138 protein-coding genes and 1 riboswitch (2 of these 139 cut by a window edge) are annotated in these 230686 nt (G+C 55.9%); of the genes, 79 read left to right on the top strand and 59 right to left on the bottom strand.

Going from position 1 to position 230686, the window contains the following annotated elements:
* Positions 1-224, top strand: partial view of an FtsX-like permease family protein gene (locus LOC70_RS23280; RefSeq protein WP_255716571.1) — the 3' portion only. Its footprint begins 916 nt before the window's first position; only the last 224 of its 1140 coding nucleotides appear in the window; the start codon falls outside the window, past its left edge; the stop codon is at positions 222-224.
* A gap of 88 nt (positions 225-312) precedes the next feature.
* Here LOC70_RS23280 and LOC70_RS23275 read toward each other — a convergent pair whose 3' ends face one another.
* From LOC70_RS23275 to LOC70_RS23265, 3 genes are all read right to left on the bottom strand, one after another.
* A complete protein-coding gene (locus LOC70_RS23275; RefSeq protein WP_230256454.1) occupies positions 313-1281 on the bottom strand; it encodes a UDP-glucuronic acid decarboxylase family protein in 969 nt (322 codons plus the stop codon).
* A 231-nt stretch (positions 1282-1512) separates the two neighbouring features.
* Positions 1513-2373 (bottom strand): pantoate--beta-alanine ligase, encoded by an 861-nt coding sequence (panC, locus tag LOC70_RS23270; protein ID WP_230256453.1) that lies wholly within the window; start codon positions 2371-2373, stop codon positions 1513-1515.
* Positions 2374-2487: 114 nt separating this feature from the next.
* Positions 2488-2907: a bifunctional nuclease family protein gene (locus LOC70_RS23265; RefSeq protein WP_230256452.1), complete on the bottom strand. Its 420-nt coding sequence runs from the start codon at positions 2905-2907 to the stop codon at positions 2488-2490.
* A 333-nt stretch (positions 2908-3240) separates the two neighbouring features.
* Here LOC70_RS23265 and LOC70_RS23260 point away from each other — a divergent pair, with 333 nt between their 5' ends.
* The 5 genes from LOC70_RS23260 (at position 3241) to LOC70_RS23240 (ending at position 12100) form a co-directional block, all read left to right on the top strand.
* Positions 3241-5286, top strand: a complete 2046-nt coding sequence (locus LOC70_RS23260; protein ID WP_230256451.1) for a flagellin N-terminal helical domain-containing protein — start codon at positions 3241-3243, stop codon at positions 5284-5286.
* A 1246-nt stretch (positions 5287-6532) separates the two neighbouring features.
* The gene (locus LOC70_RS23255; RefSeq protein ID WP_230256450.1) at positions 6533-8596 is read left to right on the top strand and encodes a flagellin N-terminal helical domain-containing protein; all 2064 of its coding nucleotides are present in this window, start codon (positions 6533-6535) and stop codon (positions 8594-8596) included.
* Between the two features lie 265 nt (positions 8597-8861).
* Positions 8862-9362: a flagellar protein FliS gene (locus LOC70_RS23250; RefSeq protein WP_306796967.1), complete on the top strand. Its 501-nt coding sequence runs from the start codon at positions 8862-8864 to the stop codon at positions 9360-9362.
* A gap of 131 nt (positions 9363-9493) precedes the next feature.
* Entirely contained in the window at positions 9494-10522 is a 1029-nt protein-coding gene (locus LOC70_RS23245) for an SDR family oxidoreductase (protein ID WP_230256448.1), read from the top strand.
* A 78-nt stretch (positions 10523-10600) separates the two neighbouring features.
* The gene (locus tag LOC70_RS23240; protein WP_230256447.1) at positions 10601-12100 is read left to right on the top strand and encodes a sulfatase; all 1500 of its coding nucleotides are present in this window, start codon (positions 10601-10603) and stop codon (positions 12098-12100) included.
* 231 nt (positions 12101-12331) lie between these two features.
* On the opposite strand, the gene LOC70_RS23235 is transcribed toward LOC70_RS23240, so the two are convergent.
* The gene (locus tag LOC70_RS23235; RefSeq protein ID WP_230256446.1) at positions 12332-12550 is read right to left on the bottom strand and encodes a hypothetical protein; all 219 of its coding nucleotides are present in this window, start codon (positions 12548-12550) and stop codon (positions 12332-12334) included.
* Positions 12551-12904: 354 nt separating this feature from the next.
* Here LOC70_RS23235 and glpK point away from each other — a divergent pair, with 354 nt between their 5' ends.
* Together glpK and LOC70_RS23225 are read left to right on the top strand one after the other, a co-directional pair.
* Entirely contained in the window at positions 12905-14392 is a 1488-nt protein-coding gene (gene glpK, locus LOC70_RS23230; protein WP_230256445.1) for a glycerol kinase GlpK, read from the top strand.
* 84 nt (positions 14393-14476) lie between these two features.
* The gene (locus tag LOC70_RS23225) at positions 14477-16075 is read left to right on the top strand and encodes a glycerol-3-phosphate dehydrogenase/oxidase (protein WP_230256444.1); all 1599 of its coding nucleotides are present in this window, start codon (positions 14477-14479) and stop codon (positions 16073-16075) included.
* An 85-nt stretch (positions 16076-16160) separates the two neighbouring features.
* Here LOC70_RS23225 and LOC70_RS23220 read toward each other — a convergent pair whose 3' ends face one another.
* Positions 16161-17234: a DUF1593 domain-containing protein gene (locus tag LOC70_RS23220; protein WP_230256443.1), complete on the bottom strand. Its 1074-nt coding sequence runs from the start codon at positions 17232-17234 to the stop codon at positions 16161-16163.
* 244 nt (positions 17235-17478) lie between these two features.
* Here LOC70_RS23220 and LOC70_RS23215 point away from each other — a divergent pair, with 244 nt between their 5' ends.
* The 7 genes from LOC70_RS23215 (at position 17479) to LOC70_RS23185 (ending at position 24202) form a co-directional block, all read left to right on the top strand.
* Positions 17479-18573 carry an isocitrate/isopropylmalate dehydrogenase family protein gene (locus tag LOC70_RS23215; RefSeq protein ID WP_230256442.1) on the top strand — a complete coding sequence of 365 codons (1095 nt, stop codon included), beginning with the start codon at positions 17479-17481 and terminating at the stop codon, positions 18571-18573.
* Positions 18574-18711: 138 nt separating this feature from the next.
* Complete coding sequence (locus LOC70_RS23210; RefSeq protein WP_230256441.1) at positions 18712-20031, top strand: MFS transporter; 1320 nt, start codon at positions 18712-18714, stop codon at positions 20029-20031.
* Positions 20028-21074, top strand: coding sequence for a Gfo/Idh/MocA family protein (locus LOC70_RS23205; protein ID WP_230256440.1), 1047 nt, complete (start codon positions 20028-20030; stop codon positions 21072-21074). Before LOC70_RS23210 ends, LOC70_RS23205 begins: the two co-directional genes overlap by 4 nt.
* A complete protein-coding gene (locus LOC70_RS23200) occupies positions 21071-21718 on the top strand; it encodes a cyclase family protein (protein ID WP_230256439.1) in 648 nt (215 codons plus the stop codon). The genes LOC70_RS23205 and LOC70_RS23200 overlap by 4 nt, the downstream gene beginning before the upstream one ends.
* A 69-nt stretch (positions 21719-21787) precedes the next feature.
* Positions 21788-23197 carry a four-carbon acid sugar kinase family protein gene (locus LOC70_RS23195; protein ID WP_230256438.1) on the top strand — a complete coding sequence of 470 codons (1410 nt, stop codon included), beginning with the start codon at positions 21788-21790 and terminating at the stop codon, positions 23195-23197.
* Positions 23198-23262: 65 nt separating this feature from the next.
* A complete protein-coding gene (locus tag LOC70_RS23190; RefSeq protein WP_230256437.1) occupies positions 23263-23679 on the top strand; it encodes a VOC family protein in 417 nt (138 codons plus the stop codon).
* A gap of 22 nt (positions 23680-23701) precedes the next feature.
* The gene (locus tag LOC70_RS23185; protein ID WP_230256436.1) at positions 23702-24202 is read left to right on the top strand and encodes a hypothetical protein; all 501 of its coding nucleotides are present in this window, start codon (positions 23702-23704) and stop codon (positions 24200-24202) included.
* Here LOC70_RS23185 and LOC70_RS23180 read toward each other — a convergent pair.
* The 5 genes from LOC70_RS23180 to LOC70_RS23160 form a co-directional block, all read right to left on the bottom strand.
* On the bottom strand, positions 24199-27291 hold the full coding sequence (locus tag LOC70_RS23180) for a PAS domain S-box protein (protein ID WP_230256435.1): 3093 nt from the start codon (positions 27289-27291) through the stop codon (positions 24199-24201). The two genes, LOC70_RS23185 and LOC70_RS23180, sit on opposite strands and share 4 nt — an antisense overlap.
* Before the next feature lie 52 nt (positions 27292-27343).
* A complete protein-coding gene (locus LOC70_RS23175) occupies positions 27344-27769 on the bottom strand; it encodes a response regulator (RefSeq protein ID WP_230256434.1) in 426 nt (141 codons plus the stop codon).
* Positions 27770-28011: 242 nt separating this feature from the next.
* Positions 28012-30504, bottom strand: coding sequence for an ABC transporter permease (locus LOC70_RS23170; RefSeq protein WP_230256492.1), 2493 nt, complete (start codon positions 30502-30504; stop codon positions 28012-28014).
* Between the two features lie 172 nt (positions 30505-30676).
* Complete coding sequence (locus LOC70_RS23165) at positions 30677-31756, bottom strand: ABC transporter ATP-binding protein (RefSeq protein WP_230256433.1); 1080 nt, start codon at positions 31754-31756, stop codon at positions 30677-30679.
* Positions 31753-32199, bottom strand: a complete 447-nt coding sequence (locus tag LOC70_RS23160; protein WP_230256432.1) for a hypothetical protein — start codon at positions 32197-32199, stop codon at positions 31753-31755. Before LOC70_RS23160 ends, LOC70_RS23165 begins: the two co-directional genes overlap by 4 nt.
* A 255-nt stretch (positions 32200-32454) precedes the next feature.
* On the opposite strand from LOC70_RS23160, the gene LOC70_RS23155 reads away from it, so the two are divergent.
* From LOC70_RS23155 to LOC70_RS23145, 3 genes are all read left to right on the top strand, one after another.
* Positions 32455-33573: a sensor histidine kinase gene (locus LOC70_RS23155; RefSeq protein WP_230256431.1), complete on the top strand. Its 1119-nt coding sequence runs from the start codon at positions 32455-32457 to the stop codon at positions 33571-33573.
* A gap of 269 nt (positions 33574-33842) precedes the next feature.
* A complete protein-coding gene (locus LOC70_RS23150; protein ID WP_230256430.1) occupies positions 33843-38120 on the top strand; it encodes an FtsK/SpoIIIE domain-containing protein in 4278 nt (1425 codons plus the stop codon).
* A gap of 26 nt (positions 38121-38146) precedes the next feature.
* Positions 38147-38509 carry a hypothetical protein gene (locus LOC70_RS23145; RefSeq protein ID WP_230256429.1) on the top strand — a complete coding sequence of 121 codons (363 nt, stop codon included), beginning with the start codon at positions 38147-38149 and terminating at the stop codon, positions 38507-38509.
* A 134-nt stretch (positions 38510-38643) separates the two neighbouring features.
* Here the strand turns inward: LOC70_RS23145 and LOC70_RS23140 are convergent, their stop codons facing one another.
* The 6 genes from LOC70_RS23140 to LOC70_RS23115 all read right to left on the bottom strand — a co-directional run bounded on the left by LOC70_RS23140 (position 38644) and on the right by LOC70_RS23115 (position 42870).
* Positions 38644-39462 carry a GHMP family kinase ATP-binding protein gene (locus LOC70_RS23140; RefSeq protein WP_230256428.1) on the bottom strand — a complete coding sequence of 273 codons (819 nt, stop codon included), beginning with the start codon at positions 39460-39462 and terminating at the stop codon, positions 38644-38646.
* A gap of 125 nt (positions 39463-39587) precedes the next feature.
* The gene (locus LOC70_RS23135) at positions 39588-40175 is read right to left on the bottom strand and encodes a DUF447 domain-containing protein (RefSeq protein ID WP_230256427.1); all 588 of its coding nucleotides are present in this window, start codon (positions 40173-40175) and stop codon (positions 39588-39590) included.
* The gene (locus tag LOC70_RS23130) at positions 40172-40906 is read right to left on the bottom strand and encodes an anthranilate synthase component II (protein WP_230256426.1); all 735 of its coding nucleotides are present in this window, start codon (positions 40904-40906) and stop codon (positions 40172-40174) included. The genes LOC70_RS23135 and LOC70_RS23130 overlap by 4 nt, the downstream gene beginning before the upstream one ends.
* A gap of 133 nt (positions 40907-41039) precedes the next feature.
* Complete coding sequence (locus LOC70_RS23125) at positions 41040-41531, bottom strand: ExbD/TolR family protein (protein ID WP_230256425.1); 492 nt, start codon at positions 41529-41531, stop codon at positions 41040-41042.
* Positions 41528-41965, bottom strand: coding sequence for an ExbD/TolR family protein (locus LOC70_RS23120; RefSeq protein WP_230256424.1), 438 nt, complete (start codon positions 41963-41965; stop codon positions 41528-41530). Before LOC70_RS23120 ends, LOC70_RS23125 begins: the two co-directional genes overlap by 4 nt.
* Positions 41965-42870, bottom strand: a complete 906-nt coding sequence (locus tag LOC70_RS23115; protein ID WP_230256423.1) for a MotA/TolQ/ExbB proton channel family protein — start codon at positions 42868-42870, stop codon at positions 41965-41967. The genes LOC70_RS23120 and LOC70_RS23115 overlap by 1 nt, the downstream gene beginning before the upstream one ends.
* Positions 42871-43384: 514 nt before the next feature.
* Between LOC70_RS23115 and LOC70_RS23110 the strand changes: the two genes are divergently transcribed.
* Together LOC70_RS23110 and LOC70_RS23105 are read left to right on the top strand one after the other, a co-directional pair.
* Complete coding sequence (locus LOC70_RS23110) at positions 43385-43642, top strand: DUF4404 family protein (RefSeq protein ID WP_230256422.1); 258 nt, start codon at positions 43385-43387, stop codon at positions 43640-43642.
* Positions 43643-43795: 153 nt separating this feature from the next.
* Complete coding sequence (locus LOC70_RS23105; protein ID WP_230256421.1) at positions 43796-44764, top strand: SMP-30/gluconolactonase/LRE family protein; 969 nt, start codon at positions 43796-43798, stop codon at positions 44762-44764.
* A gap of 15 nt (positions 44765-44779) precedes the next feature.
* On the opposite strand, the gene LOC70_RS23100 is transcribed toward LOC70_RS23105, so the two are convergent.
* A complete protein-coding gene (locus tag LOC70_RS23100; RefSeq protein WP_230256420.1) occupies positions 44780-49552 on the bottom strand; it encodes a PVC-type heme-binding CxxCH protein in 4773 nt (1590 codons plus the stop codon).
* Positions 49553-50037: 485 nt separating this feature from the next.
* On the opposite strand from LOC70_RS23100, the gene LOC70_RS23095 reads away from it, so the two are divergent.
* Positions 50038-51804: a divalent metal cation transporter gene (locus tag LOC70_RS23095; protein ID WP_230256419.1), complete on the top strand. Its 1767-nt coding sequence runs from the start codon at positions 50038-50040 to the stop codon at positions 51802-51804.
* Between the two features lie 15 nt (positions 51805-51819).
* Complete coding sequence (locus LOC70_RS23090) at positions 51820-53313, top strand: UdgX family uracil-DNA binding protein (RefSeq protein ID WP_230256418.1); 1494 nt, start codon at positions 51820-51822, stop codon at positions 53311-53313.
* 161 nt (positions 53314-53474) lie between these two features.
* On the opposite strand, the gene LOC70_RS23085 is transcribed toward LOC70_RS23090, so the two are convergent.
* Positions 53475-56249, bottom strand: a complete 2775-nt coding sequence (locus LOC70_RS23085; protein ID WP_230256417.1) for a U32 family peptidase — start codon at positions 56247-56249, stop codon at positions 53475-53477.
* Positions 56250-56435: 186 nt separating this feature from the next.
* Positions 56436-56660, bottom strand: coding sequence for a hypothetical protein (locus tag LOC70_RS23080; RefSeq protein ID WP_230256416.1), 225 nt, complete (start codon positions 56658-56660; stop codon positions 56436-56438).
* Positions 56661-57136: 476 nt separating this feature from the next.
* On the opposite strand from LOC70_RS23080, the gene LOC70_RS23075 reads away from it, so the two are divergent.
* Positions 57137-57565: a secondary thiamine-phosphate synthase enzyme YjbQ gene (locus LOC70_RS23075; RefSeq protein ID WP_230256415.1), complete on the top strand. Its 429-nt coding sequence runs from the start codon at positions 57137-57139 to the stop codon at positions 57563-57565.
* Positions 57566-57616: 51 nt separating this feature from the next.
* On the opposite strand, the gene LOC70_RS23070 is transcribed toward LOC70_RS23075, so the two are convergent.
* On the bottom strand, positions 57617-57997 hold the full coding sequence (locus tag LOC70_RS23070) for a DUF2237 family protein (RefSeq protein WP_230256414.1): 381 nt from the start codon (positions 57995-57997) through the stop codon (positions 57617-57619).
* A gap of 753 nt (positions 57998-58750) precedes the next feature.
* On the opposite strand from LOC70_RS23070, the gene LOC70_RS23065 reads away from it, so the two are divergent.
* The 19 genes from LOC70_RS23065 to LOC70_RS22975 all read left to right on the top strand — a co-directional run bounded on the left by LOC70_RS23065 (position 58751) and on the right by LOC70_RS22975 (position 84291).
* On the top strand, positions 58751-60772 hold the full coding sequence (locus LOC70_RS23065; RefSeq protein WP_230256413.1) for a hypothetical protein: 2022 nt from the start codon (positions 58751-58753) through the stop codon (positions 60770-60772).
* Positions 60773-60993: 221 nt separating this feature from the next.
* The gene (locus LOC70_RS23060; protein ID WP_230256412.1) at positions 60994-61578 is read left to right on the top strand and encodes a pyroglutamyl-peptidase I; all 585 of its coding nucleotides are present in this window, start codon (positions 60994-60996) and stop codon (positions 61576-61578) included.
* A 124-nt stretch (positions 61579-61702) separates the two neighbouring features.
* The gene (locus tag LOC70_RS23055; RefSeq protein ID WP_230256411.1) at positions 61703-62806 is read left to right on the top strand and encodes a leucine-rich repeat domain-containing protein; all 1104 of its coding nucleotides are present in this window, start codon (positions 61703-61705) and stop codon (positions 62804-62806) included.
* Entirely contained in the window at positions 62803-64311 is a 1509-nt protein-coding gene (locus tag LOC70_RS23050) for a serine/threonine-protein kinase (protein WP_230256410.1), read from the top strand. The genes LOC70_RS23055 and LOC70_RS23050 overlap by 4 nt, the downstream gene beginning before the upstream one ends.
* 155 nt (positions 64312-64466) lie before the next feature.
* Positions 64467-65285 (top strand): pyrroline-5-carboxylate reductase, encoded by an 819-nt coding sequence (gene proC, locus LOC70_RS23045; RefSeq protein WP_230256409.1) that lies wholly within the window; start codon positions 64467-64469, stop codon positions 65283-65285.
* A gap of 100 nt (positions 65286-65385) precedes the next feature.
* Positions 65386-65625 carry a hypothetical protein gene (locus LOC70_RS23040; protein ID WP_230256408.1) on the top strand — a complete coding sequence of 80 codons (240 nt, stop codon included), beginning with the start codon at positions 65386-65388 and terminating at the stop codon, positions 65623-65625.
* 257 nt (positions 65626-65882) lie between these two features.
* On the top strand, positions 65883-70577 hold the full coding sequence (locus tag LOC70_RS23035; protein ID WP_230256407.1) for a dockerin type I domain-containing protein: 4695 nt from the start codon (positions 65883-65885) through the stop codon (positions 70575-70577).
* A 171-nt stretch (positions 70578-70748) separates the two neighbouring features.
* A complete protein-coding gene (locus LOC70_RS23030) occupies positions 70749-71276 on the top strand; it encodes a PDZ domain-containing protein (RefSeq protein WP_230256406.1) in 528 nt (175 codons plus the stop codon).
* A gap of 132 nt (positions 71277-71408) precedes the next feature.
* Positions 71409-71915: a GNAT family N-acetyltransferase gene (locus LOC70_RS23025; protein ID WP_230256405.1), complete on the top strand. Its 507-nt coding sequence runs from the start codon at positions 71409-71411 to the stop codon at positions 71913-71915.
* 78 nt (positions 71916-71993) lie between these two features.
* Positions 71994-72395 (top strand): hypothetical protein, encoded by a 402-nt coding sequence (locus tag LOC70_RS23020; RefSeq protein WP_230256404.1) that lies wholly within the window; start codon positions 71994-71996, stop codon positions 72393-72395.
* Positions 72396-72548: 153 nt separating this feature from the next.
* Positions 72549-74513, top strand: coding sequence for a cation:proton antiporter (locus tag LOC70_RS23015; RefSeq protein WP_230256403.1), 1965 nt, complete (start codon positions 72549-72551; stop codon positions 74511-74513).
* Positions 74510-75169, top strand: coding sequence for a hypothetical protein (locus tag LOC70_RS23010; protein ID WP_230256402.1), 660 nt, complete (start codon positions 74510-74512; stop codon positions 75167-75169). Before LOC70_RS23015 ends, LOC70_RS23010 begins: the two co-directional genes overlap by 4 nt.
* A gap of 718 nt (positions 75170-75887) precedes the next feature.
* Positions 75888-77615 carry a GumC family protein gene (locus tag LOC70_RS23005; RefSeq protein WP_230256401.1) on the top strand — a complete coding sequence of 576 codons (1728 nt, stop codon included), beginning with the start codon at positions 75888-75890 and terminating at the stop codon, positions 77613-77615.
* Positions 77616-77737: 122 nt separating this feature from the next.
* A complete protein-coding gene (locus LOC70_RS23000; protein ID WP_230256400.1) occupies positions 77738-79156 on the top strand; it encodes a glycosyltransferase family 4 protein in 1419 nt (472 codons plus the stop codon).
* 12 nt (positions 79157-79168) lie between these two features.
* Positions 79169-79966: a polysaccharide deacetylase family protein gene (locus LOC70_RS22995; protein ID WP_230256399.1), complete on the top strand. Its 798-nt coding sequence runs from the start codon at positions 79169-79171 to the stop codon at positions 79964-79966.
* Positions 79967-80190: 224 nt separating this feature from the next.
* Complete coding sequence (sufU, locus tag LOC70_RS22990) at positions 80191-80625, top strand: Fe-S cluster assembly sulfur transfer protein SufU (RefSeq protein ID WP_230256398.1); 435 nt, start codon at positions 80191-80193, stop codon at positions 80623-80625.
* Complete coding sequence (locus tag LOC70_RS22985; RefSeq protein ID WP_230256397.1) at positions 80622-81917, top strand: aminotransferase class V-fold PLP-dependent enzyme; 1296 nt, start codon at positions 80622-80624, stop codon at positions 81915-81917. The genes sufU and LOC70_RS22985 overlap by 4 nt, the downstream gene beginning before the upstream one ends.
* On the top strand, positions 81914-83206 hold the full coding sequence (gene xseA, locus LOC70_RS22980; RefSeq protein ID WP_230256396.1) for an exodeoxyribonuclease VII large subunit: 1293 nt from the start codon (positions 81914-81916) through the stop codon (positions 83204-83206). The genes LOC70_RS22985 and xseA overlap by 4 nt, the downstream gene beginning before the upstream one ends.
* A 41-nt stretch (positions 83207-83247) precedes the next feature.
* A complete protein-coding gene (locus LOC70_RS22975; RefSeq protein ID WP_230256395.1) occupies positions 83248-84291 on the top strand; it encodes a Kelch repeat-containing protein in 1044 nt (347 codons plus the stop codon).
* Between the two features lie 999 nt (positions 84292-85290).
* Here LOC70_RS22975 and LOC70_RS22970 read toward each other — a convergent pair.
* Positions 85291-87903: a S9 family peptidase gene (locus LOC70_RS22970; RefSeq protein WP_230256394.1), complete on the bottom strand. Its 2613-nt coding sequence runs from the start codon at positions 87901-87903 to the stop codon at positions 85291-85293.
* Between the two features lie 478 nt (positions 87904-88381).
* Between LOC70_RS22970 and LOC70_RS22965 the strand changes: the two genes are divergently transcribed.
* Positions 88382-88585 carry a hypothetical protein gene (locus LOC70_RS22965; RefSeq protein ID WP_230256393.1) on the top strand — a complete coding sequence of 68 codons (204 nt, stop codon included), beginning with the start codon at positions 88382-88384 and terminating at the stop codon, positions 88583-88585.
* Here LOC70_RS22965 and LOC70_RS22960 read toward each other — a convergent pair.
* Both LOC70_RS22960 and LOC70_RS22955 read right to left on the bottom strand, forming a co-directional pair.
* Positions 88558-102273: an FG-GAP-like repeat-containing protein gene (locus tag LOC70_RS22960; protein WP_230256392.1), complete on the bottom strand. Its 13716-nt coding sequence runs from the start codon at positions 102271-102273 to the stop codon at positions 88558-88560. The genes LOC70_RS22965 and LOC70_RS22960 overlap by 28 nt on opposite strands.
* Before the next feature lie 2211 nt (positions 102274-104484).
* Positions 104485-107100, bottom strand: a complete 2616-nt coding sequence (locus LOC70_RS22955) for an AAA family ATPase (RefSeq protein ID WP_230256391.1) — start codon at positions 107098-107100, stop codon at positions 104485-104487.
* A 570-nt stretch (positions 107101-107670) separates the two neighbouring features.
* On the opposite strand from LOC70_RS22955, the gene LOC70_RS22950 reads away from it, so the two are divergent.
* The gene (locus LOC70_RS22950) at positions 107671-108351 is read left to right on the top strand and encodes a hypothetical protein (protein WP_230256390.1); all 681 of its coding nucleotides are present in this window, start codon (positions 107671-107673) and stop codon (positions 108349-108351) included.
* A 134-nt stretch (positions 108352-108485) separates the two neighbouring features.
* On the opposite strand, the gene LOC70_RS22945 is transcribed toward LOC70_RS22950, so the two are convergent.
* Together LOC70_RS22945 and LOC70_RS22940 are read right to left on the bottom strand one after the other, a co-directional pair.
* Positions 108486-109523, bottom strand: a complete 1038-nt coding sequence (locus LOC70_RS22945) for a ribonucleotide-diphosphate reductase subunit beta (protein WP_230256389.1) — start codon at positions 109521-109523, stop codon at positions 108486-108488.
* A 91-nt stretch (positions 109524-109614) separates the two neighbouring features.
* Positions 109615-112539, bottom strand: a complete 2925-nt coding sequence (locus LOC70_RS22940; protein ID WP_255716551.1) for a ribonucleoside-diphosphate reductase subunit alpha — start codon at positions 112537-112539, stop codon at positions 109615-109617.
* 308 nt (positions 112540-112847) lie between these two features.
* Positions 112848-113079, bottom strand: a riboswitch (cobalamin riboswitch).
* Positions 113080-113193: 114 nt separating this feature from the next.
* Here LOC70_RS22940 and LOC70_RS22935 point away from each other — a divergent pair.
* Positions 113194-114030 carry an HPP family protein gene (locus LOC70_RS22935; protein WP_230256387.1) on the top strand — a complete coding sequence of 279 codons (837 nt, stop codon included), beginning with the start codon at positions 113194-113196 and terminating at the stop codon, positions 114028-114030.
* 8 nt (positions 114031-114038) lie between these two features.
* On the opposite strand, the gene LOC70_RS22930 is transcribed toward LOC70_RS22935, so the two are convergent.
* Positions 114039-115511, bottom strand: a complete 1473-nt coding sequence (locus LOC70_RS22930; protein ID WP_230256386.1) for a sigma-54-dependent transcriptional regulator — start codon at positions 115509-115511, stop codon at positions 114039-114041.
* The gene (locus LOC70_RS22925; protein WP_230256385.1) at positions 115508-116740 is read right to left on the bottom strand and encodes a PAS domain-containing sensor histidine kinase; all 1233 of its coding nucleotides are present in this window, start codon (positions 116738-116740) and stop codon (positions 115508-115510) included. The genes LOC70_RS22930 and LOC70_RS22925 overlap by 4 nt, the downstream gene beginning before the upstream one ends.
* Before the next feature lie 494 nt (positions 116741-117234).
* Here LOC70_RS22925 and LOC70_RS22920 point away from each other — a divergent pair, with 494 nt between their 5' ends.
* Both LOC70_RS22920 and nhaA read left to right on the top strand, forming a co-directional pair.
* Complete coding sequence (locus LOC70_RS22920; protein ID WP_230256384.1) at positions 117235-117555, top strand: hypothetical protein; 321 nt, start codon at positions 117235-117237, stop codon at positions 117553-117555.
* Between the two features lie 128 nt (positions 117556-117683).
* Positions 117684-119096: a Na+/H+ antiporter NhaA gene (gene nhaA, locus LOC70_RS22915; protein WP_255716550.1), complete on the top strand. Its 1413-nt coding sequence runs from the start codon at positions 117684-117686 to the stop codon at positions 119094-119096.
* A gap of 392 nt (positions 119097-119488) precedes the next feature.
* Here the strand turns inward: nhaA and LOC70_RS24410 are convergent, their stop codons facing one another.
* The 7 genes from LOC70_RS24410 to LOC70_RS22885 all read right to left on the bottom strand — a co-directional run bounded on the left by LOC70_RS24410 (position 119489) and on the right by LOC70_RS22885 (position 130424).
* Positions 119489-119620, bottom strand: a complete 132-nt coding sequence (locus LOC70_RS24410) for a hypothetical protein (RefSeq protein WP_255716549.1) — start codon at positions 119618-119620, stop codon at positions 119489-119491.
* Positions 119621-119670: 50 nt separating this feature from the next.
* The gene (locus LOC70_RS22910; RefSeq protein ID WP_230256383.1) at positions 119671-121515 is read right to left on the bottom strand and encodes an EAL domain-containing protein; all 1845 of its coding nucleotides are present in this window, start codon (positions 121513-121515) and stop codon (positions 119671-119673) included.
* Positions 121512-123470: a two-component system sensor histidine kinase NtrB gene (locus LOC70_RS22905; RefSeq protein WP_230256382.1), complete on the bottom strand. Its 1959-nt coding sequence runs from the start codon at positions 123468-123470 to the stop codon at positions 121512-121514. Before LOC70_RS22905 ends, LOC70_RS22910 begins: the two co-directional genes overlap by 4 nt.
* A gap of 1 nt (position 123471) precedes the next feature.
* A complete protein-coding gene (locus LOC70_RS22900) occupies positions 123472-124053 on the bottom strand; it encodes a RedB (RefSeq protein ID WP_230256381.1) in 582 nt (193 codons plus the stop codon).
* Between the two features lie 408 nt (positions 124054-124461).
* Positions 124462-125676 (bottom strand): type II secretion system F family protein, encoded by a 1215-nt coding sequence (locus tag LOC70_RS22895; protein ID WP_230256380.1) that lies wholly within the window; start codon positions 125674-125676, stop codon positions 124462-124464.
* Between the two features lie 105 nt (positions 125677-125781).
* The gene (locus LOC70_RS22890; RefSeq protein WP_230256379.1) at positions 125782-127473 is read right to left on the bottom strand and encodes a GspE/PulE family protein; all 1692 of its coding nucleotides are present in this window, start codon (positions 127471-127473) and stop codon (positions 125782-125784) included.
* A complete protein-coding gene (locus tag LOC70_RS22885; protein WP_230256378.1) occupies positions 127470-130424 on the bottom strand; it encodes a secretin N-terminal domain-containing protein in 2955 nt (984 codons plus the stop codon). The genes LOC70_RS22890 and LOC70_RS22885 overlap by 4 nt, the downstream gene beginning before the upstream one ends.
* A 321-nt stretch (positions 130425-130745) precedes the next feature.
* Here LOC70_RS22885 and map point away from each other — a divergent pair, with 321 nt between their 5' ends.
* A complete protein-coding gene (map, locus tag LOC70_RS22880) occupies positions 130746-131543 on the top strand; it encodes a type I methionyl aminopeptidase (protein WP_230256377.1) in 798 nt (265 codons plus the stop codon).
* Between the two features lie 226 nt (positions 131544-131769).
* Here map and LOC70_RS22875 read toward each other — a convergent pair whose 3' ends face one another.
* Together LOC70_RS22875 and LOC70_RS22870 are read right to left on the bottom strand one after the other, a co-directional pair.
* The gene (locus tag LOC70_RS22875) at positions 131770-133683 is read right to left on the bottom strand and encodes a DNA gyrase/topoisomerase IV subunit B (protein WP_230256376.1); all 1914 of its coding nucleotides are present in this window, start codon (positions 133681-133683) and stop codon (positions 131770-131772) included.
* 83 nt (positions 133684-133766) lie between these two features.
* On the bottom strand, positions 133767-136265 hold the full coding sequence (locus tag LOC70_RS22870) for a DNA gyrase/topoisomerase IV subunit A (protein WP_230256375.1): 2499 nt from the start codon (positions 136263-136265) through the stop codon (positions 133767-133769).
* Between the two features lie 161 nt (positions 136266-136426).
* Here LOC70_RS22870 and LOC70_RS22865 point away from each other — a divergent pair, with 161 nt between their 5' ends.
* From LOC70_RS22865 to fliD, 3 genes are all read left to right on the top strand, one after another.
* A complete protein-coding gene (locus LOC70_RS22865; RefSeq protein WP_230256374.1) occupies positions 136427-137122 on the top strand; it encodes a hypothetical protein in 696 nt (231 codons plus the stop codon).
* 125 nt (positions 137123-137247) lie between these two features.
* On the top strand, positions 137248-137628 hold the full coding sequence (locus tag LOC70_RS22860; RefSeq protein WP_230256373.1) for a hypothetical protein: 381 nt from the start codon (positions 137248-137250) through the stop codon (positions 137626-137628).
* Positions 137629-138070: 442 nt separating this feature from the next.
* Positions 138071-140455, top strand: coding sequence for a flagellar filament capping protein FliD (gene fliD, locus LOC70_RS22855; protein ID WP_230256372.1), 2385 nt, complete (start codon positions 138071-138073; stop codon positions 140453-140455).
* Between the two features lie 50 nt (positions 140456-140505).
* Here fliD and ispF read toward each other — a convergent pair whose 3' ends face one another.
* A complete protein-coding gene (ispF, locus tag LOC70_RS22850; protein ID WP_230256371.1) occupies positions 140506-141003 on the bottom strand; it encodes a 2-C-methyl-D-erythritol 2,4-cyclodiphosphate synthase in 498 nt (165 codons plus the stop codon).
* A 109-nt stretch (positions 141004-141112) separates the two neighbouring features.
* On the opposite strand from ispF, the gene LOC70_RS22845 reads away from it, so the two are divergent.
* Both LOC70_RS22845 and LOC70_RS22840 read left to right on the top strand, forming a co-directional pair.
* A complete protein-coding gene (locus LOC70_RS22845; protein WP_230256370.1) occupies positions 141113-142567 on the top strand; it encodes a peptidylprolyl isomerase in 1455 nt (484 codons plus the stop codon).
* Positions 142568-142700: 133 nt separating this feature from the next.
* Positions 142701-144143, top strand: coding sequence for a Gfo/Idh/MocA family protein (locus tag LOC70_RS22840; RefSeq protein ID WP_230256369.1), 1443 nt, complete (start codon positions 142701-142703; stop codon positions 144141-144143).
* A gap of 17 nt (positions 144144-144160) precedes the next feature.
* Here LOC70_RS22840 and LOC70_RS22835 read toward each other — a convergent pair whose 3' ends face one another.
* Positions 144161-145435 carry a DUF1570 domain-containing protein gene (locus LOC70_RS22835; protein ID WP_390889103.1) on the bottom strand — a complete coding sequence of 425 codons (1275 nt, stop codon included), beginning with the start codon at positions 145433-145435 and terminating at the stop codon, positions 144161-144163.
* Between the two features lie 197 nt (positions 145436-145632).
* Here LOC70_RS22835 and LOC70_RS22830 point away from each other — a divergent pair, with 197 nt between their 5' ends.
* Entirely contained in the window at positions 145633-146925 is a 1293-nt protein-coding gene (locus tag LOC70_RS22830; protein ID WP_230256367.1) for a hypothetical protein, read from the top strand.
* A 46-nt stretch (positions 146926-146971) separates the two neighbouring features.
* Here the strand turns inward: LOC70_RS22830 and LOC70_RS22825 are convergent, their stop codons facing one another.
* From LOC70_RS22825 to LOC70_RS22815, 3 genes are all read right to left on the bottom strand, one after another.
* A complete protein-coding gene (locus LOC70_RS22825; RefSeq protein WP_230256366.1) occupies positions 146972-147334 on the bottom strand; it encodes an MGMT family protein in 363 nt (120 codons plus the stop codon).
* Between the two features lie 438 nt (positions 147335-147772).
* The gene (locus LOC70_RS22820; protein WP_230256365.1) at positions 147773-148555 is read right to left on the bottom strand and encodes an LON peptidase substrate-binding domain-containing protein; all 783 of its coding nucleotides are present in this window, start codon (positions 148553-148555) and stop codon (positions 147773-147775) included.
* Positions 148556-148558: 3 nt separating this feature from the next.
* Positions 148559-149305 (bottom strand): Bax inhibitor-1/YccA family protein, encoded by a 747-nt coding sequence (locus LOC70_RS22815; protein WP_230256364.1) that lies wholly within the window; start codon positions 149303-149305, stop codon positions 148559-148561.
* Positions 149306-149766: 461 nt separating this feature from the next.
* Here LOC70_RS22815 and LOC70_RS22810 point away from each other — a divergent pair, with 461 nt between their 5' ends.
* Complete coding sequence (locus LOC70_RS22810; protein WP_230256363.1) at positions 149767-150345, top strand: dCTP deaminase; 579 nt, start codon at positions 149767-149769, stop codon at positions 150343-150345.
* A 64-nt stretch (positions 150346-150409) separates the two neighbouring features.
* Here LOC70_RS22810 and LOC70_RS22805 read toward each other — a convergent pair whose 3' ends face one another.
* The gene (locus tag LOC70_RS22805; RefSeq protein ID WP_230256362.1) at positions 150410-150574 is read right to left on the bottom strand and encodes a hypothetical protein; all 165 of its coding nucleotides are present in this window, start codon (positions 150572-150574) and stop codon (positions 150410-150412) included.
* Positions 150575-150704: 130 nt separating this feature from the next.
* Between LOC70_RS22805 and aceE the strand changes: the two genes are divergently transcribed.
* The 6 genes from aceE to LOC70_RS22775 all read left to right on the top strand — a co-directional run bounded on the left by aceE (position 150705) and on the right by LOC70_RS22775 (position 161009).
* Positions 150705-153434: a pyruvate dehydrogenase (acetyl-transferring), homodimeric type gene (aceE, locus tag LOC70_RS22800; RefSeq protein ID WP_390889102.1), complete on the top strand. Its 2730-nt coding sequence runs from the start codon at positions 150705-150707 to the stop codon at positions 153432-153434.
* A 129-nt stretch (positions 153435-153563) separates the two neighbouring features.
* Positions 153564-154970: a 2-oxo acid dehydrogenase subunit E2 gene (locus tag LOC70_RS22795; RefSeq protein WP_230256361.1), complete on the top strand. Its 1407-nt coding sequence runs from the start codon at positions 153564-153566 to the stop codon at positions 154968-154970.
* Positions 154971-155258: 288 nt separating this feature from the next.
* On the top strand, positions 155259-157664 hold the full coding sequence (locus LOC70_RS22790) for a beta-agarase (RefSeq protein WP_230256360.1): 2406 nt from the start codon (positions 155259-155261) through the stop codon (positions 157662-157664).
* Between the two features lie 61 nt (positions 157665-157725).
* Positions 157726-158997, top strand: a complete 1272-nt coding sequence (locus tag LOC70_RS22785; protein WP_230256359.1) for a putative sensor domain DACNV-containing protein — start codon at positions 157726-157728, stop codon at positions 158995-158997.
* An 84-nt stretch (positions 158998-159081) separates the two neighbouring features.
* The gene (locus LOC70_RS22780) at positions 159082-159408 is read left to right on the top strand and encodes an ArsR/SmtB family transcription factor (RefSeq protein ID WP_230256358.1); all 327 of its coding nucleotides are present in this window, start codon (positions 159082-159084) and stop codon (positions 159406-159408) included.
* A gap of 29 nt (positions 159409-159437) precedes the next feature.
* Entirely contained in the window at positions 159438-161009 is a 1572-nt protein-coding gene (locus LOC70_RS22775; protein WP_230256357.1) for a hypothetical protein, read from the top strand.
* Between the two features lie 54 nt (positions 161010-161063).
* Here the strand turns inward: LOC70_RS22775 and LOC70_RS22770 are convergent, their stop codons facing one another.
* Positions 161064-162857 (bottom strand): ShlB/FhaC/HecB family hemolysin secretion/activation protein, encoded by a 1794-nt coding sequence (locus LOC70_RS22770; RefSeq protein ID WP_230256356.1) that lies wholly within the window; start codon positions 162855-162857, stop codon positions 161064-161066.
* A 456-nt stretch (positions 162858-163313) separates the two neighbouring features.
* On the opposite strand from LOC70_RS22770, the gene LOC70_RS22765 reads away from it, so the two are divergent.
* Positions 163314-175244 (top strand): YDG domain-containing protein, encoded by an 11931-nt coding sequence (locus LOC70_RS22765; RefSeq protein WP_230256355.1) that lies wholly within the window; start codon positions 163314-163316, stop codon positions 175242-175244.
* 330 nt (positions 175245-175574) lie between these two features.
* Positions 175575-176477 carry a metallophosphoesterase family protein gene (locus tag LOC70_RS22760; protein WP_230256354.1) on the top strand — a complete coding sequence of 301 codons (903 nt, stop codon included), beginning with the start codon at positions 175575-175577 and terminating at the stop codon, positions 176475-176477.
* Positions 176478-176487: 10 nt separating this feature from the next.
* Here the strand turns inward: LOC70_RS22760 and LOC70_RS22755 are convergent, their stop codons facing one another.
* The 5 genes from LOC70_RS22755 to LOC70_RS22735 all read right to left on the bottom strand — a co-directional run bounded on the left by LOC70_RS22755 (position 176488) and on the right by LOC70_RS22735 (position 183518).
* Positions 176488-179310, bottom strand: coding sequence for a CRTAC1 family protein (locus LOC70_RS22755; protein ID WP_230256353.1), 2823 nt, complete (start codon positions 179308-179310; stop codon positions 176488-176490).
* Positions 179311-179594: 284 nt separating this feature from the next.
* Entirely contained in the window at positions 179595-179798 is a 204-nt protein-coding gene (locus LOC70_RS22750) for a hypothetical protein (RefSeq protein WP_230256352.1), read from the bottom strand.
* 78 nt (positions 179799-179876) lie between these two features.
* Positions 179877-181103 (bottom strand): DUF1559 domain-containing protein, encoded by a 1227-nt coding sequence (locus tag LOC70_RS22745; RefSeq protein ID WP_230256351.1) that lies wholly within the window; start codon positions 181101-181103, stop codon positions 179877-179879.
* A gap of 901 nt (positions 181104-182004) precedes the next feature.
* The gene (locus tag LOC70_RS22740; protein ID WP_230256350.1) at positions 182005-182205 is read right to left on the bottom strand and encodes a hypothetical protein; all 201 of its coding nucleotides are present in this window, start codon (positions 182203-182205) and stop codon (positions 182005-182007) included.
* Between the two features lie 83 nt (positions 182206-182288).
* On the bottom strand, positions 182289-183518 hold the full coding sequence (locus LOC70_RS22735; RefSeq protein WP_230256349.1) for a DUF1559 domain-containing protein: 1230 nt from the start codon (positions 183516-183518) through the stop codon (positions 182289-182291).
* A 402-nt stretch (positions 183519-183920) separates the two neighbouring features.
* Here LOC70_RS22735 and LOC70_RS22730 point away from each other — a divergent pair, with 402 nt between their 5' ends.
* The gene (locus LOC70_RS22730; protein WP_230256348.1) at positions 183921-184784 is read left to right on the top strand and encodes an AraC family transcriptional regulator; all 864 of its coding nucleotides are present in this window, start codon (positions 183921-183923) and stop codon (positions 184782-184784) included.
* Positions 184785-184810: 26 nt separating this feature from the next.
* On the opposite strand, the gene LOC70_RS22725 is transcribed toward LOC70_RS22730, so the two are convergent.
* Positions 184811-185791 carry an alpha/beta hydrolase gene (locus LOC70_RS22725; protein ID WP_230256347.1) on the bottom strand — a complete coding sequence of 327 codons (981 nt, stop codon included), beginning with the start codon at positions 185789-185791 and terminating at the stop codon, positions 184811-184813.
* Between the two features lie 270 nt (positions 185792-186061).
* Here LOC70_RS22725 and LOC70_RS22720 point away from each other — a divergent pair, with 270 nt between their 5' ends.
* The 3 genes from LOC70_RS22720 to LOC70_RS22710 all read left to right on the top strand — a co-directional run bounded on the left by LOC70_RS22720 (position 186062) and on the right by LOC70_RS22710 (position 190395).
* Positions 186062-187114: an ROK family protein gene (locus LOC70_RS22720; protein WP_230256346.1), complete on the top strand. Its 1053-nt coding sequence runs from the start codon at positions 186062-186064 to the stop codon at positions 187112-187114.
* 24 nt (positions 187115-187138) lie between these two features.
* Positions 187139-189052 carry a glucosamine-6-phosphate deaminase gene (locus LOC70_RS22715; RefSeq protein ID WP_315857334.1) on the top strand — a complete coding sequence of 638 codons (1914 nt, stop codon included), beginning with the start codon at positions 187139-187141 and terminating at the stop codon, positions 189050-189052.
* Positions 189053-189255: 203 nt separating this feature from the next.
* On the top strand, positions 189256-190395 hold the full coding sequence (locus tag LOC70_RS22710; RefSeq protein ID WP_230256345.1) for an alpha/beta hydrolase fold domain-containing protein: 1140 nt from the start codon (positions 189256-189258) through the stop codon (positions 190393-190395).
* A gap of 28 nt (positions 190396-190423) precedes the next feature.
* Here the strand turns inward: LOC70_RS22710 and LOC70_RS22705 are convergent, their stop codons facing one another.
* Entirely contained in the window at positions 190424-191347 is a 924-nt protein-coding gene (locus LOC70_RS22705; protein WP_230256344.1) for a DUF1853 family protein, read from the bottom strand.
* A 319-nt stretch (positions 191348-191666) separates the two neighbouring features.
* On the opposite strand from LOC70_RS22705, the gene LOC70_RS22700 reads away from it, so the two are divergent.
* Entirely contained in the window at positions 191667-195128 is a 3462-nt protein-coding gene (locus LOC70_RS22700) for a family 43 glycosylhydrolase (protein ID WP_315857330.1), read from the top strand.
* Positions 195129-195201: 73 nt separating this feature from the next.
* Positions 195202-196650 carry a sulfatase family protein gene (locus tag LOC70_RS22690; protein WP_230256343.1) on the top strand — a complete coding sequence of 483 codons (1449 nt, stop codon included), beginning with the start codon at positions 195202-195204 and terminating at the stop codon, positions 196648-196650.
* A gap of 159 nt (positions 196651-196809) precedes the next feature.
* Here LOC70_RS22690 and LOC70_RS22685 read toward each other — a convergent pair whose 3' ends face one another.
* The 4 genes from LOC70_RS22685 to LOC70_RS22670 all read right to left on the bottom strand — a co-directional run bounded on the left by LOC70_RS22685 (position 196810) and on the right by LOC70_RS22670 (position 207871).
* A complete protein-coding gene (locus LOC70_RS22685) occupies positions 196810-197010 on the bottom strand; it encodes a hypothetical protein (protein WP_230256342.1) in 201 nt (66 codons plus the stop codon).
* Positions 197011-197099: 89 nt separating this feature from the next.
* Positions 197100-198341, bottom strand: coding sequence for a DUF1559 domain-containing protein (locus LOC70_RS22680; protein WP_230256341.1), 1242 nt, complete (start codon positions 198339-198341; stop codon positions 197100-197102).
* 472 nt (positions 198342-198813) lie between these two features.
* Positions 198814-201543 carry a CRTAC1 family protein gene (locus tag LOC70_RS24555; protein ID WP_230256340.1) on the bottom strand — a complete coding sequence of 910 codons (2730 nt, stop codon included), beginning with the start codon at positions 201541-201543 and terminating at the stop codon, positions 198814-198816.
* Between the two features lie 445 nt (positions 201544-201988).
* Positions 201989-207871 carry a hybrid sensor histidine kinase/response regulator gene (locus LOC70_RS22670; RefSeq protein WP_255716563.1) on the bottom strand — a complete coding sequence of 1961 codons (5883 nt, stop codon included), beginning with the start codon at positions 207869-207871 and terminating at the stop codon, positions 201989-201991.
* 409 nt (positions 207872-208280) lie between these two features.
* On the opposite strand from LOC70_RS22670, the gene LOC70_RS22665 reads away from it, so the two are divergent.
* The gene (locus tag LOC70_RS22665; protein ID WP_315857333.1) at positions 208281-209654 is read left to right on the top strand and encodes a class I SAM-dependent methyltransferase; all 1374 of its coding nucleotides are present in this window, start codon (positions 208281-208283) and stop codon (positions 209652-209654) included.
* Between the two features lie 304 nt (positions 209655-209958).
* Entirely contained in the window at positions 209959-211176 is a 1218-nt protein-coding gene (locus LOC70_RS22660; protein WP_230256337.1) for an OmpP1/FadL family transporter, read from the top strand.
* 570 nt (positions 211177-211746) lie between these two features.
* Here LOC70_RS22660 and LOC70_RS22655 read toward each other — a convergent pair.
* From LOC70_RS22655 to LOC70_RS22645, 3 genes are all read right to left on the bottom strand, one after another.
* Complete coding sequence (locus tag LOC70_RS22655; RefSeq protein WP_230256336.1) at positions 211747-213168, bottom strand: PAS domain S-box protein; 1422 nt, start codon at positions 213166-213168, stop codon at positions 211747-211749.
* Positions 213169-213690: 522 nt separating this feature from the next.
* Entirely contained in the window at positions 213691-215952 is a 2262-nt protein-coding gene (locus tag LOC70_RS22650) for a cytochrome c peroxidase (protein ID WP_230256335.1), read from the bottom strand.
* Positions 215953-216086: 134 nt separating this feature from the next.
* The gene (locus LOC70_RS22645; protein ID WP_230256334.1) at positions 216087-216791 is read right to left on the bottom strand and encodes a GntR family transcriptional regulator; all 705 of its coding nucleotides are present in this window, start codon (positions 216789-216791) and stop codon (positions 216087-216089) included.
* Between the two features lie 124 nt (positions 216792-216915).
* Here LOC70_RS22645 and LOC70_RS22640 point away from each other — a divergent pair, with 124 nt between their 5' ends.
* The 4 genes from LOC70_RS22640 to LOC70_RS22625 all read left to right on the top strand — a co-directional run bounded on the left by LOC70_RS22640 (position 216916) and on the right by LOC70_RS22625 (position 223606).
* Positions 216916-218145, top strand: coding sequence for a sialidase family protein (locus tag LOC70_RS22640; RefSeq protein ID WP_230256333.1), 1230 nt, complete (start codon positions 216916-216918; stop codon positions 218143-218145).
* Positions 218142-219092: a dihydrodipicolinate synthase family protein gene (locus LOC70_RS22635; RefSeq protein ID WP_230256332.1), complete on the top strand. Its 951-nt coding sequence runs from the start codon at positions 218142-218144 to the stop codon at positions 219090-219092. Before LOC70_RS22640 ends, LOC70_RS22635 begins: the two co-directional genes overlap by 4 nt.
* Positions 219089-221731, top strand: a complete 2643-nt coding sequence (locus tag LOC70_RS22630) for a sodium:solute symporter family transporter (protein WP_230256331.1) — start codon at positions 219089-219091, stop codon at positions 221729-221731. The genes LOC70_RS22635 and LOC70_RS22630 overlap by 4 nt, the downstream gene beginning before the upstream one ends.
* 189 nt (positions 221732-221920) lie before the next feature.
* Positions 221921-223606, top strand: coding sequence for a hypothetical protein (locus LOC70_RS22625; RefSeq protein ID WP_230256330.1), 1686 nt, complete (start codon positions 221921-221923; stop codon positions 223604-223606).
* Positions 223607-223625: 19 nt separating this feature from the next.
* On the opposite strand, the gene LOC70_RS22620 is transcribed toward LOC70_RS22625, so the two are convergent.
* Entirely contained in the window at positions 223626-224495 is an 870-nt protein-coding gene (locus LOC70_RS22620; protein WP_230256329.1) for a helix-turn-helix domain-containing protein, read from the bottom strand.
* 238 nt (positions 224496-224733) lie between these two features.
* Between LOC70_RS22620 and LOC70_RS22615 the strand changes: the two genes are divergently transcribed.
* The 4 genes from LOC70_RS22615 to LOC70_RS22600 all read left to right on the top strand — a co-directional run bounded on the left by LOC70_RS22615 (position 224734) and on the right by LOC70_RS22600 (position 229122).
* Complete coding sequence (locus tag LOC70_RS22615) at positions 224734-225543, top strand: PIG-L deacetylase family protein (RefSeq protein WP_230256328.1); 810 nt, start codon at positions 224734-224736, stop codon at positions 225541-225543.
* A gap of 146 nt (positions 225544-225689) precedes the next feature.
* Positions 225690-226415, top strand: a complete 726-nt coding sequence (gene nagB / locus LOC70_RS22610) for a glucosamine-6-phosphate deaminase (protein ID WP_390889106.1) — start codon at positions 225690-225692, stop codon at positions 226413-226415.
* Positions 226367-227533 (top strand): Gfo/Idh/MocA family protein, encoded by a 1167-nt coding sequence (locus LOC70_RS22605; RefSeq protein ID WP_255716547.1) that lies wholly within the window; start codon positions 226367-226369, stop codon positions 227531-227533. The genes nagB and LOC70_RS22605 overlap by 49 nt, the downstream gene beginning before the upstream one ends.
* A 257-nt stretch (positions 227534-227790) precedes the next feature.
* Complete coding sequence (locus tag LOC70_RS22600) at positions 227791-229122, top strand: Gfo/Idh/MocA family protein (RefSeq protein WP_230256325.1); 1332 nt, start codon at positions 227791-227793, stop codon at positions 229120-229122.
* Positions 229123-229217: 95 nt separating this feature from the next.
* Here the strand turns inward: LOC70_RS22600 and LOC70_RS22595 are convergent, their stop codons facing one another.
* On the bottom strand, positions 229218-230686 hold the 3' portion of the coding sequence (locus tag LOC70_RS22595) for a sulfatase-like hydrolase/transferase (protein ID WP_230256324.1). Its footprint extends 85 nt past the window's final position; only the last 1469 of its 1554 coding nucleotides appear in the window; its start codon lies off the right edge, out of view; its stop codon occupies positions 229218-229220.

Below are 230686 nucleotides of genomic sequence, written 5' to 3'. Positions count from 1 at the left end.
CGTTGCTAACACAATCGACGTTGTTGGCGTCGATCGCTTTTCCACCGTCGGTGTTGGCAGCGTTGGTTTTGTACGCCATCACGTCGTCGCTGGCGGGAATTCCCATTCGAATGACGTTGACGTGGTTGGTGTTGGTCGCGCTGCTGTCGTTGTTGATGTGCAACACTGCGGGGTTGATCGCGATTCGGAAATTGTTGCGAGCCGAACCGGCCAATTTGTTTTAGGTTGCGACGGGACTCTCGGTTGGGTTGGTGGGTGGGAACCGCGGCTAAGGCCGTTCGGCTGCTTGGTTGCTCGAGAGGCTGGTTGGGCTCAGGTGAAGTTGGGTGTTGGGGGGCGGTAGTCGGCCAGGTTGATGGTTTTGAACCAGTCGATTGTGTGCTTCAGGCCTTCGTCCAGTTCGATCTTGGGTTCCCAATCGAGTTTTTCTTTCGCCAGCGAGATGTCCGGACGACGTCGCGTTGGATCGTCGGCGGGCAGCGGCGACTCGACAAGCTTGCTGCTTGAGTTGGTCAGCTCGATGGTCTTTTCGGCCAATTGGCGAATGGTGAATTCGTGCGGGTTCCCGATATTGACCGGCCCTGTGAAATCGTCGCAATTCATCATCCGCATGATGACTTCGACCAAGTCGTCGCGATAGCAGAACGATCGGGTTTGTGATCCGTCGCCGTAAATGGTGATGTCGTCGCCCGCCATCGCTTGGCGAATGAAGTTGGCCACCACGCGCCCGTCGAAAGGATGCATTCGCGGACCGTACGTGTTGAAGATCCGAACGATGCGGACATCCACGTTGTTGCTGCGGTGGTAGTCCATGAACAGCGTTTCTGCGACTCGCTTGCCTTCGTCGTAGCACGCACGAATGCCAATTGGATTGACACTGCCGCGATAGGATTCTTTCTGCGGGTGTTGCTCCGGGTCGCCGTACACTTCGCTGGTGCTGGCCTGCAGAATCCTTGCCCCACAACGTTTTGCGATTCCCAGCATGTTGATCGATCCCATGACGCTGGTTTTGATCGTCTTGATGGGATTGAACTGGTAGTGCCCCGGGGCAGCGGGACACGCCATGTTGTAGATCTGGTCAACTTCTAGATGGATGGGCAGCGTGATGTCATGCCGGATCAGCTCGAAGTTGGGCTTCCCGAGCAGATGAGCAACGTTGGTCTTTTGGCTGGTGAAAAAGTTGTCGAGACAAATCACGTCGTGACCATCGCTGACCAAACGTTCGCACAGATGCGAACCGAGAAATCCAGCACCACCAGTCACCAAAATGCGTTGAATCATCGTTCAGCCGTTCTCGGTGATCCGTGATGGCCACCGTTGGAGTAAAAATCTAAGTGTTGCGATAGTCTAACCGGCAAAGCTGATCGCGAAGCTGATTGTCACGTGAAATTCATGACCGGAGCAACGGCCGCGACCGAGCATGATGAACGTGCGTGTTAGACCGATTCGCGGATCGAAGAGACCGCTCCTTCTCAATACAGACCTGTCACCGTTGCGTTTGAAAGTCGCCAATCAAACGTTGTTTGCCAGCGTCAATTCGCAGTTGTCGATCAACCGAGTCTTGCCAATTCGTGCTGCGATCAATGCCACCGCACTCCGCGTAATCTTTGAAACCGGTAACAAGGATTCTCGGTCGACCACCACGGCATAGTCGAGATTGTCGCAAGGCTTGAGCAACTCCTTCATCACGAGCTCTAACTCGCTGGGATCACGCTGGCCGGCATCGAAAGCCTGCTGCACGGCTTGCAATGCCTTCGACAAACACAACGCTCGCTTTCGTTCTTCCGTCGACAGATAACGATTGCGGCTGCTCATCGCCAAACCGTCTTCCTCGCGGACGATCGGGCAAGGAACAATATCGGTTGCCATGCTGAGATCGCGAGCCATGTGTTCGATCACGCAGAGCTGCTGAAAATCCTTGCGGCCAAAGAACGCTCGGTCAGCCGGCACGATCTGCAACAGCTTCATCACCACCGTCGCGACACCGACGAAGTGATCGGGCCGATGAACGCCCTCCAAAGGCAACGCGACGGAAGAGGGAAGGACTTTGGTGGATGCATCCCCCGGATCTCCCGGGTACATCTCTTGGACGCTGGGAAGGAAAACCGCGTGGGTGCCGGCTTGCTTCAGTAACGCCAGGTCATTCTCAATGGGACGCGGGTATTGATCGAGGTCTTCGTGCGGAGCGAACTGAGTCGGGTTGACGAAGATCGACACCACGGATCGGTCGCACTGTTCGTTTGCCTGACGGACCAGGGACAGGTGGCCTTCATGCAACGCTCCCATGGTGGGAGCAAACCCGATGGAATGATTCTCACGCAGTTGCTGACGACACCAATGACGTGTTTCGGCCACGGTGGAAAAGACCTTCAATTCGGCATCCTTCCTGTTGTTAGCGGTCTGTTTGAGAGGCAAATTCGATTTCACTAGCGAACTCTCCACTAGCGAACTCGAACAACTACGCTTCCGTGGAGGACTGCGATCGATTCAATCTTCGTTGGATCCCGTCGCGCCCTTCAAGACTTCCTCGGATACAAAGATCGGCAAAGGAGGATCGTAGGTCACCGCGACAGCAATCGCGTCGCTGGGACGTGCATCGACTTCGATCAATTCCCCGCTACCGGTCCGCAGATGCAGTTGGGCAAAGTAGGTGTGTTCTGACAGGTCACTGATCACGACTTGTTCGATCGTTGCGTCCAAAGACTCCGCCACATTGACAATCAGATCGTGCGTCAACGGACGAGGGGGAACGTAGTCGTTCTTGACGCGACGATCGATGTTGGTGGCTTCGAAGATTCCGATCATGATCGGGAATTGGCGGCTGCCATCCACTTCCTTGAGATAAATCACTTGGTTATCGGTTAGCTCGGAAATGATGATCCGAGCGAGCTGCATCTGGACGGTCATAAAAAGGTTCGCCAAAAGGTTTCAGATAGCACGCGGAGACACTTTTACGCGTGGGTCGAGTTTTCGGCCATCTCTGCTGCATGATATCGCAGCTTGCGACCTGCTTCCATGAGAAGGATCTCCGATTGTTCCGGTTGTGCCGAGGCGGGTGGGGCGAAAAGCGACGTGAGATTGGTTTTTGGGGTTGCAAAGACGTCACGCGCCCAAATCGCGTTCCATGGTTGAGGTGGACGTAATGCCGCGCGCCACACGTCCAGGGTCACCGTGTCGCTTCGGCCGTCCAATCGTTGACCCGTTTCACTCAACATCAACCCAACTTTTGGGAAAAATAAAATGACTCGGATTAACACCAACGTTTCTTCTTTGGTCGCTCAAAACCGTCTCCAAAGCAGCAACAATGACTTGCAACAGTCTTTGACTCGTTTGAGCACCGGTTTGCGAATCAACTCCGGCAGCGACGACCCCGCCGGTTTGCTGGCCAGCGAAGCACTTCGTAGCGAAATCACTGGTTTGACGAAATCGATCAGCAACACGCAACGTGCCAGCCAAATCATCAGCACCGCTGACAGTGCTCTGGGCCAAGTCAGCAACTTGCTCAACGACGTCCGTGGTTTGGTCGTCGAAGCAGCTAACTCGGGGGCGTTGAGCAAAGAAGAAATCGCCGCTAACCAGTTGCAGATTGACAGTTCGCTGGAAGCCATCAACCGGATCGCTCAAACGACGACCTTCCAAGGCCGTAAGTTGCTCGACGGTTCGCAAGACTTCGTCAGCACCATTGGCAGCGTGTCCAGCGTTTCGGACGTCTCGATCGACCAAGCCAACTTGGGCAAGACGGGACAAATCGATGTGGAAGTCGTCATCTCGTCGGCTGCTGAAAAGGCAAGTGCAACCGCAAGCGACGCCGGCTTCAGTGCTGCTGCTCAAGCGACTTCGACGACGGAAGCTTCGGTCAACACCTTCACCATCGGTGATGCGACGAACAACGTGACGATTGAAGGCCAATTCGACAGCGTTGTCATCGAAGACGGCGGTGGGGGTGCAACGACTGCTGCGTCCATCACGGACGGCGTCTTGACCATTACCGTGGACGATGCCGCGACTGTGACCGGTGCTGCCGTTGCAACGGTATTGAACGGTGTTACCGGAGTTTACGCAGAAGAAACTGGTACGCTTGCCGACGTCGATGCTGCCGCCGCGGCCGACGCGACCGCCATTGAAGGCGCTGGCTTGGCGATCACCGCCGCTGATGCAGGTGGTGACTACAACAATGTGTCCATCAACTATGTCGCGGGCACTGGCGCCACTACGACCGCCAGCTACGACGACGAGCAAAAGTCTCTGACCGTCACGATCGGAACTGGTGCAGGCGAGAACAGCTTGGCAACCATTGCTGCCGCCATCAACTCCGGCACCACTGAGTTCGACGCGGAAGTTGCAGACGGTTCGGGTTCGACTCCCGCCGCTGCCAAAGTCACCGAGTATGGCGAATTCACGCTGGACACGGACAATCTTCCTGCAGAAGCTTCGACCGGAAACACCGGTGGTGAAGTCCTGAACGCTGACTTGGTTTTCCAACTGAGCGGTTCCGACGGTGCAGAAACGTTCAACTTTGGTGCAGGAACAACCAAAGCTCAAATCGCAGCTGCTGTGAACTTGGTTTCGGACAGCACCGGTGTCGAAGCCGATTCGACGAGCGGCCTTGAGTTCACTTCGACCGGCTTCGGTAGCGACGCGTTGGTCGACATCGACGTGATTAGCGAAGGTGCTGGCGGCACGTTCAAGGGAAGCCTGGACAACACGCGATCAACCGGTGCTGACATCGTCGCCACCGTGAACGGTGTGGAAGCAAACGGAAGCGGCAACAGCCTGTCGATCAACACCAGCTCGCTGGACTTGAGCTTGACCGTCGACGACGGCAGCAGCACGAACTTCAGCTTCAGCATCACCGGTGGTGGAGCGACGTTCCAACTCGGTCCCGACGTGACCAGCACCCAACAAGCTAGCTTGGGTATCGGTAGCGTTTCGACCGGTCAACTGGGTGGTGCTTCGGGTCGTCTGTACGAACTGGGCAGCGGCCAAGCGAAGAGCCTGACCAACGACGTCGAAGGTGCTGCCAAGGTGATCGACGAAGTCATCGGCAAAGTGGTTGGACTCCGCGGTCGTTTGGGATCGTTCCAAAGCACGACGTTGGAAAGCAACTTGGTCTCGCTGAACGAAACCAAAGCCAACCTGCAAGAAGCTGAAAGCTCGATCCGTGACGCTGACTTCGCACAAGAATCGGCCAACCTGACTCGTGCTCAGATCCTGGTTCAATCTGGTACCAACGTGTTGTCGTTGGCCAACCAGAACCCACGAAACGTTTTGTCGCTGTTGGGTTAATCCAACCGATCACTCAGGCCGCCTGAATCGGGCGGCTTGAGAGAAACGAAATCGAAGGCAGATGCGAGCGAGAGCTTGTGTCTGCCTTTTTTCGTTTGGTGAGTGGGAGAGTCGACATGGTATTGATGTTGGTGACGATGGTTTGAGACTGGTCGAGGGAGGTTCGGCCGTATCGCGATCGCCCACGGAAGAGAGGTGCTCGGCCGTTTTGGTGTTGGACGCGGCGTTATGTGCCAACCGCGGCTAACGCCGTTCGGCTATGGGGTTGGTTGGGGGTAGTGAATTGGTTGGCGAGGCGGAGTCGGGTCGGGGTGCGCTCGTTTGGGAGTTGGAGGTGCTGTGAGACCTCCTAGCCGTTTTGGCGTTAGCCACGGTTCTTTGTGGCAACCGCGGCTAACGCCGTTCGGCTAAGGGGTTGGTTGGGTTGGTGAATTGGTTGGCGAGGCGGAGTGGAGCGGGGAGGCGCTCGTGTGGGAGTAGGAGGTGCTGAAGGACTTCTTAGCCGTTTTGGTGTAGGACGCGGCGTTATGTGCCAACCGCGGCTAATGCCGTTCGGCTATGGGGTTGGTTGGGTTGGTGAATTGGTTGGCGAGGCGGAGTCGGGTGGGGGTGCGCTCGTTTGGGAGTTGGCGGTCCTGCAGGACTTCCTAACCGTTTTGGCGTTCGCCACGGTTTTGTGCGTCAACCGCGGCTAACGCCGTTCGGCTACGGGTTTGGTTGGGGTGGTGAATTAGTTTGGCGGCGCGGAGTCGAATGGGGTTGCGCTCGTGTGGGTGTTGAAGGAACTCATAGCCGATTTGGCGTTGGCCACGGTTCTTTGCGTCAACCGCGGCTAACGCCGTTCGGCTACAGGGTTGGTTGGGGTGGTGAATTGGTTGGCGAGGCGGAGTCGGGTCGGGGTGCGCTCGTTTGGGAGTTGGAGGTGCTGTGAGACCTCTTAGCCGTTTTGGCGTTAGCCACGGTTCTTTGTGTCAACCGCGGCTAACGCCGATCGGCTACGGGTTTGGTTGGGGTGGTGAATTGGTTGGCGATTTGTGCTCGCATCTATGGGTTGCTGTTGCGTTGCGGGAACTTGCGTTCGGATTTTGCAACGTCGCCCCAGTGAATCTGTTGCTTTTACGCAACATTTTTCTCTCGCGTTGACTTTGCGTGCGGCATCTTAAGCTAGGCGATGCTCCGCATGGATCTTCCTCTCATGCGCATCGCTGTTTGACCGTATGTTTACTCGCCCTCTTGATGATGTCCCGTGACACGCATCAATACCAATGTCTCTTCCATGGTGGCTCAGAACCGCCTGAGAAGCAGCAACAACGATTTGCAAACTTCGTTGACAAGATTGTCGACGGGACTGCGAATCAATTCCGCCAGCGACGATTCCGCCGGGATCATCGCTCGGGACACGTTGCGCAGCGAGATCACGGGCCTGACGAAATCGATCAGCAACACGCAACGTGCCAGCCAAATCATTAGCACGGCTGATGCAGCCTTAGGAGAAGTTGGCAACCTGCTGAGCGAGGTCCGCGGTCTGATCGTCGAATCCGCAAACTCCGGTGCTTTGTCACCCGAGGAATTGGATGCAAATCAATTGCAGATTGATTCGTCTCTCGAAGCAATCAATCGAATTTCGCAGACGACCACCTTCCAAGGCCGAAAGTTGCTGGACGGTTCGCAGGAATTCACCAGCACGTTGAGCAACATTGAATCCGTGACTGATTCCAATATCCAACAGGCGAATCTTGGACGCACGTCTCGATTGGACGTCGAAGTCGTTGTTAAGAACGCCGCTGAACAAGCACAGATCACGATTGATGATGCGGCGTTCACAGCGAAAGACAACGCCTTCGTCGCGGGAGGTCTGTTCCATTTCGCCTCTCAACAAATTCGCGGGGAAGACCTCTGGATCAAGGGGCAAGACTACACTTCCATCGAGGTCATTGACACGCCGACCGTCAGCAACACAGGCACGGCTGACTACGATCCTGACACGCAAGTGTTGACGATCACGGGCAACTTCAGCGGCACCGGATTGGCAGGAACGGTCGCTGCCGACGCGACGGGAACGACCATCGACGCCGCCATCAGTGCGATCGATGGATTTACCGTCGAGCGTTTTGGTCTGCCCTCGGGCCCCAGCGTACCAACCGCAGCAGAAGTCGAGCTGGAGGAAGCTCAGATCATTGCTGGCGTCATCGCATCTGCAAACATTGCGGGTGAAGCGTACAACAATGTGATGATTGAATTTGACACGGGGAGCACACCCGGAGCGAATTACGACACGAACTCAAAGACACTGACCGTTACGATCGATGATTCGTCCACGACGACGGGTGAACAAGTCGTGACGCTGATCGAGAACGCAACGGTGGACGGCGAAGCCCCCGCGGAAGCGTTGTTCAGTGCAATCGAAAGCCCCAACATTGAATACAATCCCGATCGGATCATCGTTCCGCGAAGCACCGGTTTGACCGGCGGTGAAGTGCTTCAAGACGACCTTGTCTTTCAGCTCAGTGGGACCAACGGCGCCGAAACATTCTCCTTCAGCGCCAACACCAGCAAAGATCAGATCGCGGAAGCCGTGAACTTGGTTTCCGACACCACCGGAATCACCGCGGAAAACACGTCCGATGGTCTCGTCTTCCGAAGCATCGACTACGGCAGCGACGCCGTGATCAGTTTGGATGTGATCGATGAAGGCGGCAGCGGCACGTTTGAATCGAATTTGCAAACGCGACGCGATGTTGGGTCGGACGTTGTCGCGACGGTCAATGGAATTGAAGCCAACGCGAGCGGAAACAAACTTTCGATCAACACCGCCGCGCTCGATCTGTCGCTGACCGTTTCCGAAGGCAGCAGCACGAACTTCAATTTCACGATCACCGGCGGCGGGGTCAATTTCCAACTTGGCTCGCGGGTCCTTGGGGCACAGCAAGCCAACTTGTCGCTCAGCAGTGTATCCACCGGTCAGTTGGGTGGCTCCGCGGGACGGTTGTACGAACTCGGTACCGGGCAAGCAAAGAGCTTACGCAACGACGTCAATGGCGCTGCGAAAGTGATCGACCAAGTCATCGCTCAGGTGGCCAATGAACGTGGACGTTTGGGCGCTTTCCAAGCCACCACGCTGGAATCCAACCTATCCGCCCTGAATGAGACCAAAGCCAACTTACAAGAGGCAGAAAGCTCCATCAGCGACGCTTCCTTTGCCGATGAGTCCGCCCGTTTGACGAGAGCTCAAATTCTTGTGCAGTCAGGCACCAACGTTTTGTCGTTAGCGAACCAGAACCCACGAAATGTGCTGCAACTTCTGCAGTAAACCCATCCAACCATCGCGACCGGTGATCACAAACCGAACACTTCGCGTTGCATTCGCTGATTCCATGAAGTTTTAAACCCCTTTCGTCGATAAACCCAACCGCTGCGTGCTGTGTTTTCACTTCACGCTCGTTTCCATTCCCGCATACGGAAACCCGATGTACAACTCGGCAGATTCTTTCGTTCGCCCACCCATGACCTTCGTCGGTGACGGGAATGCCACTCCAGAACCAACTCCACCGTCGGGCAACGAAGCAGAAGCTTCTTTGCCACGTCCAGGTGCACCTGGTAGCCTCAGCGAGGGCATGGAGAACTTCGGCCGTCGTCGTGGTGACGCTTATTTGGAGGCCATGGTGCAGACCGCTTCACCGGCCAAGTTGCGTTTGATGTTGATCGAACGCTCGGTGGAAGTTTCACGCCACCTGGCGGATCTTTGGAAGCAGCAACCCGGAAAACGCGGAACCAACGAGTATTCTTTGAAGCTGTTGGAAATTTTGTCGGAACTACTTTCAGGGGTGACCGACAATTCCGTGGAAGTCTGCCGAACCGTCGCGGATCTCTATGTCTTCCTCTGCCAGCACCTGATCGAAGCCGAAAAAACTGGCGACGCGTCGATGATCGACGAAATCCGTTTGGTCCTGGAAACCGAAGCAGAAACATGGCGGATGGTTTGCGCTCGCGAGGGCGGTGAGCAACAATCCGCCAAACAACGTGCTGCGAATATTCTCGGCGACGGTGGCAGTGGCGGATTGAACCTGCAAGGCTGATCGCCAGACGACCGCAATTTCTGCGACGCACCAAAGGTATTGGCCGTCAAGCATGGCGCGTCAAATCATGGATGGATCTGGCGTAGAATTTCGCAGGGACATCGCACCTCTTATTCTGCTGATCGATTCTAATGTTGACGCTTCTTGATCAAGCTTTCGACCGTTTGTCCGAGAGCAAGTGTTTGGTCACCGGTGCCGCCGGATTCATCGGCTCACAAATGGTCGAGCAGTTACTGAAGACCGGAGCCGAGGTGGTGGCTCTCGATAACCTCAGCACCGGCTTCCTGAAGAACCTGACACCGTTCTTGGAAGGCCCTGACCACGAACGCTTGCACTTCATCGGTGGGGATGCAGCCGATCGCGAATGTGTTGAGAAGGCGGTGGAAGGCGTGGATCACATTTTCCACTTCGCCGCCATGGCCAGCGTGCCCCGTAGTATGCGTGAGCCCGGTTTGTGTCATGAGTGGACAACGACCAGCACCGTGGAATTGCTGACGGCCGGTGCGGCAGCCGGAGTCAAGCGGTTTGTGCTGTCGTCAACCAGCGCGATCTATGGCAATTCGCCTTACGTTTCAAAGCGAGAAGACGACACGCCCGCCCCCCTGTCTCCCTACGCAGCCGCGAAATTGTCGTCGGAGAACTATTGCCAAGTCTTCCACCGCGAATTTTCAATCGAGCCAGTCGTGCTGCGGTATTTCAACGTCTTTGGTCCGCGACAAGATCCCAAGAGCGAGTACAGCGCGGTCATTCCTCGTTTCGTTTCGATGATCTTGAAAGGGGAACGTCCCGTTATCTACGGCGATGGCCAGCAATCCCGAGACTTCGTCTATGTTCGAGATGTTGCCAACGCGAATATGTTGGCGGCGACGGTTCCGGGTATCTCCGGCGGTGTCTTCAACGTTGGACGCGGCGAACGCACGACCTTGCTTGAATTGCTGGACACGCTCCGTAATTTGCTTCATGGCGATATTCAGCCGATTCATGATCCGCCGCGAGCCGGTGATGTGCGGGACTCGCTCGCCGACATCAACCAAATTCGTTCCCGGATGGGTTTCGAGCCCACGGTGGGTATGACGGAAGGTTTGCGGGAAAGCATCGAATACTATCGCGGTATCTGCTCGACCAACAACAAGCCCACCGACAGCAAGTCTGACGAGTGAGTGTGCCGGCGGTTGGCTGATCGCTTAAGATGAGGCACCCACCTGATGTGTCTCGCCTCGATCTGCACAGCCGCTGCCATGTTCCATCCTTCTAATTTCCCGAAACGTCTCGCTGCGTTTTGCCTCCTGGCGATGACCGCCGCGATCTCGGGTGGACGGCTTCCGGCGGAGCAGCCAAACAATGGGACCTCGACCGAGCGGTTGAATGTCCTATTCATCATTTCGGATGATCTGACTTCGACGGCGCTATCATGTTATGGCAATGAGGTTTGCCAGACGCCGAACATCGATTCGTTGGCCGCCGAAGGCACACGGTTCACCCGAGCGTATTGCCAAGCCACCTATTGTGGTCCCTCGCGAGCGTCGTTTCTTTCCGGTTATTACCCTCATGCGACGGAAGTTTTCAGTTACGTCAGTCCACGGTCCAAGATTGGAGACCGTTGGACGTGGCCGCAGTGCTTTCGTGAACAGGGATACGAAACGACGCGGGTGAGCAAGATCTTCCACATGGGCGTGCCCGGCGGCATCCAGGAAGGTGGCGATGGACGCAACCATAATCAGGGCAATGGAGCCGACGATCCTGTCTCGTGGACACATCGTTTCAACTCACCCGGTCCCGAGTGGAAAGCTCCGGGTGAAGGTGAGACGCTCGAGAGCAATCCGGATGGGAAACGACCGGTTGTAGGAGGCAACACGTTCGTCGTGGTCGAAGCCGAGGGGGATGACTTGGTTCACTCCGATGGCAAAACAGCCGACAAAGCCGTTCAGTTGATCAACCAACAACACGATCAACCGTTTTGGCTCGGCATTGGGTTTGTACGACCGCACGTGCCGTTTGTTGCCCCCGCGAAATATTTCGAACCGTACAAGCCCTATCGGAACCAGCAACTCCCTGAACGATTGGACAATGATTGGGACGACATCCCCAAGCTAGGTATCAACTACAAAACCAGTCTGAACATGCAGATGGATCTGCGAAAACAACGCAAGGCGTTGGGTGCCTACTATGCGTCAGTCGCGTTCATCGATGCCCAAGTCGGCAAGGTGATGGCGGCTTTGAAAGCATCTGGTCAGGACAAGAACACGATCGTGATCTTCACCAGCGACCATGGTTACCATCTTGGTGAGCATGACTTTTGGGCAAAGGTTTCGCTCCGTGATGAGTCCGCTCAGGTTCCATTGATCATTCGTGTACCAGGACAACAGCCCGCGGTATGCCACAGTTTTGTCGAACTGCTGGATCTGTATCCAACAACCGCGAAGTTGTGTGGTCTGGACGTTCCGGCCAATGTGCAAGGGCGCGACATCACCTCGCTCCTAAAGGATCCGGAAGCGTCCGTCCGAGACGAAGCCTTTTGTGTCGCTCCCATGCGAAAGGGATTTTTAATTCGCACGGACCGTTGGGCTTATCTGCAATACCGTGAGGACGGGTCGGGTGGCGCCGAGCTGTTTGACATGCGTGAGGACCCGAAGCAATTTCACAATCTGATTGATTCGCCGGAACACGCGGATGTGGTTCGCGAAATGCAAGCTCGATTGCACGCAAAGTTGGCGGCCGTTCGAGATAACGATCTATAAGATCCGACGACCGTAACCGGTCGGCTCGCGCCGATCCGCTAATAGTAGGTCAGGTCCCACCTGACAACCGCGCATCTACGGGTAACAACACACGGAATGGCATCCCTTCAAGTCGCGACGCTACATGCTTCCTCACCGGTTGGCTCGCGCCGAGCCGCTAATAGTAGGTCAGGCTCCGCCTGACGACCACGCACCTAAACGTCCAACGCAATACCGACCGATTTCGTTGCTTCACTCGGCGTCTTCGCGATACACCAACTTGGCGTTGACCATGCCGCAAGTCTCGCAATGGGCCGCGATGCGTTTGCCGACAGACGCCGCGCCGAACCGAATTCCGCCAACGTCCCACACGGACTGTTCTCGATGGCATTGCGGGCAGTGAATCATCCATCGCTGCGAGGAAGCTCGAACGCGAACAAACCACGAGGGTGGTAACACGGATTCTGCCATCTGCTGAATTCTCGACATCGGATCACCTCCGTCCAAGCGTGAATGACTGCATCGCCTGACTTCAGTCTAGCGAAAACGGAAGGTCGCTGAGCGAAGAATGCGAGAAGTCCGGCGGATCTTTTCGATGCCGACGCGGCGAACCAGCGGGGATCTCGCAACACACGGATGAGTCCATGCGACCCAATGCGTTCCTTTGGGCGGATCCTCTGTTGGCATGGCCATTGCTCCCAAACCGCGTTCGCCGCAAAGCAAGTGGCGTGTCGCCTGCGTTGTCCCGCGAGCACCGATAGAATGCGAGCAGCGACGACTGAGTCGTCCGCTCCAACATGAATGCACCGTCGACGGAGAAGAACAGTGAAGGCGATATTGGCACTGGATCAAGGCACCACAAGTTCACGAGCCATCTTGTTTGGCCACGACGGATCGATCTTAGGGACCTCGCAGAAGGAGTTCACGCAACACTACCCGGCGGCTGGTTGGGTGGAACATGACGCCGAGGAGATCTGGAAGACACAGTTGTCGGTGGCGCAGCAAGTCTTGAGCGATCACGGGATGTCCGCGGCTGACGTTCACGCGATTGGCATCACGAACCAACGAGAGACGACATTGGTTTGGGACCGGCAGACCGGAAGGCCGATCCATCACGCCATCGTTTGGCAGGATCGCCGGACTGCATCGATTTGTGACACACTTCGAGACGCCGGGCACGCGGATGCCGTTCAACAGAAAACGGGACTGATCATCGATTCGTATTTCTGTGCCACCAAACTGCAGTGGCTGCTGCATCATGTTCCGAACGCTCGCGAAAAAGCCGACGCTGGTGAACTGGCATTTGGCACCATCGACAGTTGGCTGTTCTGGAATTTGACCGGTGGTCGTTTGCACGCGACAGACGTCACCAATGCGTCTCGAACCATGCTTTGGAATATCCACACGGGCGATTGGGACGAAGAGTTGTTGCAATTGTTCAACATCCCACGCGAGGTGTTGCCTGAAGTGCATCCCAGCAGTCACGTGTTTGGCGAAACCGACACGTCTTTGTTTGGTGAGCCAATCACTTTAGGCGGTGCAGCCGGCGATCAGCAGTCAGCACTCTTTGGCCAAAACTGCACTCAGCCGGGCATGGCAAAGAACACCTACGGAACCGGCTGTTTCATGCTGATGAACATCGGCGAGGAAGCCAAACCGTCACCGTCGCGACTGCTCACCACGGTGGCTTGCTGGAACGGCGAACGCCGTGCGTATGCCTACGAAGGCAGCATCTTCATTGCCGGTGCCATCGTGCAATGGCTGCGTGACGGGCTGGGCATCATTCAATCTTCCTCCGAAGTTGAGTCTTTGGCCTCGACTGTCGACGACACGGACGGCGTTTACTTGGTTCCCGCGTTCGCGGGACTGGGGGCACCTCACTGGGATTCGTACGCGCGAGGCATTTTGGTGGGACTGACTCGAGGCACAACGAAAGCACACATTGCACGCGCGGCGCTTGAAGGAATCGCTTTTCAGGTCGCCGACGTTCTGGATGCAATGCGAAACGACTCCGGGGTGGCCATCGAAGAACTTCGAGTAGACGGTGGCGCCGCTGCGAACGATCTGTTGATGCAGTTCCAGGCCGACATCATTGGCACTCGCGTCGTCCGTCCCAAGGTGATTGAAACCACGGCGGCCGGTGCCGCTTACGTCGCTGGACTCGCCACTGGATTTTGGAAGGACACCCAAGAGATCGAATCCATCTGGGAAACCGATCGCGTCTTCGAGCCCAAGATGTCCTCTGCGGAAGCCAAGAAGCGACGAGCACGCTGGGCACAGGCGTTGGAACGATCCAAGCAATGGGCTGAATGAACGGTCAGTCGGCGGAAAGTTTTAGAACACTTGCACTCATCAACTTCACCCACAATTGTTGAAACCGCAAAGCGCGAATAAATCATGCATCGAGACACGAACCGTCAGCGAGTCGAACAACGCACGGAGCCTTGGGACATCGTCGTCATAGGCGGCGGGGCAACCGGTGTCGCCATTGCCATGGATGCGGCCAGTCGTGGATTGGACTGTTTGCTACTCGAGCAAGCAGATTTTGGCAAAGGTACATCCAGTCGCAGCACAAAGCTGGTCCATGGTGGTGTGCGTTATTTGCAACAAGGCAACATCACACTCGTGCGAGACGCGCTTCGTGAACGAACGCTTCTTCGTAACAATGCGCCACAATTGGTTCACGACATGCCGTTTTTGATCCCATGCCGGTCAACTTGGGAGCGGTTGTATTACTCCACCGGGTTGAAGGTTTACGACTTCCTCGCAACTGGAAACCGTTTTGGACGCTCACACGCTGTATCGGAATCGGAAACTCTCCAACGCGTCTCCACGATCCAACGTGAGAAAACCAGCGGCGGTGTGATCTATCACGACGGCCAGTTCGACGACACTCGATTGCTGATCAGCATGGCAAGAACCGCTGATGAGCAAGGAGCTTGCTTGCTGAACTACTTTGGCGTGACCAATTTACTAAAGAACAACGCCGGCGAAATCAACGGCGTGGTAGCTGTGGATTCAGAAACCAACACCGAGCACACCATCCACGCGCATCGCGTGGTCAATGCGGCGGGCCCGTTCTGCGATGCGGTGCGTGAAATGGACGAACCGCAGGCGGAGAAAATGTTGGCGGCCAGCCAAGGAGTCCACATTGTTCTTCCGCGACGATTCTTCCCCGGCGACATTGCAATGATCGTCCCCAAGACGTCGGACGGAAGAGTCTTGTTCATCATCCCATGGCACAACCACGCGGTCGTTGGCACAACCGACACTGCCATCGACGAGGTCTCACTCGAACCGCGTCCACAATCGCAAGAGATTGAATTTCTGCTGGCGACCGCGAAGGAATATTTGGTGGAATCCCCGACGCGAGAAGATGTGCTCAGCGTCTTCACCGGCATTCGTCCCTTGGTCAAAGGCGATAAGTCCTCGCGAACTGCGTCATTGTCGCGCGACCACACCATTCGCATATCGGATTCGGGTTTGATCACCATCACCGGCGGGAAATGGACCACCGTGCGAAAAATGGCAGAAGACTGCGTCGACAAGACACTCGCGTCAACGAAAGGATCGGCAATCGCAACCCAACCCAAACCCTGCCAAACCGAAACGCTGCGTTTGCATGGCTACGATGCGAATTCCGGTTCCAAGAACACGGTCGCGGGAAGTGGCCGCGGACACTATGGATCCGACTTGCGAGAACTCAAGCAACTTGAAGCCGAAAAGCCGGAATGGTCACAGCCGATGACGAAAGAGCTGTCCATCACTCCCGGCGAAGTCATCTGGGCCGTGCGTCACGAGATGGCGCGCACGGTGGAAGACGTACTTGCACGAAGGACCCGATGTCTGTTTCTCAACACAGCCGCATCAAAACGAATTGCCCCGGCGGTGGCCGAGCTGATTCGGCATGAATTGCAACTTGATGAAACGTGGGTCCAACAACAAGTCACGGCCTTCGAAGAGCTTTCGAAGGCTTATGAAATCCCCATCGAATGAGAGCTTTAGGCAACACGATTTTTCGCCGCCCGTTTGAGATCAGCCTACGCGGCGGACACGATGTGTTGCATCGATCGTCTCGCGTTCAATCATCCGCCGCATCCTTCGCTGGCAAACACCATCGCATTCGTTTGGCGAAGTCGGCTTGGAAGTCCCCTCGCCAGCGGCTCACCGATTTTCGCGGGTCGTTGTCCACCGTTGCGGGAACATCGAAGTACCAGCCATCGGGCTGTTTCTCAAAGATTCCGCCCCATCCGGGACGCGTTGGATCATCAGGATCGTTGCCGCCCATCGGCAGGAAGAAGAACCAGGACGGTGTGTCGCCTTCCTTCATGCATCCATGAGGATTGGGTGCGGTCCAAGTCTTCATCGGATACAGCTCGCCAAGTGGCCCCATCGCTCGGACGTTTTCATCAATCCATACGCGACTGGTCAAACTCTCGTCTCCGGTCAAATACATGCCGCGAAAATTCGCGAGACGTTTGTCTTGTCCGCGAGCCGCTCGACTGAGGATGTAATGCATGCCGGGGAATTCAGTTCGCATCCAATCTGCGATTCCGTCTTGGTCAGCGATGTCGTAGACACGAAACTTGCGAACAAAATCAGCCAGTCCCTTTGAACCGCGATCGTGTCGAACTCGGAACAACGACTGTGCAAGATCGGTTTGCCCGCCCCAGACGCAAACATTGAGAGGATCTGCCTGGCTACCCGAATCGATGCATCGAATCAGATGAGCGGATCCTTCCGTGTCATGCCCGACGCCGATGTGTTCGCGTTCTCGGTAAGGATTTCCAGAACGAACCACCGATCGCAAATGCTGTGCGGTCGGCCAGCCTTCCGCATGACCCAATAGATTCGGCCGAACAATCTCATACCGCTGGATCACGTCCAGAATCAGATCGGCTCGTGTGACCGACTCCTTCAATTCGCCACGCGTACCGGATGCCGAGGCGATGAACGCTTCGATCTCGAACTCGTTGCTGTAGACCATCAGTCGAACAAGCGATTGCGTGTCGTCTGGGTCACCACCGATGTCCGTCAGCACAGCCAACCGAGGTCTTTCGTTCTGCGCAGCGAGCTCGCCATGTTCGCACGCCCAAAGCATCAAGCCAAACACGACAACAACCAATTCTCGTAGGGACGGCCAGTTTGGATTCATCGCAATGTATGGAAATGGAGGTGATGCAAAACGGACGGGAGATTCGATCTCATGAACATCGAGTGTATAGAGCGAACGCGTCAAATGTCGCCCGGCCACTGTCGAAACGCGCAGGCTTGTGCTGTAATGTTCGCCACTGAAGGCAAACGACGGCACGTGACTCACCCACGGACGCCAAGCAGCTTACCTCATCCGCTTTCAAGATTTTGCAACTGTTCCGCCGCTTCTCCATCTCTCACAAAACATGACTCAATCTTTCCACTTGGTCGTCCTTGGGGGCGATGGCATCGGTCCCGAAGTCTGCGACCAATCCGTCCGGTTGCTGAAAACGATTCAGCCCCATTTGGATGGTGTCGAGTTCAATCTGGATCCGCACAGCGTTGGCGTGGGCGAGTATCAACGCAGTGGCGAAGCACTGCCCCAGTCCACGTTTGATGCATGCTTGGCCAGCGACGCGGTTTTGCTCGGTGCCATGGGACTTCCCAACGTTCGGTATCCCAATGGAAAAGAGATCGCCCCTCAACTAGATCTTCGCGAACGTTTGCAATTGTACGGCGGAGTCCGCCCCATTCGATTGTTTCACGAGGACGACACGCCTCTTAAAGCACATGGTGCTGGCGACATTGACTTTGTCTTGGTTCGCGAAAGCACGGAAGGTTTGTTCTACGGCCGGGATGCTGTCGCGGACTTGGAAGCCGACGAAGCCACCAACCTGCTGCGGATCACGCGAACCGCTTCGGAACGAGTTTGCCGGTTGGCGTTCGAGACCGCGCGTCGTCGCGACGGGAAGAAGAAAGTCTCGTTGATCGACAAAGCCAACGTGCTTTCGTCCATGGTCTACTTCCGTCACGTGTTTGATGAAGTGGCGAAAGATTTCCCCGACATCGAAGCCGAACACATTTACGTCGATGCCGCGGCGTTGTTCCTGGTCCGGCGTCCTCAGGATTTTGACGTTTTGGTCACCGAGAACATGTTCGGTGACATCCTCTCGGACTTGGCGGCGGGCTTGGTTGGTGGGATGGGAATGGCTCCTTCCGGCGACATCGGCGACAAAGCGGCGGTGTTCCAGCCTTCGCACGGGTCCGCTCCGGATATCGCGGGACAATCCATCGCCAACCCAATCGCGATGCATCTTTCAACGGCGATGATGTTGGAATGGCTGGATCACCCGGAGACACGTCGTGCAGCCGATGCGCTCAACACGGCGATCGCGGACGTGCTGTCAGATCCAACGCAACGCACCGCCGACATGGGTGGCAAACTGTCGACGGTCGCCATCACTGACCAAATCGCGGACCGTTTGAACTATCACCTGCAAGCCGAATCAACCTCGGTTTGAATCGCTGATTGCTGCGGAACGAGAAACCTTGTGTTCTCGTTCTTCACGTGAGACAGACCATTCGTCATCGAATGCGTCTTTCATCTCAACGGGCAGTGAAATCTACGCTGCCTCCGCCCTCGACTGCGAAAGACCGATATGCCCATCCGTTTCTTTTTGATTCTCGGCGCATTCCTGCTGTCCGTTCTGATGTGGGTTGATCGGGCATGCATCTCCGCCGCCAAAGACGACATGGCGATGGACCTTGGGTTCACTGACCAACAGATGGGTTGGGTCATGTCCTCTTTCGCATTGGGATACGCCTTGTTTCAAGTCCCCAGTGGCAAGCTGGCCGATCGCTTCGGGCCGCGAAAAGTGATGGCGGTTGTTTGCCTTGTTTGGTCGGCCTTTACGGTGTTGACCGGAGTGGTACGCGGCCTATTCGCCATGATCGGTCTGCGTTTCTTATTCGGAATGGGAGAATCGGGCGGCTATCCGACGTTGGCTCGCGCGTTCACCTCTTGGTTGCCCATGAACGAACGTGGCATCACGAACTCCATCAGTTTTTCAGGTGGACGGTTGGGGGCGGCACTCGCCATGCCCGGCGTGGTGTGGCTGATTGGAGCTTTGGGCGGATGGCAACAAACGTTCTGGTTCTTTGGAAGCCTTGGAATCCTTTTCGCCGTGATGTGGTTCCTTCTGTTTCGCGATTTGCCTGAAGAACACTTCGCGGTTTCAGAACAAGAGGCGAATCACATCATCGAATCGCGATCGCCAAAACGCGCGTCTCAAGAATCGGCGACTTTGGAAGAACCCGCGATTCGTTTCAGTGAGATGTTACGGTCGCCCAACATGCTGATGTTGATGTTTCAATATGTCGCGCACAACTTCACGTTCTTTTTCACTGTCAGTTGGTTCTTTCCCTACCTGAAACAACAGTATTCGCTCACCAACGAGCAAACCGGTCTCTATGCCGCGGCACCGTTGCTGTGCGGTGTTCTTGGAAATTGGTTGGCTGGCTTCACCGTCGACCGACTCTACAGCCAAAATCGTTGGAAGCTGTCCCGACGTTTGCCAGCCGCGGTTGGTTTCACTTTCGGTGCGATCGGGATGAGCTTGTGTGTGAACATGACGACGCCCATGTCCGCGGTCATTTGTATGTGCATCGCCATTTTTGGAAGCGACATGATCCTCAGTCCATCCTGGTCGACTTGCATGGATATCGGCGGAAAAAGTGCCGGCGCGGTCAGCGGTGCAATGAACATGGTCGGCAACCTGGGATCCTTCGCGACCTCATTGGCCTTTCCCTACTTGGTCGCCTATTTCAACGCTCACCAACCGTTCTTCTATCTCGCCGCGGCATTGAACTTGGTCGCGATTTTTCTTTGGTTCCGAATCAGTCCCGACCGTAGCATTGCCGACGAATTGGGGCTGCACAGGAATCCAGACGGTTCATCCAGCGCGGGAGCAACGACATGAGCGAAGATCCGCAAAAAATTCGACTGCGAGGTGCTGTTATTGGGGCGGGCTACTTCAGCCAATTCCATTATGACGCCTGGCAGCGTATGGATGACGTCGAAATGGTTGCTTGTTGTGACATGGATCTCGACAAAGCCAACACCATCGCAGAACAACATGGAATTCCCGCGGTCCACCAAGACTATCGACAGATGTTGGACGAACATCCGGTGGACTTTGTCGATGTCATCACTCGCCCGGACACCCACCTTCCGCTCTGCGATGAGATTTCCAGTCGCGGCCATGCGATCATTTGCCAGAAACCCCTGGCACCCAGCGTTCAGGAAGCCAATGAATTGGTCGACTTGATGCAGCAACGTGGGGTCCGCTTCATGGTTCACGAAAACTTTCGTTTCCAGCCATGGTATCGCGAAATGAAACGATTGATGGAGGCGGGCGTTATCGGAGATCGGCTGCATTCGATTTCGTTTCGAAATCGTGCGGGCGATGGACATGGGGACGACGCCTACTTGGCACGTCAGCCATATTTTCAAACGATGCCGAAGTTCCTTATTTTCGAAGCCGGCATTCACACCATCGACACGTTCCGATACCTCGGCGGCGAAATTTCGCAAACTTGGTGTTGGCATCGAAAACTGAACCCGGTCATCGCGGGGGAAGACACCGCGATTGGCGTTTTCAAGTTTGAAGACGGTGCGATGGGATTGTACGACGCCAACCGATTCAACGAATCCACCTCGAAGAACCCCCGTTACACCTTCGGCGAGGTGTTGTTGGAGGGAAATGAGGGATCGATCCGGCTATACGACGACGGGCGATTGACCATTCAGCCGTTGGGCGAGAAGGAACGTGATCACGACTATTCGCCCAGCCAACATGGTTTTGCGGGTGATTGTGTCTTTGCCACCCAGCGGCACTTCATTGATTGTCTAAGATCCGGCCAACCATTTGAAACGGATGGCCAGAGTTATCTAAAGAGTCTTGCCGTTCAGGAAGCCATGTACGCGTCGTCTCAATCCGGGAACTGGGAGACTCCTCAATGAAGGTCGTCGATCTGACGTTGACGCTGGAACCTGGAATGCGGGGCGTCGAATTTGAAAGCAAGTTCACGCTTGCGAAAGATGGATGGAATGCGAGCACACTTCATCTCTATTCGCACTGCGGAACGCACATGGATGCGCCGCTGCATTTCGAAGCTGCCCCGCAAACGATTGATCAAATTCCGATTGAGGATTGTCTGGGGCCGGCTTGGGTGGTGGACCTGACTCACCTCAAGCCTAAAACTCCAATCGAGGTGCATCACCTTCAAACCGTTGCCGATCAACATCGTCCCGGCGATGCATTGTTGTTTAGAACAGGTTGGAGTCGGCATGTTCACGACGCGGACTACTACCGAGACAACTTCCAACCAATCAGCCCTGAGTTGGCGACTTGGATGGTCGAACACAAGGTGCGTCTGATCGGCGTGGAACCGCCATCAGTTGCTGATGTCAACGACCTGCCCGCCGTGACGCTCGTCCACAAGATTTTGCTTGGGGGAAACGTGATCATCGTCGAAGGGCTAACGAACCTGGACACGATCACGGGCCCAAAGTGTTTGTTTGGGGCCATGCCGCTAAAAGTCGCTGGAGGTGATGGTGCTCCGTGCCGCGCCTTCGCAATTCTAGATGCTCCAATCGATCAATGATCTGCCAACGATCTGCGCGTTACCTCTCACTCAGCCTTTTCCGCCAGCACAACTCGCCGACTGCTCGCCATGTCTCTGACCCTCGAAAACGCTCTCGCGGGAGTTTCCGCTGAACGCTCCAGCTCTTTGTTGTCCGATATTCGGCAGCAGATGAAATCCGATTCGCGCAAAGTAGTGGTGCTGGATGATGACCCAACTGGTACTCAAACCGTTTACGACACTCCCGTCCGCACCACATGGGGCGTTAATGAATTGGTGAAATCGTTTGAGTCGGATCAGGCGATGTTCTACATCCTCACCAACTCAAGATCACTTCCCGAAGAAGCCGCCGTTGAACTCGCAAAAGAAATCGGAGCAAACCTCAACGAGGCATCCAAGCGAACTGGCCGACCTTTCGTGGTCATCAGTCGCAGCGATTCCACGTTGCGGGGTCACTACCCGGCTGAAGTCGATGCAATGGCTTCCGTCATCGGCATCTCCAACGCGGTTCACGTCATTGTTCCGTTCTTCTTGCAAGGCGGTCGTTTCACGATCAATGATGTTCACTACGTCGCCGAGGAAGACCGTCTCATCCCTGCTTCGGAAACTCCGTTTGCTCAGGACGCCGCCTTTGGTTTTCAGAATAGCGATCTGAGAGATTGGGCGGTTGAGAAACATCGTGGCGAGTTGGACCCAGCAAAGGTCCATTCGGTTTCGCTGGAGGAACTGCGGTCGGAGGACTTGAGTTCGCTCAGCGTGCGATTGACTCAGTTGCCACCTGGATCAGTATGCGTGGTGAATGCTGCGTCAATGCGAGACATCGAGGCCTTTGTTCACGCCGTCAGGACTGCCGAAGCCGCCGGGCAGACATTCATCTATCGGACGGCGGCGAGTTTCGTCCAAGCTTTCGCGGGGCTCGAACCACGGGAACTGCTGACGACAGAAGAAATGGTCGATCCGAGCTCCGAGACCGGTTTGGTCGTCGTTGGTTCGTACGTTCCCAAAACCACGCAGCAGCTCGCTCACCTGCTGGAAAACAGCATGGACGTGAAATCCGTTGTGTTGGACGTCGATCGTTTGCTTCAGGACGAGTCGAAGAACTACCTGGACACCGTCGTCGATGAAGTCAACCGATGCTTGCAAACCAACCATGTTGTGTTGTCGTCTTCGCGTCGACTGATCACGGGAGCGGACGCTGCTGCCAGTCTTTCGATCGGCAACCGAGTTTCCGCGGCGTTGGTGTCGATCGTTGAGCGATTGAATCAACGCCCGAGATTCTTGATCGCCAAGGGAGGGATCACGTCCAGCGATGTTGCCACCAAGGGACTTCACGCAAAAGAGGCGATGGTTCTTGGGCAAATCTTACCGGGGATTCCCGTTTGGAAAATGCCTGACCACAGTCGCTTTCCTGGAATGGCCTACGTCGTTTTCCCTGGTAATGTCGGTGGTAAAGAAGCCCTCTTGGAGGCTTTCAACAAACTCGCAAACACGACGAGCTAGCGTCCTCGATGCTCGATGACGGCTTACCAATCTTCTATGAAAATAAACATTGGATCTTAACCACGATGTCGCAACCGCCTCTCTTTCACCGTTTGGATCACATCGCTATCGTCGTGCGTGATACGGACGAAGCCCTGGCGTTCTACCGTGACCAGTTGGGGCTTTCGGTATTGATCGATGAACGGATTGAATCAGGGCAAGTTCGTTTGACCCATTTGGACATGGGGAACTTGCACCTTCAATTGGTCCAGCCACTCACGGAGGACCATCCGTTGCAAGAACATCTCAAACAACGTGGTGAGGCTTTGCATCACTTGTGCTTTGAGTGCGACGATGTCAAAAAAACGTTTGACCAATTGAGCGATCGAAGCATGAAGCCGAAGAGCGAGACGCCTCATGACGGTGTGCTTGGAAAGAAAGCTGGCTTCATCGATCCGCAAACCACTCGAGGCGTCGTTTGGGAGATGACGGGACCTCAGTGAGCGAACAACTGGGTACAGGCGAATGCGTCACTCGAATGCCCGCGACGTATGGTTGCTACTCGGTGGAATGCTTGTCGGCTGGGTCGTGATGATTGAGTCACACGAGTTTGGACATTTGATCGGCGGATGGGTCTCCGGAGCAACATTGGTCACGGTCGATTTAGCACCGTGGCGATTGCCTTACTCGATTCACGCTCCCGACCCCAACCCCTTGGTGACTCTCTGGGCCGGTCCAGTTTTGGGCGTTCTCGTGCCGGTCACCACCGCGATGCTGCTGGGTCATCGATTCGCGTGGTTCCTCGCGAATTTTTGTCTGTTGGCCAATGGGACCTATATGGCGGTTGGGTGGTTCGCGGGCGACGCTCAGTTGGATTCGTCACGACTGCTTCAGAATGGAACGCCCGCGTGGTTGCTTGGCCTTTATTGCTTCGCCACGATTCCGCTGGGGTATCACCGATTCCGGCGAGATTGCATCCACCTTTTATCGCCAGCGATGAACGATCGTTCTGACGACGCAATTTAAGAAATCAGAGTTGAATTGAGTGGTCCAGCGTCAGTGCTGTTTGAAACAGGAGCCCCGATCATTGCATTTTCGGATGTCTCCTGATTCGTCGGCAATCGGACGGTAAAGCAAGTCCCTTGCGAGGGCGTTGAATCGACCTGAATCGAACCGTGATGTTGATTGACAACAACGTCATAGGCGATCGCGAGTCCTTGCCCGGTCCCCTTTCCAACTTCTTTGGTCGTGAAGAATGGATCGAACACCCGGCGTCGAACGTCTTCCGGCATCCCATCTCCTGAATCTCGCACCTTGATGCAAACGTGATCGCCTTCGTTGACCGTCGAAACGGTGATCTTGCCGAGTTCGTCTGGTTCCTTGCCGACTTTTTCCCCAATTGCATCGGCTGAGTTCACGACCAGGTTCAAAATGACTTGGCTCATCGGCGCCGCATACATCGGCAGCAAATCAATCGTATCGTCCAATTGAAACTCAAGTTCCGCGACATATTTCCAGTGATTTCTGGCCACTGTTGTCGCGTCATGGACCAGTTGGTTCAGATTGGTCAGTTGTTTGGCGGCCGATCCAGGATGCGACATTGTTTTCATCGCGCGGACGATTTCGATCACTCGGTTCGACGCATCATGCGCCTCCTCAATCGATTCGCTGATGTCGATCTTCAGATCATCGAAGCGACATTTCTTCTCGGCCATGCGTATGGTCTCGTCGTCGTTGACAATCTGCTCACCGACGCCCCCAACTTTGCGATAGGCCTCGGTCAACGAGAACACTTTTTCGACGGCACTGCTGAGGTACTCAACGTTTCCAAACACACATTGCATTGGCGTGTTGATCTCGTGAGCTACACCGGCCGCCAATTGACCGATGCTTTCCAGCTTTTGAGTTTGAGACAGTTGGCGACGCATCTGATTTTTGCTCGAGATGTCCCGAACCACCGCTTGCATGTACTCTTCGCCTGACAATCGAAATGCGGCGACAGAAATATCACACTCGAACGTTCGTCCATCCTTGGATTGATGAGTCCATTCGAAATGCAACGCCCCCTTTTCATGAATTTTCTCGATGAGCTGATGCCCCAAAACTTCTGACAGCTCACCGCCGGGTTGATACTCCGGCGACAAACTGACCACATTGGTTCCGGAGATCTCTTCCACCGAATCAAATCCATACATCTCGAGTGCTCGCGGGTTGCAGTCCACAATTTCCGCACCACGCAAGAACAAGAATCCGTCCTGCGATGTCTTGAAAATGGCTTGCGAACGCTTTTCGCTCTCGACCAGTGCGAGCTCGACCCGTTTGCGTTCGTTGATTTCCATCGTTGTACCAGCCATTACGGTGGCAACTCCGTTCTCATCTCGAGAGAGTGCCTGTCCGCGAGCGAACAGCCAGTTGTAGTTTCCGTCCTCCAACAGGCAACGCCATTCAATTTCGAAGTATTCGGTTTCGCCTGCGATACAACGATCAATATTTCGCTTCACCTCAGCCAAGTCGCCTCGGTAGATTCGGTCAAACCAGACTTCGATCTTGTCGCCATCCGGGTCGCTGGTGTGTCCGGTGATGCTCTCGCAACGACTGTCGTAAGTGACGATTCCACTTTCAATATCCCAATCCCACAAAGACATCTTCCCGCCGTCCAAGGCATATTGCGTCCGGCGGTTGGCTCGTTCCAACCCTTCCGCCGCCAGGCGCGAATCGGAGACATCATTTTCGATGGAGAGGTAACCCAGCATGTAACCTTCGTCATCGTACAACGGCTGAATATCGAGATAGACCCAATACAAAGTGCCGTCTTTCTTCTTGTTCAGTAACTCGCCACAGAATCCCTCTTTTGCGTTCAGCGCACTGCGGATCTGATTGACGGTGTTGCTGTCAGTTTGTTCGCACTGAAGAATCCTGCCCGGGACTTTGCCGACCACTTCTTCCAATGTGTATCCCGTAATGCGGGTGAAGCCTTCGTTGACCCAGGTGATTCTTCGCTCGTTATCGGTGATGATCACCCCGTTGGTCGTCCGCTTCGCGACCATGGCCAAGCGGCGAAGATCAAGCGTCATCCGATCAGCCATTTTGCGGGCCCGGTACGCGCTGACTCCCAGCAGCAACACCAATGCCGAGACCAACAACGTGCAACAGCCGCCACCCAACCCAACGGCCCAAACCGTGGAAGGCACCGTGGTTGAGAAACGCGAAGTGGGGTAAACATCGATTCGCCAAACTTGTTTTCCGGACTTTTCCAGCAATGTCCTTTTCATCCGCGGGAAGTCCGCATTTGGTTTGCTGGCACTGGCGATGAGCTGAAAGGCACGCCCGTCTTCCTCCACGATCGACAACTTGTACCCTAATTCGCCTTCGGTGATGGCGTCCAAACCACCGAACAATGACTCGGTGTCGACCGCCATTCCAACCCATCCCAAGATGTTCGCGAGGCGTTCTTCTTCGTTGGATGGGTTGCCATGATAGTGAGGGACAAACCACAGAAAGCCGGCGGCATCGGGTGCGTCACTGACAAGTTGCAGACGTGGAGAGATACACGCATCGCCAGTTCTGGCGGCCAATTCTGCGGTCGCTCGACGCACCTTTTCCGTGGACATGTCCAGTCCGATCAGGTGGCTGTATCGAGTGTCGCTTTCGATGAACTTGATAAGGAAGCGACCAGGAACCAACGCTGCTTCCGAAGGGATTTGGCCTTCGACGCCAGCATCGCTCGGGGTGAACACTTTCCAACTTGGCAGATCATAGTCAGCCAGTTCCTCCTTGAATGCTTGGATTGCATCAGGCGTATCGGGAACGACCTCCAAGTATCCAAACGCCGCCGCGTCCAACACATCGTCTTTCATTCGGATGCGTTGAATCAATTGATTGAACTCGTCGAATTCGACCCGCTCACGAGCTGAGAAGAGGCACTGAACTGCAATCAAACCAAGTTCATTTTCCTTCATCCGTCGCTGGTATTCGCTCTGGACTTTGTCTGCCAAGCGATCAAAACGCTGATGATCATGTCGTAGCGCGCTATGGCGAACGACCTCCATCGTCGCGAATGTCGCGAGGAAGCCGATCACAAGCGTGATCAACGCCAGAAAAACGAACCGTTTCATTGAATTGAGTCCTATCCACTGGATGACTTTTGCATCGCGAATCCAATCGCGACTAGACGGAGGTGACTTGCCTCGATCGCTCGATTGGATTTGGATTGGAATTCTCGGCACTGCGGATGGCATCTTCGATCGACTCGATGATTTCATCTCGAGGACAAGGTTTGTTTAGCAGTCGAAACGCGTTGCAATCGTTCTTCGCACGCAGTTCGCTTTCCTCGTCCTGGTTGCCAGTCAGAATGATGCACGGCAATCGCGGGTGCCCCGTTTCCACACGATTGACCAATTCGACACCATCCATCTGTGGCATACGCATGTCGCTGACGAGACAGTCAAACGGCCCCTCGTTTGACAAAATCTCTAGCGCTGCTTGCCCGGAATTTGCGACTTCCACGTCATAGACGTCCCCGAGACTGCGCCGCATGACACGCAAAATGATTGCGTCGTCATCAACGAACAACACTCGTTTGTGTTCGCACATAGCAATGCCCCTCTTACTCTTCCGAAATTGAATGAATGGTGGTTGGGGCTGATCAAACCTACCCCTTCATTTCGGGCGTGGTGGTCGCGTACCGACTGATTGTGCGGTTGCTCTTCTTTCCTAGTCGTCGAAAACACGACAACCGTTACCACCCACAATCACACACGCGACGTTTGCGCATTAACGCAATCACTCTGAAGCGACTTGGTCAGGCAAATGCGACCCGTCGCGAAAGAAACTTTCTAGAAATCGCTGCGGGCAAAATAAAGGCAGCTCAGGCTCAACATCACCACGATGAAAACGCCGCAACTGAGGATGGGACGGAGGATTCCATAGCGGACCACTTCGCCGGTCTCCATGTCGCCGCCGTTGATGATGAAGGCCTGTTTCCCGGAAACCATCCCAGCCGTGGTGTCGCCGAGTGCGAGGACTTGGGGCGTGAGAAGCTCCAGCAACCCCACGGCGTAACGATCAATTCGACGCCAAAACGATCGTTCCGGTTCGATTGTTTCCATCAGTTCAAACCGTCCCTTTTCCGCTTTTGATGTCCGATAGATACTGATCCGATCGACATCATGAGCCAGAGCCAAACGCACGACCTCTTCCGTGTCGGACGCGTCGACAAGAACCGATTCAATGTCATCGGTATTGATTGTTGAAATGATCTCGAGCCAACCATCACCAGACTCGTCGGCGACAACCCGCATGAGATGGCCGTCACCGTCGGTCGTGACAACAAAGAATTGATTCTCTGCGATCGCATGAATCGCCAGAGGAGCAATCTCATTGGGCCATTCGCATTGAATCAATTCTTCGCCCGTTTCGGCGTCGATCACATGGGCTTGCTCATCCCCGGTGCTCGCGATGACGTATTTCGATGCCGCCGCCAAGACCGGTGGCAACGGCGTGTCATCGTGGGGCAGGTCGACGTTGACGGTTCGCAACCAGACGTTCGCAACCGGATCTCCATCTGCTTGCAAGCACTGCAACTGACCGCCGTTCAAGACCCACAACTTGGCTTCCGAATCAGAGTCAGACTTCGCGCCACCCGTCAAAGGCAACGCCAGTCGAATGGGTGGACGCAAAACGACATTCTTTGGCAGGATCGAAACGAAATCCTCCGTTGCGCCACCTTGCATGGTCATCAGTGTCCCCAACCAAGCTCCAATTGAATTGGATGAAGCGCCTCTTGGTGACCGGCCTTCACCATCAGGTGTCGCAGAGTTGTCATCCGCATCATCTTCCGGTTCCTTGCCGATCGATTCCAAAATTTGACCGTTGGTGGTGATCAACATGTCGGCTGTATTGATCGCCAGTGTTTGTCCTGAACCGGATGCTTCGTTTCGGTTGATGACCATCAGACGCTCGGTGGCCGTCGGCAAACGCAACCCTGGCTGTGGCTTCCAATCGTTGCCGCGATCCAGCACGATCAAATCCAACGAGCCGGAGCCAAACGGATTGAACTTACCGTTTCGAATTCGTGCGGTGAGCACATGGTCATTGTCGATCGCGACGGGACGTAGAACGCGATCGTTGGACATGGCTTTGCTTTCCATCATCTCGACCCAGCGCGAACCGTCTTCGTCGAGACGATTCATGCCGCCACCGGCCGTCACCGCAATCAGATCGTCACCCACATGAACCATGCCGGCGATTCGATCCGGTTGAACAATGCGAGTATCAAAAACGCCCGCGATGACGCTGAAGACAACGCAGATCGCCGCCAGAGCACCGGCTGCGGCGATCGAGATGATTGGCGAACGCCACTTCAGTCCTGCTGGTACGGAAACACTGAAGAAAACTGCAAAGAGGAACACCGCGACCGGAATGCACCACAAAATCCTGGGGTTCCATATCTCCAGTCGGATCCCAGCGATCAAGTACAACCCAATGACCAGTTGTGCAACGCAAAGGAACACAAATGCGCACCCGCCCACAAATTTTGCGATCAACAGAGCGGGCCGCGATACGGGCTTGCTCAGCAACAAGTGCAAAGAACCGGCTTGCAGCATGTCAGGGATAATCGATGCCGTGACCAACACGCCTAAGAAAACCAGCACGAAACCGAGCAACCAGTGCACAAGCGTCGGAATCACAAACTGATTGAAAAGCGATTCAAAACGCGCACGGTCGATCTCAAATCCTGTCGGAAAGTCCAGCGTGCCGTAGGTCAGCAAGACTGAACGAGCACTTCTCGCCTCGAAGACTCCCGGCAAAGCAGCTTCCACTCGCAAACGTGCGCGGCGTCGGATCAACGAATCGGAAAGTTCATCGTCCGGTGTGTCATCCAATTCGCGGAGCTCCCTGAGGCGAACCGTTTCTGACCAAACGTTTGCGTCGTACCAAGATTGTTTGGGTTGCTGTTGTGCTTCGTCGCCATCGATTTCATCCACCGCGTCCTGATCCGATCTCAGCTCCTTGTACTGCTGATCGATCAAATCGTTCAACGCGTCCGTCAACATTGGCAAGGGAATGCGGACCTCGTCGCCTTCACCAACGCGTTTGAGCTTGCGAGACAGTTCCTCGGGCATCGCACTGGCAATTCGTCCCAAAGGCTTGTCGTCCAGACTCGGATCAACCATGCCCTGTGCCAACATGGCTTTCATGCGAGTCCCGTTGTAGACATCGAACCAACGGAACGTTGTGGTGTAGTCTTCTCGAACACCGATCGGTGCCAGCAAACCCAACAGAACCCAGATGGCCAGCATCGCAGCCCACAACACACGCGAAGCCATCGCGGCGTGAAACGAGTCCCAGATGACGGCGAAATACGGACGCCAATTCAACGTCAGACTCCTGTTTCAAAATTCACGAAGTACGGGGCAAAGATTCAGAGGTCGACGAAAACATCGCGAAAAAAAAGATCCGAGTTGATCGCTCGCTTCGTTTCTCAAGTCAACGCAGCTCTCAGTTCAACACGTCCGGCTCCACGGGCGAGTGTGCCTGTCGAACCAGTTGCATGAATGTGTCTTCCAGCGTGTGCCGATGCGGTTGCAACATCAGGATTGATGCTTGGTATTCACGAATCACATCGACCGTCGCATCCACATCGGATTGGTCATCACAACTCAGTTGTACTCGCCAACGATCGGTGTCCGGACTGGAACGCACCAATTGCCACGCCGCATCCGACCCCATCATCGGTTCCAACTCCGATTGCAGTGTCTCCAACCGCGATCGTTCTACCTCCAAGTCCATGTGGATCGTTAACGACGACGTTGGGACTTCGAGGCCCGGGCCGCTCAACTGCCCGATGGGTCCCGAAGCCAGAACTCGTCCCTTGGCCATGATGGCCAAATGAGTGCAGACCAATTCGACTTCGTGCAAGATGTGACTGTTGAGGAAGATTGTTTTTCCCGAATCACGCAGTCGCTCAATAACGCGTCGAACTTCCGAACGTCCGACCGGATCCAGTCCATCCGTGGGTTCGTCCAGAACGAGCAAGTCCGGATCGTGCATCAAGGCTTGTGCGAGTCCCAGACGTTGCAACATGCCCTTGCTGAACCGCTTCACCGATTCTCGGTCTCGACCTTCCAAACCGACCAGCTTCAACAACTCGTCACTGCGTTGTTGGATAATTGCCGCGTCCAAACCGCTGAGTCGACCGTAGTACTTCAGCGCGGTGCGTGCGGTGTGATGACGGTCGACCCGAAGCGATTCAGGTAGGTAGCCAACGCGTCGGCGCGCCGCGGCGGAACCGGCGGGAAGCCCGAACAACGACGCTGATCCGCCCGTTGAACGAATGACACCGAGCAAGATCTTGATCAGCGTTGTCTTGCCCGCGCCATTGGGCCCCAGCAAACCAAACACTTGTCCGGCGTCGGCGTGCAAGGTGACGCCAGACAACGCCTGCACCTGTCCGCTTTTGAGCCACCCGCTTCGATAGACTTTTTTCAGTCCGTCCACCGCGACGATCGTCCCGGCGACGCTGGGTTCAGCTTCCGGGACAGTTGCGTCCTCCATCGGATCGGCGACGGTCGAACTCACGCGAGCAAATTTCTCAGCGTCAAAGCGATCAGGGTGGCAGCGGCAACTGCGATCACTCCGGCGATCAACAAGCGATGTGCAGGATGCCCCCAGCTCGGCCGGCTGACTTCGCGGTCGTACAGGCAGCGAAATCGCTCTCGCTCTTGGGGGGTGTCAAAAACGCCGTCCTCCACCAATTCCAACAATCCAAATTGAACCTGGTATTCGACCACGCCAAAGATGTCCTGTCGGTGATGGCCTTCATCGACGCCGCGACCTTCGAAGTACCACAATTGGTTGCCGAAATTGTTCTCCGATTCGGCTCGATCGTCGACGCATTGCAACCGCACGATTTCGCTCGTGTCGGGACAGAACCGTACCTTGGCGAGTGCGCGGACGCTGTCCAGCCGAACCTGCTGAAGAGTTCTCTCGGAATACTGTCGTTTTTGCGCTTCGGCACGCATGATCCTAACCCCGCGTGGCTTTTCAGGAGACGGCCGCCTCCAATTGTGTCATTATTGCCGCTTGGGCAACTGGCGTCATGGCCGGAGCCGAAATTTTGGAGAACTTTTGAGGAGTTCTTTCCGCCACTTCGCACACCTCTGACCAACGTCCCCGCCCGATAGCAAACCGCAGGAGAATGGACGACGCAATTCGCGGGCCGCCTGAATTGCAAAAAGAAATCCGACGACATCCCGAATCTTGATGCTTGAGCAGCAATGAGTTCGGATGTCACACCCCCCATCACCGCAAGCCGCGAAACGATTCGTCTCGCGACTGACCGAATCAAGTTCCGACCCGAGAAAGGCTCGACCATCGTTCCTCCCATTCATCACCGACCGTTGACGTTGCGAACTCCCGTCACGCTGGGAGTCGTGATGATCGTGCTCGTCGTTCTTTTGACCGCCGTTTGGATCAGCGGAACGGTCTGGGGTGCGGTGCGCAACGATTCTTCATCGGGAATGTTCTGGGTCATGTTGGGTGCGGGAGCCCCGTTGTTGGTCGCTGTGCTTGCAGGGGTGATCGCTTACCTGACACTGTCTGTCAAAGCGTTCAACTTGAACCGCCGACAATCGAACTTCATCGATTCAGTCACGCATGAACTCAAGAGTCCCATCGCGTCGCTCAAGCTGTACCTTCAAACGATGACGCGGCATGAGGTCAGCCTGGATCAGCAAGCCGAGTTCCACAACATCATGCTGGAGGATGTGGAGCGTTTGGACAATTTGATCAACCACCTGTTGGATGCGGCGCGAGTGGAACGTGGTGGTGAAGCTTACGAGGCCGCGGATCTGGACTTGGCCACCGTTTTGACGAACTGTGCTCAAGGAGCCTGTGTTCGTCACAAAATGCCGATCGAAGTCGTCGAAATTGAGTGCCCACCGATCCTGGTTCATGCACCGGTCGTCCAAGTCGAAATTCTGTTTCGAAACCTGATCGACAATGCGATCAAATACGGTGGCTCGCCACCGCGAGTCCGGTTGTCCGCGAAGTGCACCTCGGGCGGCGATGTGGTGGTTTCCGTTCTCGACAACGGGACCGGAATCCCAGCCAACCTAAGGCGGAAAGTGTTTGGTCGCTTTGTGCGTTTGGGAAACGAATTGGAACGCAGCAAGCAAGGTACCGGTTTGGGACTGTACCTAGTACGTAACGTGACCCAAGCCCTTGGCGGACGCATCAATATTCAAGATGGGTATTGGGAGACCGAATCAACGTCCAGCGATGCCGGTTCGACTCCTCAAACTCAACAGCAAGGAACTCGGATCGACGTGACCTTGCCCAAAGCATGTCTCGCTGCCGCAGATGAGCTTCCAATACCGACAACCCCGAACGACTGATCAACCGATTCGTGGCAACCACCTCGACTCGGCGCGAATTCGATGTTGTGCGAGATCGCAGTGGGCAACTCCTTTGCTCAACGTCAAATCGCTTTCAGTCGGTCAAGATCCTCTGCGATGCGAATCCGCTGGGACATCGCCGGCACGCGGGGACATTTTTGACACATTTTGTCACTCAGGCTGAACGCTCAAATTTCTGCCTGCTCCAGCGAAGTTTTGGTCCCCATGTAGGAACACGTCCAATATCCAGATGAAGTAGAATCGACTACATGAAAGACAACGCTGTTTCGCCCGCTCTGCTCTTTGCTCCGGAACGACAACACCGTCTGCTTCATGGATTGATCAAACGGGTCGCCGATTCTCGCGAAGAACATTCTCGCCTGGTTCGCCAACAAGGTGACCAACACGCTGATCTCGAACAGCAATTGGCGGAACAACTCGCGGCGATCAAACAGAACTGCAACGCCGATCGTCTCAGCACGCTCAAACAGTGGGATGTGGCTCAAGAAAAGGCCATCGAAGCCTACGAACAGGCCACCTTGAAAACACGCGACGAGCTGCGTCGCTGCTCCGCCAAGTTTCGCCGCCAGTTGGCCGAGGAAGAAGCCGCCATCAATGGCAAAGTCGAGAAGCGTTTGATCGCTGTCCAAAGCCAATACGACGCTCGCAAAGACCAGCCGAAAAAGCTTGCCAAGAAAGAGCACCAGCAACTCGACGAAGCTTTGGCGGAATCCGATGCGGACATTGAGTGGGCGAGAGCGCTGACGATTCGCCGGTTGAATCGGTTGCTCGATGTCCAAACGCCGAAAGATCTCTATTCGGAATTTGGCGAAACGCGTCCCGAGAGCGTCGTTGACTCGGTCGAACTGATTCGACGACAAAACCGACGTCTCAAGAGCACCGTCGCAGAGATGCAAACGGGATTTGCAGCCCACGTTGTCGACGCGGTTTACTACCTGCCGAGCTTGGTGGCGTTTCTGTTGCTGATCTTCGCTGGCACGTCGATCTTGATGCGGGCGGAACCGCTCATCCATTACCTGATCGGCAGCGTCGTTGTGTCGGGTCTGATCGGCTTCACTTGCTACCTGATTTTGATGTGGCCACTGCGCCGCATGACTCGATCGCTGCACCCCGTGACTGAGCGGAATCGGTTGACTTCCCAAGACGCCGTCCAACATGCCAAACGAATATCAACCGCCGCCGCAAAGAAAGCGTCGCAAGAATTGGTGCAACAGCGTGACAGTCACGTAAAAGAAGCCAAAAGTTGGCAAGCCAAACAACTTCAAACGGCACGGAACGATCTTGCCGCGAAGCAACAGGCGGAAGAGACACGTCTCAAAGAGCAATTGCTACGAATTGACACCCAGTTCCGAAGCGGCTTTGAGGAGCTGCAACGAACGATGCGAGAACGAGCGGACCAGACCGCTACGCAGATCAATCAAAAGCTCTCTCAATCCGACGCCGCGGCGGGCCAAACATTGCAAGCGGTCGCGCAGCAGCATCAACACACGCTCGAATCGCTGGCCAGCCGACTGGAAAACGGTTTGCAACGCGGGATGACCCGGATCATGGCCGCGAACGATTTGGTTGAGTACCGCTACCCACACTGGGACGAATTGCTGACGGACCCACCACCTGTTCACGCAAGCTTGGACTTCTTGCCGTTGGGTTCGCTTCGCTTAGGCCAGCGTCTGAAGAGGCAGTTCGATTCCGCCTTGGGACTGGAGCAACCGTCCGCACACGATCACTCTGCGACCAAAAACGGGGCTGCCCAAAACGGGGCGACTAACAACCGGACAGCCAAACCACGAATTTTGGATCAGCTCGCGGTGCCGGACACGATGCCGATTGCCATGCATCGTCGGCAACACAGTGGCGTGATCATCGAAGCCCCCACTGCCCATGTCGAAGACGGCTTAAAGATCGCTCACCAATTGCTCTGGCGTCTGCTCAGCGCGGCCCCGCCGGGGAAAGCCCACGTGACGTTGATTGATCCGGCGGGTCGCGGCCAGAACTTTTCCAGCTTCCTCGCCCTCGCTGATTTCGATCCAAACTTGATCCATCATCGAGTCTGGACCAACGGAGATCAGATCACCGCTCGTATTGCTGAGATCAGCCATCACGCGGAAAACGTTTTGCAGTCTTGCCTGCGGGACGAGTACGAACGACTGGAAGACTACAACGCGGTGGCGGGCTCATTGGCTCAGCCCTACGAAGCAATTTCCGCAGTCGGCTTTCCCGATGGGCTTTCTCGTGAATCGTATGCACATCTCAATTCGCTAATTCGCAGCGGCATCCGATGTGGCGTGTTTGTGATTTTGGTGGTCGACAGCAAACACGAATGGCCGGCCGACATGCCGATGTTCGATCATCCGAACCTCCTTCGGATCAAGTACGGCGAACTGGGTTTGGACTCCGGCGAAGAAAAGTTGCGAAAGGATCCTTCAGTGGCCTTCGATGGTTTGGAAAGATCCACCCTCGGCTCGGACCCTGCACCTGCTGAGGACGGAATCATCCCAATCGGATCCCGTCAACGAGTTCGTTTGCTCGATGAAGGCGTGACCGCCGGACACTGGCGTCTGCTCAACGCTGGCTTGGACGAGTTTGAGTTTTGGCCGGCCCCCGAACCGATGCCGCAAGACCGGTCCGCATTGATCCATCGGATTGGACGTCAAGCACAAGAAGCCGCCCAGGTCGTCGTGCCATTGCTGTCGTTGTTCCCCGACGGCCGAATGCCGAGTGGCGAAGCAACCCACAGCGCCTCCGACGGACTCGCGATCACCATTGGCAGCTCCGGTGCGGGGCGTAACCGAACGCTTACTCTGGGCGAAGGCGTCCGCCAACATGTTCTTATCGCAGGCAAAACCGGTTCCGGTAAGAGCACCCTCCTGCACAGCATCGTGACCTCCGGCGCGGCACAGTACACTCCGGACGAGCTGCAATTCTATTTGCTGGACTTTAAGAAAGGCGTCGAGTTCAAGATCTACGCCGATTCACGGCTGCCTCACGCTCGCGTGATTGGCATCGAAAGCGAACGTGAATTTGGACGCAGCGTGCTGCAGCGATTGGACACTGAACTCAGCACTCGAGGCGAGCTGTTCCGAGAAGCCGGGGTTCAGGAGTTGGAGGCTTACCGAAACGTGCGACCAGAAAAGGTCATGCCGCGAATCATGTTGGTTGTCGATGAATTTCAAGAACTCTTCACGCGAGACGACACGCTAGCAGCAGACTGCACCACATTGCTGGATCGATTGGTTCGCCAAGGCCGCTCGTTCGGGATTCACATCGTTCTCAGCAGCCAATCACTGGCCGGAGCGAACAGCTTACCACGAGCCACGCTGGGACAAATGGCCGTTCGAATCGCAATGCAGTGCAGCGAATCGGACGCCGCCTTGATCCTGTCGGACGACAACACCGCCGCCCGCCTGATCTCACGCCCCGGGGAAGCGATTTACAATGACGAAAGCGGTTTGATCGAAGGCAACCAGCCGTTCCAAGTTGCTTACCTGGATTCTGCACAACAGTCGGACTTGCTGGAACAAATTGTTCAACGAGATGAAAACTGGCAACGTGAATTGGGACCTGCCGTCGTGTTCGAAGGCAATCGTCCTGGCCGGTTCACCGCAGAAATGGCGCAGCAGACAATCGAATCATCCTCTGCCACCGATCGTTTCGTCGGCTTGTTGGGCGAAGCCGTCGAACTTGGCCCGCCCTGCGGCTTGCGATTGCAACCCACAACGGGACGCAACGCATTGATCGTCGTCGGTGCTCGCAACCGCCCCAGTTTGCTGGCCAGCCTGCTCGTCACCGCGAGAACGCACTCGCCCGAGACGCATTTCCTGTTGTTCGATGGTGCGAGGGCGGAGGAGGGCGAGTCGGCATCCCAGTGGTTGATGGAAAAACAGATCGGCAACGAACTTTTGCGGCCGCGGGATGCGGAACCCGCGATGGTGCAGCTCTCTCATTTCGTCAATCGGCGACTTGGTAACCCATCCGGCGCCACGGACGCGACCCAATCCTCACCGTCGACCGCATTCAGCTTGGATGGTGGAAACCTCGTTGCGTCCGAAGAATCGAACGACGTGATCCAGCCACTACAAGGGTTGCCCGAGAATGACGATGCACCGGTCGTGATTCTCCTCGACGGGCTCGATCGTTTTCGGGACCTGCGGCAGTCGGATTCCATGGGATTCTCATTGGATTCTGCATCAAAAATCACCGGCTGCGACGCGTTGCAAACCGTCCTTCGGGAAGGTCCCGCGGTCAACGTCTTCACGATTCTAACGCTGCCCTCCGCCGAAACGCTCGGTCGCTGGCTGCCACGACAAAGTCACCATGATTTGGAACTACGGATCGTGGGTCCGTTGAATGCCGGCGACTCATCCTTGTTGATTGACTCGCCGGCCGCGTCGGATCTGTCGGCTGCGACGATGATTCTGTACGATGATTCGGATGGCCGAACAACGAAATTCCGATTGTGCGTTTTGCCCACCGCGGGCGAATGCCTCACCCTACAAGCGAACTCTGAATCGCAAACAAACTCCTAGCATTCCGTTGGCTCAAGGAGTCCACATTGGCCAAGTGTGATGAAGGCTATCGGTGCGATGTCTGTGGCGGGGACGTCACGTCAATCGTCGAAAGTGACCTCTATCTTCGATTCGTGATTGGACACTTGGATCCTGAAAAACTCCATGTCGCTCCCGAGCGTCACTTGCGTTGCAATCCAGTCTTGTCGCAATGCATCCGAGACGAACGGTTTGATGAGATCGAAGCTGACGGCCCCTTTCGATTGTCCGAGTTGGATCCGAAGCACGCCGCCGACATGATCGACCTGGTCACTCGTGGTTACCGTCGGTTGTGGGAGATCATCGAAACGGAAAACGATCGAGACGTGACCGAATATCCGCTCCCAGAAGTTCGGGCTCGCTATCAATAGCTCAAGCATCAATGATGCTGAGCGATCGTCAAGTGAGGTGCCAGTTGCACGTTTGACCCACGTGGGGCCAAGAACTCTGCCGGCACTGTCCGTGACTTCTTCGATTCAAAGCAAGACACCAACGATCCAAAGCGTCACGACAAACGCTTGATTGGATAGCGTTCACGGAGTGGCGTTTGAATCAAAAGCCGCGTTCCCGGAAATCGTTTCGACCAATCGTCCTCCGCCGCGAATGCGTCTTCTTGACTTTCGAACCATAAAAACACGCCGGGGCCCCAACTGCTTTGGCCGACACCCTGATAGCCCGCATGTTGCAGGTCGGCGATAAGCTTCGCGGTGGCGGCCCCGTTGTAGGGTCCGCCCTGAACCGGAGCAAACAACTCGCCGCTTGCGCGGTTGTAGGCAGTCAGAGCATCGGCGAAGTGTCGAAAGTCAGATTGTTGGATCGCCGGAATCATTCCCTTCGCAAGCAACTCGACCAACTGGGTTCGTTCAGCTTCGGTCGCACGCCGTAGAGCGTCAAACTGGTCCTGTTCGTCATCACCGCTGACCGTTGGTTGTTCATCCATCAGCACGATACCAACGCGCCAGTCGGCCGGCATCAGCAGATGCCTATCGATCGGATTCAATGCAGCCGGCTTCAATGCATGAGAACTCATGCCTTCCGCGATAAAACCTGGATCGAAGAATCCATGGGTTCCAACGGCACTGCGTTTGCCTCGATCGGCCAAGTACAACACGTCGTCACGAGCCACGGTTTCACACGAGGTCTCGATCAACAGTGCCAACGATATTGCCAGAGACAACTGCGTGCCGCTTCCCAAACCATGGTGCGGCGGCGCGGCATCAAGCACCTCAATGCAGACTTTCGGCGGCCCCTCGGCCCCGCGCAGCTCCTGCATCCGTTTCAAAATGCCTTCGATTCGAGAGGCGTGCCGTTGGGGAAAGCTCAACCGATCAGACTGGGAGATTCGCACGCGCGTCAGGGGGCCGTCCAGCATTACTCCGCAGCCGCCGAATGGGGATGCCACGTCGAGCAACCCAAAATGAAGTCGCGCACCGGTTTGAACGACCACGCTCATGAATTCGCGAATGTTTGGACGTGTTGCTGAATCAGACGCAGTGCTTCGAGTTCATCAGGACCGCCGGTTTTCTCGATCGCGACCTCGGCTCTCCGCAGTTCTTCCTGGACCTCCTCTGCGGGCAGCAAGTGCAACCGGGTCGCCGCAACGGCGGCTTCGATCACGGCATGCTTTGCTCGATTGAAACCGAAAAACGGTCGAACGAGTCCGGAACGCAAACACTCGGCGACCATCTCGTGCCGGGGCGGTTCGCCGCCATATTCCGTGACTCGTATCGCAAACCACCGGTGACAATCCTTCAAACGCACGTGGCTGACTTCCAAGCCGTCGACCGGTTGCACCAAAGGAACCGCATCCACTTTGCCGATCGCCGTGCGGGCAACTAACAACGCGTCATCGACCACATGAATCACCCCGTGACCCGTGCTCAACAAATTGCTGCATGTGCGTGATCCCTCGTAGGGGCGCAGCAAGAAACCCGGACGGTCTTCGCCTGCATCCGAAGGAACGACGATCGGTCCCAACGGAGCAAGATTGACGTTCCCGTCCGCATCCACGGTCGTGATCAATGATTCCAAGATCATGGTCGCTTCCCTCCGCCTACTTTGGGTGGAGAGATACTGACGGTCGGAAGCGTGGCTCGGCGAAAGCGTGACTCTCGTTGAGACATGGCTTCCTCCGGTTGGTGACGTTGAGCCAAACCGATGAAGTGCTCGAGCATTGCCAAACCGCCTTGAGTCAGCAGCGACTCCGGGTGGAACTGCACGCCATGAACACAACGTCGATGATCGGCGATGCCCATCACCAAATCCGGATCATCCTCCGCCCAAGCGGTCACTTCCAAACCATCGGGCAACGTGGACCGATCGACTCGCAAGGAGTGATACCGTCCCACATCAATGGTTGACGGAAGCCCAGCGAAAACGCTGGCTCCGCGGTGACGAACGGGAATCGCCATGCCGTGCATCGGAGGTCCGACCACCACCTTCGCACCATAGGCGGCAGCGATCGTCTGGTGCCCCAGGCAGATTCCTAGAATCGGAATCCGTCCTGCCAGCTTTCGGACGACCTCCAGCGAACAGCCCGCTGATTCGGGACCGTGGGGCCCCGGCGAGATCACAATTGCACTGGGTGCCATCGCCGCGATCTCGTCGACCGACAAGGCGTCGCTTCGCACCACTTTGGTTTGCAGTCCCGCGCCCGGTTCCTGTTCCAGCGGCAAATTGTTGCCCGTGCGGTTCCTGCGCGCGGCCACTCGGAGATACCGGGCCACGTTGTGGACGAAAGAATCGTAATTGTCCAGCAGCAGAATCAAGGCGGAATCGAAACAGGTCAGTGGTCAGCGAAAGCCTGCAAAACCAACCGGACTCACTCCGTTGGCGGCGTCACTGGTGCAACGGTCGAGCGAACTCGGCGAGACGCACCGAATGTGCGACGCGAATCCATCTTCAGCGGCGTGGTTTTGCGAACTTGATCTTTTCAATCAATTTGACCACCTGATCGCCGTCTTTGTAACCACTGACCGCGGTGATCGCTCGAATCACGTACTCATAGCGTAGGTTGTAATCCGTATCGATCTCGATTTCGGGTCCTTCCCCCGCTTCCACTTCCACCGGAGTCGACGAGCCGATCAACCCGATCACGTTGGCTCGCAATTGATCGAAACTGGTCGGGTCGCTTCCCATTTGAATGTCGTTCAGTTCGATCCCAGCCAGCGATCCCGTCGCGTCGGAACGCAAACGCAACTTGAGTGGCAGATCCGTCGGATCCAAACTGCTGCTGCTTTGCCCCGCCAAAGGCATCTTGATGCTGAAGTCACCTTCCATCTCGACGATTTTGAACGTCATCACAAAGAAGATCAGCAACAGGAACACGATGTCAATCATGCTCGTCATGTTCAGTTCGGTTTGCTGGCTCGTCTCGCGATTGCGGATTTTCATGAACGATCCTCTTTGACTCGCAACGCGAAGTTTTCCAGCTTCGAATCCTGGCAAACGCGAATGATTTCTTGCACTTCGCCGGCCGCGACATCTTTGTGCCCGCGAATGACCACGTTGGCGTCGCTAACCGATTTGCCTTCCGCTCGAATCACGGCCAATTCACGATCCAAACCCAAACGCAGCGTCTCCGCCGTGTAATCGTCGCCACCCAAGAAGACTCGGCCATCAGCACCGACGTGCAGGATGATAGGAAATTCCAGAGGTGTTTCGGGCGGTTTCACCAAGCGACTGTTTGGCAACACCACGTTGTCGTTGGCTTCTGTCTGAGCGAAGTTGATCAACACCATGAAGAACGCGATCAACTGAAACGTCATGTCGATCATCGGCGTCATGTCACCTTCCGCCATGTCGACTTCGGTGCGTTTGACTCGCATCAGCCACGGGCTCCCGTTTTGGGCGACATGTCTTCGAACTTGCTCATCAAGTTTTCGCTTTCGACACCAACTTCAAGCAGCAGTCGAGCGACGCGGTTGCGGAGGATGTTGTAAGCCGCGATGGCGGGGATCGCGACGGCCAGTCCCACCAGCGTCGTGAACAAAGCCGTCGAGATACCAGCGGCCAGATCCGATGGTTTCGGCGTCGAGCCTCCCGTGGCGATGACCTGGAACGATGAAATCATCCCTTGAACCGTCCCAAACAATCCGATCATGGGTGACAGGTTGCCAATCAACGCCATGTAGCTCAATCGGTGCTCGAGCTTCATGCTTTCTTCCTCGCCAACTTCTTGCATCGCCTCCAAGGCTTTGTTGTAACCGCGGCTGACCTTTGCCAAACCCGCGGCCAACACCTGGCCCAGGACCGATTCGTCCGATTTGGCCAAATCGTAGGCGCCTTGGTTGTCGTTGGCCGCCAAACGCTGGCTGAATTCTTCGACCAATTCCGTTGGACAAAGCGTGTCACGGCGAGCCGCCAACATGTTCATGACGAAAAGTGACACCAGCGTGATCGACAACGCGAGGAACACGACCAAGTAAGCAGCGCCAAGCGAATCGAACACCCATTCCAACAACGACTGGTCCGCGGCCGGTGGGGCTCCCGCGTTGCCGCCTCCGTTGTCGACGGGCTGTTGTTCATTTGCCGCAGGTCCGGCGGGTTCGTCGACAACGGCTTCTTCAGCAACCGCTTCGTCGCCAAATTCAGCCATCGCGTCGTCTTGCGCGTAGCCGTGAGTTGGCATCATTCCAACGGACAGCACGGAGACGAGAACCAAACCCAAGGTAGCGGGACCAAAGAGGACGGCCCACGATCGAGAAGCCGACAGCTCAGCAAGACGCATCATGAATGGAGCAACCACGAGAGGAGAGAATAGTCGAGTCGGTTTGAGTCAGAATAATCCACGCAGAAGCCTGTCGCACCACCCCTATGGCGGCGAACGCCCCCAAATCACGGCCAAGCGTTCCGAACGACCGCTTCATCCGGTCGAATCGGTTCATCTTCCCCGGGCGTGTCTGCGGAACGGAACCAAGTGTTCACGAAGATAACTTGTGTGGGAAATCTGAGACCGATCGCGTCACGCGAAAAACGTGCGGTGGGGCTCGATGCCTCTGCGTCACGAGCGGCTCAACGCATTTGATGCCGAATCGCGAAGCACCTGCGAATGAAACGCAAAGGTACAATCGACAAGGAGACGCACTCGTGCGGATGACACCGGACCAAACCACTGCGTTCTTCAAACAAACGCACGATCATTGCGTTTGTTCTCACCGCATCACAAATTACCCACCGACGAACGCTCTCGCTCACCGACCGTTCGCATCCTTCATCGATCACCCTCCCCCCATTGCAGGTCTCTCATGCGCACCGAACTCGAAGCCACCATTTCTAAACTGCACGAACAACTCGCCGATGTGAGTGAGTTAAACGCCGAGGAGCGTGAACGCTTGAGAGCCGAGCTCGACGAGATTCGCGAAACTTTGGATCAACAAGAAGTCAATTCTGCCTCACTGGCCGAACGTTGGAACCAGCAAGTCGAACACTTTCGCGAATCGCATCCGGTGCTGACTGAAAACGCCGGCCGCGTTGCCGACATGCTTTCGCAAATGGGCATTTGATCGCACGAGTCGCAGCGGTCGATTGTCGAAATGGCGTGAATCAACTGGTCGCCAACCAACGGTGGATGACGATCGCGTTGCAACTTACAATCCGGCCGCATTCGATTGTCGACTCACGCGTGCCCGTTGCCTCCAACTGATCCAATCTCATTCATGTCCAACCCAGAAATTCGCGTCGCCCAACCGCTGACCGTCCCCGATTCCGACGCGTTGCGGTTTCTGCCTGAGGGTCCGATGGCACTGGGTGAAAACGGAAAGCTTTCGTGGGTAGGCATTCAACATGGTGCCGACATTCTTCATGGCAGCATCAACGTGCTGGACCTGACCACCAATCTGAACCAATCGTTTGAGTTGCCCGGTCGGCCCGGGTTTGCGTTCCGTTGCCAAGACGCGTCGAAGTTTGTGGCCGGCGTTGAACGCTCATTGGGAATCTTTGACACCAGCAACGGACAGTGGAGTCCGTTTTGTGATGGTGTGGATGCCGATGTCACCAACACGATCATCAATGATGGCTTGGTCATCGATGACAATCTGATCTTCGGCACCAAGGACCTGGAATTCGCGACCAAGAAAGCTGGGCTGTACCTATACCGCGGAAGCGATCAAAAACTGATCCGTTTGCGTGACGATCAAATTTGCAGCAACGGAAAAATGATCCGTCGCGACGATTCGGGGAATCTATTTCTCATCGACATCGACTCACCCACTCGCACCATCGTCGAACACGCCCTCGACATCGAAGCCGGACCCCTTGGCGACCCTCGCGTGGTCTTGGATTTGACCTCCGACCCCGGCGTTCCCGATGGAGCGATTTTGACGCCCAACGGTGAGGGCATCATTGTCGCGATCTTCCATCCTGGTGTCGCCGAGCATGGCGAAACCCGGTGTTACGATTTGGAGTCGGGCGAACTGAGAACGGTTTGGAAAACACCGGGTTCGCCGCAGAACACCTGCCCGGCATTGGTTCCCGTCGATGGGCAGCTCAAACTCGTGATCACGACTGCGGTCGAGAACTTCAGCAAAGAAGACCAGGCCCAATGTCCGAACGCGGGTCAACTGTTTGTCAGCGAAACCGATTGGCCCGCCGACGAAACGTTCCCCATCTCGATCTGGCCCGCGTGATCCTGGTGAGGCGGCTCATGGAAGTGGCTGGATCGAAACCGTGTCGATTCCGGCCATCCAACGAGCGATCGCCTTCTCATTCTTTCCCGAGATCTCGATGCGAAGCTGAACGGGCTGTCCCGCCTTCAGCTTCACTTCGTCCCACGTCACCGGCGTCATCACCTTCACGTTAGCGGAGTATCCATCGAAGGAACGCGGGGGCTGGTCGTTGAGTTGGATCTTCAACTTCGCATAGTCCACCGCACCGGTCAGGTGCAATTGAACTTTCGCGGGGCCATCCACCGAATGCGGCACGGTCAGTTCCAGAGTGGATCCCACCTTTCCGCCAGTCCACCACAGTTGATTGTCCGCGGACCATTGATCGTTGAACGGTTTCATGCCTTGAACGCTCACGTTGCCTTCGCTGACTTTCGCGGTGGGGATCAACGATTCGGCTTCGATCGCCCAGTCACGTGAGAACGTTGGACCGGGACTCATCAAGTATCCGAACAAATCACGAATCTGATCTGGACTCATGTATTCCAATTGCCCCTCGGGCATCAACGAGGTCTCGGACAGTTGTTCCGCCTCGACTTCGTCCAATGGCAAGACAACGGTTTCCGAGATTGTTTGAACGGTGACCGCATCTTCGTTTCGCGAACGGACCAAGCCGGATACCACGCGTCCGTCTTCCATTAGGAAGACGGTCATTTGATAAGCGTTGCCGATCACGGAATTCGGCTGAAGGATGTTTTCGAGCCAGTAGTTCACATCGCTGCGATTAGCGCCCGTCAAATCCGGTCCGATCGGTGTGCCGTCGCCAAAAAGACGATGGCACTTGCCACAATTCGCGTCGTACAGGTTCTTGCCCGAACCCATGTTCGCACCACGCAGTTTCGCCGCCGTCAGCATGCCCGCATACATCGCGTGTGCCGCTTTGACTTCTTCGCTGGTCGTGCCAATGCGTCCCCAAACCTTTTCCAATCTTGATTGCACCGAGCTTCTTGCCGATGGATCACCAAACGGAAGAGCCAATACGTTTCGAATGGCGTATGCCGGAACCTGAGTCGCCGGGATCACGTTTTGTTCCATCGCTTCGATCAGATTCATCGCGAACTCCGGTCGAGCAGTCAACGTCGCCAATGCATCGCTCTGTTTCTGTGGCGACCATTTAGTGAATCGTTGAATCAAAGTCGAACCGATCACTGGCGATTCGAATCGTGATAACGCCTGAATCGCAAGAGCCCCGACTTCTGAATCATCCACCAACTGAAGCAGCAACTGATCCAGTTCGCCGTCTTTGGCTTGAGTCAACAAACGCAATGCATCCAAGCGGGAGGACGTCGGTTCGTCCGCGTCCATCAACACCGAACGCAGCTCCGGAATTGCGGATGCGTCACCGAACTGAATGGCGAGTGATCCCACCAATTCCTTCGTTGACGGATCGGTTGCTGACTTTCGAAGCATCGTTGCAACGGTTGGCCAAGCTTCCGGCATTTGCACGCCACCGCGGCTTCGCGCGGATTGCAGCAGCTCGTCCAAGATCCAATTGAATCGAGAGGCAATGGTCTTTGGATTGGCATCTTGCTTCAAATCGTCCGCCATGGAAGACAAGAGCGTTTGGCGCCCCGCTTCCGTGGTCGCGGTTCGACGAGACACGAATCGCTTCAGCTGATCCGATCGGCTGGCGTTGCCCAACCGCATCACGGCATCGGGATCCGTCTCGACAACGGGTTCCAAACCGTACCAAACCAACAGTGGCAGATTCCTGTCGTTGTGGTCGATGATGTGTCGCAACAAACCTTCGGCAATTCCCAATCGTTGTTCATTCGGGATTCGTTGCAACAACGAAGCCAAGTAGCGTCGTGTGACGGGAGATGCCTCCGAAGCCGCCATTGCTTCCAACTTCGCCAGGACCTTCGCCGAAAGTGCCTGTTGGCGTTCGCCGATCAACTGGACTGCCCAGCCGCGAATCACGGGATCGGAATCATTCAGCAAGCCGACCAAGTCGACTCGCATCGCGACAGCGTTCTCATTCACGGCCGGTGAAACTTCGTTGTCGATCTGCAACAAACCCGATGTCCAGGCGGTCCACACCGCTTGTAACCTTTCGCGGCGAGGCGAGTCTGACTGGATGGTGCGTTGCAACGTCTCGGACAAACTGGCTCGATCGAGCGTGCCGGCCGCGGCTCGCTCCTGCAACACACGTTGCGACTGGCGGACAAAGAATGAGTTCGGATGGTTTAAGTTGGCGGCGAGTTGTTCATCCGACAGGGTCGACAAGTCAAACACACGGGATTGAACCTCGCCATAACGGACTCGGTACAACCGACCATTGGTTCGATCCCAAATCTCATGGTCACGGTGGTGACAGGTTTGGTCGTCGTGCCAATCGGAGATATACAGTGCACCATCGGGGCCTTGCATGATCCCGACCCCAATTTGTTCATGGTCATTGGAAAGCATGAAGTCCGGACGGTGACGACCGACGTAGCCCGATCCTTCCGCTTCCAAGTGTTCTCGAACAATCCGGTGGCCATGCAGATTGTGAAAGAACATTTCCCCTCGATAGTGAGCCGGAAATAGATCGGCTTGGTAGATCGTCAATCCACAGTGCGCGTGCCCGCCACCCACCATCGACGTCGTGTTCGCAGTGCGTCTGACCAATTCGCGATCGACCTTGTTGGCTGAGTTGGCGGACTGGAACGTGCCGTCACCGTAATGCAGGTGATCGGCGATCGTCTTGATGTCGTCGTAGGTATGCGGATTGAAGTGCTGGCCCGCTTGCCGGAAATAGCGCCCGCCTTGCGACAGATGAAACAAGTGAGGAATCACACAGGCGGTCACGAACCAATCACCGTCTTCGTTGAAGTCGACCCCCCATGGATTGCTGGTCCCATGAGCGAATACCTCAAACTCGTGTCGGACCGGATGGTAACGCCAGACTCCCGCGTTGATCCGTTGCCGATCCGCATCCGTCGCACCAGGCTTTCCGACATTGGAATGGGTGAACACACCGTGGCATCCATATAGCCAACCATCCATTCCCCAAGTGAAGCTATTCAACGTTTCGTGCGTGTCGTGATATCCCCAACCATCCAATAGAACAGTGGGTTCCCCATCAGGCACATCATCACGGTCGGCATCCGGAAAGAACAACAACTCCGGTGCCGCACCGATCCACACGCCGCCGAAACCCACCTCAATTCCGCTGGCGAGATTCAATCCTTCGGCGAAAACCTTCTTGGTTTCGAACGAACCGTTGCCGTCGCTGTCTTCCAAAATCAACACGCGATCTTTGCCTTCACCCGCCGGAGCCTTGGTCGGATAAGTGTTGCCTTCGATCACCCAGATTCTGCCACGATCATCGAAACACATCGCGATTGGCTGGACCAGTTCCGGCTCGCTGGCGATGACGTCGACTTCAAAGCCGGGCGGCAGATCCATCGCGTCGGCGGATTGCTGTGCCGTCAGCCCCGTCGCGTATTCGTCGGGTGACTTCTTGGGGGAACGCCAACGCTCGGCAACGTGAGTTCGATCTTCGTAAGGCACGTCGCTCAGATCGGTTTGCAGATGGACGGACAATCCTTTTTTATTGCCCACCAAGACATCGATTTTCCCGTCACCGTTGATGTCCTCCGTGACGACTTCGACGCCGACTCCGGTCGTTTCATGAATGACATGTGGAACGAACTCGATGCCGCCTGGCTGATCGCTCCCCACGTTTCGAAACCAAACCACGACGGGAGATTGCAAACCACCAACGTCTTTGCCCGCGTGCGCGAGATAACGTTTGCCGGTCACCAGATCACGTCGACCATCACCATCCACATCGACGGCCTCCAACGCGTGCATCTGCGATGCTGCATAGCCATGAGGATTCAACATCGAAGAATCACCGCTGATGCGATGTGGAATGAAGTTGCCCGGGGTCGACTGCTCAAACCACGCCAGCCCGTGACCGTGCGCGTTCTCGGATGTCACCAGATCGGCGTCCCCATCACCGTCAAAGTCGTGCACATGGATTTGTGCGCCGCCACGACCAAAAGGCTGGGCAATCCAAGCCATGCGCTGCCACAAACGCCTTGGATCAGACGCGGATTCCTCAGCCGATGGCTGTTTCCACCAATGCTGGCGATCAACAATGTCCGCGTTTCCATCGCCATCGATGTCGCCGACACCCAATCCGTGGCCAAACGGTTCAAACGCTGTTCCCGGCTCAGAAACCGTCACCCACTTCCATGGCTTGGTCGCATCCTGCATGCCATCGGCGGTGTAGTACCCGTACGCCCGATCACGAGCACAAACCAATTCGGGCAACCCACCGGGGATCAGATCCACAAACCTTGGCGACTCGTTGGACACGCGTGGCGCGACGGTGTGAGCCGCCCATTTGTCCGTGTCATCGGCGCCGGCGGAATTGGAGCCACTCGAGCCCGCAGGGTTGATGTACAGGGTTGCTTGTCGGCCGGGAAATCCGACTGACAAAACATCGGGCCATTCATCCGCATTGGCATCGCAGACAAACGAAAAAAAATGATCGCTGTAGGCCGCGACAGGAAACACTTTAGGCGTCGCCAGCTCGTGCCGCTGCGTGAACTCCGGTCCCTCATACCAAACGGGTCCGTAGATCAGATCGTTCTGCCCGTCACGATTGAGGTCCCCAACGGCCGCTCCTTCCGCGAGAAATTCACTACTGACGATCTTGGTTTGCCATCCAACGTCGGTCCATTCCTTGGCGGTGATTGGTCCCGAACGGACGTCCGCGAATTGCTTTGGGACTTCGGCGTTGGCCTGGTCCGGCGTCATGGAATATCCCACAACCACACCAACGAATAAGCTGACGCACGTGAAAAACCGCCACGCGGAGGAACTCCTGGACGGACGATGGATACAAACCGAGCGCCGAACGTGATTCATTTCGAAAATCCAAAGGTGGGCAGGGAAGGTGGATTGTCAGGCGAGGTACCACAGCCAAGCGATGCATGGCGAAGGGTTTGGATCACGATCTCGCGCGGGAAGGCTGAACCACGGGGATTCAAGCACCCATGCGTCGTTCTGAATGAATCCGATTCACGCAAGCGGAGTCCGTTCGGACAGAAGCCAGCACGCAACTTGGAATTGGACCGTTTGGCGAGTCCGATGCATTTGTCCATCCGTCAAAACCGCAACCCAAAGTCTATGGTTCTTTGCCAGTATGACTGATTCTTGACCTGTAGGGGGTAACGACGGAGGATTCGCGGCTGGTATTATCTTGCCAGTTTCCTTCCCTACCGCCCGCCTCAACCCTGCGCATGTCTGACTCCACTCCCTCCACAGAAACCAATCCTCTGACCGGCAGCGACGCCGTGGTCAGCGACAAAGTTCTCGCCGACCGAGCTATGCTGAAAAAGGCGCAGGCGGAAGGCAAAACGCTCGGCACTTACGTCAAACTTTCCGGCCCAGGCTGGTTGCAATCCGCAATCACGTTGGGCGGCGGTTCGTTGGCAGGATCCTTGTTCTTAGGGGTTTTAGGCGGAACCAGCATGCTGTGGCTGCAGCTGGTCGCGATCGTCCTGGGTGTGGTGATGCTGTCGGCCATCAGCTACGTGACGTTGTCGACCGGTCGCCGTCCCTTCGAAGCCATCAACCGTGAAATCAACCCGGCATTGGGATGGGGTTGGATCATCGCGACGGTGCTGGCCAACATGATTTTCTGCATGCCGCAGTTCAGCCTCTGCTACGACGCACTGGACAAAAACCTGTTGTCGATGGGCGAGGCGGGTGGTTTGGGCGACTCCAGCGCCGCACGTTGGACCGTCACACTGCTGTTGTTTTTCGCGGCTGGTTTCATCGTGCTGCTGAATACCAAACAGGGCAAAGCGGCCAAGGTATTCGACATCTTTCTGAAAACGCTGATCGGCATGGTGGTGCTGTGCTTCTTCGGCGTCGCGATTTTGTTGTTGGTCAACGGCCAGATCAATTTCGCGAATATTTTTGCTGGCCTGATTCCTGACCTCACGCAGTTTGCACGTCCAGCCGGTGAATTGCGTGAATCGGTTGCGAGTCTCTCACCAGAAGGCAGCTCATTCTGGACCAAAAAGCTGATGGGGACGCAGCGAAGTGTGATGATCTCGGCGATCGCCACCGCGGTCGGGATCAACATGACCTTTTTGCTGCCTTATTCGATGTTGGCTCGCGGATGGGACAAGACCTTCCGTGGGTTGGCACGTTTCGACTTGTCGACCGGGATGGCCATTCCCTTCGTCTTGGTCACCAGTTGCGTGGTGATCGCATCGGCTTCCTCGTTCCACAACGTGATCGATGAAAACTTGGCCTCCAGCGATTTGGCGACGATGCAAGAATCTCCGTTGTTCTCCAAAGTCGAAGGCGATTTGATCGCTCGCGTTGATTCGCAACTGGGCGAAGCCGCCGCAACCACCGACGAAGCGACCAAGTTGCAAATGGTGGCTGAGCTTCCTGAAGACGAAAAACGATTGGCCGCGGCACTCGTCAAACGAAACGCTTTCGAGCTTTCGCAAACGCTCGCCCCGCTGCTCGGTGACAAACTCGCGAAACTGATCTTCGGCTTGGGCGTCTTCGGAATGGGTTTCTCAACGATCATCATCCTCATGCTGATCAACGGCTACGCCATTCGCGAAATGTTCGGACGCCCCGACAGCCAAACGATCTTTATCATCGGTGTGCTGATCGCCGGTGCCTCCGGAGCGAGCTGGGTCGGACTTTGGACCGATCCTGATTTGAAGTTCTGGTTGGCAATTTTGGCCAGCACCTTCGCGGTGATGCTGTTGCCAATCGCCTACTTCACGTTTTTCTTGATGATGAACAGCAACGACATTCTCGGCGACGACCGGCCCACCGGTGGCAGCCGACTGATGTGGAACCTGTTCATGGGCTTGGCCGTGATCGGTGCGACCGCTTCGGCAGGGGTTGCCGTGTACGAAAAATACTTGGCTCCGGATCCTCTGTCCTTCCGCATCGTGGCGGTCATCTGGGTCGGTTATGCGATCGCGGTCGCACTCGGATTCGCATTGAAGAAGAAGTCTCCTTCCGTCAACTGATTGATCTTTCTTGCCATGACCGCGTCCGAAGAATGTTTGAGTGTTCGGGCGACGCGGTGGGAAGATTGGCGAAACTCGGCGCGGCGTCTGCTGATCAGCGGAGCCGCGCCGGAAACCATCCACTGGATCGACGGCCGGTCCAAGATGGGCCAGCGTCAGTCCAGTCTGTTTGCGGAAGAGTCGTCGGAATCTGATTTGGACGAAACGCAAGCGGCCAGTCCAGCCAAACAAGGCGCCGAGCCCTCCGCGTCGCCGTTTCGGGTCCCCAAACCTTATCTCAATCTTGCCCGCTCGGTCGCTCATCACCGTTCTCCTAAACGGTGGGAATTGCTCTACCGGTTGCTGTGGCGGATCACGGGTGGCGAGAAACACTTGCTAACCAACGCCGCTGATGCGGATGTTCATGCGGTCACGCAAATGGAAAAGAGTGTCCGTCGCGACGCTCACAAGATGAAAGCCTTTGTTCGCTTTCGAGAAATCCATGACGAAGACGGACCGCGGTTCGTCGCTTGGCACCGTCCGGATCATTACACCTTGGAATTGGTCGCCGACTTCTTTGCGCGACGATTCGACGTTATGCGGTGGGCCATTCTCACTCCCGATGAATCAGCTTTCTGGGATGGCAAATCGCTGACGTTCGGCACGGGTGCTCCCCGCAGCGACGCACCAGCGGACGACGAACTGGAAGAAGTCTGGAAGACCTACTACGCGAATATCTTCAACCCGGCTCGGATCAAATTGTCGGCCATGCGAGCCGAGATGCCACGGAAACATTGGGCAACCATGCCAGAGACCGAGCTGATCGAAGACTTGGTCCGCAACGCACCAACGCGAGTCGAAACGATGATCCGACACGCCGAGGGTGGCGTTTCCGCCAAACCGTATCTTCCCGAGCTGAGCGGCTCATCGACGGACGCCAAACTGAAACAACTTCGCCAAGCCGCCTCCGTTTGCGAAGGCTGCGACCTTCATGGTCCAGCGACACAAACCGTGTTTGGAGTTGGCAATCCGAATGCCAAGCTCGTCTTGGTTGGCGAACAGCCGGGCGATCAAGAAGACTTGCACGGCAGCCCGTTCATCGGTCCCGCCGGGCAATTGCTGGACGAGGTGTTGCAGGCGGTGGGCTTGGACCGCGAAGAACTTTATATCACCAACACGGTCAAACACTTCAAATTCAAACCGACTGGAAAGCGACGTCTGCACGTCAAACCCGCGGCTCGCGAAGTCGCCGCGTGTCGACCGTGGCTCGAAACCGAACTGGACGTGATACGTCCGCCAATGATCGTTGCACTCGGCGCCACGGCCGCCAAGGTCTTGCTCGGTCCAGCGTTTCGGTTGTTGGTTGAACGAGGCCAAGTGCATCGTTCGGATCACGCCAAATGGACGATGGCCACCTATCACCCCTCGGCAATCTTGCGAGTGCCCAACGAAGAGACTCGGCAAACCATGCGAGAAGCGTTTTCAAAGGATTTGCAATTCGCCGCGGAGCACTACCGGATGCTGCCTTGAGCGTTCTTTTGGCGTAAGCATCAGTTGCGAATGGGAGACTGCAACCGGATGGTCGATGCACCGTGATTGGCCGCATTCGAGTTTCGGCGGCAGCATGGATGGGTAGGAGTGCCCATCCTACGGTTGGTTGATCGGTGACGCTGACGGACGAACAACGCGTCTTACAGAATCGCCAGCGGGTTTCGCTTAGCTTCCAACGTTCCGCGAGTCACACCGACTCGGTTTTCGGCGGCCAAGTTTTGCCACACATCGCGACCCTCGATCTCGCCAGCCAACAGTTGCTGATACAACTGCAAGACCTTCTCGGCGTCCGCTTGCTTTTCGGTCAGCAGTTCAACGCGGAACGAACGAACGCCGTGCCCTATCATGTCTCGCGTGATATCGGCTCCGCTTTGCGGCGTCGCATTGAACAGAGTGTTTCGGCAAGCGATGTCGGCTTGCAATTCATGCAACTTGCCAACACGATCCCGCAACTGAACAACATGCGTGTCGCAAGGCCGTCCGCAGTTGGTCTTGTTCGTGCCAGGCGAAAGCACGCTGCAGAACACACAATGCTCCATGTGGAACATCGGCATGTGTTGATGAAGCACCAATTCCAACCAAGTCGCTGGCATCGAACGTACCAATTGATCCAATTGATCCGCGTTCAAATCGTACGACGCCGTGACTCGCTGAACGCCCTGGTCGATCAACCATTCCGCGGATCGATGGTTGGCAACATTCAAAGAAAAATCCGCGATGGTTGGCAGCCCCGCGTCCAAGCCGGCATTCATGGCGGCCAAATTCCTCGCGAGAACTCCCGCCGGTTCCTGTTTGATCAGTTGTTTCAGCAGCCCCATCTCACCCGGTTTTTGCATCCGAATGGAAGCGATCCAAATCTCCGTTTCATTCTGCTCCGACAGCGAAATGGCTTGTTTGTGTTCGCGAGGATCGTGGAAATCCACGTAAACACGTTTGGCTCGCATCGCAATCGCGGCATGCACCTGTTCCATGTTGCGGCACAAGACGGACAAGGTCGCTCCTTCGGTGTCCGCCGATGAGCTTGGGTCATCCGCGTTGTCGCTCGCAATCGGTGCAATTAGAGCCTTTCCCGCGGACACTCGCACTGTGCGTCGCGGCGGTGTGTGCAACTGGTCTTCCACGCGTTCAACCAATTCGCGACGCAATTGGTTGAGCAAACCCAACGGCACCATGGGGTTGCCCTCGAATTCAGACGTTAGCCTCCCCAAGTGGAACGGGCTGCCTCCCAAACGTCCCAATTTGTCCGTCAAAACGTCGTCCGTGATCGCGTGCTTCCGAGCCACGTCCAGCGGGTCTTCCCCAACCACCGTTTCTCGGATGGATGGGTCTCGGATGGATGGGTCGCTGCTTTCTAACGTACCAGTGACTTCGATCGGCGAGCCGACTTTCGCAACCACGTGCAAATCCAACGCACGCGTCCGTCTGGGTTTGCCGCCAAACGTCGCGGCCAGCCGTTTGTTGAGTTGCGGATCATCGTTTTTAAAGACGGTGGCACCGATTTCGATGCGAGAGAAATCTAGCTCGCCTCGTCCGAATCCGATCCAAACACTTTGCCCCGGTTCGACATCAGATCGTTTTGCACCCAAGGATTCAGGGGGCGACGATCCAGAAGGCGACGATTCAGAAGCCGACGATTCAGAGGCCGACGATCCGGCAGCCATCTGTGTTCGTTGACGTGCTCGCTCCCAAGGCGACGGTGACTTGCGTTTCGAATTCCTTTCGTTCGACTGATTCGTACGCGAGGATTGGCGACGATTCGATCGTTCCGGTTGATCCAGGTTCAGCGAGTAGATTCGGCCACCTTGGTGATGATCGGCGAATCCGCTGTCGAAGGCACGTCCGCTGTTGGGATCCACGGCGGACTGGATCGCCAATCCATCGCCCAAAGCAAGTCGGCACTGAACGTCCACCAAGATTGAATCCTTGCCAATCGCTCGCACTTCGCCCAACTCGATGCCTTGTTTGGCAGATCGGATGCCGGGGACCAAGCGTTTGTGGTCGTTGCCTTCCAACCATCCGGGCGTGAAGCCTCGCGAGAACGACAACTCCATTTCGTGTCGCGCCTCGTTTCCCAGATCGACCGTTCCTTCCGCGACGGCTTGGTCGATGGCTCGGCGATAATGACCACAAATGTTGGCAACGTACTCGGGTGTCTTCAGACGGCCCTCGATCTTCAGGCTGTTCACGCCGGCATCGATCATGTCCGGAATCGCGGCGTAGCCGGCCAGGTCTTGCGGGCTGAGCAGATAGCGAACGTCCCCCAGGTCTCGGTCTTCGCCGTCGCAGACCAGCTCGTATGGCAGACGGCAAGCCTGTGCACACTGCCCGCGGTTGGCGCTGCGTCCGCCCAGTGATTCGCTGGTCAAACACTGGCCGCTGTACGCAACACATAGCGCACCATGAATGAACGCCTCCAATGGCATTTGTGTCTTGGATCGAATCTTCTTGATCTCGGACACCGACAATTCACGAGCCACCACGACGCGTGAAAGCCCCAACGACTCCGCCACCGCGATCGTTTCCGAACTGGTCAGGCTCATCTGCGTCGACGCATGAATTTCCAAGTCCGGGCAAATCGCTTTCACGATCCGAGCAACACCGAAGTCTTGGACCAGAACTGCATCCACGCCAGCACTGGCGATCGCGTCGATGACCTCGATCAGACCGCTGAGTTCTTCGGGAAAAACCAGCGTGTTCAGCGTCACATAGCCTCGTAGCCCGCGAAGGTGCAATTTGCCCATCAGCGATGGCAGGTCCTTCACCCCAAAATTCGCGGCTCGATGTCGCGCGTTGAAACCGCGGTCCAAGCCGAAATAGATCGCATCGGCACCGTTTTCGATTGCCGCATCAGCGCAGTCCCAATTACCGGCGGGGGCGAGCAATTCGGGCGGCGTGGAAAGATTGGGTGGCAGCATGGAGAGAGTTTAACGGATCCGCGTGCAATCGCTTCCCCATTCGGAGACGCGACCGGGAAAAAGCGAAGCGACAAATAAAAAACCCCGGTCGCGGGAGACCGGGGTTTCTGGGTCGTTTCGTTGCGTGGGGGGAGGGAGATGCGGAAAGCTCAGCGTTGATCACGCGAGACACATCGCCATTCCCGATTACTCGCGAGGGCGGATCGCGCCAGTCAAACCGCTGTAGTCGATACGGTCGGTGGTGTGCCAAAGTGGTTGGCCCAACTCAACACGACGACGCAGGACTTCGATCTTCTCTTGGCTGCCCGCAGGAGCATCCGTCGCAGTGAACGTTTCGTCTTCGTTAGGCACGAAATCTTCATCGTGTCCGTAACGCAAGATCGCTTCGAAAACGTTTTTGCAATGAGTCATACTATTCCGATTTACTTTCAAAGGAGTCAGGAGCGCTCCGCGCGTCCGCAACTCAACTTTTAAACACTCGCTCCCAACCAATTCCTTTCGCCGGGAGCATTTCACACGAGGGGATTATTCGTGTCGGAATGCGTGGGTCAAGAAAATTCTGGAGGGGGCTTGCCCTTCCCAGGGTTCTACGCGTCTGCCCACAACGGTCATTAGTGAGCTTGCCAACCAGGGTGACTTTACCGGTATCTGCTCCATGGATTTGGAAGCTGGGGAAATATGAAGGCGTCAAGGGGGTGATCGCCAACCTAATCCCTAGATGAAGGTTTCGAGAAGGGGCTTGACAGCCTTGCCATGAAACCGGTTTCTCGTTCAAAATTCGCCCCCGCCGGGTCGGGTGAGTCAGAAAACGCACAAACGTTACCACTCGCGCGAGCCCGAAAAAAAATTCAAAAAAATTTCTTCTCGAACTCTTGGTCGCTTCCCAAATGTCGTACTGGATGCAGCGTGAAATCAGTTTGCCAGCCGCTCGACGTGGTTTTCACTTGGTCACACGGCCGATCCTGGAGGCCTTGCCGGAGCTCCGTGAGATCGAAATCGGACTGCTTCACGTGTTCATTCAGCACACCAGCGCTTCGCTGACCATCAACGAAAACGCGGATCCCGATGTGCGAGTGGACTTCGAAACGGCCATGAATCACGCCGTTCCGGAATCACTTGCCTATGTGCACACGCTGGAGGGCCCCGATGACATGCCCGCCCATGTGAAAGCATCCATGATGGGAAGCAGCGTCAGCGTTCCGATCAAGAACGGACGACTGAACGTGGGCACTTGGCAGGGAATCTACCTGTGCGAACACCGCGATCGTGCTTCGTCGCGGAATCTGGTCCTGACCATTCAAGGCCAAAAAGCCTGATACTCGGCTGCACGGGCTGAACTCAGGCATGGGCTGATCCCAAACGCAGGCTCAGTCCAACGCGAACTCGCGGAGTTCGTCCAGCGAGGCGAACTCGAGTGCCGAAATGTGGGTGGCCTCCAAGTGGACTTTGGGTGCCATTCCCGCGTCGAAAGCCTCTTTCCAACGTGCCGCACACAAACACCACCGATCACCTGGTTTCAAACCGGGGAATTCATACATCGGCATGGGGGTGCTCAAGTCATTGCCTTGGCGGCGACTGAATTCGAGAAAGTCCTCGGTCATCTCGGCACACACCACGTGCAATCCGACGTCCTGGCCGCCTGTGTTGCAGCAGCCATCGCGATAGAAACCGGTCATCGGATCGGTGCTGCATACCTCCAATTCGGTGCCCAGCACGTTTTTGGCCTTCGAAGGCGTGGGTGAAGCCATTTTGAGAATCCGTGTGGGAGAAAGAGAGGGGCGATCGATGGGATCACATCGGAAGCAGCGGAGCGGCGAGCGAAGCCTGCGGACAACCGCAGCGTCAATCCTGCAACGGAACGGCGAGGAGATCAAGGGAACGACGTTCGGCGGTTCTGTCCTCTGCCGAAAGTCGACCCAACTTCTCGCGATGGGCGGCACGGCTACTCGCAAATTGCGGACTTAAGCCGCGAGGCAAACCCCCGCTGCATGTTTGAAACCGGCAAGACGCGTCTCCCACAACCACTGTTCGGATAACGGGCAGTTTGCCGATTGGTGAATTCAATCTCCCTCGCCGGTACCGTTGGGCGAAAACGGTTCGGATTGGCAAACCGTTCCGTTTGTGCCGCTTCTGGCAATCGCAACCATTCTTCATGGAAACCGGTGTGAGTTAGCCGCCAATTGAGGGATTGGTACGTGGAAATAGGTGCACCACGGTCGATTCGAGTTGCGGAAGGATTCCCAAGCCGAGCAATCGGCGTGGTGCCCCGACACTCTCAATTCAAGTCCACCGCATTGAACATTCGAGTGGGTGCCGAGCACGATGCTCACCCGATTGAGATCGACATGACACATCGTGAGTGCCTCCCAGCCTTTGGGCCGGCAACACCTGGTCCAACGTTGACTGTCATTTCGATCTTGGTCGGTCGCCTCAATGGATGACTCGATTTCGGCTAGGGCAGTTGCAATGAAGCACATTAGCGCACGCAGAAGGAGTCAGCGATGAAATTCAACGTCTTGCGAGCTGTCGCAGCCACCCTTTCCATGGGTGTTTGCACGGTCGCTTCGGCACAATACGGGCCGAACCCTTACGGTGGTCAACCTTACAACGGTTACACCAACACGGCTCAACCCAACGTTGGCCCCACCAGCCAACTGGGCGTGCCACAGACCCAGTCCGTGCAGACGTTCGGCGGCGGCAACTATCAGCAACCCGCCAACAACTACCAGGCACCCGCGAAGTGGAACAACTTCGGAGTCCCAAACAACGGGCCTCAATTGTTCCAACCCGCCTCGACCGGTGGATACGATTCGCAATTGCCACCGCCTGAATCCATCCCCACCCCAGCCCCTTCGTACGGCGAATCGCTGGCGGCCCCCACGCAACAACATGTTGCTCCCGCACAACCGGCCCCAAGCTACGCGGCTCCATCGGCAACGGTGCATCAACACTCGGGCACCCACCAGCACTCCACGGTGCACCAGCACTCCGCACCTGTCGAGCACCACGCGGCTCCCGTCGAGTACGGTTCCGCATCGGGCGATTGCCAGTCATGTGCTCAGCCAAGCCCCTACATGCAAGCGGCTTCGCAACCTTGGGAAGGCAGCTCCTACGCAGCCCAATCATGCGGCATGCCAGCAGCGGCTCCCGTTCGCGCACCTTTGTTCCCATGGTTCGGATCGTTTGACCTGTTGTTCTTCAACATGGATACCAACGGCAAAGACCGGAACATCGTTTCTCGCTACGACTCCGCTGATCCGAACCGTCCTTACTTGCCACTGATGGGCATCGGATCGATCGAACCAGACAGTGCTCTTGGCTACAGCCTCAGCTTCGGTCGTTACCTCGGATGCGGCCAATACGGGCTCGGTGTGACGTACTTCAACTGGGATCCAGATTCCGAGATGTACAACTCGCCGGTCTACACGGCGGAAGACTCGATCGCCAACGGTGGCGGTGGTGGTGCTCTGCGTGCATCGGGCATGCCTCAGTACCACGGCGCTCAAATGCCGTACAACTACGACAACGGTGGCGGAACATACAACGCCCTGAACGGTGGCGCTGACTACAGCATCTACGACATCATCGATGGACGTGCCGGTCAATCGGCACTGGACGGCGGTGATACGAACGCCGCTCCAGGTGGTGCTGGTACCAACTCCTATGCGGAAGCCACTCAGTTCCGTGCACGTCGCGACGTCGACATCCAAGGCTTGGAAGTCAACCTGTTTAGCTTCGGCTTGATGGGGGCTCAACGAGCTTCGGCTGCTTCTTGCGGCACCGGCCACGGCTTCGGTCACAAGATGAAAAGCTTCATGGGCTTTGGTGGCTACGGCGGAGTCGGCGGTTACGGCGGAGCTCAGTACGGTGGCTACGGCAGCTGCAACACGGGTGCCTGCCCACCTGCCGCATGCCAACCATGCGGACCTCGTTTCGGTTATGGCGGAGCCGCCGGACCACTCGTTCGTCCTTGCAACGGCAAAGTCCAAGTCGTGACCAGCCACGGTTTGCGTTGGTTCCAGTTCAAAGACAGCGTGGACTATGCCTTCGACGTCGATGGCCGTGCGGGCTACACGATGAACGATATCTACGACACGACCTCGACGGAGAACGATTTGTTCGGCTACCAGTTCGGCAGCCAACTGATCTACTGCTTGGGCAGCCGTGTGAACTTCAACGTCGGCGGCAAGTTCGGTCTCTACGGAAACCAAGCTGAGTTCCGTCATCGTTTGGGAACGCAAGATACCGCGGCCGAGTTGGCAGCGATGCCAGGTCTGGCGATCGACTACGAGACAACCGACACGGTTCTGTCGACCTTGGGCGAATTCGACTTGGGCCTCGGTGTCCGCGTCAGCAACTGCTGGACGATCCGCGGTGGTTACCGAGTCCTCGGTGCGACCGGCTTGGCCATCGCCGACAACTACTCGCGTGACTACAGCTCGAGTGCATCGGCCAGTGCCCTGCACGCCGACAGCAGCCTGATTCTTCACGGAGCCTACCTCGGAGCGAACTTCAACTGGTGATCGCTTCAGGCCATGTCCGGTGGCCTGACGAACGCAGCTCTCTGAACCGCCGAACGCCCTCGAGTCAACTTGATTCGGGGGCGTTTCTGCGTTAACGCCTAGCTCCTAGCTCCGCCCTTCTTCTCCCGAGTGCGAATTCGCGAACTATAATTGCGGTCTCAGCCTGTCCTGCCCGCTCGATTGTTCTTCGCTTCCAACGCTTTCTCCGGACACACCACCTCGTGACCAAGGTTCTTTTGACGGCCTTCGAGCCCTACGATCGCTGGCCGGACAACTCAAGCTGGATGAGCTTGATGGAACTGACGCACTGGTACGACGGGCCCGTTGAACTGGTCACTCGCCGCTATCCCGTCGATTTGCGGATGATGAGCGAACGTTTGCGAAAGGATTTGCAAGGCGGATACGATTTGGCGATTCACTGCGGGCAGGCCCCCGGATCGACCCAAATGCGGTTGGAATCGGTCGGACTGAACCTGCGAACCGACGGGACGGAGATACTCGGCGACGCCCCGGCCGCCTACCGGTCCAAGCTGCCGCTCGCCGTTTCGGCCCAAAAAATTCGCGAGGCGGGGATTCCAGCGGCGGTCTCGCACCACGCGGGCACGTATCTTTGCAACGCCGCACTGTTTCTCAGCCACCACTACTCGGCGGCATTCAGCATGCGGACTCAGTCGCTGTTTGTGCACATGCCACTGGCACCCGTCCAGGTCGCCCGCGAAAATTCGGATTCGCCCAGCATGAGTGCTCCGATGACCAGCGCCGCACTGGCAATTCTGATTCAAAGTCTGGTTGCATCGACCAACTGAGCGAATTCTGACGCGGATCAGGCGGACGTGAAGAACAGGACATGACGATCCCAGCCCCGACCGACTATGATGGGGCCTTTCGGTGCGTTCAATCTTCATTCCCCGATCAGTTCAGCGTTTTCCCATGAATCACGTCTGGAATAGCTCGCAAAAAGCCCTGATTCTCGCCGTTGGCGTTTTCTTGTTGTTCGGGCTGACCGCAAAGCCGGTCTCGGCATTCAGCGACGACGAGCCAAAGAAAACCGAGGCCCCCGCGGACGACAAGCAGCCCGCAAAAGAAGCCGTCAAGCAAGACAAAGCAGAAAAGAAGCCAGCTCCGAAGAAGGACGAAGACAAAAAAGCGGCCGAGAAGAAACCAGCTGATAAAAAAGCGGCCGAAAAGAAAGACGAACCTGCGAAGGAAGAGAAGAAGCCCGAACCGAAGCCACCGGTCAAATCGATCTTCCCCGACAAGGCTCTCGAAGCCGCCGTGCGATCCGAGGTCTTCGCCAAACGACACAACGACGAACCGATCACCGCAAAGGACGTCGAGAAAATCTCTCGCGTGGTCGGTGTTGGCAAAGGCATCCAGTCGCTCGAAGGTCTGCAGCACTGCAAAGCCCTGATGCTGATCGACTTAGCCGACAACCAGATCGCTGACTTGTCACCGATCTCACAACTCAAACGACTGCAGTCGGTCACGCTGTCAGGCAACAAAATCACCAGCCTCGATCCGTTGGTCGAATTGCAAGCAATGCAGTTGCTAGACGTTTCCGGCAACCAGCTAACCAGTCTGGATCCGCTGAAGAAGATGTCCAATCTGCGGACTTTGTATGTTGCGGACAACCAGCTCACCAGCCTCGATCCGATCGCGGACCTGAACAAGATTTGGTCGTTGGACGCCGCTGGGAATCAGCTCACCAGTCTTGATCCCGTATCGAAACTGGGATGGCTGACCACTTTGGAAATCTCCGACAACAAGATCACGTCGTTGCAGCCTCTGACGTCGCTGGACGATTTGGACATGCTGATCATGCCGGGCAATCCGGTCGCCAATCTGAAGCCATTGGTCGAGATGTGTCGTGCGGACGCCGCGAGCGATCGACGCTTCGCACCGTACCTGAACGTGTATCTGTCGCCGCAACAGATGAAGAACGCGGACTGGAACGATGACTTGGCCGCGCTCAGGGAAGTGGGCGTGCGTCTGCATGAATACGAACGCCAAACGCCAGCGAATTCCACCCCATGAGTGTGGCGAGTCCCGAAGAGTTCATTCAACGTGCCATCGCGGTCGGGCTGACTGATCGCCGGTCGGTCGATCGCGCGCTGTCGGAACTGGGTGCCGAGGAACGTCAACTCAAGGACGTTGTGGAACTGTTGCAGCGTCACGGCATCCTGACGACGTTGCAATGCGAGAAGCTGACGCGAGGTGACAAAGGCGGCTACTTCTATGGCGAATACAAAGTCCAGTATCTGATCGGTGCCGGTACGTTCGCTCGAGTTTATCGCGCTCAAAAAGGCGACGAAGTTTTCGCGGTGAAAGTCCTGCGAAAACGTTTCCGCGACGAACCCAAAGAGATGGAACAGTTCCTCCGCGAGGGACGGATGGGGCTCAAACTCAAACACCCCAACATCGTCCGGATTTTGGATGTCGTGCCGGATGTACGGAACCCGTTCCTCGTCATGGAATTCGTCGAAGGGCAAACGCTCCGGGAACTCGTTCGCATTCGAGAAAAGCTTCCGGTCGAACTTTCGTTGAAACTGACGATGGAAGTCGCCGCTGGTTTGGCCTACGCCGCCGGTTTGGGGATTTCCCACCGTGACTTGAAGCTATCGAACGTGCTGATCTCGTCGACCGGAACGGCCAAACTGGTTGACTTTGGTTTGGCCGCATTGGCCGACCGGAACAACCCCGAACAAGTCGCCGATTGTCCCAATGCACGGGCCATCGACTACGCGGCGCTCGAACGCGGTACCAATGTTCGCAAGGATGACCCTCGCAGCGATATCTTCTTCACCGGCAACATGCTTTATCACATGTTGGCGGGCACACCGGCATTGTCTGAAACACGTGACCGCTTGGCTCGGTTGAATGTGACTCGGTTCCAGGAGATCAAACCGATCTCGGAGTACGTTCCTGACATCCCGGGCATCGTCAATCAACTGCTGATGAAGATCCTGGCGTTCGATCCGGAGAAACGCATTCAGTCCGCATCGGCTCTGCGCATCGAAGTCGAACGCGTGTTGGAAACGTTGAAACGTGGCCCGACGGAACGACAAATTCACGACACCAGTGGCACCGTCAATGCAGCGGATGTGGGTGACGATCATGTCGTGACCAACGAAGGCGAAGGCTACGTGGTGATGTTGGTGGAATCCAAAGCCAATTTACAAAACGCCGTTCGCGAACGTTTGAAGGCTCGCGGCTATCGCGTGTTGATCATCGCAGACCCGCGTCGCGCGTTGGCACGTTTCGAAGACGCCATCGAACGTCCGGCAGATTGCGTGATCTTCGGTGCAGCCGAACTGGGCAACCAAGCACTCGAAGCGTACAACCAATTTGTCAGCGACGAACAGACCGCCGAGATTCCCGCCATCTTGCTGGTGGACCAGCGCCAAGGCCACATCATCAGCCGGGCTCGACGCGGCCCCAACCGAGTCTTGTTGCCGCTGCCGCTGCGGGTCAAACAATTGCGAGTGGCATTGATGCAGTTGCTCTCGAACGTCGAAAAACGCACCCCCGGAATGTTCTGATTCGGTGCACCAGGCGAGTGCATCGAACCGCTCGCCCTTCCGCGATCGTTGCTTTGCGAAGTGCGATGCCTTCTTGCGTCGCAGTCACTCCTCTCGCACAAGCACGACATCCTTCCGAGTCGCTCTCACCTCTTTCTTCAAAAGTCACTTTGGAAATGAAACTCACTGGATTGACGGTCATCGGCGGCGGACAAATGGCTCGCGCCTTGGTCGGCGGAATGCTCGAAAGCGGTTGCCTGGACGCCGAAGAGTTGACGGTCGTTCACAAAACCGCGTCGACGGGAACTTGGTGGACCGAGAATCATCCAGGATGCACAACCACGACCGACACCGTTGCGGCCGTTGCGTCTGCGAAGGTGGTGATGTTGGCGGTGAAGCCGCACATCATCGCCGAGGTCATGACTGTCCAAGACGAGCAAGGCAACTCGGCCGACTGGAACGATCGCCTGATCATCTCGATCGCCGCCGGAATTGGTCTCGATTCGTTGACCGAGCAGGCCGGCCATCGCCGAGTCGTTCGAGTGATGCCCAACACTCCCAGCTTGGTCGGCGAGGGTGCCAGCGGCTTCTGTGCCGCGGACGGCGTCGATGACGACGACATTGAGCTGGTCAAGACCATGCTGGAAAGCGTCGGCATCGCCGCACAAGTCACCGAGCCACAAATGAATGCCGTTACCGGCGTCAGCGGGTCCGGCCCGGCCTACGTTTTTCTGATCATTGAGGCGTTAGCTGATGGAGGCGTCGCCGCCGGATTGCCACGGGCCACCGCTTTGCAATTGGCCACGCAAACGGTGCTCGGCGCAGCCAAAATGGTTCGCGAAACGGGCGAACATCCCGGCGTTTTGAAAGACAATGTGTGCAGTCCCGGCGGCACGACCATCGCGGCCATGAGCACGCTGGAAAGGAACGCCGTTCGCGGGGCGATGATCCAAGCCGTGCAGGCGTCGGCGAATCGCAGTCGAGAACTGGCTTGACGAAAGACTCCTTCAACTGAGACAAAGAGCGATCACACGCTGCAACTTGCAAACGCTTGGCAGCTCGTTTTTTCTTTCACACCGCCCAAGGAATTCTCTCATGGCATCGCCGATCGTCAAAGTCGACGACAAACACGTGCCGCTGTACCGGATCGTCTGGATCGCGGACCTGCCACACTTCTGCGGCGAAGAAGACTGCCAGCGAGAAGGCTATTACGAGATCCGACTCGACGTCGACGATTCGGTGTGGACCAACGCCCACGAGCGAGACGAAGTGCTCGAAGCCATGAACCGCTGGTGCGGCGACCCCCGCGACGATCCCAACAACGGGATGTACTGAACATCGCTCGAATGATCTCAATGTTGCGTCAAACGGTCTCTCATCCGTCATCGCTCAATTGACCGTTTCAATTGACTATTCGGCTATAGCGTTCCCAGTGGAACCTAACGCGACTTTCATGTGTTTTCCGTTCGGCGATTTGCGTCCCGCGTGTCATACTGGCGACCATGCGAGATCGACAACAGAGACGAACGAACAAAAATGAGAATTCAATAGCGAGAACTCCGCGCTTCGAGCAATTGGATTCACGGCGTTTGTTGGCGGCCGACGCATGCTTACCGGCCCCCGACTATTGGAGGATGGATGTCAGTGGCGACAAAACCGTCACCGCCTTGGACGCGCTCCAAATCATCAACCAAATTGGAGACGATGATGTGGTGGTGTCCCCCGGTTCCGCCGGCGATGTTCATGTCGATGGTCGCCTGACTTCTTTAGATGCGTTGCGGATCATCAACGCGTTGGATGCAGGTGTGCGGCCTCCTTTGGAACTCGCCAATGACTCGGCGACGGGAGGAGGAACCAACCGCGACTCGATCACAAACGATTTGGCCCTTCGTGGCACAGTGTGTTGGCTGGCCGATCTTCCTGAATCGATGCGAACCCTGCACGTCGTCGGCATCGATACCGATGGGCAGCTTCAATCCAGATTGGTCCATTCGTCTCGGGTCACGAACAACAAGTTTGAAATCTCAGACAATGACTTGCCCTACCTGGTGAGATCCTCGGGCGGTGCAACTTTCCCGACTCGCTTAACGGTCGTCCAAGGATTTGCAGGCACGACGTGGTCGGATCGACAGGTCATCGGTGAATTGGACGTCATTCGCGACCGCGATGCACCGCAACTATTCGTCGAACGCACGATTTCCCCAACCGCTCGTTACATTGATGTGTCGGTGCTGGACGGAACTTCGATCACGCCGGAAAGCCTACGATCACTCGACATCCAGTTTGTATCAGGACCGTTTCGCATCGACACAGTGGCTGAGGTGGAGACAATCACCAACACCTTCGGCACTCGTTTCCGGTTTCCGATCAACGCTATCAACGTCGCGAATCCCGATCAGCTGCCTCCACCAATCTTGTCGGTGCAGGCCGATCTGGAGGACATCGCCGGCAACACCCGGTTGGTGGAAACCACGATGACAATCGATTGGCAGGAACCCAATCCGCGATACTCCGCGTCGGTCGTGGAAGGATGGTCGGCCTTGCGACCGGAACATGGATCGACATTTGACTCAGATGTTCCCGCAGTGAATCCAGGGCAATACGTTCGGGTGCGAGTCGATGTCCCCAGAAGTTCGCCCCTGATCGTATCGCAAGGCTATCATCGCGGCGGCGCATTCGTGGTTGAACGACGATCGTCACACGCCTTTCTTGAACCTGGCACTGGCATCATTTCGTGGTTGGTGCACGACCAGATCGTGACCGGACCGTTGACATGGTCAACATCCTCCGTCACCGAGCCCCACCGGGAGGCATTACCGTCACTTCGTGTGGTTCCATCGGTAAGCCAATTCGACGCCGATGTAGCCCGCAGGGGCAAATGGAGCCTGTCAAATGAACACCTGGGCGGCATCGACACTGAACTCGAGACATTTCGGTATCGATTCGTGGGCGAAGACGAAATTGATTCCACTCCAATCACCCGCGAGGACGTTGCAACATGGAGTCCTCTCTATTCGGGAGCTCCGCTGCCAACCACAGGCTTTCAAACGGTTCAGTTCGCTAATTCTGATGGCGTCTCCGAAATTGCACCGCTACGGTTTGCGTCGCTGCCAACCCACGTCAAAGAGTTCGCCATTGATGAGGGAAAGTCGATCTTGGGGATCACTGGGACAAACTTGGTTCGGTTTGATTTCGAAACCGCCGAGCAGTTGGTGACGCGGTCACTATCGGATGTCTTCGATGTGCCACCGTTTCATGATTTGGGATTAACCGGGGGTGACTGGATTGAGAGCCTGATTGTGATTCCGATGGATTCCATCGCAGGTCAGATCGAACTGTTTGATGGTCTCGAAACGCCGCCCTCCGGATCGGTGCTGGCCATCCGCGAGGAAAGTTGGGTGGGGACTGGCGTGTCTTTGATCCTCGACGTCGACACGCTTGAGCCGATCGGAACCGTTCCAACCGGCGACCTGAATTCCGCGTTGCCAGAACAGCCCGAGTTCGATTTCCCATACAAATTGCTGATCAACGGCGATTGGATTTATCACCTTTCACCTTACGACAGCAGCGTGATCTCACGTCAGTTACTGTCTTCGTTTCGCTATGACCGTCTTGTTGACGACAATCGTACCGCGCGGGCGGATCTGTCGCGGTTGGATGTCACAGCCGAACTTGGAACTCCGGCGGATCCTTCACAACCTTCAATCAATGCGGGCCAACGTTTTCGGTTGGAAGGGGAAGGATTTTCGTGGCGATCCACTTTGCTAGTGCAGCCCGATGACTCCGGGATATCCGAGAGCTTGGAACCCTGGGAAACGGATCTGACTTCCATTCTGCGTCCGGATCGAACTGGCGATGACGGGACCTGGGCCGAATACATCTTCCCGGAATCGCAGCTCGCCGTTGTCAAAGTAGTGCTGCAAGAATCCGGTCAGGTCCTTCCACTGCAACATGTCCCCTCAATTCGTCTTCCTGATCGCAGTGGCAGTTGGAACACCTCGCCATCGATACCACCCGAGAACCGGATTCCGCTCCGCCTCGGTGACATAATCATCAGCGGAACCAGTGATTCCTATCGTTTGACAGTCGATGGTATGGAGGTCAGCCATCTGCGAATGATCAACGCACGGTTGAAAGAGCGTTTTTCGCCAGCCTCCAATCTGCGAGTTCAATCAGAAATTGTGATCGAAAATGACTTCGGGCGAATGAAGCTGGAACTGCCGCAACTTCGACAACCGATCGGCGAATCATGGCAAATCGAAGCGGTCGATTCATTCGAGCCTTGCGTGGGCGGCCAGATCGACTACGTCCAGCTTGACGAAGGGACCGTGCTGGCCGGCAGCTTCGTTCGGCTTCAGATGAGTCCCCCCAATGGTCGAAATGGTTCGGAGGATGCACCTGCCAACTTGTCCTTTCAATTGTGGATGGACAGCGATGGAAATCTTGCGGAACGAGTGATCGATTTGCCCGGCAAATATGCGGATGGCTGGGCCACTTTCCACTTGCCGTTGAACGCTCGCTCCGGTCGGCTTCGCGTTTGGGGAAGCGAACCGAATACTCGACGAATGAGTGATTGGTCATTCCGTTTGGAGATTGCCCCAACGATCGTTGCACAGGTAGGCGATTCGCGTCAGGCGGGTTCGACCGTTTTGTTGGCCGGCAACGAACTCGGTTCGATGCGTTGGTTCATCGACGACATACCGGCAACTTCCAAGCCTGGACCGGATGTCCAGCGAGATGAACTGCGATCGATCGAACTGCAAGTGCCTGAGGGCGTCACCAAGGGTGTGCTTCGTTTCGAACGCAATGACGTGGCGGCAATCTCACCTCCAATCTTGCCATGGTGGATTGGCGACCCACCATCATTGCTCGGTGATCTGACTTATCCCGGGTTGCCCGCAACAGAAGATTTCAGACTGATTCAGTGGGTGGACCGCACCGCAGCGGACCATCATGACGCCGAACCAGGAGACCCCTGGTACTATCGCCGCGTTTACAACTTAAACGGTGCTGTGCCCTCGAAAACGCCAAACGTCATTGGCAAGGTCGAGGAGGGTGTGCTCGTCGAATCATATGTGCCACGCACCAATTTCGATTTCTGGTTGTTTGGCCCGGTAGGCGACACCAGTCTAAATTGGCTGCTGTCGCCAACCCTGATCGACGGCATCCGCGCGTCGCTCAATCAACCGGACGATGAGATCGCTCCATTCGACAAAACACTCGAAGTCCTCTTGAGCGATCAAGCCAATGGCTTACTGCAGTTGCGAGACACCTCGCTGCACTGGGGCGATCAGTCTTGGTCGCGAGCGAACATGCGTTTCAATGCTTTTAACCTGAGCGAGCTTCCGAAAGGACCAATGCGGTTGGAATCGGACTGGGGAGCATTCACGTTCGACTTCTTTGAATCGCCCGCATTGGTGGAGACGATCTCCAACCTGACTGCCGACCATGGCACACCGGCAGACCCAAGCCGTCCCAGCGTCAACGCCGGTCAAGTCATCAACGTCTCAGGTGACTTTATCAATAGCGGCGACAACATCTATTTCAGTCGTCAACCTGGAAAATACGGGCAACAGGACATTGCGACATGGACCATGGGCGATGGCCTCCATCTAAGACGTCCTTCCAACGTGCCTGCGGACTCAACCCACGAACTCCGAGTACCACGCGAAGCGGTAACCGGTTGGATCCGACCGGGTTTGGCGGGTTCAGAAATGGACCTACAGATCGTTCCCTACCTTGGAAGATCGACGGACGCCTTCTACTTCGACGGGGTGGAAGTCGGAGATCGATTGCGATTGGGGCAACTTATGATCGAGTTGACCCAGGAGGACGTTCAACAAAGATCCATAAAGCTTGATTTGTCATCACCTCGTTTTCGCGATGTCGATCCATCCCAGTTGGAGGGGTCGGCGCAATTGACTGGTCGTGGTGGCCAAAGCAACGAAATTCCAATGCCACCCATTCTGATTGCAGTCCAGTCGCCAGTCTCGTCCATGACTCTTCCATCCGGCATCACGGCAATTCAAGCGGGACAAACGGTCACGGTTTCAGGTGTCAATTTGAATGCTCTCCGATACATCGATTTTCTTACCGATGGTGATAACGGTGATCCGTCGCAATATTATCGAGTCCATGACTTTGAGTTGGTTGACTCATCTCAACGCTCGGTACGATTCGTCTTGCCTGATGTGCCATCCAAATTGACTTGGTTGAGTGGCGGGCACGAAATCCAGAGTCGGATACTTACCTTGGATCCATTCGTGGTGATTACTCCCTTGCTGTAATTTAAGTTGCCTAGTCAGTACCGTTTGGAGGCACGCTTGCCTGTGGTGTGGACAAGCCGAACAATATTGAATCGGTGAAGAGTTGAATCGGCGAAGACGCGACGTTGGTGTGTCGGGTTTCGCTTTGGGACGTGTTGTTGGATCGGGTCTTCTTTTGGAAAGGGTCGACAAATGGGTTCCTTCTCTTGGTTTTGGTCCGTTTCATTGGCCTTGCTGCTCTTGCCAGCCACCACTTATCTGCCGCCGAAAAATGTGGATGCCCCGAGCAATGGTCCACCGACTCAGAATGGACCAGTGAAGGATGGTGCGACGAATGACGGTGCTCAGGTCGCTGATGGCGATCCCGACAAAACCGTTGATGCGGCACCGCTGTTTGTCGAGCCACATCCCGGTGAACGCCATCCGCCTGGCATTTGGTATCTCGGAGTCTTCGGTAAATACGGCGACCGCGGACTGTTGCTGACCGAGGTCCATGCATCGACACCGGCCGCGCGGGCTGGTTTGGAACCCGGCGATCGTTTGCTGACGGTCAATGGGCACCAAGTCGGTGATCGTCCCGGCGGACGTTTGAATTTGGACGACGCTCTGCAGCGATACTCAGGGCGAGGTGGCTGGGTCCGGTTGTTGGTGCAAGACCATCGCACGCAACGCTTGATAAACGTCGACGTTCGTTTGACGCGAACGCGAATTCATACCTGATGACCAGTGGAGCCTGTACAGTTTCACCTTCGGTACGGATGATGTGATGACTCGCTCGATTGGCCCTCAGCTTCCGCCGGCCCGTCGAACCTGTCCGCTCACTTTCACACCGTCACCAACCTGGAGCTTCGCTTGAGCCTCACTGTTCGCGCGATGCAAACTCGCGATTCCGAGATGGTTGTTCAGCTCAACGCGGACGCGGTGGCTTTCACCAGTCCGATGGACGTTGACCGCCTGCGTGTTCTCAAGCGGCTTTGCAGTCTCTGTTTGGTGGCGGAGCACCATCAAACGGTGGTGGGCTTTCTGCTAGCGATGCCCGAAGGCGTCGACTATGACAATGGGAACTACTGTTGGTTCAGTCAGAGGCTACGACATTTTCTGTACGTTGATCGAGTGGTGGTCTCGGCGAGCGCGCGAGGACTTGGTGTCGCCTCTTCCCTGTACGAACGTTTGTACCGTGAAGCGACCGACACGGGAGCATTGCAAATCGCGGCCGAGATCGATTGCGAACCAGCCAACGTGCCGTCGCTTCAGTTTCACGAGCGACAACACTTCGTCGAAATCGGCAAACGTGAATTGCCCAGTGGCAAATGGGTGTCCATGCAACTTCGAACGGTGGAACAAAATCTTCCGAGTTGAAGTTGCGACCGGCCGAAGATCTTTGCTAGCCCAACGGAACGAATTGCCATCACACCTTTCGCGAAAATTGGTCGCCTCATGTTGGGACAGCTTCGTAACGCTCTCGCCGTCGGAATCGCCACGTTCAGCCTCAGTCTGCTGACGGCTTCCGCCGCGCAAGCTCAGATCATTCCGTCAAACAACCTGTCCGGTCAGGGAGACAGCACCGCTCGTCTCTACGAACGACTCGTCAACCGTTTGCACGCGACGACTCAGCCACAGCAAGACTACCTGCGAAACATCGTTCAAAAGGTCGACGACCGAAAACTGGACCTGCGTTTGGTCGTTGCGGTCGAGCGTTACGCGATCCGGCGAAATCAGCATTACCCGTTCCCGTTCTTTGAGCGAGCTTTGAAATACGAAGCCGGCAAACGCGGAATCACGTTGCCATCGATCAAGCTGTTTCAAGACCAGCCGATCGTGACAACGCCTTCTTTCTGAACGAAGTCGATCAACGGCGGCGGACGTTTGCACATCACGGGATAAACCGGGACGAATGAATCGACGGGCTCCTATGCTGTCGCGTTGGGTTCGCGGCAGATATCCTGTGGGCGGTCCCTGATCCCGATTCTGACTCGTCGACGCGTCCGCCACATGGATTTTTTGCTGTATCTCGCCCTGGTCCCCGCACTTGGTGTGACGGCCCAATGGTTGGCGTGGCGTACCAAACTGCCCAGCATTCTGTTGCTCCTGTTGTTTGGTGTCTGCCTGGGCCATTTTGTGGTGCAGCCGGATTCTCTGTTGGCTCAACTCACGGGCGGTGATGAAACCGCCGGCCCCAATATCCTGTTCCCTTTGGTGTCGCTTTCCGTCGCGATCATCATGTTCGAAGGCGGGCTGACGCTGAAGCTGAGCGAGCTTCGCGAATCAGGGTCCTCATCCCTGCGATTGTGCACCGTCGGGGCACTGCTAGCGTTCATCGGGAACACGCTTGCCATCCATTTCATTCTTGGATTCGTTTGGCATTTAAGCTTCCTTCTCGGAGCGATCTTGGTGGTGACCGGTCCGACGGTGATCGGCCCCTTGCTCCGGCAAGTCAAACCCAGCCGCCGTGTCGCGTCGACGCTTAAGTGGGAAGGCATCGTCATCGACCCGATTGGTGCGGTCTTGGCGGTGTTGGTGTACGAAGAGTTGGTGTTGGCTCAATCGACACCTCACCTGGCCGGTGCCCTGAAATCATTGTTGATCACAACCGCCATCGGTGTCGGATTGGGTGTCCTGGGCGGAGCCTTGCTGACCCAAGCTCTGCGACGTTATTGGGTGCCGGATCACCTGCATGGCGTGGCTGCCCTCTCATTGGCGTTGTTGTTGTTCGCGCTTGCCAACATGGTGGCTCACGAATCCGGTTTGATCGTGGTTACCGTTCTCGGCATTTGGCTGACCAATCAAAAGCACTTTGACGTCGAACACATCATCGAGCTCAAAGAGAACTTACGAACGCTGCTGATCGGCTGCTTGTTCATCGTGCTGGGGTCGCGAGTTCAACTGAGCGATCTGGCAACGATCGGCATGCCCGGAATCGGCTTGATTCTCGCGTTGATCTTCATTGTCCGACCGCTTTCCGTTTACATCTCGTTGCTCCGGAGCCCGCTGAACTATCGCGAACAAACCTTCATCGCCGGTTTGGCTCCTCGCGGGATCGTGGCGGCCGCGGTCAGCAGCGTGTTTGCGTTGTCAATGGAAAGCCGCACGGACCTCAACATCCCCGGTGCAGACCAACTCGCGACGGTGACGTTCTTGGTGATCATCGGCACGGTGGCTGTGTACGGGATCGCCGCCGCGCCACTGGCACGACTGCTGAAACTCGCAGACGAATCGTCTCGCGGTGTTCTGATCGCTGGCGCTGATATCTGGGTCCGTGACTTCGCTCACGAGTTGAAAGAAGCCGGTTTCCCCGTGTTGCTGGTCGATACGAACTACAACAAAGTCAGCCAGGCTCGCATGGCCGGATTGAGAGCCGAGTGTGCAAACATCTTGAACGAGCACGCTCGCGAAGATTTGGATCTGTCGGGCATTGGTCGGTTGCTTGCCATGACGCCCAATGACGAAGTCAACTCATTGGCACTTCGCGAATGCCGAACGATGTTTGATTCGTCACGGCTGTATCAGTTGACGTTCAAAAGCAAAAACATGGCGGGGCGTCGCGGGTTGACTAAGAACTTGATGGGACGCGAATTGTTTGGCGAAGGACTGACGTTCACTCGGTTGTCAGAAATGCACGCCGCGGGAGCCACTCTGAAGACGACCAAGCTGACCGAGTCCTTCACGTTTGCCGATTTTCAAGACAAGTATGGCGAAGTCCCAACGGTCCTGTGTGCCATCACATCCGAAGGCGCGTTGAACATCAACACGGTGGATGCGCCGCTGGTGCCCGCCGCCGGACAAACCATTTTGGCTCTGGTCGGCACCACACCCGTTCCCGACAAACATGCGGTCAAGGCTACGAAGAAGCGATCCGAGAGCGACGCGACGGAGCCGACGGCCTCCGATTCCGCACAAGCGGGCTCGGGCAATGACGGCTCATCGGACAGCAACGGTCGTGAGGGAGCAGCGTCATGATCGATCCGTTTATCTTGACGATCGCGTTCTTGCCGTTGATCGGTTATCTGTTGTTGCTGGCTCTCGTGCGAGTCTCCGGTCGCGTGTTGATCACCACCGGAGGCCGCGACTTGGCGGCGGTGTTCTTTGCCGTCTCGGGCATGGTCGCCATTGGGCCGATGCAGTTGTTCTTCCCAAACTCCTCGGCGATCTATTTGGGACCTTACGTTTGGCTGCCTCTGCTGCTGTTGTACGTCTTGGTGTGCGGGCTGATTGTGCTGACGCGAGAACCGCGATTGGTGGTGTACGGTCGCACGCGAACGGAGCTCTATCCCGCCCTGCTACGTGCCGCACAAGCGATCGACTCCGCCACCGTTGGCGACGAAAAGAACGCACAGGTTCACTTGCCACAAATGAACGCTCACCTGCGGATCGAAGGTCACGAGGGAATGGACAGCGTCAGCGTGCTGGCGTTTGAACCCATGCTGCCGCTCAGTTTCTGGACACATTTGATGGGACAGTTGCGCGTCCAAGTCCGCGGAGTCGCCGCCCCGTCGCCACGTCGCGGATGGGGAGCATTGTTCGTCGCCGTGACCATGCTGTTCTTGCTGGCCCGAACGGTGATGGGCCGCAGCGAACAATTGGTTGACGGTTTTCGCGAATTTTTGATTCGGTAGTGAAAAGGTGACCGTCGCCGCTGGGGAAGCCATTTTGGTTGGCGTGAACCTCACAATTTGGAAGATTCGCATCAGATCCGGCGAGGAATTGGTCGATCAACCTTGCTGCATGGGCCACTGAGCCTAAAATGCACGCAGCAGATCTTGTGAGATCTGTTAGGTGCAGTCACATAACACCGGCAGAGGGATCATTTTTTCGGGTTCGCCTGGATCACTCAAAGACTTGTGCAGTAGCACGTCGAGATCCACGCGTTTCTCCCAGCGGCTTCACTTTTGCCGCCGAGTGACTGTGACCGAATTGGACCGGCAGGTCGGATCGATGGATCCAGCCTGTCGGTTTTTTTATGCGCCGATCGCCCCCAGAAACTCGTGTTCGGACCAGCGCGAGCGAGATTCACGCTCGATTTCGTGTGTTGCATCATCTGCCGCATCAGTGGTCGCTGGCGGCGCAGGTCTGTACTGAGCAATCCAGACCGCTCAAAAGCCCACTGCGATGGTTCTTTGCGGCATCGAAATGATGTCGCCACCACGGTTTCGCAGCGTTTTTCTTGCCCCGGCGATCGGAACCCCTCTCGTTTCCGGGCGTTGCGACTAGACTGAGAAAACCGGATTCGACGGGGGTGAATCCATCTTGGCTGGATGCAGTGACGTTGGTCCTTCGTCCAAGTGTCACCTTCGTCGTTTCGCCCGTCACCCGTTTTCGATTTCGTCCCGCGACATGAATGAACGCTCCTTCGCCGAAGCCGATCATTTTCGCCCTCTGAGGTTGGCCGATCTTTGGAACGCAATTCTGCGCCATCGCTGGTCGGTCATTCTGTGGACGATCTTCCTGTTGCCTCTGTTCGTGGTCGGTGTTTTCCTCATTCCGGCCAAATTTGATTCTTACGGACAAGTTCTGATCCGCTTGGGCCGCGGTGCGGTATCGATGGATCCAACCGCCACCCTGTCGCCGACGGTGTCGCTGCAAGACAGCCGCGCATCGCAGGTTAATAGTGTCCGCGAAATGTTGCAGTCTCGTGCCATCGCACAGAAAGTCGTTCGTGATGTGGGCGTGCAGCGAATCCTGGAACCACACAGCTTGCTGTCGCAGACCATCGAAGACCTCACCTCGCATTTACCAGGCGGTGCGCCGAAAGCGATGGGAGATCTAAGTGCGGAAGAGGTCGAGACCCAGATTGCGGAAGAGATGGCAATCAAGGCGTTTCAAGATTCGCTCGGTTTGTTCATGGCCAAGGACGCTTACACGATTGACTTGGAAGTTCGCACCGAGGATCCGTTTCTGTCACGCGATCTGCTGGAATCGTTGATCAGGATATACCGTGAACACCACGCGATGGCTCACAGTTCTTCCGGCTCGCTGAAGTTCTTCGAAGAACAAACCGACCGCGCCTACGCGCGAGCCGTCACCGCCAAAGAGAAACTTCGCGAAGCCAAAACCGAACGCGGCATCATCGACATTGGATCCGCGCAGGCGGCACTGAGGTCGTTGATCAGCCAAGTTGAAAGCAACTTGGTGGATGTGGAACATCAATTGGCATCGACCAAGTCGGAGCGTGATCAGTTGGTCAACCAGATCGCCGAGCAACCCGAAACGCTTCAAACACAAACCATTCGCGGGATCCCCAAAGCGACGGGCGATGGCATGCGACAAGCCCTCTACGATTTGGAGGTGCGATACAAAGAGCAGTCGCTGAAGTTGAGCGAAGATCACCCGAAGCTCAAAGTGCTTCGTGAGCAACTCGCCGCCGCGACAGAAATCGCCCAAGCCGAACAAGGCGAACGGCCCCAAACGACCGAAGCCACCAATCCGGTGCGGCAGGCGTTGGAGCTCTCGCTGCAACAAACCAACACTCAGCTTTCGGGCCTGGAATCCAAACGCGAAAATTTGCAGTCGCAGGCGATGACTCTACGCAAAGAACTCGCGGACCTGAACCGCGACGAAGTGGAGCTGGCCGAGCTGACTTGGGAAACGCAGCTTGCCGAGTCGGAGTACATGCGGACGGCAGAGAACCGTGACAACGCTCGTCTGATTGACCAGTTATCATCGGGTGCCGTCAGCGAAATCGCGGTCGTGCAGGAACCTTCGCTGGGTCTGAAAAAGGTCAAACCCAAACGATCGATTCTGCTTATCTTGGCGGCCGCCGTTGCGTTCGGATTCGGAATCGTCCAAGCCCTACTTCGCGGATTGCTTTGGCCCGCCAAGACGGATGATATCGATGCTCAGCGGAATCCCCCCACTCGTCGGCGGACCGATCCTGGGCACGGACATTACCGAAAATCGGACGTCCTTCATGCTGGTGAACCGCGTGGTTTCGACAAACCACCTGAACCGGAACCGGCCCGCGAACAGAATCCGACGATCGACGATGGCAGTGGCGAACCGAACGAGTCCCCCAATCAGCCTCATGCGGATAATTCAGGTGGGTTGACGGCGTTGCCTCGCTAACCCAACCTGCCAACTTCACGGACCGATCGGCGGGCTGTTACGAAACGATCACCACGACTCGCGTCCTTTTGTTTCCCGCTCTCTCGTTGCTCGATCGCTGATTCCCGGCGTCGCTCCTCGCCATGCGAATTCTTGCCGTCCACAGCTACTACCGACAGCGCGGCGGCGAAGACGTTGTATTTGATGCAGAAACAGAATTGCTGCAGCAACGCGGGCACGACGTCGTCCGCTTCACTCGGCAAAACGATTCTTTGTCGGGCGGCAGTGCATTGTCGAACGCGCAAGCCACCATTTGGAACCGCGTCGTTGCACGCGACTTGGTCCGAGCGATCCAGGATCACGGCAGTGAACTGGTCCATTTTCACAACACGTTTCCGGCGATCTCCGCGTCGGCCATTCGTGCGGCTCATGAGAGCGGCACCGCCACGGTTTTGACGCTTCACAATTCGCGGCTTCTTTGTCCGCGAGCCGTCTGTTTTCGCGCCGGACAACCATGCGAGCAATGCGTCGCATCTCGGTTCAATCTTCCCGCCATTCGCCATGGTTGCTTTCACGATAGCCGCATGGCTTCGGCGGTCGTCGCATTGAACAATTGGCTGCATCGAAACCGCAAGACTTATCAGCGGTTCCTTGACCTGGCGATCGCGCCCACCCACTTCGTCAAACAACGTTACGAAGCTTCGTCTTATCCCATGCCGCCGATCGAGGTGAAGCCGCACTTCGTGGAAGCTCATCTGGAACCGGGTCAAGGCGACGGCGGTTACGCGTTGTTTGTGGGGCGGTTGAGCGAAGAAAAGGGTTTGAACATCCTGCTGGATGCGTGGCAACAACTCAGCCAGCCACTCCCGTTGAAGTTGATCGGCGACGGTCCGATGATCGGGATGATGAAGTCGCTGCCTGAGAACATTGAGTACTTGGGTCGCTTGGATCAAGAATCGGTGTATCGCGCCATGGCCGACGCCGCGGTGTTGATTCTGCCTTCTCACTGTGCGGAGTCGTTCGGCCGAGTCGTTGTGGAAGCATTCGCGTCAGGAACCCCAGTCATCACGGCCAACCAGGGCGGACAAGCTGAATTGGTTCATAGTTTGGTTGGTGCCACGTTTGAAAGCGGCAACGCGAAAAGTTTGGCGGATGTGGTCGATCGTTTTGTGATCGAAGCGGAGCAGAGCATCGCCATGCGCGAGGTGGCTCGACAAGAATACGAGGACAAGTATTCCGCGGATTCAAACTATGAATGGTTGATTCGTCTGTACCACGAGGCCTTGGGCAACCGCGTCCGACGACGTGCTGCCGAAACCCCGGCGATGCGAAACCGAGCGGCCGCTGCGCTCACCAAAGGCGACGCGACGTTGCTGCCCCCGGAAGTCACCGAGGACGCACTTCACCGTCGACGAATCGATGCGTCATCGGATACAAAGGCACCACTGGCAGGAACATCTTCCAATCGCACACAGGCTTCCAGCGGCCCCCCAACCTCCCCTGGCAAAGCGTCAGCCACCGTCAATGCGAAGACGTCGCTTTCCACCGACCCAACGTCTTAGACGTCTCGATCGATGCAGCCTTCTTCTTCCGAATCCGACCAGCGGAAAGCGTCGTTCACGATCACGACCAGTTGGGATGATGGGCATCCACTGGATTTCCGTTTGGCGGAACTGCTGAACCAATATGACCTACCGGCGACGTTCTACATTCCACAATCGTCGCAGTTGGAAACGATCACAGAACAACAAATTCGCGAACTCAGTGAACAGTTTGAAATCGGTGCTCACACCCTGACGCACCAAGCCCTCACGTCGCTGCCCGATGTCCCGGCGGAACGGCAAATCCGCGACAGCAAACTCTGGATCGCGGACGTGACGGGCAAAGAGTGCCAAATGTTTTGCCCGCCGCTGGGCAAATTCCAGCGTGAACATGTCAACGCGATCGCTCGTCATGGATACAAGGGATATCGCACGGTTGAATTGTTGCGTTGCGACCGCCCCAAATTTCGTGTTCGTGGTGACTACGCTCGCGGCGACGCGGGATGGGAATTGGCGTGCCTGCCGACTTCGGTTCAGTCCCACCCTCACGGGCGGAAAGCCTACTTTCGGAATGCTCTGAAACGCGGCAATTGGCGTGGCGTTCATCAAGCCTCGACGGATGCTCGATTGAGCGACTGGCCGACGCTGGCGGAAATGATGCTGGAAGCCACGGAACGATCCGGCGGCGTTTTCCACCTTTGGGGACACAGTTGGGAAATTGAGGCCAACCAGCAATGGGAAAACCTCGAACGGGTCTTTGACCAGTTGTCGCAATTCATTCGCTCCGGGCGAGCCACGGGTGCCACCAACGGTCAACTTTGCTGTCGCTAGCGAATCGCCCGCAAAACGGTCGTTTTGCCGCGAAACTGCGACAAAACGCTCGGTGGTGCCCGCTTCCCTTTTTTGACAACTCGCATAGAGTTAAATAGAAACCGACGGCATTTCGCGAGCCATTTTGCATCGAACCGGAGTCTGCCTCGTGCAGCACACCGTTCCCGATCTCGCGACGGCGTCGGCGGAGCATACGAACAACTGAAACACGCAAAGCATTGAACATGCCGAACGAGCAGGACATCTACGAAGAGCACGTGCTGGATCACTACGAAGATCCGTATCATCGTGGCACCTTGGAAAACGCCAGCCACATGCACCAGGGCAAAAACCCGCTGTGCGGCGACAGCATTGTCATCACGCTGCGTTTGGACGATAAGAACAAGGTTTCGGAAGCGTGGTTCGAAGGCGAAGGATGCGTGATCAGCCAAGCGTCGGCTTCGATGCTGATCGAGGAAATGGAAGGCAAAACGATCGACGAAGTCAAAGCCTTCACGGCGGAACAGATGCTGGAACTTTTTGGTCCCAAGCTGACTCCCAACCGTCAAAAATGTTGCTTGCTGTCGTGGAAGATTCTGCAGACCGCTTTGCACTCGCCCCTGAACGAGGACGGTGAAACGGCTGCTCCGGGCGGACCTTCACTTGGGGAAGAACAGTGACGCAATCGGTTTCCAATCCTCCGTTGGACGTTGCGAAAATCCGAGCCGACTTTCCCGTCTTGCAAACACGCACGCCCAGTGGTCAACCGCTGATCTATCTGGACAACGCTGCCAGCACCCAGCATCCCAATTGCGTGCTGGATGCGATGAACACGTGCTATCGCGAATATTACAGCAATGTCCATCGCGGCATTCATGCGCTCAGCGAAGCGTCGACCGAGGCCTACGAAAAAGCTCGGCAACAAGTCGCCGATTTTCTCTGCGCCACCTCCACGCACGAAGTCATCTTCACCGCGGGAACGACGGCGGCAATCAACACCGTCGCGAGAACTTGGGGCGATCAGAATCTATCGGCGGGCGATGTCATTTTGCTGCTGATCAGCGAGCACCACGCCAACATCGTTCCCTGGCACCAACTGGCCGAGCGTACTGGGTGCAAGGTCGAGTTCATTTCTCTCGACGATGATTATTTGATCACGGATGACGCGGTGGCATCCGCTCTGCAAAACCACCAACCGAAACTGTTTGCTTTCGGTGCCGCCAGTAACACGTTGGGCACGGAATATCCCGTGCAACGTTGGACCACGATGGCTCATGACGCCGGTGCAACCGTTCTGATCGACGCCGCACAGGCCGCACCGCACGCACCGATCGATGTGACGCAGTGGGACGCGGACTTCCTTGTGTTCAGCGGCCACAAAGTGTGCGGCCCCACCGGAATTGGAGTCCTCTGGGGACGTGAAGACCTGTTGGACCAAATGCCTCCGTTCCTGGGCGGAGGTGGCATGATCCAAACGGTCACCACGGAAGGCTTCACCACCCACGCCTTGCCTGAAAAGTTCGAAGCCGGCACGCCTCCCATTGTCGAAGCCATCGGCCTCGGTGCCGCGGTTGAATACTTGCAATCCGTTGGACTGGAAAACATTCATCAGCACGAACGTGCTCTCGGTGCCAAGGCCGATGCGGGCTTGCGTGACATCGACGGCGTTCGTGTCATCGGCCCCACACCGGAACACAAAGGCGGCATCAACAGTTTCACCGTCGAAGGCATTCACGCTCACGATGTTTCGCAGTTTTTAGACAGCCGGGGCGTCGCCGTTCGGGCCGGTCACCACTGCACCATGCCGCTTCACCATGCCCTCAATGTGACCGCAACGTCACGTGCAAGTTGCTACTTGTACAACACCATGGAAGAAGTCGACGTGTTCTTGCAGGCCGTGGCGGATGTTCGAAATCGCTTTGCCAAACGAGGCCGGCGACGACGTTCGCGAAAAAGCCGCTCCGGCTCATGAGCGACAACATGCAATTCTCGTTGTTTGATTCGGACGACGAGCCTGCTCCGGCCAAGAAGAAAAAGACCGTTCGAAAGAAACGTGCCGCTTCCTCCAGCGACGATGCACTTTCGATCACCGAGTTGACGCGACAAATCAAGTCGACGGTGGAGACGGGGTTCTCATCCGTTTGGGTCGCCGGTGAAATCACGGACATCGCACGCCCTCGCAGCGGACACCTCTACTTCACGCTCAAGGACGACCACGCGCAGATTCGGGGCGTGATGTGGCGCAGTGTTGCCGAGCGTCTGCCGTTTGAGCTGGATGACGGTCAGAGCGTGCTCTGCATGGGAAACGTGGAGGTCTACGCCGCGCGAGGCTCCTACCAAATCGTCGTGCGGAAATGTCAACCGCAAGGCATGGGAGCCCTTCAGATCGCGTTTGCCCAATTGCAGGCCAAACTCGACGCAGAAGGGCTGTTCGATCCAGATCGCAAACGGTTGCTGCCGCGCGTGCCACGAAAAATCGCGATCGTGACCAGCCCCACCGGAGCCGCGATACAAGACTTCTTGCAAGCCGCCGCGCAGCGTCATGCGGGTGTCGAGATTGTCTTGATTCCCGCCAGCGTCCAAGGCCCCGGCAGCGTCGAATCGATCATCGACGGCATGCGAGCGGCTCATCGTCTCCAGCCGCGACCCGACGTGTTGATCGTGTCTCGCGGCGGAGGTTCGTTGGAAGATCTGTGGTCGTTCAACGAAGAAGCCTTGGTGCGAGCCATCGCGGCTTCGCGGATCCCGACGGTGTCCGCGGTCGGGCACGAGATCGACGTGACCCTCGCGGATTTGGTCGCCGATGTGCGAGCGCTCACTCCCACGGATGCTGCGTCTCGAGTGTTGCCCGACCGTGACGCGATGGCGGCCGCCTTGGATAACTTGCGTCTGCGAATGACCACCGGTCTGTTTCGACGGATCGAGTCCGACCGGATGCGGTTGCAGTCTTGGGAATCTCGTCCCGTGTTTCAAAACCCGTTCGAACTGGTTCACGATCGCAGCCGCGAAATTGATGATTGGGACGAACGTGGACTGACCGCCATCCGTCGACGATTGGAGGTGGCCCAAGCAAGACTCGCAACGGTCGCCGCTGCCCAATCGGCTCTTTCGCCACTCGCCGTGCTCGCTCGCGGCTACAGCGTCACCCAAAATGAGAAGGGTGAGGTCGTGCGATCAGCCGACGACATTCAAATTGGCGACCAACTTCGAACACGCGTGTCCTCGGGCGAAATTCGCTCTACCGTCACTCACACGGAGTGAACGACGCCTCCTGCCATCATCCATTCAACAAGCTCCTCACCATGATTCTCCGCCGGCACTCTTGTTTCGTCGCTCCCGTCTTCGTCTCGCTTTTCATTCTTTCCACACAGCCGACGGTCTTCGCACAAAGCGAGGCTCGACCGAACGAAGATTCGGCGAGTGATGGCTGGCAGAACGTTGAGACGAATGGATTTCCGACGGCTCGTCATGAAGCGGCGTTGGTTGGTTTCGGCAACAAGGTCTATTTGTTGGGCGGACGCCGCATCAACCCGGTCGATGTGTTTGATCCGAGCGACAACTCTTGGACGCGGAAGTCGGAAACGCCGATGGAACTGCACCACTTCCAAGGCGTTGCGGTTGACGATGCGATTTACTTGATGGGTGCCATGACCGGTCGTTATCCCAGGGAAACGCCGCTTGAGAAAGTCGTGGTTTACCACCCCAACGAAGACCGCTTTGAATTCGTGCACTCTATCCCAGAAACACGTCGACGCGGGGGTGCCGGGGCAGTGTATCGCGATGGTTGGATTTACTTGATTGGCGGCATCACCAATGGGCACGTCGATGGGTGCCAACCCTGGTTCGATCGATACGATCCCAAGACGGGGCGGTGGGAAGTTTTGGCCGACGCACCGCACGCTCGAGATCACTTCCAAGCCGCCATCATCGGCGATCGGTTGTTTGCCGCGGGAGGTCGTGTCACCTCACAGCGTGATAACGCGGTGTTCTCACAAACAATTGCCGTCATTGATGTCTATGATTTCGCAACCGGCCAATGGCTCCCCGAGGAAGAATGTCCCCGACTGCCCACGCTGCGTGCCGGAAACAGCACCGTCGCGGTCGACGGTTTGTTGGTCGTTGGATGTGGTGAAAGTGGCGAGCAAAAATCCGCCCACGCCGAGGTGGAAGTCTACGATCCCGCGACGAAGCGGTGGTCCCAATGGCCCTCGATGAACCAAGGCCGTCACGGCACCGGCCTCGTCCCCATCGGCGACACTCTTTACACCGCCTCCGGAAGCGGCAACCGAGGCGGCGGCCCCGAACTCCAAACCACCGAATCGCTCTTGATTCCCACGGCAGAATGAACGCTTGATGGTTTGAGTTGCTGCAGTTCGCACGCATTCAACCATGATGCGTCGTCCGTCCCCGCACCCCAAGCCTTTTCCATCGAACTGCACTCGTAGGATGGGCACTCCTGCCCGTCCCCGATGCGCGTCACGGAACAATCACGACAACCTTACAAGGCTCTCGGCCAAAAGTGGCCAAGCTACCGGACACTTCTCGTCGCTCTTCATCTGCCAGATAGGTTCACCGAGCCGTAACGGTTGGATCGAGCAGCAGCGTCTAGCCCGCGAGCAACGATGTAGAAACACGGCACGGTTAGCCATTCTTTGCACCGAACCTCGCATGACGCCCACGACGATCGAGGCAACTTGGACGCCGCCATCGCAATCGAACACACCCACACCCAGACTTCACCTTGAAAACACACTGGCTCCCCTCGCCCCGCTTCGGGGAGAGGGGTCGGGGGAGAGGGGCACATGCGCAACAAAACGCCTTAAACTCCAACACAAATTCACCAGTCCCCAACCTCGCTCACTCTTTCACCACGCCAACCGTCCCTCAGGAACCCCAAGCCTCACAACCCGCTTCGTCAACGCCGTCAGTCACAATGTGTCACCAGCAAAAACGTTGTCCAAACTCACCGACCGCAGCATCGAAACCTCAACACTCCTAGGCCCCGAAAGCAATTCTCCACCGCTGAGCCCGTTGCTTCACCAAGTCCGCCTGTCAACCGTCCGCGTCTCGCTCTTCGACGAATCCACGCAGCCACGCAAACATTTGGGGACAAATGTTCTACTCTTTCCGAGCTTCGCTCGTGGGCGAAGCGTAAATCAGGCAATCCACGGCATCAGAGTCGAACAGTTGTCCCCAACTGTTCCGCCGGGCAATTCTCCCCCGCCAAGCCCCGTTGCTTCACCAAGTCCGCCTGCCAACCATCCGCGTCTCGCTCTTCGACGAATCCACGCAGCAACGCAAACATTTGGGGACAAATGTTCTACGCTATCTAGGCTTCGCTCGATTCAGTCGCTCTCGCCAGAGCCGATCGTTCGAAGAAGGAACTCTTCGTACTTCCGCATGCGGCCCAGTCGTTTGACATCGCCGCCGAGACCGTGGCCGCCGGTTGGGTCCAAGAACAACTCGACGTTGGTTTCCTTGCCAGCCTTCAGCAGTGCCCGGTAGACCGCCATGGTGTCTTGGAAGAGAACGTTGGTGTCTTCCATGCCGTGAACCAACAGGAGCTTGCCCTCCAGATTTTTCGCCAGCGGCACCAAAGAATATTTCTCTTGGTCCGGTGTGCCTTTTCGTGACGGGCCGACCGTGCCGGTTGTGTACCAGGAGTTGTAGTTTTCCCACTGCGTTGGTCCGGCACCGGCCATGCCGACTTGGAACACATCGGGCTCGGTGTACAGGCACATTTGGGTCTGAAAACCGCCGAAACTCCAGCCATAGATGGCAACTCGCTGGTCGTCGATGTTGAAATTCTCGGTCATGAATCTGACGCCGTCGACGAGATCCTCGACCTGTGGCTTGCCAACTTGTTCGTAGTTTGATTTCTCAAACAGTCCGCCGTAGCCGGATTGTCCACGGGGATCCACGACAATCGTGACATAACCGTGCTTCTGGGCCATGTACATTTGGAAAAAGTATCCGTCGGGGCTGTAGCTGCCGTCGTGGACGCTGTGACGATTGCCGAGAGGGCCGCCATAGACATAGATCAGCAGCGGGTGTTTGTCACGCTTTTTCCATCCCTTCGGTTTAAACATCATGCCGGAGATGGTGTGTCCGTGTCGGTTCTCGTAATCAAAGAATTCCGGCTCGACCGCGATCAGCGACTTCGTCTTCTCAGGATGCGAGTCCGTGATTCGGGTGACCTTTTTCTTTTCGTTCTGGGCGATCAGTTCGGTCAACTCACCATAGGTGACGTGGTTTCCGATCATCCGTTTCCCGTCATTGCTAATCGCAACGTCGGTGAAGTTGCCATCCTTCTTATTGAGGCGTGTCAGCTCGCCGTCTTCGAGATCCAGCACGTAAACCATTTGCTGGGCCGCCGATTCTTTGGATGCTGTGACGAACAGTTGGGTGTGATCATCGGACAGTCGAATCGGATAAACCTCATAGCGTCCGCTGGTCAATTGTCGAACGCTTTCATAGAGCGGATCGAGAAGATGGACATGGCGGAAACCGCTCTGTTCGCTGATGAACACGATCGACTGGTTGTCGCCCGCGAAATCGGGAGAAACCATCGATGGCGTGTTGGGGCCGCCGTAGTGCTTGAACAGGTAAACCGTCTTCGCTTCGATCTTCAGTCGTTCTGGTGCGGCAGTGGAACCGCCGCGGGGGCCTCGACGACCAGGGGTCCGGTCTTCTTTGTCCTTCTTCTTGGCTTCGGACATGTCCTTCTGGAATTCTTTTTGGCGTTCGCGTTTCGCATTCTTGGTCGCCGCGGCCAGCTCTTCACCCGAGGGCCACTTCGAGAGCAGGATCTGAACTTCCGCGTTCTCTTGGTCAAAGAAACAGAACGTCACTTGTTCGTTGTCCAGCGACCAATGGGGCGAACTGATGATGTCCCGTGGTTCGTCGATGGTCTCTTCGAAGATTTGAATCAAATCGGCCTGCTCGGTTTCCGCGACGTCGAACTCGAACAGGTAAACCTTGATGGTTTGCGGTTTGACTTCGTCGTCGGAAACCGTTCGCGAAACACGGTCCGATTTGGCAAATCGATCGCGATAGCGAATGATGTCCACGGTGCGGCCAGCGGATGAGTCTTTCGTTCGGCTGACCAGGACCATGCGTTTGCCGTCTGGGCTGATCTCGTAGCGACTTAGATTCTCGCCCGAGGGCAATTTTGGGCTGAGTTGTTCGACGAGGTGTTCGCCGAAGGTGAACCGTAGGACCGCGTTGTCGCGCCGCACGGTGTAGCCGGAACCGTCCGGCAGAAAGGCGACTTGTGACTCGCGCTCGTCGGTTTTGGTCAGGCGAACAGGTTCTGGGCTTTCGAGATCCTTGATGAGGTAAACATCCCCCTCGGAAATCAGCAGCAAGCGGTTCTCCGTCGGGTGCCATTGAAACGAAGCGATCCCAGAGTAGACCGGGGCGTATTCGTCGTCGGCGTCTTTGTCCGACACGTTCAAATAGATCTCCCGCTCTGCCTGCAGTTCCTCTTCCGTCTTTTCAGCTTCGTCCTCTTCGGCATCCTCACCGTCGTCGTTCGTTTCACCTTCCTCTTTGTCGGAGCCAGTTAGTTTGTCTGACTTCTCGTCGTCCTCATCCGAGTCATCCTTGTGCTTCTTCAGGCGGTCTTCGATCACAATCCGCGATGATCGCTGGAACTCGGACATCATCCCGATGTCGGTGATCCGCTTCGTTTTTCTTTTCTCGAAGTCATACACCCAAAGGTCATTGCCATGCCGGCGTTCATTGAAGGGGCGATATAGGTAGGCGGCGTAGCGTCCGTCGGCAGAAAATTCTGGTCGTCGGGCGGAGGGGCCAAAGAGACTCTTTTCAGGGAAGAGGTCCTCCAGTTTCAACTCGTCCTTGGCGTTGTTCTTCTTGTTCTTTTGCGCAAAGGCCACCGCAGGGAAACAGGAAGTGGTGACAAGAGCGATGGTCAGAGCAACTGAGAATCGAAGCATGTTGGGTCGAAGCGAGTTGAAGTGAAAGGAAGGACTGGAATCGCGGCATGGATGGGGGACTTGGCCATCCGGCAAACATTTGCGAAGCAGGACGACATGGGTGGGCAGACGCGACCACGTATGTCGTTCAGCCCTCGACGCGATTGGGTGCGCAAGTGCAGAACCACTGTTGCCACCCACCTATGCCCGGCGCGTTCAAGGTCAAAGCAGTTTAATAGCTGAAAAAGCCAATCGCCCGTCTTTCGGATCCGCAAAACCGGCAATCACTCGGAAGGAAAACCATCAAGACGCTGGAGCATTTTCACGGCGATCCATGCTCCCTTCGCCGGTCTCCATCGTCTTGCGAACAAGGGTAGAAACAAGGCCGCCGACCACCACAACCGCAGCAGAACGCACCACTGCGTTGGGATCACTCGCCCCCTCTTACACCCGGAGGGCAGTTACATCGGGACGCAAGAACTGGATTATAAAAAAAGGGATGGCCGCAGGCGAACGAGCGGCCAACCGACTGACAATGATTGGCGGCGTGATCCGCAACGAATCAGACGGACGAGAGTACCCGCTTGATGTCCTACGCCATTTGTTCACCGGCCAAATGGTCTGGCAACCGATGACACCAAGCCTCTGCAATTCCTACAACTTCGAGTTGTTCAACTACGCACTCGGTTTTGGAGCCGGGTAACGACCAATTTCGAAGGGGATGCTAACACCAACTGAAATCCCAAATGAGAAGCCCGCGTCTGCGACTCCCTGTCCCCGCTTTGACGCCGCAGACAATCCGTACGACGAGTCCGGAATGGAATACCCCGCCGAGAAACCGTAGTTCACCACGGATCCACCATAGCTCGCGTCGACGCTCACGCTTCCGCTACCTGCTGACGCGTCGAATCCAGCACCGGCAGAAGTGAACGTCCCGACGAAACTTCCAAAGGAGAGACCGAATAGTCCAGGCGAATAAACTTCTGCATCCCCCAGCGTAAAGCTAATCTTTGAAACGAACAATCCATTGCCTTGCAAAGACTCCACTTGTGCAAGCAAACTTTGTTTTTTCGCTCTAAAACTTTGCCGTTTAGCACTCGAACCCTTCCGCGATTTTATGCTGTCGGCTCTCTTCTTGAGACGCTCCGCTTTGGCATTGTTCCTTTGCTTTCCAGGCGAAATATCCTTCCCAAAGATTTCCTTCGAAAGTGTGATGACCCCAACGTCTGCTGTTTGATACCCATCGGTGGTCAATCGCGTCTCACTCGTGAATTGCGAATAGCCGAGGCTAAAATCGCCAGTGTATTGGGACTCAACATTTAACGTGGGGCCTGACCATGTTGTTGAACCAAACTTGTGACGCAGCACAGCACCGACTAAGAATTGTGCAACTCCGACTTGGAAAAGCCGATTTTTGAGAACGTTTGTGACAAGCTGCTCCATAAGTGAAGTCAAGCCAGTTGGATCGACATTGTTCACTGGATCGTTGAGGGCGTAGGAATAGGACGCATACGAAATGGGCTCACCAGGCTCACCCTCGAGCGGATCGCGTGACACAAATCGGCCAGAGTTCGCGTCGTAATTTCTTGCACCCATCGGGTACATCTGGAGGTCTTGGTCCAAAAATTTACCACGATAGATCACGAAATCACCGACACTGGCAGCCGGGTCCAAAACTCGTCCGAAGGCGTCGGTTGTCGCCGCCAGTCTGAAACCACCTTCGCCAGAATATGCGACTGCATCTCCACGGCCTCCGATTATGGGGAAGCTCGATGACTCCGCGTCAAAGATCGAAGTCAATTCGTTGCCATAGGTGTATGACCGAACTACCTCGCCTTCTTCATTCAATTCCTCAAGCGAGCGAGCAACACCGTCTATCGTTTCGTAAATGGTGTAGGTCGCGACTCCATCACGTATTACGGCGGTCCTTTTCCCGAAGGCGTCGTAGATATACTCTGTCAACTTGGTGCCTTCGCTATCGACCTTCGTCATGCTCGTTATTCGACCTGAGACGTCCCACTCATAAGTTACAGTTTCTTCCACGCCGCTTTTTGAGATCAAATTCCCATTCACGTCGTAACTGTACCGGACCTCTTCGCCCTCAGAGGTCTCGCGAACCAACTGGCCAGCCGAATTGTATTCGTAAACCTTTTCCCCCAAGTTTGAATCGACCATACGAGTTCGATTTCCGAACGAATCGTATTCGTAAACAATCTCATGCATGCTGGATGCATCGAGGGTTCGCTCTGCGATTAGAAATCCGTCTTCGGAATAGTGAAACGTGCGTTGTGCTCCATCCGAAGTGCTGATGGCACTCAGCCTTCCAAAGCTATCGTAGGAATACTCCCAGCTAAATTCGACTTCGGAATCGGCTCGCAGCAGCACGACGGACTGTACATCTGAGTCCGGAGTATACGAGAGTTTCTCAATCGTGCCGTCCGGTCTCGTGACCTCTGTGACTCGCTGTTCGGCATCGTAAAGGTAGCTCGTCTTGTTGCCAAAAGGGTCGGTAACAGCCGATAACAGTCCTGCTGAATCGTATTCATACGAACGCCTTCCCGCAGGCGTCTCAACAATTTGCAGCCGACCACTCGGGTCGTACTCATATCCGACGAACCTTTCCTCTTGGGTAATTCGCGTCTCGCGACCTTGCTCGTCACGTGCAACCGTAATGTCCGTGTCACTGTTCGAATAGGTTTCCAGATAGCCGGCCTCATCATACGAGAACCGCGCGACGCCTTCGTCAGTAGATCTCGACACCACCCTATCGAACTCGTCGTACCCGTAAGTTAATACACTGCCATCTGGATTCGTTTCTTGCGTGATACGATTGGCCTCATCGTAAGCTCGGACGATAGAGGAGCCGTCTTCGCGTTCGATCAACGTGCGGTTACCTGCCAAGTCATAGCCGTATCGACGAACCATTCGACCGTTGTGAGTCACTTCAAGTAAACGACTAAGACCATCGTAGGCGTAGGTAGTCTCACTCTGATTCCTATCAATCACAGCCTGAAGTCGACCGATTTCATCGTATTGATACCGGCGGATGACGTCGCCATTCTGTCGGTAGGTGATTAGATTTTCGCGACTATCGTATTCGAATCCTTCAATCAAACCGGAGGAATACGCAATCTCAGTAACGTTGCCCGCCCCGTCGTACTCGTAGTGCGTTGTCTGTCCCTCGACTGTCTCTCTGGCAAGTTGCCCATCGCTGTCATAGTCTCGCTCAATAACGACGCCATCAACAGTTGTATTGATTTCTCGCCCTGCAGCATCGTAGACAGATTGACTGCTCCGATCTCCTTCCAACCCGATCACTCTGCCTACTGCGTCATATTGAATCGAGATGGCACTGCCAACTTCGGACTCAACGTTGGCTTGCACAACGCCACTTGGGCGCCCGAGGGCATCCAGTTCGACGGTTTGCGTCACGCCCCCGTAAACCTGTGTTACCGTCTGCGTTTCTGACGTCACCGACTCCTGGACCGTTTCTCCAGCGAAGACTGTTGTTATCGTGGCCCCGTCAGACGACTCATGCCGTTCGCTAACGCGACCTAAGCGATCTACCTGACTTGAAATCTCTCCGATGGCATTGTATTCCGACGAAGCACTAGTGCCGTCCGCGAATTCGGTTGCGACCATCTTGCCAGCGTCGTCGTACTCGTAGACTGTAGATGACAAGATGACGCCTTCGAACTCGACCGACGATTCCGTTAGGTTGCCATTCGCATCGTAACGCCGATGTTCCACAGCGCCGTTCGCATAGCGAGTTTCGATAGGCAATCCACTTTGATTCGGCTTTATCGAAGTCCGGACGCCCGCTTGATCAGTCTTTCCAACCAAGTGGCCTGCCGCATTGTATTCATAGCGTACAAACGATCCATCTAGACCTGATTCAGCCAATAGATTCCCGCTAGTGTCATACTCGAAAGTCGTACTTTGCCCGGAGGGAGAAACGATTGCAGTTATATCGCCAGTTTGGTCACGCGAGTACTGAGTGGTCGCCCCAAGTGGATCCGTCGCCGAGATCAACCAACCATCCGCATCGTTCGCGAAAGTTGAGCGTTGTCCCAACGCATTTGTGCTGGAGGTTAAGAAACCGTTGCCGTCATACACGTAGCTCTGCCGCTCAGCAAGCGCGTTCGTCAAAGAGACAACTTTGCCAAACGAGTTGTACTCAACAAACGTCTCATTGCCATTGGGATCTTCAATCACTTCCAGGGAATTGCCGGGGTCGTACTGCACCCGAACCGAGCTCCCATTGAGATTCACCATTTCTTCGAGCCTGCCATCCTCACCGTACTCCGCTCGAACAGGCATGCGGCCGAGTGGGTCGATGACGGATTCCAAGTAGTGAGGTTGCTCGTCGGCGTAGTGAAACCGAGTTAAATTCCCCACGCGATCTTCGACACTCACCAAATCACCGAGAGTGGAGTACGAGTATCGAACAGAATGTCCGAGAGGATCGGTTATTGCTCGAATCCTGCCCTGAGTATCCCGAGAAATTGCTATCGTCGATTCCGATAGCGTGCTGCTTACTCCAGAACTTGAGAACGTAATCGACTGACCATTTCTGTCTGTTGCACTCACAAGTTCGCCCGAAGCGCCGTTTACACGATAGGTAATCCCTTCTCGGGTGGTGAGTACATAAGCGCCGCCGAAGTCGGGGGAGGCGGGGTTGTAGGGGATTCGGCCGGGGGCGTGGAGTTCGCCGAGTTCGTTGACGTGGAGGTAGGCGCTGGTGCCGGTGGAGAGGGTGCTGGTGACTCCTGGGTCAGGAGTGAATTTGGGCCGGGCGAGGACTAGGTTGTTGCCGCCCCAGCCAGGGAGCACGCGGATGTCGGGATTGAACGTGAAGCCTTGGCGGCCTTGCCCGGGAACATTGAGATACACCTTCACGCCCGGACGCAACGCACTGTAAATGCCGATGTCTTCGAGACCGCTCTTGGGCAAGCCGACTCGCAAGTCCGTGTTGCGATACTCGAGTCGCCATCCGTACCCGAAGTCGCCTTCGCGATCAGCTTGCAGCGTGTCGTAAATGCGTGTGATCTCAATCGGAATGCCAGCCACCGGGATCACCATGTCGGTGAAACTGAGCTGGAAGTTGCCAAGCTTCAACTCACCCGCCAAGCCCACGTAGCGCTCGACCACGTTGGCGATGCCTTCGCTGGTGGCGACTTCTAACCGAATCACGTATTCGTCATTGAGTAGAAGACTCGTGTCCCAGACTCCCAGCTCACCGTTTTCAACGGCAGTGCGGCTAGTGTGGAACTCGGTGTACGTCGTTTCATCGACTCGGCGATAGGACAAGCGGTAGATGTCAAAGTCTTCGTGTGCGGCGGTGCCGGAGATTGACACCATCCCGGTCACGGAATCGGCGTCGGCTGGGTTGGTGATGATGGCGGTTGGAATTTCATCACCGCCGACGCCCGACCACCCCTCGGGAATGTCATAGTTGAAGGTGATGGACTTCGTCGTCACGTTGCCGCTGGTGTCGATCGCGGTGGCGGTGGCATTGATGGTTTGGAAGGTCCAATCTTCAAACGTGAACGTGGCCGTGCCCGCTGCATCGAGTGGAATATCCTGGCCGTTAGCGGTCAGTGTCAGCGAAGCGACTTCGACATTGTCGATGGCCCGCGCGTAGACAACGAATGGACCCTGCCAAGGCTGCACGTTGCGGCTTGCGTCGTTCGGTCGCTCAATCAGGCTCACTGCGGGGCCTTCGGTGTCAGCCACAAGCTCCAGGTCGAAGCTTTGCATGACTTCGCCGCCACGCGGATCGGCAGCGGTGACTTCGAACGAGTAAGTGCCCTCTTCGCCGAGTTCCGTTGGCCATTCGATGCGTCCGAAGCCATCGATCACCGCGCCTTCAGGTGCTTCGGTTAGTTCAAACGTCAAAGCGTCGAGGTCGGCGTCGCTGGCGAGTACTTGATAGGTGAACAACGCACCTGCCGTGGATTCAGTTGGAGCCGTGCTAGTGATACTCGGAGCCGTATTCTGCGCCAGCACATCCAACTCAAAGGACTCAATCGCCGTGCCGCCGCCCGCGTCCGTGGCAATGAAGGTCACGATGTGTTTGCCTTCGTCGCCAGCGGCTGGAAGCCAGATGACTTGTCCGGTCGCAGCGTCAACCGACATGCCCGCGGGTCCTTGGCCGAGCGAATAGGTGATGGTGGTTCCTTCCGGATCGGACGCGCTGAGCGTGTAGTTGAAGTCCGTTCCTACCGCACCGAATCGCGGGGCGACGGAGTTGATGGCCGGAGGCAAGTTGGCGGCACCCGCGTTGACGTTGACGACGAAGGCCTGCGTTGCCGCGCCGCCGATGCCATCGCTGACTTGAATGACGACGTCTTGCGTACCGACTTGGCCGGCCGCTGGTGTCCAAGAAATCTCGCCGGTGTTCTCGACGATGGTCATGCCGGCGGGTGCGGTGAGCAAGGAGTAGGTGAGCGGATCGCCTTCCCGATCAACGGATTGCACCGAGTACAGAAATCCGCTGCCGACGTAGGCTTCGGTCGGCGGCACGCTGGTGATACGAGGCGGACCACCAAAGCGACTGACCGTCAGCGTGAAGGACTGCTCGACGGTCGCGCCGGACGGATCACTGACCTGCAGCAACACATCGTGTTCGCCCAGTTGATCCGCTGCAGGATTCCAAACGATATAACCCAACGACGGATGAACACTCATTCCGATCGGGCTTTCGAGCAACGTGAATGCGTGGATGTCTCCATCCGCATCATCGACTTGCACGTCGTACTGGAAGGTTTGGCCGATGGTGGTGGAAAGGTTTGGCTGCGATTGGATGACGGGCACTGCGTTTTGGAGTCGACCGAGGACTTCGATCGTGAAGCTCACCGTTTCCGTTTCACCGTCGGCAGTCGTCGCCTCAAGCTCAACGGATTGCTCACCCAGTTGCGAGTTGGATGGCGTCCACTCGATGGTTCCTTCCGACACGACGGTCATCCCGGACGGGCCGGACGTCAGTGACCACGTTACCGGGCGACCTATCGCGTCTCGTGCGGAGATGCGGCTGAAGTAATCGGTCGTGACGGCCGCGGTGGAACGCGGCAAAGTGACATCCAGTGGCAATACGCCAGGCGATGTGTTTTGGACCTCGACCGTCCAAGTTGCCGACGTGGTCGCGCCGGCCTCGTCAGTGACCTCCACGGTGAAACTATGGGTGCCGACATCACCGGCAGCGGGAGTCCAATCGATGCGTCCCGTCGATGGATCAATGGTTGCACCGGAGGGAGCAGTGCCGAGTGCGAATGTAAGTGCGGTTGATTCAGCGTCTTGGGCGATCACGTAGTAGGAGTAATCGTGATCGACGTAGGCGATTGAACGCTGAGCAGCAGAGGACTGCTGCTCGACGATCACCGGCGCCGTGTTGGGGGCGGTGACGTTGAGGTAGAAGTCGTGTAGCGAGATCGAGCCTGACTCGTCAGTGGCACGCAGTACCACCAAGTGCTCGCCGACTTGATCGATCGCAGGTCGCCAAGCGGTCAGGCCTGTGTTCGGATCAACGGTCATGCCTTCCGGTGCCAACGACAGATCGTAGTTGATCGCCGATTCGCTGATTCCCATCGCTACTGCCGCGTAGCGGAACGTTTGGCGAGCCTCCACCTCGGTCGCTGGCATGGTGACGAAGTGCACGCCGCCCGTGACTGATGTGTTTGTGGGTTCGAGTACGAAATCGTTGTCGGTCGCAATCGCGTCCGCTGCAAGCACAACGTCCAAGCCATCGCGGCCCGCCGAGTCGACCCAACCGGCCGGCACGTCGGGCTTGATGTTGTACGTACCCGCATCCAGTCCACTCAGCGCATAGTTGCCATCGCGATCGGACGTGGCCATTGGCTCGTCATCGCCGCGCGTTCCGTCGCCGTCGAGATCGGCGAAGACTTTCCAATAAGCGATCGCGTCGCCGTCTTCGGTTTGGAGTTGCCCACGAATTTGGCTCAGTGAAAGGGCTTCAATGGCCAAGTCGTAGTTTTCGACACTGGCTGGATCGAGTTCGCGTTTCGTCTCGGATTCGACCGTCGCGGTGAATTCAGTGGGCGTCTGGTAGCCCGCAACCGGAGAGACCTTCACGGGATATTCGCCTGGCAATAGGCCAAGGAAGGAATAGCTTCCACTTTCATCGGTGGTCGCTTGCGGCTCGTTAGGATCGGGATACGAATTTCCGTTGGTGTCGATGAACAAGTGCCAATTCTCGAGCCACGGTTCCTCAGCAACTCCCGATTCACTTCCGTCGTCGCGATCGCCGTCACCATTCAAATCATCGAACAACTGCCCGGTGATGGAACCGCGCAGTTCAGGCAAAACATTCAGCGTGAAAGTTTGCTCGTCGTAACCGCCGCGTCCGTCTTCAACAGAAATCGTGAATTCGTGTGAGCCCGTTTCGGCCAATCCTGCAGTGGGCTGCGGAGTCAACCCATACGAGATTCGATAGCCCCGGTTGTCGTACATCGAGTAATCTTGGACATCGATCGTATCAGTCTCTTCAAATCGGTAGTCCAATACCAGGTCCGGATCGTCCGCATACTGCCGCGTCATGCCCTCCTGGATCTCAGCTTGCGTTCGGGCTCGGTTCCAGATGCGATAGTTGTCGATGTCGGCGCGAGTACTGCCGTTCTGAAATCCAATGACGGTGGTGCCCGGTGTTGTATCGAGCGGCGTAGGATCGATGGTTTGCGAACCTCCTAGCTCACCATCGACGAACAGCTTCGCTTCGCCAGTCGCGGCGTCGTAGGTAAGCGCCAAGTGATACCAACGGTCCGTCTCGGGTGTGATGGGTACGAAGAAACGCACCAAGCGTCCTTGCCCTGGGAAAGAGATATCAACTCGGATGGACTGATCGGTTTCATGGGTGCCGACGTAGATCCCTTGATCCTGCACCAAGTAATTAAAACGATTGAGTAAAGTCAGATTGAACCACCCTTCGACCGTGATGCTCTCCGGTTTTAGCGAAGGCGATGCGGCGGCTCGGATAATTCCATTCGCAGCCCAATTGAAAGCTTCGCCCTGCGATCGGCCGTCCCAATTCAATTCACCCGTGACAGGATCGATCGCGGCATTCTCCGGCCCATCAATCAGCCGGTATCGCAAGGGATGGTTGTCATTGTCAAGAGTTTGAACCGGGTACGTGAAACTCTCGTTGGCTCCGATCTCGGTCGTTGGCATCGATGCGATGATCGGAGCGGCGTTTTCACGCGCTGGTTCGACCTCGATCTTGAAACTCTGCGTGGCGACTCCACCGCGACCGTCATCGGCGGACAACGTGACGTCATGAACACCGACTTGATCCGGAGAAGCTGCCCACAACAGTTCGCCTGTTTCGCTGTTGATGATCAGACCACCGGGACCGTTTTCAATCGAATACGTGATCGTATCTCCATCCGGATCGATGGCGTCACTGTCGTAGCGGTAGACTTCGTTGGGATCAAAGCGGTTGTAGACAACACTGGCGGTCCCATCGCCGGAATTCGCGACGACCAAATCCATGCGTCCGTCTTCGTCCGCGTCGGTGAGCGTCACTCGCGTGGGCGATTCCCCGACGGAGACCTGTTGTGGCCGCGCAAACTGGTTGTTGCCGAGTCCGTAGACAATGCTGAGCACGTTTGAGTCGGGCAATGCAATCGCCAAGTCAGGATTGCTGTCATCATTGAGATCGACGACCGCAACATCGCTGGGTGCGGCGTCTGTGTCGACGTACAGCGGAGCCTCAAACGTACCAACTCCATCACCCGGCAAAATCATGAGGCGCTGCGAACCTGGCAGCGTGACGATCGCGTCGATGACTCCATCTCCGGTCGCGTCAGCCAGCGTGAGTCTGGATGGTGTTTCACCAAGTGCAATGGCAGTTGGCTCAGGCAGGATCGTGGTTCCATCGCCCGCGAAGACCCACAGTGCATTGGACTGATCGTCGAGTGCCACAAGATCCACGTTTCCATCGCCGTCCAAGTCACCCGCTTCCACGTCGATCGGGGCTCCATCTAGACGAACGCTCGACGCGGTGAATCCGGACTCGAGGTCACCGACAAAGACAGCCAGGTCACGGCTAGCTCGGTTCGCCGTGATCAGTTCGATTTGACCATCACCGTCCAGGTCGGCTGTCGTGACGGCCTTGGGAGCGCGACCAGTGAGCAAGTCATCGATGCGGGTCAGACCGCCGAGGTTGTCGCCGACAAAGATCTGCAGGCGATCCATCTGTTCCTGAACGGCGAACAGTTCTTCGTTGCCATCGCCATTCAAATCAACGGCCAACAAATCGACCAGATCTTCGCGTCGACCGGCGTAGATGGAGGTCGTGCTGGAGTTGTAGTTGCCAACTCCGTTCACGTTATGGATGTAATCTAAATGCCCATCGCCGTTGACATCTGCAAACGGCATTCGCGAGATACCACCACCGGATCCACCCACCATGCCGATGCGTTGCGGCGGTTGGAATGTCGCATCACCATTGCCAAGACGAACTGAGACTTGTGTGTAGCCTCCGGTACCGAGCGCCATGTAGTCCAGGATGCCATCTTCGTCAAAATCGACCAGCCATGAATCACGACCACGCTGGTTGTTTCCTGGATTTTCCAGCCACGAATGAAAGACAAACGCGCCGCTACCATCGTTCAAGTAGACACGCGGACCATACGATGTCGCTGCGATGAGATCGATATCTCCATCGCCGTCCAAATCGCCCGAGTTGTAGTCACCGGGCTCATAAAAATTGCCCACGCCAGCCGCACTGCGACTCGCCTCATCCAGGACAGGCGAGCGGCTGATTTCGGTAAAACCACCACTGCCGTCGCCTGCCATGACAATGGTGTAGGCAATCGAATCGGTATCGAGGTCTCTTTCGGCAAACGCTAGATCAAGAATTCCATCAGCGTTGTAGTCAGCGACGTCAAACGACTCCTGCCATTGGGAAACGTTGATACCTTGCGAGCCGTCCGACAAAACGTAGCGGAACGACCGACTAAAGACTCCGGGGTTAGAAGGATCATTCAAGTGAACGTCGATCTGACGTTCCACGCCGGTCTTGGCGATGAAATCGGGGTAGCCGTCGTCGTTGAAGTCTCGCGTTAGAAGCGAGTTGTAGCCGTAGAAGCTCCCCTCAGCCAATTGGTCGTCGCTGATGGTAAAGGTGCCATCGCCATTGGAAATGCCGACTGTGTATCGATTGCCCCGTGCCCAAACTACATCGTCCAATCCATCCAAGTTCAAGTCTGCGACTGAGCCGGTATAGCCATTGACGAAATTCACCGCCGGGATCGGATCCGAATAGGTCCCGTTGCCATTGCCGAGCGCCGATTCTCCCAGTGTCAGGTCCATCAAGTCGACGATCTGGTCTCCATTGAAATCGCCAATCACCAGGTTTCCTGTATAGCCCTCGAAGACTGGCACAGACGCTGAACCACCGAATTCACCGGGGCGAGTCCCCAGCCGGATCCCAACTCCGTTGAAGTCGGCGCCGGTGGTGAAGTACGAGAAGTCCAAAACACCGTCCGAGTTGTAGTCACCGACCAAAGCGCCTCGGGCGATATCATTGCCTTGGTATGGTTTGATGTCGCCTGAAAAGTCAACCATTGGATATTCGATGGCCTCGAAGGTTCCGTCGCCGTGATTGAGTAGAACACGTGGCGAAGTCCAATCGCTGTGTTCATGCCCCATCACGAGATCCAGATCGCCATCACCGTCCAAGTCAACTGGCTCATGATCCGTGGCCCAATTGTCGAGCCGACTAAAAACTCCGTTGCCCACTTGGTGTTCGAAATCGACTCCACTGCCATCGCCGACATAAAGATTCAGGGGAGTCCCGGTCCAGACATGGAAGTACAGAATGTCCGCGTGGCCATCACCGGTGAAGTCGGCCACGTTCAGCCAATCAGGTCCGTAATAGGCTGTTGCATTGGGAGGATCCAGCTCAGCGACTAGAGTGAAGTTTCCAATGCCGTCGTTGTGGTAAACCTCGATGTTTGGATATTCTCCCGACAAGACAAAATCCAAATCACCATCGCCGTCTAAATCACCGAGATCATAGGGTGTGGGCGTATCATCTGGGCCAGCGTGTCGCGTCGCGATGAAGGCATCTGGTTCGGCAAACGAACCATCCCCGAGACCCTTGCTCCAGAACATCGCATAGTTGCGATTGCCCCCGGTGATTGTGCGACCAAATAGATCCGGCACACCATCAGAGTCGATATCCGCGAGCTTGAAATTTCCGATTCGGTGATTCTCGAAGGTCGTTTCCACCGCGGGAGCAAACGTCCCATCACCATTACCGAGCACCGTTACCAGACGACCCTCAGCAAACGTCTCCGCGAAAATAATGTCGTCAAATCCATCGCCGTTTAGATCGCGAACGCTCAGCGAATCGACGTCGGTTTGATAGGCGTAGAGTTCGCGTTCGTACAGCACGAGAGGCGAACCGAATGAGCCATCGCCGTTATTCAGCACCACCGTTGCTTGGAAAGTTCCGACGCTGCCGCTACCAGGCTCGTAGTAATTGAACGCGACAGCCAAGTCGGTTGCACCATCACCGTTGAAATCGCCTTGCGCCAATCCATCTACGTCGTTCGTGTCTCCCGACCTGAGAAACTCTGGTAGCCCGATATCGACGCTGTAACCCACATCAAACAATTGCCCATCGGCGGCAGGCAGCCCCGTTGAATAGTTGGTTACCTCGTCAAAGCGGTCATTATTTTGCCCGGCATAGACACCAATCGTCTGATCGCCCGCGTTGGCGGTGACGAGTCGCGGACCGCGGAAGCCATCAATGACGGCGACTCCGGCGGGCGAGTCACCAACGCCGACGGTGGTGACTTCAAATCCGCTGGAAGCAATCGCATCGGTCACCGGATCGCTGGTGAAAAGCGGTGGGCGGTTTTGCAAGCTGGCGAGCACTTCCAGCGTGAATGTTTGCTCGACATGCAATCCGTACGGATCCGTCGCCCGCAAGGTGACTCGATGCGAGCCAATGTCCGGCGTGTCGGTTGCCCAAGTGACCTCGCCAGTCACTGAGTCAACCTGCATCGCCTCTGGCCCGGCGACTTTGGTGTAAGTCAACGACTGGTCTTCCGGGTCCGAAGCCGTTGCCAAATACGAGTAGGTCATGCCCGCTTCGATCGAGCTGACCGGAACGGAGTCAAACGCGTTGGGCCCGACATTCAACTTGCCAAGCGTTTGCAGTCGATAGGAGAAACGTTTGCCACTGTCGTTCTTGAACGCAATCTGACGCGATCGAATGCTTTCGCCCGGTGCGAGTGGGTTGCCATCCATCTCCGACGTCAGATCCCAATAAGACCTTCCGTCTGGCAATCGTCCGTCGGGGTGCATCGCCGCGGCATCCAATTCGCTCAGGTCATCCACCACGACAATCAATTGCCCGGTGACCGTTTGATTGCCTCGATTCGTGATGACCAACTCCGTCAACAGCTCGTTGTCATCCCCAGCCAAGGACGTGCGTCCATAGCTCGCCACAAAGCTGCCACTGACGTCTTGCAGTTGGCTCGCATCCACCGACGAACCAACGTTCGATCTGGATTCGAATGAGCTGCCGACCGGAGCGTCCTCGGTCGCTTCGACAACTTCGTAACCGCGAATGATGATTCGCGATGTGTCGTCGCTATCGTTGTTCACCAACCGCGTCGTGATTTGAACGCGGGTCCCCTCCGGCAAACCACTGAGATTGATCGTGGCGCTGGAGTCTTCTTCACTGGTCGCGGCTTCCAACTCAACGGCGTCACCGTACGTTGGCTGATACGACTCGCTCCAATTGAAAACGGCGTTTCGTCCGGAGTCATAAGGGAACGTGACGAGGTTCCCCTGCTCGTCCGTCAGTTCAATTTCAAATGCGTCCAGAATCTGGTTCTGGCTCGTTTGGTCAAACTCCGGCGATCGGAAATAGACCTTGATCGCCGAAGAATCATCGGGAAGGGTCAGCCAGGGTGAATTCAAACTGTTATGAAAGTCCGTCCCCTCCGCAATCACCGGCGAACACGCCAGCGAAGGAAAAACACCGTTGCCTTCGTTGCGAATGCCGTTGAGATGATTGATCACCATCAACGCATCCAACGCGCTGACATGACCGTCACAGCTGACGTCGTAATAAAGTCCCGGTGACTCGACATCTAGCTGCCGTGGCAACTCGCCGTCGTCCATGTCGCTGTAGTTGCGAGCGTTGAGTTCATTGATCACCAACAACGCGTCCCGTGCACTCACATGAGGCACCACTTCACCGCTGACATCCGCCGGCTGAGTCACGTTGTTCCAAACCGCAGCCGCCAGCACGCGGCGGGCTTCCAAAGCCTCGAAGCGCGACACTCGAGTCTTGCGTTTCTTCGAGCGTCCCGAACGTTTTGACTTGCCAATGAAACGGCGAACGGGATTGGACATGACAAACCCAAACTGACTGGAAGAAAGCGGCAATGATCACCGCGATGGATTCACTCGTACGGAAGGAGTCGCTGAACGCTGGCTGCGGAAACCATCGAGATGCCCGAATCACACATCCCAGAATCACAACCCGAGCCAATTTTCAGCGAAACCGTGCTGCTGCCCCACAGCGGACCTTAACCCAAACCACCCATTTGGTGTTGCACTGAGGCCCAAAATTCATCGCAATTCCATCATTCCCGCCCTCACCGGGCCCGGATCGCTGACCAAACCTCACCCGAAAAAACACCCTGGCTCCCGTCACCCTGCTTCGGGGAGAGGGTCGGGGGTGAGGGGTACACGGCATCCAATAGCCCCTCGAAGCGACAGCGCAAACTTAGCTGCCGCAAACCTCACACCCGAACAACACCCTGGCTCCCCTCGCCCCGCTTCGGGGAGAGGGGCTGGGGGTGAGGGGCACACGAGCCTTCAGTAGCCCCCAAAGCACCTCCCAAAACACCGCACCTTCAAACTCCACATCGTTCTTGGGCACGGAAAACAATTTTCCGTCGTCAAGCCTGGTTGCCTCGCTAAACCCACTGCCAAGCATCCGCGTCACGCTGCTCGGCGATTCTCCCAACCACGCAAACATTTGAGGACAAATGTTCTACTATGCCCGAGCTTCGCTCGAGGGCCAAGTAAGGCCTGGCCATCTACGACACCTTAGTAGAACCGTTGTCCCCAACTGTTCCGCAGCGCAATTCACCGTCGCCAAGCCCTGCTGCTTCCCCGAGCCCACTGCCAACCATCTGGTGTTTCAGCGAGTCCCGGAATTCATCGCAATTCCATCATCCTCGTTTACGACCTGCCAAAACCGCTATGAAGCGCCGCCCCGCCTCAGCAGGCGGACGCCAAAACAGGAAAACCGCAAAGACATCGAGCTTAATGCCAAGAACACCCTGGCTTCCCATGCCAAGCCCCAAACCTCACACCCGAAAAATCACCCTGGCTCCCCTCGCCCCGCCTCGGGGAGAGGGGCTGGGGGAGAGGGGCACACGAGCATCCAATAGCCCCCAAAGCTCAATCGAACAAACACCTGACCGCCACTCATTCGCTAAAATGAAAGCATGCCTTTCAACAACTGCCAGCGGTGCCGTCGTCTCTTCCATTTCCTGGAGCCAACGCGGCGCATCGAGTCCGTCGGAAATTGGCCGAGCGACTTGGACTCACTTTGTCCGGAATGTCGACGGACGAGCGTCAACAACCAACCCGAATCCGAATCAACCGAGCCCCATTCGGTCCAAGACCAGTCGAAAGAAGCAAAGCTCCCTGACATCGAGAAGTAGCAGCCTGTTGATCCAGTTCAATCACACTTAAGAACGTCGCCTTTTGCTCCGCAAAAGACGCGTGTGCCGACGCTGCTTTCACAAAGCAAAAGGCGACCATCGAAAAGTACCAAGCTGTTAACCAATCAGCATTGGGTTGCCACCTGCGATGACGGTGGTGAAACCCGCACGAAAGCCACCGACTTGTTCGGCAGATCGTTCGCCCCAACCCAAAGTGCAACGATCGGTCTGACACGACGCTTCAAACGGATCAAAGCAACAAGAAAAGACCGTTCATCCAAGTGCAACCTCTCGCCGACAGCGCTTCCGGAATCTGCCTCGGTTACGTTGGCCCCAGTCCGAAAGAAGCCCGGCAAATCATCCGCCCCGCCAGTGAGTTCCACCCTTGTTCGACGACTTCGATCTTTTCGGTGACGTGAGCGGCTCCGACAGCTCCATAGGCTGTGGCGGCCTACTGTTCACCTTCGCCCTCGCAGCGTTCTTGTTCTTCCTAGTTTCGGCATGGTTGTCGTGAACGCGTCTTCTGCCCACTCATTCCAATCGCCAACGCCAAATCCCGATTCGCCCGACTCCGCTTCGGCCCCTCCTCCTTTGCTCCCGAATCCAGCCGATCGAGTGTGCACCGGTGTCGGCCACCGGAGCGTGTTAAAAACGCCGAGTCGGCACTCCAACTCGTTTTTCTATGTTGCTGCTGACGAATGGAGATGCAGCAAAATCCAAGGGAAGCGGCGATGGCTGCGCTATCGAGCCGATGTGTTAAACAATTGCAGCATCGAGTACTGGCCGTATTTGATAGAAGAATTCGGCTAGAACTTGTAGTGGAGCATTCTCAACGCTGCAACAACATACGACGCCCTGCATCAAATCGATAGCGGTCTCTGTTCAACTACAACGCCTTTTGCTTTTCTTTCACATCGTCGATGATCGCACGCAATTCAACAAGATCATCGAGTGCGTCGTCTGGCGTCGGTACACCGAAGCTTCGCAGCGATGCTCGGTCGTGAGCTGACGTAATATCACAACAACGCTTGAAAAGCTTTTGTAGTCGCTCACAATGGTCCAGCGTGATGGTAGAAATCTTCTTCAGGTTGCCAAGGCTGATGTAATCCTGATGCCGAACAACGATTCCGAGAAAGAGCTTTTCTTCGACGGCCCGCTCGACGGTTGCACGCATATCACCGTATAGCCCAAAAATTGAACGTTCGTACTCGTCATCATTGTGGGCGTCGAAATCACTTCGAGTTGCTCTTGCACGTTTCTCCAATTCATCGATCCTTGGCAACGTCTTCTGGGCAATCCACGGCAGCCCGTCGTTTACGAAGCCGCAGCTATCGCGATTTGACTGGACCCGTCGTAACTCGATCGGAACGCTGTATTGTTCGGCTCCCGCAACAAGGTCATGCAAGAACACGATGTCGTGTGTAAAGACGATGATTTGTCGGTCAGCGGCTTCTTTAACCAATCGCTGGGCAAAGCAGCCTCGCCAATGGTGGTCGAGGGACGTGACCGGGTCGTCAAACACGACCGTCGACTTCGATGGTTCCGTCGCGAGCTCAGACAAGAACCCAGCCAGAGCGATGCAACGATGCTCACCTTCCGAAACCACGGTGCCCAGGTTCGCATCGCTGGCACCGACGAGCTGCACGCGGTAGTAAGTCCGTCCGTGCCTTCCTTCGGCAGAGACTAACTCCACGTTCAGCCGACGAACGCCTTGCTGCATCTTTTTGATTTCGTCCGCAAAAGCATTGCGGAGCCTATCGGTCACGTAAGACTTGGCGAGCTCTTTACTTTTTGCCGTGATGGCGGTCGTCTTGGTGTCCTTGATCGCCGTTTTCAACTTGGTGATATCGGCAAGTCGCAAGACATGCTCTTTCACGTCACCCAGTACCGTTGCCAACCACTGGCGGGCCTGTAGCTCTGCGAGTTCACCCGATAGCTTCTTGCGTACCGCAGCATCGGTTGACTTTTCAGTCTCAGATGCACGAACAGCGATTGCTTTGATGAGTGACCCCAGTTGATCGCCAACATCGGTGAGCGTACCCGGGGCATCAAATGACCAGTCGGCGGACTCGTGTGCCAATTTAACCGCTCGCCAGCGTCGAAGCAGAGTTGCAAGCTGATCCCGCACTGCTTGAGCGGCGGCCTTATCGACCGCCTCCACGTCTTTCAACTGCTCGCGAAGGCCTTCCCCACGAAGATCGAGCTTACCTAATGCTTCCACTGCGTTTGTCAGCGCAGTCGCTGCTTTCGCGGATTGCTGGGCACTGTCGTCGCGTACAAATTTCTCGAAACGCTTGAGCCGATCTTTTGCATCGTCATCGAGTGTCTGTTGACACAGAACGCAAACAGCATCTTCCCGGTCAGTTTCAGGAAATTCTGCGTCTGGGATTGCAACCGTGGAGAAACGACGGGCTGCTTCCCATAGCTCTCGCCAAACGGGCTCACCAATTCCGTCTAACGGATCATCGTTGAAGTTCATTGATGCCGCAGCCTGAGCAGCCTTCGCTTTGACAGCAGCGTCCGTTGCAAGAGCCTTAATGGCCTTGATTGCGTTGTCAGACAGTGACTTCTCAGCTTCAGCAAGCGAACGACTCAGCGTCGTGATGCGGCCACCTTGAACGCGAAATTTTTTTGCTTCTGCTTTCGGATCGGAAGCCAACTGAACCGGAAGCTCTTTCAACCGTTTCAATTCGTCGTCACTCAAAGAAGCCAGTACGTCCAAATCCTCGGGCTTCGTCGAGCCTTTCAGACCGGTCAGCGTTCTTCCCACCTTGGTATCACCGGTCGCATGTTGGTTTCGCAGAAATGAAGGGGCTTCGTTTTCGAGGCGTTTCTTTTCCGCATCCAGCTTTTCTTGAACTGATCGGCATAGATCGCCGAGAGTTGGCAGGATTTCAAGACCGAACGGAGTGAAAGCGACATCGTTCTTGTCGCGAACATGCGCCGAGGCACAATCGGAATCGAAAAAACTGATCGAACCGAGTCCATCGGGAGACTGCTGCCCGTCGATCCATTGAATAGGGGATTGATCGACATCATCGACAGCATGGGTGATAACCGCACTGGCGGGATCGTCCGTCGCATCGCTCATAACATTGGGTAGGATTGGATCACCCTTGCTGCGGGCACGGCAGGCACGGCGCAGAATACGCCCGTATCCGCTTTTTCCTGATCCATTATACCCGAACACGACCGTCAATCCGGATGCAGCAAACAGCAACTTCTGCTTTGAGTCCAGAGCGTTTACGTTTTCAGTTTCGGAAATCGATCGAAGCGTGATCTTGCGGCCAGCCCGATCGCGAGAAGGAATGTGCTCTGCCGCCAGTAGCGTCAGCTCCGGTGCCGAATCTTCGCTCAAGCCATGAGCATCACGACAGGCTGCGGTCAATTCATCGGTGTCGGTGTGATCAAAGCCGCCCTTTTCAATGATGCGCCGCAACGCATCGCGTTTCCAGTGCGACTGGTCGCTCGACCACGCAAGGATGTCGTCGTGGACCGTCATGCCTACCCCCATTCGCTGTGTGCCCGCACTGCTCATTAATTTAGGCTCCAAGTGTTGGATGCAGAGTTTATCCGTATCTCGCGAAGACACCAATCGTACTAGCGATGTTCAGCCACAATTCAAGGCACAGACAACTGTGGCGCGTTCGTGCAATCCCAGCACGCACCGGTGGCCGACACCGGATGGTGCTTCGCCTTTGCTTTGCGGGAGCTGAGGCGGTGAACTTTCGCTTGGGTGTCAACTCCGCTTCGTTCACCCGACGTTTTCATCTCGATCGTCTCGATATCATGCGACTGGCAATAAAAGCTCTCTTGGACCGAGGAATTGGATTGCGTTTTTTTGTGCCGCGATTAACGGAAGCCTCGGACGATTGGTGAATCGGGTGGGCATCGACATTGAGACCGTGACGAATGCTTCCGTTTCGGGAGATGGCGTGGGTCGTTGCGTGATGCTCTATCATCCATTGACGTTGGTGATCACCGTGCGGCTCGGTGAGTCTCGCCTCCATGGTTGATGACGTCTTGGTTGTATCCAGTTCAATTTTTCGTCCGACTCACGGCTCCTGACTTCATGAAGATTCCTTTCGCGATTCTGCTGTTCTCGATCTTCGTTCCGACAACGGTGATGGCCCAGGGAAACGGCTTTGGTCGGCGGCAAGTCAAGCAGATTCTGGCGGACCGCCCGGACATGAAGCCGGTGATCGAAAGGGATCATCCGATCTATCAATGGGTGGTCGCCGGGTTTGAAGGGAGTCTGCTCGGACAACGGATCTACTGGAACGCGAATTCGCCGACCACCGGACGACCCGCGGAGCACGCGGCGGCCTACGGGCACTATCCGCCGTTCATCAGCATCTCGGGAGGATCCGAAACCACTCCCGTCGATAAATGGGCGGCGGTTGTCTTTGAATTGTGCAACCTGAAGAACGATGACAAGTTCGCTCAACTGGCCAAGGAGGCTGGCGCCGGCAAGCTGTCCGCCGATGAGTACGCGACGGAATGCGTGATGCTTGAATATGACGCTCAACTGCTAACACAAAAGGTGTTCCAGGACCATCCGCTTCCGGACAGCTCTCATGGAAAGGACGGCTGGTACAATGCGTGGGTAAAACCTGTTCTGCCCACGGCGGAAGTCTTTCGGAAGAAGCATGCCGTTCCAGGCAGTCCACGCTGCAACTATGACTTTTTCAGAACGACCTACCAGTCTCACATCGCTCCCCACATTCCACCACAACCCGCTGAAAGCCCATGAACCACGGAAGAATTCTCGGTGTCGGCACCAGAAAAACGGGCAAAAGCTTCTCGGTCTACCGAGTGGAAGGCAAATGACACTCCGTCGACCGCAAACAGTTCTTCGCGGGATTTCGATCCGCGGTTGAGCCACGATCAATCCCAGCTCAGACTTCCCGCGGATTGATACTCGGTGACACGAGTTTCGAAGAAGTTCTTCTCTTTTGCTAAGTCCATCGTCTCGCTCATCCAAGGAAACGGGTTGGAGGATCCGTACTGAACCGGCAACCCGATCCGCTCCAAACGACGATCCGCGATGTGTTGGACGTAGTCACGGAATAGGTCCGCGTTCAATCCCATCACGCCCGTCGGCAGACAATCCGCGGCGTACTCCAATTCCAACTCGACCGCATCGCGAACGTGTTGCACCATCTGTTGCTGGAACTCCACCGTCCAAAGCTCCGGATTCTCGGCTTTGATTCCATTGATCAGATCGATGCCGAAATTCAGGTGAATGGTTTCGTCACGAAGGATGTACTGGAACTGTTCTCCGATCCCTGTCATCAAGTTGCGGCGATGGAATGACAACACCATCACAAACCCGGTGTAAAAGAAAATGCCTTCCATGATCAGGTAGTAACCGATCAAGTTCTTCAAAAAGGCTTGTGCGCCCTGCATCGTGTCCGTCGTGAAGTTCGGGTCCAATACCTCACGCGTCAACGCCGTTTCGAACGCGTCTTTGCGAGCGATTGTCGGCACCTCGTGGTACATGTTGAAGACTTCTTTTTCGTCCAGACCAAGACTGTCGACCACGTAGAGAAACGTGTGCGAGTGAACCGCTTCTTCGAACGCTTGTCGAAGCAGGTATTGCCGACATTCCGCGTTGGTGACGTGTTTGAAAATCGCCAACACGAGGTTGTTGCCCACCAAGCTTTCCGCAGTCGAGAAAAAACCGAGGTTTCGCATGATGACGTGACGCTCGGCATCGCTTAGCTGACCGCTTCGCCACGTTTCGATGTCCTTGGTCATCGGCACCTCCGTCGGCATCCAATGATTGGCACAACCATTGGTGTAGTGTTCCCACGCCCAGTTGTACTTCAGCGGCATCAACTGGTTCACATCCACTTGATTGCAGTTGATCAGACGTTTTTCGTCGGCGGTGAAACGTCGCGTTGGGTTTGTCTTCGCGTTCATAAGATTGATTGAGAGTGAGTGGTGGAGGGATTCGTCCTTGTCTGGAGATCGCTGCCGTCATCCGATGGAGCAGCGAGCGATTCGGCGGGAGCTATTGGCACGCTTCGCAGTCGGGGTCCGACAGCAAGCAAGCCGACACGGTGGGCTCCGCCAAATTGGGAGATGCGACCGCGGCGTTTTCACGATCGATGCGAATATCGTTGGATGAACTTTGCGACTTCATCCAACGCGGCTGGATCCCGTGACGGTTGACATCCACCGTCGATTTTTCGACCTGCGTCGCCGCCAGCGATCGCAGGTAGTACGTCGTCTTCAGACCTTTTTCCCAAGCCATTTGGTACATCGCATCGATGGTTTTGCCACTTGGTTTGGCGACATAGAGATTGAGCGACTGTCCTTGGTCGATCCATTTTTGCCGACGCGAGGCGGCTTCCAACAACCACTTCGCGTCCAATTCGAACGCGCTGACGAACAGTTCTTTGATGTCCGCAGGAATGCTTGGCATCTCAGCCAGCGTGCCATCGTGATACTTCAGCTCATCCAACAGATCGGCGTTCCATAAGCCACGTTCTTTCAGGCTGGATACCAGAACCGGATTGACCTGGATGAAATCACCGGAAAGGTTGCTTTTGGCGTACAAGTACTTGTAGGTCGGTTCAATGGACTGCGAGACACCGACGATTGTCGAGATGGTTGCGGTTGGAGCGATCGCCAAGCAATTGCTGTTTCGCATTCCATGTTCGGCGATAGACTGCCTGACCTCCGTCCAATCCATCGTTTGCTGGGTGTCCATGCTGCACGCCACGCTGCGGTGTTTCCGCACCAGCGAAACCGTATCAATTGGCAACAGGCCTCGGTCCCATTTCGAACCTTCGAACGTTTCGTATTGGCCACGTTCGCGAGCCAGTTGCGACGAGGCATGGATCGCGAAATAGCTGATCTGTTCCATGCTTTCATCCGCGAATTGCATGGCTTCTTCGCTGGCGTAGCTCAGCCCCAGCATCTGCAAAGCGTCTTGGAATCCCATCAACCCCAATCCGACCGGCCGATGCCTTCGGTTCGCCGTTTCGGCTTCCTTCGTTGGATAGAAATTGATGTCGATCACGTTGTCCAGCATTCGCATGCCCGTCGTGACGGTCTGGCGAAGTTTCTGCACATCCAGTCGTCCATCAATGACGTGAGCCGCCAAATTGACGCTGCCCAGATTGCAAACCGCGGTTTCTGATTCGCTGGTATTGAGCAGAATTTCCGTGCAGAGATTGCTGCTGTGCACCACACCGACGTGGTCCTGAGGACTCCGCAAATTAGATGGATCTTTGAACGTGACCCAGGGGTGGCCGGTTTCAAACGTGCGAGTCAGAAGTTTCCGCCAAAGCTCCAATGCCGAAACCGTTCGGTGTTGTCGCAGCTTTCCTTCCCGAGCCATTTGTTCGCACAGTTCGTAGCGACGATTGAATTCTTCACCATACAAATCATGCAGATCCGGAACCTCGTCCGGTGAAAACAAGGTCCACGATTGATTGTCGCGAACCCGTTGCATGAACAGGTCCGGGATCCATGCGGCGGTGTGCATGTCGTGAGTGCGGCGCCGGTCATCACCGGTGTTCTTTCGCAGATCGAGGAATTCCTCGAAATCCAAATGCCAAGGCTCCATGTAGGCACAGACCGCTCCTTTGCGTTTGCCGCCCTGGTTCACCGCCACCGCCGCGTCGTTCACGACTTTCAGAAACGGAATCACGCCTTGGCTGGTTCCGTTGGTGCCTTGGATCAAGGCACCGGTGGCACGCACGTTGGTCCAGTCGTTCCCCAGACCGCCCGCCCACTTCGAAAGCATCGCGTTGTCAGAAAAACTTTTGAAGATATGCGCCAGATCATCCTGCACGGTGGTCAGGTAGCAACTGCTGAGTTGTGGATGGCAGGTTCCTGAATTGAACAGCGTCGGCGTGGCACTGGTGAAGCGGAACGTCGACAGCAGTACATAAAACTTGATCGCACGTTCATCCCGTTGGTTTGGTTCTTCCGCCAAAGCCAGGCCCATCGCCACTCGCATCCAAAACATTTGTGGCGTTTCAATTCGCCGGCCGTCGAGATGCAGCAGGTAGCGATCGTAGAGCGTCTGCACGCCCAGATATCGGAACGCCTGATCGCGCTGCGGCACCATCGCATTCGATAAACGATCCAAATCAAACGACTTCAACTCTTCCGAAATTCGCTTGGCCCGGATTCCTTCGATCAAGTTCAATTCGAAGCGACTGCGGTACAGAGATTCGAAATCGGGATCAACCTGTGTCACCCCCAACGTTTCTCGGTAGAGCACCGCTCGTTGCAAAGCCGCCGCCAGCCGATCGTACGCCGGGTCGCGTTCGATACGACTGCGTGCGGACAGCACCAACAACTTCGCAATGTCACGGGGCGTCATCGCGTCAAACGCGCCTCGCACGACTTCGTCGACCAGATCCTCCACATCGATTTCGTCCGTGTTGGCCTCGGGGATGGCTCGCAAGAAACGCAACAAGCGACCGCGTTGAAAAGGAATGCGAATTCCCGGTTCGATCTCCACATTCAACCGCGAATCATTGTCCGTGTGGGACGCGGGCAGATCATCCAGTTCGTTGCTCGTCATCCGCACGGCACGTTGGCGGGCGTGCTCGGTCCGGTAGAGGATGTAACGACGCGAAACGCGGAAGTGCGAGCGTTCCATCAACCCGATCTCGACACGGTCTTGGATCTCCTCAACGCTCAACGTTTGGCCGGCGTGCGTGGACGTTGCCTGGATCACGCACGCGATGATGTGGTCGATTTCGGATGCGACGTGATCTTCGGTGATTGTTTCGCCCGAGTGCTGGGCTTCCGCTTCAAATGCCTTACGCAGTGCATTTGCGATTCGTTGTGGGTCAAACGGGACGATGCGACCATCACGTTTGGTGACTCGGATGGTCGAGACAGCGGCTGATTGCATTTCAAAGATCCTTTCTGAAGCATGCCGTGGTCTCACCCGCGGACATCTCACAGTCATCGTTTGCACGCAATCACTTCGATGTGCACCACCCCCGATGAAGATCGTCTCCTGCAGGACAAGTCAGATTGCCACTGCACCGCGGCAAAACAGGGTTCGGCGATTCAGTGAAGACGGATTTCTTCTGTTGTTCCGAGCGTCTCCTCTTTTTCAAAGCGTCATTCGACGCGCAATGGAAGAGACGCAGGAAACGTAAACGAAGGGGCGTTGAGCAACGCAGTGAAAGCACGCCAAGGTTGATATCCGACGCACGTCGATGGTTGCCATCGATCCAACGTCGCAACGATCGCCTCAATCCAGGAAGGCACAAAACCGTCTCGATCAAGGTAGGTCTTCTGACTCACCACCCTCATTGATTCCATCGCCTTCTCACCCGCCGATACAGCGAGCAATGACGTAAAACAGAAAGGAATTCAATCGCGATCGGTTAGGATCGCAGGCGGCACACAGCGGCCGGACCGTCCCGGAATTTCACCGGAGTTCCCTGTTCCTCGTCATCGTTTGCTTGCAATGACGAGCACCTTGAACGGCCGCGAATATACCGATGCATGATGACGTGTCAACTTGGTTGGCTTCCCTTGACGACATCGCCTTGTGATCTAACCTACGGGTGAATTGCAGTGGGAATCGCGATGAGCGGACATCGCGAACTCGATGCAATCCAACTCTGTTCAGTTGAACTTCATGCGAGCGTTACGATGGCTCGGCATTGAGATCGTTGAAACCAGTTTCACTGATAAATTGGTTTCGACCATCGGTGCCACTTGCGCAATTTTGTGCGTGATTTGGATCACGCAGTGGAACGTACCGGCAATCGCTGCTGCCGGAGTGGTTGCATCCATGGGTGCGAGTGCGGTGCTGCTGTACGCGGTTCCCCATGGCCCACTCTCACAACCCTGGCCCGTGCTGGCGGGACACACGTTGTCGGCCATGATCGGTGTCACTTGCCAACAATGGATCTCACATCCGAGTCTGGCGACCGCGGCCGCCGTCGGGTTGGCGATCGGCCTGATGATCCAGTGTCGCTGCATTCATCCGCCCGGTGGCGCGACCGCGTTCACCGCGGTGATGGGTGGCACCGCGATCCACGAATTGGGATATGCCTACGTCATCTATCCCGTTTTCTTGAATGCGTTGGTGATGGCATCCGTCGCAGTTCTCATCAACGCGCCGTTCGCGTGGCGTCGCTACCCGGCAGCATGGCGAATCGATCGTAAAGAAAACGTCAACCTGCAACAACGCGAATTGTCGCTGGATCACGAACGCGTCTTGTCCGCCATTCGCTCCCTCGACACGTTTGTCGATATCAGCGAAGACGACCTGACGCAGTTAGTCCAAACGTTGAACGAATCGATGCCGTCCAACCAGTCACCGAGCGAGCCAACTCCCGCAACGGTGAGGCTACGCCAATCCGAGTCTCGATGGCAACAATCGGACGAAAGCGATTCATCGATCTCGGTTCCCAGTGAGTCTCACCCGCGGTCAAGCTAGCATCGCGCCTATAACTCCGTGGTTTGCCGGAATTCGTTCGCGTCGATGCCATGTCGTTTCAGCAATTTGTTCATGCCTTGGCGTGACAACCCGGCTTGTCGAGCTGCACTGGCAATCACCCCGCGATGTTTTGACAACAATGTTTTGAGGTAGGTTCGATCCGCTGTGTCCAACGCTTCGTCTCGCGAAACCTCCGCCAATTCGGCAACGGACAGGCTTTCCGAAACAGACGGCTCTCTGAGCGGTCGCGGCAAATCGTGTGGTTCAATGACATTGCTTTGTGCCAACGCGATCGATCGCTCCACCACGTTCCTCAATTCGCGAATATTTCCTGGCCATCGATAGTGGTGGAAACACTGAACCGTCGACTCCGCGAATGATTGCACGTTCGAACCCTTCGGGCGGAGCAGTTTTAGGAAGTGATTTGCTAGCAGCGTGATGTCATCGCCTCGTTCGCGAAGCGGTGGCAACTCCAGGTGAATCACCGCCAAACGATAATAGAGGTCGCGTCGGAACTGTCCGCTATCCACTTCCGCGTGAATGTCACGGTTGGTCGCGCACACGAATCGAGTGTCCACGCGAATGGATTCTGTTTCGCCGACCGGAGTGAACGTTTGCTCCTGAATCAAACGCAGCATTTTTGCTTGGGAAGCGGCGGGCAACTCCCCCAGTTCATCCAAGAACGCTGTTCCGCCATCCGAGGCTCTCAGCAACCCCGTCTGATCACGCACCGCTCCCGTGAATGCGCCTTGAACATGCCCGAACAGCACCGATTCGAACAGCGACTCTGGGATGGCCGTGCAATCGATGACTTGAAATGTGTGATTGGCACGATCACTCAATCGATGAATGAGCCGAGCGATGACTTCTTTGCCGGTGCCGCTCTCGCCAGTGATCAACACGTTGGTGTTGCTGCTGGCGATCTTCTGCACGATGCGTTTGATCTCCGCCATCGACTCGCAAGTGCCGATCACCGAGGAAGTCGCCTCGCTGTCCAGACTGTCACTGGCCAGACTGTCACTGGCCAGACTATCACTGGCTGTCGTTTCACCGGATGATTGGTCGCGTCCCGCATAGGTTGTCTCGACCGATGCCGTCGCCCGCGATTGCCGAGCTGTGGACGACAACGCCTTTTCGACGGCCGCGAGCAGCTCCTCGAACTTGACGGGTTTCAATAGATAGTCCGTGATGCCCAATCGAATGCTTTCGATCGCCGACGGGATCGATGGCACGCCAGTGACAACAATCATTGGGATCTGTGAATGCCGGGTTCGACCTTCGTGCAGCCATTCCAGCTTCAAATTTCCTGGCATATTGAGGTCGGTCAGGATGAGATCGAATGAATGCTCCGCCGCAACGGTACTCGCGTCCTCAGCATCCTCCACGCAAACACACTCGTACCCTTCCTCGCGAAGAAACTCCGCGGTGGTTTCACGGTAGAGCGGTTCGTCGTCTGCGATCAAAATTCGTTTTGGCGTCATTGATCACTCCCCACATCAAGATCCATTTTTCGAGGCAGTCTCACCACAAACGTCGTCCCCTTTCCCGATGAACTGTCGACGTGAATGTTGCCGTGCATTGCCTCGACCAATCCCCGGGTGACCGAGAGTCCTAATCCCATGCCTTGTCCGACGGTTGCTGTCTTCGTGCTGAAGAAGGGCTCAAAGATGCGGGCGATCACCTCGCGATCCATTCCGACACCGTCATCACTCACTTGCAGTTCAATCTGTCTCCCGACCTCCGCCGCGGCAACTCGAACACATTGACCGGTGGAGGAGGCTTGAATGGCGTTGTGAATGAGGTTCAGCAAGATTTGTTTTACCTCCCCCTCACGCAGGCACACCTCCCCCTGTCCCAGTCCGCAATCCGCAGGCAATTTGGGCGTGTCCCATTGAATCTTCACACGCGCCTTTCGAGCCATGGGATGGGTCAGCGACGCGACTTCCGCCATCATTCTTTCTAGGTCAAACGTTCGCGGTGTTTGTTGGCTCGGTCCATACAGTTGATACATTTGGTGAGTGATTCCACGGATACGTTCAATCTCCGCATCAATCAAATCCAACTTGTCATGATGTTTGACATCTTTGGGAAGATGCCTTTTCAGCAACGCAAACGCGTTGCGTATTCCGGCCAACGGATTGTTGATTTCATGGGCCACTCCCGCAGCCAACTCGCCCAAGGCCGCCACCTTTTCCATCCGCAGCCGATGTTGTTCGAGCTGCGCGATCTTCGCCGTGCGTTCCTCCACCAGTTGTTCAAGATGCAGGTTCTGCAAACGTAGCATCTCACGCATCTGCCGACGTTCCGTCACGTCTCGAACACTGGTTCGAAAGCCAAACGCAACACCGTGTTCGTCGATCATCGGCTGCCATGAAATCGCCATCCACTTGCTGGTTCCGTCACGATGCTGGACGCGGAACTCGACATTGTTTCGTGTCGTGCCCAACATCGCGCCCTTCATTGAATCGGCCAGCAACGGTCTGTCCTCTTCGGCCACAACCGGCAGCGGATAGTCCTCCATCGCCAAACACTCCTCAGGCGAGAAACCGGTGAAACGAGTCACCGCCTTGTTCACCCATAGAACTTCTCCGGTCGCTGAGTGCCAGCTTTCCCAATCCACCGTGCTCTCAGCAATCGCGCGAAAGAAACGTGCCGCAATGGGGTCCCCACGCCGCGGCGTGCTGTTTGCTTGTTGATCGGTTTGCGTCATTTCAACACCTCATTCACGCCGCCTGGCATCGAAACAATGTTGGGTTTGTTCGTCCATTCGTGTCGTCGAAATTCGGAACGCCCGGCACCCATACATATCGAATTGACTGTCCGGGCGTCATGAATCGACGGACGCCTAAACGTTCAGTCTAAACGCTACAGTGAGAATGGGAGTGCGCGTCACCTCCGGTTGACGCCCCCGGAAACGTGCTGTGACAGGTGGCGACGTTCTGCGTGCCGCCGCGGTCTAACTCAAGTACCAAGTACCGTTCGTCACGACCTTCGAAATGACCGTGTTTTACGGGATGAATCGACGTGAGCACGTCCGCCGAATGCGGAAGGGCTGATTCGCAACCTCTTCGTTTGGTCTGTTGCTTGCACCTTGGTGGAATTGAAAGCAAACGGCAAAGTTGCTTTGCACCTCACCGGTTGAAAACGTCTGTTCAGGAACGGCGTTTCTTCGACTTTCCACACCATCGAACGGAGTGGTTTCTGATGATTGCCTTGATCGAACGAACGATGAGCCCGTCCACCCGATCGCCCTCGGTGCCAACCGAAAGCGTGCACGCTGGCGTTGACCAAGTTCAACAAGATCGATGGTCGGGGCGTCCGCTGAATGAGCCAACGTCCGAGGTGTCCGAAACTTACGATGAGAATCGTTTCTTGGTGCGTCTCATCGCTGTCATGGCAGTCCTGCTTCTGACGCCCGCCGTATTGGTGTTCGGCGTGCTGATCGTCTCTCCAGACTTCTTCGCGTTTGACATCACACCGGACAAAGATTTCACGAACTGGCGCCCCGGCCAGCATCCTGACTAGAGCGACGACGTTTTGTTTCCGCTCAACTCGTTTCTCTGCCGCTGTTTCATTCTACGCGTGCAGCTTGGAGGAGAGTCTGGTTCACGCACATCGAAGCCAGCCGACAAATCGTTCACGAAAAGGATTTTATGGTCGCCCCGAATTCACCGTTCCCACTGCCGACGCAGCCCATCGATCGCTGGCTTCGACCGGTTGCAAGATTCCTTCATATTCAAGCAACCAGTGGTATTGTGCTGTTGCTCTGCACCATGGTCGCCCTGGTTGCAGCGAATTCACCTTGGGCGGAACAGTATCTCCACTTCTGGCACACGGACGTTGTGCTGCAATTTGGGAACGCGACGTTTCATCATGATCTGCACCATGTGATCAACGATGGTTTGATGGCAATCTTCTTCTTTGTCATCGGACTGGAGGTGAAGCGTGAACTTGTGCATGGATCGCTATCAAATTTGAAGCAATCTTCTCTCCCCATTGCCGCGGCAATCGGAGGCATGATTGTTCCCGCCGCGATTTACCTCTCGCTTCAGTTCGGGCAGCCCGGAATGAACGGCTGGGGAATTCCGATGGCGACCGACATCGCGTTTGTGGTCGGGTGTCTGGCGGTGCTTGGGCCGCGGGTGCCTCATAGCTTGCGAATACTACTGTTGTCATTGGCAATCGTCGACGACATTGGTGCGATCCTTGTCATCGCCATCGGTTACACCGAGTCGCTTGACGGTCGCTACCTGTTGCTAGCCGCATTCGCCGTTGGAATCGTCCACTTCATCTCCCAAATCGGAGTGCGTCGCTTTCCGCCTTACGTTTTGCTCGGTGCCGCGGCATGGATCTGTCTGCATGAATCGGGAATCCACGCGACGTTGATCGGCGTCATCCTGGGTCTGATGACACCAGCCAAACCGACGCTGGTCCCTGAACGCTTTCGTGACTATCTGCACGAGAAGGAACGGGAATTCGATCAACGAACTTGGCACCAACGCAGTCACCGGGCGGAGGTTGTCAAAGAGGTCCAACAACTGACGCGGGAAACCGTGTCACCGCTCGAATACCTCGAAACGACGCTGCACCCGTGGACCGCCTACGTCATCATGCCGCTGTTTGCGTTGGCCAATGCGGGCGTGAAGATCGAACCCGCATACCTAGCTGATTCCGTTGCAATTTCGGTCGTCTTGGGTTTGGTCGTTGGAAAGCCACTGGGAATCGTTCTATTCAGTTGGGTGGTCGTGCGAACGGGCATCGCACAGTTGCCTCACCGCATCAACTGGCCGATTCTGATCTCCGGCAGCTTCCTAGCAGGCATCGGGTTCACGATGGCACTGTTCATTGACGGTCTGGCATTCGGTGCAGAAGGACTCGACACAGCCAAGACCGGCGTTCTATTTGGATCGGCGATCAGTGCAGTCATCGGAATTGCATTGCTCGTTTGGACGTTGCCTCCGTCACCGTCGTCACCCTCGTCCGATGAAGCCGACGACAGCAAATCGGCACAACAGAGGATGGTGATCCACCAATCCACACAGCAAATCGAGGTTCGTCTGAATTAGATCGACGACCGCAACCAGATCGCGAATAGCACGAGCAACAAGACCGTGAGTTGCCCCGCGAGTGTTTTCGTTCGCGACGTTTTGGTGGCTGAGTCGTCGGAGTGCTTCGACTCAAATGGGTTCGCTTCGTTGACGAGCATCATTGCATTCTCTCGCGTTGATCAACAACAAAGGGCGGAAGTGTTTGCCACCCATCAAAGAATGCAATCTCCGAGCCATTGGCACTGAAGCCCCCCGTGACACCACGATTCTTGGTCCGCTGCATGTCAGAACGACGGTCCGGATCGACGACTCACCGAACCTCTCCCTTCATCGCCGGACGGACAACCGCTAACCCAAACCTCTGCGGCGCAAAGACTTGCGAAACGCAGGTTTCAGGCTTCGCAAGGAAATCAGTCCGTCGCGAACGTTTCGAAACGAGAAACGCTGGTTAGCAATTTCAACGACACACCGTCCCGAATGCCGATGTCGGCTTTGCCACAAACCGAGATGGCGACAACCGATGGTTCCGAAATTGCAACCATCGTTGACGAGTCCAATGGTTCTGCAGCAATATAAACGCTGTTCGATCAACTCAATTCGAATTGGTTGTAGCAAGTGCTTTCGCGAAATGGGTTTCCATGATGGACGTCGATGGAATGGGGCGTCCGTAGAGGAAGCCTTGGACTTCCGTAAATCCTTGTTGGATCACGTAGTCGAGTTGCTGTTCCGTTTCGATGCCTTCCGCGGTGGTCACCATCCCCAGACACTTCCCCAAGTCCGCGATGGTGTTGACGAGTGCCATTCCGTCGGATTGGTGCAGGTTCCTCACAAACGAACGATCCATTTTCAACTTGTCGAACGGGAATGCACGTAGGTAACTGAGCGACGAGTAGCCCGTCCCGAAATCATCCAGGGCAATCTTCACTCCCATGTTTCGCAACGCGTGAAGTTGTTCCAACGCATCGATCGAATCAGTCAACAAAACGGATTCGGTGATTTCAATTTCAAGACGATGACCTGGCAAACCAGTGTGATCCAAAGCTTGCTTCACACTGCTGGGCAAAGCGCCCCCGCGGAACTGCACGGCAGAGACATTGACGGCAACGCGGACATGTTCGGGCCAAGTCAGTGCTTGTTGGCAAGCTTCGGACAACACCCAATCGCCAATCGGCCGGATCAGACCGCTTTCTTCTGCCATCGGGATGAACTTGTCCGGCGACACGATGCCGTGCTGCGGGTGCTGCCATCGCAGCAATGCCTCGAACGAACAAACTTGCTGGGTCGTGGGAGAAAGCAACGGTTGGTAGTGCAGCACGAACTCTTTGTTTTCAACCGCCGAGCGCAGGCTGTTCTCGAGTTCCTGACGAAGTCGGATCTGTTGATCCATGCCTTTTTCAAAATGCCGCGCGCAATCGCGGCCTTCGCCCTTGGCTCGATACAGCGCGATGTCCGCGTTTCGAATCAAATCGTCGCCGCAAATGCCACCATCGGGTGTCATCGAGATTCCGATGCTGGCCGTCACGCAGAACGGAATTCCGTCCAAGTGAACCGGGTCAGCGACGGTTGATAGAATGCGATCCGCGATGGACTGCACACAGGTCAGGTCTGGATCGCCGTCGAGCACGATCGCGAATTCGTCGCCGCCGAAACGTGCGACCAGACCGTTCGCACCCACCGCGGCCGACAACCGCTGGCCAACGACGCGAATCAATTCGTCGCCGGCAGGATGGCCCATCGTGTCATTGATGATTTTGAATTGATCCAGGTCAATCAGCAGCACCGCAGCGGTTTCGTTGCGCACTTCGGATTTCTCGAGCGTGCGTGCCAGACGTTCATTGAACTTGGTGCGGTTTGCCAAACCGGTCAAACCATCGTGCATGGCGACGCGTTCGAGTTCGGCGGTTCGTGCACGCACCAATTCTTCCAGCTCACGCCGTTTCAAACTGGCTTCGCGAGCGGCGTCCCACTTGCAGGTCAGCGCCACCGCAATTTGCAACACTTCGACATCGTCGAAGGGCTTCTTCAGAATCAGCAGATTTTCCGTGTGGCCAAGCACCGCAACGGATTCTTCCCAGGAGTGATCACTGTAAGCGGTGCAAATCACGATTTGCAGTTCCGGGTCGATTTTCCAAAGCTCGGAAATGGTTTGCAACCCATCCATGCCGGGTGGCATCCGCATATCAACAAACGCCAACGAATAGCGATCGCTTTGCTCGACGGCTTTCTTCGTCATCTGCACCGCGTCGTCTCCTTGATGCGCGGAATCGAAACGCAATCCATCGGGCGTGGCATCGTCCAGCGAACCGTCCAAGTCGAAGTCGTCGATATCCGGCAAAGCTTTGGTTCGCGGCCGAAAGATCTTGCGAAAGTCCGCGTGGATCGACGGGTTATCGTCAACGATCAGTACGCGATGGTTTTTGGTTGGAATGCTCGTCATGATGTTGCTTGAAATACCTTGGTTTCAATTCCTGATTTCGGAGGGTTCAATGGCAGCGTCACGTCAAAGCGTGCGCCGGTGCCAATGCCGTCACTGAACGCTTCCAAACGCCCACCGAGTTCACCGGCCGCGTTGGCACTGCTGTGCAACCCAAAGCCGTGGCCGTCGTCCTTCGTCGTGTATCCGTGTTGAAAGATCTGCTGAAGACTTTCGCGGGAGATTCCCATCCCGTTGTCGATCACTGAAAGAACCAATTGTTCGTCTTCGCAGCGACTGCGGATCGTGATCTGGGGTGAGTCGACCCCGTGCTCCACCATCGAATCTTTCGCGTTCTTGATCAGGTTGATCAGAATCTGAAGCAATCGATGTTTGTCCGTTTCGATCACAGCGGCGTCGTCGTCCAATTCTTTGATAACTCGAATCTGGTGATTCATCAGCGACGCTTTGTTGGCAGCCAAAGCGTCCTCGATCATCGTGTCCAACTCGAGCCTTTGATTGCAGTTGCCCGTGCGAGCCATCGACTGCTGCATCGTGACAATCTCACGGATGTGTTCGATGTTTTTGGTCAAGTCGACCAGCTCTTCGTCGATGGTTTGACGTTCGTCACCGAGCGCCTGTGTGACTCGTTGCACGTAGGAAGGAATCTTCTTTCCACGTTGATCGCTGCTGACGAAATCGGCGAAGGTCGATTCATGTTCGGCGATAAGATCGGTGACCTTTTGCAGATGCCCCAAAGCACTCTTGGAACACTGATTTCGAATCACCGAGACGGAAACGTTGACGCTGTTCAGGATGTTCCCAACGTTATGCAGCACACCCGTCGCGATTTCGGCCATCCCGGCCTGCCGCGAAACGTCCAGCAATTCCTGGTGCAGACGAATCTTTTCGCGTTCCTGTGTGACTCGCTCAGTCACATCGGCTTGGATGCCAATGAATCGACGCACTTCGCCGTCGGCATCGCGAATGGGGCGGACTTCGATGTCGACCCAATACGGTTGCCCGTCTTTGCGATAGTTCACGGTATGAACGTTGAATCCAACCTTGTGTTGGTTCGCGTTTCGGATGGTTTCGCGAATTTGCGGATCGGTTTGCGGTCCGTGCAGGAAGTCCAAAGGCCGTTTGCCAATGACCTCCTCCAGTGCATACCCGGTGATACGAGTGAAGCCTTCGTTGACCCACTCAATTTGCGAATCCGCATCGGTGATGAGGACCGCGTTGTCGGTGTACCGCGCGACCAGAGCCAACTTTTCCGTCTCAGCGGTCTTTTCCGCCAGCAGTTCATAGGCGTCCGAAAGTTCGCGAGTACGCTCGGCAACCTGTTGATCCACGGTGCGTTTGGCGTCTTGCAGTTCGAGCTGACGGGCACAAAGTTCGTAGACCTCTTTACGAAGTCGATAACACCCCGGTGCGAGGAACGCGACTTCGAACAAGACCCATGCCGCGTGTTCGATCCAGCGATAAGGACTTTCAGTCAGGATTCCAAACACCGAAAGAGGGTAGAACACGCCTCGAACGAAGTGATCGATTGCGACAACGACTGTCGCGCTGATCAGAATCTTCCAGTCACGATAGATGCTCAGAATTGCCAGCGAAGCGAACACGTGAAAGTGAGTTTCGATGCGTCCGCCTGACAAGTGAATCAGCAACGCGGACCAAAGCATTTGCACGATCGCCACCACGTGACGAGTGCTCGCTTCTTTGGGGTAGAGCCGCATCCAATACAGCGCAAACCCGGACAGCGAAGTGCCAATCAGCAACGCGGCCCAAACGTGAATGTGGATTTCTTGACGCTCACCGATCCAGGTGTAGGGCGATAGAAACGCGGCAAATGCCAACCCCAACGCCCATTGCCCGACCATGATCCAAGCCATGAAGCGGTGGACCCAAGCACACTCGGTTTCGTAGCGTTGTTGGAACAGGGCGTTCGTTTCAGCGATCCGACGTTGCTCAGGCATCTCAAACGCCCTCCGCTTCTGATACGACCGCGCAACCAAAGACGGGCCAATGCGTTTGAGCGGTGGATTGCAGGTTGATTTGCTTGATGAATGCGTCGCCCGCTTGCGATTCGCCCTCGTGACCACGTGCCGAGGTGATCCCACCGCTGAACTTCAACTCACCGTTGACGCCATAGACCAACAAATGCCCAGACGTCGTGACTCCAAAACGGCGGCAAGCATCGCCACCGGCATCCGCGATCACATCGACGTCGCCCAGTTTGCGGATGGCGTCGGTCAAGTCCGACTCCACCCACTGGTCGTTCACGTCGGCAGGACGATAAGCGTAGGCAAAGATTTTCGGTTGCGTGGAACTGGTCGCGATCAATCGCTCCCATGTACGCACGGTCGCTCGCGTGCACGGGCAGTGAGGATGATAGAAAAAGACAACGGTCGGACGAGCGCTAAACGCCTTCCATTCTGGCAACACGCCGCTGGTGAGTTTGACCGGCACATCGATCGCCTCGGGCCCTGGTTGGTTGGCGTAGTTGGCCAACATGGACATGCCGAGAAGAACAGGCAGCATGAAGAGGACCGACAACATCGAGGGCAATCGCCGTCGACGTGACGCGTGAATCGAATTCGGCACAGGAGTCTCATCAGCGGGCAAAACGAACGGATCGACCAAGCGTCAACGTTCGCACTTTCACCGCCGCAAACGTCATCGCAGTGAACAATTGCTGACAAAGACTTTCCAGGCGTACACCAGCCGCTCAGCCAGCAAGGAATCCGCTCGAACCCAGGCAAGACGTGACGATTATTCCGTCTAAGACGACTGCATTTCGAGCGTCGACAGCCCGCTCATTCGCAGAGCAAGCTCACGTTGGAACCCACCTGATCAGGAACCGAACGACGTCGAAACGATGGTCCGCGATGACTTGCTCAGGGAAATCAACTGAGTCGAGTTAAACAGGAAGCAACACTGCTTCCTCCATGCATTGCAACACAAGACTCAGAGGCTGGTGCTGCTCTTCAGGACTGGGATCAGCAGTGCCATCACGACGGCCAGCACCAAGACGGCCATCACGAGTAGCATCAAAGGTTCCAGCAACCGAACAAACAGGTCCAACCGCCGGAACGTCCGCTTTTCCAGTGAGTCCGCGATTTCAGGAAGCACGCGATCCAATGAGTTGCTCTCTTCGCCGACACTAATCATCTCGACGACCGAAATTGGAAAGTAGCCGGACTGGCGAAGCGGTTTGGCCAAACTCTCACCGCTACGAATGTTCTCCGTCGCGTCCGAAATCGAACGACTGAGCAAGCGGTTGCCGGTGGCCGATTTGCTGATGTCCAGCGACTTCAGAATCGGAACCCCGTTGGCGAGCAATGTTCCGAGCACGCGGCAAAACCGCGCGACCGAAAGGTTCATCAAAATGTCGCCCAACACGGGCACTTTCAATTTCACCTTGTCGAAGATGTCCTGTCCGCGTTCGGTTTGCAGTTGTGCTCGCAGGACGAAGATCAAGACCACGCCAAGGATCATCACGATCCAACCGTAGCCTTGCAGGAAGTTACTGAAACCCAGAAGGGCTTCCGTCATCGCCGGCATTTCGCCTTTCTGACGCAGTCGATCAAACAACATGTCGAACTTCGGCACGAAGAACACCAACAACGCCGAGATCACGACGGTACCCACCGTGAACAAGAACGCCGGGTAAGCCATCGCGCTGATCGTGCGTCCCTTCAAGTCTTCTTGTAGTTCCGTGAACACACCGACACGGTCCAAGGCGTCTTCTAAGAAGCCACCTTCCGTACCGGCGCGGACCATGTTCACGGCCATGTCGCTGAACACACCGGGATAACGAGCCATCGTGTCGCCGATGGGTTCACCGTCTTCCACCCGACCTCGAATTTCGTGCAGGACTTCACCCAGCACGGGTGTGCTGGATTGTTCTCCCAGGATTGTCAACGATCGAATCATCGGCACGCCACTGCGAAGTAGCGACGCCAACTGACCATAGAAAGTCGCCATGATCTGGCCTTTGACTTTCTTCTTCTTTCCCGAGAACAAAGACAGACCGGAGCCTGACTTTTGCTCGGTGATTTTAGTCGGAAAGAGGTCTCGACCGGTGAGCAGTGACGTCGCCTCCCGTTGCGAGCCAGCCTCCAGCGTTCCTTGAACGCTTTTTCCGGACATGTCTCGGGCGGTGTACTGGAACGTTGGCATGGCGGAAGGCGGGCTGGTTTGATCGGTGGGATGTGCGGGCGAGATTGTGCGGGCGAGAACGAGCGGCGCTTACGATGGCGGGAGGGCGATGAAGCGGGTCAAGGACTACAACGCTTCGCCCTTGGTCACTCGCATGACTTCATCAATGCTGGTCACGCCGGCGACCACTTTGTCCCAGGCATCCATTCGCAGCGTTCGCATGCCTTCCTTGACGGCTTGGCGGCGGATGTCCCAACTGCTGGCACGATTCTGAGCCATTTCGCGAATGTTTTCGCTGCTGACCAGCAATTCGTAGATCCCCAATCGACCGGAGTAGCCCACGTTGCGACATTCGCGGCAACCGACGCTTTCGTAGATCTCTTTGCCGTCCAGTTCGTCCCAAGGAAAGTCCTTTGGCAGATCACTGCGATCCGGTGTGACGGCTTTCTTGCAATGCGGGCAAAGACGACGCAGCAGTCGCTGAGCCATGACGGCTTCCACCGTGCCGGCGACCAAGAAAGGTTCCACCCCCATGTCGACCATCCGCGTGAAGGCACCGGCGGCATCGTTGGTGTGCAGCGTGCTAAACACCATATGACCGGTCAACGACGCTTGGGTGGCGTTTTCAGCGGTTTCCAAGTCACGAATTTCCCCGACCAGCACGATGTCCGGGTCGTGACGCAGAATGCTTCGCAGCGACGCGGCGAACGTCAAACCGATCTTCGAATGGACTTGGATCTGGTTGATCCCATCGAGCTGATACTCAACCGGGTCTTCCGTTGTGATGATCTTGTTTTCGGGACTGCGGATTTCCAACAGACTGCTGTACAGCGTCGTCGTTTTACCACTCCCCGTCGGTCCGGTGACCAAGATGATTCCGTGAGGCAGCCGAATCAGTTCGCTGAACCTGGAATAGATCTCTTTGGACATCCCTAGGCCTTGCAGATCAAAGACCATGGACGATTTGTCCAACACCCGCATGACCAAGCCTTCGCCGTGGATCATGGGGATGACGCTCAAACGAATGTCGACCTCGCGGCCGTGAACACGCAGCTTGATCCGGCCGTCCTGCGGCAATCGCTTCTCAGCGATGTTCAACCGAGCCATGATTTTCAGACGGCTGATGATGGCCGCTTGGAAACGGTTGATCTCCGGAGGCACCGGTTGCGGATGCAGAATCCCGTCGATGCGGTACCGGATCACCAGACCGTCCGATTGGGACTCGATGTGAATGTCACTCGCCCGTGAATCGACGGCTTCGATCAAAATTTCATTGACCAGCCGAACCACGGAGGCTTCCTGTGCCATCTCCGACAGTTCGCTGCCGTCGGATTCGATGCCTTCCAGCAGCTCGACTTCTTCATCGCCCGCGGCGGCGACCAACCCTTCGACAGTTTCACTACCGACGCCGAGGTGTTTTTTCACCAGACGACTGATTTCATTTCGTTCGGCAACGACGGGAATCACCGTTTTGCCGGTGGTCGCACAGGCTTCGTCCAACGGATAGAGATCGAACGGATCTGCGGTTGCGACCAGCAAAGCACCGTCGTCCCAACCGATCGGGAACATCGAATGACGATAGATCAGCTTTTGTGGAAATCCTTCCAACGCCGACAGATCGATCTCGGAAGTTCGCAAGTCACGAAATTCCAAACCGACTTCGTCAGCAATCGCGGACAAGGCGTCTCGTGCGGAGACATACCCCAACGTGACCGCGTTATCGACGACCGATTGCGGGTCGCCATTGCGGCTCTGTTCCAATTGCTGCGGAGTCAACAAACCTCGTCGTTGAAGAATCTCGCCTGCGTGCATGATCATCGTCCTCGTCCTCCGCCTGTTGTTCCGCCGCGACCTCCGCGACCTGTATCGCCTCCTCTGCCACGTCCGGTATCGCCACCGCGTCCGCCGAAGCCGCCCGGAGTTCCACCTCCGCCGCCGAATCGCGAACGGAAGAACTCAATGCGTCGCCGAATGTCTTCGGGTGACGAACCGGTGGGCATGGACGAACGGGACGAACTGCTGGAGCTCGATGATCCCGACGAGCTGGAGGTGGATGTGGACGTCGTTGCTTTGACACCCAGCATCGACTCCAACGCTTGTTGTAACACTTCTGCGCGAACGCCACCGGCCAAAGGCAGGACCACGGTCTGTTCTTCTTGCTCCATGCCTTGTTGGTCCAAGATCCCGACCAGCTCCTCCACCTGTTCAAAATCTTGTGGGGTCGCCGTCACGACCAATGAATTGCTGCGTTCATCCACCGCGACGATGATCTTGGTCGGTTCGCTTTTTGGTTTTTCTGTTCCGCCGCCACCTCGACCGCCGCGACCACCACGGATCGCGTTGATGAAGTCCTCCGGCGACGGTTGCCGCCCTCCGCCGCCGCCACGGCTGCTTTCCTCCTGGAACATTTTTTCCGCGAAAACGGATTTGACGATTTCGGCGACCGAGGAAGCTTCTTGATAGATGACCGGGATCAACTTAGGTGTGGGAACCGTGCGAACCAATTCCGGGCTTTCCTCTTGGTCGATTTCCTGGATCACCAAACGGATGAATTCCAGGTCGGCGGGGCTGGCCTGAACAATCAACGAGTTCAGGTGACCATCGGCCACGATGTTGACGCTGCCGCGGCTGGTGAGAATCGAACGCGCCGTGGAAGGTTCATCACCACCACCGCCACCCATCCCGAGCAATCCGCCCAGCATGCCGCCGCCCAAGCCGCCCATCACCGATTCCGTCAGCGAGCCAGACGACGACTCCGCACCCCCCAGAACACTGGCGACCAGCTCCGAGGCCACGTCGGCCTTGATGTATTTCAAACGAAAGACCGTTGGCAGATCGCTGGCGGTCGTCGACGAAGCACTGATGGAATTCAGCAGTTGTTCGAACGCGTCCAACGCCTCGGTGTCCTTCGAAGCGATGACCAATCCGGCGGGAGTCATCTGCACGACAATGTCCGCTCCCGCATTTAAATTGGCCGACTCGTCCTCCAGCAAAGTGGGCCCCTGCGATTCCTCCGTCGAGTTCGCATTGGATTCTTCACCGGTCGCTTCGGTGTCATCGTAGGTCCGAACCAACGTTTCGCGTTGAATCACTGCGAATGGGTTATTGGCTTTGGCCGGGGCGACTTCCCAGCGGGCTTCTTGATCCGCGTTGGGATTCATCGGACGACGGATTGGCTGCGTGCCATTGCCCTCTTGCAAACGGCCTTCTTCCGTTGAATTCGGCACGACCACACGAAGACGATTTTCGCGTCCCGTCATGGGCCACAAACTTTCCAATTGCCGCAGCGTTTGATTGGCGGAAGGTCCCGACAGTGGCAACACTCGGACGTTTTCGCCCAGCCCGCCGGTCAACGGATCGTTTTCCAGTTCATCGATCAGACGTTTGACCGTTTCGATTTGGCTGGCTGTTCCACGCACCCACAATCGCCCGGTTTCTGGATCACCGTCGACCGTTGGTCCTTGGCCACCGGTTTCTGTCACGCCGAAGAATTTGTTGATGGTCAACAAAGCATTCGCGGGTTCCAAACGTTTCAGGTTGATGATCGCAAAGTTGTCACCATCACCTTCCAACTCAGCGATCGTCGACGCGATGCGTTGTTGCGTCTCGGGGCGAGCCGACGCGACGATGACGCCTCGTTTGGTATCCAAAGCAATGCGAGTGTCCGGGGTGCCTTGCAGCAAGGTTTGCAACACATCGAACGCGGTCTGCAGATTGGCCGACGCAACCGAGTGCGTCTTCAACACCGGTTGAACGACCTCGACTTCCTCCGCGTCTTCACTGCCCGGGATCGGCTTGTCGGCTTTCGTGAAGATGCTTTTCAGCAACGCAAGCTTCGCGGGATCTCCCGTGGCGAACACACGATCGCCGTACAGCGAAACCGAAATGCGCAGATCGTCGCCGAGGTTCATCCCAGGTTCCAACCCAACCAGCGGACGAGCGATTTCCAGGATCTCTTCCGCCGCACGATTCTCCAGCGCGATCTCAACGACGCTGGATTGGGCTTCCTCCGCCGCGGACAACACCGATTGGATGGTTTTCAACTTGCCAACGGTTTCAGTCACGACCACTTGTCGAGCACCGCCGAGCACATTGATGCGTCCCCAAGGACCGATGATCTGCGACAGTTCCTCGCGAGCTTCCTCGGCGGTCAATCCACCCAAAGGAAAAACGCATCGAACGATGTCACTGTTTCCACGTCCTTCGAATGATTCCGGCGTGACCAACTCAGCCATCTCGCTGATCAACTTCTCGGCGTTCTCGGCTTCCAGGTCGACCAGCAACAACATCCGGCCGCGACGAACCAAGGCCCATCCACGATCCAACAACAGGCGGTTGATCAGATCCAGGCCTTCGCCGATGGAATAGGTTTTCGTCGGATCACTGAAATTGACCGTGCCGGCGGGAGAGGCGTCCAACTGCAAGGACAAATCCGCTTGCTCGGAGAACCACCGCAGAACGTCGCCCCAGGGTGCTCCCGAGAAGTTGAATCGCAACTCCTTGGATTCGTTGGTCGTCGATGCGGAAGAGTCTCCCACGGTGGAGCTGGCCGAATCCGCCGCGGCGGGTTCCTGAGCCGCGGCGGGGTCAGTGTGCCCAACGGTGACCGCCAAACCCAGCAAACCGGCGATCAGCCAACCACGTTTTTGCGGTACGCACCTCGCGAAATTGCACCGCGTCCATGACTCAGCATGGAATCCTCGGCCGGCGGCTATGCCAAGCTGTGACTCGTTCTCACCGGGCTGCATTGGGAAATCGATTCGATTCATTTCGTTAGATAAGCTTTGGGACGGAGCCCAGCGAGGCGGAAATGCCTGCCAAAACTCGAGAGCCAGGATAGTTGCCAGAGGAGATTGGGAACCAGTTTTTGGTATGGTTCCGTAACGAACTAACCCTGTATGGGCACAAAAGTTCCGTCCAGAGGTCGCCGGGATCGGCGGAATGCGTCGATTGCAAGGATCTTGCGGCGGAGGATCCCTCCACAGTGCGGCATCTAACCGCGGTTTGGGTTTGCCAGAACCACAAACCTGCTATGCTTTCAAAACGCCACGCATGGCACCGATCTTTTCCATTCGGCACCCCCAAAAAGCATGCTGACCAAGCAACGAAAACTGATTCTTTCCAACACGCAGCGCGACATGATGCGGGCCGCCGGCCAGGCCAACGCGGCGCTGATGGACTACATCCGTCCACATGTGAAACCTGGAATCACCACGGAAAAGCTGGATCAGATGATCCACGATTGGACCTACGGCCACGGATACCGAGCCGCAACCTTGGGTTACCAGAAGTATCCCAAGAGTTGCTGCACCAGCGTGAACGAAGTCATCTGCCACGGCATTCCCGATGGGTATGAATTGCAGGATGGCGACATCGTCAACATCGACATCACCACCGTCGTCGATGGGTGGCATGGCGACCAGAGCGAAACGTTCTTGTTGGGGGAAGTCAGCGACGAAAAACGAGCCGTGACGCAGTGTGCGTTTGATTGCATGCACATGGCAATCGACGCCCTGACGCCAGGTTGTCGCGTGGCGACGATTGGCGAAGCGGTGGTCCCGGAAGCCGAAGGACGTGGTTTCACCGTCGTTCGTGAATACGTCGGACATGGTCTGGGAAAACAGTTCCACTTGGATCCATCGATCCCGCACTTCCCGAACCGACAAAGCCGCATCGACCGGCTGTTCCCGGGCATGTGCTTCACCATCGAACCTATGATCAACGCTGGTTCGCGTTACACGCAATGCGACAAGTCCGACGGATGGACGGTGCGAACCCGCGACGGACGCCCATCGGCCCAGTTCGAGCATTCCATTTTGATGACCGAACAAGGCCCCGAGATCCTGACCCAAACCCAAGACGGTCCCCGCAAGGGCCATCAGTTCTAGTCGGTTGTTTGGTTCGACGCAGTTGGGGTGAGACCGGTCGGCTTGCGCCGAGCCGCTGCTTGGGACGGTGTTTCTCAGGCGGTGCCAGGGTCACGACCGATTCTGGCGAAGCTGTGGTGTTAGACAGTGCCACCGGTCGGCTTGCGCCGAGCCGCTAGATGGAAAGGTGTGTCTGGTGAAGCCAGACTCTTAGCACTGCGGGGTGCTTGGCAGAGAACCGGACCGCCTAGATATCGATCTCGCTGGCGTCTTCGGCTCGTTCCATGATGAATCGGAAACGGGCGGAGGCGTCTCGTCCCATCAGGTCGCTGATCGTTCGATCGGTCTCCAAATGGTCGTCGATTTCGACTTTCAACAACGTGCGATTGGCCGGATCGAGCGTCGTGTTCCAAAGCACCTTCGGCATCATCTCACCCAATCCTTTGAATCGCGTGATCTCCGGATTGGCTCGTCCTGTGTGCTCGGACAAAATCCGTTCGCGGTCCTCTTCGTCGGCGGCCCAAAACGTTTCTTTGCCGATGTCGATTCGGTACAGCGGCGGAACGGCGATGAACAAACGCCCGTCCGCGATCAAGGCTGGCATGTGCCGGTAGAAAAACGTCAGCAGCAACGTCGTGATGTGGTGACCATCGCTGTCAGCATCCGCCAACAGGATGATTCGGTCATAACGCAAGTTGGCCAAGTTCAGTGACGGTCCGATGCCACATCCAAGCGAAGCGATCATGTCTTGGATTTCTTTGTTGTCCAAGATCTTCTTCAGCGTCGCGGATTCGGTGTTCAGCACCTTTCCTCGCAGCGGCAGGATCGCTTGGCAATTGCGGTCGCGGCCTTGCTTGGCACTGCCACCTGCCGAGTCACCTTCGACGATGAACAACTCGGATTTGCCTTTGCCACCGGAAACGCAATCCGACAATTTGCCGGGTAACATGGTTCGCTTCGAACCGCCTTTTCGCGAAACGGCTTCGCTGGCGGCACGCGATGCGGCGCGGGCTCGGGCGGCGGCGACAATCCGAGCGATCACGGCATCGGCGACTGACGGGTTGTTGTTCAGCCATTGTTCCATGGCACCGCGGATGCCTGATTCGACAATTCCATGAGCTTCGGGGTTGTTCAGGCGGTCTTTCGTCTGGCCCTGGAACTGAGGCTCGGCCACAAAGATCGAAACGATCGCGATCAAACCTTCGCGAATGTCTTCGTGCGTGATCTTCACCCCACGAGGCGTCAAATTGTGCGTGTCGATGTGATTGCGAACGGCTTTGACCACACCGCCTCGAAATCCGTTCTCGTGTGTTCCGCCGCTGGCGGTGGGAATGCCGTTGACGTAACTGCGGACGTGTTCATCGGTTGATTCAGTCCACTGCAAAGTTGCTTCAACGCGGTTGTCTTCGTCGATGCGGTACGTGAACGGTGCTTCGTGGATCGTGCGAGCCTCACGTTCCTTGATGACTTTGCCGAGGTAGTCCACGATCCCGTTTTCATGCAAAAACGTTTCACGAGTTTTGGCGACTTCGTCGACGTAGGTGACTTTCACACCGCGATGCAGGAAGCTGGCGGTTTCCAAACGCTGCTTGATCGTTTCCGTGTTGAACGTGGTCCGCGGAAAGATCGTTGGGTCGGGTGTGAACGTGATCGTCGTTCCCGTCCCCCGAACCGTGCCGCGAAGCTTTTGCAGTTTGGACGTGGCTTGCCCGCGGCTGAACGCCATGCGGTACTGAGCCCCATTGCGTTTAACAACAGCGACCAACTCTTTACTGAGTGCGTTGACAACCGAAGCCCCCACACCGTGCAAACCGCCGGATGTCTTGTAGTTATCGCCTTCGAATTTTCCGCCGGCATGCAGCACCGTCAGCACCATTTCCAAAGCGGACTTCTTTGTCTTGGGGTGCTTGTCGACTGGAATCCCGCGCCCGTTGTCGCTGACCGTGATGGTTTCGCCGTCCTTGTGCAACGTCACCACAATTTCGGACGCGTGACCGTTCATGGCCTCGTCGACCGAGTTGTCAACGATTTCCCAAATCAAATGATGAAGGCCTGCGGAACCGACGCCGCCGATGTACATCCCCGGTCGCTTCCGAACAGGCTCGAGGCCTTCCAGCGCGGTGATGTTTTTGGCGTTGTATTCTTTCGGTGCAACGGACATGGACGATGGTGCGTTGTGGATCGATGGGATGAGAAGAGACTTGGTTGCGAACCCGAATGAGTTCGCTCGATGAACTTGCTGGATCAGTCTTCAAAGACCGGCGGCGGTTCGATGGGATCACGAACGATTTCGGCAATCTTGCCGTTCTTTTGCAGTTCAATACCGCGACCACCACGGGACGTCGTCCGGTACTTCGCGGTCGAGACGGTTTTCTTGGCACCGCGATTGGTCACCACGTTCAACAAGTCTCGGTCGCCCGTGGAAGGTTTGAAACCAAGCAGTTTGTCGCCCGCGGCCAGCTTCAATAGCAGAACGCCTTTGCCCGCCCCCGACAAATAGTTGACATCGTCCACGGCGCACACCATGGCACGAGCATCGGCGGAGACAGCCAAGATCGTTTCGGTACCTGTGATCGGTGCCACGTCGATGATGCTGGCACCGGGTTTTACACGAGCAAATTTACGGCCGGCACGAGTCGATGGTTCTGCAAAGGGTTGCAATCCGAATCGCAACGCGTAGCCATCACTGCTGGCGGCCAGTCCATGGACGGCGGGATAGTATTGCCCCTTGGGGTCTTCGCTGATGTCACCGATCACGCGTGAGTCCATCGACATCGCCGCAATGATGCGTTCGCCATCTTTGAATTTGAAGAGTTTTTGAATCGGTTCGCCAAATCCGGTCGAGGCGGGAATGTCGACCATGCGGGCCGTGTAGCAAACACCCAAGCTGCTGAAGAACGCGATGGTCGTGCGAGTGCTTCCGGCGACGCACGCCAGCACTTCATCGCCCTGACGAAGACGACTCTTGGATGGATCCGCAATTTGCTTTTGGCGTTTGACCCAACCATCGACCGTGACCATGACGTGGCAATCTTCCGCCACGATGAAGTCTTCTTCGGTGTACTCGACTTCTTCGGTTGGAACCACGATCGTGCTTCGGCGGCGGCCAGCCGGAGTGTTGCCGTATTCAGTGACCAGAGATTGCAGTTCATCCTTGATGATCGCCCAACGTCCCGAGGACGTGTAATCGTCTCGGTCGTCGGCCAGCAACTTGTTGATCTCGTCGACTCGTTTGCGTTTGTTCTTCAGTTCATCGAGAACCACGTTGATTTCCAAACGCGCCAAGCGATACAGCTTCAGCTCCAGAATCGCATCAGTTTGCTCCGCGTCCAATCCGTTCGAAGCTTGCACCTTGCGACGTGACTTCGGTGGATTCTCTTTGACCGGAAAACGTTTCATGATCTTCTCGGCCGCGTCGGCTTTGCCTTCGCTGCTGCGGATGATTTTGATGATTTCATCCAAAGCGTCGAAAATCAACGCGAAGCCTTCGAGGATATGAATCCGTTTTTCGAGGGCTCGCAGTTCGTTCGTCAGCCGCGCGGTCAACACGTCCAAACGGAAGTGCAAGAAGTACCACAGGATCTCTTTCAAACTCAACCGTTTGGGCGCGCCGACTTCGGGATTTTCGGTCGGCGTCAAACAGGTCAAGTTGACGTTGAAATTGGTTTGCAGCGGCGTGTGTTTATAGAGAAACGCCAACACTTTGTCCGGGTCGGCATTCTTCTTCAACAGCAAGTCGACCCGGATGTCCTCCGTGGACAAATCGCGAACTTCTTGGACGAGCGGCAGTTTGCTGCTGTAGACCAATTCCGCGATGCGTTCGACCATCGCAGCTTTGTTGACACCGAAAGGAATCTCGGTGATTCGCAGGGTGTCGCCGGTGCGAGACTTTTCGGCGACCTCGGCCACGCCTCGCAGCTTGATCGTACCCGTTCCCGTCGCGTAGATCTCGCGCAGTTCTTCTTTGGTGTTGGTGATATGCCCGCCGGTTGGAAAGTCGGGGCCTTGAATCGCGTCGCCAGCAACCAGTTGGTAATCCTTGATCTCTGGATTGCCCAACAACTTCAGTAGCGCATTGCAAACTTCTTTCAAGTTGTGTGGCGGAATGTTGGTGGCCATCCCAACCGCGATACCCGTGGCACCATTGACCAGCAAACCAGGAACTCGCGATGGCAGCACGACTGGTTCTTCTCGCGTCCCGTCGTAGTTCGGTTTGAACGCGACCGTGCGGCTGGCCAAATCCGCCAGCACTTCGGACGCGATGGGCGTCATGCGGCATTCGGTGTATCGCATGGCCGCGGCGTTATCGCCGTCGATGCTGCCGAAGTTGCCGCTGCCGTCGATCATTGGCATCCGCAACGAGAACGCTTGGCTCATCCGAACCAAGGCTTCGTAGATGGAACTGTCACCGTGCGGGTGATAGTTACCCATCACATCGCCGACGACCTTGGCACATTTGCGGTGCTTCGCGGTCGCGTCCAGCCGCTGTTGCGACATCGTATAGAGAATGCGTCGCTGGACGGGTTTCAGCCCGTCACGCACGTCGGGCAACGCTCGGCTGGTGATCACCGACAACGAGTAATTCAGATAGCGATCTTGTGCCGCCAGCCGCAGCGGAATGTTCTCGATCTCCGCCAACTTCGCTTCATCGAACGGATCGGTCTTGCCTTTCTTTCCCCGCGAGTTCTTGCGTGAATTGGAGCCGGAGGAATTGGAATCGGAGGGTTTGCGACGTTTCGCCACGCGGAATCAACCTGTATTCGTCGGGGAATTTCGTGTGTCAGAGACGGATGTGGGATCGCGAAGGTGACTTGCGAGTTTGGGGGTTATAGCGACCACGGGGTTGTTAGTGAAACCGAGGATTTTCGCGTTTGCCCTGATTCGGTCGTGGATTCGGCCTGCGGTTGCTGGTCCGATTGCCGGCGAAGGTGCCTGCTGGGCGAAGCTTCGCGGCTGTCACGATCATCACGCCGCAACAGTATCGGCTGTTTTTCCGTTTGATTCGCGTCGAAACCAAAATCCAGACAACTGGTCCGTCGTCGTTCAAGGAGGAACGCGAAATGAAGCGAAATTGGAAAGCAGCCGTGGCGACGGCCCGCATCTTTGCCACGCAAATCACCCGCCGCAGCATGCCATTGGCCGCTTTTGCCGGCGTGATCGCTCTCGCCCCCGCCGCGATGGCTCAAGGCGAACACATCGTCAGCTCGCAGGTCGTCAGCGACACGGTCGTGAGCACCAGCGACTCCGGATCGGTATCCGGCGGATGTGCATCGGGCGACTGCGGAGGCACCGGCGAAGTTCAAGGACGTGAGTACGGCCAGCCCGATCTGTTCTTCAACTACTACACCCAGGGTGCCGCGAACTCGGCCAACGCACAGATGTATGTGGCGCCTGTGCCGGTTCCACCGAATGTGGGACACACGTATTACACCTATCAGCCTTTCTATCCCCACGAAATGCTGTATTGGCACAAAGATCGGTACCACAATTACTATGACAACGGCCGCGGCATGAATCGCACACGAGCGATCTACTACAGCCCGCCCGTTCGCCAAGCCGCCAGCAACTTCTACTGGAACACGCTGCGGTTGCCTCGCTAGTCGAACATCGGCCGCATGGAAACGTCCGGCCGAGCGTCCGGCAACCCGAAGCCAAACTCCCCCCGACCGCGGATGATTCGCGGAAGGCATTCCGCTGAACCACCGTACTTGAGGATTCACGTGCCATGAAACGCATCGTCCTATGCCTCGCCGCCCTGGCCGCATTCAGCGGTTTGGCCGGCAACACCGAAGAAGCCCAAGCAGGCGACCCCTACGCGGTCACTCAAGTTTGGAATCACAACTTTGCCCAAACGCGTCCGTGGCACGGCAATTACTACTACGCTCCCTACGGTCAGCCGACTGCATTGGTGGTTCCACCCACCGCTCACATGCGTCAAACGTATTCGTGGGGCGTCAGCCAGAACCTGAACCATCCGATTTATCACCAGTTTGGTCGCAGCGCCACCATGCCGGGTGCAGCGGCTCCTGGTCAGTTCGCACCGACGCCAAATTGGCCCAGCCACACCGATCAGTTCGGCGTGTACTACGTTCGCGGCCCTTGGTGATCCGAGCACAACGGATCAACCCAACAACACATTCGGGACGGTGTTCCCTCCGAATCATCTCGTCCGGGAGCTGGTTTGGCGGAGACATCGTCCCGTTTTTCGTAGACCAACCGAAGTGAGACTCTCGACTGGAGACCGCTTGCATGGGCGGCAAAGCACGGACCTGCATCAGCGGTCATCGGGTTCCCAACAGATGCAACCCGAACAACCGTCAATCGGAACCCGGTTTCTCCACTTTACCGGACGGTTGTTCACTTCGATGCGGTGGATGGTCCGGATCGAGACCTAGATTTCACTGTCACAATCCGAAATTCCCGGGATGCGCGCCCGCTGGGTGTATCAACTCCGGCAGAAGTTGGACCGAACAACCGAACTTTGCCGATGAAAGGGAAACGGAGTGGCTTGAAACTCCTTTTCCCGCTTTTCATCGCAGTGCATCGTCATGGCTCGTTTGCAATCATCGATCGGATTGATCACCGGAACCGACATCGTCGGGACCGTCGACCAGTTGATGGCGATCAATGGGCGGCCACGAGACCGCATTCTCGCCAAGACCGAAGAACTGCAAGGGCAGCAGCAACAAATTGCTTCGCTGACGGCATCCGTGATTGGTGTGCAGTTGGCCGGCGATGCGCTCGGTTCGTCCTCGCTATTCAGCAGCAAGAACGCATCGTCCAGCAACGAGTCCGCATTGTCGGTTTCGACGCAAGACGAAGTCAGCAACGGATCGCATCTGATCCGCACCTTGCGAACCGCAGCCACACACAGCGTCACGACCGCACAAAGCTTCAGTGACATCGACGAAGCTTTGGGACTATCGGGATCGTTGTCGCTGAAACCGAGCGGTTTTGTTGATTCCAAAGTCAGCCTGTCACAACTGAACAACGGACTGGGCGTCGAAGGCGGTGTCATTCGTTTGACGGATCGCAGTGGTGCATCGGCGGAAGTGGATTTGACCCAAGCTCAAACCATCGACGACGTTCTGCAAGCCATCAACGACGCGGATGTGGAGATCCAAGCGACAACGGCGGGCGGCAAGATCAAGTTGATTGATCAAACCGGATTGTCGGCCAGCAACCTGAAAGTCGAACAACTGGGCACCGCCGAAACAGCGGCTGACCTGGGACTGCATGGCATCGATGTTGCCGCCGGTACTGTCGAAGGGCATGACATTCCGCTGCCTGACGGCGTCGACACATTGCGTGGTGCCAGCCTTTCGACCCTGGGTGGAGGCAACGGCATCGGAACGTTGACCACTCTCGACATTCAAACCGGTGACGGGAGTACCGCCAGCATCGATGTGTCATCCGCAGCTTCGCTGAACGAAGTCATTGACCTGATCAATGAAAGCGGCTTGGACGTCATCGCGAAAATCAACGACGCGGGAAATGGTTTGCGTCTGCGTGACGTATCCGGCGGCGCTGGCACATTCGAAATCAGCAGTTCCGATGACACCGCAGCCAACCTCGGCATCGCCGCGTCCACGACAGACGACATCGTGGTCGGCGACGACCTGAATTTACAAACCGTCACCACCGACACCAAGCTCTCGGATTTGAATGGTGGTGCAGGGATTGGCACGGGAAGTTTCACCATTCGCGACAGCAACGGTGGCACGGCGGCGATCAACTTGGCGGTGGATGAACTCGAAACCGTTGGCAATCTGATCGACCGCATCAACTCCTTTGACATCGGCGTCGAAGCGGCAATCAACGAGAACGGCGACGGCATCGTGGTCACAGACAACGCCGGCGGTTCGCTCTCGCTCAAAATCGAAGACACCGGCAGCGGAACCGTGGCCGCGAGTCTCGGGTTGGCTGGAACCGCCGATCCCGGCGAGAGCCTCGTTGGCAGCGAAAGCGTCTCGATCGACATCACGGAAGAGGACACGCTGGAAACGATCGTCGAAAAGATCAATGAATCGGGACGCTATGGTTCCGCATCGATCGTGACCAACTCCGATGGTTCCTACGGTTTGCAGATCCGCAGCACCCAAGGCGGCGAAGACGGCCGAATCGCGGTCAACCTCGACGGCGTTGACTTGAGTTTCCGAACCACCTCGCAAGCTCAGGACGCTGTGATTTCGATTTCAACCGATGGCGGAGTGGAACGTTTTGTTTCGTCGACGGACGGCGTGTTTGAAGACGAAGTCACCGGGCTGAATTTGACATTAAAAGAGTTGTCCGCTGACCCGATCACGGTGACGGTGGATGATGATCCCGACACAATCATTTCCGCCGTCGAACGTTTCGCGGACCAATACAACAAGCTGATCGACAAGATCGAAGAGGTGACGTTCTTCGACGCGGAAGCCAACGAGGTCGGACTGCTGTTTGGCTCCACGGAAACTCTGCGGATCCAAAACGGATATTCGCGGTTGCTGACGGGAACGTTGGCCGGATCCAGCGGCGAAACGATTCGTTCCTTCAGCCAAATCGGAGTTCGTTTGGATGAGAACGGCGAACTGCAAGTCGACAAGACCAAACTCCGCGCGGCTCTGACGGAGACCCCCGAAGCCGTTGAGAAGTTCTTCATCAACGAAAATGAAGAGGGCGAAAACGTCGGCATGGTCGGCCAACTGTCTCGCCTCGCGGACACCTACGCGGGCAGCGACGGTGGGATGCTGATCCGCAAGACGCAAACGATTGCCAATCACATCGAGCGCAACGACGATCGTGTCGAGTCGATGAACACACGATTGGAAGCTCAGCGCGAACGATTGCTGAAGCAGTACTACGACATGGAAGAAGCAATCGCCAAGATTCAGGCGAACACCTCATCCATCAGCAGCATCGAGTACATCGGCCCAGTCGGCTCATCCGAATGATCGGTCGCAACGTAGTGCAGGCTGCCAGCCTGCATCAAACGCCTCTTAGCTCACGATTGTCGCCGCAGTATCACGACAACGCGGGCGGCGATGGCTTCGCTGCGGCCGACGGCGTCGACACCCTCCCCCGTCTTGGCCTTCAGCCCAATTCGGTCACTTTGAGTTTGCAGTAGCTCCGCCAGCTTCCCTCGCATCACGTCGATGTGCGGCGCCATCTTTGGTTTCTGTGCCAAAATCACGGCGTCCAGATTGTTGATGGCGTAGCCAGCCTCCGTGATCCGACGGACGGCTTCCTTAACGAAGTCGCTGCTATCCCGATCGCGATTTTCATCGGCATCGTCGGGGAACAAACGGCCAATGTCCGGTCCCGCGATCGCTCCCATCAAGGCGTCCGTGACCGCATGCAGGAGGACATCGGCGTCACTGTGTCCGATCGCATGAAAGTCACCGGGAACGTCGTGCCCTCCGATCCGCAACGGTCCGCCATCGCCCAGACGATGCGAATCGTATCCCAATCCAATCCGAAAATCCAAGAGGTCAGTCGTCATCAGCGTCGCGGAGGCAAGAGTTAAATCAGCGTGGAATCGATGCCTCGTCAGGTTACCGGTAGATGCGGATCAAACCATCCCCTGGTTCGTTGCGTACCGGCGGACGAGAATGCTTTTCTCGGTTCTCATTCGCCCCTCGTTCCAGCCGATCGTCTTCTTGGCCCCACGCATGCTTGTTCCTTCGACATTGAAAACGACCATCCGCCGCCGGTATCACTTTACCGCACCTTTGCGAGCCTTGTTGCTGCTCGGCGGCGTGAGTTGGGCGGTCTTGGCGACAGGCCTGAATTCGCCCGTTTTGGCGCAACCACCTGGAGTCGGCGCCCCCAGCGAACAAGGGCCTGGGCCATCCGCAGCCAACTCGAAGGCTGATGTCGACGGCGGCCGAGTGAAGGACGATCAAGCGATGATCGAAAAAACGAAGGCAGAGATGCCCGAGGAGATTCGCAAAGAAGCCGAAGCTGCCTACGAGAAGTTCCAAGCGACCCACGAGGAGCTGACCACTGAAATGCTGGAACTTCGAAAGCTCCACATTCGGTTCAACAACGACATCGACCGCAGTCCCCAAGCGTCCAAAGCGTTCCGTGCTCAGCAGCACAAAGTCTGGGACGTGATGCAAAAGCAAATGAAGAACGCAGTCGAGGTGTTTCGATTGCTTCCCAGTCCCGAGGCGGCGAGCTACATGGTCACCATGGTGCAGCACAATTTCGACCATGACATCTACGATTTGCCGACCTACGAAGCCGCCGCTCGTTTGATCGACATCGGACAAAACTATCGCTACTTGTTTCTGACGGCGGCGCGTGCCGGCGTGGCGACCGGGAACTTCGAAACTTCGAGGAAGGTTTACGACGCGTTGGAATCCGACGAGCTGGAAAAGGTCGATTTGGCCAACCAGCACTTCATTGATGAGCTTGAAAAACAGTTCAACGAAGAAAAGGAGCGGATGGAAAAAATTGACCGAGATGCGTTGCCTCAGGTGTTGATCAAGACGACTCGCGGCGACGTGCTGATCGAGCTCTATCCCGGCGAGGCCCCCTCGACGGTCGCCCACTTCATCAAGTTGGTCAAACAAGGCTTCTACGACGGCCTGGACTTCTCGCAAGTCGTCTCCAACATGCTTGCCTTGTCAGGTGATCCCAACGGCGACGGACGAGGCAACAGCGGCCAATTTCTGATGGACGAACACGACAACGAGAACGCTCACTGCGCACTGCGGGGTTCGCTTGTCATGGCAAAAATCCCCATGGGAGAAGGACGTTTCATCGAGAATTCCGCCAGCTCCCAATTCGCGATTTTCTTCTTGCCTGTCGCCGGGGCGAAAGAGCAGCAGACGATCTTTGGCCGTGTGATCGAAGGCATGGATCGAATCAGCCTGCTGCGTCGTCGCGACCCATCCAAGTCGGACGAGAAGAAAATTCAGCTTCCACCAGACGCGATCATCTCTGCGGAGGTTGTTCGTGAAGGGCCGGAGTTGCCGGAACCAAAGTACGTGGATGTCGCGGCCGAGCTGAAAAAGGCCCAAGAAGCCGGTTTGATCAAGCTGAAAACGCCAGCGGAGTGAGCGACCGACGTCGGCTAGCAATCGTGCGTGTTCAACGAAATCGTTGGCCTGATCGGTCGACTCGGTTAGAATGAGTCGTCCCACCTCGGTTTTCGACCGCCCCCCACCTCCCCACTCGCATTCGCGAAACGACATGCCGTCCGACTCGAAGCCTTCTCAGCCTCAGACCGCAAACGCGAAACGCATTGCTGCCGATTCCGAATCGCAATGCAGTGCTGCGTCCTCCGGCGACAGCGACTCGGGTCAGCGTTCCAGCGTCTTGAATCAACGGGCGAGCCGCCGATGCTTCATCCAAAGTGGCGGCATCATGCTCGCCGGGGGCAGCGTGCTGACGCCCGGATTGGATGCGGCGGAAGGCGTCCACGCCAGCGGCAGCGACGTGCTCAAAATTGGCTTGATTGGCTGCGGCAGTCGTGGAACCCAGGCGGTCATTCAAGCCTTGCAAGCGGATCCGGCCACACAACTGGTCGCGATGGCAGACGTTTACGAAAGCCAACTGCATTCGAGCTTTCGCGCGATCAACGGGCGTCATGCCGATCGGGTCCAAGTCGAAGGACAGCGATTCGTGGGATTGGATGCTTGGCGTCAGGTGATCAACAGCGACGCCGATGTCGTGTACCTCATGACGCCGCCAGGCTTTCGTCCTTTGCAGTTCGAGAAGGCCGTCGACGCGGGCAAACATGTTTTCATGGAAAAGCCCGTGGCAACGGACGCGCCCGGAGTGCGACGCGTGCTTCGCGCGGGCGAGGCTGCAAAGCAGAAAGGTCTGGCGATCGCGGTCGGTTTGCAACGTCACCATGATGCTCGCTACCGCGAAACGATCGATCGATTGCAAGATGGTGCGATTGGCGATTTGATTTACGCACGTGCGTACTGGAATGGCTCCGGAGCCAAGACCAACAGCCGACGAAACGTCACGACCGAATTGGACCATCAGCTTCGGCATTGGCGGCACTTCGACTGGATCGGCGGCGATCCGATCGTGGAGCAACATGTCCACAACTTGGACGTCATCAACTGGTTGTTCGGTCAGCATCCGATCACGGCTCAGGGGCAAGGCGGTCGCGATCCGCAAGCCAATCCGAACCTGGGCAATTCGTTCGATCACCACATGATCGAGTTTGCTTACGCCGGTGACAAACGTCTGCTCAGCCAATGCCGGCGGGCTCGTGGATGCTGGAACAACATTGGCGAACACGTCCATGGAACCAACGGTTCATGTGACCTGGCGGCGGGCACGATTCGCGATTTCGACGGAAGCGTCATCTGGAAGAGCGATGCCGCTACGAGCAAGGACCGCGGAAGCCAACAAATGCAGACCGATTTTTTCTCGGCACTACGAAGTGGGACGCTGCCCAATGAAGTCGAATACGCCGCAAACAGCACGATGACCGCGATCATGGGACGAATGGCCAGCCACTCAGGCAAGCTCGTTCGGTGGAACGACGCATTGAACAGTCAACAAAGTTTGGCCGACGTGGAGGCTTTGCAATCGCTGCGTTGCCCGGCACCCGTGTTGCCGTTGGCCGATGGCACTTACGAAACGGCGACGCCGGGCCAAACCAAAGTTGTCTGAATCGAAACGACCGCAGCTTATTTCGATGGCAACTGAGCGACAAAACGCGTCAACCGATTGCTGAATTCGCGGACATCGGAGCTGACGACTCGTTCGAAATCGATCATGCGTTGCCCAGACCGATACGTCTCAAACGGCGGACGGGTGGCGGTGAAGTTGAGGATGTCAGCAAACGCCTCAGAGTCGCGTTCCGCTAAGTAAAACATCATCGACCACGCCAAAGCGTAAGCGGTGTGAATCGTGGACGGATTTTGAAACAGATCATCGCTGCGGATCATTCGCGAAACCCACTTGTGAACTTCCGCTGGATCGTTCATGTCGATGGTATCTCGAAGTTGCCGCACGCTTTCGAGATTGACCCGTTCGGCCAATCGTGTGCCTGAACGCCCGGAACTCATGGCTTCGGGTTCGAACATTTGGCCGATGCCTTCGGTGACCCAGCTCGGCGTGTCATTGACTCGGCTATGCACCCCGCAGTTGAACGCGGATTGGTGTGCGGCCTCGTGACGAACCGTCGCCGCAATCGTGCTGATCGCTCCGCCATCGTGCGTCATCACTCGATTGCATTTATTCGCGTACAAACCAGCCACTCGGGAAACATCAATTCCCAAACGTTCGATCTCGTCGTACATGGCTCGCGCATCCGGCAACACGACGGCCACCATCGGGAATCGCCCTTCGCGAACCTTGACCCCTCGGCGAACCATGTAATCCACAAAGGATCGGTGGCATTGTTCGAACATTTTCGGCCAACGATCGCCGCGGCCACGCGGCTGGACCACCAAAAAGTTGTGCGTTGCAATCACATCAAATTCACGACCAAACTCGGCTCGCAAGCGATTGCGAAGCTCGACGTGCGAGGTGGGTTCGAAGGAACCTTCGGCCGTTCTCAACGAGTTGCTCTTCTCCGCGCGTTCGATGGTGTGCAGCCATCCGTCTCGGCCAATCACCAACGATTCTGTCCGTGATTCGATGAGGTGCAATCCGGTTTGCCATTTATTTCCAATCCGAAACTCCACCAACCCCGGCCGAATGGATGGGATCGCCGATCGCGTCGAAACCAAATGACCGTTTGGATCGGGATTGACCGGGGCAACGGGTTCCGCCAGTGCGGTGTTGCCGCTGAGGACGAAGCCGATGCCCGTGAGCAGACAGATCGCAATCGCGAAAACGGAGCGATGCGTGCTTCGGCGAGACGAGATAACGGTGTGGAATGGCTGCATCGGCATCATGGAGATCAACGGCGAATAGCAACAAGGACACGGAACCGAACCGTTGATGCCCCCCAACACCCACGCGTACTAATCAAGCCTAGGTTAAGATTGAAGGGGTGGGCGGACATGCATCCTCGATTGAACAGAACCAGCAACGTTGACTTGCGGTTGTACCGCCCGTGCATTGATTTTCATTCCGAAACTTTGGCCGAAAACTTGACATGCACCATTTTCTAAGCTCAATCCACCGGCTTGTTTGCTCTGCGTTGACTTTGATGGCGTTCAGCATGGTCCTGCAAAAGTCTTCCCCGGCATTCGCACAGCCGCCATCGACTGAACCAGTCGCCACGGAGGTTGACCTGGAACTCGAAGTGCCGATTTGGATCGCGGAACTGGATGCCGCGGAAGCGCGGACTCGACGTGCGGCGGAGCAGAAGTTGGTGGAAGCCGGTCCCGAAGCAGCGGACCACTTGCCGGCGATTCTGGATGAACTGTCCATCGAAGCACGCGAGCGTTTGAATCGGGTCCGCAAACAATGGGCGCAAGCCAAGGCGGAGATCCAACTGAAGAATGACTTGGTGCGACTGCAAAACGCGAAAACGCTGGCGGATGCTTTGGAAGCGATCTCGACGGCGAGCGAAGTCGAGTTTGATACCGAGCGTTTGGGCAACGCAATCGACATGCAAAAAAGCATCGATCCGCCCCGATCACCGCTGACGTTTTGGCACGCCGTGGATCATGTTTTGGATCAAGCGAAACTGGACATCAACTTCTACGGCGGCGATCGAAACACATTGATGCTGATTCCCCGCGACGAAAATCGGCCTTCGCGAGTGGAGTCGGCGGCGTACGTTGGCATCTATCGTTTGGAGCCGACATTGGTCACCGCACGACGTGTTCTGAAGTCTCCGGAGTTGAGCGGACTGAACCTCAACCTGACCATCGAATGGCAACCCAACCGGACGCCGATCGGATTGTCGCTTCCCATCGGATCGCTGAACGGAAGCCTGGACACGGGCGAAGCCATGGTCCCGCAAGCAACCGGTGAAACGATCGACATCGCGACCAACAGCGAACTGGCACAGAGCGAGTTTTTCTTGCCTATGCAGCTTCCCAAGACCCAAGCCACAAAGATCGAACGTCTGTCAGGGTCGTTGACGGCAATGATCCCAGGCCGCCGCGAATCGTTCGAGTTGGATCTGAATGATCCAACCGCGGAACAAACCGAAGATCAAATGATCGTGGCCATCGAATCCATTCGAGACGCAGATCCCCTCCGAGAAATTCGCGTGTCGGTTGAACTGGAACAGGCCGGACGTTCTTTGGAGAGCCATCGACAGTGGATCTTTGAGAACGAAGCCTACGTGGTCCTGCCCGATGAAACGCGACTGGATCATTTGGGTTACGAAGTCTTTCGGCAAACCAACTCCGGTGTTGGCATTGGTTACTTGTTCGACTTCGGCGCGGATGGATCGCCTCCTCCCGGTGCGAAGCTGATCTATGAATCGCCCACGTCGGTGGTGCGAGACACCGTGGATTTCATTCTTAACGACATTCCAACACCGTGAATCCTACACCACGATCGGTCGGATCCGTGGTCGCGTGAATTCGTCTTTAGCTTGCAAAACGGCCCCGCGGCGACCGCGTGACTTTCAGCCGGACCAACGTCACACCTTCCTCAACAAGTCTTGCTTCTTGTAAAGACGGATTGACCGGTGGCAAGCGACCATCGTTGTAGACGACACGCCACCACGGCAGCGCATCGACGCTGGCCCCCAGCAGTTGCCCGACCGCACGATGGCGACGTGGGTAACCGGCTCGTTCCGCCACGTCACCGTAGCTGACGACCTCGCCACTTTTGAGTGACTCAATCACGCGAACGAACGCGATCCGCATGGGATCGGTTTCTTCTTCGCGACGCGTCCATTCAGTGGAAGAACGCTTCGTTTTTCCCGGTGATTGACTAGAGCGAGCCATGGGTGTTTGCCGACATCTCGGCGATTTTTTCGTGGGGAGCGAACCTGAATGGATTTGCATCCGTCTTGACCATCGACGATCATATCGTCACTGGGTTGCGATGACGCGTCGCAACGAAACTTCCGCACGTCTGTTTGTCTGTTCTGGTTGGCGCCTGGGCAAACAACGTCGAACCATGTTTTTAAAGGAGGTGATCAAGTGGATTATTGCTGTACTAGCCAACGGGGTGGAAACCCTTGACGAAAGTCGGCGGGCTGACGCCAGGGTCAGCCACCCCACTCGCGATCACTTTCTAGAACGCGAGCATTTCCCGCTTGCTGAGATGGTTACCTTGGTCTCGGCAGGCGGGTTTTTCATGCGCTGACGGGGTTCATGCACCGACGAATGCACAAGCCCACACTTTTCCCACCGTCGCTTGGAAGCGGAAAAGGCGTTCACTCAGTTTGCACTGAACGGAGGCGGGAACTCTTTGCGAGGTTGCAATGCATCGGCCAAGTCGAGATTGCCTTCTTCCACGCTGACCGATTGCAGATCCAAACCACCTCGCTGGATCATTCGAATCAGCGTCTCCGCACGCTCGTCCACATCGGACATCCCCAGCAACCGGATCTTTTCATCGGGGGCGAATGGCAATGTGTAAGCGATGATGTCGGTGATTGGACCAACGCCCATTTGACCGGCCATCAGATCATGCAAGCTTTTCTGAGTGCCTTCGCTCGCCGGGATGATCTTGCCGAAGGCCTCCAGCAATCGCTTCTTCAAATCGCTGCGTTTCTTCGTCGCCGCGGGAAGATAGAAGTCATCGATCAAATCCACACGAGCGGATCGAAACGGCCGCCCGGTTTCGATCTCGTGGCGGACGGTGGCGCGGCGGATTCCGACCAACAAAATGTTGTGACGGTCATCGTCCAGTTCCGCGTGCGAGATGATCTTGCCGATGCAAACCGTCGACGCGATCGGCGGCAGCATGTTCAGCGGCAACTTCGATGGCACAGCATCATCTTCCGCAACGCTTCCTTGCGGCGTGGTCAGCGTCGCCATCGTGACCAATTGGTCCGTTGCCAGAGCTTCTCGCAACATGTCCACGTAGCGAGGTTCGAACACGTGCAATGGTTGCATCGCATGGGGAAACAGAACGAGTCCCGGCAATGGAAACAACCGGACCAGCCCATCGAAATCATCCGGCAGGCTGGTCACACCCGTGATCGAATCGAAACTCATGAATCAGTCGTCGCTGGAGAAGGCAATCAGGATTCGCAGCACGTAGTAGAACAGCAAAGCAACGGATGCGAACAACGCGAGCGATGCGGCAACGTGTTGGCGAGTGTCATAGTGATGAAGCACGTTCGACGTGTCATACAAGATGTAGCCGCATGCCAAGGCCACCATGGCGGCACTGAAGAAAAGCCCCAGCGAAAAGCCGAACAAGACGCCGCAGAACACAGCGCCCATCGCAACCAAACCGGCGACAAACAGATACGTTCCCCACGATGCCAAGTCGACTCGCGTGAACATCACAAATCCCGTCAGTCCAGCGAACGTCAGCGTGGTGATGATGCCTGCCAACACGGGAATTTGAGGCTGGCCCATCAGGACCACAGCGATGTACATCAACGGCAACATGATCACGGCTTCGGCGATCACATACAGCCCCAATCCCGCGTATTGCATCCCACGAGATTGACCGCTGCTGGCCCAAGACCGAGCCATCCAACTGACGGCCATGAAGGCACCCAGCACCAACAACCAAGCGTAGCCACCGGTCATTCGCTGGACCAACATGGTCATCGTGTCGGCGGGGACCACGGTGAACAGCACGACTTCCAACGCCAAAAACGCGAAAACGGCTCCGCACAGGTGAGCGTAGGTTCGGCGAATGAATCCGATGCGTTCGGATTCATCGGCATAGATCGCCGCGTTGCCATAGTTCACACCGTCGACGCCGGCGGAGTAAGGGTTGATGTTGCTCATGAGGTTTCTTTCGCTGCGTATGTCAGAGACAGAGTGATAGAAAATGGCTGGGTGATCGAAGGTGGCAAGACCGATACGCCTGAGCCGCATGTTGCCCGGGCCGTCTTTCGTCTGAGCCACATCTTGGAGTGAGCGGACTCGAACAACGAGCGGCGGTCACGGGCCTCTCGTTGCGTTTCACACCGGAGACTTTGCGGATCAGTCCAATTCTACGGAGCAAATCGGTTGTTGCTCGGCGGAAGCGTCTGGGTTTTCAGAAATATACCCCAATGCCACTGGAAGGGGATCAATCATCCTCTCGAACTCGTTAAATTGCGGGTTGCGATGAGGTCAGCGGCATCAAAGCGATTGGGTGGTCTGGAGCATTTGGGTGTGTTCCTGCCGTTCGCGTGCGTGGTCGCCGACTCGTTGCACCTCTGTCGATGGCTGTCGCGTCCCATTTCGCAAGGTGAACCTGGATCATGATTCTCTCCGGTCAAGACATTCAAAAGCGTCTGGGTCAGGACATCGTGATCGATCCATTCGATGCCTCGCGATTATCGCCCAACAGCTACAACCTGACGCTGCACGACGAGTTGCTGGTCTACGAAGAAGTCGTCTTGGACGCGGCCTCGCCCAATCGGTACCGACGACTCCACATTCCGGACGAGGGACTGACGCTGCAACCCGGCACGCTGTATCTGGGTCGGACCGTCGAACACACCGAGACTCACGGGTTGGTGCCGATCATTCAGGGCAGGTCGTCGTTGGGACGCTTGGGACTGTTTCTGAATCCGGGCGGCAGTCTGGGCCACGCGGGTTATCGCGGCACGTGGACTCTGGAGATGCACTGCGTTCAACCCGTCCGCATCTATCCGCATATTCAGATCTGCCAAATCACTTACTGGCAGGTCAGCGGAGATGGGCCGGGGAATGCGAGCGAGAAGTACCAGAACAGCCACGACATTCAACCAAGTCTGATGCACCGCGAGCTGGGTTTTGATGACCGCGACACGCAGCTCGAATTGGGTTTTGATGAAGCCATTCAGAGCCATCCATGAAGTTTCGCCGCTGATCTTGGCCGGATGGAGACCGGTGGACGCCGAACAAGTGTGCTGGATTGAACTAGCGGCCAGGCAGGTGGGCGGTGCGTCCCTCGCTGGCACCTTCGATCGGCGGGCGGCTTTTCGCTGCGATGGCGTTCAACCGCGACGAATTGTCGCTCGCGGCGGACGTTGCCTGTCGCGGACCGCCGCGGGAATCGGGTTGAAAAATCAAACTGTCCAGCATGAGCAAGTTGAATTCCACTTTTGCTCCTAACCTTGCTGGATTTGTGCAGGTATCGCTAAACTACTAGGTCTGACCGAAAACTCGACCTATCTGATCCAATCGTCCGCGAGCCCGGAGTTCTCTGCTCTCTATGTCCGAATCAAAATCCGTCGCTCAAGCCGAAATTTCCCAGAACCTCGGCGAATTGAATCACTCGCCGGACGTCGACATTGACGCGGCTGAAACACAGGAGTGGATTTCCTCTCTGGAGTATGTCCTGCAAAGCAAAGGCCCCGAACGGGTCAAATTTCTGATCGACCAACTCCGCGACCGAGCCGCGGAAGAAGGCGTGCCACTTTCCTCCGACACGGCCACGCCCTACGTCAACACAATCCCGCCTCATGAGCAGCCCGCCTACCCGGGCAACCGAGAGCTGGAACGCCGCATCAAATCGATCATTCGCTGGAACGCGATGGCGATGGTGGTTCGAGCCAACAAACGTCCCGGTGGCGTCGGCGGTCACATCAGCACCTTCGCCAGTTCCGCGACACTCTACGAAGTCGCCTTCAATCACTTCTTCAAAGGCCGCGGCGAAGACGGCTACTCGGGCGACTCGGTTTACTTCCAAGGCCACGCCTCACCCGGCATGTATTCACGGGCTTATTTGGAAGGCCGACTCAGCGACGAAAACCTGGACAACTTCCGCCGCGAATTGGCACCGGGCGGTGGACTATCGAGCTACCCACACCCATGGTTGATGCCCGGTTTCTGGGAATACCCCACGGTCTCGATGGGCCTCGGCCCCATCATGGCGATCTATCAAGCTCGCTTCAACGAGTACCTGAACGATCGCGGTATCAAAGACACCAAGGGCCAAAAGGTTTGGGCGTTCCTGGGTGACGGTGAATGCGACGAACCGGAAACGTTGGGCGCCATCGGACTGGCTTCACGCGAGAAGCTGGACAACCTGATTTTCGTGATCAACTGCAACCTGCAACGTTTGGACGGCCCCGTCCGCGGCAACGGCAAGATCATTCAAGAATTGGAATCGATCTTCCACGGAGCCGGATGGAACGTCATCAAAGTTGTCTGGGGTGGCGAATGGGACGAGTTGCTTGCACGTGACACCACGGGCTTGCTCGCCAAACGCATGAACGAAGTCGTCGATGGTCAGTACCAAAAGTACACCTCGATGCCCGGCAGCTACATCCGCGAGCACTTCTTCGGCAAGTACCCCGAATTGCTCGAACTGGTCAAACACCTGTCAGACGAGAAACTGGAAAAGATCCGTCGCGGTGGTCACGACCCAGAAAAGGTTTACGCGGCGTATCACCGTGCGACCACGCTGAACAACGGCAAGCCAACCGTGATCTTGGCCAAGACCGTCAAAGGCTACGGTTTGGGCGAAGCCGGAGAAGGCCGCAACGTGGCTCACAACCAAAAGAAGATGAACGAAGCCGAGCTGCTGGAATTCCGAACTCGATTCGGCATTCCAATCAGCGACGAAAAAGTCGGCGACGCTCCGTTTTACAAGCCACCGGCCAGTAGCACCGAGATCAAGTATCTCAAAGAACGTCGCGAATCGCTGGGAGGCCCCGTGCCAAGCCGTCCGACCGAGCATCCGACTTTGGAAGTCCCCACGCGGGAAGACTTCGGCAAGCTGATTGCCAAGTTGGAAGATAAGAGTTGCAGCACCACGTTCGCGGTCGTGCAGACTTTGATCGCGATGTGTCGCGACAAGAAAATTGGCAAGTACGTTGTGCCAATCGTGCCGGATGAATCTCGCACGTTTGGGATGGAAGGCATGTTCCGTCAATTCGGCATCTACGCTCACGCGGGTCAGCTGTACGAACCCGCCGACAGCGGCCAAATCGCCTACTACAAGGAAGCCCAAAACGGCCAAATCTTGGAAGAGGGCATCACCGAGTGCGGTTCGATCTCCAGCTTCAATGCGGCGGGAACGGCTTATAGCTGCCACGGGATCAACATGATTCCGTTTTACATCTACTACAGCATGTTTGGTTTCCAACGGATCGGCGATTCGATCTGGGCGGCCGCTGACATGCGAGCCAAAGGTTTCCTCGTCGGTGGTACCGCCGGTCGTACGACGCTCAACGGTGAGGGTCTGCAACACCAAGACGGTCACAGTTTGCTCAACGCCATCGCTTTCCCAACGGTTCGTGCCTACGACCCCGCCTTCGGTTACGAAGTCGCCGTCATCGTCCAAGAAGGCTTGGAACGAATGTACGAGAAGGGCGAAGAGTGCATGTACTACATCACCGCCGAGAACGAAGAGTACCATCACCCAACGATGCCCGAAGGTTGCGAAGACGGCATCATCAAGGGGATGTACAAGTTCAAGAGCCGCGACGTGGACGGAGCCAAAGCTCGCGTTCAATTGTTCGGCAGCGGTGCCATCCTGAACTGTGCACTGAAAGCACAAGAGATCTTGGCCGAGAAGTACAACGTGGCCAGCGATGTGTGGTCGGTGACCAGCTACACGCTGCTTCGCCGTGACGCTCACTCGGTGGAACGTTGGAATCGCTTGCATCCAACCGAGACGCCTCGCAAGAGCTACCTCGAAGAAACGCTGGAAGGCGTCGAAGGTCCGTTCATCTCCGCAAGCGATTACGTGCGGGCTCTTGGCGAACAACTCACGCCATGGATCCCCGGCGACTACTACGTGTTGGGAACCGACGGCATGGGACGCAGCGAAACTCGCGACGCCCTGCGTCGCCACTTCGAAGTCGACGCCGAGTCCATCACGATCGCCGCTCTGGGACGCTTGGCCAAAGCCGGTGTGTTCGAGGCCGCTGATGTGGCTCAAGCGATCAAAGACCTGGATTACGATCCTGAGAAAACCGATCCTTATTTCGCATAAGCTCGATCGGACTCACGCGAGCTGGCCTGCTGCGGTTTCGTCAGTTGCCCTCGGCGACGATGGGACCGCCGGAACGGTGGAGCATCGCGAATCAAACCTTCTCCAAATCACCTCTGACATACCTTTCTCATGACTGAAGTCAAACTCCCTGAACTCGGCGACGGCATCGAATCCGGCGACGTCTCTGAAATTTTCGTTTCTGTCGGCGACGTGATCACCGAAGGCCAGGACATCGTGGAAATGGAAACGGACAAAGCGACCGTTCCCGTTCCCAGCGACGTGGGCGGCAAAGTCACCAAAATTTCGGTCAGCGAAGGCGACACGGTGCCGATCGGTGGTGTGTTGATCGAGGTGGAAGCCGCTGCAGGAGCCGCTTCGACACCCGAACCCGCTGCTGCCCCAGAACCGGAAGCCAAACCCGAACCAACGCCCGAGCCCTCCGCCCCGGCGCCCACGCCCGAACCCGTTGCAGAAAAGCCTGCCACTCCCGCGCCGGCTCCTCCCGCACCGCCTGTGGCGCAACCCGTCGCGACACCACCGTCAACTCCCGCCGTCGCGGAAACTCCGGCCGTTCCAGAAGCCGGCGGATCGATTCCCGCTGGTCCCGCCATTCGTCGTTTCGCTCGCGAAACCGGTGTGAATCTTAGCAGCGTCACAGGCACCGGACCTGGTGGTCGAATCACTCGCGACGATGTTCTTGCTGTCGTTCGGTCGGCCAGCCAAAAGGCTTCGGCACCTGCTGCCAAACCCGCCTCGTCCGCTCCCGCCGCAGCACCACGAGCGAAAGTGGTCTCCGGCGATTTGCCCGGCACACCTGACAACGACGACTACGGCCCGATCCGTGTCGAACGCATGAGCAAGATCCGGAAAACGATCTCCGCTCAAATGCACCTGTCTTGGTCCACCGTTCCTCGCGTGACCAACTTTGACGATGCCGACATCACGGACCTGGAGCGTCTTCGTCAAAGCAGCAAAGAAGACTACGCTGCGCAAGGGTTGAAGCTGACCACGATGCCATTTTTGGTCAAAGCCGTCGCGACCGCATTGCGTCATCACCCCTCGATGAACGCGGTGATTGATTCGGAAAATCAGCAGGTCATCTACAAGGACTACGTCAACGTTGGCATCGCGGTCGACACCGACAACGGTTTGGTTGTCCCGGTGTTGCACAACACGGATCAACAAGGCATTCCAGACATCGCTCGCGGTGTGGCGGAGATGGCCGGCAAGGTTCGCAGTGGCAACTTCGCCGTCAGCGATCTGCGTGGCGGTACCTTCACGATCAGCAACTTGGGAGCGATTGGTGGCCAGTACAGCACGCCCATCGTGAACGTTCCCGAAGTCGCCATTTTGTTGGTCGGACGTTCGCGAAAGATGGCTGTCGTGATGCCCGACGATTCCATTCAACCTCGTTTGATGATGCCACTGAGCCTGTCTTACGATCACCGTTTGGTCGATGGTGGAACGGCCGCTCGCTTCCTCAACGATGTGATTGGTTACCTGCAGGCACCCAGCCGACTGTTGCTGGCCCTGTAAGTTCTCAAACGCAAACTGCAAACCTTCGCCGAGCCCCCGTGGCTCGGCTTTTTTTATGCCCCACTCCCGTAGGTCCGGTTCCACCGGACTCACCTGTAGGTCCGGTTCCACCGGACAATGCTACTCACCTGTAGGTCCGGTTCCACCGGACGATCACCCAAATCACTCTCAATCCGCCCCCATCCGTGGAACCGACAACAACCACTGCTCCATACATTAGACAAACTTCGATATCAGAACGATCATGAAGGATCCCCGTCTCGTCTCCCCACGTTCGAGCTCATCCTCATGAAACGACTCGCTGGTCTCCTGTTGTGCCTTGCGTTTTCACCATCACATTTGAACGCCCAAACATCCACAGCCCCCGCTATCGTCAACGCGGGCTTGAGCGAAGAAGGCATCGCTCGCCGGGACGCGCACCAATACCTGTTTGATTCCTTCGTTCAAGACAAACAGGTGCGATATCGCGGCGAAGGCGACCACCGAACCATCGAAGAAGTCGTTCTTTCAAGCGAGAAACACGAGCTGAGTGGCGAGATTGCCATCGAGCTTCCCAAGGGCAGTTCTCGAGTCGCATCGCTGTTCAAATACATCATTCTGCGAGGAGAGAACCTGACCTCGCTGGGCGGCATCGATGTCGCGCCTTACACCGGGGGTGGAACGGTGGAACGAAGTGCCCAAGAGCCCGAGTTGTATCGAGTCAAACTGCCCGCGATGCCGGTCCCCAGCGACGACATGCCGGCCATGGTGATTCGCACCACTTGTGCGGACGGGCAGACCGCCGTGGTCACGGAAGTCGCCTTCAATGCGTCCGGTCGTCTGCCAAACACCTTTGATGAGATTCCCTATCGAACGCTCGGTGCGGACCAACCACGTTTGCCAGTATCGGTGAAAGTGGACCTGCAAAACGAACTCTCGATCGCGGGTCACATTGATCTGGAGCGAGAAAAGTTCTTCCGCTACTACGCCGCCCCCGGGACATCAGACAAAAGCTTCGAGCAGTGGGCTGCTTCCAAGAACTTTCGTCCGGGACGTCAAATCTCGAAACTGCATCCGGGACTCGTCATTGGCTACGGACCAGGCGAGAAGCTGAAAGAAAATCCAAATCGCAAAGGAGCCGCCGACCTCAGCTTCTTTGAACGCAACGACTCATCGCCGTCAAAAACCATCGAAGCCTTCGAAGACATCGACTACGCGATGTGCCTGAATGATTACCCCGAATTCATGTCGGTGGAACATGTCGGCCGCGGAACGCCTTTGGTCGAACACTTCGGTGACGCGGCGGAGCTTGCAGCTTCGTACATCGCGGACCAACTGCATGATGGTGGCCGCACGGCAGCTTGGTGGGAAGTCAAAAACGAGTCGACCATCAAAGCCGAGTGGGACTATCACTGGAAGAAAGAGTACGACTCTTGGAAGCTGTTGGCGGACTTTCACAACCAAGTTGCGCAGGCGGTCCACCAAAAGACGCCGGATGTGAAAGTCGGTGGGCCGACCTCTGCTTGGATGCAGTTGCACGTGAACGACTTCAGTCTGTATCGCGATCAAGCCCGATTCATGGACCTGACCAACGAGGACCTCGACTTCTATTCGCACCACTTCTACGAAGACACCGGGACACTCGGTGCATGGGAACGTCGAAAAACCGGTTACTCGGGATATCTGCTGGGGCGATTGGAAGCCACCTTGGACATGCTGCGATCTCACATGGAATCAACCAACAACGTCAAACCCATGTTGATCACCGAGTGCGGTTCCTTGCAACCCGGACGAGGTGCCGCGGATCATTGGCTGCGGTTACGTTCGTTCAGCGCTTTCACCCACAAATTCATGAACCGGCCCCACCAGCTCGATCTGTCGGTTCCGTTTATCTTCACGAACATGCACTGGAATCCGTTCAGCGGCAACGCCGCGTTTGTTCCCGGCGAGGGTGCTTCCAATCGCGGCCCGTTGGATGATTTCGTCGCGACGCCAGTGTCGAATTACTTCGAATTGTGGAAGGACTTTGGTGGCCGAAGGCTGCCGGTCCGCGTGGACGGGATCGCATCAGTTGGCATGGATGCGACCGCGGTTTACACCGGAAATCGCCTGCAAATTGCGTTGACCAACATGACCAGCCGTCAACTGGCAGTGAAACTGTCGGACTTGATCGGCGAACCACTTGGCGGACAAACCGTCACGCAGCGGCGGCTTCGGTATGACAACGGACATGTTGTTTACGAAGAAGCCTTGCCTCGATCCGCCACGGCGACCATTCCCATCGACGCGGAGGAAACCACCGTGCTGACAGTCGATTTTGCGGCGGACGTGCAGCCAACGGGCACGAGGCAGCGCAACTTCATATTCGCGACTGGTACCGCGGTTGCACTGGACGAACCCAAGACGTTTGATTTGACGCTGGCGGACCGCCCAAAGATCACAATGGCGACTTTGGTGATCGGTGTCCATCGGAACGATGGTTTGCGTGAACCTCTGGTCGGCAGTTGGAACGGTCGTCCGATCCGTGTTCAGCCGGATTGGTCCGCGGAATTCCGTCAGATGATGGCTCCCTTGGAGATTCCAATCGATCCCGCTCAATTGCAAGATCAGAATGAATTGCAATTGGAGACACACGAAGGATTGACGGTGACGTCGGTCCAATTGCGGGTGGAAACGTTGCAGGCGAAGTCACCGGAACACGCCTCGGCGAATTGATTCGAATCTGGGGTTGGAAGTCCGGCAATCGAAACTCACACCATCAGGATCACTGGTTGTCATGGATGGACTTTCTTCCTACCCCACCGAGATGGCTTTGGTGCTCGCGAAACAGTGGGAGCAGCTCGAGTATCCCGTCGAGTTGCTTCCCGATTCGCGATCGCTGATTGCCTTGCTGGACGTTTGTTATCAAGCCAGCCTGTTGCGGGAAGAGGACGCACCGGTTCGTTGTCGGATCGTGTATGCCAATCCGACCCAACTGAATTCATTCGCGAGTGAGCAAGCTCGGCCGCACGTGCTGACGTTCGCGGAGGCCACACCGTTGTCGCCGCACAACCTGCGGAAGCTCTATGCCGCGGCCGATTTCTATCGAGCGGTCTTGGCGGTTCACACCGACGACGAAGGGCGACTAAGCATTTGGGGATTGGTTGTGACCGGCACCGAATGGGTCAACCAAGTCGAAGGTAGCCGATCGGGTCAAGTCACTCTTCCGCCGAACCTGCTGATCCACGCGATCGGCCCGGGGCATTTGGTGGTGGGATCGGGTCACCAACGTGTGTTGGAAACCAATCAAGGCCAATTGCTGACGGATGGCTTTGATCCGTTTCGATCGGCTTGGATCTCGGGACGTTTTTCGCATGTTCGCGAATCTTTGCTGGATCGATTGCCCGAACCTCGCTCCGGTGAAGAATGGCCAACGGTTTGCCCGTCGTTCGTTCGAGATCTGGCTCAGAACATGGTTCGCCGGGTCTTGCGTTTGGTTCGCAACCGACGTCACGGTGGTTTGCTGGTGTTCTTACCCGACGGTGCTCACGATGATGGAACTTGCGAACGTTGGCTGCGTTTTCGGATTCAGTTCCAGCCGAACGAATCCACGATGCTGTATCGCGGTCTAATGGTCAGGCTGATGACTCGAGCGTTGGAAGTCGCGCGTTCTCGTCAATTGGCTGTGCTGACTTGGTCGGACTACCAACAGTTTCGCGACGCCGAACTGAGACGGTTCGACGATCAATTGATTGACTTCAGCCACTTCTTAGCGGACATGATGACGGTCGATGGAGCGTTGATTCTGGATCACGGGTTTCGGCTGATCGGATTCGGCGGCGAAATTCTGGGTGACAGGCCCATCCAACGAATCCATCGTGCCACCGACATTGAAGCCAACCGCACGGTGATGGAACGAGCCGACTCGGCTGGAACGCGTCACCGATCGGCGTATCGACTGATCGATGGTTTGAATCAAGCGATCGCGCTTGTGGTCTCGCAAGACGGCGATGTTCGCTTCGTCGCGCACCACAATGGTCGACTCACCTATTGGCCGTATCTGCCCTAGAACTCACATCACAACATTGACCGAACCGACCTCCGGCGATAGCATTGATCGCAAATTGACGATTGTCTTGTTGCGAGAGAAGCCTTGGCTAAGAAGTCTACGAAGAGCAAATGTGATGCGACGCCGGTCAAGCTGAAACCGGATCCGACGGCGGAAGACTTCGCCAAACTCGCGTGGGCGATCGCGCATCCCGCGCGAGTTCAGATCGTGCGTTTTCTGATCAGGCGTGACGCCTGCATGTGTGGTGAAATCGTGGCTCAGCTTCCGCTCGCCCAGTCGACTGTATCGCAGCACCTGAAAATCCTAAAAGAATCAGGACTGATTCAAGGCGAGGTGGATGGGCCTCGGGTTTGCTACTGCATCAACGAAAATCGGCTGAAGCAACTCAAGATGTTTGTCTCGCAACTTTGATGGCTTCTGACATGCGTGGAGTCGAGATCGTGCATCGATCTTGCGTCGCGTTCATTCTCGTGCTGTTCGTGGCCGTGATGAGCATGTCCCGGTCTTCCATCGGGTCGGAACCAAGCGACTTCTTCGCCATACGCGTGGTGGACCAAGAAACCGGTCGCGGCGTGCCATTGGTTGAATTGCGAACAACCGATGAGAATCGCTATTTCACCGACAGCAACGGTTACGTCGCATTCTACGAACCTGGATTGATGAACCGAGCGATTTGGTTCGAGGTCCACAGTTGGGGCTATGAGAGCCCGCGAGGACCGTTCGATTTGCCAGGGCTGACGCTGCAAACCACCCCCGGGACAGAACAGTCCATCCGGATCCGGCGCATCAACGTGGCCGAGCGTTTGTATCGACAGACGGGAGTTGGCATCTACAGGGATTCCATGTTGCTCGGAAAATCAGTTCCGCCGATGGCCAAGAACTTGAACGCAGATGTTGCAGGATGTGATTCGGTTCAAACCGCGTTCTACCGGGGAAAGATGAGATGGTTTTGGCAGGACACTGATCAGATCGGGTTTGGTTTGGGAAATTACAACATGACCGGTGCGACTTCGCCGTCGCCGCAACAAATCGATCCTGATCTCGGCATTGATTTTCGGTACTTCACTCGCGAAGACAGTCCCTTCGTGCGACCAATGGTATCAATCGAGAACGCCGAACAATTGCCGATTTGGGTCGATGGTTTGATGGTGGTGAAAGACTCGACGGGACGCGAACGTTTGGTGGGTCGCAGCGTTGCCGCGAGAAAGGACTTCTCGGTCGCTCGAAGCTGCTTGCTGATCTATGACGACACGGCCGAGCAATTTCGCCATTTAAGGGACTTACCGTTGCCGACGGAGTCGAAGCGATTCCCTCACGAACATCCCGCCTTGGTCGCGGAAGGCGAAGAACAGTACTTTTACATCGGCTGTCCACCGAACATTCGAGTCCAAGCAAGCTTCGAAGCGGTGACGGACCTGGGACGCTATGAAGGACTGACCTGTTTGCTTCCGGATGGAAGCGTCGACCGGACCGCGGCCGGGCAAGTGCGTTTTCGCTGGGAGGCCGAGGCTGATCCAGTGACGCAAGAAGAAGTTCGCCGACTCTTGGCAGAAAACCAGGCCACTGGTGCCGAAGTGCCCTTCGCACTTTTTGATGTGGAAAGCGGGAGGAGCATTGACTGTGCTCGCGGTTCCATCGCTTGGAACCCGCATTGGAAGGTGTGGACGATGTTGTTTTGCGAACGAGGCGGAGACAGCTTCCTCGGTGAGGTTTGGTTCTCGACCGCAAAGTCTCCGGCGGGCCCCTGGCTTCATTGCCAAAAAGTTGCAACTCACGCTCGTGCCGGACAAGACATGAACTTTTACAACCCGATGCAGCACGCTGAATTGATGCGGGGCAACGGTCGGTTTGTGTACTTCGAAGGAACCTTCGTCAACACGTTCGCGGCCGCATCGGTCCCGGTTCCTCGGTACAACTACAACCAATTGATGTACCGGCTGGATCTCGACGATCCGCGCTGGAAGTTGCCGGAGCCGCCCCCCGCATTGAAAATGAATTCCAAAGCCAAATGACTGCAATCGGATTCTAATTGGATCCTCGAGCGACGAAGATCCACTCGAGCTGACTCAACGAGGCCTTGGTCCGGGAATCCAGGTGACACCGAAGTGGAAGCGATTGGACCGGCTGCTTTCGTCCAGCTCGACCAAACCAACGCCGTAGTCACCACGTGCGATCAATTGGTCGCCAATTTGGAAACGTGCACCGACGCCGGTGCTCATGGCAAAGTCATAGGCATTTTCGCCAGGGATGGGTTCATCGAGATAACCATTGGCCATGTCGACGAATCCGTAGCAACGCAAAATGTGCGGCCGATGTTCACATCCCCAACGATGCGTCTTCGGACCAAACTCAAAATTCGCGATCCACCCATGGTCAGCGTTCAAGTCACGCTGATCGAATCCGCGAAGCGTGTCAAAACCTCCGATGCCTAGCATTTCACTAAACAGCAGTCTTTCTGAGGTGACTTGCCCGGTAAACTTCGACACGAATTGGTAATTGCGACGGATCAACCTCGAATCTTCGACTCGCATTCTTCCGTAGACATAGTCGGGCGAGGTTCCTGGCCGAATCGTATTGAACGCTTGGCTGGAGTGAGGCCCAGACATCCCGCCGCCGGGTCCCAACAACAGCTCAGTGTGCAGCAACGCGTATTCTTCGGGTTCGTCTCCACGAATAATTCGATCGAAGTTGAGACGCAGTTGGAACAAGTCCGCAGCCGAATCGGAAACGGTCGATCCGTCAAACTCCAGGTTATTGTCCGTGCTCTTGAAGTCAAAACCCAGGAACAGGTTCGTGACTTCATGTCGATTGAAGACGAGGTGACGAGTGAAGCCGCCTCCGATTTGCCAGCTTTGGCCGTCTTGGTTCAAACCGGTGCCCAGCTTCGGGGCAACGTTGGCGAGGCTGCCGAAGACGTTCCCACTCCAATGCCGACTGAATGTTTCGCTGTAGCTGAGCGAATGCGCGTGGAGATAGCGGAATTCTTGGTCGGTTGTGTATTGGTACCCCAGGATGCCGCTTCGCCCGAACATGTTTCCGAATGTCGCGCCCGCGAAAAGACGACCGTAGTTGAGTGTTTCGACGCCAGTGTCATCGGCACCGATGTACCCACGCATGGGACGCACATCGTTGCACTCGAAGATCACGTCCGTGGTTCCCGGTCGAGATCCCTTCTCAAAGTCGACGGTCATTCTGCGAAATGGATTTTGATTCATCCATAACAGATCATTTTCAATGGGCGGCTCGTAGATACGATGTCCGATTCTTGTGCAGTGAATCCAACGTCGCAGTTCCTCCGCATCGAAGTAGCAACCGGGTTGGACTCGGATGTCGCCGATTCGCGATTCGATGACAACCAGATGCACCGTTCCACCGGTGATTCGTTGCTCGGGGATTTGAACATCGACAATCGGATACTTGCAGCGTCGGTAGTGAAGGATCAGATCCCGAGCCATCGAATTCAATTGGCGTAGCGTGATCGGTTTTCCCAGGTAACGCTCGATGATTCGTTCGGTGCCACATCCGTAGATGATGGAGCAGCACGCATCGAAGTCATGGTGGATTCCCCAACGATCGTCGATCGATTTGTCCTGGACGATCTTTTGTGCGGAGTCCACTAAACACACCGCGTCGAGGGAATCGACCAGAATTCGATCATCGCCTTGGAGGTCAAGAGCCTCTTGCTTCGGCAAATCTTCCTCGCGGTTTTGCAGCCACAATCGATTGGCTTCCGTGGCTGCCCGAGGTGCATACCGTTCGAAGTTCTGAGCCTGAAGATTACTTGCAAGGATTACACAAGCAACGATCAGTAGACCGTTCGCAAGAATCTTCAAACTCGTCGCGGCGCGCGCCGGCGACATCCATTGCTTTGTTTGCCCCACAATGCAACTTCCTTGTCTGGTTCGATAGCGAGTCGGTTCCTTCCAACTCGTGCCCCTTCTATGAGGGCTATCGCACTCTCCGGCAGGATCGGCTCAAGCATCTTTTTCCAATCACCCCATCAGTCGATTGCCGGCGGAGTGTTGTGCGGAATGTGCGGGTCATTCAGTGTGACGGCGTCAACATGCCTTCGGGCCACGCGCGGAAAAATCCGTAAGACCGATCATCTCCCCGCTGGCGGCCTATCTTTCCGGTCTTCTCTAGGTCGAACTTTGCCGATCGTCCACCCAAAATGGCGAAAAATGTTTCGTGGATACCCGCTGCAGAGGCAGCAAGCGGATCCACACGACGGGCACTCTTCAAGGATCGATAACATCACCCGAGGGCATTGGGCGATGTGATCGTCTAGTTCTCTCGGGGCAAACATGATTCATGGAATGAAAGCTGCGCGTTTGCGCAGGATGTCGGTTCGTTCGCGTCGCCACGCATTGCGGATGGTAGTGCTTGGAATGGTGGCGGGAGCTGGCGTATCTCAGGGACAAAGCCCGGCGTTGCCGAGCGGAGCTGACGTCGTGGCTGGGCAAGCGGCGATCTCACAAAGCGCCGGTGTAATGGACATTCAAGCGTCCACCTCACGAACCATCGTGAATTGGGACTCATTCAACGTTGGTGCTGGAAACATCGCGAATTTTCAATTGCCGGACTCAAACTCCGCGATCCTGAATCGAGTCACCACGCCCAACATGCCATCCACCATTTCAGGGACCATTCAGTCCAACGGCAATGTGGTCTTGGTCAATCCATCCGGAATCATGCTCAGCCAATCGGGGTTGGTGAACACGAACGGTTTTATTGCATCCACCTTTGACGTGACGAATGAATCATTCCTGAGCGGAGGGCCGTTGGCCTTTCAGGATGTCGGCGGGGACGGATCGATTGTTAACGAAGGTTCCATCGCCACAGCCGAAGGTGGAGCCCACCTGATCGCAAACCAAATCGCCAACCACGGGAATATCACCTCCGAGGGAGGCAACATCTCACTGTCGGGCGGCGGAACCGTCACGTTGGACAACGGCGTCACCTACGTCCAACCCTCCATGGAAACGTTGATCAGTGGAATCAGTCCCACCGCGGGATTGATTGAGAACTCGGGAACAGTTCGAGCCACCGGTGCGGCAGAAGTTGGCGGCGAAGTTTACTTGGTGAACCCCAGCGGCGAGATTCTGCACGATGGCACCATCCAAAGTCAGCTTGACCAAGGGACATCGGGCGGCGAAGTGAAGTTGGAAGCGGACCGCATAGCACTCGGAGAAAACGCGGTCATCGACGCAACTGGTTCGAGTTTCGGTGGAACCGTGCTGGTCGGCGGAGAGTGGCAGGGCGAGGGCGACATGACGCAAGCGTCGTCCGTCACCATGCAGTCCGGTGCGGTCATCGATGTGTCGGCGACCGAAAATGGCGACGGCGGAACCATTGTGCTCTGGTCGGACGTTTCCAACAAAGACTCGCTCACGCAAGCCTTCGGAACGTTGCTCGCACGAGCCGGACAATGGCTCGGAAACGGTGGTCAGATCGAGACTTCCGGAGCTCAAGTCGACCTCGAAGGCATCCGAGTCGACGCCGGAGCGGCCAATGGGCAGGGCGGACATTGGCTGATCGACCCGTTCAACTTTGTGATTGACTTGGCGGCTTCGATTAACCTGATCGCCGCGCTGGACGCCGGTACGAGCGTGACCGTCGACACGACAGTCGACTCACCATTGCTGGGCAGTTTAGGAAGCATCTTGGATGCGGGCGACATCTCCATCACCGCCGACCTAATCACTGGGGCGATGCTGGGCGACGCAACGTTGACTTTGAAAGCCGATCGCAACATCTCGCTTGACGCGGGCGTTTCCATCGACGCGACGCAGAACTCCAACACTCGCAAACTCAACGTTGTTCTTTGGGCGGACCAAGACAACGATCTCGCGGGACACGTTCAGGTTGGAAGCAACCTGCTCGCCACCAATATTCGGACCAACGGAGGCGGTTTTGCGATCACCGGCGGATCCACGACGACTTGGACACCGGCGGACGGTGAGGCGGCATTGTCGATCGGTGCCGGTCGGGCTTGGGCGACGGATTTGACCGGGTTGCTCCATGGAGCTGACCTACGCAACACAACCATCGACACCGATGGAGGCAATGTACTGATCCGAGCTGGGTCGTCTTCCTCGGTTGGCATTTTTGACGATGTCTTTGGCATTGGCTTCGATGACGTCAGCATTTCAACGGGAACAGGTTCAATCACACTGGATGGATTGGTTGCCGACCAATCGGGATTGAACGTCGACAACGCGATTGGCGTTCACTTGGCCTCTGGATCCAGCCTCGCATCGACGACGGGTGACATTTCGATCACCGGTGAGCTGGCCAACACCACCGACTTCGTGAATGGAGCCGGAGTCTGGATTGGTCGAGACATCGAAAACACACTGACGTCCAGCGGTGACATCAACATCAGCACGACGCAGGGCGACATCGACATCGTCGGCATCGGTGCGGATCAAAACGGGTCGGGCTGGCGACATGGTTTGGCACTGGTCACCTCGGTTGGAAGCGACAGTGTGTTCCTGTCGACGGTGGATGGTGACATCACACTCGATGGAACGGCAAACTTCCTAGACGGCAGCACCAACGACACCTCCGGATTGCAGTTCCAACCTGGTTCGGGCGGCGTGATGGCAGTCACATCGCAAACCGGCAACATCACTCTTCGCGGCGCAAATTCGCAAGAAGGCAACCTGAACGAAAACGGAATTCGACTAAGTGCCAACGATGTTTCGGACAACATCCGAATCGGCTACGACGGGGTGAATGCGTATTCGGGCGACATCTTGATTCAAACCAATTCGCTGTTCAAACAGAACACCAACGCGGGCAGTGGTTCGATATCGGTGCAGAGCACCGGCGGTTTGACCATCGAGTCGATTGGTAGCTCATTCACCAAATCACCGACGCTGGATGACGATTGGAACTTAGGGACGACGTTTGGCTCGATGTTTTTCGGCAAGATAGACAACACCGCAGATTTGACTTTCGACTCCGCAATCTCTCTGGCCGGGGCTTTTTCAGCGTACGGAGGAAACCTGACGTTCAATGACACGTTAACCAGTTCAGGGACAGGGGATTTGTTGTTCAAATCCAATGCCGCGACCGATTCATCGATCAGGTTGTTTGGCAACATCCTAAAAACAGGCGGCGCGCGTTCGGTGTTGACAGCGCAAGCCGATGGTCGAATTCAACTCCACGGGGATATTCTCGCGAGTGGTTCTGCGTTGCTCGATACCGTGTTGTGGTCGGACTTTCACCATACCAGCTCAGGCGGTGTTTCGATCCTGGGTGATGTGGTCACCAACGGAGGACATTTCTGGGCCGGAGGAAGCAACAGCAACGGCGGCAGCCAACAATGGAATGGTTTGACCGTCGGTGACGGAGCCTCCGTGGGTGCCAATGGGTTCAATCACAACGCGTTGGATCTGTTCGGTGATGTCTCGACCGGCGGAGGAGATTTACTGCTATGGGCGGGACTTGGGTTCGATGCGGGGATCGACGGCATTGGCATGAATGGTTCGCGGCTTCTGTCAGCCGGCGATGGTGACATCTGGCTAATCGCGAACGACTTCGGCGGCGTGGGAACCATTCAAGTCGATCTCACAGGGCATCTTCGTTTGTGCCCTTATGAGCTCGCTTGGGCCAACATCGGCGGGCAACTCGATTTCGCCGGCAGCCTCTCTACCAACACGTTCGTCGGATCGGCTGATGTCGATTGGCTCTTGATCAACAACTTCCATCTTCTCGGCGGGCTATCGCTGGGGCGTTCTGGACTGACCCAAGATATCTCGGTGCAGCAATCCATCGCGATCAATGGTGACTTGGAGTTATTTGCTAACAGCATTGTCACGGATCCGGGTGCCTTGATTGACCTGGGACTTAATGGATCATTACTCGCCGAAGCCGACACCGACATCACGTTTGGCGATGCGATTGCGTTGGGAGGTGATCTCGATCTCACCAGCGGCAACGATATTCGCTTGACCGGTCTACTATCGCGAACCGGGTCCGGCAACACGGACACGGTCATCAAAGCCGATCGTCACATCGTATTGGACACCAACGCCAATATCACCACCGCGGGAGGATCACAAAACGTCAAGCTGTGGGCTGACGCGGATAACTCGGGCGATGGGATCAGCATCTTTCGAGCAGAAACATTGGCGACTGCTGGAGGATCATTCACAACCGGAAACGGTGACACAGCCACCCTCAATGGAACCGAAGTGCAAGTGGGAGGCGATATCTACGTCACCGGATCGCTCGCTCAGAACGTGAGCACCGATGGCGGCGACATCAACATTCAAGGTGAAGCGATTGTTGCGAACTCGTCGATCGGCGGAGTCACGCTGGATTCGGCCGGTGGAGACATTCAGATCACCGGCGTCTTGAACTCTGGAAACCAATACGACTATGTCGACGGTCCCGACGGCGGCGGATCTTGGGATTGGGCGCGCACGGATGCAATCAACGGCACCGGCGGCGGATCTAATCTTGGAGACAGCTACCTGGTCACCATCACTTCTCGACTTGAAAACGCCATTGCTGGCATTGAAGCCGAATATCGCGGAGCGTGGTTGGGTGCTTATCGCGACACGGCGACGCCGCTCGATTGGAAATGGGCGGACGGGCCGGAGGCAGGCCAGCATTTCTTCACCGAACTGGATGCGGGAGGCGGATCGAGCGTCCCAGGTGCGTTTTCAAACTTTGGTGCGGGGGAGCCCAATGGCGGACCTTCCCCGACCGGCGAGAACGTTGGTCAGTTCTTTGGAACCGCGGGCCTTTGGAATGACTTGGCCGACGAGACCACATTTGCCGCCTCGCAAGACACCGTCTACAGCGTCCTGGGTTATGTCCGGGAAACGAATCTAACGCCAACCGCAGTGACTTTGGATGCGGGAGCCACTGGAACGGTCAATCTCGCTGGAATCGGAGCGGGCAAAGCATTGCAAACCTTGGACGTCACCAGTGCTGGTGTCAATGTCAACGGGACCGCTTTGGTGACAACGGGAACTCAAACCTACGACTCATCGCTTTCGCTCAATAGCACCGCAGGTTTGGAACTGACCAGCGGAGGTCTAACAGCCGATGGGGCCATTCAAATTCAATCGAGTTCACTGAACCTGGCAAGCGATTTGTCGATCACCACAGGCGACAATCTACTGGTCCGTGCCGATGCCCTAACCGTGCCTGGTCCAATCAGCGTGGACACCACGGGCGACGTCACCTTCGAGCCGCTGAGCGATTCATTCGCGGGGGCTTTCACCTTGCCGGTTGACCAACTTGGTCTTTCCGCAAACATTGGCGCATTGACCGTCGGAAAGATCGGAAACACCGCTGACCTGACCGTCTCCGGTCATCTCTCGATCAACGGTGACTTTTATGGTGAAGGCGGAGACATCACGTTGCAAGACGACGTGAGCACCAACGGCGGCGACTTCACCGTGGTCGCCACTGGCAATCTGCAGCAGTCATCCGGTACGACCATCAATACAGATGGTGGCAACATCCTGATGTGGTCGGACAGCGATGCAAACACGGTCGGCCACATTGAAGTACAAACCGGAGCCAGCCTGCTATCGGCCGGCGGCAACATCACACTCGCGGGCGGTGCCGATGGCAATGCCGACGGATCACCCGACGGCTTCGCGTCCGGGCAGGCTCATGTGAGTGATTCGGGATCGTTTTACTCGGGTCTATCCCTGCACGATGCAATCGTGGACGCTCGCGTCGGTAGCGTGCTCGATGCGACGACCGGTGATATCACCTTGAAAGGCACCAGCACTTACATCGAAGGCGATACCGCCGTGGGTGTGCTTCTGCACGGCAGTCAGCTTTACGGAAACCAAGTCTCGGTTCAGGGCTCACTGACGGATGTTGGTGGAACGACCAACCGCATCGCGGTCGCCTCCACCGGCCCCGTTTCACCCAACAACACCACGTTGAACGCTTTCGCGGGACTGCATCTGATCGGACAGACCGCCACCCCTAACGATCAATTCGCGATTCATCTTGGGGCGAATCACTCCATGGGAGTCTTGGATGGCGACCTGCACCTTCAAGCCAACGGACAGTTCGCAAATTTAAGTTCCGCGTCGGTTTCCATCGCGAACTCGCATTCGCTGATCGTTGACACCGTTGGCAATGCGACCTGGGGCGGGGTCATTCAAGGAGCTGGCGGTCTGACGAAACAGGGAACAGGAACCCTGACGCTATCAGCTGCCAATACGTTTACTGGATACGTCCAATTGACCGCCGGGACGCTCTCGCAGTCTCTGTCGGGTGCATTGGCGGATTCGATCGGCATCGACATCGCATCTGGTGCCAGTTGGAATCTCAATGGCCATGACGAAACGGTGCGTGCGTTCAACGGTTCCGGAAACATCTCGCTCGGCACTGGATCACTCACTGCTTTCGCCGATGACTCGTCGGGTACCTTCGCTGGAATGATCTCCGGAAGCGGCGACCTCTTCAAAAGAGGCACCGGTGAACTGATATTGACGGGCGACAATACCTATACCGGTTCAACCACGGTCGATGGAACGTTGCGGATTCGGCGAGATGCTTTGTCCCTGACCTCCAGTAGCTATGTTGGCTCGGGCGATATTTTCCTGGAGCCGTTGAATACCAGCTTCGCATCGACTTTGGACACCTCCGGAACCACATTCGGTGGACTACTGACCGGTTTGACAATCGGCAAAACCAACAACACAGCTTCCCTCACGGTCGGCTCGAACGTCTCCATCCATGGTGAAGTGAGTTTGATCGCTGGAAACGTGCAGCTCAACGCATCGCTGAATACCAATGGAAATCGCTTTCACGTCGACAGCACCGGAGCGGTCACACAAAATGCATCGGGAGTCATCTCCACAAACGAGTTGTTGCTAACTGGCGCTGGCAATTTCTCTCTCAACAGTGGCTCCAATGCGTCGACGGTTTTAGCTGCCAGCGGTATTCATGACCTATCGTATGTCGACTCCAACACACTTGAGATCGGCACGGTCGACGCCAATGGAATCACCGCGAGCGGTGAGGTCGTAATCGCAACGCGATCGGGCGACTTGACCATCAGTCAAAACCTGTTGACCACGGACGGCACGTCTTTGGCGATCATCTTGAACGCGGGATTGGATGCTGACGCTGGCACGGCGACCGGTGGCAATCTTATATTTTCCGGTTCCCCGACCGTGAATGCCGGTGCGGGAGGTCGCGTGTCGCTTTACAGCGGCAGCATTGCTGACAGCTCGGGAATGACCGCTCTGATCGGGTCCGGCACCGACAACTTTCGATACAACAGTGACGAAACAGCGACCAATTTTACAACGCCACTTGGAACTGGCGTTCACGGCATCTATCGCGACCAACCGACCGCCACACTGACCGCCAATGACACCTCGGTCACTTATGGCAACGACGCCCCGACCATCACCGGTTCGGCATCCGGATTGGTCAATGGTGACAGCGCTGGAACCTTCAGCATTGTTTCGCCTAACAATTCCGGTGCCGGCAAATTGAAAGCGGGCACCTACGCCGCGACGGATCAATCGCTCGCCGCTTTGGGCTACGCCTTGGTGAATGATACGAACGCGTTGGTGGTCGATCCTAAGACCGTTTCCCCAGGTGGTTTCTCTGTCGCAACGAAGACCTACGACGGCAATACCGACGCAAGTTTATCCGCCAGTGGAATTGCTTCTGGCGTTCTTCTCGGCGACAACGTGACGCTTTCCAACACGGGAGCAACCTATGATGACAAACATGTTGGGTCCAGCAAAACCGTCACCCTCACCGGTTTGTCATTGAGCGACAGCGATGCAAGCAACTACACGCTTAACGGCGTCAACACCGCAACCACCACAGGAGACATCAACGCCAAAGCCATCACCGTGAGTGGCTTGACTTCCGCGGACAAAGTCTACGACGGCACGACCACAGCCACTGTTCCCACAGGCGACGCCATCTTCAACGGGAAAGTCGCTGGCGACAACCTGACTCTCCAGAGCGTCACCGGGACATTCGACAGCAAAAACGTCGGGAACGCAAAGCTGGTCACGCTCAGTGACGCGGTCTACGGCGGATCCGATGTTGGCAATTATGTGATCAGCGACCAAGCCACGTCTTCCGCTGACATCACGCAAAAAAGCTTGACGGTCAGCGGTATCGTCGCCAATGACAAGGTCTACGATGGAACCACCAACTCCGTCATCGATTTAAGCGGAATTGATTTCGCGGGGCTGATCTCGGGAGATAGCGTTACCGCGTCCGGAACCACAGGTGCCTTCGCGGACAAGCACGCCGGAACCGACAAAGTCGTCACGCTGGCCAACACCAGCTTCGGTGGATCGGACGTTGGCAACTACGCGATCACGGATCAAACCAGCACACTGGCGGACATCACCGCCAAATCAATCTCGGTCAGCGGAATCACCGTGGCTGACAAAGTCTACGACGGAACGACTGTTGGCTCCGTTGATCTCAGCGGAATCACCTTCGCCGGTTCGGTGGGTGGCGACAACCTGACCGCATCAGGAACCAGCGCAGCCTTCGCGGACAAGAACGCCGGTTCCAACAAAACGGTTGCACTTTCAGGAACCATCTACGCCGGTAGCGACGTCGGCAACTACGCCATCACCGATCAAACGGCGACCGTGGCAGATATTTCGGCGAAGGCAGTAACGGTGTCCGGCATTCAAGCCAACAACAAGGTCTATGACGGGAACGCATCGGCGGTCGTTGACACACAGTCGGCAGTGATCAATGGACTGATCAGTGGAGACGTTGTGAATGTATCCGGGACGACTGGTGAATTCGACAACAAACATGTCGCGAGTGGCAAGACAGTGTCGCTTGCCAACACATCGGTCACCGGCACGGACGCAAGCAACTACACCTACACCTTCCAAAGCACAGCACTCGCCGATATCACTCCTCGTTCGGTAACGGTTTCCGGATTGGCTGGACAAGCACGCGTCTACGATGGAACGACCAACGCCCCCATTGATGTGTCTGGATCAGACTTCGATCAAGTCGTCAGTGGTGATGACCTGTCGGTTGTTTCCGCTGCCGGGTCTTATGCCGACAAACATGCTGGCGAAAACAAGACCATCACAATCAGCAACATCGTCTACGGCGGAGCGGATGCAGGAAACTATTCGATCACCGATCAATCGCAAACGACAGGTAACATTTCGCCTCGTTCGGTAAGCGCCACGGGAATCGCAGGGCAAGACAAAGTTTACGATGGCACAACAACAGCGACGGTTGATGCCAGTGGATTGTCATTCACGGGATTGGTGGGTGGCGATGAATTGACGCTCGATAACATCACTGCCGCATTTGCGAACAAACATGCCGAACCAAACAAAACGGTGTTGCTGTCGGGGGCAGATTACTCCGGGGCCGATCGAGCCAATTATGTGATCACCGATCAATCCACCGCCACAGCAGACATCAACCCACTGGCGATATCACTGCTGGGGCTGACGGGATCCGATAAAACCTACGACGCGACGACGTTGGCAACGTTGACTGGAACCCCGACGATCAATGGTTTGTCAGGCGATGAGGTGAGCTTGAACGGAACCGCCATCGGCAACTACGCCTCCAAAGATGCCGGATCCAATTTGTCGATCACGGTGTCTGGATTGCATTTGACCGGAGCGGATTCGGCGAACTACGAGCTTCAGTTCCCGACGGGGCTGGTTGGGTCCATCGCCCCGGCGGCGTTGCAAGTGACCGCCAACCACGACGCGAAATTTGTGGGAACAGCTGACAGTGCCGGATTCGCGGGTGCCAGCATCACTGGATTTGTTGGCGGCGAGAACGCATCGGACTTAGGCGGATCGCTCGTGATCACGCGTTTGAACGTTGGTGTTGATGAGGCCCCCGGTGATTACTCGGGAGTCCTCACGCCAAGCGGACTGAACTCCGACAACTACGACATCACCTTTGGCGTCGGCGATTTCACCATTGTCCCCGCTGAAGAATTGCTGGTTCGTTTCGGCAACAGCGATTCCGTCTATGGTGAATCCGAGTCCTTGAGTTTTCTTTCCGCACAATACATGGACAGCGGAAACTCCGTGCACAACTTGGCTCCGCCAACCGTCTCGGGAAACACCTACACCTTCGATGATGGTGCGGGCGGAACGGCACAAATGACGATCGTGGCAGATCAAGCAACCTACGGCGGTAGCGGTGCGTTGTCAGTCGGCAGCTACAACCTGATCGCCTCGAACGTTACGGAAACCAGCGTGAATTTTTCGAACCAGATCAGCGTGATCGGAAGCCACGCGGTTGCCGCGGCCCCCATTTCGGCATCCGTTTCCAATACGACCAAGAGCTACGACGGAACCGTCCTCTTTGACCTGTCCGGACTCCAACTCTCCGGTGATGTCGCAGGAGATTCCATTTCACTCAGTGGTGTGGGCGAATACCTGTCCGAGCACGCTGGAACTGGCTTGTCCTACACCATCGACGGTCTGACCTTGGCGGGTGACGACGCGAGCAACTACTACCTCACCAGCGGCAGTTCCTTCGCGGGCAACGACGGAATCATCAACCCAAAGAACGTTTCATTGAACGCTCCCGACGCGAATCGAGTTTACGATGGAACGGATCAATTCAGCGTGACACTGGATCAGCTCGCACATTTGAGTCAGCAACTGGGTGTGGTCGGTGACTTTGTTCAGAACATCCAACTGCAGTTCGACGACAAGAACGTGGGCAACAACAAAACCCTCACTCCGTCCTCTGCGACCGTCGTCGATGGCAATGGCGGCGCGAACTACAACATCAGCTACGTTGACAGCAATGCAGCCTCCATCAGTCAACGCGACAGTGTTACTTGGATTGGCGGCAACAGTGGCGACTGGAGTGACCCAAGCAACTGGCAAGACGGTGCCATCCCAGACTTCAGCAACGTGCGTCACGTCGTACTACCTGACGGCGTCACACCGAAATTCGATGCGAGCGTCGGGGGCCCCGTGGTGATTGACAGCCTCTCGGGAGGCAACTTGCAACTAAACAGTGGCGATTTGGAAATTCAGGATGCAGCCAATCTGGATCAGTTCACTCAGTTGGGAGGAACGATGAACGTGGACGGAAACCTCACCGTTGACAGCCTGAACCAACAGGCGGGAACAACCGAGGTCTCTGGCGTGTTGACCGTTCTCAGCAACTTCATCCAAACAGCCGCTGGCCAACTTAATGCAATCGGTGAGGCATCCATCACCCAGAGCACGGGCGACTTAGTGATTCACAAACTATCGGCGGGCGATGGGGAGTTCCGGGTGACCGATGGCAACGCTTCGCTCGGAGACATCGTCGTGACTGGCGATTTGCTGGTTGAAACACTTCAGGGAAGCATCGACCAACTGGCCGGCACATCACTGGCGGTATCCCAAACAGCAACTTTGAACGCATTGGGCACAGTTGACGTTTCCAATACCGGGAACGACTTCCAAGAAGTCTTGCATTCGCAGTCTCAATCGCTCGCCGTCCGCGACGACATTGGTGGTTTGATATTGGGCGGAACAACGACCGCTCAAGACGCTTCCATTGAATCGAGCGATGGAGCGATTCGACAAAGTGATGCGAGTTTGCTGAACATCGGTGGCACTGCCGGATTCGCGGCCACAGCGGGTGGTTCGCGAGCTGGCATCACGCTCGATCAATCAGGCAATCAATTTCACGATTCAGTCGAATTGCACGGAAACCATGTTCAAGTCCTGAACACGCTTGGCGACTTGAAGTTGGGTGACACGGATGTGACTGGCGATCTCTCGGTGACCAATCTCGGTGGTGAAATCATTCAATCACTTGGATCTGCCATCGATAGTACCGGGGAGGCGTCGTTCCTCGCACGATCACGCAACACGCCGGCTGATATCCGTCTCAACAACTCCGGCAATCAATTCCGAAGCTTGGTGCACGTCGATGGGAATCAAATCGACGTCCAGGACGTGGATGGAAAAGTGGAATATGGGAGGTACCGATCCTTCGAGCAAACTCAAACCGCTCAACGTTCCAGCAGCCAGCTCATCCGTGACACAAACACGAGATACACCGATGACGAAGGCGAGGGGTCGGACTCGAGTGGAATCTGGGGATCGCTTCGCTCGATGATTCGATGGACGAAACAAGTCTTTGAAGGCGACGCACACGTTCCTGCGGATCCAACTCGTCCGCTGACCATCGAAGAGATCACCGACAACGGGCAAGACATCTTTGTCCACCAGGGACGGAAGCAACCGCTTGAAGTGAGTTCCGGCGAATAGAGGCGAAAGCCCCTGCGGGGTGAGATTGAATTCGAACTGACGAGTCGCCAGTTTGGTTCGGAAAGGCCATCCCGCGAAGCTGGTGCCGAGAGACTTCTTTCCGGCACCAGCTTCATCGCTTTTTCACATACGGCTGAACAGTGATGGCGACGTTCGATAATCAATGAAATCACGGCAATGCGGCGCACTCCCAGAAGCGGACGATAACAATTGGCCGACCACAGTCGCACATCCGCGAACAACGTTGGTTTCGCATCTGGCAAAGTCAGGTAGAGTGACGACAGACAACTGTGCTTCATTTTGCTCGCCAATTCCTCCAAGTCGCTTCTGATGAACAACGTTCTCTCCCATACCCAGCCCATCCCACGCCGGACATTGTTGCAACACGGATCACTTTGGTTGGCCGCGTCAGCCCCGATCGCGAAAGCCGCTTTTGCAGATGAGAAACGAAGCAGCGAGGCCGTTCGAATCGGTCTCGTGACCGACTTGCACCACGCGGACAAGGCACCCGGTGGCTCGCGGCACTATCGTGACACCACCAAGAAGTTGGCCGAAGCCGCCAAACAGTTTCGCTCCTCGTCAATCGATTGCTTGGTCGAACTGGGCGACCTGATCGACGCGGCTGAGTCCGTCGACACCGAGTTGGGCTACCTTAAAACAATCAACGGGCAGTTTCGCGAAATCTGCAAAGATCGACATTACGTGTTAGGCAACCACTGTGTCGACACTTTGAAGAAGTCGGAGTTTTTGGAGGGCGTTGGACAAGAACGGTCTTACTACTCCTTCAACCGCAAAGGTATTCATTTCATTGTGCTCGACGCGTGCTTCCGAGAGGACGGCGTCGGGTATGAACGAAAGAATTTTCACTGGACCGACGCTAACATTCCTCCGGCCGAACTGGATTGGTTGCGGAAAGACTTGAAGTCCAACGAACATCCAGTTGTCGTGTTCGCGCATCAACGGCTGGACGTCAGCGATCACCACGGAGTCAAGAACAACGCCGTCGTACGGGACGTTCTCGAACAATCAGGGAATGTCAAAGCCGTCTTCCAAGGACACAGCCACCAAAATGCTTTGAAGCAAATCAATGGCATTCACTACTGCACATTGGCCGCGATGGTGGAAGGCAAAGGGATCGCCAACAATGGCTATTCCGTGATGGATGTCTATCCGGATGGAAGCATTCACCTGGAAGGCTTCATGAGGCAGAGCAGCTACGACTGGAATTCTTGAACGGCAAGAATCATCGATCGATGACGTAGGTCTCGGAGGTTCCTTCGATCAACAGCGTTTCGTGATTGGGTAACACACGGAATTGCTCGGCAACCCCCGTCGGCCATTGAATCTCCACGGCAACCGCTTGGTTGCCGTCTCGCTGGCCCAGGCCGACGTTGATCAAACGATCGCTGGACGCGAGGAAACCATCGCCAGCCGTCACCCAGTGGCGAAGCTTTCGCTCACCATCGATCACGGTGACTACCGTCCCCACCGCATCACGTCCAGATCGCGTTCCCACCAGTCGCAACTGCAGTGACTGGTTGGCCAAAGCCTCGTCGGTTTGGTTGTGAAGGATCGCAGTCGGTGCCCCCTGGTGAGTGATCAACAAGTCCGCTCTTCGGTCCCGATCGACATCCATGCTCCACACCGCTCGCCCAACATGCTTTTCTAGGAAATACCCGCCGATTTCTTCGTTGGGAACAATGGAAAACTCGCCGCGATTTCGCGACCAAAGAAGTGGTGGTTGTTCATATCCCACGTCCGCATCGTGTTCCACATGCCCGTTGGTGACAAAGACCTCCTGCGATCCACCGTTGTCCAAGTCGATGGCGACAGCACCGAATCCCAGCAAATCGAAACTCGGCGTTACCAAACCGGCTGAACTCGCGCGGTCCGCCCAAATGCCAGGGCTTTGCTGCAAGTAAAGAGCGTTGTGTTCTTTTTCGAAGTTGGTGACGTAGAAATCAACATCCAAATCACCGTCAAGATCACCGGTGGCGATGCCCATGCTGGCTTGGGGACGCGATCGCCAATCCAAGGCGAGACCACTCAAAGTTCCCGACTCTCGCCACATAGACGATTCGCTGCGTGACCGTGTCCAATAATGGTTGCTGGTCATGTCATTCGCGACGAAGACATCAAGACTGGAATTATCATCGAACTGGCCCACCACGATTCCTAGTCCACGACCTGGGTTGGATGGCGGAATGCACCACTCATCGGTCACGCTCTGGAACCCGCCAGTAGGCAATCCCTGATAGAAGTGGTCCGTGACCGCTTCGTACTGGGTCGGAGCACAAAGCCCGAGACTCCCATCCGGATTGCGGCATCGTTTGGTCAGTGCAGTCTTCCCATTGCAATAGCGCAAACTGATGAAGTCAGCGATTCCATCCCCATCCAAATCCGCTACGGCACCGCTGGTGGACCATCCATCGTCGATGGACTGAAACCACCGATCTGACTTTGAAAAAGTACCGTCGCCGTTGTTCAGGAAGACTGTGTCACGGCCGTATTTCAATTGCACGAGGTCCACAAACCCGTCCGCGTTCAAATCTCCGGTGCATACGCCTTGGGCGTAACCACGAGGCGAAACACCAATCAGGTCCCGCTGACCTTCGAAGTGCCCTGCGACGTTACGGTAGAAGTTGCCGTTGCAAAGCTCTTGCGACTTCACCTCAGCAACAGTGCCAGCCACAAACAGATCGGGCCAACCATCCAAGTCGTAATCCAATGCCGCGCCGCCCGATCCCAATTGCGAGTAGATCGGGATCATTCCGTTCTCCAAACGGATGGGTTCGTGACGGGTGTCATCGATCCCAAAGTTTCCGCTCGCTTCCAACAATCGATAGTCGATCAGTGTTTCCTTAGGCGGGTTTGATCGTTCGCGTCGTGATTGTCCGAGCGAACCGACGGAATGTGCAGAAATCTGGTTGGCGAGGTCATCCGAATTTGCAGAAGACGCGACCAACCGCGGAACGATTTGTTGTCGCAATGTTTCGTAGGCGGGAACGGACGTTTGCCAAGGGAGATCGGACCGCAGATGACGGACAATTTCCCCGCGAACGACCGCCGCGTCGGGGTGTGAACCGGGTTGGTCGCGAATTCCATTGGCGATCCACGCCTCCGCTTCCCAGTGACGCCCCAGTTCGCTTAGCGTTTTCGCGATCAGCGTTGCAATTGGCAGCGACTTCATGTTGGCGCGGTAAAAGCGGTCCTTTTCCTGCACCAGTCGCTCCAGCAACTCCGCGCGTTGGGTCAATTCCGTGAGCAGTGAGTCCGTGCCATCATCCTCTTCTTCAATCGCGTTTTTCAATGCTTGGGCTAGCTTTGCATGAACCTTGCCAACACCATTGTTGATTTCGATCGAACGCCAATAGCACTGAACCGCCTCCGCATAGTCGGATCGAAGTACCGCCCAATCCCCTAGAACCGCCCAAACCAGCCACGAATGTTTTCGAACATCATCTGGAAGATTTCGCTTCCAAGCATTCAATCCATCAAGGTCATCCACTAGCAACAAACGTTCGCCTTCCAACGCCCACGCCGGGAGGAAGCTGGGATGTTGTGACAGAATCGGATCCAGCAGTTCGCTGGCTTTGTCAAAATGTCCGTGATCCATTTCGATGCGAGCCATCCCGATCTTCAGCCGTACATCAGATGGATTTCGCTCGGCAAGCAGATTGAGGGACTGAACTTCGCGATCACGTTGTTCGTTTTGGCTCATGGAAAACAGCAAAACGGCGTCGAAGTAGCGATCTCGGATCAGTTTGCGGCCATGAGGGATCGCGCGGTGGATTTGCTCTGAACTCACCAGACAATCAAACAACCAGCGTCGCATCTCTTTGCGTTCTGGGTACGCTCGGACCACCTTCTCCAAAAGCTCAATGCTTTCAAACAACTGGCCGGTCGCCATGAATCCGGCGACAGTTTGCAGCACCAAAGCCTCATCTTTGAACTGGTCGGCTTCGCAAGCTGCTTGTAACAGAGCCGCCACTTCATCGCCTTTGCCAAGACGTTGTTTCACCTCAGCCACCGCGACCAGAAGCGACACATCGTCGGGCGAAATCAAGAGAGCTCGTTCCGCGGCTTTTTCGGCTGCCTCCCAGCCCTTTGAGGCTCCGATTTCCCGAACGGTCTCGGCGGAGACTTCGGTTTGGATTGAGCCAGCAGATTCATGGACCGCGTTCGTCGACGGAGACGCCGTATCGTCTAACTTGCGACATGCGGAAGTGAGAGAAATGACGATTAGAGCAAGGGCACACCAAAAAACTCTGAGCGAACTACCAATGGCAATTCGCTCAGAGCATTGAATCAAATCAGCAAACGACGAAGTTTGCAAAGCACCAACCTCGGTTAGCGTTGCGGCTTCTTCTTCATCTCTTTTGCCATCGCTTCGTCGGCCTCGGCCATTTGTGCCTGGGATTCTTGAAGCATGCGATTGTATTCGTCGATGTCGCTCTCCGAAGCCGATCCAACGACGTTCGAAGGCCCTTCGTCACAACCGAGGGAAAGCGACAGACAGGCACCGCACATCAACAGAGCAAAGTACTTTTTCATGATGGAACTGTGGGATAGGTAGTGAGAGAAAACCGCGGTCGCCGGATGGACGACGACCGCGACAAGTTTCAGCTTAGATCAAAAGACGTCTTCGATGACTTCTTTTGCTGCTCGTGTGCCCAATGCACCCCAAACACCGTAAGGGCTCTTGGCACCTGGCGTTCGGTAGGCGTTGACGCCACGTGCACTTTGGTTGCCGGCTTCGATCGAATCGGTGACGAACTTCACCGCACCGTCGCCCATCAGCACGTGGACACCGCCTTGGTGACGGCTGGAAGCCGAGTACCAACCCGAGTTCCCAGCGTTTTGCTCGTTACAGATCGGGCTGTTGGGAGGTTGAGCCGTGAAGAAACCGCTGAAGTTTGGCAGGTGCTCTGCCCAGCGGAAGCCACGACCATCCACACCGCTGACAGTGGTTTGCGAAGGATCCCAGAACTGCGGACGAGTTGGATCAACCAACGCATCGCAGTCATTTGGTGGATAGTTGCGGACGAACGACCATCCGCGGTTCAACGCCGCGGTTCGAACGTCTTTGTCACCCAAGTCCGTCGCGATTTCACCAGCAGCAATCGTGTTGGCCAAACCATCAAGCACGTCGCGGAAACGACGAGACTTGTGAACGGTAAAGAAACCACGTCCAGCACCACGAATCTCATTCGCGAGCGTCGAGTTGATGTTGTCATAGCCAATCGGGGCACTGTTGTTCCAATCGCCTTGGTGGGCACGTTCAGCGGAATCACCCAGGTTCGCTGCGTAGTTGGTACGGCCAAGCGATGGCAGGCCAACACCGGGATCGCTGGGGCAACGGAAGGTTGGCAACTGTGTCACCCATGGCGTGTAAAGAATCTCGTCAGGCGTAGGGCCCATGGGGCTGAATGGACCGCCACCACGAGTCGCCTGAACACCACCATTGCCGCTACCGGCGGGTGGGCTGTTACCACGCGAATCTTCGTTCAGCGGGTTGGAGATCATCTCCCACAAACCTTGCTGCTCGATGAAGGGGGTGAGACCAACCAACCAGCTCAGTCGTCCGTTGTTGGAGACTTCCGATGGACGCCAGATTTGTGCGGAGACGTTGTCCGTCGTACCACCACCATGGATTGGCAATTGGTTGTAGGCACTGTGGTAGTTGTGGATCGCCAAACCGATCTGCTTGAAGTTGTTGCTGCAACTCATGCGACGTGCAGCTTCGCGAGCCGCTTGGACGGCGGGCAACAACAGACCTACCAGAACACCGATGATCGCGATCACGACCAACAGTTCGACCAGCGTGAAGCCGGCTCGCTTGTTAAAGGACTTGGACATCAGAGGGGTGCTCCAAATGAAGAAACGAATGAGGATTCTGAACTGAATCGATTGGAAAAGTTTGTTGTTAGCCCGCCGCGATGCGATCCACGTCAAAAGGCAGCCAATCCGAAGACATTTGTCTCGAACCGATTTCTCTAGGGCGTGATGCCCGCGACAGAGGCGTCCCAACGGTGCCCATTCTCCCTTGCCCGTGAAAAATCACCATAGCTCGTTTTCAAAGGCATGGCAATTTCTAAACACGCATCGGGTCTTGATTGATCGTCTCCAGACGATTGCCCCGCCGGGAGGTCTATCGACTTCGGCAATTAGCCTTCTCGCGCGCTTCCATTGCTTCCAAACGCAACAATATTTAAACACCGGTGAAACAATGCGACTTCTGAGCATCGCAGCACCGCCTCTAGTCGGGTGGCGACCTCGTTTGGGAGCATCACGCGATCGTGAGGTGAGCGATCAGCCAGCCAGATAGGCGCAACGCAAGTTCGCGTTCTCACCCGACCATCGATTCGTGAAAGTGTTTGAAAACCACGCTTCAGTCAGCGATGCGGTCGCGCCATCGGAGCCTCGATCGCCCCATGTGAAAGTTGTGCCAGCGACGAGAAGCGGCATGTGCTTCAACAGCACTAAAAGGAGCCGTCGCAAATTCCGATCGAAGGGAGCTTCCAGGCAGCAGGAAGCGGCGAGCACTGCGTGACCGACCACCCGCCGAACGCCTCGCCGAACGCGGGCATCAAGTGAAGGCGATTGCGAGCCGTTTCAGATGGCCGTATCAGCAGCCTTGCTCTTGGGATCCATGGAGAATCGGTGAATCCCAAAAGAAACCCAACATGGATTTCCTGATGGGAAACTCATGTTGGGTTCGTCGATCAATCTAGCGAGGATCGGTTCAGAAAGCGTCGGTTCAGCGACCGCCCTTGGCCTGCTTTGCCATCGCTTCGTCCGCCTCAGCCATTTGGCTCTGGGACTCTTGCAGCATCCGGTTGTACTCTTCGATTTCGCTCTCCGATGCACCGCCGGCGACATTCGCTGGCTCAGAGCCACCGCAACCGATCACGGCGGGAAAGAGAAGTGCGAGGAGAGCAAGTTTGCAGATATGTTTCATGGATCTCATTGGTGAAGTGGAGGCAGCGTCCCAGCCAGATGCCGGGACGCCGAGAGTAAGTCAGTCCTTGCCAGGAAGTCAGCTTAGAATGCGTCGCCGCTGATGACTTCTTTGGCGGAACGTGTTCCAAGAGCTCCCCAAACACCGTAGGGGCTTTTGCCGCCCGGAGTACGCCACGCGTTGACGGCCAAGGCGTCTTGGTTGCCAGCATCGATCGAATCGGTAACAAAACGAACGGCACCATCACCCATCAAAACGTGCACGCCACCTTGGTGGCGACTGCCCGCCGAGTACCAACCCGAGCCACCAGCGTTTTGCTCATTGCAGATTGGGCTGTTGGGCGGTTGAGCTGTGAAAAAGCCGCTAAAATTGGGCAAATGCTCGGCCCAACGGAAGCCACGACCGTCGACGGCACCGACGGTTGCTTGGCCGGCTGGCCAGAACTGGGGACGCTCTGGATCGACCATGTTGTCGCATGCGTTGGGTGAGTAAGAACGCGAAAAGACAAATCCGCGACTGAGCGAAATGGTACGCGCATCTTTGTCGCCCAAGTCCGTTGCGATTTCGCCAGCAGCGACTGTATTCGCGAGCCCATCCAGCACATCACGGAAGCGACGGCTCTTGTGAACGGTGAAGAATCCGCGGCCGGCAGCCTGCATCTCACTCGAAAGACCGGAGCTGATGTTGTTGTAGCCAATTGGAGCGAAGTTGTTCCAATCGCCCTGGTTGGCTCGTTCCGCTGCGTCGCCCAAGTTGGCGGCATAGTTGGTCCGGCCAAGCGCCGGCAAGCCATTGCCGGGATCGCTGGGACAACGGAAAGTTGGAAGCTCCGTGACCCAAGGGGTATAAAGAATTTCATCAGGCGAGGGTCCCATGGGACTGAATCCCGCACCGCCACGTTGAGCCTGTGCACCACCGTTGCCACTGGCGGCCGGAGGGATCGAGCCTTGCGAGTCTTCGTTCAACGGATTGGAGATCATTTCCCATAATCCTTGCTGCTCCAAAAATGGAGTCAGACCAACCAGCCAGCTCAGCCGACCATTGTTGGAGACTTCCGATGGACGCCAAATACGGTCGGTGATGGGATCGGTGGTTCCGCCACCATGGATTGGCAATTGGTTGTAGGCACTGTGGTAGTTGTGGATCGACAGGCCAATTTGCTTGAAGTTATTGCTGCAGCTCATGCGACGGGCAGCTTCACGAGCAGCCTGTACCGCGGGGAGCAACAGGCCAACCAACACGCCGATGATGGCGATGACCACCAACAACTCAACCAGAGTGAAGGCAGCACGTTGTTTTGAGGAACGGATCATTTCGAATGGGGCTCCAGAATTGGAAAGAGTGGGAATAGTTTTGAGGCAGTTGCAATGTCCGCCCGACCCAAGCGTTCGCCACAAAATCTTCCAAAGGGCGGATGGTTTGCCCAAAAAGAAATAGGGGCGTGGGAACTGCGGTTGCAGACGCTCAATGGTGGCAATTCTCACTCGACTACGCGAAAAATGAATAGCCCAAAACAATCCGACATATCTCAATTTAAACGGGATGTTTTGGTGACGAACTTCGCCGAATGGGTGGCCTCCAGCGGAACCGAAACGGGTTTTGCGACGTAAAATGACCTTCGACACATTCGCCCCGGCGCAGTCTATACGCCTGATTTCTGAACAAATTGGCTGAGGCAGCCTAAAATTTTCGTTTTTTCTAGCTAGAAGTTTGCGATGGCAGAGTTCCAAGAACCCGAGTTTGTGTCGAAGCAAACCGTCGAGGCCTCGCACTTTTACCTGGACCTGGATCCGGATCCACACAGCCGGTTCACGGTTGTCTGCGGTGGGATGGAGCGGACGTCGTTGGACTATGTCATCAGACGAAGCGATTTCCCGTTCTGGGGTTTGGAGTTCGTCGACCAGGGCGAAGGCCGATTGCAACTGGAAAACGAGTGGTTCGACCTGAAGCGTGGGACCGTGTTCGCTTACGGCCCCGGCGTTCGGCATCGAATCGAAAACAGCTCCCAAACGGGAATGCGAAAGTACTACCTGGACATGTCCGGTACGGACGCGAAGCGGCTCTTGCAGGAGGCGGATCTGCTCAGCGGCTATCCGCTGCACGTGCGAAACGTCAAAGAACTGACGGATCTGTTTCAAATGATCGCGACCGAGGGCAAGGACGATCAGCTTCGATCGCGAGACATCGTTTCTCTGATCACGCGGGCAATGATCATCAAAATTGCTCAGCGGAGGTCGACTTCCGAGGGTGATTCGCCCAAGGCGTACGAGGTCTATCAAGACATCCGGCAATACATGGACGACAACTACCGCGATCTCACATCGATCGCAGAAGTCGCCGACCAATGCGGCTACACCACGGTGTATGTCTCGCGACTATTCAAACGCTACGCAGCTCGCGGAGCCTATCAGTATCTGCTGCGGCTCCGGATGAATTACGCCGCGGATTTGCTGTTCACGCAAGGAATGAAAGTCCGCGACGTGGCCGAGATGCTGAAGTTCGCCGATGCCTTTCAATTCTCGCGAGCTTTCAAGCGGGTCTACGGAGTACCGCCGAGCCAACTGAAACGCTCGCGTTAAAATCAACGAAGCACGTCTTCAATCTATCATTCGACTGGCGTCAGCAGTTTGCGATCGATCAGCCAGTCCTCCAATCGCTCCGGCCACTTCAATGCCGCCTTGTTGCGGTCTTCGCGAAAGCCGAAGCCGTGTCCCGCTTCGCTGTAAACGTGCATTTCGCACGGAACATTCGCGGCTTTGTACTTCAGATAGACATGAGCCATCCCAACCGCGATGTCTTCGCGATCGTGATAGCCAAAGGCAACGAATGCCGGTGACATTCCTTCGTGAACTTCAAAAGTAGCGGACTTTCCGGGGTAAATCAGTGCGTGAAAGTCCGGGCGACTGCTGACTTGTTCGATCGGATCCGCGGACTGAGCGTTGCCGTCTTGTGGGTTCATCGCAGAATAGGCAGCAAGCTCACCACCGGCCGAAAAACCCAAGATGCCGATTCGATCCGTTTTCAGATTCCACTCTTCCGCTCGCGAGCGGATCATCCGGATGGCTCGGTGAGTGTCGTCCATGGCGTGGCCTTCCAAGGTGTATGGCGAATTGGGTTCGCGACACAATCGATAGCGAAGCACGAATGCGGCGATGCCCCGCTCGGCAAACCATTTGGCCAACGAATCGCCTTCGTGTCCGAGGCAAAGTTTCTTGTGACCACCTCCTGGGCAAATCAGCACCGCCGTACCAGTCGACTTTTCGGGTGCGGGAACATACGGCGTGATCGTCGGATGATGCACATTGGTCAAATTGGCACCTTCCCAAATCGGAGCTTCATTCATTCGATCGACCGATCCCGGTGCGCCGTCTTTCCACAACGCAATGTGCTCGGCTTCGTGCGCGGGTTCCACCGCCAAGACTTGGCCAGCCAATCCCGACACAAACAACAAGGTCATGCTGCAGAACCAATGCCGGATGAATCCAAGGCAATTGCGGCTTGAGACAGGAAAGCTTGAGCCCGCCGATGTGGTCGCCTCGTCGAAAAAGAACTGAAGCTCGGCTCGTTGAGTCGGATTGAAAGGCATGAGAATTCTCTCGTGAGGTGGGAAATCGGGGTGAGGTGGCCGGCAATTGTAATGGAACAAAAGCCAATCGTTGCCGGCGTTTTGGACTAGACTGCATCCGATCCTCTTCGCGTGGCATCAAGGAAGTCAGGACTCCGCATTCAAACCTTCCTGCCGATCCCTTGGCATTGGCAGAGCCGCGAGCGTTCCTTCACTGAAATGCTCTGATGCGAAGCCAGCTCCTTCCCAATCAGTCAGTTTCTTTCTTTCGAATCCCCCTGCAACAAACGTATGTCGGCGTCGTCTCACTCCATTGGCAAATCGCACGAGAGGGCAACTGAGCAATTGCGACAACGCTGGGTGCTTGGGATCGATTTGGGTGGGACCACCATCAAGTTCGGCTTGTTCCATGGCGATCACCTCATCTGGCGGAACCACATTCGCACGGAAGAATTCGACTCGCTGGAGTCGGCTTTCGAAGCATGCCGACAAAGCGTGGAGGAAACGCTACGCACATCGTCGAAAGAACTGACGGATCTCAGCGCCATTGGATTGGCTATGGCCGGTGTGCTGGATCCCAAAGAAGAGGCTCTGGCCGAAACCGCGAATTTGCATCGTTGGCATCATCTGAACTTTCGCCAGCAATTGACGAATGTTTTTGAGAAGCCGGTGGCCGTCCTCAACGACGCGGATGCGGCGGCACTGGCGGAGTCCGTTCACGGGCTTTGTCGAGCCGAATCATTGGTCTTGTTGACTTTGGGAACGGGCGTTGGCGGTGGAGTCATTGTGAACGGACGCCCACTTCGCGGGGCCAATGGTTGCGGAGGCGAAATTGGACACGCCACGATTCAATTCGATCAAGACGCGAGACTTTGTGGTTGCGGCTTTCCTGGTCACTTGGAAGCCTACGCCGGATCAGCCGGTGTCGTGCAAACAGCAAACGAACTGATGCAGAGTTCTAGGGATGAATCCAGCCTGAACTCTGCCAAGCGTTTGACCCCGCTCGCGATTGCCAACGCTGCCGCTTTGGGTGACAGGGTTGCGACGCAAACCATCGATCAAACCGCCATCTACATTGGCCGCGCGATTTCCATGTTGGCTCACGTATTGGATCCGGAGGTCGTCTTGCTCGGTGGTGCGATGAATTTCGGCGGTCCGGGCACCGACATCGGCAAGCGTTTCATTGAAGGCGTCCGCGTGGAATGTTTGCCGCGGTCGCTGACTCAAATCAGCCGGAACCTGCAGATCGAATTTGCCACGCTCGGCAACGATGCGGGCATTGTGGGCGCCGCCCACTTTGCTCAACAATTGGCTGAACAAGAAGGTTCCGATTCAATTCGCTAAGAGACCGCTCGCGTGAAGACTCATGTGTCAGGAACGGACGCCGTGCAAATGGTATGTGCGTCCACCAAAAGCAAGATTGCTTATCGCATCTACCCCGATTCGCGGGACGCCAGCGTCGCCGTTGCAAACGAGATCGCTCGTTTGATCCGAAGTCGTGCTGCGGAATCTCGGACTGCGGTACTCGGCTTGGTAGCTGGTTCATCGCCGGTGGACGTGTACGCGGAACTGCGACGCTTGCACGCGGAAGAAGGCCTCTCGTTTGCCAACGTCGTGACGTTCAATTTGGACGAGTACTATCCGATGTCGGCGGAGTGCCTGCAGAGCCATTCGCGATTCATGCATGAGCACTTGTTCGATCATGTCGACATGGTTGCCGAGAACATTCATCTGCCCGACGGCACCTTGCAACCCGAATGCGTTGCCGATTACTGCTTGGCTTATGAGCAGCGAATCGAAGAGGCGGGTGGAATCGACATCCAGTTGCTTGGAATCGGACGGACTGGTCACATCGGTTTCAACGAGCCCGGTTCAGGCACCGATTCGCGGACGCGCATGATCACGTTGGACGGGATGACGCGAATTGATTCCGCCAGCAACTTTTTCGGTGTCGAGAACGTTCCTCGTCGAGCCATCACGATGGGTGTCGGCACCATTTTGCAAGCCAAGAAGATTTTTCTGCTGGCATTCGGTGAAGGCAAATCCTCGATCATCGCAAGAACCGTGGAGGGCGAGTTGGCTCCTTCGGTCCCCGCGACTTCGCTGCAAGAACACCCCGGCGCCGAATTGATCTTGGACGAAGCCGCGTCAGCCGCGATCAGCCGGATCCAATCGCCTTGGCTGGATGAGAAAGTGGTCTGGGACGATGCGATGGTGCGTCGCGCCGTGATTGCTCTTTCGCAGTCGCTGGACAAGCCCGTGTTGATGTTGGTCGATGGCGACTACAACGAAAATGGCCTGCAAGATCTGTTGGCAGAATACGGGTCGGCATACGAAATCAACTTGCGTGTTTTCCGGCATCTACAAAGCACGATCACGGGATGGCCGGCCGGCAAACCCAACCAACCCGACGTCGTCTTTCCCAAACGCATCGTCTTGTTTTCGCCTCATCCCGACGATGATGTGATCTCGATGGGAGGCACGTTGACTCGATTGGCCGACCAAGGCCACGAGGTGCACGTGGCTTATCAAACGTCGGGCAACATTGCAGTTTTTGATGGCGACGCAATCCGCTTCGCGAAGTTTGCTCGGGAGTTCTGCAAAGAGTTCGACCTGTTGTCGCCTCCGGTGGTCGAATTGACGCAGAAGATGATTCGCTTTTTGGGTGACAAGGACCCCGGCGAAGTCGACATTCCTGAAATGCAACGTTTAAAGGGCTTGATCCGACGAGGCGAAGCGGAAGAAGGGGCAATCGTTTGCGGTGTGCCGGCGGAGCGATTGCACTTCCTCGATTTGCCGTTTTATGAAACGGGCGTGGTTCGGAAGAAACCCATCAGTGATCGCGACATCGAGATCACCGTCGACTTGTTAAGAGACGTGCAGCCGCACCAGATTTACGCGGCCGGTGACTTGAGCGATCCGCATGGAACTCACCGAACTTGCTTGGAAGTGCTTTTCGCCGCTTGCGAGCTTTGTCGTGAAGATGAATGGATGCGATCGTGCGCGGTGTGGTTGTACCGCGGCGCGTGGCAGGAGTGGCCGCCCTACGAAATCGAAATGGCGGTGCCACTCAGTCCTCAAGAAGTCGATCGCAAACGAGCGGCCATTTTCAAACACGAATCGCAAAAAGATCGAGCACTCTTTCCCGGAGCGGACGCCCGCGAATTTTGGCAGCGAGCCGAAGCACGCAACGCTCACACGGCTCGAACCTACGACCAGCTCGGCCTGGCTCAATACCAAGCCATCGAGGGTTTTGTGCGATGGAAGGGAATGGATCGATAGCGAAGTCGAAAGCTTTTGCCGACCAATCAACAATCGATGATTGGCCACTGTGTAACAAATGGCTGTGACCGGGCATCGTGGGCCTGCGGCGGTTTGGGCTCGGCTAAACTGCGGATTCCGAACGCGTACCAGTCTGGATGACAGGAAGTCGTCACGCGTCCCGTTTGTCCGTCGCAGCACCTCCCTGTTCTTGGTCACATACCATGCGATTCCGTTCCTCGATGCTTTATCGCTTCTCGCTTGCATTCACTCTTGCCGGTGTCACCCATGGTGTCGCTTGCTATTCCCAGGACCAGACACAACAACCGTCCTCTCGACCAAGTGTGATGGAGCGTTTGAAACGAGACGATGCGAATCAAGACGGCAAGGTCACTCGCGCAGAGTTCCAAGGTCCCGCCCGTTTGTTTTCGCGAATGGACCGCGATGGGGACGGCGTGATTGAACTCGCGGAAGAATCCATTCCGCAACGCGTGCGACAACCGACCAACGAAAGAACCACTGCCGTGCGATCCCAACGCAATCCTGCGAGAACCCGTGTCCTTCGCAACGTGGTATTCGGACAAGGTGGTGGCAGAGACTTGACCATGCACATTGTTCTGCCGGAGAAGCCTCGTTCGGAACCATCGCCGTTGATGGTTTGGATTCACGGCGGTGGATGGATGGGCGGTACAAAGGACGGAGGCGTCAATCAACTTGCACGTTGGGTGGCCAATGGCTATGTCGGTGCAACCATCGAATACAGGCTGACTGGCGAAGCCCCCTTTCCCGCCCAAATCGAAGACTGCAAATGTGCGATTCGTTTTTTGCGTGCTCATGCGGATGAGTATGGAATTGATTCCGAACGCATCGGCGTGGCGGGAAGCTCCGCCGGCGGTCATTTGGTCGCTTTGTTGGGAACATCAGGCGACGTCAAAGAGTTCGAAGGCACGGGAGGATGGCAAGATCAATCCAGTACCGTTCAAGCCGTGGTGGACCTCTACGGTCCAACTGATTTTGAAGCGTTCGTGACCGAACCGGGCTACGAAGCTCACAATCGCGATGGCTCACCGGAGTCGAAGTTGCTCGGTGGGGGTGAAGTGTTGCCAAACCAAGCCGGGATCAAAAAGGTGAACCCCATCACCTACATCGACGCGAATGATCCCCCGTTTTTGATCATCCATGGGACGGCGGATCCGGTGGTCCCGATGAACCAGAGCCAAAAACTACATGCCGCGTTGGAAACCGCGAACGTGCCCTCGAAGCTCCATTTGATCCGTGGAGCCAAGCATGGTGGAAAAGGGTTTTCGTCACGCGAAGTTCGAGAAATGATTCAATCGTTCATCGATGAACATTTGAAACCGTAAGAAGAATGACCCGAGGTCCGTTGCGTGTTCACGGATCAGGCCAAGTATCAGGAACAACAATCAGACGTTTGAACTCAGTATTGCCGGAAGGGTTCATCGCTGCCGCTGACGTCACCGTTGCCATCACGGGACGTCGTTGGGTTTTGACGTCTTGTAAACAGGCTGCGACCATCGCTTCATTGTCAGTTTGCGAATCCCTTTCTGGCCCCTTGAATGCCGTTAGCCAAAACGGTTTGTCAGGAAGAGAGAACCGATCGTCGGATACTAGATTGCGATCGCACCATCGCCGCAGCGCTGACGCTCGGACCCATTCGCCTCGAAGGTGTGTCTGGCTGGCGGTTGGTGGAGACGCCGTATCATTTGGTTGGCCGCTGCCTACTGGGTAGAAGAGAATTCCTTTGACCAGAGCGGCTCGGCGAGGCTGACTTGGAAAGATCTCCGATTCCAACTGAAGCTGATGTTGGAACATGCGGTCAAATTTTCGGTCATAAGTATCCTTCAAGTTGGGCCCAACAAAATAAAGGCCACTGCTCTCGGTCGAGATGATTCCGAGATAGAACTTGACCGCGACCTCCAGATGCGTGAGTTCCCCATGCTCATCGAGATACAAAAAGTCGATCTCGCCGATCGTCCGACCTGCTTCGAGAATTGGCTTTCCATGCGCGATCATCTCGACGCGTCGTAGATGCTTGAGCCAGTAGTGCACGAGTCTTTCAAAGTAGCGTCCTACTCGTCGGCCCAACGGTCGCTGGCGATTCTGTTCCTCAAACCATTGCTGGAGATGGACTGCGTCAACCTTGGACGGGTCGACGTTGTTGGCTGGCACTATTTCGACAATCTCGGATCGACATCCGGCCGGAGGTTGCCCCAGCAAAGACGGGCTGTTGATGGCCCATTCCAAATCGGCCAGCAACTGCCCGGATGGGAAGCATGGTGACGGGATGCGTTTCATGTCGGATTTTGCTGAAAACTACCTTCGGGAAGAGAATCACTCGGCGGTACGGTCGCGCTGGAGTGCCCTCAAACCGCCAGGAACTTGAATAAGATATGTTGTCGTGCTATCCTGCGACTGAGATCGTTTGGTTTTGTTGGTCGTGCAAGCCGTTTTCAAACCAGAGACGCCGAACTGCCAGAAGGCATAACAAAGCGGCGGATCGCATCCAAATTGCGTTTCGCCTTTTCTTTTGCATCGTTTTTCGATTCCTCTGGCTCAATGTTGCATCGCTGACCATCGATCTTCCCACCCTCCATCGTCCCCCACGAGGTTGTTTATGATCCATTCTGGCTCAAGAGTAGTTGACAGAATCCTTCAGCTTTCACTCGCTCTCAACCTGAGTTTTTGCTTCACCGTATTTTCCTTCGCTGACGAGGCGAACGGAATCCCCGTTGCTGACCAATGGCACTATCGGCAGAAACAGCCTGCGGACGACTGGACCAAGCCTGAATTTCAACATGAAAACTGGAAACAGGGGGAAGGTGGGTTTGGGACCATCGAAACCCCGGCCTCCCGCGTCGGCACGATTTGGACCGGCAATGAGATTTGGATGCGGAAAGAGTTCCAAGTCCCAACTCTTCCGAACCATCCTGGCCTGCTGATTCATCATGACGAAGATGCCGAGGTTTACCTCAACGGGAACTTGATCGCCAAGTTGCCAGGGTACAGCACCAAATACCACGTGCTACCTCTCGACCAGACTCAATCAACGCATTTGAAAACCGGGACGAACTTGTTGGCGGTGCACTGCAAGCAAACCGCGGGCGGACAATTTATCGATGCTCATGTGATTGATGCTGACAACGTGCCCACACTGCCGCGGCCCAAGCGTGAGACCGTACCGTTTCAGTCGGAGTTGATCACACGGTGGGGAGCAGAGGTGACAGCCGACAACGCATGGACTGAGTACCCGCGTCCCCAATTTCAACGAGACAACTGGACGAATCTCAATGGGCATTGGAATTATGCAGTCACCCCCAAAAGTCAAACGGATGCACCCGAGCAATGGAATGGAAAGATCCTGGTTCCATTCAGCTTGGAATCCAAACTGGGCGGCGTTCAACGTTTGCTCGACTCATCAGAATCGCTTTGGTATCACCGCGAATTTAATTCGTCGAATCCCGATGGCAAACGGACGCTCCTGAACTTCGAAGCAGTCGACTACCGCTGCGAAGTCTTCGTGAACGGAACCAGTATCGGAACCCATGTCGGTGGAAACACGCCATTCACACTGGACGCTACCAAGGCGCTGATTCGCGGAAAGAATGATCTGGTAGTGCGAGTCGAAGATGCCACGGAAGAATGGCAACTTCGCGGCAAGCAAACATTGAACGCGCGAGGCATCTGGTACACGCAAGTGTCAGGAATTTGGCAGACGGTTTGGATGGAAGAAGTACCGGAAAGCTATCTCAGGGACTTGAAGATCACGACGGATGCAGAACAGGGATCCATCACGATTTCGCCCCAGACTGAATCCGAGGCGCCAGTTCGGGTCACGGTGAAAGATGGCGGAAAGGTCGTGGCGGAAGGAACGATCGAGTCCGGGTCCACGACATTGCAAGTTCCCAATGCGAAGCTGTGGTCTCCTGATTCACCCCATTTGTACGACATCGAAGCGACTCTGCTTTCACCGAGTGGCAACGAACAAGATTCAGTCACGTCTTACGCGGGCATCCGATCGGTCGGAAAAGTCAAAGATGCCGATGGGCACTGGCGATTCACGCTCAATGGCGAAGTTCTCTTCCATTGGGGACCGTTGGACCAGGGTTGGTGGCCCGATGGCTTGCTGACTCCGCCTTCCGACGAAGCCATGCTGTTCGACATTGAGTGGTTGAAGTCAGCCGGCTTCAACATGATTCGCAAACATATCAAGGTTGAACCGAGACGTTACTACTACCACTGCGACCGTTTGGGAATGATGGTCTGGCAGGACCACGTCAGCGGAGGGACCAATGCCGAGGGATGGCCAGAATGGACACGACTGCGTCCAAATCCCAATGACGCACAGTGGCCAACCGAACAGCATGAGCAATTCATGCTGGAATTGGAATGGATGATCGACGCGTTGGAGAATCATCCGTCCATCGTTTCTTGGGTGCCATTCAATGAACGATGGGGACAGCATCAAACCATGGAAGTGGGGAAGTGGACGGTTAAGCGAGATCCGACGCGAATCATCAACATTGCCAGCGGCGGAAACTTCTGGCCGGTTGGCGATGTGGTGGACGAGCATCGCTATCCGCATCCGGGGTTCCCTTTCGAGCTGAATCAAGACGGACGTTTTGATGACTTCATCAAAGTCGTCGGCGAGTTCGGCGGGCACGGTTATCCCGTCAAGGGACACTTGTGGGACGCCAATCGCCGCAACTGGGGCTATGGTGGATTGCCGAAGAACGAAGCGGAGTACAAACAACGCTATGTGACTTCGCTTGAGAAACTCAACCAACTTCGTCGTCAGGGTATTGCTGCCGGCGTCTACACTCAAACCTCGGACGTGGAGGGAGAGATCAATGGTTTGATGACCTACGATCGCAAGGTCATCAAAATTCCTGCGGAACAGTTGAAGCAGTTGCATCAATCTTTGTTCACGCCACTGGATCAAAAAGCGGCAGACAAGTTTCCCAACTCGGCTTTCATTGAGCAGAAGACAGACCGGCAACCCGCGGAGGTGATGAGTGCGGACCAAATACGCACCGGTTTAAAATCACATGACCGTGCGTTGCACATCAAATCAGGTTGGATTCGCGACCCCTACATCACGTTGGGCCCCGAACAGGAATACTACTACCTCACCGGGACTCAACCGAGCGAAAACGATCCTCGCGAAACGACGAATCCCTACAACATTGGACTCGGAGAGCAGAGCATTGTTGGGAACGAGGTTCGGGTTTGGCGAAGCAAAGACTTGGTGGAATGGGAGTCACTTGGCCCGGTCTTTCAAGTGTCTGACACGATGAAAGCGAGGTCTGGCAAGAAGATTGGCAAGCCGTTGATTTGGGCCCCCGAACTGCATTGGCTCGGTGATCGCTGGGCTTTGGTGCATTGCCCCAAGCAACACTCAAGTCTCGCGCTCAGCGAAGGCAGCGATCTGAAAGGCCCTTGGACACACCCAATGCGAGGCAAGCTTGGGCCTCGACACGACCCATCGATTTTCACAGACGACGACGGATCTCGCTATCTATTGTGGTCCAATACATTGGTTGCAAAACTGGCGAGCGATTTAAGCGGTTACGAAACTCAACCAGTGAGAATCGACCCGGCGGGAACACGTCCGGGACCGAATGGAACCTCCATCGCTCGCATCGGGCACGAAGGGGCAACCATGATCAAAGTGGGCGACAAATATGTTCACTTGGGAACAGCGTGGTCAACGGATCAAGGACGCAAGGGGTCCTACAATCTGTATTACTGCGTGGCGGACAACATCACGGGCCCATATGGCCCACGCAAATTCGCGGGACGTTTTCTAGGTCATGGCACACCGTTCCAAGATCGCGATGGTAGATGGTGGTGCACCGCATTTTTCAATGCAAATGTCCCGCCTGTCTCGCGGGATGGTATTGAAACGAAAGACCTCGGTGAAAACGCTCAAACCATCAATGAGCAAGGGGTGACCATCGTGCCTTTGGAAGTGCGGATCGATAAAAATGGGGAGGTCATTGTTCGCGCGAAAGACCCCGCCTATGCCACACCCGGCCCCGACGAGGCACAACAGTTCGATTCTGCAAGCACGAACTGAATCGCAGTTGCAGCTGGCACTCCCGTCAATCTCCTTCGCCCCCTCATCTATCACCCCCACGAAAGCGATCCTCATGAGAACATTTTATCCCTGCTGGAATTTGAAATGGCTGTTCCCATGCCTGCTTGCCGTTTGCTTCGGCTCGCTCACTTTGTCTGCTGATGACGATGTCTCCACCGCCACACGCCCCAACATTGTTTTGGTGTTCATCGACGACATGGGTTGGGGAGACTTTTCGTGCTTTGGCAACGACGATGCGCAAACGCCCAACATTGATCGCATGGCCTCCGAAGGTGTTCGCTTCGAGCAGTTCTACGTTAATTCGCCGATCTGTTCGCCTTCCCGAACAGCCATCACGACCGGCCAATACCCGCAACGCTGGCGGATTGGATCTTACCTGGCGAGTCGTGAATTGAACGAGCGACGCGGCATCGCCCAGTGGTTGGATCCCAAAGCTCCGACGCTCGCAAGGACTTTGCAATCGGCCGGTTACGCCACGGGCCACTTTGGAAAATGGCACATGGGTGGCCAGAGGGACGTCGATGAAGCGCCCTACATCACGGAATACGGATTTGATGAATCGCTGACCAATTTCGAAGGCATGGGGCCTAAGCTATTGCCTTTGACTCGCAAACCGGGCGACGTCAAGAATGGTCGCATTTGGGAGGACGCTGAGCGATTGGGCGACGGCTATCGATGGATGCTTCGTTCGGAAATCACGGGTGGTTTTGTCGATGCCGCGATCCCATTCATTGACAAGGCACAGCAATCAGAGAAACCGTTTTACATCAATCTCTGGCCGGATGATGTTCACGCTCCGTTTTGGCCACCGGTGGACGATTGGGCCGATGGAAAACGTGGGCTTTATCTGTCCGTCCTCGAAAACATGGACCAACAGTTTGGAGAACTTTTCGATCGGATTCGAAACGACGAAGCACTTCGCAACAACACGCTGGTTTTGATCTGCTCGGACAACGGTCCGGAAAAGGGAGCGGGCTCAGCCGGTCCTTTCCGTGGCTACAAGACCCATCTTTACGAAGGCGGGGTGCGTTCCAGCCTGATCGCATGGGGTCCGGGACTGGTGCAAGGCAAGGGGCAGGTCGACCAGGAATCTGTGCTCTCGGCAATCGACTTGGTGCCCAGCCTATTGGATCTTGTCGGCGCGGAATATCCGAGTGGCGTGACCTTTGATGGCGAATCGCTGGCGCCGACATTGCTCGGCAAAGGCGGCTCGCGTCAGGCTCCCATCTTCTTTCGCCGTCCCCCAGACCGAGACTCGTTTTACGGGATCGATGACCTCCCGGATCTCGCGATGCGACAAGGTAACTGGAAATTGCTTTGTGAATACGATGGGACAAACGCCGAGCTGTATGACCTCGCAAATGATCCCGGCGAAAGCCAAAACATCGCCTCGCAACACCCCACGGTAACGCAGCGGATGACCCAGGCAGTCGTCGCTTGGCACCAATCCATGCCCTCCGACAACGGAGCAACGTTTCAACTGAAGAAACGAAAACGTTAGTCTCGCCAACGCAACCAAGCGGAGTCGCATGTCACGCCCGCGACGTGGCCAGGAACCTACCCTGCCAAGAACTCGCCCCATTCAAAACGAAAGCCGCCTCCATCAATAGGAGGCGGCTTGATTTTTACTCAGACTACGTTGGCAACTTGAGTCGATCAATCAACGGTAGTTGTCTTCGTAGTTTTCTGTCTGCTGCTGAGCTTGTTCTTCGTAAGCCTGCATCTCTTCTGGTGTCATCGGGCCGCCTTCCGGTTCGACGACGGTGTTGCCGCCAGGGCCGCAACCGACCATCGGCGTCAAAAGACAAGTGAGCAGCGTGAACACGCAAGCGAGTTGCTTCCAATCAAATCTTTGAGTCATACGTTGACATTCGTGTAATAGTAAAGAGAAAGAAATAGGTTTTCAGTTGGCGACGCGAGGGCATCTCAAACTCGCCTTGGAAATCAAATCTAGAAGTCGAACTCGAAGGTTTCTTTGCCGTTGCGTGTCCCCATGGCTCCCCAAACTCCGAAGGGCGATTCTTCTCCAGGGCGGTTCGCGCTCCAAATCACCTCAACATGGCTGTCGCCCGCATCGATGCTGTCCGTGATGAACTTCACCGCTCCGTCACCCATGACAACGTGAACGCCTCCCTGGTGTTGACTGCTTGGTGGTGCAACGCACCACGCGGAGTCAGAGCGATTAGGCATCACCATTTCACGGTTAGGAGGAAGGATGGTGCCGAATGCAGAGTAGACCATCGCGGCATCTGCCCAGCGAAAACCACGGCCGTAACCACCACTAATGTTGCGAACGATTGAGTCCGTTCCATCAGCCCAGAACTGAGGACGTTCGGGATCTTTGGCATTGGTTGTTTCGGCCCAACCGGGGTCTTCTCCCAAGGGACGGAATCCAGGTCCGATGCCAGCATCCGTTTTGACAGCACGTGGATTCACATGCGTGGCCATTTCTCCAAGCATAATCGTGTTGCTCAGGCCATCGGTCACGTCCCGGAAACGCATGTTCGGTCGGCTTCGACCTTGACCAAGACCACGAATCCCTTGGACCGTCTGACGGAAGATAAAGAATCCGCGAAGCGATTGATTGACTTGGTTCGCTCGGCCCGTGTCCTCGTAATAGAAGCCATTGGAAGCGTTCAGCGGTCCAGCATCCGCATAGTGAATTCCATCGCCGTAGCTGCAAGCGTAGTTCGCACGCCCCATTGCCGGAGCACCAACACCCGGGTCACTCGGGCAGCGAAAAGTTCCGATGTCCGTCATCCATGGGGTGTAGTTTTGATCCCATGCTCGGGGCCCCATAGCTGGATAATTGATGGTGCCATCGCCGTCAGAATCCATTGGATTGCTGATCTGCTCCCAAAGTGCCTGTTGCTCCACGTATGGCAAAATGGGGATCAACCAACTGATCCGCCGGCCATTGCCGTTGTTGCCGTTTTGGGTGGTTTGGCTGCCGGCGGTGTTGTCCGTGCCACCGCCATTGACGGGCAAGCCGTTGAACGCACTGTGGTAGTTGTGAATTGCCAGTCCGAGTTGCTTCATGTTGTTGCCGCAACTCATTCGCCGGGCTGCCTCACGCGCGGCTTGCACGGCGGGCAATAGCAATCCGACCAGGACGCCAATGATCGCGATAACGACCAGTAGCTCCACGAGGGTGAACGCGTTTGGCGTTCTTAGGCGTCGATTTCTGCTCATCTTGAGGACTCCTCTGAACCAAGAAAAATAAGGAAACGCAGCACCAGAAACGCTCGTAAAACGCCCGTCAGTGAAAAAAAATCAATTACCAACGTGTTTTTTGAGCACATCTGATCGGCGCAACTTTCGTGGTTCCAGGAGCCTGTGTCAAGCTTTAGAGGGGCACGATCTCTCCTTCCTGAAGATTTATCTACGGAGACAGAGAATCCATCGCAATTACCTGTACGGATGTGACGCGAATCCTACGAACGCGACCGCAAAAGCACTGTCCCTCAAACCTTTGACCGGTCTACTCGGGAAGAAATGTTGCTATGACGCTTCGCGTTACTTCCGCCGCTAAGCCGAAACGCGGAGTGGATCAGAAGGATCCAATTCAGAGCAAAGAAAGACCAGTGGTTTCGGCGTGTCTTAAAGTCTTTTCTTTCGCAAGCGATTCTCGCCTTCAGTTACTGAAATGTGCTCGTATTTGGTTTTAGCGGAGCGGCGTGGAACGTACGACGCCGATGCCCTCGACAATTGCATGACGAGCGGAGGCCGAGAGACCTTCGAACTCTTCCTCCCTACCGCTTGGCCACTGAACACGCACGCCGACTTTCGAGTTTGGATCGGCGATGCCGAAGTGGATAATGGACTCGTTGCTACACATGTAGCCGCCTCCTGCAACTTGGAACGCTGTCTGAAGCGTCGCCGATTCCTCTGTTTCGATTCGGCACTGCAACGTGGCACCGGCGGCGTTTCGTTCGGAAGATGTTCCCAACAACTCGAACTGCACGGCAGCCGCAGCATCGCTGACGTTTTGAAGCACTGCCACCGGCTGATCGAGATGATTGGCGAGCAGGTCCATTCTGCCGTCACGATCCAAGTCGGCACTTGCCAACGTTCGCCCCAGTTGCGGTTCGTTGAAATAGACCGACCGATTGGATGACGGTTCCGTCTGAAATCCGTTTACGCTGCCACGAAAAAGCTGCGGTAACATTTTGAACGGGATTCCGTTCTGTAGATGATTGTACAGATGACCGTTCAGCACGACGATGTCCTGCCAACCGTCGTTATCGAAGTCAGCGGCTTGCGTTCCAAAGCCTGTCACGTTTCGAGAAGGATCATTCAATCGGAAAGCAATGGCTTCATCGGAGAAATAGCCGCTTGTAGTTTGTAGAAACAAATTGACGGACTCTTCAAAAAAGTTCGTGACGTGAAAATCTAGTTTTCCATCACGGTTGAAGTCGCTCGCGGCAATTCCCATGCAGGCCTCTCCGTGCCCGCTACGGCCCACGGCGAGACCGGCCAATCCCGCATTTTCGATCAGCTTGAAAACTCCCATTGACTCTGGCAAATCAAACGTGTTTCCCACTTCTGAATTAGCTTCCTTGGATACCCAGTAGTGATTGAGATCACCGTCGTTTGAAACGAAAAAGTCATTTCCATTTTCCCCGTCGAAGTTGCCGATGACGATCCCAAATCCGTGCTTGGGAGACTCCTTCATTGCTTCGCAAACGTCTTTCCACGGAGCCAACTTCCCGTCAGGGCTCATCAAGAGAACGCGGTCCGCTGCCGCACGAAAGTCTTGCGGCTGGCAGCCGACAAACGGCGGCTCGCAAAGCACATCAAAGGCTCGCCTCTCTTGGATGTAATTGATCTCGACTAGGTCAGGCAGTGAGTCGCCATTCAGATCTGCCATCGCAAGACTGGACGTCCATTGTTCGTCGTTTTCGGCGATCCTGTTGGATGCAAGTTCGAAAGTTCCGTCGCCTTGGTTGATGAACCAATTGTTCACACCAATGTTTGCGACAAACACGTCTGGAAAACCGTCTTGATTCGCGTCACTGACACAGACTCCCTGTGAGAATCCAGTGTCGATCGCTCGGCTGAGCTTCGTAATTTCTTGGAACTTGCCGGTGGCGACTTGTCGGAACAGCTGATTTGGCTGAGAGTCCATCGAGTTCGGCGTTCCATCAGCGCGACAACAATAGACGTCACATAGCCCATCTAAATCAAAATCAAATGCTCCTAATCCGACACCATTGGTTTGGTGCAGATAGAAATTCTGACCGCTAGCTGGAAACTTCGTCGCCTCGCTGGACCGAATCCCCCATTGCTCCGCAACATTCTCAAATGCGATTCGCTGTTTCGTCTCGCTTTCACGCATGTCAGATTTGAGAAGCCGCCGAGGCAGTCTGATGGAAGTCAAAGGCTCGGGGACAAATCCAAGAGTTCGGCTCATCCGAGTGTTGCTGGCCAGCTCGGCCTTGGCATTTGCTTCCCAATTCATCAATGCCTTTCGTCGTTCCTCCAGCAACCGCAGTGCTCGATTGCTTTGCCCGGCTAGCTCTGCCGCTCGGTACGACCAAGCTTCCGATTCCCAAGGCCGAAACCAATCACTCATTCGAGACGCAATCCAACTTGCTTCTTCCGCGCTGGCATCCCTCGCAATCCGGAAAACTCGATCCAGTCCTTCGAGCCAATCTCGTAGCTTCGGTAGCCGGCGATGCCAATCAGATTCCTCTGTAAATTCACGTTCGACAATCGACACCAGCGATCTCAAAGCAGCGCGATTACTTGGATCCAGCCGCAGGCATTCGACCAAGCAGCGAACCGCATCGTCAACGGAGTGGTTCTTTGATAACCAAATCGCCACGGCCAACCAGGCTTCGGGTTGTTCACGCAAGCCAAAGGTGCGCTCGGTCGCACGACGATTGCTCAAAGCGAATTCCGGTGTGCTTTCAAAAGCACTGGCCACTTCGCCAATCCAATCCTCCAACTCATCCCAGCGCGCGTGTTCAGCCAATACTCGCCCTGAAAATGCGATGACCGCAGGATGGCTGGGATGCTTACGTCGAACTTGAGTCAGCAGCTCGAGGACTTGGTCCACATTGGCTCGTGAAGAAAAATACTCCAACCTGGCATCGCCCAAACCGAACAGCGTTTCCGGTTGAATGCTCGGCAGATCGCCGTAGTTCACCAGCATGAACGGACCGCAGGTGTCGACCAGACTGAGCAATTCGTGTGGTTGCAGCGTTGTGTACCGGATGAGCTGGCGCACGTGGTGACATGCTTCCATACGACGCCCCTGAGCGCTCAACAACTGCGAAAGAAGGCGTCGTGAGACAACGTCGCTCGCATTTTCACGTAGTGCATTCCGCAATACATTCTCTGCTGCTTCGAGATCACCCGCTCGCAGCAAACGATCGAATTGAAGTGGCACGTCGACAGGAGCTTTCGGAATATTATCCGATAATTGCTTCGGCGCCTTCGACTGTGGAACGGGTTCCGGTTTCGGACACCCAACCAAGACGGGGACGATCGCAAACGTTAGAAGAGATCCGAGTCGGAGCTTCGGAGAACAACCTGTCATAAGCGGTCGTTGAGGATTTGTTCGAAAGCGGAAGAGCAGATTGCTCTCAAAGAAAACGAAAATCCACACGCTGTCCGTTTCGCAAGACAGTCGCAATCAACAAAACGCGTTCACCATTGGCGTCAAAAAAACCAGGATTGCAAAAGTCAAAGTTCATTGCGGTCGTCATTCGCGTGGCATTCCTCATGGTAAGCCAAACAGCTCACGACGTGACAGGTGCGATTAGCACCCGCGGCATTCCAGCGGAACAATCGATCCCGGAGTCCCGTGGCAACCGCCTCGTGACGATTGCTGGTCAGACAGGCTCGCCGGGGGCTGGGGTCTCTACTTCGCTGGCTTCTGCTTTTTCTTCCATGGCGGCTTGGACGTATTGCTGAAGCTCCTCGAGCGACGTTTGCAATTCGGTCCACTGCGAGTCTTTGATCGCGATCTCTCCTCGGTCAGCGATTTGTGACAATTCGGTCAGACCGACGGTGCCGCCGGATCCTCGAATTTGATGCAGCTTTTGCCCCACTTGTTCCAAGTCACCTCGGTCGTAGGCCGCGATGAGATTGGGCAGGTTCTCGTCAAGCTGGTCGATCAAGTCACATGCGAATTCGTGCAACCAGTCGTAGTTGAAAATTTTGCTGGCGGAGTCGTCCGAATTCACAACGCTTTCCTCACTAATTTCGTTCATCGTGTCTGTCGTTTCCGACGTCACTCCTTCGTTCATCATCTCAAGTTCGGTGTGGTGGCTCGTTTCGATGGCGGTGGGTTTTGCGATGACTGGACGGTCGGCGGTGTTGCTTGCCACGGTTCGAAGCAACGCGTTAAGGTCCAACGGCTTGGTCAGATAGTCCGTGCACCCGGCTTCGCGACAACGAATTTCATCCCCCGTCATTGCGTTCGCCGTCAATGCAACGATGGGTTTTTGGAAGCCCTTTCCTCGCAAGGTTTGGACGGCGGTGTACCCATCCATGACTGGCATTTGCATGTCCATCAGGACAATGTCAAACGCCTCCGGATCAGTCATCAATCCGTCGACAGCTTCTTGGCCGTTGCAGAACGTTTCCACCGTCGCACCGGAATCTTGCAAGAACAACTTCAAGAGGCGGCGGTTGGTTTCGCAATCGTCCACCACCAGGACACGAGCGCCGTCCAAATTGCTTTCTTCAAACTGGTTGTCCTTCACGCCGTTGGCAGGTGCCATCACCTCGTCGATATCCAAAATCCGAACATTCGACGGACACTCAATATCGAAATCAAGAATCATCTGAGTTCCAACGTTGACGGCGCTGGCAACTTCCAATGTCCCGTTGAGTGCTTCCGTCAAACGTTTGCTGATCGACAATCCCAATCCGGTTCCGCCATATTCGCGGGTCGTTGAAACGTCGGCCTGTTTAAACGGTTCAAAAATGACAGCGGTTTGGTCTTCGGTCATCCCGATGCCGGTGTCTTCCACCACGATACGCAGGCCGGTCGGAATGTGCTCTTGCATGGTGGAGCTGATTACCATGGTGACTCCGCCTTCGCCCGTGAACTTGATAGCGTTGCTGACCAGGTTCGTTAGGATTTGACGCAGACGAGTCGGATCACTGAAGATCTCTTCCGGCACGCTGCTCTCGACCCGCATGTCCAAATCGATATTCTTTTCAATCGCTTTGGATCGAAGCGACGCAATGACATCGCGAACCATCCAACTTGGATTGCAAAGCACGCGTTCCGTTTCGATTCGGTCAGCTTCAATTTTCGAGATATCCAGAATGTCATTGAGCAGGCTCAGCAAGTGACATCCGTTGGAGTGGATCGTTTGTAGGTGTGATTGCCGTTCGTCGTCGTTGGTCACCACGCCGCGAAGGAGCAATTCGGTGAAGCCCAAGATGCCCGTAATTGGAGTTCGAATTTCGTGGCTCATCCGCGCGAGGAACTCGCTCTTGGCTTGGTTGGCTTCTTCCGCTGCCGTTTTCGCGATTTGCAGCTTCTCTTTGGTTGCCGTGAGTTGCTGCGCCGTTAATTCCAACTCCTTCGAGTGACGAACCACGGACTCCGTTCTCTCCATGACCTTCTTCTCGAGGTTCAGGTTGAGGTCTTGGAGTTGTTGGAAGCTGCAAGCCTTTTCCAATGCCGCTCCCGCGGCGGACGTGAGGTAGTCCGCAATGCGGATCTCGTCTTCGTCATAAAGATCTTTGAAACGCTCGTTGCTGACGTACAAATAGGCGATGGTTTCGTCATTGACATCGATCGGGCTACATAAAAACGTACCCAAGTTCGTTGTCGCAACTCCGCCGTTCAAGGAGTGTTCTTCGTCGGCGACGATGGTTTGATTCGAGCGATTGACCTCGGCCACAATGGACGGATCAAAACTCATCCCAGCAGGCAACGTCGTGTATTCCCCGGGGCGGTCTTGCAGAATTACAAAGACGTGCTCACCACGCAGAATTTTCTCCGCCGCGCGACGGACTTCTTGATAGATCTGCTCCGGAACGACGCTGGTGGCAATCCGACGTCCAGACGCTAACAGGGAATCAAAACGATTGACCAGCGAAAGCGATCCGCCTTCGTTGACGTCGTATGTCTGTTGTTGCGTCCCGGCAATGGCTTCGCGAGCCAAGTCGAGTTCTTCGTTATCGATCGGCCAGCCATATTCCGCAGCGTAGGCGGCTTGCAGCAGCACGGTTTGTGCATGTTCGATCTTGGCACCTTGTTGCAGGGCGATGTCCTTACTGCGTTGAAACGCTTTGATGGCTGCCTTGCTTTGGCCTTGAAGCGCAAGATACGCCGCTCTCTCGCGGAATGCGTGAGGCTGTTCATTGCTGAACTCTTTCGCGACTCGCAATGCCTTCCGAGTCGATTTGTCCAATTGGCGAACCATCGAACGTCGACGCTTGACGCTGCGTGCGACGCAGTGTTCCATCTTGCTGCGAAGCGCCGTGCAGTACCATGGATAGGCGGGACTGACGTAGGTGTTGCTCACGCGAGACGAACGCGCCACCTCGACCGCCTGTTGAAACGATTCCGCTGCTTCGTCGAATTGGTCTTGATAGTATTCGCGAACGCCTTTGGCCAGCAACACTTCGCTCATGCGTTGCGAATCAGCCAAATCGCGAGCAAGTTCGTTATCAATCACCTCCTGCGGAATGTCTCCGTTGGAAGCTCGTGCCCAGACATCGATGATGTTTCCGGTGGCTTGATAGTCACCACGTTTCAACGCCGATTCAAAGTTGATTTTGGACTGCTCGACTGCTTGCGTGTAGTCGCCCAAACGGTACAGCGAGGCGGCCAACTGATAACGAGCAATGTGCACTTCCCAAAAGTCGCCGGTGCGTTCCAGCATTTCGATCGACTGACGTGCTTGTCCCACGCACTGTTCGAAACGCGAAAAGGCGTAGAGCAGAATGCTAAGGAAGTTGCGTGTTTGGCCTTGCCCCCAAACGTCGTTGAAAGCCTGTCGAATATTGAGCGAACGACGGGCGTATTCCACGCCACGCTTTTCCCACCGCAACAGCGTCATCACCGGTGCGTGTTCGGAATAGGACTGCGCCAAGTACCGCGTGGGCTGATAGCTTTCGGCCGCGTTCATGGAACGCAGATGAGCCCACAGCGTGTAATACTTGTCGCGGGTGTACCAATAGGCATGTGCGATTTGACTGTAAAGCGACAGCGACATCTGCACGTCGTCGCTGGGTTGTCCGCCTCGTCTTCCTAAGAAAAACGGAACCATCGTGTTGCGAACTTGACGCAGGCCTTCTTGCATGATGCGGGCTGACAATTCGACACGGTTGCGGCAAACAGGTTGCTTCAGCAAACGCAACGACGATTCAAAGCATTCGACGGCAAGTTCTTTGCTGCCGCGTTTGAAATGCAATTCACCTTGTTTCAATAAAACGCGAGCTTGTTCGCTATCGCTTTCTGCACTGTTCCGAGCGTTTTCAAACCAGGTCGTGGATTGGTCGTATTCGCCTTGAAGCATCAACACGTCCCCCATCATCATTTCGATGCGATGTTGGGTTTCGCGATCTGCGTGTGCCATCGCGCGCGCGGCGATCCGCAGTTGTTCTTCCGCACTTGCCAGCGAGAAACTGTTTCGAGCCGTTTCAGCAGCCTTCATCGCAAACGGCAAAGCACGCTGGTGCATTTCCGCAGCATCGAAATGATAAGCCAACCGGAAGTACTCCAGCGGCTCATGGTCCACGTAGAATTGACCGATCTGACCATGCATTTCACGAATGGTCTCGGGAGTCAAATCCTCCAGGATCGACTCACGAATTTTGTCGTGGACGAACGCGAGAACGCGATCCGGACGACTCCAAACCAGACGTTGCACACGAGCCGGGTGAATCGCTTGATGTGCTTCCGCGATCCGAATTCCGACCAGTTCCGCGGCGACTTCCAAGTTGAATTCGCGGCCGATCACCGCCGCCGCGGTCAGCAGTTCACGCGTGTTCTTGGGTAGTCGCGAAAGGCGATCCAACAAGATTTCACTGGCGTCATCTGCCGCGCGAAAGTGTTTGATCTTACGCTCGTCGACCACCCAATTCTTGTCCACTGATCGAAGTGCCTGAGACTCCACCAAGCCGCGAACGATTGCTGAAGCCATGAACGGACTGCCACCGGCAAACCGCTGCACGACGTCGCTGGCAGCTTCCGGCAAGTGACCCGCCATGGATTCCGCCAATTGCCTCACCGCCAGATCGCTCAGAGGTCCAATCTGCAACTGGACCGGAAAGCTCAGTTCGTTCGAAAGGCGATTCGCGAGACCTTCGTCGGGCCGCGTCACCGCAAATAAGAACAACGATCGCGCGTGATGGTCACAAATAGATTGCAGAATGCGGAATGACTGATCATCCATCCATTGGCAATCATCCAACGTGATCATCACGGGGTTCTCTTCGGACCCCAACCCGGTGAACAGCGTGCGGAAGGCCGACACCACCCGTCCCTGACCAAATTCGTCTGGACCGGAGAGTCGTGTGCTGCTCCAACCGAACGCCTTGGCGAGAGTCGGCATCGCCGTGGTGACTTCCTGGCGATAGGGCTCCATCCGATCCTTGGTCTCACGGAGCACGTCCGGAACGTTGCAAAGGTGTTTGACCAGTTGGTCAACCGCTTGCATCCAAATGGCCGAGGGTTGTTGATTCGCATCAGGAAGAGCTCGACCGCGCAACACCAAGAATCGTTTTCGCGATGCGAGCCGAGAGACCTCGTTCAGCAGCCGAGTCTTTCCCATCCCGGATTCGCTACGAAGCAACACACGCTCGGAATCGCCCTCGGCAACTTTGTCCAAAGAAGCCTCGAGCGCTCGCACATGCTCTTCACGACCGACAAACGCCGGATCGATCAATACCGTTCGGTGATCCGCAGCTCCAAGGACGAAGTCATCAAACCCGGCTCCGTTTTGTAAGTGAGCGATGATTTGATTGACGTCATGCAGGACGGCCGCCGCAGTTTGATAGCGATCTCGCGGCTCCTTTCGAATCAACCGTTCAACCAGGGCGATGACTGGTTTGGGTGTTTCGTTCGGGTAATTGCCGGTGTCGGGATCCGCCGTCATGTGACGGTAAAGAATCTCACTCACGTCACCCGAGAACGCAGCGGCTCCCGTGAGCGCCGCATAGAGAATGTGCCCGACCGAATACAGATCCGACGTTTCGCTAATGTCGTGATCGATGATGCCGGAGAGTTCAGGCGACGTATACGTTGCACACTCACGAGCGAGCAGGTCGTCTTTGCCAAAAAGTTCCGGGCACCAAAGAGGAACATAACCGCATAGAACCGAACGGCCGTCCTCGCGGATGATAATGTTGGACGGACGTATATCTCGGTGGATGCAACCAATCTGATGGATCTGCTCGAGTGCTTCGAGCAGGTCCCTGGCCACCAACATCGTCTCCAATGCCGTGAGCGGTCGAGCACGAAATTTACGCGCAAGACTGGTGCCTTCGACATACGGATACACAACTCGCAGATGTGTTTCGCCGACCATGAAATCGATTGGTCGCGAATAGGTTTCGCAATGGATCGCCGATGTCAGTCGCGATTCGGTTTTGAATCGATGAAAGCCGCGTTCCTGAAAATAAATCTTCGGGACTTCACGGAGGACGACTTTCCCCCCTGTCGTTGAATCGACTGCGAGAAAACACGCAACCACCGAAGCATTCGAAAGCTTCTTTTGAACGCTGTAACGTTCATCGGTGTTCAAGTGTGCGGTGTTTGTTTGGGAACTCACGTTCGCCTCGATCTGATACATGAATGCGAAATTGCGTTCAAGCGATCATGACATCGGGGCATCGGTCACTGTCGCGCGTTGGGCAACAGTCATAGCAAGGCACTTAATGTGCAGACTTTACCCGAGCAACAGTACCGCGCAGTTTCGCGTCAGCCGTACATGATTCACGAAATGTCCGGAATAATTTTTGTTGACATCTGAAAAACACGTTTTACTGTCCGTAGCATTGGTATAACCATCGCGTCGAGTTGACTTCGCAATCAATTCGATGTCTAGAACGTTTGGTGTAGTTCCCGATTCCTTTGCCGGAGTCCAGTGGCCTTAGGTGGACACGCGTTCTAAGAATCATTGCGACTTATCTGGAGTGAAGATGCTTACATCAGTGGGCGGGAAGCCAGCCGTGAGCTGGCAGGTTGATTACGAACAACGAGTCAACCCGGAACTGATGACCAAGCTTCTGCACCAAGCCATTCCAGTCTTAGAAGCCGTGCAGTGGAAAGTGACCTCTGTAACGGAAGGAGGATGTGAATCGATTCTTCCGTTGACCAAAGCGTCCACCAATCAACACGGAACGCATCAAGCCGCACTGATCTCTCTCTCTGCGGACTACACGGGTGGTCTTGCGCTTACCACTCTGCTGCGTGGCGTACCGCTCGCTGGGATTCATCCGCGTTGCACCGACGAAGAGTCTGCCTCGCTCTGGCTGGCAGCAATGGACGTGAAGTATCGCAACCCAAGCACCGGTCATTTGATTGGCACCTGCAACATCGCACCAAGCGTCGCGAAAACGGTTCAACAACGGTACTTCGCGGGGAAACGCGTGCTCGTGACGCTTCCGGTTACCTTCACGTCCAATGGCGAATTGGTTGCGGAAGCGGAAATGCGTTACTTCGCGCAACCATCCATTCAGTTGAAGCCAACCAAAGCGAACCCGAGGATCTCACCGATCTTCAAACAAAAGCTGAAGGCGTCGGCCCGAATGATTGCGGGACTACGCGCAAGTTCCGAAACCAAAAACATTCGCGTTGATCGCGGTCATGAACGACAGGCTGCAGGCCCACACGGCGAGTTGCTCGCCAATCGGTTGAATGGAGTCTTGCCTCAACTCAAGGACATGGTGATCGCCAGAACACGGCACATTGATGAAACGCTCCGCGCGGTTCCCGATTTGAAGCAGGTCGTGATTTTGGGTGTCGGCTTGGACATGCGTCCGTTCCGCATGAACAAAGAACTCGGCCAACCGACGTTCTTTGAATTGGATCTCCCGGAGATGCTGGAAGAACGTGAGCGAGTCATCTCGGAGATGCCATCGGAAGACGGTGTGACGCGTCATGTGATGGCTGCGGACTTCAAAGTCGATCGCATCTCGGATCTTCTGACGCGACATCCTGAATTCGATCCGACACTAACCACCGCCGTGGTTTACGAAGGATGTTCGATGTATTTCACAGAAGAAGAGAATCGTGGAATCCTGAAAGACATCGCTTCGCTGCTTCAGAACGCTGACAGCCTGGTGTGGTGCGACTTGGTTCGCGAGAGCGTTGTGGAAGGCACGACGCCGTCGCCTGAGATCAAAAAGTTCACCGATGGAATGGAAGAGCTGGGCGAGCGTTTCATCTTCGGCTGCAATTCGCCGGTCGACTACTTCGACTCGTGCGATCTTCCCAAGACGCGTTCCACAACCGTGGGCGAGTTCCTTGGTCTGCACGACCCGGTCCTCGAGACCTATCAGTTCGTTGTCGGATCGAAGGTTTAACTCCATCCTGCCTTTCAGTGCCGTCTTTCACTCAACGATTGCAGCCGTTTCCTATCCAGGCAAAACATTTTAGAAGCCTGTGAAACTCACTGCAGGTAATTCGCCAACCCCATCCGAGGTGCGTTGATTGAGCAGCATGTGAAACTGTAGGGACCGAGAGTCATTTGAAGGACTCATTGGACGGCCTGCGCCGATTGGATCGATGTTGCTGGCTAGTTGAAACGGCCCGCTTGTATGGATCCATGTTTGGGGCATTTGGATGTTCAATCGTATTGTCCGCGTCGCACTTCTGATGGGTGCGTGCTTGAGTGCTGGTTCAGCATTCGCTCAAGGAACGATCATTTCGGCCGCGGGGCCGGTCAACCGCAGTATGGGAGGAGCGTCAACAGCCGCTCCCATCAGCGCGCTCAGTGCAATGTACTGGAACCCGGCATCCATCAGTGGGATGGAACGCAGTGAATTGGAGGTTGGCGTGGACCTGTTGTTCACGGATCACAACGTGAGTTCCTCTGTTGGCGGCACCTCAGGTTCGACCGACGCGGATCCGGGGACCTTTCCCGTTCCCAACTTTGCTTGGACTCACCGACTGGCGGATCCTCGATTCACGTTCGGATTGAGTGTGAACTCAGTCGCGGGATTCAAAACCAACTTGTCATCCGGGACAACGAATCCCGTATTGGCACCTCAACCAACTGGACTGGGGCAAATCAGTTCCGAAGCTGCGTTTCTGCAGATTGCTCCCGTGCTTTCCATGGCGATGACCGAACGTCTGTCGGTCGCTGCGGGCCCCATTTTGACCACCGGCCAGGTTGGAATCGAGCCTTTTGTTTTTGATTCCGCCAACGGAGACAACACGTACTCGGGTGGACGTGCCACGCGATATCACTGGGGCGGTGGCTTTCAATTGGGAACGTATTACCTGCTGAACAACGATTGGCAGTTGGGAGCGTCCTACAAAAGCAAGGCTTGGATGGAAACGTTCGAGTTCATGGGCGAGGATGAAAACGGATTGCCTCGTACACTGACGTGCGAACTGGATCTTCCCAGCATTCTGTCTGTTGGGACGGGCTACACGGGAATTGATCAGTGGTTGTTCGCAGCCGACTTCCGTTTCATCGACTACGCCAACGCCGATGGCTTTGGTGACTCGGCGACTTACGACGGCACGGGCAAACTGAACGGATTGGATTGGAGCAGCGTTTTCGCGATGGCTTTTGGAGCTCAACGAGCCATTGGCGAGCGGATCTACCTGCGGGGCGGTTACACCTACAACCAAAATCCGATTCGCAATAGCGAAGCGTTCTTCAACCTTGCTTCGCCTTTGCTCTACGAGCACATGTTGAGCGTGGGCGGATCCTACAAGCTGAATGATTGCGTGGCGGTCAACGTTGGCTACTCACACTACTTTGAGAACAGCCGAACCGGAGCCGTGATCTTGCCCGCCGGTGCAGTGCCTGGTTCATCGGTGACCAACCGACTCTCGGCTGACTTCCTAAGCTTTGGCATCGTCATGCGACACTGAGCAACTTGCAGGTCGACACGCAATCGCAGGCAGACAAGATCGACTCAAGCACTTCGCAAACGCGCAGTCACTGCGTGTTTGCGTTTTTTCATGCGTGATGTGAGCAATGATTCCTACTTCATTGGTATGTTGTATTCAGCAGACGAAGATCAGGAAGAGTGCGAAAGAATGACCTGGGTCGCCTACACCAGCACGCACGGGCGAATCCCAAACAACATCTGGGTGAGTTCAACCCGAGGACACTGCACTCATTTGTCACACATAGGCTGATTCCGTCGCCGAACGTGCGCCAAAACGCCACAAAACGTGCTCGAATTGAACACCTCCGTGGGGATGCCCCTCAAATCAGTAAAACCGAGGTGCATTTTGGTGGTACCTGAACGATACTGTTATGGGGCAAAGAGCAAAGCTCGGTCAGCATCCACTCGCTTACTTTGGGGCAAAGGTAAGCTCGGATGCTGGCCGGGCTTGCTATCTTTTACGTCAGACCGCAACACGAGTTTTGAGGCTGGCGTCGTTCGGAAGAACACACTCGCCGTTGCATCGAACGGTTTCCGATTTGAGGTTCACTCAGGAAGCCGTCATCACCTCGGCAGTGATTGAAATGCGAACCAATTCTGCAACGCTGTGAGCCTCCAGCTTCTTCATCAGATTGGATCGATGACGCTCAACGGTCTTCTCGCTGATGTCCAGTCGATTGGCAATGACCTTGTTCATTTGCCCATCAACAATCTGTGCCAGCACTTGTCTTTCTCGACTGGTCAAGCTTTTCAGTTTCGCTCTCGCTTGCGAGGCGTGCTTGGCCAAGATCTCAACTTGTTTGCGATGAGTGATATCGAGTGCTTTGACTTGCACACCGACAAATTGTCCATCGTCGTTGAGCAACGGCGCCGAGCTCAACAGTAACCAGGCCCAGTACTCATCCACATGCTGAAGCTGAATCTCGTAAGCTTCCGCGTGAGTCCTGTTGAGGAAACGTTCTTCGATCGCCCGTTGGCTTTCAGCTTCAGCGAACTTTTGGATGGGTTGGCCGACCAGGTCCTCCGGATTGCAACCGAGCATCGACGCGAATTTTTCGTCCGCCTGAATGAACAATCCATCCAGGTTGAGCACTGCGGAGCCTTCTGCGGTATGCGAAACCAGTTCTCGCAAATTCACTTCGCTCTGTTCGAGCGCCTTCACCAACTCGACTTGTCGTGTGACATCCTGGGTCGTGCCGCGTCGAACGAGCCTTCCGTCGATCTCGGTCATCCAGACGGTCGCCGCGAAATGCCGCTGCGGACCGACGGCCGGATTGCTGGAGAATTCGAAACGTCTTACGTCGCCGGGTAAAAATGGCGGTTGATTGACTCGGATGATCGTTTCACGATCTTTGGGCGCAACCATCAACATGAAATCTTCGAAGCTCACAGGCCCTCGATCGGGATCCATTCGGTGAAGAGCGTAAAGCTGTTTCGACCACCACGCATATTCATCCCCCTCCTTCCATTCCCAGCTACCAACGCGGCTGGTCTCCTGAGCGGAATCGAATCGGTCGTTTGCCAACCGCAGCTCTTCTTCGGCTTTCATCGCCTGGGTTAGATCGATGACCGTCGCGTTGCATTCGTCCTTTGGACCGTCCTCATCAGCCTCCGCCACCAAGCTGAAACGCAGCCAACGACGCGATCCATCCTTTACCGAGACTGAGAAGACTTCTTCCGCCCGTTCACCTGCTCGAATGCCAACGCTTTCAATCAGACGAATGAAGTCTGCTTGGCTGTCTTCGTTCAAGCAATCCGTCAGCAGAGTGCCCACCACACCGGTAAGCTCGCGTCCCAAGAAATTTGCGAACGAACGATTCAGATTCAAAATCTTTGACGAACTCGTCTCAATGCGAACGAAGCCAATACCGTATTCGTCCAGCATCGATCCAAACGCATGCAAGTTCGGTCGTGCTGGATCGATCCGCTGACCGATTTTGCGTTGACCGGTGCCCCTGTGCTCAGTGCTCATGATGTTTACTAATTCTCACTGACAAGATCTCTCCCGTCGGTGATACGTGTGCCCCTGTTCCTGTCGAGCTTAAGTTGAAGTGACGGGATCCTCTCAACCATTGTGACAGAGTCGCCGACTTCAGTGCGATGTCTTGCTTCAAGAACAGTCTTGTTTTCTGTGAAGTGAATCATCTTGAAACCTTCAATGACCAGCCAACTGCGTGTCTCCGCAATCGTTTCAGAATTGTAGTGTAGCGCAATTGAACTCGCGAGGGATGGCGGTGGCGTCACTTTGCATTCTTCGCGACGCAACCGATTTCAATATCAAAAAGACGCCTTTGTTGTATACCGGCGTTCATCAACACGACTGATATGCGCGGCGACATTCAAACGTTTCAACGAAGATTGAGATCATTGAAGCTGCATTCGTGGCATCAACCGATCGCTGCACCGGAGCTAGCTGACAAAAGAAATCGAAACCGCTGCTTGCAACCAGATGGTGAACGAAAATCCACAAAAAACGATTCGGTCGCGTTTTGGATTATAGACTTTGCAGGTATCGAATCAGTGCTTCTTGCTCGTCCAGCGTGAGGTCGCGGGGAAGTTGGTGCTTGTACTGCGTGACAACAGCGTTGAGGTCCGCGGCTCGCAAATCATGAAAGAGCGAATGCAGGTGACCGACACCACGAAGCGACGGCGGGTTGAACTGCGTCGTTCCTCGTTCATCAGTCAGTCCCACTTCGTAGGTGTCTTCGGAAGTCAGAACGGATCCGGAGTGGCACGCAACACAATCCAGTGACTGAAAGAGTTCGCGTCCCGCGTCGACGATCTTCGCATCCGCATCGTCCGTCGCGGGGCGAAAGATTGGTGCCGGCGGCAGCGACTTCAAAAACGCAACCAGATCCCCAATTTCGCCACCGTTCAGCTTGCGACCTTGCATCGTCAGCCGCAGCGTTTGCCGAACTTGCGACTCGATTTCTGACTTGTCGCCGATCCACGCCCAAGGCCCCGTTTGCCCAACTCCATGTAACGACAAAATGCGTTTCGGTGCCCCCTCACCACCGTCGCTGAGCGTATCGGCTAGGGAACCGCTGGTGTGCCCATCCGTATGACAACTGTGGCAACTGTACCAACCACCTCGAGACAAGCTGGCATCGAAGAAGAGCGTTTCACCGCGTTCCGAAGGAGTCAGTTTCGGCGGCAGTCCAAGCGACATCTGTTGCACCGTGGCGACCAGTTGCTTCGCCCCTTTATCCGCGTCGGGACCGATCTGGTACGTCTTGGTTTGATAGGTCAGCCCATTTCGCGAAACATCGCTCGCGTAGGCTTCGCGATCGTCGTACTCGCTCTCGGCGTACTCGCTCTTCACGTCGTATGCTGCTTCGACGTCGTACTCGGTCTCAGTCTTGTCTTGGTCGTAATCGTCCGACCCTTCGGACGCTTCACCTTCCTCCCCTGAACGACTCTCGTCGAATGACTCATCGACGCCAGCGTACTCGTATTCCGCTTCGCCCTTCTCGGAATAGCTTGTTTGGTCAGCGGAGTCCTCGTAGTCGGCCGGCGTCTCATCCGCACCGCCGAATTCCGAATCATCCGTCCCGATGACATCAACCTTCGTGTTCTCTTTCCAATCAAAGTCGACTCGCGAAAGTGAATCAGAATGTTGATTAGTGATCAGGAAACGATCGTCGGACCACGCCAACACGTGCGTCGGCCGCTTTCCGGTCTGCAGCCGAGTCACACCGATCCCACCGGGTTCCACCACACCGATTTGTCCGAGGCCACCGATGGCCACAATCAATCGCCCATCGGACCGCGATGCCAACCCATTGGGATCGCCCGCGCCGCGAGTGTTGTTGCCGAGAGCCAAAAACCGGCTGCCTTGGCTGAGCGAGGCTTCAGGATCCAGAATCGTCGCGACCGGGATCTCGCGCATGGCATCGGACACCATGGATCCCCAAATGATTTCGCTGCTTCGTGGAGGAGCAATCTCGTTGATCAACTCGTGCGTGACGTACAGCTTGTCGCCGTCTTGATTTCGTGTGAGCCCGCGAATGTTGTTTCCGGGAATTTCGCGAATTGAAAGGAGCGTTCTGGTGTCAGTCGCGATCAAGGCGAGTCGCGGCCCGAACGCGTCGGCAACCAACAACCGTTTTTGATCCGCAAAGAGAAGCTGTGCCTTGGGTGAGAACGGCAGATCCAGCGACTCACGAATCTTCGCTGAGTCCCCGACGGCTGCTGGCAACTCCACCCAAGTCAACGTTCGGGCCCAAGAAGACGCGACGACGCACGAATGATTGTCCGGCGAAAGAACCAGCGACGTCGGCCCGGTTGGCATTTCCAATTGCCAAACCATGGTCGCCGCCTCATCCGTAACCCGCACACAAACCAGCCGATGAGCCTTGTCATCCGTCAGCAACAAATGCGGCTCACCCTCGACCTCAACGCGAGCGAGATCGGTCAGATTGCCACCGACCTCGACTTCACGTCGGACGGCCATGTCGTCGACCGAAACAAAGCTGACCGTTCCGCTCCGCTGATTCGCGACCACAACGGTGTCGTCGTCCCAGCGTGCAGACGCAATCGGTCGCCGCAACATTCGTGACGCAATGGGCACCTCGGCCAACCGCTTCGCGGAAACAGTCGGGGCAATTTCGTCGCGAGGCAGATTCGCGTTCGTGGCCACCGAAGTTTCGTTGGACCAACTGAACGTGTCGGCTGACACTACGGCCGAAAACGCGGCAGCCAGTAGCACGATTGGCAACACGCGGATTCGGTTGCGGGGCGGGAGAGACTCTTTCATCGCTTCATTATGCACACGCCGTTGCCGCCTGTCACGCTCACGTCCAACATCACGCTCACTGGTGGACCAAAACTGAAATCAACTTGGGGAGTTTCTCACGTGCTTCATCCGTTCGGTACGCTTCAGCCTTCTTCTCAGCGTTCCCCGGGTGCATCATCTGAGAAAAAGAACTCGACGACCGTTTGCTGACCGCGGCGAATGTGTTGGCTCATCAACTGACGAGCCTGATCCGCATTGCGTTTCCGAATGGCTTCGATGAGTTTTCGTTTGGACGACAGAGTCCGCTTGGCGAGTTCCGCCGTCAGGAGCTTCGGAGAATCGCGTTGACACTCGAAGACAGCCGCGATCGCTCGATTCTCATCGACCACTTTGGCCAGCAGACGATTCTGCGAGGTTTCGATGAGCAAATGATGGAACGCTTCCTCATCGTCCATCCATTGATTGAGCTGGCGTTTGTTGCTGTGACCACGTTTGGACTTCTGAATCGCATCGGTCGTGTCCGCGACCCGTTTCAAAATTTCATCGAAGCGATCCAATTGGTCGGAGGTCGCGTTGCGAGCGGCTTCGCCCGCGGCACAGCTTTCCAGCGCATCGCGAAGCACGTACAGATCATCCAAATCCTCCCGATTGATCTTGCGGACAAAAGCACCTGACCCAGGAATTTGTTCCACCAATCCTTCGCTGGCCAAACGATTGATCGCTTCACGCACGGGGATGACACTGACGCCGATGTCGGCGGCCAGCGTGCGATTGACCAAACGCATTCCGGGTGCGAGTTCACCACGAGACAACCGGGTGCGGAGGTGGCGATAGGCTCGATCGGCGAGATTGCCAGTCATGATGTTCTGCGAAGTCAGCGGGACGGAACAAGTGGTGTTATAACATCGCACGACATGTTATAACACCACTCCTTCCTCGGCTTGCTCTTTTCAGCCGTCAACACGCCCCACCTCGGAATTCGTCATGCCTGCTGCCATCAGACGTCGTTTGCCCGCGATTTTCTCCCGTCAGATCTTTGCGTTCGCCATCCTTGCCGGAACACAGCTTGGGCTTGCAACGCGGTGTCACCTATCGGCGGCGGAGTCGACCGGGACGGCGCACGACCGTCACTTGGTCGATGTGTTTGTGCCCGGCGAAGACGGTTATCCCGCGATCCGCATCCCTTCGCTGGTGACCACCAAAGCAGGAACGTTGCTCGCGTTTGCAGAGGGCCGCCAAGGTGGTGACCATTCGGAGAACGATTTGATTGCCAAGCGTTCCGTCGATGGAGGCAAGACTTGGGGAGACCTTTTGCTGATTCGCGAACAGGGCGCCTTGTCGCTCAACAACCCTCAAGCGGTCGTTTTGGAATCCGGTCGCATCTTGGTGATGTATCAACAAAACCGATTGGGCGAACACCGGGCGAATGATGGATACGGCCCAGACTCGTACTTCACGTTCATCCAAACCAGCGACGATGACGGGCTGACTTGGTCCGAGCCATTGGATGTATCGCGTCAGGTGAAACGAGAACACGGCGTGACGAGCGTTGCGGCGGGTCCCGGCATTGGAATTGTCTTGCAACGCGGCCCCCATCCGGGACGAATTGTCATGCCGTTCAACCAAGGCCCTTACGGCGATTGGCGTGTTTACGCCGCTTACAGCGACGACGACGGTGCAAGTTGGAAGATGGGAGACGTGGCCCCCGGCGATGGCAAAGGTCACGGCAATGAGGTGCAAATGGTCGAGTTGTCGGATGGACGGTTGATGTTGAACGCTCGGACGCAAGGTGCCGGCACAACCAAATTTCGCAAGGTTGCAACCAGCTCCGATGCGGGCGAAAGCTGGACGCAACTGCAGTCGGATGAACAGTTGATCGAGCCGACTTGCCAAGCCGCGTTACTGCGGTATTCATGGCCCGAAGATGGAACGAGTCGAATTCTCTTCTCCAACCCTGCAACGCAGACCAAGCGTGCCAACGGAGTGCTACGAGTCTCCTACGATGAAGGAAAGACCTGGCCTGCTCAGACGGTCATTTATCCCGATGGTTTTGCGTATTCCTGTTTGACTCGCATGTCGGATGGGCGAGTTGGAGTGCTGTTCGAGCGTGATGGATACCGCGCGATCAGCTTTGTTGCGATCTCGATGGATGAACTAGAGAAGGGTTCGCAGAAAAACGGTGCGGACTCGGATGCTGCGGGAGAGCAACCTTGAAGCCCACGAACTCGTCGCCAGCGTTGTCCGGTTTGATCGCCGCGACTTACACGCCCATGCATCCCAACGGTGATTTGAACTTGGAGGTCGTGCCTTCTTTGGTGGACCACTTGATGCGATCCGGGATTTCGGGGCTGTACGTTTGCGGGAGCACGGGCGAAGGCATGTCGTTGACCACCGGCGAACGACAACAACTCGCGGGGGCGTTCGTCGACGCAGCGAATGATCGCGTTCCCGTCATTGTGCAGGTGGGGCACAACAGCTTGCGAGACGCCCGTGAGCTCGCGGCACACGCTGAATCGATTGGCGCCCATGCAATCTCGGCAACCTGTCCGTCCTACTACAAGATCGCGGACTCTGATTCTTTAGTCGATTGCATGTGCGAGGTGGCAACGGCTGCACCGGAGACGCCTTTTTACTACTACCACATTCCCGCGCTGACGGGATCAAGCGTCGTGATGCCGGAGTTTCTGCGTTTGGCGACGGAGCGCATGCCAACACTGAGAGGATTGAAGTACACCGACACTAAATTGCACGAATTCATGGCATGCAAAAACGCCACCTCGGATGACCTGGATGTGGTCTGGGGTTGCGACGAGATGTTGCTGGGTGCGTTGGCGACCGGAGCGAACGCTGCCATCGGCAGCACGTACAACATCGCCGCCAACATCTACCAACGAGTCATCAAATCGTTTGCCGCATCCGACTTTGATCATGCCCGGAAATGGCAACTTCGCGCGGTCGAGGTGATCCGTGTGATGGGACAATTTCCGTTTCATCCGGCGACCAAAGCGGTGTTGGAAATGCAAGGCGTCCTAGTTGGACCATGCCGTTTGCCGCTGGGTCGCTTGTCGGAAACTCAGTTAAAATCTTTGCATACCAAGCTGACTGAGATTGGATTCTTCGATTGGAACCGCGGCGAGGACACAACGGGAGCGTCGAGATGACGCGGTGGCCTGAGCGACGTTTGCTTTGCCTCGCGGTCGCATGCTGGCTGGCCAGCATGTTTGGACCGGCGTCCATTGGAGCAGATGACGCGATCAAGCGTGCTTCCGACGTGCAGATGACTTGGGAGCCCATGCCGCCACTTCCAAATCCACTCGGTGTCGCGGGCCCATTCGTCGGAGTTGACTCGGATCATTTGATCATCGCCGGAGGTGCCAACTTCCCAACGCCGGTTTGGGAAAATCAAAAGCGGTGGCATGATCGCATTCATGTTTTAAAACGTGACGGCGAGCAATTTGATTGGCTGGACGCGGGAACTTTGCCTCGGTCATTGGCTTACGGTGCTGCGGTTTCCATTCCTTCCGACGGACAACGAACAGGTGGCGTTTTATGTCTGGGAGGCAGCGATGGTCGCAGTGTTTCCGACCAAGTGTTCTTGATGCACTGGAATCCGGAACGGCAGATCGTCGAGTTCACCGATTTCCCGCCTTTGCCGACGCCCTGCGTTCACATGACGGCGAACTTGCTGGGCGACTCCGTGTACATCTTCGGTGGCCAGTCGAATTTGGAATTGTCATCGGCCACCAATCGATTTTGGAAGTTAGATTTGAGTCTCGCAGCAGATCCCGCGAGTCTTCAGTGGGAAGCACTGCCGGACTGCCCTGGATCGGCTCGCGCGTTTCATGTCGCTGCCTCTCAGCACAATGGTTTCGAACCTTGTTTGTATGTCATCAGTGGCAGAAGCGAAGCCAACGCGAAAACCAAGTTTCTTCGCGACACATGGGAGTACTGCCCTAGCGAAGCCAAGTGGCGACAACGAGCGGATGCGCCGGCCTGCGTGATGGCGGGATCGGTGATTGGCTACGGGCAAAGCCATTGTTTGGTACTGGGGGGCGACGATGGTTCGCTGTTCGGGCGAGCAGATGAGTTGCACGACAACCATCCGGGCTTTCCCAAACGCAATTTCGCCTATCACACGATCACAGATCGTTGGGTGGAACTGCCCGCACCACCGCTGAATCAAGTCACCACGCAAGTCGTTCGTTGGCAGGACGAGCTTTGGTTGCCGAGCGGCGAGATCCGTCCGCGAGTTCGGACACCGGCGATCTATCGTATTCATCTGAGCGAGCCCCACGCAGCGTTTGGCGGTTGGAATACTGGTGTGCTGGTGGGTTACCTCGTCGCGGTGCTCGGAATCGGTGTCTATTTTTCGCGAAAGAACAAGAACACCAACGACTATTTTCGCGGCGGTAGCCAGATTCCTTGGTGGGCAGCAGGCTGCAGCATTTTCGCGACGATGTTGAGTTCCGTCACCTTCACTGGAATCCCATCTAAGGCGTATGCTCAAGACTGGACATACGCCATCGGCAATTTCACCATTCCGCTGGTGGCTGTTGTGGCCGTCTTTGTGGCGATACCATTCTTTCGACGCATCGATGCGACCAGTGCTTACGAATACCTGGAAAAACGATTCAGCCGACCGGTTCGCTGGTTCGGAAGCTTGAGCTTCTCACTGTTTCATTTGTTTCGGATGGCCGTCGTGATGTCGCTGACCGGCCTTGCCTTGGCGGTGGCGACGCCGATGACGCCGACGCAGTCCGTGTTGCTGATGGGCGTTCTCAGCATCGCGTACTGCACCATCGGCGGAATCGAAGCGGTGATATGGACGGACACGTTGCAAACGGTGATCTTGCTTGGCGGAGCCTTGGTTGCACTGACGTTGATGTTGATCGAAACGGATGGTGGCATCACGGGAAGTTACCAACATGCTTTGAACGCAGACAAGCTTCGTTGGGCCAACTGGCATCTGCGTCCTGATGACGCTCAGATTGCATTCTGGGTCATCGTGGTGGGTGCGATTGGCCAGAATCTATCGTCCTACACCGCGGACCAAGCCGTGGTTCAGCGTTACATGACGACGCCAACGCGAGAACTCGCCGCGCGATCCATTTGGACGAACGCGATCTTGGTCATTCCCGCCACCCTGTTGTTCTTTGGCATCGGGACAGCTCTTCATGGCTATTACCACTCGCACCCCGAAAGGATTTCTCCTTCGATCACCACCGATCAAATTTTTCCACTGTTCATTGCGAAAGAGATGCCGGTTGGATTGGCGGGTTTGATCGTCGCAGGCGTTTTCGCGGCGGCTCAGTCCACTGTCTCGACCAGCATGAATTCCACCGCGACGGCTCTGGTTACGGACTTCGTTCGTCCGCTGCACTGGTGTCAATCTGAACGTGGGCTGCTACGCGCCGCGAAGGTTTTGACGATGGTCATCGGAATGGCAGGAACTTCGCTGGCCTTGTTCTTCGTCGATCCAGACATCCGCTCCCTGTTTGATACGTTTTTGGTGGTGCTGGGGTTGTTCATGGGTGTGCTAGGAGGCCTGTTCGTGCTGGGTGGCGTGACCGAGCGAGCGAATTCCATCGGTGCAATGACTGGCGCCGTTTGCGGAGCCGTGATCATGTACACGCTTTGGGCAACGGGGATCGTGCACGGCTTTCTTTACACGACGTGTGGAATCGTCAGTTGCGTTGCGATCGGGTATTTGGTGAGTGTCTGGACAGGGCGGCCTGATTGCGACCTGGATGGGTTGACGATTCACACAATCACAGCGAAGCCCAAGCACCAGAGCAGCTAATCACCCACGCAATGCATAGTGCAACCTACAGCGAAGGTTGCTTTCAACTGTCGCTTAATTGCTTGACGCGAGGGTCTTGGCCCCCTCAAACTAACGGGCATCCGTTGTCAACTGATTGGCACCTTGCTTGTTGCTCTAGGTGCTCTTCTCATCTTCTCAGTCCGTAGTACGGTGGACCCGATGAACCGAATGCGTGTCGCCTCAATTGTGATCCTGTCGCTGGTTGCTTCACGGACCGCTGGACAGGATTCCGTCGTCCCCATCGTCGGTGGGCAGTTGCCGCAAACGTTGCCGGTGAAGGTCGTGGATTCGAATGGCAATCCAATCAAGGGTGTGGAGGTTTCGCCGTGGGCATTGCGTTCGTCTCAGGGGCACGGCCGTTGGGCGAACAACGGGAATGATCCGTCTGAATTGAATCCGGCTGCCGTAACCACGAACAGCGATGGCATTGCAAAAGTCATCTATCCGTTCTTCCGTGATGTCCAGGAGCAAACACGCACAACTTCGGTTTCGCTGTTCTTAAAACATCCTGAATACTCCATTGAGGACTCGGTGCACCTGGACGTCCCGATCGCCAGCGATACACCCGAAATCATCCAGATGAAACTGTCGGCAAGCATTCGCTTTTTGCCGACCATTGACGGAAATCCCGTTCGACCGAGTGAGATTCAGGTGATGCGGTCCGACATCTCCTCGTTCACAGATGGTTACGCGCGACATATCGAAGACGAGCACGTCATCGTGCGACGTTTGGCACCCGAACAGTGCGATTTCATGCTGGTACGTTTGGTCGACGAACAACCGACGCACTTCAGCGAGATTTTCACGGTGGATTTGCAATCAGGTGCAAATGATCCACAAGTCGTGGAGCTTGCTCCATCAACCAGCCTTAGCGGCCGGATCTCGGATCAAGTGCCTCGTCCCATTCGTGAGGGACGCGTCTTGGCGATGACCGTTCCACCTCAATCGAATCGCAATCGTCTGACGTGGTCCACTTGGGGCCCCATTCGCACTGATGGCACCTTTGAAATCCCTCACTGGCCAAAGGGAGAAACCATGCAGTTGATTGGATTGACGAACGGCCACCGTATTCGATCGCTGATGGTGGACGCTCAGGGGCGGAAGCTACCAAACCAAGCAGCACCAGCCGAAGGTTCGCCCGTCGTGATCGATCCCCCATTCACGCACCCCATCGAACTGGACACAGAACAACTGCATCGTTGCGAAATTCGGTTGGTCGATCTGGATGGTCGTCCGGTCGCGGGAGCCAAGGTCGCCGCGTATCCCAACGTCTACTGGAAAAACTGGGGATCTCAGCTCTACGGGTTGCCTCTGATGCAGTCCACCGAGTTCTTCGGCAACGCAAAGTTGATGGAAGAGATCAACGAACAGTTAGAGAATCCTGCCTTCCCCAATCGTTTCATGGGGCCGGTGAATGAGGAAGGTGAAGTGGAACTGCGACTTCCTTCGGGAGAATGGGATCTGTACGTCGAATCCAAGACTCACGCGTTGCCAGTGATCTTAGGAAGACGCAACCACAAAATCAGCGTCGGGAAATCTCAGCCGAACTCCACTTCCATTCGATTGATTCCAATCGGCACGGACTTGCTGGGTGACTATGACAAGTTGGCGGGTGTGGTCTTTGGCTGCTCTACCCGCGAAGGCCAGCGAATCTGTGCACTGCCAGGAGTTCGCGAAAAAATGATTCAGTTCGTTGAGCGAATTCAGAATGCAAAGGATCCAAATGATCCAAGCATCCTGGCGGAGGCGTTCGCGTTTGTCGCCGAAGCTTTCGAGAATGCCAATGATCCCGCGGAAGCAGCCAAATGGCGAGAGAAATCAGCAGCGATGAAAATCAAAGCCGCGGCGAAGTGAATGCGTCCGCTGCGATGGTTCATACCGCACTGCGAAAACGATTGCGGTATTCCCGAGGTGTCATTTTGCGGTGTTGTTGAAAACGCCGATTGAAGTTCGACAGATTCTGGTAGCCGCTTTGGTGGCTGATCGACAAGATCGAGTCGTCCGTGTCGGTCAACAATCGACAAGCGAAGCCAATTCTCAATTCATTGATGTAAGCGGACACCGTGCGACCGGTCGATTGTTTGAAGAATCGGCTGAAGGCGGAAGCATTCATCTCTGCCAACGAAGCGAGCTCCGCGTGCGATAGCTCCGGGTCAGTCAAATGATGCGTGATGTGATCGCAAATGACTTGGATGCGTGTCTCGACTTCTTCGTTGTTGGTCGCTCGATAAAGTTCGGATGCAAGCGGTTCCACCGACTCGCATTGAGCAAGCGAATGGAGAATCGAAAGAAAGGTCACGAGTCGAATCGCGCCTCGTTGTTCCTCGAGTTCGGTCATCTGGCTTCCAACACGCGATGCGACTTCCGCGGGAAACCACAATCCTCGGCTGGAACGTTGCAACAACGCCAAGATCTCAAACATTTCGTTGAGCCGAAAAAAGTCGGGCCCGAGGAACTCCGGGTGGAACTGCAACACCATGGCCGAGTGCAGGTCATAGAGCTCCCCTCGGTACTCATCCGACGCCCAAGTGTGCGGCAATTCCGATCCCAACAACACCAAGTCGTGATCGGTGTAGCTTCCAATGTGATCGCCCACCATGCGTGACCCGGCGCCCGAAGGAATGTAGGTCAACTCAATCTCGGGATGACGGTGCCACTTGACCGGCGACTGCAACGAAGCCCGGTTGAAACAACGAAAGGAGTGGCCTTCGACGGGCACCAGTTTTTCGTAGGAGGCTTTCATGATTGGCGGTGAATGAAATTCGGAGGTGCCGGAAACCTACTGCGCACAAAAAGTATCATTTCCATGAAATATGCGCGAGGTTCGTGTTTGGAAAGCGAGCACGCGCAAACAGAGTACCACAAGAGGGCAACATTTGTGGAGAATTCCCCGCGGGAAGCTCGCAGAATGCTTCGCACACATCGACACCCCGGTGATTCGTTCGCCGTCGTCGCTTCCTCGCAAACGGGTCATTGTTGCTATGCCGAATCCTTCGACTGTGCCGGATCGAAAGGTTGCCCTCGCATTCATGGCGCACCCGGACGACGCGGAGATTTCCTGCGGCGGCACATTGGTTCGGTTGAAGGAAGCGGGCTGGGAAGTTCATATCGCAACCGCCACCTCCGGCGATTGCGGTTCGATGGAATTGAAGGCTGATGAGATTGCGGCCATTCGAGTTCAAGAAGGCACCGACGCAGCAACATTGATCGGCGCGACCTATCACACGTTGGGTGAACCCGATGGGCGAGTCGTTTACGACCGGGTGTCGCTGCAAAAAACAATCGATCTGTTTCGCCAGATCGCTCCCACGTTGGTGATCACGATGCCCATGTCGGACTACCACGCGGACCACGAGGTGTCAGGTCAATTGGGCCGAGCAGCCAGCTTTGTTTACGCGGCTCCCAACGCCTCCTCCCTGCCAGTCAAACCTGGTTCGCAAGTTCCGTACTTGTACTACACCGACGGGCATGACGGTCAGGACCGAATGGGCGCAGCGATTCGGCCGACAACCTACGTCGACATCAGCAACGAACTCGAAACCAAGACACAAATGTTGGCTTGTCACAAAAGCCAATTGGAATGGTTGCGATCCCACAACGGCATTGATGAATACTTGACGGCCATGCGTGACCACAGCATCGCACGCGGCGAAGACATCCACACAAAGGCGGCGGAAGCGTTTGTTCAACACCGGGGACACGGACACCCCAGTAGCGACTTGCTTTCGATTCTATTTCCGGTTGAAACGTCCACTCACTCGACGACCTCTGCATTGCAAGTGACACAATGATGAGAAGTACATTGGAAAACCCCGCCTCGGAAGATGCCCTCGCCGCCAACCCCTCGAATGCAATTGGAACTGGTCATTCCAATTCGGGCTTGTCGGTCCTGAAATTCAAAGAGAAGAGCGACGCGTGCAAGCGAGTCGCTCGAGAGATTGGATCGCTGATCCGACACCGTGCAGCCGAAAATCGCAATTGTGTTCTTGGATTGGCCACGGGCTCCACGCCCATTCGCGTGTATCGCGAATTGGTTCGAATGCACCGGGAAGAAGGCTTGTCGTTCCACAACGTGGTAACGTTCAACCTCGACGAATACTTTCCGATGCAGCCCACCGCACCGCAAAGTTATGTGCGGTTCATGAACGAGCATCTGTTCGACCACATCGACATCGTTCGCAGCAACGTGCACATTCCCAATGGAACCATCGAATTGGAATCGGTGCCGGGTTATTGCCGCGACTACGACGAACTGATCGCATCGTGCGGCGGAATCGATTTGCAGTTGCTGGGAATCGGCCGCACGGGACACATCGGTTTCAACGAACCGGGAGCCACTCGCGACACCCGAACTCGTTTGGTGAAGCTAGACACCCTGACTCGCATCGACGCGGTCAGCGACTTCGGCGGCATCGAGTATGTGCCGTTGTTGGCGATCACGATGGGCGTCGACACGATCTTGCAGGCCAAACGCATTCGCCTGCTGGCGCTCGGTGAACACAAAGCTGATATCGTTCAGCGAGCGATCGAATCTCGCATGAATGCAACGGTTCCCGCAACGTTTTTGCAGGCCCATCGGGACGTGCAATATCTGTTAGACGAAGACGCGGCGGAATGCCTCACCGCCGCCGGAAACAATTTGAACGGAGAAAACTTGCAGTGACAGCCAGCGACCAATCAACCACTGATCGCGTTCGAATTCTATGCGTCGGAGCGGGCAACATGGGGCGTTCGCACGCCTTGGCTTACCAGGCCATTCCCGGTTTCGAGATCGTTGGCATCTGTACTCGGTCGGAAGCTTCCGGTGCGAAGCTGAACGAAGAGCTGAATGCGAACTACCCAACGTTCCAAGACTTCGATCATGCTTTGAAAGAGACTCAACCCGACGCGGTGTGTGTGTCGACTTGGCCGGATACGCATGCCCAATTTGTCACGGCGGCATTGGATGCCGGTTGCCATGTGTTCGTGGAAAAACCCTTGGCCGATTCTGTTGAAGCCGCCGAAGAAATCGTGGCCAAAGCGATCGCAACGCAGCGCAAAGTTGTCGTGGGTTACATCCTGCGGCATCACCCGAGTTGGAATCGCTTCATCGAAGTTGCTCAAACGTTGGGCAAACCTCTCGTGATGCGTATGAACCTGAACCAATCGTCTTCCGGAGACGCCTGGGAAACTCATAAACGATTGATGTCCACGGTCTCACCAGTCGTTGATTGCGGCGTCCACTACGTCGATGTGATGTGCCAAATGACTCGTTCGCGTCCGATCCGAGTGTCCGGCATCGGCGCTCGATTGACGGATGAATTGCCGGACGGCATGGTCAACTATGGCCAACTGCAAGTGACGTTCGAAGACGGCAGCGTTGGTTGGTACGAAGCCGGCTGGGGCCCGATGATGAGCGAAACGGCTTTCTTCGTCAAAGACGTCGTCGGCCCCAAGGGAGCCGTTTCAATTGTTGCCGAGTCGGCCTCGTCGGCGGGGCAAAGCGACAATGTCGACGCTCACACCAAAACCGAATCCATTCGCGTTCATCATGCGGAACTCGCTACCGATGGCAAATTCGCGAAGGTAGACGAGTGGATTCACTTGGACGACGAGCCTGATCACGACGGTCTCTGTCACCGCGAACAGCAGTTCTTTCTAGATGCGATCCGAGACGACAACGATCTCACAGATCACCTCAGTGACGCGATCAACTCCATGAAGATCGTCGCTGCGGCGGACGAATCTTTCCGCACTGGAAAAACAATCGAACTGAATGCGGCGGAGCCCGTCGGAACTTGATCACGGACGGGGTCACGGAATTCAACTTGTTTCGCCTCCTGATGAAACGTGGCCCCGTCCAATTTTTTCGCAACACTTGAATCACTCGCAAACGGACGCTTCCGCACGCAACGCAAGTGATTGTCCCTTGGGACACAACCTCCTTTCCCACCCACCTTCCCGCCTCCTTCTGTTTGATCATTTCACGTTTGTGATTTGGTAATCGTTCTGACCTCAGAACTTTCGCCACTCATTTCATCGTTCTTGAGAGACTCGCCATGACTGCTTCGTCGAACACCAATCCACAAACTCCCACCGCATCGCGTCGTGACGTCCTGCGTCGCGGAGCAACCGTGACCGCAGCAACCGCCGCCGCCATGGCCGCTCATCCCATGGTGCACGGCAATGCTGCATCGCAAGACCCTAATCGCAAAATCAAGATCGGCATCGTTGGCGCGGGTGGCCGCGGAACGGGCGCCGTCAATGACTCCTTCACGATCAACGAGAACATCGAACTGGTGACCGTTGCCGATCTCGATCAAGGCAACGCCGAACGCCTACGCACCGGCATGCAACGTCGACACGGCGACAAGATCAACATCGCCGATGATCGCATTCACGTGGGCTTGGACGCGTACAAAAAAGTCCTCGAAGATCCCGAAGTCGAATTGGTCTTCCTGACCACATCGCCCGGCTTCCGTCCGGCTCACATCGCCGAAGCCGTTGCCGCCGGCAAACACGTGTTCGCAGAGAAGCCGACCTGCGTCGATCCGGCCGGATACCGTGTGTGTGTGGAAGCTCACAAGCAAGCCGAAAAGAACGGCACGGCGATTGTCACCGGAACTCAGTACCGTCGACAAACCAACTATGTCGAGGCCATCAAACGTATCCATGATGGCGAGATCGGCGACGTGATTGGTATGACTTCGCGGTATTGCAGCAACGGCATTTGGTACAAGAACCGTGGTGAAGGCGTGAGCGACACTCAGTACCAACTGAACAATTGGATGCACTTCATCTGGTTGTCCGGTGACCAAATCGCCGAACAAGCGGTTCACAACATTGATTTGATGAACTGGGTCATGCAAGGTCCGCCCGTCAAAGCTTACGGCTCCGGTGGTCGCTTCACTCGCCCCGATGACAGCGAAATGTGGGACAGCATGTCGATTGACTATCTGTATTCGGACGAACGTCCCGTGTCCTTCATGTGTCGCCAGATCCCCGGAACCAAGGCAGAAAACGGCAGCACCGTCCGCGGAACGAAAGGCTTCGCGATCATTGGTGCCGGCAGCAGCGGTTCGCGATTCCTGGACCGAGATGGGAACGAAACGTTGAAGTTGGAAGGCAGCATCGCGGATGCTTACCGTCAAGAACACAAGGACTTGATCGATTCCATCCGTGCCGGCGAGCCGATTGTCGAGCTGATCGAAACCGCCAACAGTTCGTTGACCGCCGTGATGGGACGACTGGCTGCCTACACCGGCAAAGAAGTCACATGGGACTTCGTCACCAAAGAGTCGCAGCTCGACCTGTTCCCCAAAGACTTGCAGTGGGACGGCAGCCGCCCGGAACCCAGCTTCGCGATACCAGGCAAAACCAAGTTGATCTGATCAACGCGGAGGATCAGTTACAACCACTCGCAGTCGCGAACAATCGAGCGGTCAACAGAACGCTCGATTGACTGGGCTGCGAACGTTCCTGATGTTCACCGCGATTGAAACGTTCTCTCATAGCGTGGCATTTGATTCTCAAGCCTCGTTGTTCGGCCGGCTTCGGTGTCGTGCCATTGGGGATCGAGGTGCGTCTTGGACCACGAAGCACCCGCGTTCACGCTCGACTCGACGAAGTCAGCATGTTCCCTTGCTATGTCCGCGGTCTCGGCCGGATCGTTCTTTGCGTCGTAAACCTGCCATTTGCCAAACTGTTTGCGATACGCTTTCAGATCACCCCGGCGGATCGCGACCTCGTTGCCGCCCCCGTGGTGACGTAGCCAGAACAACGTTTCATTCGCGTGGGGAGCCACACCGGATTGAAGGCTGGCCCAAATGTCCTTGCCGTCAAGCTGCTTCTCCGCAGGCACTTCCGCTCCCGCCAGCGAAGCGAACGTGGGGTAGAAATCCAGAGCAGTAACCGGGTGTGGAAAAACCGCCCCAGCAGCCAACTTTCCAGGCCAAACCATCAACATTGGCACACGGATTCCGCCTTCGCGAGTGCTGCCTTTGTCGTCGGTCAGCGGTGCATTGTTGCCCGCTTGTGAGACCTTTCCTCCATTGTCGCTCAAAAACACGATCAAAGTTTCTTCCGCAATGGAATCTGAATCGTCACCATCCGCGTTCGGGTCGTGCAGGGTGTCCACGATCTGCCCCACTCCGCGATCGACCGCAACCATCATCGCAACATAGTTTTGGCGTTTGGTGTAGTCACGAAAGTCGACTCCGTTGGCGGGTTGTGTCGGAACATGTTCAGGAAACAACGATTGAAGGTCGGCTGTCTTGGCTTGCAGAGGAGCATGAGGTGCGTTGTAAGCAAGGTATAGAAAAAATGGCTGACGATCGCCCGATTCGAGGCTGCCCGATTCAAGACTGGCCGATTCGCGGATGAACCGCACCGCATCACCGGACAGCATGTCCGTCAGGTACTCACCTTCCGGGGAAAGCGTCTTCTCGCCATTGCGTTCCAAGAAATACTGGTAGTCGTTGACCTTGGGCTCCACTTTGTCGGTCACCGACGGGAAGTACTGATGCCCGCCGCCCAGAAAGCCGTAGAACTCATCGAACCCTCTCCGATTCGGGTGGAAGGGACGGTCGTGTCCCAAATGCCACTTGCCAATGCAGGCTGTTCGATAGCCAGAGTTTTGCAGCACGGTGCTGATCAGAGTCTCAGAAACCGGAATGCCTTTCTGGTTGTAATCGCGAAGATTCAGGGCTTGGTTGGGCAAGTTTTTCTGACCGCCAAAGCAATGTGGCATTCGTCCGGATAGAAGCGCCATCCGGCTCGGTCCACAAAAAGGATGTGACACGTAAGCCTGACGGAAGATCATGCCGCGCCGAGCCAACTCATCCAACTCGGGCGTGACCGCATCGGTCGAAACGCCAAATTCCTTCGCATTGAAGCCAACGTCCGCGTATCCCAAATCGTCACAGAGAATGAACACGATGTTGGGACGCAGCGTGG

The sequence above is a fragment of the Rhodopirellula halodulae genome (assembly GCF_020966775.1).
Taxonomy (GTDB): domain Bacteria; phylum Planctomycetota; class Planctomycetia; order Pirellulales; family Pirellulaceae; genus Rhodopirellula; species Rhodopirellula halodulae.
Note: the sequence above shows the minus strand (reverse complement) of the source record. Positions and strands in the feature narration are given on the sequence as shown.

What these genes read in the sequence shown, in the direction of transcription:
- LOC70_RS23275 (WP_230256454.1), bottom strand. Translation starts at nt 1,281, where the DNA reads ATGATTCAACGCATTTTGGTGACTGGTGGTGCTGGATTTCTCGGTTCG.
- LOC70_RS23265 (WP_230256452.1), bottom strand. Translation starts at nt 2,907, where the DNA reads ATGACCGTCCAGATGCAGCTCGCTCGGATCATCATTTCCGAGCTAACC.
- LOC70_RS23260 (WP_230256451.1), top strand. Translation starts at nt 3,241, where the DNA reads ATGACTCGGATTAACACCAACGTTTCTTCTTTGGTCGCTCAAAACCGT.
- LOC70_RS23245 (WP_230256448.1), top strand. Translation starts at nt 9,494, where the DNA reads ATGTTGACGCTTCTTGATCAAGCTTTCGACCGTTTGTCCGAGAGCAAG.
- LOC70_RS23240 (WP_230256447.1), top strand. Translation starts at nt 10,601, where the DNA reads ATGTTCCATCCTTCTAATTTCCCGAAACGTCTCGCTGCGTTTTGCCTC.
- LOC70_RS23235 (WP_230256446.1), bottom strand. Translation starts at nt 12,550, where the DNA reads ATGGCAGAATCCGTGTTACCACCCTCGTGGTTTGTTCGCGTTCGAGCT.
- LOC70_RS23225 (WP_230256444.1), top strand. Translation starts at nt 14,477, where the DNA reads ATGCATCGAGACACGAACCGTCAGCGAGTCGAACAACGCACGGAGCCT.
- LOC70_RS23220 (WP_230256443.1), bottom strand. Translation starts at nt 17,234, where the DNA reads ATGAATCCAAACTGGCCGTCCCTACGAGAATTGGTTGTTGTCGTGTTT.
- LOC70_RS23215 (WP_230256442.1), top strand. Translation starts at nt 17,479, where the DNA reads ATGACTCAATCTTTCCACTTGGTCGTCCTTGGGGGCGATGGCATCGGT.
- LOC70_RS23210 (WP_230256441.1), top strand. Translation starts at nt 18,712, where the DNA reads ATGCCCATCCGTTTCTTTTTGATTCTCGGCGCATTCCTGCTGTCCGTT.
- LOC70_RS23205 (WP_230256440.1), top strand. Translation starts at nt 20,028, where the DNA reads ATGAGCGAAGATCCGCAAAAAATTCGACTGCGAGGTGCTGTTATTGGG.
- LOC70_RS23200 (WP_230256439.1), top strand. Translation starts at nt 21,071, where the DNA reads ATGAAGGTCGTCGATCTGACGTTGACGCTGGAACCTGGAATGCGGGGC.
- LOC70_RS23195 (WP_230256438.1), top strand. Translation starts at nt 21,788, where the DNA reads ATGTCTCTGACCCTCGAAAACGCTCTCGCGGGAGTTTCCGCTGAACGC.
- LOC70_RS23190 (WP_230256437.1), top strand. Translation starts at nt 23,263, where the DNA reads ATGTCGCAACCGCCTCTCTTTCACCGTTTGGATCACATCGCTATCGTC.
- LOC70_RS23185 (WP_230256436.1), top strand. Translation starts at nt 23,702, where the DNA reads ATGCGTCACTCGAATGCCCGCGACGTATGGTTGCTACTCGGTGGAATG.
- LOC70_RS23180 (WP_230256435.1), bottom strand. Translation starts at nt 27,291, where the DNA reads ATGAAACGGTTCGTTTTTCTGGCGTTGATCACGCTTGTGATCGGCTTC.
- LOC70_RS23175 (WP_230256434.1), bottom strand. Translation starts at nt 27,769, where the DNA reads ATGTGCGAACACAAACGAGTGTTGTTCGTTGATGACGACGCAATCATT.
- LOC70_RS23170 (WP_230256492.1), bottom strand. Translation starts at nt 30,504, where the DNA reads ATGGCTTCGCGTGTGTTGTGGGCTGCGATGCTGGCCATCTGGGTTCTG.
- LOC70_RS23160 (WP_230256432.1), bottom strand. Translation starts at nt 32,199, where the DNA reads ATGCGTGCCGAAGCGCAAAAACGACAGTATTCCGAGAGAACTCTTCAG.
- LOC70_RS23155 (WP_230256431.1), top strand. Translation starts at nt 32,455, where the DNA reads ATGAGTTCGGATGTCACACCCCCCATCACCGCAAGCCGCGAAACGATT.
- LOC70_RS23150 (WP_230256430.1), top strand. Translation starts at nt 33,843, where the DNA reads ATGAAAGACAACGCTGTTTCGCCCGCTCTGCTCTTTGCTCCGGAACGA.
- LOC70_RS23135 (WP_230256427.1), bottom strand. Translation starts at nt 40,175, where the DNA reads ATGATCTTGGAATCATTGATCACGACCGTGGATGCGGACGGGAACGTC.
- LOC70_RS23125 (WP_230256425.1), bottom strand. Translation starts at nt 41,531, where the DNA reads ATGAAAATCCGCAATCGCGAGACGAGCCAGCAAACCGAACTGAACATG.
- LOC70_RS23120 (WP_230256424.1), bottom strand. Translation starts at nt 41,965, where the DNA reads ATGCGAGTCAAACGCACCGAAGTCGACATGGCGGAAGGTGACATGACG.
- LOC70_RS23115 (WP_230256423.1), bottom strand. Translation starts at nt 42,870, where the DNA reads ATGATGCGTCTTGCTGAGCTGTCGGCTTCTCGATCGTGGGCCGTCCTC.
- LOC70_RS23110 (WP_230256422.1), top strand. Translation starts at nt 43,385, where the DNA reads ATGCGCACCGAACTCGAAGCCACCATTTCTAAACTGCACGAACAACTC.
- LOC70_RS23105 (WP_230256421.1), top strand. Translation starts at nt 43,796, where the DNA reads ATGTCCAACCCAGAAATTCGCGTCGCCCAACCGCTGACCGTCCCCGAT.
- LOC70_RS23100 (WP_230256420.1), bottom strand. Translation starts at nt 49,552, where the DNA reads ATGACGCCGGACCAGGCCAACGCCGAAGTCCCAAAGCAATTCGCGGAC.
- LOC70_RS23095 (WP_230256419.1), top strand. Translation starts at nt 50,038, where the DNA reads ATGTCTGACTCCACTCCCTCCACAGAAACCAATCCTCTGACCGGCAGC.
- LOC70_RS23090 (WP_230256418.1), top strand. Translation starts at nt 51,820, where the DNA reads ATGACCGCGTCCGAAGAATGTTTGAGTGTTCGGGCGACGCGGTGGGAA.
- LOC70_RS23085 (WP_230256417.1), bottom strand. Translation starts at nt 56,249, where the DNA reads ATGCTGCCACCCAATCTTTCCACGCCGCCCGAATTGCTCGCCCCCGCC.
- LOC70_RS23080 (WP_230256416.1), bottom strand. Translation starts at nt 56,660, where the DNA reads ATGACTCATTGCAAAAACGTTTTCGAAGCGATCTTGCGTTACGGACAC.
- LOC70_RS23075 (WP_230256415.1), top strand. Translation starts at nt 57,137, where the DNA reads ATGTCGTACTGGATGCAGCGTGAAATCAGTTTGCCAGCCGCTCGACGT.
- LOC70_RS23070 (WP_230256414.1), bottom strand. Translation starts at nt 57,997, where the DNA reads ATGGCTTCACCCACGCCTTCGAAGGCCAAAAACGTGCTGGGCACCGAA.
- LOC70_RS23065 (WP_230256413.1), top strand. Translation starts at nt 58,751, where the DNA reads ATGAAATTCAACGTCTTGCGAGCTGTCGCAGCCACCCTTTCCATGGGT.
- LOC70_RS23055 (WP_230256411.1), top strand. Translation starts at nt 61,703, where the DNA reads ATGAATCACGTCTGGAATAGCTCGCAAAAAGCCCTGATTCTCGCCGTT.
- LOC70_RS23050 (WP_230256410.1), top strand. Translation starts at nt 62,803, where the DNA reads ATGAGTGTGGCGAGTCCCGAAGAGTTCATTCAACGTGCCATCGCGGTC.
- proC (WP_230256409.1), top strand. Translation starts at nt 64,467, where the DNA reads ATGAAACTCACTGGATTGACGGTCATCGGCGGCGGACAAATGGCTCGC.
- LOC70_RS23040 (WP_230256408.1), top strand. Translation starts at nt 65,386, where the DNA reads ATGGCATCGCCGATCGTCAAAGTCGACGACAAACACGTGCCGCTGTAC.
- LOC70_RS23030 (WP_230256406.1), top strand. Translation starts at nt 70,749, where the DNA reads ATGGGTTCCTTCTCTTGGTTTTGGTCCGTTTCATTGGCCTTGCTGCTC.
- LOC70_RS23020 (WP_230256404.1), top strand. Translation starts at nt 71,994, where the DNA reads ATGTTGGGACAGCTTCGTAACGCTCTCGCCGTCGGAATCGCCACGTTC.
- LOC70_RS23015 (WP_230256403.1), top strand. Translation starts at nt 72,549, where the DNA reads ATGGATTTTTTGCTGTATCTCGCCCTGGTCCCCGCACTTGGTGTGACG.
- LOC70_RS23010 (WP_230256402.1), top strand. Translation starts at nt 74,510, where the DNA reads ATGATCGATCCGTTTATCTTGACGATCGCGTTCTTGCCGTTGATCGGT.
- LOC70_RS23005 (WP_230256401.1), top strand. Translation starts at nt 75,888, where the DNA reads ATGAATGAACGCTCCTTCGCCGAAGCCGATCATTTTCGCCCTCTGAGG.
- LOC70_RS23000 (WP_230256400.1), top strand. Translation starts at nt 77,738, where the DNA reads ATGCGAATTCTTGCCGTCCACAGCTACTACCGACAGCGCGGCGGCGAA.
- LOC70_RS22995 (WP_230256399.1), top strand. Translation starts at nt 79,169, where the DNA reads ATGCAGCCTTCTTCTTCCGAATCCGACCAGCGGAAAGCGTCGTTCACG.
- sufU (WP_230256398.1), top strand. Translation starts at nt 80,191, where the DNA reads ATGCCGAACGAGCAGGACATCTACGAAGAGCACGTGCTGGATCACTAC.
- xseA (WP_230256396.1), top strand. Translation starts at nt 81,914, where the DNA reads ATGAGCGACAACATGCAATTCTCGTTGTTTGATTCGGACGACGAGCCT.
- LOC70_RS22975 (WP_230256395.1), top strand. Translation starts at nt 83,248, where the DNA reads ATGATTCTCCGCCGGCACTCTTGTTTCGTCGCTCCCGTCTTCGTCTCG.
- LOC70_RS22970 (WP_230256394.1), bottom strand. Translation starts at nt 87,903, where the DNA reads ATGCTTCGATTCTCAGTTGCTCTGACCATCGCTCTTGTCACCACTTCC.
- LOC70_RS22965 (WP_230256393.1), top strand. Translation starts at nt 88,382, where the DNA reads ATGGCCGCAGGCGAACGAGCGGCCAACCGACTGACAATGATTGGCGGC.
- LOC70_RS22960 (WP_230256392.1), bottom strand. Translation starts at nt 102,273, where the DNA reads ATGTCCAATCCCGTTCGCCGTTTCATTGGCAAGTCAAAACGTTCGGGA.
- LOC70_RS22955 (WP_230256391.1), bottom strand. Translation starts at nt 107,100, where the DNA reads ATGACGGTCCACGACGACATCCTTGCGTGGTCGAGCGACCAGTCGCAC.
- LOC70_RS22950 (WP_230256390.1), top strand. Translation starts at nt 107,671, where the DNA reads ATGAAGATTCCTTTCGCGATTCTGCTGTTCTCGATCTTCGTTCCGACA.
- LOC70_RS22945 (WP_230256389.1), bottom strand. Translation starts at nt 109,523, where the DNA reads ATGAACGCGAAGACAAACCCAACGCGACGTTTCACCGCCGACGAAAAA.
- LOC70_RS22940 (WP_255716551.1), bottom strand. Translation starts at nt 112,539, where the DNA reads ATGACTGTGAGATGTCCGCGGGTGAGACCACGGCATGCTTCAGAAAGG.
- LOC70_RS22935 (WP_230256387.1), top strand. Translation starts at nt 113,194, where the DNA reads ATGCAATCCAACTCTGTTCAGTTGAACTTCATGCGAGCGTTACGATGG.
- LOC70_RS22930 (WP_230256386.1), bottom strand. Translation starts at nt 115,511, where the DNA reads ATGACGCCAAAACGAATTTTGATCGCAGACGACGAACCGCTCTACCGT.
- LOC70_RS22925 (WP_230256385.1), bottom strand. Translation starts at nt 116,740, where the DNA reads ATGACGCAAACCGATCAACAAGCAAACAGCACGCCGCGGCGTGGGGAC.
- LOC70_RS22920 (WP_230256384.1), top strand. Translation starts at nt 117,235, where the DNA reads ATGATTGCCTTGATCGAACGAACGATGAGCCCGTCCACCCGATCGCCC.
- nhaA (WP_255716550.1), top strand. Translation starts at nt 117,684, where the DNA reads ATGGTCGCCCCGAATTCACCGTTCCCACTGCCGACGCAGCCCATCGAT.
- LOC70_RS24410 (WP_255716549.1), bottom strand. Translation starts at nt 119,620, where the DNA reads ATGGTTGCAATTTCGGAACCATCGGTTGTCGCCATCTCGGTTTGTGGC.
- LOC70_RS22910 (WP_230256383.1), bottom strand. Translation starts at nt 121,515, where the DNA reads ATGACGAGCATTCCAACCAAAAACCATCGCGTACTGATCGTTGACGAT.
- LOC70_RS22905 (WP_230256382.1), bottom strand. Translation starts at nt 123,470, where the DNA reads ATGCCTGAGCAACGTCGGATCGCTGAAACGAACGCCCTGTTCCAACAA.
- LOC70_RS22900 (WP_230256381.1), bottom strand. Translation starts at nt 124,053, where the DNA reads ATGTTGTCGGTCCTCTTCATGCTGCCTGTTCTTCTCGGCATGTCCATG.
- LOC70_RS22895 (WP_230256380.1), bottom strand. Translation starts at nt 125,676, where the DNA reads ATGCCAACGTTCCAGTACACCGCCCGAGACATGTCCGGAAAAAGCGTT.
- LOC70_RS22890 (WP_230256379.1), bottom strand. Translation starts at nt 127,473, where the DNA reads ATGATCATGCACGCAGGCGAGATTCTTCAACGACGAGGTTTGTTGACT.
- LOC70_RS22885 (WP_230256378.1), bottom strand. Translation starts at nt 130,424, where the DNA reads ATGAATCGAATCGATTTCCCAATGCAGCCCGGTGAGAACGAGTCACAG.
- map (WP_230256377.1), top strand. Translation starts at nt 130,746, where the DNA reads ATGCTGACCAAGCAACGAAAACTGATTCTTTCCAACACGCAGCGCGAC.
- LOC70_RS22875 (WP_230256376.1), bottom strand. Translation starts at nt 133,683, where the DNA reads ATGTCCGTTGCACCGAAAGAATACAACGCCAAAAACATCACCGCGCTG.
- LOC70_RS22860 (WP_230256373.1), top strand. Translation starts at nt 137,248, where the DNA reads ATGAAACGCATCGTCCTATGCCTCGCCGCCCTGGCCGCATTCAGCGGT.
- fliD (WP_230256372.1), top strand. Translation starts at nt 138,071, where the DNA reads ATGGCTCGTTTGCAATCATCGATCGGATTGATCACCGGAACCGACATC.
- ispF (WP_230256371.1), bottom strand. Translation starts at nt 141,003, where the DNA reads ATGACGACTGACCTCTTGGATTTTCGGATTGGATTGGGATACGATTCG.
- LOC70_RS22845 (WP_230256370.1), top strand. Translation starts at nt 141,113, where the DNA reads ATGCTTTTCTCGGTTCTCATTCGCCCCTCGTTCCAGCCGATCGTCTTC.
- LOC70_RS22840 (WP_230256369.1), top strand. Translation starts at nt 142,701, where the DNA reads ATGCCGTCCGACTCGAAGCCTTCTCAGCCTCAGACCGCAAACGCGAAA.
- LOC70_RS22830 (WP_230256367.1), top strand. Translation starts at nt 145,633, where the DNA reads ATGGCGTTCAGCATGGTCCTGCAAAAGTCTTCCCCGGCATTCGCACAG.
- LOC70_RS22825 (WP_230256366.1), bottom strand. Translation starts at nt 147,334, where the DNA reads ATGGCTCGCTCTAGTCAATCACCGGGAAAAACGAAGCGTTCTTCCACT.
- LOC70_RS22820 (WP_230256365.1), bottom strand. Translation starts at nt 148,555, where the DNA reads ATGAGTTTCGATTCGATCACGGGTGTGACCAGCCTGCCGGATGATTTC.
- LOC70_RS22815 (WP_230256364.1), bottom strand. Translation starts at nt 149,305, where the DNA reads ATGAGCAACATCAACCCTTACTCCGCCGGCGTCGACGGTGTGAACTAT.
- LOC70_RS22810 (WP_230256363.1), top strand. Translation starts at nt 149,767, where the DNA reads ATGATTCTCTCCGGTCAAGACATTCAAAAGCGTCTGGGTCAGGACATC.
- LOC70_RS22805 (WP_230256362.1), bottom strand. Translation starts at nt 150,574, where the DNA reads ATGCTGGACAGTTTGATTTTTCAACCCGATTCCCGCGGCGGTCCGCGA.
- aceE (WP_390889102.1), top strand. Translation starts at nt 150,705, where the DNA reads ATGTCCGAATCAAAATCCGTCGCTCAAGCCGAAATTTCCCAGAACCTC.
- LOC70_RS22795 (WP_230256361.1), top strand. Translation starts at nt 153,564, where the DNA reads ATGACTGAAGTCAAACTCCCTGAACTCGGCGACGGCATCGAATCCGGC.
- LOC70_RS22790 (WP_230256360.1), top strand. Translation starts at nt 155,259, where the DNA reads ATGAAACGACTCGCTGGTCTCCTGTTGTGCCTTGCGTTTTCACCATCA.
- LOC70_RS22785 (WP_230256359.1), top strand. Translation starts at nt 157,726, where the DNA reads ATGGATGGACTTTCTTCCTACCCCACCGAGATGGCTTTGGTGCTCGCG.
- LOC70_RS22770 (WP_230256356.1), bottom strand. Translation starts at nt 162,857, where the DNA reads ATGTCGCCGGCGCGCGCCGCGACGAGTTTGAAGATTCTTGCGAACGGT.
- LOC70_RS22765 (WP_230256355.1), top strand. Translation starts at nt 163,314, where the DNA reads ATGAAAGCTGCGCGTTTGCGCAGGATGTCGGTTCGTTCGCGTCGCCAC.
- LOC70_RS22760 (WP_230256354.1), top strand. Translation starts at nt 175,575, where the DNA reads ATGAACAACGTTCTCTCCCATACCCAGCCCATCCCACGCCGGACATTG.
- LOC70_RS22750 (WP_230256352.1), bottom strand. Translation starts at nt 179,798, where the DNA reads ATGAAAAAGTACTTTGCTCTGTTGATGTGCGGTGCCTGTCTGTCGCTT.
- LOC70_RS22745 (WP_230256351.1), bottom strand. Translation starts at nt 181,103, where the DNA reads ATGTCCAAGTCCTTTAACAAGCGAGCCGGCTTCACGCTGGTCGAACTG.
- LOC70_RS22740 (WP_230256350.1), bottom strand. Translation starts at nt 182,205, where the DNA reads ATGAAACATATCTGCAAACTTGCTCTCCTCGCACTTCTCTTTCCCGCC.
- LOC70_RS22735 (WP_230256349.1), bottom strand. Translation starts at nt 183,518, where the DNA reads ATGATCCGTTCCTCAAAACAACGTGCTGCCTTCACTCTGGTTGAGTTG.
- LOC70_RS22730 (WP_230256348.1), top strand. Translation starts at nt 183,921, where the DNA reads ATGGCAGAGTTCCAAGAACCCGAGTTTGTGTCGAAGCAAACCGTCGAG.
- LOC70_RS22725 (WP_230256347.1), bottom strand. Translation starts at nt 185,791, where the DNA reads ATGCCTTTCAATCCGACTCAACGAGCCGAGCTTCAGTTCTTTTTCGAC.
- LOC70_RS22720 (WP_230256346.1), top strand. Translation starts at nt 186,062, where the DNA reads ATGTCGGCGTCGTCTCACTCCATTGGCAAATCGCACGAGAGGGCAACT.
- LOC70_RS22710 (WP_230256345.1), top strand. Translation starts at nt 189,256, where the DNA reads ATGCGATTCCGTTCCTCGATGCTTTATCGCTTCTCGCTTGCATTCACT.
- LOC70_RS22705 (WP_230256344.1), bottom strand. Translation starts at nt 191,347, where the DNA reads ATGAAACGCATCCCGTCACCATGCTTCCCATCCGGGCAGTTGCTGGCC.
- LOC70_RS22700 (WP_315857330.1), top strand. Translation starts at nt 191,667, where the DNA reads ATGATCCATTCTGGCTCAAGAGTAGTTGACAGAATCCTTCAGCTTTCA.
- LOC70_RS22690 (WP_230256343.1), top strand. Translation starts at nt 195,202, where the DNA reads ATGAGAACATTTTATCCCTGCTGGAATTTGAAATGGCTGTTCCCATGC.
- LOC70_RS22685 (WP_230256342.1), bottom strand. Translation starts at nt 197,010, where the DNA reads ATGACTCAAAGATTTGATTGGAAGCAACTCGCTTGCGTGTTCACGCTG.
- LOC70_RS22680 (WP_230256341.1), bottom strand. Translation starts at nt 198,341, where the DNA reads ATGAGCAGAAATCGACGCCTAAGAACGCCAAACGCGTTCACCCTCGTG.
- LOC70_RS22655 (WP_230256336.1), bottom strand. Translation starts at nt 213,168, where the DNA reads ATGAGCACTGAGCACAGGGGCACCGGTCAACGCAAAATCGGTCAGCGG.
- LOC70_RS22650 (WP_230256335.1), bottom strand. Translation starts at nt 215,952, where the DNA reads ATGAAAGAGTCTCTCCCGCCCCGCAACCGAATCCGCGTGTTGCCAATC.
- LOC70_RS22645 (WP_230256334.1), bottom strand. Translation starts at nt 216,791, where the DNA reads ATGACTGGCAATCTCGCCGATCGAGCCTATCGCCACCTCCGCACCCGG.
- LOC70_RS22640 (WP_230256333.1), top strand. Translation starts at nt 216,916, where the DNA reads ATGCCTGCTGCCATCAGACGTCGTTTGCCCGCGATTTTCTCCCGTCAG.
- LOC70_RS22630 (WP_230256331.1), top strand. Translation starts at nt 219,089, where the DNA reads ATGACGCGGTGGCCTGAGCGACGTTTGCTTTGCCTCGCGGTCGCATGC.
- LOC70_RS22625 (WP_230256330.1), top strand. Translation starts at nt 221,921, where the DNA reads ATGCGTGTCGCCTCAATTGTGATCCTGTCGCTGGTTGCTTCACGGACC.
- LOC70_RS22620 (WP_230256329.1), bottom strand. Translation starts at nt 224,495, where the DNA reads ATGAAAGCCTCCTACGAAAAACTGGTGCCCGTCGAAGGCCACTCCTTT.
- LOC70_RS22615 (WP_230256328.1), top strand. Translation starts at nt 224,734, where the DNA reads ATGCCGAATCCTTCGACTGTGCCGGATCGAAAGGTTGCCCTCGCATTC.
- LOC70_RS22605 (WP_255716547.1), top strand. Translation starts at nt 226,367, where the DNA reads ATGCCTCACCGCCGCCGGAAACAATTTGAACGGAGAAAACTTGCAGTG.
- LOC70_RS22600 (WP_230256325.1), top strand. Translation starts at nt 227,791, where the DNA reads ATGACTGCTTCGTCGAACACCAATCCACAAACTCCCACCGCATCGCGT.